Origin of the sequence: Acinetobacter dispersus, from assembly GCF_009884975.1 — a bacterium.
In the GTDB taxonomy this organism is placed as follows: domain Bacteria; phylum Pseudomonadota; class Gammaproteobacteria; order Pseudomonadales; family Moraxellaceae; genus Acinetobacter; species Acinetobacter dispersus.
In genome coordinates this window covers 3,631,230-3,861,915 of sequence record NZ_CP041970.1, presented here as the reverse complement: position 1 = coordinate 3,861,915, position 230,686 = coordinate 3,631,230, and the positions used below count along the sequence as shown (strand labels likewise).

Annotated in this window: 231 protein-coding genes, 3 tRNA genes, 3 rRNA genes, 3 pseudogenes and 1 riboswitch (2 of these 241 only partly in view); of the genes and pseudogenes, 131 read left to right on the top strand and 109 right to left on the bottom strand. The window is 40.6% G+C overall.

Translation table 11 applies throughout. The features are described 5' to 3' along the window. Positions 1-464: the 3' end of a succinyl-diaminopimelate desuccinylase gene (gene dapE / locus FPL17_RS17945; protein WP_159886599.1), read on the top strand. Its footprint begins 670 nt before the window's first position; 464 of the gene's 1,134 nt are visible here — the last part of the coding sequence; the start codon falls outside the window, past its left edge; the stop codon is at positions 462-464. A 48-nt stretch (positions 465-512) separates the two neighbouring features. Here dapE and FPL17_RS17940 read toward each other — a convergent pair whose 3' ends face one another. From FPL17_RS17940 to pilG, 6 genes are all read right to left on the bottom strand, one after another. After that, positions 513-968: a hypothetical protein gene (locus tag FPL17_RS17940; protein ID WP_004802936.1), complete on the bottom strand. Its 456-nt coding sequence runs from the start codon at positions 966-968 to the stop codon at positions 513-515. Between the two features lie 13 nt (positions 969-981). After that, entirely contained in the window at positions 982-6,075 is a 5,094-nt protein-coding gene (locus tag FPL17_RS17935; RefSeq protein ID WP_159886597.1) for an Hpt domain-containing protein, read from the bottom strand. A 157-nt stretch (positions 6,076-6,232) separates the two neighbouring features. After that, the gene (locus tag FPL17_RS17930; RefSeq protein ID WP_005192856.1) at positions 6,233-8,317 is read right to left on the bottom strand and encodes a methyl-accepting chemotaxis protein; all 2,085 of its coding nucleotides are present in this window, start codon (positions 8,315-8,317) and stop codon (positions 6,233-6,235) included. Positions 8,318-8,363: 46 nt separating this feature from the next. Next, a complete protein-coding gene (locus FPL17_RS17925; protein WP_005150072.1) occupies positions 8,364-8,900 on the bottom strand; it encodes a chemotaxis protein CheW in 537 nt (178 codons plus the stop codon). A gap of 40 nt (positions 8,901-8,940) precedes the next feature. After that, positions 8,941-9,303, bottom strand: a complete 363-nt coding sequence (locus FPL17_RS17920; protein WP_004652355.1) for a response regulator — start codon at positions 9,301-9,303, stop codon at positions 8,941-8,943. A gap of 20 nt (positions 9,304-9,323) precedes the next feature. Beyond that, on the bottom strand, positions 9,324-9,707 hold the full coding sequence (gene pilG / locus FPL17_RS17915; RefSeq protein WP_004652356.1) for a twitching motility response regulator PilG: 384 nt from the start codon (positions 9,705-9,707) through the stop codon (positions 9,324-9,326). 279 nt (positions 9,708-9,986) lie between these two features. On the opposite strand from pilG, the gene FPL17_RS17910 reads away from it, so the two are divergent. Together FPL17_RS17910 and FPL17_RS17905 are read left to right on the top strand one after the other, a co-directional pair. Next, the gene (locus FPL17_RS17910) at positions 9,987-10,640 is read left to right on the top strand and encodes a hypothetical protein (protein ID WP_159886595.1); all 654 of its coding nucleotides are present in this window, start codon (positions 9,987-9,989) and stop codon (positions 10,638-10,640) included. Between the two features lie 197 nt (positions 10,641-10,837). Next, the gene (locus FPL17_RS17905; protein WP_159886593.1) at positions 10,838-12,553 is read left to right on the top strand and encodes a proline--tRNA ligase; all 1,716 of its coding nucleotides are present in this window, start codon (positions 10,838-10,840) and stop codon (positions 12,551-12,553) included. A gap of 56 nt (positions 12,554-12,609) precedes the next feature. Here FPL17_RS17905 and FPL17_RS17900 read toward each other — a convergent pair whose 3' ends face one another. From FPL17_RS17900 to FPL17_RS17880, 5 genes are all read right to left on the bottom strand, one after another. Next, positions 12,610-12,945 carry a YegP family protein gene (locus FPL17_RS17900; RefSeq protein WP_005192866.1) on the bottom strand — a complete coding sequence of 112 codons (336 nt, stop codon included), beginning with the start codon at positions 12,943-12,945 and terminating at the stop codon, positions 12,610-12,612. Positions 12,946-13,096: 151 nt separating this feature from the next. Continuing rightward, positions 13,097-13,441: a zinc ribbon domain-containing protein YjdM gene (locus FPL17_RS17895; protein ID WP_005208695.1), complete on the bottom strand. Its 345-nt coding sequence runs from the start codon at positions 13,439-13,441 to the stop codon at positions 13,097-13,099. Between the two features lie 51 nt (positions 13,442-13,492). Further along, positions 13,493-13,849 (bottom strand): DUF488 domain-containing protein, encoded by a 357-nt coding sequence (locus FPL17_RS17890; protein WP_159886591.1) that lies wholly within the window; start codon positions 13,847-13,849, stop codon positions 13,493-13,495. Positions 13,850-13,871: 22 nt separating this feature from the next. Next, positions 13,872-14,234 (bottom strand): DUF2004 domain-containing protein, encoded by a 363-nt coding sequence (locus FPL17_RS17885; protein WP_159886589.1) that lies wholly within the window; start codon positions 14,232-14,234, stop codon positions 13,872-13,874. 34 nt (positions 14,235-14,268) lie between these two features. Further along, the gene (locus FPL17_RS17880; protein ID WP_171067170.1) at positions 14,269-14,721 is read right to left on the bottom strand and encodes an SRPBCC family protein; all 453 of its coding nucleotides are present in this window, start codon (positions 14,719-14,721) and stop codon (positions 14,269-14,271) included. A gap of 182 nt (positions 14,722-14,903) precedes the next feature. Between FPL17_RS17880 and ygfZ the strand changes: the two genes are divergently transcribed. From ygfZ to FPL17_RS17855, 5 genes are all read left to right on the top strand, one after another. Then, on the top strand, positions 14,904-15,626 hold the full coding sequence (gene ygfZ / locus FPL17_RS17875; RefSeq protein WP_159886587.1) for a CAF17-like 4Fe-4S cluster assembly/insertion protein YgfZ: 723 nt from the start codon (positions 14,904-14,906) through the stop codon (positions 15,624-15,626). A gap of 89 nt (positions 15,627-15,715) precedes the next feature. Next, entirely contained in the window at positions 15,716-15,946 is a 231-nt protein-coding gene (locus tag FPL17_RS17870; protein ID WP_159886585.1) for a hypothetical protein, read from the top strand. Between the two features lie 4 nt (positions 15,947-15,950). Beyond that, positions 15,951-16,271 carry a low molecular weight protein tyrosine phosphatase family protein gene (locus FPL17_RS17865; protein WP_159886926.1) on the top strand — a complete coding sequence of 107 codons (321 nt, stop codon included), beginning with the start codon at positions 15,951-15,953 and terminating at the stop codon, positions 16,269-16,271. Positions 16,272-16,354: 83 nt separating this feature from the next. Beyond that, a complete protein-coding gene (locus tag FPL17_RS17860; protein ID WP_159886924.1) occupies positions 16,355-17,071 on the top strand; it encodes a DsbC family protein in 717 nt (238 codons plus the stop codon). 253 nt (positions 17,072-17,324) lie between these two features. Next, positions 17,325-18,137, top strand: coding sequence for a tetratricopeptide repeat protein (locus FPL17_RS17855; protein ID WP_159886583.1), 813 nt, complete (start codon positions 17,325-17,327; stop codon positions 18,135-18,137). A gap of 46 nt (positions 18,138-18,183) precedes the next feature. Here FPL17_RS17855 and FPL17_RS17850 read toward each other — a convergent pair whose 3' ends face one another. After that, the gene (locus FPL17_RS17850) at positions 18,184-20,313 is read right to left on the bottom strand and encodes a TonB-dependent receptor (RefSeq protein WP_159886581.1); all 2,130 of its coding nucleotides are present in this window, start codon (positions 20,311-20,313) and stop codon (positions 18,184-18,186) included. Between the two features lie 207 nt (positions 20,314-20,520). On the opposite strand from FPL17_RS17850, the gene mutM reads away from it, so the two are divergent. After that, complete coding sequence (mutM, locus tag FPL17_RS17845; RefSeq protein ID WP_159886579.1) at positions 20,521-21,342, top strand: bifunctional DNA-formamidopyrimidine glycosylase/DNA-(apurinic or apyrimidinic site) lyase; 822 nt, start codon at positions 20,521-20,523, stop codon at positions 21,340-21,342. A 31-nt stretch (positions 21,343-21,373) separates the two neighbouring features. Beyond that, positions 21,374-21,664: a peptidylprolyl isomerase gene (locus FPL17_RS17840; RefSeq protein ID WP_005150039.1), complete on the top strand. Its 291-nt coding sequence runs from the start codon at positions 21,374-21,376 to the stop codon at positions 21,662-21,664. A gap of 47 nt (positions 21,665-21,711) precedes the next feature. Here FPL17_RS17840 and FPL17_RS17835 read toward each other — a convergent pair whose 3' ends face one another. From FPL17_RS17835 to typA, 3 genes are all read right to left on the bottom strand, one after another. After that, on the bottom strand, positions 21,712-22,053 hold the full coding sequence (locus FPL17_RS17835; RefSeq protein ID WP_005192894.1) for a gamma-glutamylcyclotransferase family protein: 342 nt from the start codon (positions 22,051-22,053) through the stop codon (positions 21,712-21,714). A 146-nt stretch (positions 22,054-22,199) separates the two neighbouring features. After that, entirely contained in the window at positions 22,200-22,631 is a 432-nt protein-coding gene (mscL, locus tag FPL17_RS17830) for a large conductance mechanosensitive channel protein MscL (RefSeq protein ID WP_004652374.1), read from the bottom strand. Between the two features lie 245 nt (positions 22,632-22,876). Continuing rightward, on the bottom strand, positions 22,877-24,712 hold the full coding sequence (gene typA / locus FPL17_RS17825) for a translational GTPase TypA (RefSeq protein ID WP_005192901.1): 1,836 nt from the start codon (positions 24,710-24,712) through the stop codon (positions 22,877-22,879). Positions 24,713-24,888: 176 nt separating this feature from the next. On the opposite strand from typA, the gene FPL17_RS17820 reads away from it, so the two are divergent. The 5 genes from FPL17_RS17820 (at position 24,889) to FPL17_RS18830 (ending at position 30,693) form a co-directional block, all read left to right on the top strand. Beyond that, positions 24,889-26,247 (top strand): uracil-xanthine permease family protein, encoded by a 1,359-nt coding sequence (locus FPL17_RS17820; protein ID WP_032864597.1) that lies wholly within the window; start codon positions 24,889-24,891, stop codon positions 26,245-26,247. A 62-nt stretch (positions 26,248-26,309) separates the two neighbouring features. After that, positions 26,310-27,335, top strand: a complete 1,026-nt coding sequence (locus tag FPL17_RS17815) for a class I SAM-dependent methyltransferase (protein WP_159886577.1) — start codon at positions 26,310-26,312, stop codon at positions 27,333-27,335. Positions 27,336-27,616: 281 nt separating this feature from the next. Next, entirely contained in the window at positions 27,617-29,074 is a 1,458-nt protein-coding gene (locus tag FPL17_RS17810) for an amino acid permease (protein ID WP_005206090.1), read from the top strand. Positions 29,075-29,324: 250 nt separating this feature from the next. Further along, positions 29,325-30,530: an RtcB family protein gene (locus FPL17_RS17805; protein ID WP_159886575.1), complete on the top strand. Its 1,206-nt coding sequence runs from the start codon at positions 29,325-29,327 to the stop codon at positions 30,528-30,530. A gap of 4 nt (positions 30,531-30,534) precedes the next feature. Further along, positions 30,535-30,693, top strand: a complete 159-nt coding sequence (locus tag FPL17_RS18830) for a hypothetical protein (RefSeq protein ID WP_005192918.1) — start codon at positions 30,535-30,537, stop codon at positions 30,691-30,693. A gap of 131 nt (positions 30,694-30,824) precedes the next feature. Here FPL17_RS18830 and omp38 (FPL17_RS17800) read toward each other — a convergent pair whose 3' ends face one another. Both omp38 (FPL17_RS17800) and omp38 (FPL17_RS17795) read right to left on the bottom strand, forming a co-directional pair. After that, complete coding sequence (gene omp38, locus FPL17_RS17800) at positions 30,825-31,853, bottom strand: outer membrane protein Omp38 (protein ID WP_151715104.1); 1,029 nt, start codon at positions 31,851-31,853, stop codon at positions 30,825-30,827. A 442-nt stretch (positions 31,854-32,295) separates the two neighbouring features. Further along, the gene (omp38, locus tag FPL17_RS17795) at positions 32,296-33,339 is read right to left on the bottom strand and encodes an outer membrane protein Omp38 (RefSeq protein ID WP_005150024.1); all 1,044 of its coding nucleotides are present in this window, start codon (positions 33,337-33,339) and stop codon (positions 32,296-32,298) included. Positions 33,340-33,704: 365 nt separating this feature from the next. Here omp38 (FPL17_RS17795) and FPL17_RS17790 point away from each other — a divergent pair, with 365 nt between their 5' ends. The 3 genes from FPL17_RS17790 to FPL17_RS17780 all read left to right on the top strand — a co-directional run bounded on the left by FPL17_RS17790 (position 33,705) and on the right by FPL17_RS17780 (position 36,085). Further along, the gene (locus tag FPL17_RS17790) at positions 33,705-34,220 is read left to right on the top strand and encodes a GspH/FimT family pseudopilin (RefSeq protein WP_005192924.1); all 516 of its coding nucleotides are present in this window, start codon (positions 33,705-33,707) and stop codon (positions 34,218-34,220) included. Between the two features lie 110 nt (positions 34,221-34,330). Then, positions 34,331-35,506, top strand: a complete 1,176-nt coding sequence (locus FPL17_RS17785; RefSeq protein ID WP_159886573.1) for a thiolase family protein — start codon at positions 34,331-34,333, stop codon at positions 35,504-35,506. 135 nt (positions 35,507-35,641) lie between these two features. Further along, positions 35,642-36,085, top strand: a complete 444-nt coding sequence (locus tag FPL17_RS17780; protein WP_159886571.1) for a VOC family protein — start codon at positions 35,642-35,644, stop codon at positions 36,083-36,085. A 53-nt stretch (positions 36,086-36,138) separates the two neighbouring features. Here FPL17_RS17780 and FPL17_RS17775 read toward each other — a convergent pair whose 3' ends face one another. The 6 genes from FPL17_RS17775 to FPL17_RS17750 form a co-directional block, all read right to left on the bottom strand. After that, entirely contained in the window at positions 36,139-36,492 is a 354-nt protein-coding gene (locus FPL17_RS17775) for a DMT family transporter (protein ID WP_159886568.1), read from the bottom strand. Positions 36,493-36,572: 80 nt separating this feature from the next. After that, positions 36,573-37,058, bottom strand: a complete 486-nt coding sequence (locus FPL17_RS17770) for a DUF934 domain-containing protein (RefSeq protein ID WP_151715109.1) — start codon at positions 37,056-37,058, stop codon at positions 36,573-36,575. After that, entirely contained in the window at positions 37,051-38,694 is a 1,644-nt protein-coding gene (locus FPL17_RS17765; RefSeq protein WP_159886566.1) for a nitrite/sulfite reductase, read from the bottom strand. The genes FPL17_RS17770 and FPL17_RS17765 overlap by 8 nt, the downstream gene beginning before the upstream one ends. A 241-nt stretch (positions 38,695-38,935) precedes the next feature. Continuing rightward, positions 38,936-41,332, bottom strand: a complete 2,397-nt coding sequence (locus tag FPL17_RS17760) for a glucose/quinate/shikimate family membrane-bound PQQ-dependent dehydrogenase (RefSeq protein ID WP_159886564.1) — start codon at positions 41,330-41,332, stop codon at positions 38,936-38,938. A 144-nt stretch (positions 41,333-41,476) separates the two neighbouring features. Beyond that, a complete protein-coding gene (locus tag FPL17_RS17755; RefSeq protein ID WP_171061108.1) occupies positions 41,477-42,700 on the bottom strand; it encodes a carbohydrate porin in 1,224 nt (407 codons plus the stop codon). Positions 42,701-42,844: 144 nt separating this feature from the next. Then, on the bottom strand, positions 42,845-43,963 hold the full coding sequence (locus FPL17_RS17750) for a CaiB/BaiF CoA transferase family protein (protein ID WP_159886562.1): 1,119 nt from the start codon (positions 43,961-43,963) through the stop codon (positions 42,845-42,847). Positions 43,964-44,176: 213 nt separating this feature from the next. On the opposite strand from FPL17_RS17750, the gene FPL17_RS17745 reads away from it, so the two are divergent. After that, positions 44,177-45,190, top strand: coding sequence for an AraC family transcriptional regulator (locus FPL17_RS17745; protein WP_004652394.1), 1,014 nt, complete (start codon positions 44,177-44,179; stop codon positions 45,188-45,190). A gap of 96 nt (positions 45,191-45,286) precedes the next feature. Then, a complete protein-coding gene (locus tag FPL17_RS17740; RefSeq protein WP_159886560.1) occupies positions 45,287-45,772 on the top strand; it encodes a GNAT family N-acetyltransferase in 486 nt (161 codons plus the stop codon). A gap of 1 nt (position 45,773) precedes the next feature. Here FPL17_RS17740 and FPL17_RS17735 read toward each other — a convergent pair. The 3 genes and pseudogenes from FPL17_RS17735 to FPL17_RS17725 form a co-directional block, all read right to left on the bottom strand. Then, positions 45,774-46,205 (bottom strand): annotated as a pseudogene (locus FPL17_RS17735) (NUDIX hydrolase). Next, a complete protein-coding gene (locus FPL17_RS17730) occupies positions 46,202-46,744 on the bottom strand; it encodes an AAA family ATPase (protein ID WP_159886558.1) in 543 nt (180 codons plus the stop codon). The pseudogene FPL17_RS17735 and the gene FPL17_RS17730 overlap by 4 nt, the downstream one beginning before the upstream one ends. Before the next feature lie 83 nt (positions 46,745-46,827). After that, complete coding sequence (locus FPL17_RS17725; RefSeq protein ID WP_159886556.1) at positions 46,828-47,925, bottom strand: agmatine deiminase family protein; 1,098 nt, start codon at positions 47,923-47,925, stop codon at positions 46,828-46,830. A 226-nt stretch (positions 47,926-48,151) separates the two neighbouring features. Between FPL17_RS17725 and FPL17_RS17720 the strand changes: the two genes are divergently transcribed. The 5 genes and pseudogenes from FPL17_RS17720 to FPL17_RS17700 all read left to right on the top strand — a co-directional run bounded on the left by FPL17_RS17720 (position 48,152) and on the right by FPL17_RS17700 (position 53,244). Continuing rightward, a complete protein-coding gene (locus tag FPL17_RS17720; RefSeq protein ID WP_159886554.1) occupies positions 48,152-49,357 on the top strand; it encodes an acetyl-CoA C-acetyltransferase in 1,206 nt (401 codons plus the stop codon). Positions 49,358-49,367: 10 nt separating this feature from the next. Then, a pseudogene (locus FPL17_RS17715) lies at positions 49,368-51,502 on the top strand (3-hydroxyacyl-CoA dehydrogenase NAD-binding domain-containing protein). 166 nt (positions 51,503-51,668) lie between these two features. After that, on the top strand, positions 51,669-51,893 hold the full coding sequence (locus tag FPL17_RS17710) for a hypothetical protein (RefSeq protein WP_005206131.1): 225 nt from the start codon (positions 51,669-51,671) through the stop codon (positions 51,891-51,893). 66 nt (positions 51,894-51,959) lie between these two features. After that, positions 51,960-52,814, top strand: a complete 855-nt coding sequence (locus tag FPL17_RS17705) for a patatin-like phospholipase family protein (protein WP_159886552.1) — start codon at positions 51,960-51,962, stop codon at positions 52,812-52,814. A 193-nt stretch (positions 52,815-53,007) separates the two neighbouring features. Then, positions 53,008-53,244, top strand: coding sequence for a hypothetical protein (locus FPL17_RS17700; RefSeq protein ID WP_005206134.1), 237 nt, complete (start codon positions 53,008-53,010; stop codon positions 53,242-53,244). 38 nt (positions 53,245-53,282) lie between these two features. Here FPL17_RS17700 and FPL17_RS17695 read toward each other — a convergent pair whose 3' ends face one another. Both FPL17_RS17695 and FPL17_RS17690 read right to left on the bottom strand, forming a co-directional pair. Beyond that, positions 53,283-53,705: a GNAT family N-acetyltransferase gene (locus tag FPL17_RS17695; RefSeq protein WP_159886550.1), complete on the bottom strand. Its 423-nt coding sequence runs from the start codon at positions 53,703-53,705 to the stop codon at positions 53,283-53,285. A 17-nt stretch (positions 53,706-53,722) separates the two neighbouring features. Beyond that, on the bottom strand, positions 53,723-54,940 hold the full coding sequence (locus tag FPL17_RS17690; protein WP_159886548.1) for a class I SAM-dependent methyltransferase: 1,218 nt from the start codon (positions 54,938-54,940) through the stop codon (positions 53,723-53,725). 102 nt (positions 54,941-55,042) lie between these two features. Here FPL17_RS17690 and trhA point away from each other — a divergent pair, with 102 nt between their 5' ends. From trhA to lpxO, 3 genes are all read left to right on the top strand, one after another. Beyond that, positions 55,043-55,684, top strand: coding sequence for a PAQR family membrane homeostasis protein TrhA (gene trhA / locus FPL17_RS17685; RefSeq protein ID WP_159886546.1), 642 nt, complete (start codon positions 55,043-55,045; stop codon positions 55,682-55,684). Positions 55,685-55,788: 104 nt separating this feature from the next. Next, complete coding sequence (locus FPL17_RS17680; RefSeq protein ID WP_005208771.1) at positions 55,789-57,099, top strand: MFS transporter; 1,311 nt, start codon at positions 55,789-55,791, stop codon at positions 57,097-57,099. A gap of 163 nt (positions 57,100-57,262) precedes the next feature. Next, positions 57,263-58,168 carry a lipid A hydroxylase LpxO gene (lpxO, locus tag FPL17_RS17675; RefSeq protein WP_005208773.1) on the top strand — a complete coding sequence of 302 codons (906 nt, stop codon included), beginning with the start codon at positions 57,263-57,265 and terminating at the stop codon, positions 58,166-58,168. 64 nt (positions 58,169-58,232) lie between these two features. Here lpxO and FPL17_RS17670 read toward each other — a convergent pair whose 3' ends face one another. Continuing rightward, complete coding sequence (locus FPL17_RS17670) at positions 58,233-58,637, bottom strand: thioredoxin domain-containing protein (RefSeq protein WP_005192975.1); 405 nt, start codon at positions 58,635-58,637, stop codon at positions 58,233-58,235. 147 nt (positions 58,638-58,784) lie between these two features. After that, positions 58,785-61,508 (bottom strand): preprotein translocase subunit SecA, encoded by a 2,724-nt coding sequence (gene secA, locus FPL17_RS17665; RefSeq protein WP_151715123.1) that lies wholly within the window; start codon positions 61,506-61,508, stop codon positions 58,785-58,787. 363 nt (positions 61,509-61,871) lie between these two features. On the opposite strand from secA, the gene FPL17_RS17660 reads away from it, so the two are divergent. From FPL17_RS17660 to FPL17_RS17650, 3 genes are all read left to right on the top strand, one after another. Continuing rightward, entirely contained in the window at positions 61,872-62,513 is a 642-nt protein-coding gene (locus FPL17_RS17660) for a peroxiredoxin (RefSeq protein WP_159886544.1), read from the top strand. A 210-nt stretch (positions 62,514-62,723) separates the two neighbouring features. After that, the gene (locus FPL17_RS17655; protein ID WP_151715125.1) at positions 62,724-63,533 is read left to right on the top strand and encodes an MBL fold metallo-hydrolase; all 810 of its coding nucleotides are present in this window, start codon (positions 62,724-62,726) and stop codon (positions 63,531-63,533) included. Positions 63,534-63,538: 5 nt separating this feature from the next. Continuing rightward, on the top strand, positions 63,539-64,123 hold the full coding sequence (locus FPL17_RS17650; protein ID WP_159886542.1) for a dual specificity protein phosphatase family protein: 585 nt from the start codon (positions 63,539-63,541) through the stop codon (positions 64,121-64,123). 120 nt (positions 64,124-64,243) lie between these two features. Here the strand turns inward: FPL17_RS17650 and FPL17_RS17645 are convergent, their stop codons facing one another. The 5 genes from FPL17_RS17645 to trpA form a co-directional block, all read right to left on the bottom strand. After that, positions 64,244-65,182: a DUF6929 family protein gene (locus tag FPL17_RS17645; protein WP_159886540.1), complete on the bottom strand. Its 939-nt coding sequence runs from the start codon at positions 65,180-65,182 to the stop codon at positions 64,244-64,246. A 94-nt stretch (positions 65,183-65,276) separates the two neighbouring features. Beyond that, entirely contained in the window at positions 65,277-66,356 is a 1,080-nt protein-coding gene (locus FPL17_RS17640) for an SPOR domain-containing protein (RefSeq protein WP_151715128.1), read from the bottom strand. Then, the gene (gene folC / locus FPL17_RS17635; RefSeq protein WP_159886538.1) at positions 66,347-67,633 is read right to left on the bottom strand and encodes a bifunctional tetrahydrofolate synthase/dihydrofolate synthase; all 1,287 of its coding nucleotides are present in this window, start codon (positions 67,631-67,633) and stop codon (positions 66,347-66,349) included. The genes FPL17_RS17640 and folC overlap by 10 nt, the downstream gene beginning before the upstream one ends. Next, positions 67,630-68,526 (bottom strand): acetyl-CoA carboxylase, carboxyltransferase subunit beta, encoded by an 897-nt coding sequence (gene accD, locus FPL17_RS17630; RefSeq protein WP_005192992.1) that lies wholly within the window; start codon positions 68,524-68,526, stop codon positions 67,630-67,632. The genes folC and accD overlap by 4 nt, the downstream gene beginning before the upstream one ends. Beyond that, positions 68,523-69,326: a tryptophan synthase subunit alpha gene (trpA, locus tag FPL17_RS17625; protein ID WP_159886536.1), complete on the bottom strand. Its 804-nt coding sequence runs from the start codon at positions 69,324-69,326 to the stop codon at positions 68,523-68,525. Before trpA ends, accD begins: the two co-directional genes overlap by 4 nt. 275 nt (positions 69,327-69,601) lie before the next feature. On the opposite strand from trpA, the gene FPL17_RS17620 reads away from it, so the two are divergent. Then, positions 69,602-70,933, top strand: a complete 1,332-nt coding sequence (locus FPL17_RS17620) for a Na+/H+ antiporter NhaC family protein (protein ID WP_159886534.1) — start codon at positions 69,602-69,604, stop codon at positions 70,931-70,933. A gap of 290 nt (positions 70,934-71,223) precedes the next feature. On the opposite strand, the gene FPL17_RS17615 is transcribed toward FPL17_RS17620, so the two are convergent. Beyond that, entirely contained in the window at positions 71,224-72,246 is a 1,023-nt protein-coding gene (locus FPL17_RS17615) for an AraC family transcriptional regulator (protein ID WP_159886532.1), read from the bottom strand. Between the two features lie 116 nt (positions 72,247-72,362). On the opposite strand from FPL17_RS17615, the gene FPL17_RS17610 reads away from it, so the two are divergent. Further along, positions 72,363-73,238, top strand: coding sequence for a metal-dependent hydrolase (locus FPL17_RS17610; protein WP_016651169.1), 876 nt, complete (start codon positions 72,363-72,365; stop codon positions 73,236-73,238). Positions 73,239-73,300: 62 nt separating this feature from the next. Here the strand turns inward: FPL17_RS17610 and FPL17_RS17605 are convergent, their stop codons facing one another. Then, a complete protein-coding gene (locus tag FPL17_RS17605) occupies positions 73,301-73,693 on the bottom strand; it encodes a hypothetical protein (RefSeq protein ID WP_159886530.1) in 393 nt (130 codons plus the stop codon). Between the two features lie 177 nt (positions 73,694-73,870). Then, complete coding sequence (locus FPL17_RS17600; protein ID WP_159886528.1) at positions 73,871-74,866, bottom strand: DUF2804 domain-containing protein; 996 nt, start codon at positions 74,864-74,866, stop codon at positions 73,871-73,873. 214 nt (positions 74,867-75,080) lie between these two features. On the opposite strand from FPL17_RS17600, the gene FPL17_RS17595 reads away from it, so the two are divergent. Continuing rightward, positions 75,081-76,859 carry a bifunctional metallophosphatase/5'-nucleotidase gene (locus FPL17_RS17595; RefSeq protein WP_159886526.1) on the top strand — a complete coding sequence of 593 codons (1,779 nt, stop codon included), beginning with the start codon at positions 75,081-75,083 and terminating at the stop codon, positions 76,857-76,859. Positions 76,860-76,919: 60 nt separating this feature from the next. Here FPL17_RS17595 and FPL17_RS17590 read toward each other — a convergent pair whose 3' ends face one another. From FPL17_RS17590 to FPL17_RS17580, 3 genes are read right to left on the bottom strand one after another with little or no spacing between them, the layout of a single operon-like run. Then, complete coding sequence (locus tag FPL17_RS17590) at positions 76,920-77,432, bottom strand: DUF1543 domain-containing protein (protein WP_159886524.1); 513 nt, start codon at positions 77,430-77,432, stop codon at positions 76,920-76,922. Positions 77,433-77,441: 9 nt separating this feature from the next. Beyond that, on the bottom strand, positions 77,442-78,686 hold the full coding sequence (gene trpB / locus FPL17_RS17585; RefSeq protein ID WP_159886523.1) for a tryptophan synthase subunit beta: 1,245 nt from the start codon (positions 78,684-78,686) through the stop codon (positions 77,442-77,444). Further along, a complete protein-coding gene (locus tag FPL17_RS17580; RefSeq protein ID WP_005193002.1) occupies positions 78,667-79,326 on the bottom strand; it encodes a phosphoribosylanthranilate isomerase in 660 nt (219 codons plus the stop codon). The genes trpB and FPL17_RS17580 overlap by 20 nt, the downstream gene beginning before the upstream one ends. A 118-nt stretch (positions 79,327-79,444) precedes the next feature. Beyond that, a riboswitch (cobalamin riboswitch) is annotated at positions 79,445-79,658 on the top strand. Positions 79,659-79,695: 37 nt separating this feature from the next. Between FPL17_RS17580 and FPL17_RS17575 the strand changes: the two genes are divergently transcribed. The 3 genes from FPL17_RS17575 (at position 79,696) to FPL17_RS17565 (ending at position 82,951) form a co-directional block, all read left to right on the top strand. Further along, positions 79,696-81,519 (top strand): TonB-dependent receptor plug domain-containing protein, encoded by a 1,824-nt coding sequence (locus FPL17_RS17575; RefSeq protein ID WP_159886521.1) that lies wholly within the window; start codon positions 79,696-79,698, stop codon positions 81,517-81,519. Positions 81,520-81,623: 104 nt separating this feature from the next. Next, entirely contained in the window at positions 81,624-82,211 is a 588-nt protein-coding gene (locus FPL17_RS17570) for a cob(I)yrinic acid a,c-diamide adenosyltransferase (RefSeq protein ID WP_159886519.1), read from the top strand. A 23-nt stretch (positions 82,212-82,234) separates the two neighbouring features. Next, positions 82,235-82,951, top strand: coding sequence for a glycerophosphodiester phosphodiesterase (locus FPL17_RS17565; RefSeq protein ID WP_159886517.1), 717 nt, complete (start codon positions 82,235-82,237; stop codon positions 82,949-82,951). A 34-nt stretch (positions 82,952-82,985) separates the two neighbouring features. Here FPL17_RS17565 and FPL17_RS17560 read toward each other — a convergent pair whose 3' ends face one another. After that, entirely contained in the window at positions 82,986-83,513 is a 528-nt protein-coding gene (locus FPL17_RS17560; RefSeq protein WP_159886515.1) for an META domain-containing protein, read from the bottom strand. Positions 83,514-83,724: 211 nt separating this feature from the next. Here FPL17_RS17560 and FPL17_RS17555 point away from each other — a divergent pair, with 211 nt between their 5' ends. From FPL17_RS17555 to FPL17_RS17545, 3 genes are all read left to right on the top strand, one after another. Further along, a complete protein-coding gene (locus FPL17_RS17555) occupies positions 83,725-84,894 on the top strand; it encodes an acyl-CoA desaturase (protein WP_005193015.1) in 1,170 nt (389 codons plus the stop codon). A 137-nt stretch (positions 84,895-85,031) separates the two neighbouring features. Beyond that, positions 85,032-86,474 carry a protein adenylyltransferase SelO gene (locus FPL17_RS17550; RefSeq protein WP_159886513.1) on the top strand — a complete coding sequence of 481 codons (1,443 nt, stop codon included), beginning with the start codon at positions 85,032-85,034 and terminating at the stop codon, positions 86,472-86,474. Positions 86,475-86,486: 12 nt separating this feature from the next. Continuing rightward, the gene (locus FPL17_RS17545; protein ID WP_159886511.1) at positions 86,487-87,068 is read left to right on the top strand and encodes a L,D-transpeptidase family protein; all 582 of its coding nucleotides are present in this window, start codon (positions 86,487-86,489) and stop codon (positions 87,066-87,068) included. A 274-nt stretch (positions 87,069-87,342) separates the two neighbouring features. Here the strand turns inward: FPL17_RS17545 and FPL17_RS17540 are convergent, their stop codons facing one another. After that, on the bottom strand, positions 87,343-88,029 hold the full coding sequence (locus FPL17_RS17540; RefSeq protein ID WP_005193024.1) for a response regulator: 687 nt from the start codon (positions 88,027-88,029) through the stop codon (positions 87,343-87,345). A 45-nt stretch (positions 88,030-88,074) separates the two neighbouring features. Then, complete coding sequence (gene baeS, locus FPL17_RS17535; protein ID WP_159886509.1) at positions 88,075-89,745, bottom strand: sensor histidine kinase efflux regulator BaeS; 1,671 nt, start codon at positions 89,743-89,745, stop codon at positions 88,075-88,077. Positions 89,746-89,876: 131 nt separating this feature from the next. On the opposite strand from baeS, the gene FPL17_RS17530 reads away from it, so the two are divergent. The 4 genes from FPL17_RS17530 (at position 89,877) to FPL17_RS17515 (ending at position 94,929) form a co-directional block, all read left to right on the top strand. After that, positions 89,877-90,251: a hypothetical protein gene (locus tag FPL17_RS17530; RefSeq protein WP_005193030.1), complete on the top strand. Its 375-nt coding sequence runs from the start codon at positions 89,877-89,879 to the stop codon at positions 90,249-90,251. 311 nt (positions 90,252-90,562) lie between these two features. Beyond that, positions 90,563-92,365, top strand: a complete 1,803-nt coding sequence (locus tag FPL17_RS17525) for an acyl-CoA dehydrogenase C-terminal domain-containing protein (RefSeq protein ID WP_005193034.1) — start codon at positions 90,563-90,565, stop codon at positions 92,363-92,365. 162 nt (positions 92,366-92,527) lie between these two features. Then, entirely contained in the window at positions 92,528-94,309 is a 1,782-nt protein-coding gene (locus FPL17_RS17520; protein ID WP_159886507.1) for an acyl-CoA dehydrogenase C-terminal domain-containing protein, read from the top strand. Positions 94,310-94,431: 122 nt separating this feature from the next. Further along, entirely contained in the window at positions 94,432-94,929 is a 498-nt protein-coding gene (locus tag FPL17_RS17515) for a phosphate-starvation-inducible protein PsiE (RefSeq protein WP_005206182.1), read from the top strand. 41 nt (positions 94,930-94,970) lie between these two features. Here the strand turns inward: FPL17_RS17515 and FPL17_RS17510 are convergent, their stop codons facing one another. Together FPL17_RS17510 and FPL17_RS17505 are read right to left on the bottom strand one after the other, a co-directional pair. Continuing rightward, the gene (locus tag FPL17_RS17510; protein WP_016660161.1) at positions 94,971-95,342 is read right to left on the bottom strand and encodes an RcnB family protein; all 372 of its coding nucleotides are present in this window, start codon (positions 95,340-95,342) and stop codon (positions 94,971-94,973) included. Positions 95,343-95,494: 152 nt separating this feature from the next. Next, positions 95,495-95,986 (bottom strand): RcnB family protein, encoded by a 492-nt coding sequence (locus FPL17_RS17505; protein ID WP_159886505.1) that lies wholly within the window; start codon positions 95,984-95,986, stop codon positions 95,495-95,497. 179 nt (positions 95,987-96,165) lie between these two features. Here FPL17_RS17505 and FPL17_RS17500 point away from each other — a divergent pair, with 179 nt between their 5' ends. Continuing rightward, positions 96,166-96,603, top strand: a complete 438-nt coding sequence (locus FPL17_RS17500; protein WP_159886922.1) for a hypothetical protein — start codon at positions 96,166-96,168, stop codon at positions 96,601-96,603. Positions 96,604-96,687: 84 nt separating this feature from the next. Here FPL17_RS17500 and FPL17_RS17495 read toward each other — a convergent pair whose 3' ends face one another. The 3 genes from FPL17_RS17495 to FPL17_RS17485 form a co-directional block, all read right to left on the bottom strand. After that, positions 96,688-97,500, bottom strand: a complete 813-nt coding sequence (locus FPL17_RS17495) for a hypothetical protein (protein WP_159886503.1) — start codon at positions 97,498-97,500, stop codon at positions 96,688-96,690. 25 nt (positions 97,501-97,525) lie between these two features. Further along, the gene (locus tag FPL17_RS17490; RefSeq protein WP_159886501.1) at positions 97,526-98,989 is read right to left on the bottom strand and encodes a phospholipase D family protein; all 1,464 of its coding nucleotides are present in this window, start codon (positions 98,987-98,989) and stop codon (positions 97,526-97,528) included. Between the two features lie 206 nt (positions 98,990-99,195). Next, positions 99,196-99,612, bottom strand: coding sequence for a carboxymuconolactone decarboxylase family protein (locus tag FPL17_RS17485; protein WP_159886499.1), 417 nt, complete (start codon positions 99,610-99,612; stop codon positions 99,196-99,198). 108 nt (positions 99,613-99,720) lie between these two features. Here FPL17_RS17485 and FPL17_RS17480 point away from each other — a divergent pair, with 108 nt between their 5' ends. Continuing rightward, positions 99,721-100,035 carry a winged helix-turn-helix transcriptional regulator gene (locus FPL17_RS17480; RefSeq protein ID WP_005208839.1) on the top strand — a complete coding sequence of 105 codons (315 nt, stop codon included), beginning with the start codon at positions 99,721-99,723 and terminating at the stop codon, positions 100,033-100,035. Positions 100,036-100,167: 132 nt separating this feature from the next. Here the strand turns inward: FPL17_RS17480 and znuD are convergent. Continuing rightward, positions 100,168-102,245: pseudogene (gene znuD, locus FPL17_RS17475) on the bottom strand (zinc piracy TonB-dependent receptor ZnuD). A 137-nt stretch (positions 102,246-102,382) separates the two neighbouring features. Here znuD and FPL17_RS17470 point away from each other — a divergent pair. From FPL17_RS17470 to FPL17_RS17445, 6 genes are all read left to right on the top strand, one after another. Beyond that, positions 102,383-103,153 (top strand): DUF4184 family protein, encoded by a 771-nt coding sequence (locus FPL17_RS17470; protein ID WP_159886497.1) that lies wholly within the window; start codon positions 102,383-102,385, stop codon positions 103,151-103,153. Between the two features lie 144 nt (positions 103,154-103,297). Further along, entirely contained in the window at positions 103,298-105,079 is a 1,782-nt protein-coding gene (gene aspS / locus FPL17_RS17465) for an aspartate--tRNA ligase (protein WP_004652455.1), read from the top strand. A 160-nt stretch (positions 105,080-105,239) separates the two neighbouring features. Beyond that, positions 105,240-105,461 carry a hypothetical protein gene (locus FPL17_RS17460; RefSeq protein WP_004802750.1) on the top strand — a complete coding sequence of 74 codons (222 nt, stop codon included), beginning with the start codon at positions 105,240-105,242 and terminating at the stop codon, positions 105,459-105,461. 4 nt (positions 105,462-105,465) lie between these two features. After that, positions 105,466-106,335 (top strand): lysophospholipid acyltransferase family protein, encoded by an 870-nt coding sequence (locus FPL17_RS17455; RefSeq protein WP_159886495.1) that lies wholly within the window; start codon positions 105,466-105,468, stop codon positions 106,333-106,335. Positions 106,336-106,464: 129 nt separating this feature from the next. Next, positions 106,465-107,244: a glycosyltransferase family 32 protein gene (locus FPL17_RS17450; RefSeq protein ID WP_159886493.1), complete on the top strand. Its 780-nt coding sequence runs from the start codon at positions 106,465-106,467 to the stop codon at positions 107,242-107,244. Between the two features lie 304 nt (positions 107,245-107,548). Continuing rightward, the gene (locus FPL17_RS17445) at positions 107,549-108,325 is read left to right on the top strand and encodes a glycosyltransferase family 32 protein (protein WP_159886491.1); all 777 of its coding nucleotides are present in this window, start codon (positions 107,549-107,551) and stop codon (positions 108,323-108,325) included. A 6-nt stretch (positions 108,326-108,331) separates the two neighbouring features. Here the strand turns inward: FPL17_RS17445 and FPL17_RS17440 are convergent, their stop codons facing one another. After that, positions 108,332-109,120, bottom strand: a complete 789-nt coding sequence (locus FPL17_RS17440) for a glycosyltransferase family 25 protein (protein WP_159886489.1) — start codon at positions 109,118-109,120, stop codon at positions 108,332-108,334. A 70-nt stretch (positions 109,121-109,190) separates the two neighbouring features. Between FPL17_RS17440 and FPL17_RS17435 the strand changes: the two genes are divergently transcribed. Beyond that, positions 109,191-110,201, top strand: a complete 1,011-nt coding sequence (locus FPL17_RS17435; RefSeq protein ID WP_159886487.1) for a glycosyltransferase — start codon at positions 109,191-109,193, stop codon at positions 110,199-110,201. Between the two features lie 37 nt (positions 110,202-110,238). Here FPL17_RS17435 and FPL17_RS17430 read toward each other — a convergent pair whose 3' ends face one another. The 4 genes from FPL17_RS17430 to FPL17_RS17415 all read right to left on the bottom strand — a co-directional run bounded on the left by FPL17_RS17430 (position 110,239) and on the right by FPL17_RS17415 (position 113,857). Further along, a complete protein-coding gene (locus FPL17_RS17430) occupies positions 110,239-111,018 on the bottom strand; it encodes a glycosyltransferase family 25 protein (protein WP_159886920.1) in 780 nt (259 codons plus the stop codon). A gap of 90 nt (positions 111,019-111,108) precedes the next feature. Further along, a complete protein-coding gene (locus FPL17_RS17425) occupies positions 111,109-112,023 on the bottom strand; it encodes a glycosyltransferase family 32 protein (RefSeq protein ID WP_159886485.1) in 915 nt (304 codons plus the stop codon). Between the two features lie 73 nt (positions 112,024-112,096). Further along, on the bottom strand, positions 112,097-112,855 hold the full coding sequence (locus FPL17_RS17420; RefSeq protein ID WP_159886483.1) for a glycosyltransferase family 25 protein: 759 nt from the start codon (positions 112,853-112,855) through the stop codon (positions 112,097-112,099). Positions 112,856-112,858: 3 nt separating this feature from the next. Beyond that, positions 112,859-113,857 carry a Stealth CR1 domain-containing protein gene (locus tag FPL17_RS17415; RefSeq protein WP_159886481.1) on the bottom strand — a complete coding sequence of 333 codons (999 nt, stop codon included), beginning with the start codon at positions 113,855-113,857 and terminating at the stop codon, positions 112,859-112,861. 375 nt (positions 113,858-114,232) lie between these two features. Between FPL17_RS17415 and FPL17_RS17410 the strand changes: the two genes are divergently transcribed. The 3 genes from FPL17_RS17410 to FPL17_RS17400 are packed head-to-tail and all read left to right on the top strand — an operon-like array spanning position 114,233 to position 117,344. Then, positions 114,233-115,117, top strand: coding sequence for an ATP-grasp fold amidoligase family protein (locus FPL17_RS17410; RefSeq protein WP_005193085.1), 885 nt, complete (start codon positions 114,233-114,235; stop codon positions 115,115-115,117). Positions 115,118-115,152: 35 nt separating this feature from the next. Then, the gene (locus FPL17_RS17405) at positions 115,153-116,322 is read left to right on the top strand and encodes a nucleotide sugar dehydrogenase (RefSeq protein WP_151715157.1); all 1,170 of its coding nucleotides are present in this window, start codon (positions 115,153-115,155) and stop codon (positions 116,320-116,322) included. Continuing rightward, a complete protein-coding gene (locus FPL17_RS17400; protein ID WP_159886479.1) occupies positions 116,319-117,344 on the top strand; it encodes an NAD-dependent epimerase in 1,026 nt (341 codons plus the stop codon). The genes FPL17_RS17405 and FPL17_RS17400 overlap by 4 nt, the downstream gene beginning before the upstream one ends. An 85-nt stretch (positions 117,345-117,429) precedes the next feature. Here FPL17_RS17400 and FPL17_RS17395 read toward each other — a convergent pair whose 3' ends face one another. From FPL17_RS17395 to FPL17_RS17380, 4 genes are all read right to left on the bottom strand, one after another. After that, positions 117,430-118,185, bottom strand: coding sequence for a glycosyltransferase (locus FPL17_RS17395; RefSeq protein WP_151715159.1), 756 nt, complete (start codon positions 118,183-118,185; stop codon positions 117,430-117,432). A 177-nt stretch (positions 118,186-118,362) separates the two neighbouring features. After that, positions 118,363-119,289 (bottom strand): branched-chain amino acid transaminase, encoded by a 927-nt coding sequence (locus FPL17_RS17390; RefSeq protein WP_005149867.1) that lies wholly within the window; start codon positions 119,287-119,289, stop codon positions 118,363-118,365. Positions 119,290-119,318: 29 nt separating this feature from the next. Then, positions 119,319-122,066 carry a bifunctional [glutamate--ammonia ligase]-adenylyl-L-tyrosine phosphorylase/[glutamate--ammonia-ligase] adenylyltransferase gene (gene glnE / locus FPL17_RS17385; RefSeq protein ID WP_159886477.1) on the bottom strand — a complete coding sequence of 916 codons (2,748 nt, stop codon included), beginning with the start codon at positions 122,064-122,066 and terminating at the stop codon, positions 119,319-119,321. A gap of 72 nt (positions 122,067-122,138) precedes the next feature. Next, positions 122,139-123,410: a sensor histidine kinase gene (locus tag FPL17_RS17380; RefSeq protein ID WP_159886475.1), complete on the bottom strand. Its 1,272-nt coding sequence runs from the start codon at positions 123,408-123,410 to the stop codon at positions 122,139-122,141. Positions 123,411-123,733: 323 nt separating this feature from the next. Between FPL17_RS17380 and FPL17_RS17375 the strand changes: the two genes are divergently transcribed. Together FPL17_RS17375 and FPL17_RS17370 are read left to right on the top strand one after the other, a co-directional pair. Then, positions 123,734-124,411 (top strand): LysM peptidoglycan-binding domain-containing protein, encoded by a 678-nt coding sequence (locus FPL17_RS17375; protein ID WP_228267279.1) that lies wholly within the window; start codon positions 123,734-123,736, stop codon positions 124,409-124,411. A gap of 651 nt (positions 124,412-125,062) precedes the next feature. Then, positions 125,063-125,278: a hypothetical protein gene (locus FPL17_RS17370; RefSeq protein ID WP_159886473.1), complete on the top strand. Its 216-nt coding sequence runs from the start codon at positions 125,063-125,065 to the stop codon at positions 125,276-125,278. Positions 125,279-125,642: 364 nt separating this feature from the next. On the opposite strand, the gene FPL17_RS17365 is transcribed toward FPL17_RS17370, so the two are convergent. Next, positions 125,643-126,716, bottom strand: a complete 1,074-nt coding sequence (locus tag FPL17_RS17365) for a phage portal protein (RefSeq protein ID WP_159886472.1) — start codon at positions 126,714-126,716, stop codon at positions 125,643-125,645. Then, a complete protein-coding gene (locus FPL17_RS17360) occupies positions 126,716-128,527 on the bottom strand; it encodes a terminase large subunit domain-containing protein (RefSeq protein ID WP_159886470.1) in 1,812 nt (603 codons plus the stop codon). The genes FPL17_RS17365 and FPL17_RS17360 overlap by 1 nt, the downstream gene beginning before the upstream one ends. A 147-nt stretch (positions 128,528-128,674) precedes the next feature. Here FPL17_RS17360 and FPL17_RS17355 point away from each other — a divergent pair, with 147 nt between their 5' ends. From FPL17_RS17355 to FPL17_RS17230, 26 genes are all read left to right on the top strand, one after another. Continuing rightward, entirely contained in the window at positions 128,675-129,607 is a 933-nt protein-coding gene (locus FPL17_RS17355) for a GPO family capsid scaffolding protein (RefSeq protein WP_159886468.1), read from the top strand. A 55-nt stretch (positions 129,608-129,662) separates the two neighbouring features. Then, positions 129,663-130,700: a phage major capsid protein, P2 family gene (locus FPL17_RS17350; protein ID WP_159886466.1), complete on the top strand. Its 1,038-nt coding sequence runs from the start codon at positions 129,663-129,665 to the stop codon at positions 130,698-130,700. After that, positions 130,700-131,587: a phage terminase small subunit gene (gpM, locus tag FPL17_RS17345; protein ID WP_159886464.1), complete on the top strand. Its 888-nt coding sequence runs from the start codon at positions 130,700-130,702 to the stop codon at positions 131,585-131,587. Before FPL17_RS17350 ends, gpM begins: the two co-directional genes overlap by 1 nt. A gap of 2 nt (positions 131,588-131,589) precedes the next feature. Beyond that, positions 131,590-132,000, top strand: a complete 411-nt coding sequence (locus FPL17_RS17340; RefSeq protein ID WP_159886462.1) for a head completion/stabilization protein — start codon at positions 131,590-131,592, stop codon at positions 131,998-132,000. Next, complete coding sequence (locus FPL17_RS17335) at positions 131,997-132,203, top strand: tail protein X (RefSeq protein WP_159886460.1); 207 nt, start codon at positions 131,997-131,999, stop codon at positions 132,201-132,203. The genes FPL17_RS17340 and FPL17_RS17335 overlap by 4 nt, the downstream gene beginning before the upstream one ends. A gap of 14 nt (positions 132,204-132,217) precedes the next feature. After that, positions 132,218-132,550: a phage holin family protein gene (locus tag FPL17_RS17330; protein ID WP_159886458.1), complete on the top strand. Its 333-nt coding sequence runs from the start codon at positions 132,218-132,220 to the stop codon at positions 132,548-132,550. Then, positions 132,547-133,092, top strand: a complete 546-nt coding sequence (locus FPL17_RS17325) for a glycoside hydrolase family 108 protein (RefSeq protein ID WP_159886456.1) — start codon at positions 132,547-132,549, stop codon at positions 133,090-133,092. Before FPL17_RS17330 ends, FPL17_RS17325 begins: the two co-directional genes overlap by 4 nt. An 11-nt stretch (positions 133,093-133,103) precedes the next feature. Further along, positions 133,104-133,490 carry a phage tail protein gene (locus FPL17_RS17320; protein WP_159886455.1) on the top strand — a complete coding sequence of 129 codons (387 nt, stop codon included), beginning with the start codon at positions 133,104-133,106 and terminating at the stop codon, positions 133,488-133,490. Next, positions 133,487-133,924, top strand: coding sequence for a phage virion morphogenesis protein (locus tag FPL17_RS17315; protein WP_159886453.1), 438 nt, complete (start codon positions 133,487-133,489; stop codon positions 133,922-133,924). The genes FPL17_RS17320 and FPL17_RS17315 overlap by 4 nt, the downstream gene beginning before the upstream one ends. Further along, on the top strand, positions 133,924-134,130 hold the full coding sequence (locus FPL17_RS19115; RefSeq protein WP_159886451.1) for a Com family DNA-binding transcriptional regulator: 207 nt from the start codon (positions 133,924-133,926) through the stop codon (positions 134,128-134,130). Before FPL17_RS17315 ends, FPL17_RS19115 begins: the two co-directional genes overlap by 1 nt. Further along, the gene (locus FPL17_RS17305; protein WP_159886449.1) at positions 134,081-134,929 is read left to right on the top strand and encodes a DNA adenine methylase; all 849 of its coding nucleotides are present in this window, start codon (positions 134,081-134,083) and stop codon (positions 134,927-134,929) included. The genes FPL17_RS19115 and FPL17_RS17305 overlap by 50 nt, the downstream gene beginning before the upstream one ends. Positions 134,930-135,009: 80 nt before the next feature. Next, positions 135,010-135,528, top strand: coding sequence for a phage baseplate assembly protein V (locus FPL17_RS17300; protein WP_159886447.1), 519 nt, complete (start codon positions 135,010-135,012; stop codon positions 135,526-135,528). After that, positions 135,525-135,890: a GPW/gp25 family protein gene (locus FPL17_RS17295; protein WP_159886446.1), complete on the top strand. Its 366-nt coding sequence runs from the start codon at positions 135,525-135,527 to the stop codon at positions 135,888-135,890. The genes FPL17_RS17300 and FPL17_RS17295 overlap by 4 nt, the downstream gene beginning before the upstream one ends. After that, positions 135,887-136,786 (top strand): baseplate assembly protein, encoded by a 900-nt coding sequence (locus FPL17_RS17290; protein ID WP_159886444.1) that lies wholly within the window; start codon positions 135,887-135,889, stop codon positions 136,784-136,786. The genes FPL17_RS17295 and FPL17_RS17290 overlap by 4 nt, the downstream gene beginning before the upstream one ends. Then, complete coding sequence (locus FPL17_RS17285; RefSeq protein ID WP_159886442.1) at positions 136,779-137,303, top strand: phage tail protein I; 525 nt, start codon at positions 136,779-136,781, stop codon at positions 137,301-137,303. Before FPL17_RS17290 ends, FPL17_RS17285 begins: the two co-directional genes overlap by 8 nt. 12 nt (positions 137,304-137,315) lie before the next feature. Then, entirely contained in the window at positions 137,316-138,257 is a 942-nt protein-coding gene (locus FPL17_RS17280; protein ID WP_159886440.1) for a hypothetical protein, read from the top strand. Positions 138,258-138,262: 5 nt separating this feature from the next. Then, a complete protein-coding gene (locus FPL17_RS17275) occupies positions 138,263-139,330 on the top strand; it encodes a phage tail-collar fiber domain-containing protein (protein ID WP_159886438.1) in 1,068 nt (355 codons plus the stop codon). Positions 139,331-139,360: 30 nt separating this feature from the next. Next, entirely contained in the window at positions 139,361-140,008 is a 648-nt protein-coding gene (locus tag FPL17_RS17270) for a phage tail sheath protein (protein ID WP_228277580.1), read from the top strand. Positions 140,009-140,124: 116 nt separating this feature from the next. After that, positions 140,125-140,940, top strand: a complete 816-nt coding sequence (locus FPL17_RS17265; RefSeq protein WP_159886434.1) for a leucine-rich repeat domain-containing protein — start codon at positions 140,125-140,127, stop codon at positions 140,938-140,940. A 14-nt stretch (positions 140,941-140,954) separates the two neighbouring features. Further along, positions 140,955-141,608 carry a phage tail sheath C-terminal domain-containing protein gene (locus tag FPL17_RS17260; RefSeq protein WP_159886432.1) on the top strand — a complete coding sequence of 218 codons (654 nt, stop codon included), beginning with the start codon at positions 140,955-140,957 and terminating at the stop codon, positions 141,606-141,608. Positions 141,609-141,620: 12 nt separating this feature from the next. Further along, positions 141,621-142,133: a phage major tail tube protein gene (locus FPL17_RS17255; RefSeq protein ID WP_159886430.1), complete on the top strand. Its 513-nt coding sequence runs from the start codon at positions 141,621-141,623 to the stop codon at positions 142,131-142,133. A 76-nt stretch (positions 142,134-142,209) separates the two neighbouring features. Further along, entirely contained in the window at positions 142,210-142,560 is a 351-nt protein-coding gene (locus FPL17_RS17250) for a phage tail assembly protein (RefSeq protein ID WP_159886428.1), read from the top strand. 29 nt (positions 142,561-142,589) lie between these two features. After that, positions 142,590-142,697: a GpE family phage tail protein gene (locus FPL17_RS17245; RefSeq protein WP_266095740.1), complete on the top strand. Its 108-nt coding sequence runs from the start codon at positions 142,590-142,592 to the stop codon at positions 142,695-142,697. After that, positions 142,694-145,288, top strand: coding sequence for a phage tail tape measure protein (locus FPL17_RS17240; protein ID WP_159886426.1), 2,595 nt, complete (start codon positions 142,694-142,696; stop codon positions 145,286-145,288). The genes FPL17_RS17245 and FPL17_RS17240 overlap by 4 nt, the downstream gene beginning before the upstream one ends. An 8-nt stretch (positions 145,289-145,296) precedes the next feature. Further along, positions 145,297-145,716 carry a phage tail protein gene (locus FPL17_RS17235; RefSeq protein WP_159886425.1) on the top strand — a complete coding sequence of 140 codons (420 nt, stop codon included), beginning with the start codon at positions 145,297-145,299 and terminating at the stop codon, positions 145,714-145,716. Positions 145,717-145,733: 17 nt separating this feature from the next. Then, a complete protein-coding gene (locus FPL17_RS17230) occupies positions 145,734-146,696 on the top strand; it encodes a contractile injection system protein, VgrG/Pvc8 family (protein ID WP_228277579.1) in 963 nt (320 codons plus the stop codon). Here the strand turns inward: FPL17_RS17230 and FPL17_RS17225 are convergent. The 4 genes from FPL17_RS17225 to FPL17_RS17210 all read right to left on the bottom strand — a co-directional run bounded on the left by FPL17_RS17225 (position 146,693) and on the right by FPL17_RS17210 (position 149,555). Beyond that, positions 146,693-147,982, bottom strand: coding sequence for a Y-family DNA polymerase (locus FPL17_RS17225; RefSeq protein WP_159886421.1), 1,290 nt, complete (start codon positions 147,980-147,982; stop codon positions 146,693-146,695). The two genes, FPL17_RS17230 and FPL17_RS17225, sit on opposite strands and share 4 nt — an antisense overlap. Next, a complete protein-coding gene (locus FPL17_RS17220; RefSeq protein ID WP_159886419.1) occupies positions 147,979-148,557 on the bottom strand; it encodes a LexA family protein in 579 nt (192 codons plus the stop codon). Before FPL17_RS17220 ends, FPL17_RS17225 begins: the two co-directional genes overlap by 4 nt. A gap of 150 nt (positions 148,558-148,707) precedes the next feature. Continuing rightward, on the bottom strand, positions 148,708-149,127 hold the full coding sequence (locus tag FPL17_RS17215; protein WP_159886417.1) for a type II toxin-antitoxin system HicB family antitoxin: 420 nt from the start codon (positions 149,125-149,127) through the stop codon (positions 148,708-148,710). Positions 149,128-149,375: 248 nt separating this feature from the next. Next, a complete protein-coding gene (locus FPL17_RS17210; RefSeq protein ID WP_159886415.1) occupies positions 149,376-149,555 on the bottom strand; it encodes a type II toxin-antitoxin system HicA family toxin in 180 nt (59 codons plus the stop codon). Between the two features lie 257 nt (positions 149,556-149,812). Between FPL17_RS17210 and FPL17_RS17205 the strand changes: the two genes are divergently transcribed. Beyond that, positions 149,813-150,091 carry a hypothetical protein gene (locus FPL17_RS17205; RefSeq protein ID WP_159886413.1) on the top strand — a complete coding sequence of 93 codons (279 nt, stop codon included), beginning with the start codon at positions 149,813-149,815 and terminating at the stop codon, positions 150,089-150,091. A 30-nt stretch (positions 150,092-150,121) separates the two neighbouring features. Here FPL17_RS17205 and FPL17_RS17200 read toward each other — a convergent pair whose 3' ends face one another. From FPL17_RS17200 to FPL17_RS17185, 4 genes are all read right to left on the bottom strand, one after another. Next, positions 150,122-150,559 carry a hypothetical protein gene (locus FPL17_RS17200; RefSeq protein ID WP_159886411.1) on the bottom strand — a complete coding sequence of 146 codons (438 nt, stop codon included), beginning with the start codon at positions 150,557-150,559 and terminating at the stop codon, positions 150,122-150,124. An 18-nt stretch (positions 150,560-150,577) separates the two neighbouring features. Then, positions 150,578-151,117 (bottom strand): hypothetical protein, encoded by a 540-nt coding sequence (locus tag FPL17_RS17195; protein ID WP_159886409.1) that lies wholly within the window; start codon positions 151,115-151,117, stop codon positions 150,578-150,580. A 99-nt stretch (positions 151,118-151,216) separates the two neighbouring features. Continuing rightward, a complete protein-coding gene (locus FPL17_RS17190) occupies positions 151,217-152,764 on the bottom strand; it encodes a hypothetical protein (RefSeq protein ID WP_159886407.1) in 1,548 nt (515 codons plus the stop codon). Between the two features lie 241 nt (positions 152,765-153,005). After that, a complete protein-coding gene (locus FPL17_RS17185) occupies positions 153,006-153,704 on the bottom strand; it encodes a hypothetical protein (RefSeq protein WP_159886405.1) in 699 nt (232 codons plus the stop codon). A gap of 528 nt (positions 153,705-154,232) precedes the next feature. On the opposite strand from FPL17_RS17185, the gene FPL17_RS17180 reads away from it, so the two are divergent. Beyond that, positions 154,233-154,907: a hypothetical protein gene (locus tag FPL17_RS17180; RefSeq protein ID WP_159886403.1), complete on the top strand. Its 675-nt coding sequence runs from the start codon at positions 154,233-154,235 to the stop codon at positions 154,905-154,907. Positions 154,908-155,414: 507 nt separating this feature from the next. Here FPL17_RS17180 and FPL17_RS17175 read toward each other — a convergent pair. Continuing rightward, complete coding sequence (locus tag FPL17_RS17175; RefSeq protein WP_159886401.1) at positions 155,415-155,771, bottom strand: helix-turn-helix domain-containing protein; 357 nt, start codon at positions 155,769-155,771, stop codon at positions 155,415-155,417. Positions 155,772-155,907: 136 nt separating this feature from the next. On the opposite strand from FPL17_RS17175, the gene FPL17_RS17170 reads away from it, so the two are divergent. The 9 genes from FPL17_RS17170 (at position 155,908) to FPL17_RS17130 (ending at position 161,470) form a co-directional block, all read left to right on the top strand. Then, entirely contained in the window at positions 155,908-156,099 is a 192-nt protein-coding gene (locus FPL17_RS17170) for a hypothetical protein (protein WP_159886399.1), read from the top strand. Between the two features lie 316 nt (positions 156,100-156,415). After that, a complete protein-coding gene (locus FPL17_RS17165) occupies positions 156,416-156,778 on the top strand; it encodes a hypothetical protein (protein WP_159886397.1) in 363 nt (120 codons plus the stop codon). Beyond that, positions 156,775-159,504 (top strand): toprim domain-containing protein, encoded by a 2,730-nt coding sequence (locus FPL17_RS17160; RefSeq protein WP_159886395.1) that lies wholly within the window; start codon positions 156,775-156,777, stop codon positions 159,502-159,504. Before FPL17_RS17165 ends, FPL17_RS17160 begins: the two co-directional genes overlap by 4 nt. 67 nt (positions 159,505-159,571) lie before the next feature. After that, the gene (locus FPL17_RS17155) at positions 159,572-160,000 is read left to right on the top strand and encodes a DUF2528 family protein (protein ID WP_159886393.1); all 429 of its coding nucleotides are present in this window, start codon (positions 159,572-159,574) and stop codon (positions 159,998-160,000) included. Positions 160,001-160,017: 17 nt separating this feature from the next. After that, on the top strand, positions 160,018-160,227 hold the full coding sequence (locus FPL17_RS17150) for a hypothetical protein (protein WP_159886391.1): 210 nt from the start codon (positions 160,018-160,020) through the stop codon (positions 160,225-160,227). Then, entirely contained in the window at positions 160,224-160,604 is a 381-nt protein-coding gene (locus FPL17_RS17145) for a hypothetical protein (protein ID WP_159886389.1), read from the top strand. Before FPL17_RS17150 ends, FPL17_RS17145 begins: the two co-directional genes overlap by 4 nt. Then, positions 160,604-160,957 carry a single-stranded DNA-binding protein gene (locus FPL17_RS17140; protein WP_159886387.1) on the top strand — a complete coding sequence of 118 codons (354 nt, stop codon included), beginning with the start codon at positions 160,604-160,606 and terminating at the stop codon, positions 160,955-160,957. The genes FPL17_RS17145 and FPL17_RS17140 overlap by 1 nt, the downstream gene beginning before the upstream one ends. A 12-nt stretch (positions 160,958-160,969) precedes the next feature. Then, on the top strand, positions 160,970-161,167 hold the full coding sequence (locus tag FPL17_RS17135) for a hypothetical protein (RefSeq protein ID WP_159886385.1): 198 nt from the start codon (positions 160,970-160,972) through the stop codon (positions 161,165-161,167). 3 nt (positions 161,168-161,170) lie between these two features. Further along, the gene (locus FPL17_RS17130; RefSeq protein WP_159886383.1) at positions 161,171-161,470 is read left to right on the top strand and encodes a hypothetical protein; all 300 of its coding nucleotides are present in this window, start codon (positions 161,171-161,173) and stop codon (positions 161,468-161,470) included. Positions 161,471-161,496: 26 nt separating this feature from the next. Here FPL17_RS17130 and FPL17_RS17125 read toward each other — a convergent pair whose 3' ends face one another. Both FPL17_RS17125 and FPL17_RS17120 read right to left on the bottom strand, forming a co-directional pair. Then, a complete protein-coding gene (locus tag FPL17_RS17125) occupies positions 161,497-162,561 on the bottom strand; it encodes a tyrosine-type recombinase/integrase (protein WP_159886381.1) in 1,065 nt (354 codons plus the stop codon). Positions 162,562-162,724: 163 nt separating this feature from the next. Beyond that, a tRNA-Leu gene (locus FPL17_RS17120) sits at positions 162,725-162,811 on the bottom strand. A 181-nt stretch (positions 162,812-162,992) separates the two neighbouring features. Here FPL17_RS17120 and queA point away from each other — a divergent pair. From queA to secF, 7 genes are all read left to right on the top strand, one after another. Beyond that, the gene (queA, locus tag FPL17_RS17115; RefSeq protein WP_159886379.1) at positions 162,993-164,030 is read left to right on the top strand and encodes a tRNA preQ1(34) S-adenosylmethionine ribosyltransferase-isomerase QueA; all 1,038 of its coding nucleotides are present in this window, start codon (positions 162,993-162,995) and stop codon (positions 164,028-164,030) included. Between the two features lie 176 nt (positions 164,031-164,206). After that, entirely contained in the window at positions 164,207-165,235 is a 1,029-nt protein-coding gene (locus FPL17_RS17110) for a hypothetical protein (protein WP_159886377.1), read from the top strand. A gap of 31 nt (positions 165,236-165,266) precedes the next feature. Beyond that, positions 165,267-165,836, top strand: coding sequence for a LemA family protein (locus FPL17_RS17105; protein WP_159886375.1), 570 nt, complete (start codon positions 165,267-165,269; stop codon positions 165,834-165,836). A gap of 350 nt (positions 165,837-166,186) precedes the next feature. Beyond that, the gene (gene tgt, locus FPL17_RS17100) at positions 166,187-167,317 is read left to right on the top strand and encodes a tRNA guanosine(34) transglycosylase Tgt (protein WP_005193126.1); all 1,131 of its coding nucleotides are present in this window, start codon (positions 166,187-166,189) and stop codon (positions 167,315-167,317) included. A gap of 109 nt (positions 167,318-167,426) precedes the next feature. Then, on the top strand, positions 167,427-167,756 hold the full coding sequence (yajC, locus tag FPL17_RS17095; protein ID WP_005149729.1) for a preprotein translocase subunit YajC: 330 nt from the start codon (positions 167,427-167,429) through the stop codon (positions 167,754-167,756). A gap of 51 nt (positions 167,757-167,807) precedes the next feature. Beyond that, positions 167,808-169,709, top strand: a complete 1,902-nt coding sequence (gene secD, locus FPL17_RS17090; protein ID WP_159886373.1) for a protein translocase subunit SecD — start codon at positions 167,808-167,810, stop codon at positions 169,707-169,709. A gap of 10 nt (positions 169,710-169,719) precedes the next feature. Next, positions 169,720-170,688 carry a protein translocase subunit SecF gene (gene secF / locus FPL17_RS17085; protein WP_005208876.1) on the top strand — a complete coding sequence of 323 codons (969 nt, stop codon included), beginning with the start codon at positions 169,720-169,722 and terminating at the stop codon, positions 170,686-170,688. A 65-nt stretch (positions 170,689-170,753) separates the two neighbouring features. Here the strand turns inward: secF and FPL17_RS17080 are convergent, their stop codons facing one another. The 17 genes from FPL17_RS17080 to FPL17_RS17000 form a co-directional block, all read right to left on the bottom strand. Continuing rightward, the gene (locus FPL17_RS17080) at positions 170,754-171,416 is read right to left on the bottom strand and encodes a 4'-phosphopantetheinyl transferase family protein (protein ID WP_159886371.1); all 663 of its coding nucleotides are present in this window, start codon (positions 171,414-171,416) and stop codon (positions 170,754-170,756) included. 61 nt (positions 171,417-171,477) lie between these two features. Then, positions 171,478-172,887, bottom strand: coding sequence for a ribosome biogenesis GTPase Der (gene der, locus FPL17_RS17075; RefSeq protein ID WP_004652520.1), 1,410 nt, complete (start codon positions 172,885-172,887; stop codon positions 171,478-171,480). A 174-nt stretch (positions 172,888-173,061) separates the two neighbouring features. Further along, complete coding sequence (gene bamB / locus FPL17_RS17070) at positions 173,062-174,204, bottom strand: outer membrane protein assembly factor BamB (protein ID WP_151716928.1); 1,143 nt, start codon at positions 174,202-174,204, stop codon at positions 173,062-173,064. Beyond that, positions 174,204-174,902, bottom strand: a complete 699-nt coding sequence (locus tag FPL17_RS17065; RefSeq protein ID WP_005193190.1) for a YfgM family protein — start codon at positions 174,900-174,902, stop codon at positions 174,204-174,206. The genes bamB and FPL17_RS17065 overlap by 1 nt, the downstream gene beginning before the upstream one ends. Before the next feature lie 29 nt (positions 174,903-174,931). Further along, positions 174,932-176,224, bottom strand: a complete 1,293-nt coding sequence (hisS, locus tag FPL17_RS17060; RefSeq protein ID WP_159886369.1) for a histidine--tRNA ligase — start codon at positions 176,222-176,224, stop codon at positions 174,932-174,934. Then, positions 176,221-177,336, bottom strand: a complete 1,116-nt coding sequence (gene ispG / locus FPL17_RS17055) for a flavodoxin-dependent (E)-4-hydroxy-3-methylbut-2-enyl-diphosphate synthase (protein ID WP_005193196.1) — start codon at positions 177,334-177,336, stop codon at positions 176,221-176,223. Before ispG ends, hisS begins: the two co-directional genes overlap by 4 nt. Positions 177,337-177,358: 22 nt before the next feature. Then, entirely contained in the window at positions 177,359-178,156 is a 798-nt protein-coding gene (locus FPL17_RS17050; RefSeq protein ID WP_159886367.1) for a helix-turn-helix domain-containing protein, read from the bottom strand. After that, the gene (gene pilW / locus FPL17_RS17045; protein WP_151716930.1) at positions 178,147-178,953 is read right to left on the bottom strand and encodes a type IV pilus biogenesis/stability protein PilW; all 807 of its coding nucleotides are present in this window, start codon (positions 178,951-178,953) and stop codon (positions 178,147-178,149) included. Before pilW ends, FPL17_RS17050 begins: the two co-directional genes overlap by 10 nt. 17 nt (positions 178,954-178,970) lie before the next feature. Then, entirely contained in the window at positions 178,971-180,206 is a 1,236-nt protein-coding gene (gene rlmN / locus FPL17_RS17040) for a dual-specificity RNA methyltransferase RlmN (RefSeq protein ID WP_005193201.1), read from the bottom strand. Between the two features lie 121 nt (positions 180,207-180,327). Next, positions 180,328-180,759, bottom strand: coding sequence for a nucleoside-diphosphate kinase (gene ndk / locus FPL17_RS17035; protein ID WP_004652531.1), 432 nt, complete (start codon positions 180,757-180,759; stop codon positions 180,328-180,330). Between the two features lie 107 nt (positions 180,760-180,866). After that, positions 180,867-181,067 (bottom strand): Fe-S cluster assembly protein IscX, encoded by a 201-nt coding sequence (gene iscX, locus FPL17_RS17030; protein ID WP_004652532.1) that lies wholly within the window; start codon positions 181,065-181,067, stop codon positions 180,867-180,869. A 96-nt stretch (positions 181,068-181,163) separates the two neighbouring features. Next, positions 181,164-181,715 (bottom strand): phosphatase PAP2 family protein, encoded by a 552-nt coding sequence (locus FPL17_RS17025; protein ID WP_159886365.1) that lies wholly within the window; start codon positions 181,713-181,715, stop codon positions 181,164-181,166. Between the two features lie 37 nt (positions 181,716-181,752). After that, positions 181,753-183,024 (bottom strand): glycosyltransferase family 4 protein, encoded by a 1,272-nt coding sequence (locus FPL17_RS17020; RefSeq protein ID WP_159886916.1) that lies wholly within the window; start codon positions 183,022-183,024, stop codon positions 181,753-181,755. Positions 183,025-183,180: 156 nt separating this feature from the next. Next, positions 183,181-184,020, bottom strand: coding sequence for a symmetrical bis(5'-nucleosyl)-tetraphosphatase (locus tag FPL17_RS17015; RefSeq protein WP_159886363.1), 840 nt, complete (start codon positions 184,018-184,020; stop codon positions 183,181-183,183). Then, positions 184,020-184,832, bottom strand: coding sequence for a 16S rRNA (adenine(1518)-N(6)/adenine(1519)-N(6))-dimethyltransferase RsmA (rsmA, locus tag FPL17_RS17010; protein ID WP_005193205.1), 813 nt, complete (start codon positions 184,830-184,832; stop codon positions 184,020-184,022). The genes FPL17_RS17015 and rsmA overlap by 1 nt, the downstream gene beginning before the upstream one ends. A 32-nt stretch (positions 184,833-184,864) precedes the next feature. Further along, complete coding sequence (pdxA, locus tag FPL17_RS17005) at positions 184,865-185,833, bottom strand: 4-hydroxythreonine-4-phosphate dehydrogenase PdxA (protein ID WP_159886361.1); 969 nt, start codon at positions 185,831-185,833, stop codon at positions 184,865-184,867. Positions 185,834-185,921: 88 nt separating this feature from the next. Further along, positions 185,922-186,551: a hypothetical protein gene (locus FPL17_RS17000; RefSeq protein ID WP_159886359.1), complete on the bottom strand. Its 630-nt coding sequence runs from the start codon at positions 186,549-186,551 to the stop codon at positions 185,922-185,924. A gap of 266 nt (positions 186,552-186,817) precedes the next feature. Here FPL17_RS17000 and rplM point away from each other — a divergent pair, with 266 nt between their 5' ends. Both rplM and rpsI read left to right on the top strand, forming a co-directional pair. Next, the gene (gene rplM / locus FPL17_RS16995) at positions 186,818-187,246 is read left to right on the top strand and encodes a 50S ribosomal protein L13 (RefSeq protein ID WP_004652543.1); all 429 of its coding nucleotides are present in this window, start codon (positions 186,818-186,820) and stop codon (positions 187,244-187,246) included. Positions 187,247-187,258: 12 nt separating this feature from the next. Beyond that, positions 187,259-187,645: a 30S ribosomal protein S9 gene (gene rpsI, locus FPL17_RS16990; RefSeq protein ID WP_004775642.1), complete on the top strand. Its 387-nt coding sequence runs from the start codon at positions 187,259-187,261 to the stop codon at positions 187,643-187,645. A gap of 63 nt (positions 187,646-187,708) precedes the next feature. Here the strand turns inward: rpsI and FPL17_RS16985 are convergent, their stop codons facing one another. Next, positions 187,709-188,104: a hypothetical protein gene (locus tag FPL17_RS16985; RefSeq protein ID WP_159886357.1), complete on the bottom strand. Its 396-nt coding sequence runs from the start codon at positions 188,102-188,104 to the stop codon at positions 187,709-187,711. A gap of 127 nt (positions 188,105-188,231) precedes the next feature. On the opposite strand from FPL17_RS16985, the gene FPL17_RS16980 reads away from it, so the two are divergent. The 10 genes from FPL17_RS16980 (at position 188,232) to FPL17_RS16935 (ending at position 196,135) form a co-directional block, all read left to right on the top strand. Continuing rightward, positions 188,232-188,891 (top strand): glutathione S-transferase N-terminal domain-containing protein, encoded by a 660-nt coding sequence (locus FPL17_RS16980; RefSeq protein WP_159886355.1) that lies wholly within the window; start codon positions 188,232-188,234, stop codon positions 188,889-188,891. A 14-nt stretch (positions 188,892-188,905) separates the two neighbouring features. Next, the gene (locus tag FPL17_RS16975; protein WP_005149684.1) at positions 188,906-189,331 is read left to right on the top strand and encodes a ClpXP protease specificity-enhancing factor; all 426 of its coding nucleotides are present in this window, start codon (positions 188,906-188,908) and stop codon (positions 189,329-189,331) included. A gap of 15 nt (positions 189,332-189,346) precedes the next feature. Beyond that, entirely contained in the window at positions 189,347-190,012 is a 666-nt protein-coding gene (locus tag FPL17_RS16970) for a hypothetical protein (protein ID WP_159886353.1), read from the top strand. A gap of 384 nt (positions 190,013-190,396) precedes the next feature. After that, the gene (locus FPL17_RS16965; protein ID WP_005193216.1) at positions 190,397-190,756 is read left to right on the top strand and encodes a roadblock/LC7 domain-containing protein; all 360 of its coding nucleotides are present in this window, start codon (positions 190,397-190,399) and stop codon (positions 190,754-190,756) included. Between the two features lie 163 nt (positions 190,757-190,919). Next, complete coding sequence (locus FPL17_RS16960) at positions 190,920-191,888, top strand: hypothetical protein (RefSeq protein ID WP_005193217.1); 969 nt, start codon at positions 190,920-190,922, stop codon at positions 191,886-191,888. A gap of 8 nt (positions 191,889-191,896) precedes the next feature. Continuing rightward, positions 191,897-192,439 carry a GTP-binding protein gene (locus tag FPL17_RS16955; protein ID WP_151716938.1) on the top strand — a complete coding sequence of 181 codons (543 nt, stop codon included), beginning with the start codon at positions 191,897-191,899 and terminating at the stop codon, positions 192,437-192,439. Between the two features lie 22 nt (positions 192,440-192,461). After that, a complete protein-coding gene (locus FPL17_RS16950; protein WP_159886351.1) occupies positions 192,462-192,881 on the top strand; it encodes a roadblock/LC7 domain-containing protein in 420 nt (139 codons plus the stop codon). A gap of 355 nt (positions 192,882-193,236) precedes the next feature. Then, complete coding sequence (locus FPL17_RS16945) at positions 193,237-194,580, top strand: sphingomyelin phosphodiesterase (protein ID WP_159886349.1); 1,344 nt, start codon at positions 193,237-193,239, stop codon at positions 194,578-194,580. Positions 194,581-194,592: 12 nt separating this feature from the next. Continuing rightward, a complete protein-coding gene (locus FPL17_RS16940; RefSeq protein ID WP_159886347.1) occupies positions 194,593-195,522 on the top strand; it encodes a lipase secretion chaperone in 930 nt (309 codons plus the stop codon). A 115-nt stretch (positions 195,523-195,637) separates the two neighbouring features. Then, positions 195,638-196,135 (top strand): ferritin family protein, encoded by a 498-nt coding sequence (locus FPL17_RS16935; RefSeq protein ID WP_159886345.1) that lies wholly within the window; start codon positions 195,638-195,640, stop codon positions 196,133-196,135. A 6-nt stretch (positions 196,136-196,141) separates the two neighbouring features. On the opposite strand, the gene FPL17_RS16930 is transcribed toward FPL17_RS16935, so the two are convergent. The 6 genes from FPL17_RS16930 to FPL17_RS16905 form a co-directional block, all read right to left on the bottom strand. Continuing rightward, on the bottom strand, positions 196,142-198,100 hold the full coding sequence (locus FPL17_RS16930) for an acetyl/propionyl/methylcrotonyl-CoA carboxylase subunit alpha (RefSeq protein ID WP_159886343.1): 1,959 nt from the start codon (positions 198,098-198,100) through the stop codon (positions 196,142-196,144). 91 nt (positions 198,101-198,191) lie between these two features. Beyond that, a complete protein-coding gene (locus tag FPL17_RS16925) occupies positions 198,192-199,022 on the bottom strand; it encodes an enoyl-CoA hydratase/isomerase family protein (RefSeq protein ID WP_159886341.1) in 831 nt (276 codons plus the stop codon). Positions 199,023-199,032: 10 nt separating this feature from the next. Continuing rightward, positions 199,033-200,193, bottom strand: a complete 1,161-nt coding sequence (locus tag FPL17_RS16920) for an acyl-CoA dehydrogenase family protein (protein ID WP_159886339.1) — start codon at positions 200,191-200,193, stop codon at positions 199,033-199,035. A gap of 90 nt (positions 200,194-200,283) precedes the next feature. Then, positions 200,284-201,897, bottom strand: a complete 1,614-nt coding sequence (locus FPL17_RS16915) for an acyl-CoA carboxylase subunit beta (RefSeq protein WP_159886337.1) — start codon at positions 201,895-201,897, stop codon at positions 200,284-200,286. 2 nt (positions 201,898-201,899) lie between these two features. Next, positions 201,900-202,775 (bottom strand): SDR family oxidoreductase, encoded by an 876-nt coding sequence (locus FPL17_RS16910; protein ID WP_159886335.1) that lies wholly within the window; start codon positions 202,773-202,775, stop codon positions 201,900-201,902. A gap of 10 nt (positions 202,776-202,785) precedes the next feature. Beyond that, on the bottom strand, positions 202,786-204,594 hold the full coding sequence (locus FPL17_RS16905; RefSeq protein WP_159886333.1) for an acyclic terpene utilization AtuA family protein: 1,809 nt from the start codon (positions 204,592-204,594) through the stop codon (positions 202,786-202,788). A 173-nt stretch (positions 204,595-204,767) separates the two neighbouring features. Here FPL17_RS16905 and FPL17_RS16900 point away from each other — a divergent pair, with 173 nt between their 5' ends. The 5 genes from FPL17_RS16900 to FPL17_RS16880 all read left to right on the top strand — a co-directional run bounded on the left by FPL17_RS16900 (position 204,768) and on the right by FPL17_RS16880 (position 207,913). Next, on the top strand, positions 204,768-205,280 hold the full coding sequence (locus FPL17_RS16900) for a hypothetical protein (protein WP_159886331.1): 513 nt from the start codon (positions 204,768-204,770) through the stop codon (positions 205,278-205,280). 35 nt (positions 205,281-205,315) lie between these two features. Next, complete coding sequence (locus FPL17_RS16895) at positions 205,316-205,915, top strand: TetR/AcrR family transcriptional regulator (RefSeq protein WP_159886329.1); 600 nt, start codon at positions 205,316-205,318, stop codon at positions 205,913-205,915. Then, the gene (locus FPL17_RS16890; protein WP_159886327.1) at positions 205,912-206,421 is read left to right on the top strand and encodes a GNAT family N-acetyltransferase; all 510 of its coding nucleotides are present in this window, start codon (positions 205,912-205,914) and stop codon (positions 206,419-206,421) included. Before FPL17_RS16895 ends, FPL17_RS16890 begins: the two co-directional genes overlap by 4 nt. 119 nt (positions 206,422-206,540) lie before the next feature. After that, positions 206,541-207,158, top strand: a complete 618-nt coding sequence (locus FPL17_RS16885; RefSeq protein WP_005206389.1) for a DUF6915 family protein — start codon at positions 206,541-206,543, stop codon at positions 207,156-207,158. A gap of 17 nt (positions 207,159-207,175) precedes the next feature. Next, a complete protein-coding gene (locus tag FPL17_RS16880; protein WP_151717166.1) occupies positions 207,176-207,913 on the top strand; it encodes a hypothetical protein in 738 nt (245 codons plus the stop codon). A gap of 60 nt (positions 207,914-207,973) precedes the next feature. Here the strand turns inward: FPL17_RS16880 and FPL17_RS16875 are convergent, their stop codons facing one another. From FPL17_RS16875 to FPL17_RS16830, 10 genes are all read right to left on the bottom strand, one after another. Beyond that, positions 207,974-209,137 (bottom strand): acyl-CoA dehydrogenase family protein, encoded by a 1,164-nt coding sequence (locus tag FPL17_RS16875; RefSeq protein ID WP_159886325.1) that lies wholly within the window; start codon positions 209,135-209,137, stop codon positions 207,974-207,976. A 132-nt stretch (positions 209,138-209,269) separates the two neighbouring features. Further along, complete coding sequence (locus FPL17_RS16870) at positions 209,270-209,833, bottom strand: DUF4256 domain-containing protein (protein ID WP_159886323.1); 564 nt, start codon at positions 209,831-209,833, stop codon at positions 209,270-209,272. A 22-nt stretch (positions 209,834-209,855) separates the two neighbouring features. Further along, positions 209,856-210,203 carry a GFA family protein gene (locus FPL17_RS16865; protein WP_159886321.1) on the bottom strand — a complete coding sequence of 116 codons (348 nt, stop codon included), beginning with the start codon at positions 210,201-210,203 and terminating at the stop codon, positions 209,856-209,858. A gap of 66 nt (positions 210,204-210,269) precedes the next feature. Then, a complete protein-coding gene (locus FPL17_RS16860) occupies positions 210,270-210,665 on the bottom strand; it encodes a hypothetical protein (RefSeq protein WP_159886319.1) in 396 nt (131 codons plus the stop codon). Positions 210,666-210,748: 83 nt separating this feature from the next. After that, positions 210,749-211,141 (bottom strand): putative signal transducing protein, encoded by a 393-nt coding sequence (locus tag FPL17_RS16855; protein WP_159886317.1) that lies wholly within the window; start codon positions 211,139-211,141, stop codon positions 210,749-210,751. Between the two features lie 99 nt (positions 211,142-211,240). Continuing rightward, a 5S ribosomal RNA gene (rrf, locus tag FPL17_RS16850) occupies positions 211,241-211,355 on the bottom strand. Positions 211,356-211,560: 205 nt separating this feature from the next. Continuing rightward, positions 211,561-214,453: ribosomal RNA gene (locus FPL17_RS16845) — 23S ribosomal RNA — on the bottom strand. Positions 214,454-214,836: 383 nt separating this feature from the next. Beyond that, positions 214,837-214,912: transfer RNA gene (locus FPL17_RS16840), tRNA-Ala, on the bottom strand. 55 nt (positions 214,913-214,967) lie between these two features. Then, a tRNA-Ile gene (locus tag FPL17_RS16835) sits at positions 214,968-215,044 on the bottom strand. A 59-nt stretch (positions 215,045-215,103) separates the two neighbouring features. Further along, positions 215,104-216,641, bottom strand: a 16S ribosomal RNA gene (locus tag FPL17_RS16830). Together the 16S, 23S and 5S rRNA genes with 2 tRNA genes alongside form the textbook arrangement of a ribosomal RNA operon. Positions 216,642-217,167: 526 nt before the next feature. On the opposite strand from FPL17_RS16830, the gene yfiR reads away from it, so the two are divergent. Genes yfiR through yfiB form a run of 3 tightly spaced genes read left to right on the top strand, consistent with a single transcriptional unit; the run spans position 217,168 to position 219,397 of the window. Next, positions 217,168-217,680, top strand: coding sequence for a regulatory sequestration protein YfiR (gene yfiR / locus FPL17_RS16825; RefSeq protein ID WP_151716821.1), 513 nt, complete (start codon positions 217,168-217,170; stop codon positions 217,678-217,680). A 5-nt stretch (positions 217,681-217,685) separates the two neighbouring features. Next, positions 217,686-218,909: a diguanylate cyclase DgcN/YfiN gene (gene dgcN, locus FPL17_RS16820; protein ID WP_005208944.1), complete on the top strand. Its 1,224-nt coding sequence runs from the start codon at positions 217,686-217,688 to the stop codon at positions 218,907-218,909. 8 nt (positions 218,910-218,917) lie between these two features. Then, entirely contained in the window at positions 218,918-219,397 is a 480-nt protein-coding gene (gene yfiB / locus FPL17_RS16815) for an outer membrane lipoprotein YfiB (RefSeq protein ID WP_005185028.1), read from the top strand. A gap of 49 nt (positions 219,398-219,446) precedes the next feature. Here the strand turns inward: yfiB and FPL17_RS16810 are convergent, their stop codons facing one another. Continuing rightward, the gene (locus tag FPL17_RS16810; protein WP_159886315.1) at positions 219,447-220,457 is read right to left on the bottom strand and encodes a metallophosphoesterase; all 1,011 of its coding nucleotides are present in this window, start codon (positions 220,455-220,457) and stop codon (positions 219,447-219,449) included. Positions 220,458-220,626: 169 nt separating this feature from the next. On the opposite strand from FPL17_RS16810, the gene FPL17_RS16805 reads away from it, so the two are divergent. Beyond that, positions 220,627-222,189 (top strand): phospholipase D family protein, encoded by a 1,563-nt coding sequence (locus FPL17_RS16805; protein ID WP_228128293.1) that lies wholly within the window; start codon positions 220,627-220,629, stop codon positions 222,187-222,189. Here FPL17_RS16805 and FPL17_RS16800 read toward each other — a convergent pair. After that, the gene (locus FPL17_RS16800; RefSeq protein ID WP_005208950.1) at positions 222,182-223,012 is read right to left on the bottom strand and encodes a lysophospholipid acyltransferase family protein; all 831 of its coding nucleotides are present in this window, start codon (positions 223,010-223,012) and stop codon (positions 222,182-222,184) included. The genes FPL17_RS16805 and FPL17_RS16800 overlap by 8 nt on opposite strands. 189 nt (positions 223,013-223,201) lie before the next feature. On the opposite strand from FPL17_RS16800, the gene FPL17_RS18825 reads away from it, so the two are divergent. The 7 genes from FPL17_RS18825 (at position 223,202) to FPL17_RS16770 (ending at position 227,704) form a co-directional block, all read left to right on the top strand. Next, positions 223,202-223,342, top strand: a complete 141-nt coding sequence (locus FPL17_RS18825) for a hypothetical protein (RefSeq protein WP_005146968.1) — start codon at positions 223,202-223,204, stop codon at positions 223,340-223,342. Between the two features lie 74 nt (positions 223,343-223,416). Further along, positions 223,417-224,760 carry a ribosome rescue GTPase HflX gene (hflX, locus tag FPL17_RS16795; protein ID WP_159886313.1) on the top strand — a complete coding sequence of 448 codons (1,344 nt, stop codon included), beginning with the start codon at positions 223,417-223,419 and terminating at the stop codon, positions 224,758-224,760. A gap of 42 nt (positions 224,761-224,802) precedes the next feature. Beyond that, positions 224,803-225,165: a hypothetical protein gene (locus FPL17_RS16790; RefSeq protein ID WP_159886305.1), complete on the top strand. Its 363-nt coding sequence runs from the start codon at positions 224,803-224,805 to the stop codon at positions 225,163-225,165. Positions 225,166-225,176: 11 nt separating this feature from the next. Further along, positions 225,177-225,845: an LrgB family protein gene (locus tag FPL17_RS16785; RefSeq protein ID WP_159886303.1), complete on the top strand. Its 669-nt coding sequence runs from the start codon at positions 225,177-225,179 to the stop codon at positions 225,843-225,845. An 87-nt stretch (positions 225,846-225,932) separates the two neighbouring features. Then, positions 225,933-226,376 (top strand): DUF2147 domain-containing protein, encoded by a 444-nt coding sequence (locus tag FPL17_RS16780; protein WP_032864326.1) that lies wholly within the window; start codon positions 225,933-225,935, stop codon positions 226,374-226,376. A 215-nt stretch (positions 226,377-226,591) separates the two neighbouring features. Continuing rightward, positions 226,592-227,038 (top strand): DUF2147 domain-containing protein, encoded by a 447-nt coding sequence (locus tag FPL17_RS16775; protein WP_151716822.1) that lies wholly within the window; start codon positions 226,592-226,594, stop codon positions 227,036-227,038. 222 nt (positions 227,039-227,260) lie between these two features. Further along, positions 227,261-227,704: a DUF2147 domain-containing protein gene (locus FPL17_RS16770; RefSeq protein WP_005185041.1), complete on the top strand. Its 444-nt coding sequence runs from the start codon at positions 227,261-227,263 to the stop codon at positions 227,702-227,704. Between the two features lie 62 nt (positions 227,705-227,766). Here FPL17_RS16770 and FPL17_RS16765 read toward each other — a convergent pair whose 3' ends face one another. Next, positions 227,767-229,950, bottom strand: coding sequence for a carboxy terminal-processing peptidase (locus tag FPL17_RS16765; RefSeq protein ID WP_151716823.1), 2,184 nt, complete (start codon positions 229,948-229,950; stop codon positions 227,767-227,769). Between the two features lie 249 nt (positions 229,951-230,199). Here FPL17_RS16765 and nagZ point away from each other — a divergent pair, with 249 nt between their 5' ends. Then, positions 230,200-230,686, top strand: partial view of a beta-N-acetylhexosaminidase gene (nagZ, locus tag FPL17_RS16760; protein WP_159886301.1) — the 5' end (the start) only. The gene runs 536 nt beyond the window's last position; the window shows 487 of its 1,023 coding nt (coding positions 1-487); the start codon lies at positions 230,200-230,202; its stop codon lies beyond the right edge, outside the window.

Here is a 230,686-nt window from a genome sequence, read left to right as displayed (position 1 = left end):
GCAATGAATATTTTCCTGCAACCTCATTCCAGATTTCAAATATCCAAGCAGGCACTGGCGCAACCAACGTCATTCCGGGGACATTAAAAGTAACCTTTAACTTCCGTTATTCAACCGAAGTGACTGCGGACATCTTAAAACAACGTGTACTTGAGACCTTAGATAAGCATCAACTGAATTATGATATTCAGTGGACTTTATCTGGTTTGCCTTTCCTTACGCCTGTTGGTGAGTTGGTGAATGCTGCAAAAACAGCGATTAAAAATGTCACAGGCATTGATACGGTACTTTCAACCAGTGGCGGAACTTCAGATGGTCGCTTTATTGCCCCTACAGGTGCACAAGTACTTGAACTCGGTGTATTAAATGCAACCATCCATCAGATTAATGAGCATGTCAATGTGGCTGAGCTTGAACCATTGGCTGAAATCTATGAACAGATTTTAATCGAGTTACTTGCTTAAAAATAAAAGAGATCAATAAAAAAGGAACTCAAATGAGTTCCTTTTTTATTACAACCCGAGCTGGGTTTGTATATTTTGCAGATGGGGAACATAGAATTCATGCTCCCCCATTTTTACATATTTAAAGACTTTGTCGTCATCGGTTTCGCGCTCTTCATCCACAATTTCTGAAATACGTACACGAATCGATTCAGGCATTTCATCGCAGACCAAAGCAAACCGCTCAGAAACATCATCCCCTTCAATGACCAATGCAACCCCTTGTTTTTGCTTAGGATCATTCACAGCGTAGACTGGAAGTTTTAGATCATGCCATTCGATATGATCAACATTGGTTTGGGTATCCATTGCTGATAACACAATATTTTGCGGTAATAGCATCGGTACTTTTTGATGGCATTGAATAATATATGCATCAATAAATCCCGTAGAAACCGTGATTAAATGTTGTAATTCTTGCTGGTCAATCTGCCCCAGTGTCGAATTTGCGCTTTTCTTAGCCATTATTTTTCACCTCTTAGCGCACAGCCAGTAAGCTTTCAATATTTTCCAAAAGTGCCTCTTCTTGGAATGGTTTACCCATATATTGGTTTACACCGAGCGATAATGCACGTTCACGATGCTTCTCACCCGTACGTGATGTAATCATGATGATTGGTAAGTCACGGTGGATTTCATGATGTCGTACCAAATTCGATACTTCAAAACCATCCATACGTGGCATCTCGATATCCAATAACATCAGATCTGGCTTAATCGTCTCAAGCTGTTCTATTGCATCAACACCATCTTTCGCAGTGACAACGTCATAACCTTGGCGTTCTAACAAACGTGAAGTTACCTTACGTACCGTCACCGAGTCATCGACAATCATAATCAAGCGGCGTTCATCATAACGCTGCTTGGTATAAGTCTCATCTGCCTGTTTACTACGCGCAGTTGACTGTGCTTGTCGCGCAATGTTTTGACCATCCAAAATCAAACAGACTTGACCATCACCGAGAATGGTAGCACCGGCAATTACCCCAATACTGGAGAACTGTTGACCGACAGGTTTTACAACAATTTGTCCTCGCGAACCAATCAACTGGTCAACCAGCAATGCTGTGGTTTGACCTTGAGCCCCTTTAATCAGCAGCACTGGTAATGAGTGAACTACACCGCTCAAACGTGGAATTGGTTGCCCAGCAACAAACTCCGACAAATAACGTAAACGATAGCGTTCTTGGTCAATACTGAAGTAGTCTTCTTGACTATCGAAGTACTGCTCTAATGCCATTGGTGAAATACGCACAATACGATCGATCTGTGCCAATGGGAAAGCAAATTGTTGATCGCCTGCTTTTACCATCAAGGCATCGCTCACCGCCACGGTAGTTGGTACGCGAATGGTAAAGGTTGTTCCTTTACCTAAAGTTGAATCGACACTGACGTGACCACCGAGGGTTTTAATATCACTTTGTACAACATCCAGACCTACACCACGTCCAGAAATTTGAGTGACTTGAGCCGCGGTACTAAAGCCTGGATGGAAGATAAATTGTAGAATTTCTTCCTGATCAAGCTTTTGGTCTTTGGTCATTAAACCAGTCTGTAATGCTTTTTCTTTAATACGGTTAACATCAATCCCTTTACCATCGTCACTAAAGGTCACGACAACATCTGTGCCTTGACGACCAATGTTCAACACAATATGTCCAGTCTCTGGCTTTTGTGCCTGTAGACGTTGTTCACGGTCTTCAATCCCGTGGTCAATCGCGTTACGTAACATATGTTCAAACGGCGCAACCAAACGTTCAAGAATACTGCGGTCTAATTCACCTTCAGTATTATTCACCACCAGTTCTGTTGGGCGGTTTAAGGTCGATGCTGTTTGACGCACAATACGTTGTAAACGCGGCAATAGACGTGAGAATGGCACCAGACGAGTACGCATCAAGCTTTCTTGAATTTCAGCCTGAATACGTGACTGCTGTAACAACAAACCTTCGGTATCACGAATCTTTTCAGACAGTGTAGTTTTAAAGTCAACCAAATCCGATGCAGACTCGGCCAAAGACTTGGACAATTGATTCAACGATGAATATTGGTCCATTTCTAATGGGTCAAAGTCGGCATAACGTGAGTTTTCACCACCATGTCGTGCAATAATCTGACTTTCTAGCTCGCCTTCCATTCGGCGTAACTGATCCGCCAAACGTTTGATTGCCAGTTCCATTTCCGTCAAGGTACCGCCCAACTGACCTAAGTCCATCTCGATACGTGAACGGTTGATCGCATTCTCCCCTGACAAATCAATCATCTTCTCGATGACGTCAGCAGAAACACGGATCATTTCATTATTCTGTTCAATGCGTTCTGTGGTTTCCCACTCGCCTAACATTGACGGTGGCTCAGTTCCATCGCCCTGTACAAACTCCATTGTATAATCAGGGGTAAAGATATCTTTAGCAGAAAGTTTCTGTGGCAGTTGTGCAGAAACGTCTACAAACTCCATCTTCTCTAGACTTTGTTTTAAGCCATCAAAGTTTGCATATTGGCGTTTAGAGATTGCATCCTCAAGCCATGCAAATGCAGTATTGAGTAGGTTGTCATACACATTTGAATTGAAATGATGTACACCAAATTGCTCGAATGCATTTTCTAAGTGGTAGGCAATAATGGCAATCGCATCCATTTCTGCCATACGTGCACCACCTTTGAGACTGTGGGCATTACGCTGTAACTGCAACAGTAAACTACGGTTACCGCGTTGATCAAACCATTGTTTTAATAAGCCTTGTGCCTGCTCTATTAACTCTTCCGCTTCTTCAAGGAACGTTTGTTCAACCAGAGAGCGAACATCGTCATCTGCTGACGCGGTCTCTGTCTCAACCGTTTGAGCTGCTGAAGTATCTTCCAGCACTTCCTCTTCAACTTCAAAACTGCTGGCTTGCTCTTCAAGTGCTGTTGGCTGTATGTCAATTTCAGCTTCAGCCTCAACAAGTTCAAGTACTTCTGCCTGAGTATCAACACGCTCAGGTTCATTGACTTCATCTACAGGCGTATCCTCAACAGCTGTTTCAAACATTGCAGGAGCAACTGCTTGATCGGCCTGTTGCAGTAGTTGTACCACATGCGTTGATGGATAATCTGTTTGCTGATCGCGAATGGTTTGAATACGATCGGCAATATCATCTTGAACTAAACGAATGATCGCAATCAGTTGTGGCGTTGGCTGAATCTGTTGGTTGATCAGTTTTTCATAAATTGTTTCCAATTCATGCGCAATCAAACCAATATGACGCGCTTGAATCATATTTGAACCACCTTTTAAGGTGTGCAAATAACGCATCAAGTTCTTTAAAGCATTGATATTTTGGTGATCGGCAGTCCATGTATTTAGATCTGCATCAATCCCCCCCATCAACTCATCTGCTTCTTCTAAGAAGATATCCAATAGGTCAGGATCAAAGTCACGGTTTGCATCAGTTGATTGTAACTGTTGCTTATCCAGAGCCAACTGAGCAGCGAATGTGGTGACATCAATCGTTGCTGACACAGACTCAGTTTGGGCTGGCGCAACCGTAATCATTGCATCGGATGACTCAGCAACATCTTCAATTACAACTGATTGATCTTGTAGCGTTGCTGGTACCGATTCAGTTTCAACTGTATCTGCCACAGCAGCTGTTTTCGATAAATTGGAAAGCACAACTAAAGTGTGTGTCGATGGATAATCCACCTGCTGATCACGAATGGTTTGAATACGATCTGCAATATCATCTTGTACTGAACGAATCGTAGCAATCAATTGTGGCGTTGCCTGAATCTGTTGATTGATCAACTTCTCGTAGATCGTTTCTAATTCATGCGCAATTAAGCCAATATGACGCGCTTGAATCATATTTGAGCCACCTTTTAAGGTGTGCAAATAACGCATCAAATTCTTTAAGGCATCGACGTTTTGATGGTCCGCAGCCCATGTATTCAGGTCAGTATCAATCCCACCTAGTAACTCATCGGCTTCTTCAAGGAAGATATCCAGTAAGTCAGGATCAAAATCACGATTCGCTTCATCTGACTGTAACTGCTGCTTATCTAAAGCAAATTGAGCAGCTAAATCTGTGTTAGCAATAACTGGCGTAGTTGCCTGTTGGAGTTCAACTGTATTTACCTCTTCAACGGCCTCAGTCACTTCAACAACAGGTGTTTCCAGAGTCTCAACATTTTGTTGAGTAAATGAACTTAATTCATTTAAAACCAGTTCATGTGCTTTGCTTAAGGTAACACGCTGTCCTGCGGCCAAAGTATCAAACAATTGGATAAACTGTTGATGGACCTGGTGATAAAGCTCAAATGCATAATCAAGATTAAGTAGATTTGGTTTAAAGAGAATATCTTGATAGCTAGAACGCAACTGACTGGTGTATTGATACATACCAATAGTTGCATGGTGATGAGTATGCTGCAACAAGGTCTCAGCTTGCTGGCTGAGTAACTGAATATACTGTGGGAACTCATGACGTGCGCGCTTTTCAAAATCAAACTCGACGTCTAAGAGATCATTAATATTGAGTTCAAGCAGCTCAGAAACTAAACCTTGTGGTCGAACAGTGGTTCCATTCTTTTCTTCGAGTTGGAAATCATAGCTATCCCATGCCACATTAAAGGTTGCATAGGTTTCATCAAATTTCTGCTGTGAACCTTGCTGTTTCAATGTATGTAAATAATCACGCACAAATTGAGCATAATGCGTGAGTAATGCAGTCTCATCTGAACTTGAATCTAACTCTTCTTGTAATAATGTTTTAAATAGATTTTCAACTTTAGAGCTGGCTTCAAACACATGATCTACATGCGCCATGGCAGAGCTACCACGTAAAGTATGTAATGCTCGAATCAACGTATTATAGTGATCATTACTTGGACGGTCATTTACCAAGAATTGATCAATTGTAGCAAGATGTTCTTCGGCTTCTTCCAAGAAGATGGCCAAAGTTTCCTTCGCAAGAACCTCATCATCGGTATGAACTGTTGTCTCAGCAGGAAGGGATTCGACTGCAAGGACGTCAGAAACAGTTTCTTCAACAGTTTCTGCATCTGCCCATTCAAGACCCGTCACGACATCATCATGTGTTAAATCAGTTGCAAGCTTAAATAACTCGGCCAATGCTGGCTCAGGACTTTGCTGTTGTTGTAATTGTTGTCCCAATAATACCAGTGGTCTGAAATCGATAAGATGACTTTGAACTGCTTTAAAATCATGAATCAGTTTAAAACGGTAAAGATTGAAAACGGCTTGTATATAGCGTTGGATATCGGTATTTAAGGTAATCGTACCCGCAATAACACGATTTAAAGTATCTTCAACCGTCCACGCCAACTCACCAGACGACTTCGCCCCCACCATTCTTCCAGAGCCTTTCAGCGTATGGAAATGGCGACGAATATCTGTAAGCACATCTTGCTGATGTGGTTGTTCCGTCCATTGAACTAATAATGGTTCTAACTCAACAAAGATTTCATCTAATTCTTCAATAAAAATTTCAAGAATCTCTGCATCTTGTTCAAGATAACTGTCTTCAGGAAGCGTCATCGTTTCAACTAACGTTTTTAATATTTGTTTCATAGCTGCTTCTTTCGTTTTTATCCACCAATCGTGGGTAAAAATTACGTATATCTATCACACAAGATGTAGTTCCATTTCGCCATCACCTTGTTGAGATATCCAACATCTCTAAAATAAATGGAAAGACAGACACCCCCATCTGCCTTTCCAATTCGGTTTAATCAGGTAACTTAAAGTCAGTTACTGATTCACGTAATGATTCAGCCATATTTGCCAGCTCAGAAACTGAGCGCGCTGTATCAAACGTTGCAGTTGTCGTTTGTGAAGTAATTTCCTGCACGACATTCATCGTGGTTGCAATATGGCTGGCAGAAGCAGACTGAAGTTTTGCTGCATCCGAAATGCTTGCAATCAGTTTTGCCAAGTCACCCGATACAGTCTGAATTTCATCCAGTGCAATACCAGCATCTTTTGCAAGGTTCGCACCACGTACAACTTCCGACGTGGTTTGTTCCATTGAAATTACAGCTTCGTTAGTATCTGTTTGAATGGTTTTTACCAAGCTCTCGATCTGTTTGGTTGCTGATGCAGAACGTTCTGCAAGACGTTGTACCTCATCCGCTACCACCGCGAAACCACGACCTGCTTCACCTGCCATCGATGCTTGAATTGCAGCATTTAATGCCAAGATGTTCGTTTGGTCAGCAATATCGTTAATCAGCGAGACGATGTTACCAATCTCTTGCGAAGATTCACCCAAACGTTTAATACGTTTTGAAGTCTCTTGGATCTGTTCACGAATGTGATCCATACCTTCGATCGAACGGTTTACCACTTGCGCACCATTGGTTGCAATTTGTACCGAACGTTGTGCTACGTCAGCAGACTCAGAAGCGTTGGCAGATACTTGGTCAATCGACAATGCCATTTCGTTCATCGCGGCTGATGCACCTGCAATTTCTTGTGCCTGATGTTCAGAAGCTTCCGCTAACTGGTTAGTAATACTCTGCGTATCTTGGGTATAACGTGCGACTTCTTGCGAGGTATCGGTAATTCGAGATACAAGGTCACGTAACTGGTCAATCGCAAAGTTAATCGAGTCGGCAATCGCACCCGTAAAGTCTTCCGATACCGTTGCATATGAACGCAAGTCACCGTCCGCTAAGTCGGCAATCTCATCCAGTAAACGTAAAATCGCGTTTTGGTTACGGTCATACTCATCTTGTAAGCGTGTCACACGCTCTTTATCGGTATTACTACGTAGTGCAAGTAATTGTAGTGCAGAGAATACAAGTAAACCTAAAGCACCAATCAGTACGATACCTGCGATTACGTTACCCCAACCGCCTTCTGCTTTATTCGACAAATCATTCAGTGAAGTCAAAAGTGCATCAGACTGAGAGAAAATTTGCGAAGATGCCTGACGTACGCGGACAATCTGGTTGGCGTTTTGCAATACGGTTGCTGCCGCAGATTTCAATACAGCATCATAATCAGATTTGATGCTATCGACTGACTCACGTAAAGCAGAAGAACTAATACGGTCTACGCCGAGCTCAGAACTACCATTTAATTGCGCATTCAGATAAACACCAAAAGTATCAATATCGGCACCGAAGTCATTTGCGGACACGCTTGAATTGTCTGTACCAACCAACACTGAGTTGATCGAACGTAAAATACGTTCTGCAATAAACACCTGGTTTTTAGTGATGATTACCTGACTACTTGGCATGTTTTCACGAACCATCTGGTCGACCATCAAGTTATATTCCGCCTGAATTTCAGGAATCGTTTCACTGATCGAGATGTTGGTATCGTAAAGTTGGTTAATGACTTTTTGTTGCGATGCAATCAGATCAATATTCTTTGAAACATTGTCCCAAAGCCCACTCACCTTTTTATATTCATCTGAGCCTTTACCATAGACACTTTCAACTGTATCCAAGTTTTCAGCAAATTGCTTTTCTGACTCAACCAGTTTTTTCATTGCTTCTGGCGTACCAGATGCTGTTGCTTCTGTCGCTTGACGTGAAATCGTTTGCGATAACAAACGTAACTCACCCAAACTACGAGTCAATTGATTCGAACGCGGTACGCTAACGAATAAGTAAATTAAGAGGATGACTGCAAGGGCCAACGCAATTAAAGCACGATAGATAATCGGTTTTGATTTCTCAGTTTCACCGAATAAGCGTGAAAACTGGTCAAGTTGTGCTCGAATATTATCTAAGAACACACCGCCTTTTTTCAGCCCTGCACTATCGCCATTGCCGTTCTTTTTTTTAAGTTTAAAGCCCATATCAGCTTCTCCCCAAATACGCGTTTATCTTCCGTAGCGTATTAAATTAGTTTATAAATTTTATTGATGCATTCATGTACTGAGGATTGTTTAACAAACGACTCAATAAAAATACATGCCATTGTTGGTTATGTTGATGGAAATGACCTTGGCAATAATCTTTCAATTTATTATCCAGCTCATTATTTTGGGAGAAAAAACTCTTCTTATTAAAGTGTTGAATCCCCAATACCTGATCAACGACCAACCCCACATAATGGTCTTGATGGCTAATACAAATCACTTTTTGCGTCGGGGAAAACTGACTTCGTTGTCCTGAGATAAAATGTGTTAAATCAGAAACTGAAAGTAGTCTTCCGCGAATATTGGCCAAACCACGTACCCACGCCTGGGTATTTGGTACAGGTGTGTATTTCGGAGGATAAATCACCTCCGAAATTTCCCCTAAAGGCGCAACAAAATATTGCCCCAACATCTCAAATGCGATACCAGACCAACGGCTGACTTCGTTTTGAGTTGCAGTATATTGCTTGTTACCCCGCTTGGATAAGCGAAGCAATTCGATAAATCCATTTGCTGCCATACCCTATCCCGTATTGAGAAGGCTCATCTTGAGCAAAAAATTAACTTAATAATTGTTTAATCACATCAATCAGCTGTTGTTCATCAATCGGCTTAGTCAAATAATCACAAGCCCCCTGACGCTTACCCCATACACGGTCTGTAGCCTGATCTTTTGTACTTACGATCACAACAGGAATATGCTGCGTGTCTTTACCTTTACTGATTTGGCGTGTCGCCTGAAAGCCATTCATCCCTGGCATTACCACATCCATTAGCACGAGGTCAGGAAGTTCTGCCTGCGCCATGGTCACCCCATCAGCACCATTGGTCGCTTCTATAACGTCATAACCGTGCTTCGTCAAAATTTCTCTAAAGCGAAATGTTTCAGTAGGTGAATCATCTACAATAAGTATACGAGCCATTTTTTCCTCAATCTTTAATTTTATGCGCTAACGTGGTTGCGAATCGCATTTAACAGCTCATCTTTACTAAATGGCTTGGTTAAATATTCATCCGACCCCACAACACGCCCTTTAGCCTGATCAAACAAACCGTCTTTGCTTGATAACATAATCACTGGAATATTTTGATAATTTAGAGAATTTTTAATTAATGCACAGGTTTGATAACCGTCTAAACGAGGCATCATGATGTCTACAAAAACGATATCTGGATTGGCTTCTGCGATTTTTGATAATGCTTCAAAGCCATCAACAGCAGTAATGACCTCACAACCTTCACGTTGCAACAAGGTCTCAGCTGTACGACGAATCGTTTTTGAATCGTCAATCACCATCACCTTTAAATTTTGAAATTTATCTTCCATTTATTGTCCTGCCCCAATACTCAATACAAATTATGGTTGGTTTAATTTGTTTTATACAGATTAGTTGATATTTTTAACATATCTTTACTTGCATTATCAATGAAGTTTTTTGAACCAATCTATCAGTTTCTCTAAACAATCCTAAACAGTTCACACTTTTGATTAAATTCCTATTTTTTTTGCTGAATAACTATTTTTAAATGTATAAATTAGCACTAATATACAACTGATTATTATTTAAAAATAAGTGATTTAATTAACTTTTTTACGGGGAATGTAATGACTGGTTCGTTAAAGTGCGGTTTCCGCATTCGTCACTTTACAACGATTACTCGTACTTACATTTGTTGTTTTTTCCTTTTGCTATTTATGAGCAGTTCATCTTTTGCAACGACTGAACAGTCTAAAGCGGTTTGGTATCGTTATTATGACAAAAACCGAGTTGCCAATGTCAGCACCTCAGTCACACCAGAACATATCCGCTACGGTTATGAAGCACTTGACCGTAATATGCAAGTAATCAAACGTAACCGGCCATATAACGCTGCCGTCGATGCCCAACAATCCTCTCAACGCGAATCAATTGCTCGTCGCCGAGAACAGGACTTGAAGCTAAAGCGTGCCTATGGCAGCCCGCAAATTGCAGCAGCGAAAAGAGATCAGATTTTAGCAAACCTAAAAAAACAGCTGAATTATCAACAGGAACAATTGCAGCAATTGCAAAAAGATAAGATTGGTTTTAAACGTCAAGAAATGGAATATCACCGCAAAGGTGAAATGCTACCAGCACAACTTAAAAGCAACCTTGAGAATAATGCTCAAAATATTGAAAACGTCAAAAAAACCGTTGAAAGTTTACGCAATGCCTATCATAAGACCGAAGTGGAATATAGCGATATTATCAATCGTTTAAATGCTCTCGGCTCGACCTAAACCCTGAATATGCAATAATCCCCTGATCATCTCGACATTAATCTTTAAACAATTCCAATATTTAAAGCCATTGCGGTACTTTATACTGCGCGAAATTGAATGATTCATGTCATAATGCCAATTGCTCAAAACTGAGCCCATTATTTTGCTCATTTTATAGCACTTTTTAAATAACACTTAACTTTAGGACAGTTTCCATGCGCGCAAGCCGCTTTTTATTTGCAACGTTAAGAGAAACCCCAAATGATGCTGAAGTGATTTCTCACCAGCTCATGTTACGTGCGGGGATGATTCGTAAATTAGCTTCTGGCTTATACTCTTGGTTGCCCATGGGAACGCGCGTTTTAAAGAAAGTGGATGCGATTGTTCGTGAAGAAATGAATCGTTCAGGCGCATTAGAAGTATTCATGCCGGTTACACAACCTGCTGCGCTTTGGGAAGAATCTGGTCGTTTTGAACAATACGGCCCAGAGTTATTACGTTTTAAAGATCGCCATGACAACCCATTCGTGCTAGGCCCGACTCACGAAGAAGTCATTACCGACTTGGCGCGTAACGAGCTAAAAAGCTATAAGCAATTACCATTGAATTTCTATCAAATTCAAACCAAATTCCGTGATGAAATTCGTCCACGTTTTGGTGTAATGCGCTCGCGTGAATTCATCATGAAAGATGCTTATTCTTTCCATGCTGACCAAGCATCATTACAAGAAACCTATGATGTCATGTATGACACCTATAGCCGTATCTTTACACGCTTAGGCTTGGATTTCCGTCCAGTACAAGCAGATACAGGTTCAATTGGTGGTTCTGCATCGCATGAATTCCACGTACTTGCGTCAAGTGGTGAAGATGACATCGCTTTCTCGACAGAATCTGACTTTGCCGCAAACGTTGAAATGGCAGAAGCGCTTTTAGTCGGTGAGCGTGCTGCCGCAACTCAAGCATTGACCTTGGTTGATACACCAAACCAAAAAACCATTGCTGATGTTTGCCAGTTCTTAAATGCCGATGCCAAACAGTCTGTTAAAGCATTGCTGGTACAAGGTCCAACTGACGACAAAGGCAATACACCAGTTGTTGCATTGTTCCTCCGTGGCGACCATGAACTCAATGATATTAAAGCTGAAAAGCATCCATTGATTGCTGCACCTTTGGCATTTGCAACTGAAGAACAATTGCAACAACACGGCCTAACAGCTGGTTTCTGCGGTCCACAAGGTCTGCTTGAAAAAGGCTTAACTGTGATTGTAGATCGTGCTGCATCGGTATTGTCTGACTTTGTGGCGGGTGCAAATGAAGTCGACAAGCATGCAACAGGTGTAAACTGGGACCGCGATGCGAAATTCACGGAAGTGTTTGACCTACGTAATGTGGTTGAAGGCGACCCTTCTCCAGATGGTAAAGGTACGATCCAAATTAGACGTGGTATTGAAGTTGGTCATATTTTCCAACTCGGTACAAAGTATTCTGAAGCTTTGGGCTGTAAAGTCTTAGGTGAAGATGGCAAACCATTTACCGTAACGATGGGTTGTTACGGAATTGGTGTAACACGTGTTGTCGCTGCTGCGATCGAACAAAACTTCGATGATAAAGGTATTATTTGGCCACAAGCGATTGCACCTTTTGAAGTTGCAATTGTGCCAATGAATGCACATAAATCACCACGTACGTTTGAAGCAGCTGAAGCACTCTATGCTGAATTACAAGCACAAGGCTATGATGTATTACTAGATGACCGTAACGAACGTCCAGGCGTGAAATTCTCTGATCTTGAATTGATGGGTATTCCACATCGTATCGTGATCGGTGAGAAAGGCTTGGATGCAGGTACTTTTGAATATAAAGGCCGTCGTGATGCTGAAGCGACTAACCTCAATAAAGAAGAATTATTAGCAAAACTTGTTCGCTAATCTCAATTCTATCTGTAAAAAAGCCGTTTCATTGAAACGGCTTTTTTATTGCTAATTTAAACAGTCAAATCTTTAATGGTTTCTGATGGCCCATTATTTTTAACAGACTCAATGCCTTTATCACGAGACTGTTCATTTGAATACAGCTGACTGGTACCAATCACCTGATGGTTAGCGGCTTTCAAATTAAAATAAGGCTTATCATTCTTAGACGTTAATCGCTCATAGCGTGCATCATCTGGACTATTTTTTTGTACAGATGCAATTCCATTCTGCGCAGCTGCTTTGGTTTTATATAATTCACTATTTAAAATTGGCTCACCATTTCCTGCTTTTAATACAAAACGATATTGCCCATCACTCGCTTGACTTACTTCGAACCATCCTGCCATAAGGACCTCTATTTTTGGAGTTAGTATTGATTGTTATCTCATCCAATATAGATCAGCAATTGCCGTTTAAGAAGATTAAATTTTGTTCATTTTTGGTAATTTATGTAATGAATAAAAAAGGAGCATTTTCATGCTCCCCAATAAAAATAAATTAAACTTTTTTCACAAATTCAGATTTTAATTTCATGGCCCCCACACCATCAATTTTACAATCAATGTTATGACCATCGCTTGCATCAGGCACCAAACGAATACTTTTGACCTTCGTTCCAACCTTAACGACAGATGATGAACCTTTAATTTTTAAATCTTTAACAACCGTAACGCTATCACCATCAGCCAATACATTACCGTTGGCATCTTTAATAATGTCTTGTAATTCTGAAGCAGATGCTTCCCCTTCCTTCCATTCATGTGAACATTCAGGACAAATCAATAAGTCGCCATCTTGGTAAGTATATTCTGATTGGCATTGTGGGCAATTTGGAAAAGACATAAAAGAAACTCAAAACGACTATTATGATGGATAGACGCAGTTTTTCAAAATTTAGGCTTGAATCGCTTTGCCAAGTAAATAATTTTTAAGTACCAAAGCATGATTCAGCTCAGGATCTTTAGCTGCATAAATCAGCGTCAATTGCTGTTGCTTTGCCATTTCTCTAAGTTCATTCACATGTGGATTATCACTTAATTCCTGATAATACCCTTCTTGAAAGCTGAGCCAGTGCTCAGCCTTATGACAAAAGGCCTGCCGCAATTCTGTAGAAGGTGCAATTTCCTTCAGCCAAATATCCAAATGCGCACGCTCTTTAGAAATTCCTCTTGGCCACAAACGGTCAACCAGTACACGCTGCCCATCGGTTGGCTCTACAGGATCATAAATACGTTTGATCTCGATTTGCATGACTCTCCAGCACCTTATCCGTTCAACTTTCCATTGAAATATCTATGACCTGCCCTTTGGAATCAAAGCTCACACAAATCACATAGTTGGTAATTTCGTCTGGTAAGGTAAAATCCAGCATATCATAACTGTCTAAGTCCTCATCTTCCCACTGATGAGCAAGCACCAAAAACTCTAACACCTGTATAGGTGATGGCGTTGAAGTTGCAAAATGTTTTTTCCAATATGCTGGCTCCACTTCCTCCAGATGGTGTTGAATAAACAACTCCACACTATCTTCGGCTTGTTGATTTTCCATAGCTTCCCGCATGGCGATACGCGCAAGTTGTTCACGGCGTTCAACAATCGCTTGTTCTGACATAGCATCCCCCGATGTAATGATCATCAAAACTCTGTATTTAAGATTTAAACTGTTTTCCTTATTGATCTGGTATGTCTGCTTGCACCAATAAGCTCAATAAATAAAGTGATTCTTGCCAACCCAGATAACATGCCTCTACAGGAATCACATCTGGGATTCCCTCTTGTGTAATCTGCACTTCTGTACCGACAAGTACTTGCTTCAATTGAATTGTAACTTGAATGTCACCCGGTAAATTCGGATCGTCAAAGCGATCGGTATAACGCAGAAGTTCATTGGGTACCAGCTCAACATAGGTTCCACCAAAGGAATGCGAGCTCCCCGTTGAGAAATTGGTAAATGACATTTTATAAGATCCACCTTGTTGTGGATCTAAATGATGAACTTTCGCGGTAAATCCATGCGGTGGCAGCCATTTAACCAATGCATCAGGATCAAGAAATGCGTTATACACACGTGCAGGTGGCGCATTAAATACGCGATGTAATCGAACTGTACCTGTCATTATTATTCTCCAATATCACTATTATTCTGTTGGATCGATTCATCATAGCGATTTATTGTACAAAAGCTATGCCTTCAATCGCTCATTTGAGCACGAATATCGAGAATCTCAAGCTGCTTTTTTGTGAAAAATGGCGCAAAATAACAATCCATATTTTAGTGTCCAGAACGCAGATTTAGGATTGATCTATGAGTCAGCTTGCTTTTACTGCTTTTAGTTTAAATGGTGTCGATGCACAAAAATTTTTACAAGGTCAAGTGACGGTTCATGTAGAACGCTTGCCTGAAAATGAAAGTCGCTATACTGCTATTTGTGACTTAAAAGGACGTATTCATTTTGGTTTATGGATTAAAAGATTAAATCCAGAAAGTTTTGAACTTGTGACCACTCAGGATCAGGCTGAAGAGTTTTCTAAGCATATGAAAAAGTTTGGGGCTTTTTCTAAAATGAAGCTAGAAGAAGTTGGAACAGTTTATCCAACAGTTGTCGGCACACAAACCGAGTTTTCTGCAACAACGACAGATATCGATACTTGGCAAGTTCAAGCAATCCAGTCTGGGCAAGCTTGGATTACCCAAACAACAGAACATTTGTTCCAACCTCAAGAATTACGTTTACATCAACGTGATGGTGTGCATTTCGATAAAGGCTGTTACCTTGGCCAGGAAATCGTGGCACGTCTTTGGTTTAAAGCTAAACCAAAGCACTGGCTTCATTTAATCCAAGCCAAAGGTGATCTTCCTGCCTCTGCAACTCAACTCAATAAAGATGTTGAAGTGGTGAATAGCCTTGCATTTGAAGAAGGCTATTTAGCACTGGTGATTGCAAAACCCGCTGCTTTAGAAGAACTTGGCGTAACCGTTTTAGATTTACCAGAAACGCTTAATGGTGATGTAGCAAGACCAAGCTAAATACTTGTCAAAATCAGGCTTTGATTTTATATTAAAAGCTCATGTGTTATCGCGGCTGCTGAACCCGATCAACTCATGAGTTTTTTAATATGGATGATGTAGCACAACAACGTAATCGAGCGTGGCGACGTAAACAAAAATTTCTATTTCGTGGTCGAGGCTGTAGGCATAGTTCTCTCTATTGGAAGCCTCCTAAACAATGGAAATATCTGTATACACGACAAGATAAACTTGCACGTGCCAAGCAATTAAGAATTGAATACCCTCGAATTGCCAAAGCAAAATATTTACGTGAAGCTCATTTCAACTGTTGGATTTAACATACTGAACACTCTTTTTATTTGCAGTCGCAATCAATGGCGTAGTCCTACAGCCGAACGTATTTTCGCTCAAGGGTATGGCCTACATACCCGTTCAGCGGGAACTAGCCGCCACGCCAAACATACAATTTCATTCAAAGATATCGCTTGGGCCGAGCAAATTTTTGTGATGGAATCTCGACATAAACAACAAATCAAACAACAATTTTCCAAACAACTTATGCATAAGAAAGTCTTTGTGCTCGACATCCCTGACAACTATCAATATATGGATGCTGAACTAATCGAATTACTGCAATTGGCAATGCAGCCTTATTTGAAATAAAGTTTAACGATCGTTCTTGTCGAAAATTGAAATGGAGGTTATTGTTCACCTATTCTCAATACAACCGATTTCTCATGAAAATAATGATCAAAACATGGTTATCTGTACTCAGTCTGAGCCTTCTCAGCGTACAAAGCCTGCATGCCGACAGCAAAACCCTTGAGCAAAACTTCAAACAGAATTATCCAGATATTCCAGTCAAATCCGTTAGCCCCTCTCCTTTACCTGGTATTTATGAAGTCTATGCCGCGGGTAAAATTATCTATACCGATGAAACAGCCAAATACCTGTTTTTTGGCAACCTCCTCGATGTCAAAAATAAGAAAAATCTAACTGAAGAGCGTTTAGCTGAGTTTGGTAAGATTGATGTCAAACAACTACCACTCGATCAGGCAATTAAATATGTAAAAGGTAATGGAAAACGTATCCTCTATGTCTTTAGTGATCCTGATTGTCCTTATTGCCAAAAGCTCGAACAGCACATGACTTCAGTTGATAATGTCACCGTGTATCTGTTCTTGTTCCCGCTTAAAAAATTACATCCGCAAGCTGAAGCGGTTGCCAATAAAATTTGGTGCTCGAAAAATCAGTATGAAGCTTGGGAAGACTATATGCTGCACCGCAAAGCACCTAAAAATGCTGCACAGTGCGAGACGCCAATACAGAAAAATCTCGCCTTAGGTCAAAAATTACAAATCGATGGGACACCAACCTTATTCTTGCAAAATGGTATGCGACTTTCAGGTAGCCCGCAAAATGCTGAACAAATTGAACAGCTCTTACAAGAAGCCAGTCGCTAAAAATAAAGATAAAATATGAAGGCTTGTTGACCATTTTGCCACAAATGACTCGCAAGCCATTCTTTTAAAATTAATTTCAATTAACTGATTTTAATTAATTTAATAAAAATAAGATCAATATCACTTTTCTCCTTTGCTACGATTTATACAAAATCCATATTTACATTTTGCAGCAAGCTTTTATGATGGGAACAGCATATTGAGTTCTGCTATGCAAAGGATGAAAGCAGATCAACGTGAAAGGAAAAAAAAGATGAAAAAATTGCTCATTGCGAGTTTAATCACTATTGCAAGCCATGCAACATTCGCCGCAGACAATAAGACTCCAACCACTAAAGCAGATCCTCTGTTTACGAAAGCAACCCAACTTTACGAAGCCAAGGACTATCCTGCCGCTTTTCAAGAAATGCAACGTTTAGCCAATACAGGAAACTTGCAGGCGATCTATAACATTGGATATATGACTCAAGCTGGACAAGGCACTGCAAAAGATGAGAAAAAAGCTGTGCAATACTATCAAGATGCATCCAATAAAGGATATGGACCTGCAAGCTTTAGTTTGGCTCAAGCCTATCACAAAGGCACGTTAGGTCTTGCCAAAGATCCACAAAAATATAAACAGTATTTAGAAAAAGCATCTGTTCAAGGTTCAGATGAAGCAACCGTTGAATTTGCTGATTTATTATTCAGACAGGGAAAACCTGAATATGACCAATTGGCTGTGCAAAAGTTACTGCCACTACTTCGCAAGGATTATTATCCAGCGAAAAACCTAAAGGCCGTGTATGACCTTGGGATTGGCGTTAAAAATAAAAACCCATTTATGCAACAGCAAGCCATTGAAAGTTTAAAAGATTTGGCTAAAAAGGACTATGCGCCTTCTCTCGTGATTCTTGGTAATATGCTGGCCAATGGAACAATTATCGATCAAGACCTAGACCAAGCGAAAAATATTTTTTCTCGCTTAGCTGCTATCAATTATCCAAATGCACAAGAGTCATTAGCCAAAGTTGAAGAAGCAATTGCTGCAAAAAAAGCCGCACCAGCTCAAACAGCAAAGAAATAAATTATTAAAGCAGCGCCTAAATCTTTAGGTGCTGCTTATCTTTCATTTAGAATTGCTTGCTGACTTTAATGCCCGCACTCCAGTTGCGTCCATCTGCAGGCTCGAAGAAGCGACTATTGCTATCATTCACGATGACTGAACCTGCATAGTTTTTATCAAACAGGTTATCGACACGTGCAAAGCCATTAATACCCCAATCTGCGTATTTCCATGCATATCCAGTATATACCGAAGCAACGGTATAACTTGGTGCTGCATCACTATTGATATCATCAACATAGACCTTGTCTAGATACTGAGCATCAATACCTGCATAGAAGCCTTGCTCTGGTTTCCAAGCTAAACCCATAAAGGCTTGGTTTTTAGCCACACCTGGGATTGCATTGCCCTTTTCAACAGCCTTTACAGCTCCGATGGCTGGAATAGCAGCATCAAATTTAGCATCCAAATAACCATAACTGGCATTCATTTCCAAGTCTTTCCAGAGCTTTTTATTCCATGCGAATTCAGCACCTTGGCGTATTGTTTTATCAGCATTTCTAAACGTTGAACGACCATCAGAAGTACCTGCGGAAACAATATCATCCTGAGTCTTGCTCTGGAAAACAGCCAAAGTAAAATCACCAAACGGGTTTTGCGATTTCAACCCCACTTCATAGTTATCACTTGTAGATGGTTTGAGATCGAAGTTAAACCCAGACTTTTTAGGATCAGCTTGATAAGCCATTTCTGTGAAGGTCGGTGTTTCAAAACCTTTGGCATAGCTGGCATAGGCCAATAACTCAGGTGTAATTTGCCAACTTAAGGCAGCTGATGGCAGGACCTTATTGTAATCCGTTTTATCACTATCATTACCATTACTTAAATAGTGATCCTTGGATTTGTAATGCACATTACTATAGCGTACACCCGTATCTAAACGCCAAGTCGGTAAAAATTGCCATGATGCTTGCAAATAGGGATCAACGTTCCACAAAGTATTGTCTTCATCACGACGTAATATGCCTTTTACCCCGTAAGACGGCGAGCCATTAACAAGATTAAAGTTTTCATAACCTTTGCGGTCTTCATCCATGCTATCAACAGCAAGTCCTGCACTGAAAGTGGTATTCGGCAACAGTTCTTTGCCTGTCCAACGGAAATCAGCACCATAATAATTACGTTCAAAATCAATCACACCACCCGCATGGTTAGGATTTTTTTGCGCAGATTGAGGAATTGATTGATATTGAGTCACCTGACGATTGCCAAAATAAGCCATGGCATACAGCTCATGTTGATCATTAATGGGTTTAGACCAAGTAACACCCGTTTGCGTTTGTTCAATATCTTTGCGAACATTGTAGTTATTCTTCGCATCATTCACCTGACGCGGATTTTCCTGCCATTGGGCTCTATTTAATCCTTGAGGATCGTCGGCATGAATCTTGACATAGTTGGTGATCCAATTAATTTTACTGCCATCATCCAAGTTCCACGTCAGTTTCGCATTATTTAAGACTTTTTCTGCACTGCTATGGTCACGATAGCCATCAGTATCAAAATATGAGGAACTAATGATATAGCTCGGTTCATTTTGATTTTTCGCACCGCCCTGTAGTACCAGACCTGCACGATTCTTGTTGTGGCTGCCCCCCGCATAACTCATTTCAATCGAGTCTTTACCCTGCCCCTCTCGAGTCGTCGCCAAAATTGCTCCACCGGATGAGTTACCATAAAGTGATGAGAATGGGCCAGTTAACACCTCAAGATGACTGAGACTACTTAAGTCCATATTTGAAGTCTGCCCCTGACCATCTGGCATCGTTGCTGGAATACCATCGGTATATAAGCGGATTCCACGCACACCAAAGGTAGAACGTGCACCAAAACCACGCATCGAAAGCTGCAAATCTTGAGCGTAATTTTCACGATTGCGTAATTGCACACTTGGAATACCTTTCACCACTTCGGTTAAGTTCACCTGTGCAGATTGATCATTCTGAGGCATATCTACTCTAAAGATCGACGCAGGGGTTTCCATATAAGTGGTATCGGTACGTGTTGCTTCAACTTTAATCGTTGGAAGCTGTACTGCCGATTCTGCATTAGGCGCAGCAGCCCAAACAAGGGAGTTGCTTAACCCCATACACATTGCAACACAACCGTATAAAAGGTTAATTTTCGGTGAAGGCATGAAGATTCCTTATTTCTCAAAATTTCAAAGAAAGGCTTTTTAAAAGTAAGAGTCTGATTATTTTATATTTATCTTACACATTTAACTTTAGCTAAAACCATCTATCACGTTACTGATCTGCATTAGCAAATAAAATTAAATACCGTCATAATTGTAAGTGAAACATTTACCCTCATTGTATTGTTGTTGAAACAACTTGAGCTCATTATGCCCGAACTTCCTGAAGTTGAAACTACCAAAACCAGCCTACTCCCCTTGTTAGAGCAACGTGTGCAAGCGGTAAAAGTCTTGAATGCAAGCTTACGTTGGCCGATTCCCAATGATCTTGATAAATTAGTTGGGCAACGCTTAACCCAGCTTAAACGTCGTTCTAAATATATCTTGGCAGAATTTGAACAAGATCAAATGCTTTGGCATTTGGGAATGTCTGGTAGCTTTCGTCTTTGTCAACCCAGTGATGAATTGAGAAAACATGATCACCTCATCATTGACTTTGAAGATCAGCAACTTCGCTACCACGACCCACGACGCTTCGGCTGCATCCTATGGTTGGACCAAGCCAATCAAACCAAATTGATTGATACACTCGGTCCAGAACCACTGAGTGAAGACTTTAACGCAACTTATTTGCGCGAAAAACTCAGTAAAAAAAATGTCGGCATTAAAATTGCTTTGATGGATAATCATGTGGTGGTTGGTGTCGGCAATATTTATGCGACTGAAAGTTTATTCAATATCGGGGTTCATCCAGCACAGCCCGCTTCATCACTCAGCAAAGTACAAGTGGAAAAGTTGGTTATTGAAGTTAAACGCATCTTAAAACAAGCGATTGATTTAGGAGGTTCAACCTTACGTGACTATAGCAATGCAATGGGCGAAAATGGTTATTTCCAACAAACCCTTTTAGCATATGGTCGTGCGGGTGAGATGTGCGTGAATTGTGAAACCACCTTAGAAAACTTGAAGCTAGGACAACGTGCCAGCGTATTCTGCCCACAATGCCAACCACTGAAGTTAAAGAAAGCGTAAGCGAATTGAGATGTAATAAGGAGAACAAATCATGCAAACAGCGATTGTTCGACACATTCTAGTCAAAGATAAAGATTTAGCTGAGCAGCTAAAAAAGCGCATTCAGTCAGGTGCTGATTTTGCTAAAGTTGCCAAACAATATTCGACCTGTAACTCTGCAAAACGTGGCGGTGAACTTGGCGAAGTAAAAAAGGGACAGCTAGTTTCAGTAATTGATAAACTGGTCTTCACCGCTGCCGAACGTATTCTACACGGTCCGATTAAAAGCCAGTTTGGTTTCCATTTGGTCGAAGTTAAATTTCGTATGGATAGCCTGAGATAACTAGATTGAGCTTAAATTCTGATTTAAGCTCAATCTTACGATTTAACTTAATGATTTGAATCACATGCTTTCATCACATAAGTCCATGCTTGGATTGTCTCACCTGTAGCCAGTGTGACATCTACAATCGCTCTTTGATATTGCATCCCTTCAAAATCATCGAGCATCTGCCAGTTTTGTTCTAATTTTTCTGTGCTAAATAAATATCCTTCAACCAAAGGATCTGCCTCATTTAACACGATTGCAGGTAAACCTTGATCTGGTCCCCAATCAAGAATATGCACAGTTCCATGTACAAAGGCTTGCTGCCACTCCCCACCAATCTCTCCCAAAATATGTGCATTTTCTCTATTTGGGCAAAGTGTGCCATATACAAATAACCGATTCATGATTGTTTCCCCAAGCAATATGCACAGCATCTTAAAATGAAATCATGCAAGTTTCCATGTCAAAAATGATGAATTCTTTAACAACATCATGTTTTATAGACAATAAAAAACGGCATTAAAAATGCCGTTTTTCACTCAAGATTGCTTTAACCTTGTTTTTTTAATTCATCACGAATTTCACGCAACAATTGAACATCTTCTGGTGTTGCTTCAGGCTCAGGTGCAGCCTCTTCTTGTTTACGAATGCGGTTCATCACTTTCACCAACAAGAATACAACCCATGCCAATAACAAGAAGTTAATCAGGATCGTTAAGAAGCTACCATAAGCAAATACATTCAGCCCTGCATCCTGTGCCGCCTTCAAGGTCGTCACATTGTTCGGGTTATCGCCGAGGATAAGGAACCAGTTGGTGTAATCCACATCACCACCCAAGATCCAAGAGATCACAGGCATCACGATATCTTTCACTAGTGAATCAATGATTTTACCGAACGCACCACCAATGATGACACCAATCGCTAAATCCATCATATTGCCTTTGATGGCAAATTCTTTAAATTCTTTAATAATACTCATCTATAACTCTCCAGAGTTGAACTTGATCGCAGCCTGTTTTTGCATTGTTTATTACACAGGCGCAGTTATCCACATAATGTTGATAATTTAATATTTTTATCAAAAAAAGAAAGTTATTTCACACTTTAACAACACTTTTTATTTTAATAAAAATATGTGCTTAAGCATCTCTCGACCCTTAAGTTTATGCAATAAAAAACCGCTAAATAAATTTAGCGGTTTTGTCATTTTTCAGTGAAGAAAAATTATTTATCGCGATTACGCTTACGTTCGTTTTCAGTCAAGTAACGCTTACGAATACGAATCGATTTTGGTGTAACTTCAACTAATTCATCATCTTCAATGAATTCAAGCGCTTGTTCAAGCGTATATTCCATTGCAGGTGTTAAAGTCAAAGCTTCATCAGTACCTGATGCACGAACGTTAGTTAACTGCTTCGCTTTAGTTGGGTTAACAACCATGTCATCAGAACGAGAGTTAATACCGATGATCATACCTTCATATACTTCTAACTGTGGTTTAGCGAATAAACGACCACGGTCTTGAAGTGTAAAGAGTGCATAGCCCAAGCAAGTACCTTGAACCATAGAGATCAACACACCGTTTTGACGCTTCGCAACAGTACCTGCTTTTGCTGGCCCATAATGCGAGAAGCTTGATGTCATGATTCCTGTACCAGAAGTCATGGTTAAGAATTCAGAACGGAAACCAATCAAACCACGTGAAGGTACAGTTGCTTCAATACGGATACGGCCTTTACCGTCAACTTCCATATTGGTCATCTCACCTTTACGGAAGCCCATTTGTTCCATTACAGAACCTTGGTGTTGTTCTTCAACGTCAAAAGTTACATTTTCGTATGGCTCTTGTTTTTCGCCATCGATTTCTTTCATGATCACTTGTGGACGTGATACGCCCATTTCGAAGCCTTCACGACGCATGTTTTCAATAAGAACTGAAAGGTGAAGTTCACCACGACCAGAAACTTTGAAACGGTCTGGACTGTCAGTATCTTCAACACGTAATGCTACGTTGTGAATTAATTCGCGATCAAGACGTTCGCGAATGTTACGTGAAGTTACAAATTTCCCTTCTTTACCAGCAAAAGGAGAGTTGTTGACTTGGAATGTCATCGAAACTGTAGGCTCATCTACAGACAATGGAGGTAAAGCTTCAACATTTTTCGGATCACAAATCGTGTCAGAAATATTTAATGCATCAATACCTGTAATACACACGATATCGCCTGCAGATGCTGTTTCAACATCAACACGCTCTAAACCATGGTAACCCATGATTTTTAAGATACGACCGTTACGAGTCTTACCTTCTTTATCAATTACAGTCACTTGAGTGTTTAATTTTACTGAACCACGTTGGATACGACCAACACCGATTACACCTACGAAACTGTTATAGTCAAGTGATGAAATCTGCATTTGGAATGGACCATCAACATCAACTGCTGGTGGTTCAACGATATCTACGATCGTTTGGAACAACGGTGTCATGTCTTCCGCTAATTCTTCTGGTGAAGGACCAGCAACACCACGCAAGCCTGAAGCATAAACGATTGGGAAGTCTAACTGTTCGTCAGTACCACCAAGGTTATCAAACAAATCAAATACTTGATCGATAACCCAATCTGGACGCGCGCTTGGTTTATCTACTTTGTTGATAATAACGATTGGCTTCAAACCACGCGCGAACGCTTTTTGCGTTACGAAACGAGTTTGTGGCATTGGACCTTCTTGTGAGTCTACAAGAAGCAATACGCAGTCAACCATCGACATTACACGTTCAACTTCACCACCGAAGTCGGCGTGTCCCGGGGTATCCACAATGTTGATGCGATATTCAGTGTTTGTACGGGCATCTAACCATTTGATTGCAGTGTTTTTTGCAAGAATGGTAATACCACGTTCAGACTCAAGCGCGTTAGAATCCATAACACGTTCAATCTCGCCTGCGCGATCACCAAGAGCACCTGATTGTTGTAAAAGTTTGTCTACAAGAGTCGTCTTACCATGATCGACGTGCGCAATAATGGCAATGTTACGGAGAGTTTTAATATCTGACATGTAAAATTCGATACGCTTTAAATTTGAGGGCAAATTATACAGAAGAATCCTAAACTTTAGTAGTGACAGTTTATTGACAGAGCACTTTTTTTCTGACGAAGTGTTATAGAATCGTTGGTAAAGCGAGCTAACTCTATTAGAATATTCCACTAATGCCTCTCGCTTTTTATACTCCCATGTCGAATTCACAACCTCAGCAACAACTTGATCTGGTCTACGGACTCAATGATCGACCGAAACCTTTTGTTGCATTTTTAGCCGCACTACAACATCTTTTAGCGATTTTAGTCCCGATTGTCACCCCTGGTTTACTCATTTGTTTGGCATTGGGCGTGTCGCGCGAAGACACCAATATGATCTTATCGATGTCTTTAATCATTTCAGGAATTGCAACCTTTTTACAATGTAAGAAAGTTGGTCCCTTTGGTGCGGGACTTTTAATTGTTCAGGGCACAAGTTTTAATTTTATCGGTCCAATTATTGGTATTGGTAGTGCAATGGTTGCTGCGGGTACGCCTGTTGAACAAGTCATGGCAGCCATTTTTGGTGTTGTGATTGCGGGTTCATTTATTGAAATGGGCGTTTCTCGAATTTTACCATGGGTAAAAAAGCTGATTACGCCGTTAGTCACAGGTATCGTGGTGCTGTTGATTGGTCTTACTTTGATTAAAGAAGGTTTGATTAGTATGGGCGGTGGTTATACTGCAATGCAGGACAACACCTTTGCCAATGCAGACAACCTGATTATGTCATGTACCGTACTTGGCATTATTATTCTATTGAATCGTATCAAAATTATTTGGGTGAAAAGTTCAGCAATTTTAATCGCACTGGTGATTGGCTATATTCTTGCTGGGTTCATGGGCCATTTAAACTTTTCAGTGCTCAATGATGCACCTTTAATTCAAATTCCAACACCGATGCATTTTGGACTCAGCTTCTCATGGAGCTTATTCATTCCAATGGCATTTATCTATCTCGTCACTTCACTTGAAGCAATTGGTGATGTTACGGCAACCAGTAAAATTTCAAATCAGCCTGTGGATGGTCCTGTTTGGATGCAACGCATTAAAGGTGGTGTACTGGTCAATGGCGCCAACTCTTTCTTAGCAGGTATCTTTAACACCTTCCCGAGCTCAGTGTTTGCACAAAACAATGGTGTCATTCAACTTACTGGTGTCGCAAGTCGCTATGTCGGGATTTGGATTGCAGTACTCTTGGTGATTTTAGGCTTATTCCCTGCGGTTGCAGCTGTGATTCAAGCCGTACCTCAAGCGGTATTAGGTGGTGCTGTCATGGTGATGTTTGGGGCAGTTGCTGCTTCTGGAATTAATATTCTTTCAAGTATTCACCTTGACCGTCGTGCTTTGTTAATTATTGCGATTTCGCTTGCTTTGGGTTTAGGTGTTGCACAAGTCCCTCAAATCCTTGAGCACCTTCCTGAATTATTTAAGAATATTTTTAGTTCAGGTGTCGCAACAGGCGGTATTGCAGCCTTGATTTTGAATATTGTTTTACCTGAAACACATAAATAATCATCCAACCATCACAAGTGCCCAGTTTCACGACTGGGCTTTGTTTTTGATGAGAGATCAAAATGGATCCACGTAGTGAAGTTGTCATCCGACAGCAAGATTATTTAAGCGGGCAAGTTTTATTGATTAATGCCCCAAATGATCAACTCGCCAAAAATTTACCCGATAATGTCCAAGCCTCGGTATGGACTTGGAATTATGCTGATCATCAAGGTTTTATCAGCTCTGGAATTCGCTCTCATTTTTCCGTGGAATTCCCACAAGCACCGTTTGATCAGGTTATTATTTTTGTTCCCAAGTCAAAAGAACTCCTGAATTATATTCTGCACGTTGTGGTTAGCCATTTAAAACTTGATCAAAATATTTTTCTGGTTGGTGAAAAAAAAGGCGGCGTTGAGCGAGCAGCAAAACAATTATTGCAATATGGCAAAACACTGAAACTTGACAGTGCACGTCACTGCCAACTTTGGCAAATGAAGATCGAAAGAACAGAGCAGTTAAAACCACTTGAACACTGGTTAAAAACTTATACAGTTCAAATAGATCAAGAACAGTTAAATATCTGTGCCTTGCCTGGTGTATTTAGTCAAGATCATTTAGATGTCGGAACAGCCGTATTAGTCCCTTACCTTAGTCAAGTAAAATCAGGTAAGATTGCCGACTTTGGTTGTGGCGCTGGAATTATTAGTGCCTATTTGGCCAAACTAGATTCGAATCGGCAAATTTTTGCACTTGATGTTGATGCATTTGCATTACGGTCTACTGAGCTGACCTTTCAACGAAATGGTCTCAATTTAACTCAGTTAAATCTGCAAGCTGTCACTGGTTTTGTAGATGCACCGAATGATTTAGATGCGATCGTCAGCAATCCGCCTTTTCATCAGGGAATTCATACCAATTACGATGCAAGTGAGGAACTTTGCCAACGTGCGAAAAGACACCTGAAAAATTCAGGTGAATTATGGATTGTAGCAAATCGTTTTCTAAACTACCCTCCTCTGATTGAACAAAGCTTTGGTGAATGTCTGGTGAAAGCCGATCAACAAGGATTCAAGGTGTTATATGCCTGTGCAAACAGGGTCAGCTGATACTTTATCTATGGTTGCGGCAGAGAATATTTTTTAGGCGGTATAAGGCTTGGTTGATGAAATTTAGTGATTCTAAATGAGTCAGCCATAACGCTATAGCGGCAAAAAATATTCCTGCCCCGAAGGGTTATGGTTGAAATTCCCTCACTCTTCGTTATGAAACTTAGCAATAGTAGAGTCGCTATTACTTTCGTTTCATGCCTTGATTGATGAAATTTCAGCCTATAACGCAACCCAGATATAAAGTGTCAACAGACCCTTATACAGTTTAAGGAATTTTTATGAGCGATACATCTGCTCCTCAACACCTTCAGCGGAAGCTCGGGGCTCGACACCTGAACATGATTGCCATTGGTGGATCGATCGGCACAGGCTTATTCCTTGCTTCAGGTTCAACCATTGCCACAGCAGGCCCTGGTGGTGCGTTATTGGCCTATGCCCTCATCGGTATCATGATTTATTTCTTGATGACCAGCTTAGGTGAGTTAGCCACGCACAATCCAACGTCTGGTGCATTCTTTACCTATGGTAGCCGCTATGTCGAAGATGGCTTTGGTTTCGCCTTAGGTTGGAACTATTGGTATAACTGGGCGATTACAGTTGCCTTTGAACTGGTTGCAGTTCAGTTCATTATGAAGTTTTGGTTCCCTGATATTCCAGGCTTCTACTGGAGCGCCATTTTCCTTGCCATCATTTTTGGAATTAACGCCTTAACAGTAAAAGGTTTTGGTGAAAGTGAATTTTTATTCTCTTTGATCAAAGTGATTGCGATTATCGTGTTTATCATCATTGGTATCTGGATGATTTTTAAAATCATGATGACACCCAATGTATCGGTATTTCAGCACTGGACTTATAAAGAAGCACCTTTTGTCGGTGGTTTGCAAGCCTTAATCGGTGTGGCCATGATCGCTGGATTCTCCTTTCAGGGAACTGAAATGGTTGGAGTTGCCGCAGGTGAATCGAAAGATCCTAAAAAGACTATTCCATTGGCAATTAAACAAATCTTCTGGCGTATTTTACTGTTCTATATCCTTTGTATTTTCATCATCGGTACGTTAGTCAGCTATGATGATCCACTGCTATTAAAAGCAGCACAAAGTGAAGATATTGCCCTCTCACCATTCACTTTATTGTATGAAAAAGCAGGCTTTGCCTTTGCAGCAAGTTTGATGAATGCGGTTATTCTGAGTGCGATCTTATCGGCTGGTAACTCGGGCATGTATTCTTCTACCCGTATGCTATTTGATATGGCAAAACAAGGTCGTGCACCTAAGTGGTTCTCAAGACTGGATGGCCGTGGCGTACCAATGAATGCACTCTATGCGACCACTGCGGTTGCTGCACTGTGCTTCCTGACCACCTTTATTGGCGAGAAACAAGTCTTTAACTGGTTACTCAACATGTCTGGAATGTGTGGTTTCATTGTTTGGCTAGGTATTGCGATTTCACACTACCGTTTCCGTAAAGGTTATATTGCTCAGGGTTATAAAGTTGAAGATCTGGCTTACCGTGCCAAATTCTTCCCATTTGCACCTTGGTTTGCATTTATTCTTTGTTCAATCATCATCTTAGGTCAAAACTACCAAGCTTTACTTGGCGGAAAAATTGACTGGTTAGGTTTAATTTCAACCTATATTAGTATTCCATTATTCTTGGCGATTTGGCTGGGTTATAAGTGGAAACACAAGACCAAACTGATTGCATATAAAGACATGAATGTGAAAGAAGGCGAATAAAAAACCGCTTTTTTACTTGACCCAATTGAAAATATGAGTAAAATCTCGCTCATATTTTCAACGGCACCATATGATAGGAGGACGACAACATGCCATTACCACAAGGAACCACACAATAAGGTTTGGCACTGTCGACTCACGGACAAGTGTACAAATCAATTGATCACTTGTCCGAATGCTCTATTCAACCTAGCATTCGCTAGGTTTTTTTATGCCTATTCGGACGGAAACAATAATAAGAGAGAATCTTATGGGCATACAAAAAATACTTAATGCAGATGCACAATATGGCGTTCCAGTGAAAATCTTCACGAACGATATTGATAGCGAAAGCATTGAACAACTGAAAAAAATGGCACAACTGCAATTTGTTTATTCACATATTGCCGTGATGCCTGATGTGCATGTAGGTAAAGGCGCCACTGTAGGCAGTGTAATTCCGACCAAACACGCCATCATTCCTGCCGCTGTCGGTGTTGATATCGGCTGTGGAATGAATGCAATAAGGCTCAATCTAAAAGCTTCACAGCTTCCAGACAACCTTGCACCGCTACGTCATGCAATCGAACGCAAAGTCCCTGTAGGCTTTGAACTACATAAACAAGTGAAAGCAAAAGCTTCAAGTATCATCCCACTTGAAAAATGCTTACAACCCATCATTAAAAAACATCCCGGCTTAGTTCGAATGTTAAGAAAGTTTGATGCCACTTGGCAGAAACAACTGGGAACTTTAGGTGGTGGTAATCACTTTATCGAACTCTGCCTTGATGAAAATCAGGATGTCTGGGTGATGCTACATTCAGGCAGCCGTGGCTTAGGCAATGTGATTGGAACCTACTTCATCGAACTGGCAAAGAAAGAAGCTCAGCATCGATTTGGACATGTACCAGATAAAGATTTGAGTTATTTTGCGGAAGGTTCAAATAGCTTTAATGATTATGTGGAAGCTGTTGAGTGGGCACAAGAATATGCGTTTGAAAATCGACGTGAAATGATGCGTCTAATTTTAGAGGCAATTCGACCATTACTCCCCCCTTTTCAAATGACCAAAGAAGCGATTAATTGCCACCATAATTACGTCAGTCAAGAAACTCATTTTGGTGAGGATCTCTTAATCACACGTAAGGGGGCAATTCGAGCGGGCCAAGATGAATTAGGTATCATTCCTGGCTCAATGGGAGCACGCTCCTATATTGTAAAAGGTAAAGCCAATCCTGAGTCCTTCTGTTCATGCTCACATGGCGCAGGACGAAAAATGAGCCGCAGTAAAGCCAAGCTGCTGTTTAGTCAAGATGACTTGATTAAGCAGACTCAAGGCATCGAATGCCGAAAGGACAGTGCAGTGATTGATGAAATTCCAGCTGCTTATAAAGATATTGATCAAGTCATGGCCAACCAATCTGACTTGATTGAAATCGTACATACACTTAAACAAATTTTATGTATCAAAGGATAATCAAATGAAATTCAAAGAAATGCCAAAAATTAAAGCGCGTAATCCCGTAGCGCTTTCTCCTCTTTTACACAAAGGTGGAGTGCATGAAACCGAAAAGCCTCGAGCACAACATCGTCGTGAAAGACAAAACACCAAACAGCAGCTTAAAAAGGAAGTCTGGTAGCTTATAAGCAATACCGCTTAAGCAAACACCTCATCATTCAGGAGTAATCAAAATGTCTAACCATCTGAATTATGCAAATAAAAAAAGCGACTCTAACGAGTCGCTTTTTTTATTTAGTTCAAAAACTCAAATTATTGAGCTTGTTGACCTGGTTGTACAAGAACAGTACGGCTACCAGTGATCGCAGCGAATACGCGACGGTTCATAGCACGACCTTCTTTAGTTTTGTTGTCAGCAATCGGTTGATCCCAAGCGAAACCTTGAGTAGACAAACGAGATGCATCAACGTTGTATTCATTTACCAGTGAAGATTTAACAGAGTTAGCACGCGCTAAAGATAAACGTTCGTTTAACTTACGTGGACCAGTGTTATCTGTGTGACCTTCAATACGAGCAGTCGCATTCGGGTATTCAGCTAACTTCTCTGCAACTTTAGCAATTTCAGTTTTGTATTGTGGCTTGATGTCAGACTTGTTCGTATCGAAGAATACGCGAAGTTCCATGTTAAGGTCTTCAGTCAACTCTTGTGGCTGTGGAGCAACTGGAGTTGGTTCAACTGGAGCAACCTCTACGACTGGCGCAGCAGGTTTCAAGTGACCACCAAGAACTACGTTTAAGCCAGCAAGTGCTGTATAGTTCCAGAACTTCTCATCAAAATGGTAAGTACCACGAGCTTCAGTACGAAGAGATAAAGCATCGTTTAAGCGCCAGAATACACCACCACCAGCATTCGCTAATGTACCTTCTTGCTTACCACCATAAATATCATCACCTTCGTATTTGTAGTGACCAGCACCAGCTAATACGTATGGCTTGATTTTGCTATCGTAGTTTTTAGTAATCAAATCAGATGTTACATAAGCATTAGCAGCAATATTACGACCTTTATAGTCGTTATTTGTACTTGTATCACCTTTAATTTGACTGTATTCAACTTCAGCACCTAACCAAGGTGTAATTTCAACACCAAGCGCAGCACCAACGAATAAATCATCTTCAAGTTCTGCACCAGGAGTTAACTGACCTTTATCGCCACGGTTGTTATGTTCAGTATCGAACATTGTATAACCAAGCATTAACGGAGTTACTGTTACGCCTGCGTTCGCAGCAGCTAAAGGAGCAGCAACAAGCATAGCAAGTGCAATACGACTCAATTTCATGGATATCCTCCAAAAACAAAAAATTGTTTGTTCTCTAAAATTCTAATAGCTTTTGAATACTGAGAAATAGTCTTATTGTATCTTTTTCAGTCATTCACCTTATGTGAAATCATACAAATACCCGATCAATTTTCCAAGTATTTGGCAACATTTAATCAGCAGCTACTGAAAATGACTTATTTCCCGCCCAAAAAACTAGAAACTCTAATTTTACAGCATCTAACAGGCCGTGAGAGCTTATCACTTTTTAATCAAAATTTTAACAAGCTATCAAAATCTTTTCAATAAAACTAAAGAATTCTCACAAGCGATCTAAAGTTAAGGCAAGATTATGCCAGTTTTTAGCTGTTATGTTTTAGTTTTACATCAATGCTACAAAAACCTATGTCGATAAAAAAGCGACTCTGACGAGTCGCTTTTTTATTCAGTTCAAAAACTCAAATTATTGAGCTTGTTGACCTGGTTGTACAAGAACAGTACGGCTACCAGAAATCGCAGCGAATACGCGACGGTTCATAGCACGACCTTCTTTAGTTTTGTTGTCAGCAATCGGTTGATCCCAAGCGAAACCTTGAGTTGTCAAACGAGTTGCATTCACGTTGTATTCATTTACAAGTGCAGATTTAACAGAGTTAGCACGCGCTAAAGATAAACGTTCGTTTAACTTACGTGGACCAGTGTTATCTGTGTGACCTTCAATACGAGCAGTCGCATTCGGGTATTCAGCTAACTTCTCTGCAACTTTAGCAATTTCAGATTTGTACTGTGGTTTGATGTCAGACTTGTTCGTATCGAAGAATACGCGAAGTTCCATGTTAAGGTCTTCAGTCAACTCTTGTGGCTGTGGAGCAACTGGAGTTGGTTCAACTGGAGCAACTTCTACTACTGCTGCAGCTGGTTTCAAGTGACCACCAAGAACTACGTTTAAGCCAGCAAGTGCTGTATAGTTCCAGAAGTCTTCATCGATGTTATATGTACCACGAGCTTCAGTACGAAGAGATAAAGCATCGTTTAAGCGCCAGAAAGCACCAAAACCAGCATTACCTAAAGTACCTTCTTCTTTATTACCACGAGTACCACGGTTTACATCATCAAACGTATATTTGTAGTGACCAGCACCTAACAATACATATGGCTTGATTTTGCTGTCATAGTTTTTAGTGATCAAATCAGAAGTAACATAGAAGTTACCGTTGATTTGTTGTTGCTTGTATTCAGCATTTGCAGCTGCTGCATCAACATCACCTTTAACTTGGTTATATTCAGCTTCGAAACCTAACCATGGAGTTAATTCGATACCTAATGCAGCACCAACAAATAAATCATCCTGAAGCTCAGGACCATTTGTTAAATGCTTATCGCCATTATTATGTTTAGTGTCTTGGAATGTGTAACCAAGCATTAACGGAGTTACTGTTACGCCCGCATTCGCAGCAGCTAAAGGAGCAGCAACAAGCATAGCAAGTGCAATACGACTCAATTTCATGGATATCCTCCAGAGATAACAATTGTTTGTTGTGTAAGCTAAGCCTATGATTTTTCACCCCTAGAACAAGAATGTTCTACAGCATTATTTTAAGCCATTCACTTCACTTTGAATCATACAAACACTTGACGAATTTTCCAAGTGCTTGATAACTTTAACCTCGTAAATTATTGACAAAATTTCTTACAATTTCCGTTGTAGTTCAGTAAATTTTCAATTCCCATTAGATATCTTAATAGATTAATGTTCTAGAGCTTATGTTTTTTAGAATATCTTAACTTTTTTTTTAGTCATGCTGATCAGCAAAGAAAATTCAATCTAACACACTGTTAATAAAAAAGTTAATAAAAATAAACAGGTAAAATATGTTTAAACCTTCTGGCTTTACCTTGATTGAGTTAATCATCACCATTGGAATTCTGGCAATTTTAAGTACACTTGCAATCCCTTATTTCCGTGACTTAATGATCTCAAGTGAAGTGAACCAGCTTAAAAGAATCCTCACAATTCATATACAAAAAGCAAAGACTGATGCGCAACTTTATCATAAAAATGTGATGCTGTGCCCAAGTTCAGATCTTGAGAATTGCCATAAAGATTGGAATAAAGGCTTTATCGGATTTATTGATAGCAATAGAAATCAGCGCCGCGATCAAGGGGAAACCTTACTCTTTAGTGCACCTCTCAATCACAAATACGGTTACCTCGGCTTTAAGTCATTCGGTCAATCACCCAACTATCTTATTTTTCAAGCAGAAAATGGACTTCCTTTCGCCTCCAATGGCAGTTTTGTCTACTGTTCAGAGTCGCCACAGCACCATACTAAAATTGTTTTAAGCCGTATGGGGAATATACGTTTTGAAAAGCTCTCCACCTGCTAAAAACTCTTCAGTCTAGCCTAAAATAGTTAAAACCCTTTATTCCAATCCTTTTTTTACTATACTGCTTAAGTTTGGAACATTTTTATAAATTATAAGTGTGGAGACACATCATGACTGATATCGTAATTGTTAATGGCGCGCGTACAGCAATGGGCGGCTTCCAAGGTGCATTATCTGGTGTAACTGCCCCAGAATTAGGTGCTGTTACCATTAAAGAAGCAATTGCGCGTTCTGGTCTACAACCGACTGACGTAGAAGAAGTAATCATGGGCTGTGTTTTACCGGCTGGTTTAAAACAAGGTCCAGCGCGTCAAGCTATGCGAAAAGCAGGTTTACCAGACTCTACTGGTGCAGTGACCATTAACAAGCTTTGTGGTTCTGGCATGAAAGCGGTGATGCAAGCAGCAGACATGATTAAAGCAGGTAGCGCAGAGATCGTTGTCGCTGGTGGTATGGAATCGATGACCAACGCACCATATGTATTACCGAAAGCACGTGCTGGCTACCGCATGGGTCATGGTGAAATTAAAGATCACATGTTCCTTGATGGTTTGGAAGATGCAGAAACAGGTCGCTTAATGGGTTCATTTGCCCAAGATATGGCAAACAAACGTAGCTATACACGCGAACAAATGGATGACTTTGCTATTCGTTCATTAAAACGTGCACAGAAAGCGATTACTGAAGGTTACTTCAAAGATGAGATCGTTCCTGTAACTGTTGCTACTCGCAAAGGTGATGTAGTTGTTGATCAAGACGAACAACCATTAAATGCAAAAATCGATAAAATCCCATCATTAAAACCCGCTTTTGCAAAAGACGGTACCATTACTGCTGCCAATGCGAGTTCAATTTCTGATGGTGCTTCCGCACTGGTCTTAACGTCTAGTGATGTTGCTGCACAACGTGGTTTACAACCTTTGGCAAAGATTCTTGCAACTGCGTCAAATTCTCAACACCCATCTGAATTTACGATTGCCCCTGTAGGTGCAATTGAAAAAGTATTGAAAAAAGCAGGCTGGGATGCACAAGACGTAGATCTATGGGAAATCAATGAAGCTTTTGCAATGGTCACTATGTGCCCAATTGATGATTTCAAATTAGATGCAGAAAAAGTTAATATTAATGGTGGTGCTTGTGCATTAGGTCACCCTGTTGGTTCTACTGGTTCTCGTATCATCCTGACATTGATTCACGCGCTTAAACGCACTGGTGGTAAGAAAGGTGTTGCAGCCTTGTGTATCGGTGGTGGTGAAGCGACAGCTGTTGCGATTGAATTAATCTAAATATTTTTCAATCTATATCAAAAGAATCCTGCTTGATGCAGGATTTTTTATTTTTAGGATTACAAAAAATAATGCACCTATAGTCAAAATATCGATAAGTTATGCTGTGTATAAAAAAACAACAAGGAGTACATCATGCAACTTAATCATTATCTAAATTTTAAAGGACAAACAGAACAAGCATTCAACTTTTATAAATCTGTGTTTGGTGGTGAATTTGCCATGCTCAGCCGTTATGGCGATATGCCACCCACTGAAGGCGTCAGCCTTTCAGAAGCGGATAAAAACTTGGTTTTACATGTTTCCTTACCGATCAATGAATTTACCGTATTGATGGCTTCAGATGTTAATGATCAATTCTGCACTCAAAATAGCGTATTTGCGCAAGGTAACAACCACTATATTTCAATTAATCTTGATCCAGATGAACAAGACGAAGCACAACGATTATTCAATGCCTTGTCTGCAAATGGTCAAATTGAAATGCCTCTAGAAAAGACCTTCTGGGGCGCACTCTATGGTGCTTTTACCGATCAGTTTGGGATCAAATGGATGATCAATTGCCAGTTAGATGAGTAAGTTAAATCAATAAAACATGGCTTCATAGAAATACATCGTTATTTCTATGAAGACTACACATCAATATTGGAATACTGCGCAATAATCATAAGTCCAATCGTAATAAAGCTAATGCCAACCCAACCCGCTAAATCAATATGCTGCCCTAAAAAGACTTTGGCCAAAGCCGCCGTTGCAATAACACCAAGCCCCGACCACAGCACGTATAAAATCCCAGCCTGCATATATTTCAAAGCAATCGCAGCACACGCAAACGAGATTAGATACAAAACCAATGCAATGCCTTGATCGAGTTTATTCACTAAACCATTGCCCTTTGCAGAATAAAATGTAGATAGCACATCAGCGGCAATCGCAAAAAGTAAACACACCACCCCAGGATTTATTTTTAAAATAAAGTTCAACATTTTATTCTTCAATTGATTTACTAAAACCATAACTCATAAAAAAGCTGAACCGTAGTTCAGCTTTTTTGATCTCTAGCGACTTATGCACCAGTCTGATAGCTCGCCTGAGGCACAGCAGTTGAAGCTTGATACGGATTGGTAAAATCTTGAAGCCCAGCAGCAGCTTCATGAATATCTTTACCTTCTTTCACGACAAAGGTATCAAAGCCAGAACGTTTTAAATAATTCAAAACATCCTTAAAGATATCACCGACTGCGCGTAACTCACCTTGATAACCTTGGCGGCGTAGTAACGCAGCGAATGAATAGCCACGACCATCATTAAAACCAGCAAATTCAATAAAAATGGCATCTAGCTCATTCAATGGAAATTGATGTGTTTCAGGTGAATCATTCACAGTAATGTAAAGCGCCTTTTTACCTTGTACATTTGCCAATTGATCCAACTGCGCAGTTGTTACAACCACGTCACCTTGTGGAAGTACACCATCGTCTGCAATGACTTGATAAGTATTGTCTGCAATTGTGCCATCTTTAAAGAGCACTTGTAGCGTTGTATTAAGCATAAGCACGCTCCTTAAATGGTTGAATACCAACACGGCGATAGGTATCAATAAAACGCTCACCTTCGGTACGTAAATCAAGGTAAGTATTCAAGATTTCATCAATCACATCTGGCACGACTTCGGCTGCAAAAGAAGGACCTAAGATATCACCGAGAGATGCATCATGATCTGCATGACCACCTAGGGTGATTTGATAGAATTCCGCACCTTTCTTATCGACACCAAGAATACCGATATTACCAACATGGTGATGACCACACGCATTCATACAACCCGAAATATTCAAATCAAGTTCACCAAGGTTATAAATGGTGTCTAGGTCATCAAAACGACGGCTGATCGCTTCTGAAATTGGAATCGATTTAGCATTGGCCAATGAACAGAAATCACCACCAGGACAGCAGATAATATCGGTAATAAAGCCGATATGTGCACGTGCCATGTCGCTATGTTCAAGCGTTTGCCACAATTCAAATAGATCTTTCTGCGGCACATCGACCAATGAAATGTTCTGTTCGTGCGTAGTACGGAACTCACCGAAAGTATATTTATCGGCTAAATCCGCAATTAAGTTCATTTCTTCACTAGTAACATCACCAGGTGCAATACCCGCACGTTTCAAAGAAATCGTAACGATGCGATAACCTTTCACTTTATGTGCATTGGTATTAACGTTGAACCACTGTTTGAATTTCGGATATGCAGCGAATAAGTCTGTGAAGTCTTGATCTTCTAAATCTTGATAATCAAATGGTGTAAATTCTTCATCCAATTTTTTCAAGATTTCAGGTTGAATCTTTAATGTTTCACGCGTGTGCTCAAATTCAGCTTCCACTTTTTGTGCAAACACTTCTGGTGTCAAAGCTTTCACCAAAATTTTGATACGCGCTTTATATTTATTATCACGACGGCCATGTAAGTTATAAACACGTAATGTCGCTTCTAAATAAGCAATTAAATCTTCACGTGGTAAAAACTCACGGATTACGCTACCAATGATTGGAGTACGGCCTAGACCACCACCGACCATGATTTTATAGCCCATCTCGCCAGCATCATTGCGAACCAGATAAACACCGATATCGTGGAATGCTGTCGCAGCACGGTCTTTTTCTTCTAAAGCAGATACTGCAATTTTGAACTTACGTGGTAAGAAAGCAAATTCAGGGTGAAACGTACTCCACTGACGAATCAATTCACAGGTCGGACGTGGGTCAGCAATCTCACCTGCAACCACACCAGCAAACTGGTCAGTGGTGGTATTACGGATACAGTTACCTGAAGTTTGTACGGCATGCATTTGTACCGTTGCTAGCTCAGCAAGGATATCTGGTACATTTTCCAATGCAGGCCAGTTCAACTGAATATTTTGACGGGTTGAAACATGCGCATAACCACGATCATACTCTGTCGCAATTTCAGCAATTTTTCTGAGTTGTTTAGTATTCATCAAGCCATACGGCACAGCGATACGGAGCATAGGTGCATAACGTTGCACGTACAGACCATTTTGCAAACGTAATGGACGATATTCGTCTTCTGTTAATTTTCCAGCTAAATAGCGTTCTGTTTGATCGCGAAACTGAGCAACACGTTGGTTAATCAGTTGTTGATCGAAATCCGTATATAAATACATGGCGTATGGCTAGTCATTCATTATAAAGGCGACTAGCATAGCGAGCTTTTATTCATCAACAAAATGCTTTTTTTGCATATTTAATAACGGTTTTATTGATAAGCCTATCTAATTGCCATAAAAAGAAAAAGTCCAGATAAATCTGGACTTTTAATCTCCCCTCACCCTGAGCCACGATTATAGTGGCGCAAGGATTAAATTAGAGAACTCCTCCCTTTCATAAAGGGAGGTTGGGAGGGATTTAAGGCAATGCATAAGCGACTAAATAATCACCCATTTTGGTACCGAATGAACCATGTCCACCGGCCATAATCACCACATATTGTTTGCCATTGGCTTCATAAGTCATTGGTGTTGCTTGTCCACCCGCAGGTAAACGTGCTTCCCACAACTTATCACCATTTGAAACATTAAAGGCACGAATGTAGTTATCTTGGGTTGCACCGACAAACATCACATTACCCGCAGTCGAAATCGAACCGCCTAAACCTGGTACACCAATTTTCACTGGTGGTAACTGGAACAAGGTTGGCAAGCTGTCACGAATGGTACCAATACGTTTTTTCCATACCACTTCATGTGTTTTTAAGTCCACACCAGCAACAAAGCCCCATCCTGGTTGTTTACATGGTAAACCCAATGGAGATAGGAATGGACTGATATCAACACCATATGGCGTACCATACATCGGTTGCATGCCCTGCTCAGTACCAGCACCACGCGCCACAGGTTGACGGTTTGGATCTGCTGGAATTAAACGACTTACGAATGGCAAGCCAATCGGGTTCATGACTGCAACCTGACGATCAGCATTCACTGACATACCGCCCCATTCAAACACACCTAAGTTTCCAGGGAATACCAAGGTTCCATTTTCAGAAGGCGGCGTATAGATGCCATCGTAATTCAGACGTTTAAATTTCACACGACACATCAACTGATCAAACATGGTGGCACCCCACATGTCTTTATCCGTCAATTTATCTTTCGGCGCTAAATCAAAGTCAGAGAATGGTTGAGTTTTTGAGTAGAACTCACCTTTGGTTTGTGGGCCCCATTTCACAGTTTGTGGAACAGGTTTCTCGGTAATTGGTACAATTGGCTGACCATTACGACGGTCTAAAACAAAGGCATTCCCTGTTTTAGTCAATACATAAATCGCAGGAACCGTTTGACCTGATTTATCTTGAATATCGGCCAATGACGGTTGAGATGGTACGTCCATATCCCACAAATCATGATGTGTGGTTTGGAAGTGCCAGACCAGTTTACCTGTCGTAGCATTGATCGCCAGCATTGAGTTGGCATAACGCTCTTTCAACTCAGTACGGTCTCCACCCCAGATATCTGGTGTACCCACACCTGTTGGGACATAGACGATATCTAGTTTTGAGTCATAGGCAAGTGGCGCCCATGCGTTTGGTGAATTATGAACAAATTGAGTGTCTTGACCTGGCATTGCATTTGGATCAGCTGCGCCTGTATCAAATACCCACAATAATTTACCTGTGTTCACGTCATAACCACGAATTACACCTGATGGCTCTTTATTCGAATGGTTATCGGTCACTGAACCTGCAATCACTACAGTGGTACCAGAAACCACACCCGGAGATGTTGGGTTATAACCACCTGGATAAGCATATGGCATGAATTCTTGTAAATTCACTTCGCCATTTTGACCAAAGTCAGAACATGCTTTACCAGTATCTGCATTAACTGCCACTAAACGACCATCATTTACAGGAACAAAGACTTTACGTGGACACTCGGTTGAGGTCGACTTTTTCGCCTGTAAGCTGGTTGCAAATTCAGTGGTATTGGCAGCATCGTAGTACATCACACCACGACAAGTTAAATGCTGGAAGGTTTTATCGGTTTTGAGCTTAGGATCAAAACGCCATTTTTCCTTACCTGTCGCAGGGTCAATCGAAATTAAATGTTGATGTGGTGTACACATAAACATGTTATTGCCGATCTTGATTGGTGTTACTTGGTTGGTGGTTTCACCCGAATCATTTTCAGTTCGGAAATCACCGGTACGTAATGTCCAAGCGACTTTAAGATCTTTGACGTTTTTATCATTGATCTGTGTCAATGGAGAATAACGTTCACCCCCCTGACTACGACCATAAGCAGGCCAATCTTCAGGTGCAATGCCTTCAACCGCTTTCGCTTGTGCAGGTTGTGGCGTCTGAATCACACCATTAATTTCTTGTGGATCATTAAAGATCGAGTACACCATCACCACAATTGCAATGGCTAAAGTCGATGACAATGCCACTTTACTTGAAGTGAGGTTATCAATCCCACGCGTCACCGCTGGAATGAGTAACCACAAACCTAAGATGCCAAGGATATCAAGGCGTGGTGCCAGTGCCCAGAAGTCGGTCCCAACTTCCCATACACCCCAAACCACACTACCTAACATCAATGCCGCATAAACCCATAATGGACCTGAGGCACGTTTATAGAGTTGTACTGCTACAATCAGCAACAGCACGCCTGCAATTACATAATAAAAAGACCCGCCAATTGCTGCGAGCCAGATACCGCCAACGAGCAAGAACAATGCAATGAGGGCGATAATCACCACCGTCAAGGTTCTAAGCCCAGATTTTGAAGCAGATTGATTCATATGATCACCTTGCATCTTTTATATTTTAGATCCATAAAAAGCAAATAAAGTCTCTTTTTATGGTCGAGTTCAAATCACAACAAGAACTTTGCAGATATCGCCCATCGTATGAACTGCATCTGCAAAATTGCTCGAGTATCAAAATTAGAAAATGGTTTGGAACTTAATACCGCCCACCCAAGTCTTATCCCCGTCCTTCAATGCACCAACATGGTGAACATATTGAATATTTGGACGGATGGTGAGCCAGTTGGTGGCATGAATGCCGTAATACAGCTCAGTGTTATATTCTTCATCCAATAGACTATTGTTTTTGTCATTGGCATGAATACGGGCAACACCTAAAGCAATTTCATCTTGAGGACGTTGATCCAACAAACCTTTATAGACCAATCCAACATTTTGCATGTCTTTAATGGCATTGGTTTTAGAATCATGTACTGTGACATTGACAAAACCAGTCAAACCACGATCTGACTGACCATCATGACGAGTTAACTGTTGTTTCGCAGTAAACCAGCCGCCTTGTTTATGTCCAGTCTTGGCAGGATTCTCGATTTCTGCGGCATCCGCTGTACTGTAGTAATAACCAAAGCGATATTCACCTGGCAGAGCAAGTGCACCCAGTTTAGGATTCCAGACTACTTCTGCTGGAATAATCGCACCACGAGAGCCATCGGTACTTAGGTTAAAACCTTTGCCACGCTGCAAATTCTCAGGGTTATATTCATACGCCCCGATTTGTGCATAAAGATCTGGCTGTAGGTTATATTTGACACGCAATGCCCATTGGCTCACAGGCCAGTTGTACCATTGATCACCAACCCAGTTGCCCACCTGAGAACCACATAGTGATAAGTTCTGGAAATCACAGTTAAAGCTGTTGAAATCTTCGCCTTCACCGAAACGACCGACTTTAATATCTAAAGCTTGATCTAAAAATTTCTTTTTGATCCAGAGATCGGTTAAGCGCCACGTTTGACCACGTCCCCAAACTTCTTGTACAGAACTTTGGTGACCTTGTAAACCATCTGCGGTTTGTGACAAAGATTGCCCATCACGGTATGTAACCGTGATCTGCGCCTCAGTATCTTGCCAACCTAAAATTTTATTTAGGTCGAAGTTTGTACCCAACGCCAATTGTCCAGTGAATTCACTGCCATGACTTGAGTATTGTTTAGAATCTAAAACCCCTGCAAATTCACCTGTGTAATCAGCAGAAAATTTGTAACCCTGTTCTTGCAACGCAGTGCGCTGACCGTTCCAATCACCAAACAGCCATTGACCATTTGGGTCAAATGCGGAAGATGCTGCTTGAGTATGTTGTGTGAAAAGACTCAATGATAGAACGGATAAACAAGAAACAATCAAAGATTTAGAGATTGTCATGTTTACGTAACCTTTTATGTTATTGTGTATAAAAGGTTACTCTCATTTTTAAATTACAACTTATTCAAAATGTTAACAATCTGTACAATATTTTAACAATCAGTGATAAGTCGCACATATTTTCTACCATTTACCCTCACCTAAACCCTGACCAATAAAGGCATACTTCATTTGCGAACGGGAAAACTTGATCGGACAGGCCAACTGGGGCTCAGTTTGTGATGCATTTTCAGATACTGGCACATCAACCACCCAGCCTCTTTGTTGAGCCATTGGCGAGACCAAGGCTTCATCCAGACTGAGAACTGGTTCTACACAAATATCCAAGCGTTGGAACAGCTGTTGCCATTCAGCAAAGTTTTGTGTTTTAAACTTTTCCTGCAAAGCTTGCTTTACCGCTTGACGATCTTCAGGGTCAAACGATGTTCCTTTTGCAAGCAGTACAGGTAATTCTAGTGCTGTAGCCAAGCCTGTCATAAATTGTGGCTCTAAACTTCCCACTGAAAAATAGCGACCATCTTTGGTTTGATAATAATCATAGAAGCTTGCACCATTCAGCATTCCCGCCTCTGGCGCTTGTGGCGTTTGCCCTGCCAGACTTGCAGAAGCCGCCATACTATTCAAACTCGCTACACAATCGGTCATCGAAATATCAAGATATTGACCCAGACCACTGCGTTGACGCTCGACCACAGCAGCAAGAATACCAATCACTGCATGCAAAGAACCACCCGCCACATCAGCAATTTGAATGCCCAATGGTGGCGGTCCACCATCTTGTCGACCACTATGCCCAGACACGCCTGCCAATGCTAAATAGTTAATGTCGTGTCCTGCTCGATCTTTATAAACCCCTGTTTGACCATAACCAGTAATCGAACAATAAATGAGTCTTGGATTAATCTCCGCTAAAGTCTCATAGTCCAAGCCCAAACGGCGCATCACATCTGGACGGAACTGTTCAAGCACAATATCGAACTCAGAGATTTTATTTTTGATCAGTTCAATATTGGCTGCATCTTTGAGATCAAGTGCAATCGACTGCTTATTCCGATTCAGATAACTGTGTGCAGTGGCCTGACCATTGGCATAGGGTGGCATAATCCGTACAAGGTCTGGACGAGTCGGTGATTCCACATGGATAACTTCTGCACCCATGTCGGCAAGGTACATACTGGCAAATGGCCCTGGTAATAAAGTCGAAAAATCGAGGACTTTCAATCCCTTTAGTGCAGATGGCATAATAATTTTTACTCAATTTGTTCAAATTTTCTTTTATACTAGGTGTGGATAAACACAAAAACAATGTCATGTTCAGCCATTTACCTTGATAGTTTCGGCAATTTAACATGTATACAAGGCGCAATTATTTTTCTTGTCAATTGCCCAATTTGATATTTTAGACGGTTATTTAGGTCAATTATCGTGAATAGTAAAGAAACTGAAGGATTCAATATGAGCCGTGATACGATCAGCATCCACTTCGTGAATGCGGCTTTAACAGGTGTTAAACGCCTAGGCATGGACGTTGAAACGTTACTTTCACATGTCGGCATAGAGGCTGAACTGCTTCGCCAACCAAAGGCTCGAATCTCTCCTGAGCAGTACACCCGTTTTGTAAAAATGTTATGGATGGTTACCCAAGATGAACACGTTGGTTTCGATGTACAGCCACGTCGCTTGGGTACATTTGCGATCATGTGCCAATTGATCATCCACTCCAAAACACTTGGACAGGCACTGGAACTCTCCTCTCAATTCTACAAATTGTTTGGAGATGAATGGTCCGTTAGCTTGGAACGTGACAAACATGAAGCACGTTTAGTCCCACACATTCCTAAAGCTTTAGATCCTGATCATTTCATTACTGAAAGCATGCTGATGATCTGGCACGGTCTAGCATCATGGTTAATTGAACGTCGCCTACCTTTAGAGCGTGTGCATTTCGGTTATGAACGTCCTAATCATGCTGATGAATACGATGCATTGTTCTTTGCACCTGTGATGCAATTCGATGCGCCACGCACAGAGATTACCTTTGCTGCGGATTATCTGGATCTCCCAATCCGTCAAGATGAAAAGACCTTAGAAGAATTCTTGAAAGCAGCACCTGCCCAACTGTTAGTGAAATTCAAAAATACCAATTCGTTGACTTCACGTATTCGTGATGTATTAAAGAGTCAGATTGGCGAAGAAATGCCAACACTCAATGATGTCGCGGCAATGTTGTATTTATCACCGCAAACCTTACGTCGTCGTTTGGCTGCGGAAGGTAAAAGCTATCAAGGTGTTAAGGATGCCTTACGTCGTGATGCTGCGATTCATTTATTGTTGACCCCAAATCTCACCCTTGAAGATGTAGCACAGCAAGTCGGCTTTAGTGAAACCAGTACCTTCCACCGTGCTTTTAAGAAATGGACGGGAGTAACCCCTGGTTTATATCGTCAGTTGCATGGCCATCACAACTAATATAACAACAAAGTAATGTTCAACTTTATACAGTTGAACATTACTTTTTAAATATGCTAATAATCAAGCAGACCTCTACAATTTGCTTGAATAACAATGATCATTAAAAAAGCTGACTTCTGCCATCCACAAGTTCAAAATTTGATTTATCTCCATTTGCATGGTCTACATCAAACTACCCCACTTGAACATAGTTTTTCATTAGACCTGAGCAGTCTGCAAAAAGATTCAATTAGCGTCTATACCTTATGGAACGATGAGCAATTACTGGGTTGTGGCGCAATCCAAGAACTGACACCCGACCACGCAGAAATCAAATCTATGCGGACTCACCCTGCCCATTTACGTCAAGGGGTCGCAGCACAACTACTGGAATATTTGCTAGAACTTGCCCAGCAACGTCACTATCAAAAAGTCAGTTTAGAAACAGGAAAAGATAGTCACTTTGATGCAGCAATCAAACTTTATAAGAAGTTTGGCTTTGTTGAAGGTGCAGCTTTCGCAGAATATACCGAATCACACTATAACCAATTCTTTCATTTAGATTTGTCGAATGAGTCCATAAACTCAAGCTTGAGATGATCTACGCATTGAATAGCCATTGCTCAATGCCTTTTGGATAAACAGGATATTGAGTGAGTGCGATTTGTTCTCGACTCAGCCACTGTGCGATATAGCTATGTCCATTGGGTTCACAACCCTGTATCTCATGTTGCTGATATATATACGAGTCTACAAATTCAGCATCATATACAAACACAATTTCATGACCTTGCTGCCCATCAAAGCTAAATAGATTTTCCATGACGCAGACAAGTTTAGGTTGTGTCAGCTGCTGCTAAACTTCTTCCAAAACCTCTCTTTCAATTGCCTGAATAGATGTTTCCCCAAACTCGATACCACCACCGATCGGTCTGAAAAAATGTTCATCCTTGTTGGGATCATACGCTTTTGCAAGCAACACCTTTTCATTATGACGAAATAGGCATAACGCTTTTGCTCGAATAGACGTCATTGCACGGCCTTAATCTGTTCTAAAAATTTTACTGCTTGTTTTGGGGAAGTCAGACGAATAAACCGAATATGCTGATAGTCAGGATTCTGCATCAAATCGAAATATTTATTACGATTTTTAGGATAGGATTTAATTAACCAGATAAAAATAGATTCTTTGGACAGCATCAATTTTAAACTTTCCCGATTATTTGAATCTTTCCATAACTTTTTCCGACTGATCACACGCCCGAATGTACGCTTGGTCAAACGATATAAATTGATGTGAAAGGAATAATCTAACCAGATGACGGTATCTACTTTCTCCATCATCATTGGAATAGTGCGGGTATAAAGTCCATCAATGACCCACCCTGTCGCTGCATTTTCCATGGCGTTTTTTAGCTTCAAAAACAAGGCTTCATTTGTCGATTCTTGCCAATCATCCAGCCAAAGTAAATTATCAAGTTCGATATATTTTAATTGTTGTTTTTGCGCCAAATGTCGGGCAAACGTCAATTTACCTGAACCTGTCGTACCAATAATATTAATGAACTTCATTTGTTATGAGTACAATAAAAAGGCATGTGAGTTTAAACAACTTACATCGGCCTGTGAACCAGTCGATGCAAGTTATAAACCAATTACTTATCTCTTGCTGCTTGAATCAGTTTCTCAGCATTGTCCCCAGTCACCTGCCAAGTGAGGCAACGCACGCTGCCCCCCATTGGACAAACACTTTCAGCATTTACGGGAATGACTTTCTTGCTAGTATTTTGCTTGATGATCGTTAATGCTTTTTGGTCATGCGGCATATTAAAGGTTGGCACATAAATATTGTTCTGTGTGACCGTGGCATTCAAATTCACACCACATGCAGACTCAAAACCTTCCCACTGCCCTTTGGGATTGGTCTTATATTCAACAGGCACTTCCACAATCTTTGCAGTTGGAAATGAAGCCTTTAACTCCTTCATTACAGTTGTTCTAAATGATGGTGTTTTTGAATAGTCATTCACAAGCAATGTATTTTTATCCACCCAACTGACCATACCATCTGAATGCGCCAGTACTTCTTCATCTGGCTCTAGAATGGCAACTTCAGTTGCACCCAGCATGGCTTTTAACTCTTGTTTGGCCTCGTTATAGCTAAGCTCATTATCTTCCATGAAACGTGTTGTGGTAATGACACGACCCGCATAGTCATCAACGAGGTTCCCCCCATCAATCATCAAATCAGTTTTAGCTCTTTGAATTTGATAACGATCCGCAAACTGACTAAAACTTTTTTGCACATCTTTACTTTGTTTCTTGGTCATCGAGGCCCAAGTATAAGTAAATTGCACTGGTTGCATTGGATTGACTGTGGTGAAGTCGCGCATCCAGATATCACGGACATCATCTACCAGTAAAATATCTTCAGGCACTTTGCCCGTGAAATAAGGCTTGGTATCCTCATCCACCAAAATCACGACATTATCATTGCCCAAAATCGATTTTGCATAATCAATCTGAAAATCTACAATTCGTTGAAAAGCGGATTTGTAATAAGGATCATGTACAGAAGGCGCAGACAACACCAATAACATTCTGTCGTCAGCGACTTGATTTGAATAGGTTTGGCTCACCTTGTTTTTATCCTCGATTGCTTTGTTATTTTCAATATTCCGTCCAGATGAATCACATCCAAAAAGTGACAAGATCAATGCCATAACAGCATAGTGACGCTTTAATTTTATCATGTGCTTTCGCCCATCTTTTCTATCAATCATTTCCAAATGCTAGTCTAATCGAAGATCTCACAAGACAAGTAAAAGAATACCAAAATTAACGCTTGGCTTGATCACTCATGCAATCTATCAAATTGGCGAAAAGCATCAAACTTGCCAATGTTTATCATCATTGCACTGACACTTAAATTGAGTACACTCGATAAACAACAATTTTAAGGTGATACAAGGAAAACCTATGAGCGAGGCCTACATTATTGATGCCATTCGCACACCACGCGGAAAAGGGAAAAAAGACGGCTCACTTCATGAAGTCAAACCGATTACTTTACTCACATCATTATTGAATGAATTACAACAACGCCATCAACTTGATACGTCAAAAGTCGATGACATCGTCTTAGGTTGTGTCACACCGATTGCTGACCAAGGTGGTGATATTGCTAAAACTGCTGCCATTGCAGCAGGTTGGAATGATGATGTTGCTGGTGTGCAAATCAACCGTTTCTGTGCATCTGGCTTGGAAGCAGTCAATTTGGCAGCACAAAAAGTCCGCTCTGGTTGGGAAGATATCGTTGTCGCAGGCGGTGTGGAGTCCATGTCACGCATCCCGATGGGCTCTGATGGCGGCCCTTGGGCACTTGATCCTGAAACCAACTTAAAATCTTCTTTTGTACCCCAAGGCGTTGGTGCAGATTTGATTGCCACTTTAGACGGCTATAGCCGCGAAGATGTCGATACGTTTGCAGTCGGCTCACAACAAAAAGCAGCGGCAGCACAGGCCAAAGGTTATTTCGATAAATCCGTCGTTCCTGTTAAAGATCATTCGGGTGTACTGATCTTAGAAAAAGATGAATTTATTCGAGGTGCTACCACCGTTGAAGGCTTGGCAAAACTGAATGCCAGCTTTGAAATGATGGGACAAATGGGCTTCGATGCAGTTGCGCTACAGAAATATCCAGAAGCACAAAAAATTAACCATGTGCATCATGCGGGCAACTCATCAGGCATCGTTGATGGTGCTGCAGTGGTGTTATTGGCTTCTGAAAAAGCCGTCAAAGAACAAGGCTTAAAACCACGTGCCAAAGTACTTGCAACGGCATTGGTGGGCACAGACCCGACCATCATGCTCACGGGTCCTGCGCCTGCTGCACGTAAAGCCTTAGCCAAAGCTGGCCTAACGATTGATGATATTGACCTATTTGAAGTCAATGAAGCCTTTGCGGCCGTGGTGATGCGTTTTATCAATGAACTGAACGTTCCAGCTGAGAAAGTCAATGTGAATGGCGGTGCAATTGCGATGGGCCATCCACTCGGTGCAACGGGTGCCATGATTTTGGGTACTTTGCTGGATGAATTAGAGCGTCAAGGTAAAAAACGTGGCCTAGCCACATTATGTGTCGGTGGTGGAATGGGGATCGCCACCATTATTGAGTTGGTGTAAGGAGCACAACATGAGCGCTATTAAATACGAAAAAAACGCTGACAATATTGTAATTCTTACCCTTGATTCATCTGGTCAGTCTGCCAATACCATGAATGCAGAATTCCGTGAATCACTCCAAGAAGTTAGCCAAAAACTCAAAACAGAAACTGATCTGAAAGGCATTATTTTCCGTTCTGCCAAGAAAACTTTCTTTGCAGGCGGTGACTTGGATGAGTTAATTCAGGTTCAACCTGAACATGCCACTGAGTTCTTCAAAATGATTGAAGAGCTCAAGGGTGACTTACGTGCGATTGAAACTTTAGGTGTACCCGTTGTTGCTGCCTTAATGGTACGGCGCTTGGTGGCGGTTGGGAAATTGCTTTAGGCTGTCATTACCGTATTGCCATCAATGATCCAAAAACCAAATTTGGTTTGCCTGAAGTGACCTTAGGCTTGCTGCCAGGCGGTGGTGGTATCGTGCGGATGGTACGTTTACTTGGCTTACAAAATGCATTTCCATTCCTGATGGAAGGTAAGCAATTTGGGGTAGATAAAGCAAAATCGCTCGGTTTGGTACATGACACTGCTGAGAACGAACAAGAACTATTAGACAAAGCCATTGCTTGGGTCAAAGCCAATCCAAAGTCACAACAGCCATTCGATGTTAAAGGCTACAAGATTCCAGGTGGCGATCCGAAAACGCCTGCGGTGGCACAAGTACTTGCGATTGCCCCTGCGATGCTACGTGATAAAACCAAAGGCTGTTATCCTGCGCCTGAAGCAATCATGGCGGCTGCGGTAGAAGGTGCACAGGTTGATGTAGATACCGCTTTGCGTATCGAATCGCGTTACTTTACGCAACTCACAGTTGGTCAGATTTCTAAAAATATGATCGGTACCTTCTGGCATGGTCTCAATGCAATCAAGTCTGGCGCAAGCCGCCCTGCTGAAGTTGCAAAATGGCAAGCCACTAAAGTCGGTGTATTAGGTGCGGGGATGATGGGTGCAGGCATTGCCTATTCAACTGCAATCAAAGGTATCCCTGTGATCCTAAAAGATGTCTCTGTTGAAAACGCAGATAAAGGCAAAGCTTATTCACAGAAACTTTTGGATAAACGTGTTTCACAAGGTCGTATGACCGCAGAAAAGCGTGACCAAGTTTTAGCACTGATTACTGCAACGGCAAATGCGGCGGACTTGCAAGGCTGTGACCTGATCATCGAAGCAGTATTTGAGAACCAAGAACTGAAAGCCAAAGTGACTCAAGAAGCTGAACAATATTTGGCTGAAGGTGGAATCTTTGCATCGAACACCTCTACCCTACCTATCACTGGTTTGGCGACGGCGAGTAAAGATGCTCAAAAGTTCATTGGACTACATTTCTTTAGTCCAGTCGATAAAATGCAATTGGTTGAAATTATCAAAGGTAAACAGACCTCTGCTGATACATTGGCGAAGGCTTACGACTTTGTTCAGCAAATTGCCAAAACCCCAATTGTCGTGAATGACAGCCGTGGCTTCTTCACCAGCCGCGTATTTGGTACTTTCATTCAAGAAGGGATGCGTCTACTTGCAGAAGGTGTGCATCCAGCCAGAATTGAAATGGCAGCACTGAAAGCAGGTATGCCTGTTGGCCCACTTGCCATTCAGGATGAAGTATCTCTGACCTTGACTGAACATGTCGCAGCAGAAACCCGTAAAGCCCTGCAAGCAGAAGGTAAAGATTTACCGAAAACCCCAGTGGATGAGGTGGTGCACACCATGATTCATGAGCTGAATCGTAAAGGTAAGGCTGCAGGTGCAGGTTTCTATGACTACCCTGAAAATGGCAAAAAGCATTTATGGGATGGGCTCAACCGCTGGCAGAAAGACAATACTATTTCTGAACAAGATATGATTGATCGTTTGCTATTTGTACAAGCACTGGATACTTTACGCTGCTATGAAGAAGGCGTTTTAGAATCTGTGATTGATGCCAATGTTGGCTCGATTTTTGGAATTGGCTTTGCCCCATGGACAGGTGGTGCCATTCAATTCCTGAATCAAAATGGCATTCAAAAATCATTGCAACGTGCCGAGCAACTGGCGGCTCAATATGGTGACCGTTTCACGCCACCAAAGTTATTGAAAGAAAAAGCACAGCAAAATACTGTGATTCAATAATCTCGATTTAGCCAAGCCAATTAAGGTCCGTATGGAACTCCTTGTCTGTACGGGCTTTTTTATGCGCTCGACAAAATCACAGCAAAACATCTGAGTAATGCATCACAATTTATGCTATAACTTTAGCAATTCTGCTTTATTTTTTTGCATCATTTGGAAATTTCTTATGTCTGAAAAACTCTGCCCAGAAACTTCGCCTTGGGGCTGGAAAGCATTAATTATCACCACAATTCTCAGCGTACTGTTTATGGTGATTTTCTACTTGGCTATTAATAATGAGCCAGATTATATGCCAATGAATCAAAAGAAAGCGGCTACCCCAGCTGAAATGTCACAATCATCAGTGACAACAGAAACAGGGGCAACGGAAGCACATCAACACAATCACTAAAGTGTTATTGTCGAATATGATAAATCCGTGTAAAACATGGGTTTATCATGATATTCGAGATTTTCAATGCTTCAACAAAATCGTCAGGCACTGGTCGTTGAAGGCGGTGGAATGCGCGGTGCATTCACCAGCGGTGTCTTAGATGCATTTTTACAGCAACAATTTAATCCCTTTGATCTTTGTGTCGGTGTTTCTTCTGGTTCAACCAATGTCGCCAACTACCTCGCTGCTCAGCAAGGTCGCACCTTACAAATCTATTTAGATCACTCTCTTCGTACCGAATTTATCCAATATCGTCGCTTTTTCAAGGGTGGTGACTTACTGGACTTAAAATGGATGTGGGATGTGGTAGAAAAAGAGCATCCGCTCAATCAAGCTCATCTATTTGCCAATCATCCTGAATTTTATATGGTATTGACCCATGCCATTTCAGGTGAAGCCACTTATATCAAAGCGTCCAAAGACAATATCTTAGAAGGTTTAAGAGCATCCAGTTCAATTCCTGTCTTAACTCGTCAAGCGGTTGAAGTCTTTGGTGAACCTTATTTTGACGGTGGTGTTGCAGATGCCCTTCCCATCCATTGGGCAGCGCAACAGCATGATGTATCTAAATTAATGGTGCTCAGAACACGTCCTCAAAATTATTATAAAGCCAGCAGTAAAGGTGATCAGTTCCTTGCGAAATACCTGTTTAAACAGCAGCGTGGTTTTGCACAAAGTTTATTAACGAGGACTCAACGTTATAACGATGCCGTCGAATTTACTCGCACACCCTCTGAACAGAAAATCTTGGAAGTTTGCCCACCTGATTTTAAAAATATGGCAGGTCGACTTTCAAAGAATAAAGCCAAGATCCGTTATAGCTATGATGTTGGGATAGAAATAGGTTTAAAGGCAATCGAAGACTGGAACAAGCTTTAATTTTTATACAAACAAATCCAATTTTCCTTTGGATGGCGAAGCGTTTTTTCTTAGTTCAACGATGGCAGCATCTTTGGTCTACGCGTCCCTATCCAAAGGGTGAGCCAATTTCTTATTCAAAATTTCCACTTGGCAAATCTGCCTCAAAAGGCGCAAAATCTAGTTTTATGTTTTGTTATTTTTGGAATTTATTATGAATAATCAACCATCCCCAAAAAAAGATTCAAATGAAGAAACCGTATTGGGATGGAAATTTGTCATTATTGTCGGTGTGCTCAGCACGATCTTTTTAAGCTTTTTCTATTTGGCCATGACCCAAGAACCTGATTATATGCCAGGCGCACAACGTAAAGCGCAACAACAGGAACATGCTCAAAATAGCTCTTCAGCGAGTTCTGAAGTGGCTGCCCAAACTCAGCAACAGCCATAAACTCAGTCCAATTCAAGCTCATTCACTTCATTCTGAATTTACTGTAGAAGTGGCATCCGCATTTCAATATGAGGGATGCCACATTCATCATATTCATCCCCTTGCACCACAAAACCAAGCTGCTGATAAAATGACATCGCATGGACTTGTGAAGACAAATACAGGAATGCACGTCCCTGCTGCTTCGCAAAGTCAATAATATTCAGCATAATCATTTGACCAAGACCTTGCCCCCGATAAGCCTTAAGCACAGCAACTCGCCCCACACTATTATTTTGTAATAATCGTGCTGTCGCAATCGGCTGATCCTGATCATAGATAACAAAGTGTTGTGAGATCGCATCTTGCTCATCCCACTCATCCGCTTCAGCAATACCTTGTTCCTGAATAAAAACCAATGTTCGGATCAATTTCGCATCTTGCTGTAATTGATCCCAATTTCCCTGTTTGACTTGGTACATCGTTTTCTCTGTTTTAATTAACACTTACAGCCAATATTCTCGACTGGCATCTGATCTTGCAATAATAATTCCAGACTCTGTTTTTCAATGCCATACATGGCTTTTAATGCTTGGATTTGCTGCATGATTTTGGCATCAGGTTGTTGAATATCTTTGCGCTTGGTCGCAAGAATCATTTTATTCTTACTAGTATGCTCCAAAGACACAAACTCAAAAACTTTGGTTTCATAACCATAAGCTTTAAGCAGTAATGCACGTAAAGTATCCGTTAACATTTCTGCCTGTTGCCCCGCGTGAATACCAAATTGCAACATCGGCTGTAAAACCTCTGGGCTTTGCAGTTGTGGACGAAGTTCTTTATGGCAACAAGGCGCACACATAATCATGGATGCATTGAGACGAATCCCAGTATGAATAGCAAAGTCAGTGGCGATATCACAGGCATGCAATGCAATCATCACATCTAACTTTTCTGGTTGATAACTACGAACATCACCTTCAAAGAAATCAAGATGACTAAAACCCGTCTGATCGGCAACATTCTGACAAAATTCAACCAAGTTTGAACGTAGTTCAACGCCCGTAATTAAGGGTGTCTTATGCTGCGCCTGCAAATAATCATATAAAGCAAAAGTTAAATAACCTTTGCCTGAGCCAAAATCAACAATATTCAACTCTTGCTGTGAAGCATCAATCTGTTCATACGCATGCGAAAAGATTTCAATAAATTTATTAATCTGTTTCCACTTCCGCGCCATGCTTGGGACAATTTGCCCTTTTTCATCAGTAATCCCGAGATGTTTTAAAAATGGACTTTGCTGTTGTACATAACGCTGTTTTTCACGATCGTGCTGCTGTTGTCCTACTTTGTCGACAGAGGCTTGCTTCTTCTGGCAATTCAGCATGGCTTTCTTTTTGTTTTTCTTAAGCTGAATATCTTGCTCCAAGCTAAATAAGTTGGCCTGTTTACACTGATTCAATAATTCAGCAATTTTCTCTAAACCTTCATCTATCGTATAGTTTTTGGTCACATCTTGCGTAGTATGGTGATATAAACAAGACAGCATTGCTTGTCCTTGCAGCTCAATCACACGAAAGCTTATCTTTTCTAGTTGCGCTATTTCACCTTTATATTGACTTAAGATAAGGCGATCAAAGCTTTTATTTTCAATAGATTGCTGGATATCCAAGAAAAACTGCTGTTCTTGTTCAAAAGAAAATTTCGGCGCAAACATAATGAAAACCTGACAAATAGAAACTAAATTTTAAAGCGTCTTACTTTAAAAGGGAAATTGCATTACGATACAGTTGTATTTTTTATGCAACCTGAAAGCTTGATGAACACAAAAACACTGCTGGACTATGACCCGAAAGAAGAACTGATTAATGCCTATAGCCATGGTATTGGTGCTGCACTGGCTTTAATTGCCTCAATCTTTATGATTATTAAGGGCCAGTATTTACCATTGGGACAGTGGATCAGTTTATGGGTCTATGGTTTTAGTCTTGTTCTCTTGCTTGCAAGTTCCATGCTGTATCACTTTGCTGTGGATGAACGTAAGCGTTATTGGTATAAAAAATTGGATCATACTGCGATTTACTATCTGATTGCAGGAACCTATACCCCATTTTTGAGTATCGCGATTCCAACCGCCAAAGCACATTATTTGCTGATTGCATTATGGACAATTGCGCTAATCGGTACACTGTTCAAACTGGTCTTTATTCATCGTTTCCAGAAAATTTCTTTAGCTGCTTATTTAGTTATGGGATGGTTAGCCGTTTTAGTGATGGATGATATGCAGCGCTATCTTTCCAAAGATGCTGTGCAACTGCTGATTGCAGGTGGTTTGGCTTATACCATCGGCACATTGTTTTATGCCTTAAAAAAGGTAAGATATACCCACGCAATTTGGCATGTTTTTGTGCTATTAGGCGCAGGATTACACTTTTTGGCAATCTACTGTTATGTATTATAAGTCCATATATAGCATTAAGTTTTCGAAGTAAAACTGCACATTCAAAAGGAATTTTCAAGACAACCGCTATTCTGTTTCTTGAATGAATAACATGAAGGTCTTGTATGTCGTCAAGCACTACGACTGCCACCCCAGAAGTGGCCAGCAATTCAAAAGTACGGGTATTATTTGCCAGCCTTGTCGGTACGACGATTGAGTTTTTTGACTTTTATATCTATGCCACCGCAGCAGTACTCATTTTTCCACATTTGTTTTTCCCAGAAAGTAGCGATGGCGCTGCGGTGCTCAAATCTCTGGCAACCTTTGCGATTGCCTTTATTGCACGTCCTATTGGTGCTGCGATTTTCGGACATCTCGGTGACCGAATCGGACGTAAAGCCACATTGGTTGCAGCCTTGCTAACCATGGGGATTTCTACGGTTTGTATCGGTCTGTTACCAACTTATGCACAAATTGGTCTCGCTGCACCACTATTGCTTGCCTTGTGTCGTTTAGGCCAAGGTTTGGGCTTAGGTGGTGAATGGAGTGGTGCGGTACTGCTTGCCACTGAGAATGCACCAGAGGGCAAACGCGCTTGGTATGGGATGTTCCCACAACTCGGTGCCCCGATTGGTTTTATCCTTGCAACAGGTTCATTTTTATTACTCAATGCTTTTATGTCTGAACAGGCGTTTATGACTTGGGGCTGGCGTATTCCATTTATCGCCAGTGCAGTATTGGTTTTAGTCGGCTTATATATCCGTTTGAAGTTGCATGAAACACCTGCCTTCCAAAAGGTATTGAATAAGCAGAAAGAAGTAAATGTCCCTTTCAAAGAAGTCATGACCAAACATTTTCCAATGTTGGTGCTCGGGACAATTGCAGCCATCTGTACCTTTGTCGTGTTCTATCTCACCACCGTATTTGCCTTGAACTGGGGAACCACAAAGCTCGGCTATGCACGTGGTGACTTCTTGGTGTTACAACTGTTTGCAACCCTCTGTTTTGCTGCCTTTATTCCCCTATCTGCAATTTTTGCAGAGAAATTTGGTCGTAAAAATACATCGATTGCAGTGTGTATTCTTTCAGCCCTATTCGGATTGTGTTTCGCACCGCTATTAGGTTCAGGTAGCCCGATTTTGGTGTTCTTGTTCTTATGTATCGGTCTTTCAATCATGGGCTTAACCTATGGGCCAATTGGCACAGTCCTGTCTGAAATTTTCCCGACTTCCGTTCGCTATACAGGCTCAGCTTTAACCTTTAACTTGGCGGGTATTTTTGGGGCTTCTTTCGCACCATATATCGCGACAAAACTGGCAGAAAGCTATGGTCTGGGTGCAGTCGGTTTATATCTCAGCCTAGCTTCGATCCTCTCTTTAATCGCGTTCTTACTGATGCGCGAAACTAAAAATGATGATGTAAACAACCAAATCTAATCGTCATTTTTTCAGATGATCTGTGCAAAAAACCAACTCAGATCATCTGAAATACCATTCAATTGCATAGTTTTTATCTTATAAAGTTGCTTTTATAACAGCATTCTTCCAAATATTTTTTATGCTAAAATAACCGCCTTCATTTTTTTTAGACGATTGTGTTATGTACGCAGTGATTATCGTTGCCGTATTTTTAATCAGCTTTTTATATACCTATTTCCGGGGTAAAGAAAGATTAAAAGCATCTCGACAATTATTTGACCATTCGACATTTTTAGCACCAGTGAACATGTTCATGACTGGTTTTTCTAAATTGCCGAACCAACCCTTCTTCGACGTGGCACAGTTTCCAGAACTGAAACCATTGCAAGATAATTGGCAAGTGATTCGAGAAGAAGCAATTCAACTGCAAAACCAAATTAAAGCGTCTGAAAAAAATAATGATGCAGGCTTTAACACCTTCTTCAAACGTGGTTGGAAACGTTTCTATCTAAAATGGTACCAAGACAGCCATCCTTCAGCACAGCAACTCTGCCCAAAAACAGTGGCTCTGCTGGAAAGCATTCCTTCGGTGAAAGCCGCTATGTTTACCGAACTACCATCGGGTAGTTATTTGGGTAAACACCGTGATCCTTATGCAGGTTCTGTACGTTATCACTTGGGTCTGGTCACGCCAAATAGCGATGATTGCTTTATTGAAGTCGATCAAGAGCGTTATAGCTGGCGAGATGGTGAAGCAACCGTCTTTGATGAAACTTTTGTGCATTGGGCTGAAAACAAAACTGATGAAACCCGTATCATCTTATTCTGTGATATCGAACGTCCAATGAAATGGGGCTGGGCACAAAAGCTGAATTATTGGTTTGGTCGTAATGTAATGTCTGCAGCTAGCTCACCAAATGATGATCAAGACAAAACTGGTTTTATTAACCGTATTTTCAAATATGGTTATGCGGTCCACCATTATGGCCGTGGTTTAAAAGAACGTAATCGCCCACTCTACTATGTGTCTAAGTGGGTGCTATTTGCTATTTTGATTGGCTTAATTTTATTACCAAGTTTTTTATAAAAATATTCTTCCATAAAAAAAGAGATGCAGTTGCATCTCTTTTTTTATTTTAAACAAATCGTAATTAATTTGCTTTTGCTGTCTGTGTACTTGCAGTTTGTGCAGCTGCAGCATTAGCCGCTTGAACAGCCGTCTCACCGATTAAAGCAATCTTGGCTTTCTCTTGGCTTTGTGCTGATAATGCAGGGTTAGATGCCACAATACGATTGATATTGGCAGAGTTTGCAGGTGCAATTGCTGCAGTTTGCAATACAATTGGGCGATTACCAGTATCACCTAGCGTATAGCGAATGCCAGTACGTGGGCTAATCACCGTAGTCACTTCACGTTTTATTTGCGCTTCTGCTGTATTTGTACCTTTTGCTGCCAACACTTTATCCACAGTCGTGGTTTGTGGCGCATCATTTGCAAATGCAAAACCAGATACCGCCGCACTTGCCAAAATTAAAAGTTGTAATGGTTTTTTCATTGTCTTCCCGCTTTTAATGCGAACTCAATCAAGATCTATAAGTCCAATAATGAAACTACAAAGCGTGCTTGGACTCAAGTAAATTCTCGTAAAAAAAGCAGAGACCAATGCTCTGCTTTTTTATTTCAGCTTAATCTAAGTCGAAGCTTAGATTTTACCGTGACATTGTTTGTACTTTAAACCTGAACCACAAGGACAAGGTGCATTACGACTTTCTGGTACTGGGAATGTATGGTCAACAACTTCTTCAGAAGCTGTGACTTCACCAGTGAGACCATCGACATCATCATGCTCGAAAGACAGACGCATTGATTCAGCCTGACGTTGTTGCTGAGCCTCAAGTTCCGCCAACTCTTCCGCAGTCGGTACATGCACACGAGATAAATCAGTCACCACATCTGACTTAATCACACCCAACATATTTACAAATAAGTTGAATGCTTCTTTTTTGTATTCTTGCTCAGGATTCTTCTGCGCATAACCACGTAAATGAATACCTTGACGCAGATAATCCATCGCTGCTAAATGATCTTTCCAATGGCGATCAAGTGAATTCAACATAAAGTGACGCTCTAGCATTGCTGCCGATTCATCACCCATTTGTTCACGACGTTGACGATAACGCGCAATCACTTCATCAGAAATACGTGCCACTAGACCTTCTTCATCTAAACGACGATCTTGGTCTAACCATTGCTGTACTGGTAATTCAATGCCTAAATCCGCATGCAAGGCATTTTCCAAACCTTCAATATCCCATTGATCATGGATTGACTCTGGTGGAATAAAGTTAGCAATTAATCCTTTGATCACTTCATGATGCATTTCTTCGATGTAGTCTTGTAGCGAGCTTTCAGCCAAAACATCATCACGTTGTGAGTAAATAATCTTACGTTGTTCGTTGTTTACGTCATCATACTTCAATAAGTTCTTACGAATATCAAAGTTACGTGCTTCAACTTTACGCTGTGCATTTTCGATTGAACGGCTTACCATTTTGTGTTCAATCGCTTCACTTTCTTGCAAGCCCATTGCACGCATCATGGCAACCACACGGTCACCTGCGAAGATACGCATCAAATCATCTTCAAGTGATAGATAGAAGCGAGATACACCTGGGTCACCTTGACGACCGGCACGACCACGCAGCTGGTTATCAATACGACGTGATTCATGACGCTCAGAACCAATGATATGTAAACCACCTGAACTTAAAACGTCTTCGTGATCTTTTTCCCATTGTGCTTGTAAGCGTGCTTCATCTTCAGGCGTTGAATTCTCGATTTTGGCAAGTTTCGCTTTCCAGTTACCACCGAGCAAAATATCCGTACCACGACCAGCCATGTTAGTTGCGATCGTTACTGCATTCGGACTACCCGCTTGCGCAATAATATCTGCCTCACGTTCATGCTGCTTCGCATTCAAGACTTCGTGATGGATACCTGCTTGTAATAACTTAGAAGAAAGGATTTCACTTGCTTCAATAGTTGCCGTACCAATCAAAATTGGTGCAACACCCTGCTGACGAATATTGGTAATTTCTTCAATAATCGCAGTGTATTTACCATTACGGTTTAAATAAATTAAGTCATTATGATCCACACGTACCATTGGACGATGTGTCGGAATAATCACAACATCTAAACCATAGATTTCTTTCATTTCCGAAGCTTCAGTATCGGCAGTACCTGTCATACCTGAAAGCTTTTTATATAGACGGAAATAGTTTTGGAAAGTTGTGGTTGCAAGCGTTTGGTTTTCAGGTTGAATTTCCATGCTTTCTTTGGCTTCAACCGCTTGGTGCAAGCCTTCTGACCAGCGACGACCAGGCATGGTACGACCCGTGCTCTCATCCACAATAATGACTTCTTCTTTTTGAGTCTGTGGATTCACGCCAATGATATAGTGCACGTTCTTTTGATAGAGATAATGTGCACGAATCGCTGCAGTCACATGGTGAACCAAATTCAAATTGGTTGCTGAATACAGGCTTTCACCTTCAGCCAACAAGCCCATTTCAATCAGTTTTTGCTCAACTGTTTCATAACCAACTTCAGTCATTTCCACTGAACGTTGTTTCTCATCCACCCAAAAATGTCCGCCATCAGCCACTTTCTCTTCTTTTTGAGGGCGCAATGTTGGAGGAATATTATTAATGAGCTGATAAAGATGAGATGAATCTTCACTTTGACCAGAAATGATCAATGGCGTACGCGCCTCATCAATTAAAATTGAGTCAACTTCATCGATGATGGCATAGCTTAAACCACGCTGTTTTTTCTCTTGTAGAGAAAACACCATGTTGTCACGTAGATAGTCGAAACCGAACTCGTTGTTGGTACCGTAAGTAATATCTGCGGTATAAGCTTGTGCTTTTTCATCAGGCATTTGCATGGAGTAAATCACACCAATGCTCAAGCCTAAGAATTCAAATAATGGACGGTTTAACTCAGCATCACGTTGCGCCAAGTAATCATTCACGGTAATCACGTGAACGCCTTGTCCGCTTAATGCATTGAGGTAACAAGCCAAAGTACCCATCAGGGTTTTACCTTCACCTGTACGCATCTCAGCAATTTTACCTTCGTGTAAGGTAATACCACCGATGAGCTGCACATCATAGTGACGCATGCCCATGACACGTTTTGCAGCTTCACGACAAACCGCAAAAGCTTCTGGTAATAATTTATCTAAACTTTCACCATTATTAAAACGTTGTTTGAATTCTGGAGTTTTTGCAGAGAGGTCTGCATCGTTAAGAGCAGATATCGTCGGTTCAAGCGCATTGATTTGTTCAACAATTTTACGCATGCGTTTGAGCTCGCGCTCATTTTTTGTACCGAAGATACCTCCGATCAGACTTGCCAACATGAATAAACTCTCTAATCCTGTTTGTTATAAGGTTTGTCAATTTCAACAAACCCTAGGTCGGTTAATTTTTTCTTAGCTGTTATTATGGAGTCAGAAATAAGAACTACAAGTGCTTTGCATCCAAACAGGTAAAAAAATCTGCGAGGCGATTCTGACATCACACAACCAAAGAGCGTTAATGTAGCAAATTTGCCCTTAACTTACATCGATTTGAATGTGTATTTCTGATCATTTTTTAGCATAGCTACGTATTGATATCTCAAAAACTCATAACAAAATGAAAAAACAATCTTTTTCTTTATAAAGCGAATGCTGCATATTGAATACAGACAGAAAACATAAAGAATGTATAGAGGACTGATCATGACATTACGTTTAGGCGACATCGCCCCAAATTTCCAACAACAATCAAGCCAAGGTGATATTGATTTTTATGGTTTTTTAGGGGATAGCTGGGGGATCCTTTTTTCCCATCCTGCAGACTACACCCCAGTCTGTACCACGGAACTTGGCTACACCGCAAAGCTAAAAGATGAGTTTAATAAGCGCGGTGTGAAAGCCATTGCACTTTCTGTAGACGATGTTGAATCACATCAAGGCTGGATTCAAGACATCAACGAAACACAGAATACTACTGTTAATTTTCCAATCATTGCCGACAAAGAACGTAAAGTATCTGAGCTGTATGGATTTATTCATCCAAATGCCAGTGAAACTCTAACTGTACGTTCATTGGTTATTATTGACCCGAACAAGAAAGTTCGTTTGATTATTACCTATCCTGCATCCACAGGTCGTAATTTTAATGAAGTATTGCGCGTAGTAGATTCACTACAATTAACCGATAAGCATAAAGTTGCAACACCTGCTAACTGGCAACATGGTGAAGATGTGGTGATTGTTCCATCATTAAAGGATGAGGAAGAAATCAAACAGCGCTTCCCTAAAGGTTACAAGGCCGTCAAACCGTATTTACGATTAACCCCCCAGCCTGAACTAGATTAAAGCGTATGCTTTAATCGCAGTGCAAGACAAACGAAGTACGTAGTAGAGGATAAACCCAAGCAGTAATAAAATAATATTAAATCTGAATAACATGCATCTCAGCCTATCCTCTGGATAGGCTTTTTTATATATAAGCTAAAATTGTTTTGGTATTTCTGAATCAATCGGTTATAAAAATAATTCGATCCGCTACACAATAAAAAAAGCATCATGATCTACAATATCCACCATCTACATTGCGGCAGCTTCTGCCCGACTTGTGCGCCATTATTTGGACAAAAAGGCTGGAAAGCACACCTCGTTTGTCATTGTCTATTGATTGAAACTGATCGCGGATTAGTGTTAATTGACACAGGTTTAGGGCTTCAAGACTATTTACATACCGAACAGCGTTTGGGCCGTTTACTGAAACAGTTTGGCTCAATTGTCCCGAATTTAAAACTCACCGCCATCCAACAAATTCAACAACTCGGTTTTAATGCGAATGATGTACAACATATTTTTGTGACCCATCTAGATTTCGACCATGCAGGCGGAATTTCTGATTTTCCTAATGCCACCGTACATCTGTTAGCTGCGGAATTTAATGCCACCCAATCACTCACAGCCAAAGGCAAGCTTCGTTATAAAATGGAGCAATTCAAACAACATCGTCATTGGAACTTTGCTGAACATAACGATGGAGAGCCATGGTTTAATCTACAAAAAGTTAAAGGATTACCTTTCTTTAAAGATGAAATTTTGATGATTCCATTGATTGGGCATACTGCTGGACACTGTGGGATTGCGATTAAAAAGGCTGATGGCTGGGTCCTATTCTGTGGCGATGCCTATTACACCCATTTGGAGCTCAATCCGAAAAATAAACTGAGAGCCCTAAATCTTACCGAACGCTTACTGGCCGAAGATAACCAACAGCGTTTGCAAAATCTGAAACAGTTACAATATCTCGCTCAACATGAGCCAAGCATTGAGTTAATTTGTGCGCACGATCCAGTCGAATTCAGTCGTTATCAGTAAAGCATATGAAAAAAACACTCATTACCGTTGCTCTTGTTTCAACATTAACGCTCAGTGGGTGCATGAAACACCCAAGTTTGGATGATGAACAACGCCCTAAAAACTGGGGAACGCTAATCTCCCATACACATAATTTTTATCAAATTAGCAATGATGTATTTCGTAGTGATCAGCCCAGCAATGAGCTCATTCCAAGCCTAAAAAAATATAATATTGATACGGTCATCAATCTCAGAGCTAGAAATGAAGATGCCAAAGTTTTAAAAGATCAGCCTTTTAATCTAGTGCATATTCCGATTTATACATGGGCCATTAATCGTCAAGATTTATTGCAGACCATGCAAGCGATTCAAACAGCTAAACAAAACAATCATAAAATTTTAGTGCATTGTTATCATGGCTCAGACCGTACTGGTGCAACGATTGCCATGTATCGGATTATTTTTGAAAACTGGTCAATTGAAGATGCAGTCAAAGAAATGAAACAAGGTGGATATGGCTTCCATGTGATCTGGAAAAACATTGATCACTTATTTACGCCTGAAAATGTAAAATGGATTCAACAGCAACTGCCTAATCCATCTCACTAAATATTGTAATTATTCTGGACCAAGCTCTATTTATTTAGCCAATAGAGCTTCGTAAAGAAACTGGCTTGTCCAATCAATAGAAATCAATCTGCTCAAAATTGCATGATCACCAAGCAAGTTTTACTTCCCCTTCTGGTTTTCAAAAACTGAATGAGCCAACCAGACCTTTAAAATTTCAGAATCTCCGCCATCACTATCCGTGACCAATAGGAATACTTCCCCATCGGATCTCGACTCTAACCAAGTAATCCCTTCAACTTTAATCGCAAGCGTTTTACCGTCTTCATCTTGAATCAAATGACTGAATAAAGCCTTACCATCTGGCGAGAACAGCAAAATAAAACTACCCAGCACATCACCATCGTCATAGGTATTTAATGTTTGCTCAACCGCTGCCGTGGCGGCAATTAGATTTTTATCCACAAAGAAATAGGCATCAGAAATCCCACTTGCAGCACCCTCAATCTCAGGCAAGTTGAGATTAAGCGAGTTGATAAACGCATTTTCTAACGATTTTCCTGCTTGAATTTCAGCTAAATCAAAAACTAAAACACCGTGATGGCGATTAATATTGCCACGTTGAAAGATATAGAAATGATGATGGTCTGAACAGATTGCTTCTATATTCAGTTCAGCTCCACCCGTTAATTCAACACTGTTCTCTAAAAAGTGATAATCGACTGCATCCAGAAAAATGCTGATTTGATTGTTAGATGGATTATAAAGTAATGCTTGTTTCCGATTTTCGGTAGAACCAGATCCCATCACCAGTAGTTGCTGTTGCCCATCCAAGGTTATGCAACTTAGTGCTTCAAAATCAGGCTTTTTTGCTTTGCTCAATACGCTAAATGATATTTGTTCAGACGACTCAGATAACGGAACTTTTTCAAAAACTGTTGCACCATCTATATTGTTGTTTCGATTGGTTTTTAATAAGTAACGAACATCATCACCAACAAAATAAACATCGTCCCCTATACAGGCGACACCAGACAATGCAATAACATCAGAATCTTGTGAAAAAACAAATCGTTCTAATATTCTGATCGCTGTATTCATGATCGCGAGTCCCCTATTTAATTTTAATGGAACACTCACAGCATAAATAAAGCCTGTGATGTGCTCCTGATTTGATCTAGGGGATGGTCAAGGTTTATCGTTGGTCAAGCGGAACCCAATCAATCACCCAAGCAGATTTCATATTTAAGCTTTCATCCGTTGTGATTTTCTTACGCGTGTTATCCGCAGTATCACGATCCTTAGCAGGACCAACCATAATACGGATTCCTTTAGAGGTCTGGCTGGTCGTTACCTTGTAGCCTTTAGCACGTAATTTCGACACAACAGCGTCTGCATTGGCTTGGTTTGCAGCCAAAGCCACTTGTACCATCCACTTTTTATCGCCATTTTCCATCAGATCGCGTGCTTTCTCAGCCTCAGCTTTCTTCTTGCTATCTTCGTCAGCTTTACGTTTTTTCTCATCAGCAGCTTTCTTCTCTGCTTCTGCCTTACGTTTATCTTCTGCTGCTTTCTTGTCAGCTTCTGCTTTGCGTTTATCTTCTGCGGCTTTCTTATCTGCCGCTTCAGCTTTACGCTTATCTTCCGCAGCTTTCTTATCTGCTTCTGCTTTACGTTTATCTTCGGCTGCTTTCTTGTCTGCTGCTTCAGCTTTACGTTTATCTTCCGCTAACTTCTTATCAGCATCAGACTTTTGTTGATCTGTTTTCTGTTGTTCAGCGCGCTTCTTTTCATCCGCTTTACGTTTTTCATCCGCAAGTCGTTGAGCCTTGGCTTTTTCATCTTCAACCAATTCAGGTGGAATATTATCCGAGCTTTCTTGAGCTGCAGTACGACGTGCATTAATCGCTGCATATTCTTCCGCAGCTTTACGTGCTGCTGCGGCTTCGGCCTGTTGCTGCATCTTTAAGAATTCAGCTGCACGCGCTTCTTGTTCTGCCACCGCTTTTTCACGTGAACGACGCTGTTCTTCCAGCAACCGCTTTTCTGTTTCCACATCGACAGCCAATGGTTGCAATGACACCATTTCGCTGTCTTGAGCTGGCTGTGCCGTTTTCGGCTTAGACTCAGTTTTGGGAATTGGATGAGTAACTGGAGCTTGCGTGTGATCTTGCTCAATTTCATCATTGCCCTTTAACAGCAATGCAGCTAATAAAACACCACCACCGAGTAGAACAACGCCGCCCATCCAACGTTGTTTGTTATTCATCGACATTCTTCTAAATACTCCCAGACCGCTTCTAAAGTATGAAACGAACCACAGACTAAAATCAGCTGATTGTTATTACTTTGTTTCAGCACAGTTTCAAACGCTTGCTGGATACTGCCGAACTCGTATACCTGTTGCCCTTGCAATGCATCATGGATCTGTTGCACTGGTGCGGCTCTAGGCACATCTAAATTAGCAATAAACCAATCTTTTACTGTTGTTTTTAGTAAATCGGTGACAGAAGCAATGTCTTTATCTGCCAGCATTGAAAATACTGCAACAACATCTGTGTACTGTTTATTGTATTTTAAGAATTTTCGCAACTGCTTCAATAAAAATTCGACGCCATGCGCATTATGCCCAGCATCAAAAATCACGGTTTTATCTTGGATTTGTCGTATTTCAAAACGACCTTGTAAGCGTGCTTGTTGAATACCTGTTGCAATCGCTGCTTGTGAAACTTCAACACCACTCGCCAATACAGCTGCAACTGCGGTAGAAATATTGTCGAGTGCTAACTGTCCCACAGGGAGCTGTAAGGTTGTACCAGAAGAAGCAAATGACCAAGTTTGGCCATCATTATTCTGCTGGTAAAAATAATCTCGATTCAAGGCATATAGCTGAGCTTGAGTTTCAACCACTTTATCTTGAATGGCTTGCGGCAGTTGTTGCTGACCCGCGAAAACCACTGGAATATTCGAACGAATAATCCCTGCTTTTTCAAATGCGATTTTTTCTATGGTGTCGCCGAGCCAATCTACATGATCTAGACCAATATTGGTAATTACAGCAATATCAGGATCGATCACATTGACCACATCAAGACGACCGCCTAGACCGACTTCAAGCACCCAAACATCACATTGTTGCTGTTTAAAAATCAAAAAAGCAGCCAAAGTGGTTGCTTCAAAAAAAGATAAACTTAAACCACATTCACGTCGTGCTTGATCGACTAGAACAAAAGCATCAACCAAACTTCGATCATCAACTTCAGCACCCGCCAACTTTACCCTTTCATTAAAACGATAAATATGCGGTGATTGATACAGGCCAACCTTGTAACCTTGCGCATTTAAAATCGCAGCCAAGGTTGTGGTGGTTGAACCTTTACCATTGGTTCCAGCGACGGTAAACACCTTCGCTTGAGGTTGCATCACACCGAGCTTTTCAGCAACGGGAATGACGCGTTCTAAACCTAGATCAATGCCTGTAACATGAACATGACCCCAATAATCGAGCCATGTTGTTAATGTGTCTGTTGAATGTGGAGCGAGTGGTTTCAAGGTAAATTCATCAGCTTAGCGACAAGTCTGTATACAGTATCACGTAATGCATGACGATGAACGATCTGATCGACCACACCATGATCAAGCAAATATTCTGCACGTTGGAAAGGTTCTTCCAGTTTTTCACGTACTGTTTGTTCAATCACGCGTTTACCTGCAAAACCAATCATCGCTTTCGGTTCAGCGATATGGACATCGCCGAGCATCGCCAATGAAGCGGTCACACCACCATAAACTGGATGGGTTAATACCACCAAGTATGGAACACGCGCTTCTTTCATTTTTTGGATTGCAGCCGCAGTACGCGCCATCTGCATCAAAGACAACATGCCTTCTTGCATACGTGCGCCGCCAGAAGCAGCAAAACAGATCATTGGTTGATGCAATGCGATTGCACGTTCAGCCGCTTGTACAAAACGGTCTCCGACTACGGTTCCCATTGAACCGCCCATAAAGTCGAAGTCAAATGCACACGCAACCAAGTCCAAACCTTTGAGTGAACCTTGCATAACAACAAGTGCTTCGGTTTCGCCAGTTTTGTCTTGTGCTTCACGCATACGATCTGGATAAGGTTTGCTATCCACAAATTTTAATGGGTCTTTGGCACTAAACTCCTGCCCCAACTCGCCATTCACTTGATCAAAGAACCAGTTCAAACGATCACGTGCACGCATCCGTAAGTGCTCATCACACTGAGGACACACATAGGCATTAAATGACATTGCAGTACGTGTTACCAGCGCATGGCACTCAGGACATTCAATCGTAGGCTCAGTAAAGGTCGCTTTAAATATCTGTTGTTGATCTGCAACCTGAATACCAGGGACATGACGCTCAGTCCAAGGTGTTGAAGGGTTAAGAACCTTCCCTGATGTTAACTCTTGACTCATACTAACTCATCGAGCGCAGCTCGAAGCTCCTTCACTTTATTCACTGTCTGTTGCGCAGCTTCATCCGCTGGCAATGTCGCAAAAGATTTAACGAAAGCACTTCCTACAATCACGGCATCGGCAACTTGACCCATCGCTTTTGCAGACGCAGCATCACTAATCCCGAAACCGACGCCTACTGGCACATTGGTCTTAGACTTAATTTTTGCAATACGCGCTGCTGCTTCAGAGGTATCTAAAGTTGCTGCACCTGTCACACCTTTGAGTGACACATAGTAAACAAAGCCGCTCGCCTGATTGACCACATGTTGGATACGTTGGTCGGTTGAAGTAGGTGCAAGCAAGAATATCTGATCCATTCCATTTTGTTGAAGAACTTCACCTAATTGCTTAGACTCTTCTGGCGGTAAGTCCACCAAAAGTACCCCATCAACACCGCACTCTTTCGCATAAGCAACAAACTTTTCATAACCAATGACTTCGACAGGATTTAAATATCCCATCAATACCACTGGTGTGGTTTGGTCTTTTTCACGAAAGGCTTTCACCATATCCAATGCATCTAAGGTATTGGTTCCACCTGCCAAAGCACGCTCAGCGGCTAAAGCAATCACAGGGCCATCTGCCATTGGGTCAGAGAATGGAAGACCCAGTTCAATGACATCGACACCCGCTTCAACCATTTGGTGAAGCAATGGAACGGTTACCTGTGGATGCGGGTCACCTGCCATAACATAAGAAACAAGCGCTTTACGTTGCTGAGATTTAAGCTGTTCAAAACGAGTGGCAAGACGTGACATAGGATTATGCTTTCCTGATTTATATAAATTAAGGAGTTGTTTGTAGTCATACAAAAACACTGCATTGTAACGCTATTTTTTGTTCATTGAACAGAGTTTGACGTGAATGCGACAGTGAATCTTACTACTTACAACAGCCTTGCTACATTTATCTATATTTTGAGTTTTTTCTCAATGATCAAAGCTTCCTAATTTTGGACTGTTCGCATTGCATTTTAGAAATCAGCCAAGCTCCTTTATACTAGCCGCAATTTTTAAGTTTTCTTTTTATTTTTATGTCTGCCCACTCTCAGGAAAAAGTACAAAGCAATGCCCTTGCTTTGCTACCGCTATTGGTATTTTTGATCATCTTTCTCGGGAGTGGTATCTATCATTCAATGATTGGGACAGAATTTGCCTTCTATCAAGTCAAAGCACCTGTTGCAGCCATTCCAGCCGTGATTTTGGCTTTGTTGTTATATAAACAAAAACTAAATGCAGCAATTGAAGAGTTTTTGCAAGGCGCCAGTCACCCCAATCTGATTCTAATGTTTATGGTGTTCATGCTGGCCGGCGCTTTTGCCAGTGTCTCCAGTGCTATTGGCAGTGTCGATGCTACGGTACAGTTGGGACTTTCGCTTATTTCGCCAGAATTTGTCTTACCCATGCTGTTTATCATTGCCGCGTTTATTGCAACAGCAATGGGAACATCAATGGGCACCATTGCAGCCTGTGCCCCAATTGCCTTTGGGTTTACCCAAGCCACTGATATTGCACCAGTATATGCCATTGGTGCTGTAGTTGGTGGTGCCATGTTTGGCGACAATTTATCGATGATCTCAGATACCACCATTGCTGCAACGCGTAGCCAAAATGTCGAACTGAGAGATAAATTTAGAGTCAATGTCTGGATTGCACTTCCTGCGGCCATTATTACCTTATTGGTCTACATTTCGATGAGCCATGAGGCGGAAGCAATTCAATCAACCCCTTATGATCTCTGGCTGATTTTGCCTTATCTGGCTGTGTTTTTCCTGGCTTTTACCCGCCTGCATGTCCTCGCAGTGCTAATGATCGGAGTGATTTTATCAGGGCTAATGGGCTTAATAGAAAAGCCAGATTTTGATGTACTGAAACTGAATAGTGCGATTTATGATGGCTTTGTCAGCATGTTTGAAGTGGCATTACTTTCCATGTTACTCGGTGGGTTATCCACCTTGATGCAGAAAGAAGGTGGTTTGCAATGGTTGATCCAACGTATCTATGCCATTACACGCCTATTCAAATTCGGTAAACAACGTGCTGGTGAATTAGGGATTAGCTTTCTGGTGGTATTCTCTAATTTATTTGTGGCCAATAACACGGTTGCAATTATTTTATCTGGGGATATGGCACGTGAAGTGGCAAGAGAATATGGCGTAGATCCTAAGCGCAGTGCAGCTTTACTTGATATTTTCTCGTGTGTGGTTCAAGGAATTATCCCCTACGGTGCGCAACTGCTGTTGGCCTGTTCGATTGCCAAACTTTCGCCCGTTGAATTGATTGGCAATATTTATTATTGCTGGATTCTTGCGATTTGCGCAGTGCTCGCCATTGTCTTTAATTATCCACGCCTCAAAACACGTTAAAATAATACAGTCTGTTTTGTTATAAGTTCTTTATTAATCCATTGATCATGATCATAAAGAACTCATTTCTAGCTCTCATCGGATTCTAGGTTGTGCCTTCGGCGAGTTACTTTGGTTTAGCCCAAAGTAACCAAAGGCATCCGTCATCCACAAAACCTGTTCATTTCTTGGATATATTTCTATATTTCGCAGAAACAAAACATTATAAAAACCACGCAGGTTGTGGATGACATTTCCGCGTATCACATTTCATACCATAATTTAAATTAAGCCTAGCGCTATATTTAAAATTAAAGTGATTTTAAAAACTGTTTGGGAGTAACTCCTGTCCAACGCTTAAACGCCCGCCCAAACGCACTCTGATCGGCATAATTCAGTCTCTCTGCAATCTCAGAAAAAGATTTACCTTGCTGCAGATACAGCTTGCTCTGTTCCAATCGATACTGATCAAGTACATCCTGAAAATTCAGTTCATAAGCCTTCAGTTGGCGTTGTAGCGTCCGTTCAGAACAATGCAGACGCTTTGCCACATAACTTTGCAACACCTCTTCCTGCTGCAATAAACCTTGCTCGATAAAGCCATGTATTTTTTGACGAAATTGCTGCTGTTGGATTTCAAAAGAACTCACGCTATTCAATGAATGCTGCGCTTGAGTGGATAGGACTTGGTTCAGTTGCTGATCTGCAGCAATACTTTTTGCCTTTAAAATTTGATTGGAAAAGCGAATCGCATATTGCCCCTGCTGAATCTGAATCGGACAACCATAAAACTTTTCAAAGTGATAAAGTGCAGTATGCGGTGCATAACCAAATTGGATCATCTGCGGTGGTACTAAAGCATCCTGCACAATCGATTGTGAAATTTTAAAGATCAAGGCCAGATTGAGCTCGTACATTTCCCGATAGTCACTATAAGATGCACTCCAAACAATTTGAATATATTCAGAAAACTGCTGTACATCGAGTTGTTCTAAATTGGTTTGTTTAAAGACCAGAGAATAATAGCGTTGTAATAGTTGAAGTGCTTGCTGTAGATCAATACTGGTCGATGCTAAATAGCCCATCAGACCCAAATCTTGTAGATTGGCATGCTCTGCCAATACCAAAGTAATCGGACGAGTAAAGTGTGCTTGAGCAGCCTGTAACAACAAGGCATAGCGTTCGACATCAAAGTCACGCTCATCGGGGTTTTCCAAACAGGCCTGAAAGGATTGCCAAAGTTCAGGTGCAACAACTTTAGACAAATCAATTTGTTCCTGTTGTAAAACACGATTAAACAAACGCAAATATCCAATGATTATTTTAACTGACATACGCCAATCTCATCCTGATCTGTCGTTATTTGTATAAAACTTGGCTGTAACTGTCAAAACATTTCATCGGAGTTTTTCCATACTGAGTGCATGAAGAAAAACAAGGAATCGTCAAAATGAATGCACATGTTTCCTATCAAGTTGATCCCGTGGTCAGAACCAAACTGGACTTCCACCTCGATCAAGCACCACGCTTCTGGTTTGGGGGGGATCCGTTCCGTACTCGTATGTTTGATGCTTTAAGCCTCACCTTCCCTGATGGCGAACGTTACTTTATTGAATGTGTCCGTTTATTCCGTGACAAAATTGATGATCCAGACTTGCAGGAACGTGTTGCTGATTTTATCCGTCAGGAAGCACAACATGGTATTGCCCATGACAAAATGAACCAAGTCATGAAAGATCAAGGAATGCCTGTAGATCAGTTCACAACGCGTTTAAAGAAAATTTTTAGATTTGAACTCAAGAATCGCTCACCACAATACAACATTGCCATGACCGCAGCAGCCGAGCATTTAACTGCGCTGATGGCCGATACTTTCTATAGCAAAAAAGCAACTTTGGCGGAAGCTGATCCCTTTGTACGTGCGCTTTTTGCTTGGCATGCGATTGAAGAAATGGAGCATCGCGATGTCGCCTTTGATGTAATGCGTGAAGTCGGTGAAGTGCCAGAAGCAACCCGTCGCTTTGCCTTGGTGTTCACCACAGTGATGATGTTTGGCTTTACCTTGTATCGCACTGATGTGATGCTCAAAACCGATGGTTTTAATTTAAGACAACGTTTTGATATGGCACGTAAAGGTTTACCGTGGTTCTTTGGTCGTAACGGTATTTTGACTGCGAAAAGAGCACAATATAGCGACTGGTTTAAAAAAGATTTCCATCCGAATCAACACCCAGTGATTCGCCAATACGATGTCTGGATTGATACTTTGGCTAAAACCAATGATCCGATTGCTGCGGGTGAAGCTTTTTGGCAAGCGGGGCTTTAGTCTACTATATAAAAATCTCATTTAGCGTTCCACCTTATAAAGGTGGAACGAGACAATACCTTTTAAGGATTTATTTCGGCTAATCTTTTTGATAATTCAGCGTCATTTCCATCTAGTAAAGGAGTACCTTCATAATAAAATTTACTAGAATATTTCCCATGATGATCTAAAAACAGAGATAGACCACACCAAATATCATCTGATTTCTCACATTCTTCAAAGAGAATATTAATTGTTTTATAAGGTTCCATAGACGAACGTAAAGGGTAATCATCAGTATATAACTTTAGATTTTCACCAATCCAACATAAGGCTGTATCCTTATTTCTCAGCCCAATATTTTTATCTCTAAACCTTTCAGTATAATAGACTATTTTTTGCCAATCGCTCACTGCTAAGAATGCAATTTCTTGAAATATAGAACTGATTAGTTCTGATTTCCTTAAAAAAATCATTTTTCTCCTCCTCTATTCCTATTTTCAAATTCCACCCAAATCCAAATACTATCTATTTTTCTCATCCCACTGTTATTGTTCCGTACTTAAAAGCTGATTAATACTTACACCTACGCCCTAATTTCACTGAGACACAACATACTTAATATTAAAAAACAGATTCTTATTTTTTACAAATCACCACTTCGCGTAATGTTGTTCTAACAAACCATATTCATTATCTAATGACACCACTTCAACCTGCTCATGTGCAATGGTGCCACTGACTTTGGCTTGCCATTGATTAAACTGGCTGCCGATCAACCGTAAATTAATATTTTCAAAACGGCACCAGCCTGTTTCCACCATCAAATTCAAACATCCACCCAAAGAACGAATCGACCAAGTGTTTTCATTTTGCTGTTCAAATAAAACATCAGTCAGTGGAAATAAACGACCATTTACCCATAAGGCATTTTCATTACCAAAACTTTCATTGACTCCTGAAGCCAGGTTAAGGCCAATCCGACGGTCCTGCGCATCACGGAACTGGCAAGACAACCAAAACCAAGCTGTTTCAGGGCGCAAAAAACCACAGGTATCATCCAAAGCCGCAAGACTATGTGCATTAAATTCAATCTGTTGTCGATCTGGGCTGATAAAGAATCCCTCAACCGCCAATGTGGTTTGTTTCTGGGTATAAGTCCAGCCATTAATCCCCGTCGGGCTACACAAACTTAAGGCATCCGTGCCCGCACAAAAAATTCGGGCTTTCAGTTGTACTTCACCATGTTTGGTCACTTGGATATAGCGCACCCCATTGGCATGCTGCATATCGAATTGATAAGCTGATTTTTTAAATGAACTTTGGCTAAATAGAGGTTGTTCATCCAATTGAGTCTTTAAAGCCAATGGCTGAATCGCATTCCATTCAATCACTTTCTCTGACTGATGGTCGTAGACATAGAAAAAACCATGCCCTGCCCAGGATAAATCAACAATTGCCACACCAATACTGTAATGCTCATGCTGCAAACCACAGAATTTAAATTTTTTATATTTAAGTTGTTTGCGCCAACCTGTTAACACCTGACCATAAGGTGTTTTATAAATATAGTCATCCAAGTTAATACGCGAGGGCACTTGCTCAAAACGTCCATAACGCGGTTGACCATTGGCTTGTATCAAATCCATTTTATATTCCATGATTGCTAGGTCGCATCTACGCCCATAATAGACTGTAAGTGATCAAATTTACTACTATTTTTGTGTTGGAAAATTCTACTTACTGCACATTCTTCCAGCCAAACTCAAGTTCTGAACAATACTTTTTAGCTCACTATTTCATCAAATATTCATACAGAAGTTTTATTTTAAAAAACAATCTTATACCACTCGATCAAAAACCATGATGACTCAACGACTATTAAAAGCAAACGTACTCTGTCTCATGATGCTGGCTTTAACAGCTTGTAATGACAATGAAGATAATAACGGAATGCCAACAGTTGAACGTAAAAATCAAAATATCAATATCCTTGCGTTCAACGACTTTCACGGTAATTTAGAACCACCGAAACGTTTTATTGAAGCAGATGATCCAAGTGATAACAGTAAAACAGTGCGTATTCCTGTTGGTGGGGTCAGTTATTTTGCCGATGCCATTAAAAAACTACGTGCGCAATATCCAAACAATGCTGTCGTTTCAGCGGGTGACTTAATTAGCGCCTCTCCACTCACTTCATCGCTGTTCTTGGATGAGCCAACCATTGAAACCATGAATGACATTCAGATTGATTTCAACGCGGTTGGTAATCATGAATTTGACCGTGGAACCGATGAATTACGTCGTTTGCAAAATGGTGGCTGTCAGCAATATACCAGCGCCAAACCTTGTCAAATCAATCCAAAGTTTGAGGGGGCCAAATTTAATTTTCTGGCCGCCAATGTCTCAATGAAGGCTGATCCGAAGAAAACCCTGTTCCCTGCTTATAAAGTCAAAACTTATGGTGGCATTCCTGTTGCCTTTATCGGGATGACCCTGAAAGCAACACCAAGCATTGTCTCAGCTGCAGGCATTAAAGATGTCAACTTTAATGATGAAGCGGATACGGTCAATGCCTTAATTCCTGAGTTAAAAAAACAAGGCATTGAAGCGATTGTGGTGGTAGTGCATGAAGGTGTGGCACCAAGTACTAAATTTAATAAGAAAACTTGTGATGGTCTCAGTGGCCCATTACTCGGTATCCTCGATCGTTTAGATCCTGCGGTTGATGTGGTGGTTTCTGGTCATACGCACCAATCTTATATTTGTGATTACTCAACCAAGAATCCACAAAAACCGTTCTTACTGACTTCTGCGGGACAATATGGCACTGCGATTACCAACATCCAATTAGAACTGGATGGCAAAACGGGTAATGTCATTAAAAAGGATGCCAAACAAGTTCCGATTCAAAGTGAAGCATATACATCTGGCTCAACTACAGTGAACTTAACTGATCTATATGAGAAGTTTAATAAAACGCCAAGCATTGAAGCGATCCTTGATAAATATCGCCAAGCTGTCACGACCATTTCCGCCCGTGTCGTCGGTACAGCCAATGCTGTGATTAATCGTAATGGCACCGAAAGTGGTGAAAGCGCACTCGGTAATTTAATTGCCGATGCACAACAAGCCATGGCTTTAACTGCGAGTAATCAAGGTTCAGACTTTACCCTGATGAATCCGGGGGGTGTTCGTGCCGATTTATTGGTAAATAGCAATAATCAGATCACCTTTGGCGATGTCTTTACCGTACAGCCTTTTGGTAACTCAATTGTGACGCTGAGCCTAACAGGCAAGCAGATTCGTGATGTGTTAGAACAGCAATGGTCAGGTGCAAACGCAGCCACAGTTCGTATCTTACAGCCATCCAAAGAGTTCAGTTATTCGTATAAGAAAGACAACTCGACTTTACCACGCGCCAGCAATATCTTGGTTGCAGGACAAGCACTCGTGGATAGCAAGATTTATCGTGTGACGGTAAACAGCTTCCTTGCTGATGGCGGTGATAACTTCACGGTATTAAAAGAAGGTAAAAATCCAGTCGGTGGCGGACAAGATATCGATGCCTTAGAAAAATATGTAGCGCAGCATTCTCCACTGACGGCACCTAAAACCGATCGAATCAAACTGGTTCCTTAACTATATACGCAATAAAAAACAGGGAAGCAATTGCTTCCCTGTTTTCATTTTATCTGTCGATTAATCCAAAGTCAGATAAGTATTTTCCCAAATAGTAGGGCTAAACTCACCTTGAATTAAATGGATATAACGTCCTGCAACATGATCAATTGGAATACAATCATCGACATCGACCACACGATCGGTATGCGGTTTATGCCAATCTTGTTCGATAAATTGTTTACCCAACTGTTTTGCAATCCCTGCATCTGGTGCAAGCACCAAATGGTAGCTATGTAATTCACCAAAAGCGTTAAGTGAATATCCACCTAAGTTAATCAAATATAATTTTTCATCCAAAACCGACGGTGCAGCATCGGAAAACTGAATTTGATAATTCACGCCTTGTGATTGAACACCTGAAATCTGTGCCCAAGCATCGATATGTAAGCCTTTCGATTCACCAAACCAAGCCTGTTTGAGCTGAGGGATGACTTCAGACAATGATTCACCTATTGCCATTACCACATCATGAACTTCGGTATTGGCTCTAGCATGCCGGCCACCCAACATCACCATAAACAGACTTGGCATTTTGAAAACTTACATCTCAACCATTTCAACGCCATCAATACGCGCAACCGTCATCAAGTCTTTATCACCACGACCTGAAACCGTTGCAATAATGATTTGATCTTTCGACATGGTTGGCGCAAGTTTAGTGACGTAAGCCATCGCATGTGAGCTTTCAAGCGCAGGAATAATCCCTTCGATTTGAGTGAGATCACGGAAACCCTGTAAGGCTTCATCATCATTGATTGGCACATATTCAACACGGTTCATATCTTTCAGGAAACTATGCTCAGGACCAACACCTGGATAGTCCAAACCCGCTGAAATACTATGTGTTTCAATGATCTGACCTTGTTCATCCGACATCAAATAAGTACGGTTCCCATGTAACACACCCACATGTCCTGCATTCAATGGTGCAGAGTGTTTGCCTGTTTCAATGCCATAACCAGCAGCTTCAACACCATACATTTTCACATCATGATCATTCAGGAATGGATAGAACAAGCCCATCGCATTTGAACCACCACCTACACAAGCCACTAAAGCATCTGGCAAACGCCCTGCTTGTTGTTGGATTTGTTGGCGAGCTTCGCGACCAATAATCGATTGGAAGTCTCGAACCAACTGTGGGTATGGATGCGGACCAGCAACAGTACCAATCACATAATAGGTGCTATCGACATTAGTGACCCAATCACGCATCGCTTCGTTCATGGCATCTTTCAATGTTTTTGAACCACTTTGCACGGGTACCACTGTTGCGCCCAACAAACGCATACGATATACATTCATGGCCTGACGCTTCACGTCTTCAGCGCCCATGTACACCACACATTCCATACCTAAGCGTGCTGCAATCGTTGCCGTCGCCACACCGTGTTGACCTGCACCTGTTTCCGCAATGATGCGCTTTTTACCCGACAGTTTTGCCAATAAAGCCTGACCAATGGTGTTGTTCACTTTATGCGAACCAGTGTGATTGAGATCTTCACGTTTCAGGTAAATTTGCGCACCGCCGAGGTGCTGAGACCATCGTTCAGCATAATAAAGTGGGCTAGGACGACCAACATAGAACGCAAGATCACGGTCAAACTCTGCCAAAAATTGAGCATCATTCTTCATACGACCATAAAGACTTTCGAGGTCTTCAAGTGCAGCCATCAGCGTTTCTGATACAAAACGTCCACCATGAATACCGAAATGCCCTTGAGCATCTGGAAACTGGGAGTAGTCAATCACTTGATTTTTTTGACTAGGGCTTTGCTGATCCACGTTGGACTCCTTGCATAAATTTTTCAATCAGTTGTTGGTCTTTTATACCTTTTGCGGACTCAACGCCTCCGCTGACATCTACAGCAAATGCCGCTGTAGTATCAATAGCTTCACTGACATTTTCAGGGGTTAATCCGCCTGCCAAAATGAGTGGAATATCTAGTTGGGGGAATTGGGTCCAGTCAAAACTGTGTCCTGTGCCCCCTTTCAGTTCAGGATGCCATGCATCCAAAAGCACTGCACTGGCTCCCGCTGCTTGATAACGCTGGATTTCAGCCACAACATCTAAATCAGGTTTAACTTGAATGGCCTTATACCAACGGCGTTTACAGTATGCTGCAATCAATTGACATTGTTCTGGCGTTTCATCGCCATGTAGTTGTAATACATCCAAAGCAACGGAATCAAGCACCGTTTGGATTTCTTCAGCACTGGCATTTACAAATAAGCCGACCAACTGCACATAAGGTGGTACCAGCTTTGCCAAAGTTTGGGCTTGCTCGATACTAACATGTCGTGGACTGGGTGGAAAAAACACAAAACCAATCGCATCTGCCCCTGATTCTACAACGGCTTGGATATCTTGTGCTCGGGTAATTCCACAAATCTTGGCGCGAGTTCGCATTTGGCTTTGGCGCATGAGCTGTCCAATTTAAACTGAATATTTTGAAACTCTCGCATTGTAATGCAATTTGACTTGCTTTGGGCAAAGTTCATTCGGAAATGCAATTGTTTAAAAAACGTTAACACTTTATACTTTGCGTAATCTTGCAACAAGTCTAAAGCAAATTCTTTTGTTTATAGGGAAGTTGGTGTAAGTCCAACACTGCCCTCGCAACGGTAACACCGAATCACTCATCTCAGCTCAACGCCAAATCACTGCATCGGTATGATGTGGGAAGATGATGAGTAACATCATTCATTTGATGATTATAGTGAAGTCCGGAGACCTGCTTGTTGTTTATTTCCACATTATCATTCACGACGGGTGAATGTCTGGAGCGACATCATGTCTACTGTTTTTCAACCGACTCGTTTAGTTGGTGCTATCGCTATTGCGATGGGGTTTTCTTCACCTGCTTTTGCTCAAGATCAATCAAGCGATAAAACTGCGACGCTAGATACGATTGTTGTGACGGCATCTCGTACTGAACAAAAAATCAATGAAGTTCCTGCGCGAATCAATATTATTGAACCGAAAATTCTTGAGCAGTCACCAATCGCTTCGTTACCCCAATTATTACAAACCGATGCTTCTATCAATATGGTACAAAGCGGTGGCTATGGCCAGACAGCTTCTATCTTCCTACGTGGCGGTAATTCAAACCAAACGCTTGTTTTAAGAGACGGTGTCCGCCTGAATTCAGCAACTTCTGGTACAGCCTCTTTACCATTTATTGATACAACTGATATTAAGCAGATCGAAGTATTAAAAGGTCCTGCATCAGTTTTATATGGTACTGATGCAATCTCAGGCGTAGTTCAACTTATTTCTAAAACACCAGAAAAAACCTCTGCATTTGTAACAGGTGAAATAGGTGAAAATAAAACCTATAAATCTGTCATCGGTGCAGATCTGGCTGAAAATGGTTTCTATGCACAAATTCGTGGGCAACGCCTTGAAACGGATGGGACACCTGTAAAAGAGGTAAAAAATGCAGCCGATGCCTCATTTGATCAAAAGGGCTATAGTGCAAAAGTTGGCGTTGATAAAGAGCAATATGCGGCTTCGGTTGATTATAGTGAGAACCAAGGTTCTAGCGATTACGATAGCTCTGGCAAATTCGTTTCTCAAGATTTTAAAAATGAAATCATTAACGTCAAAGGACGTTTAAATATTCTTGATAATTTAGCCGTACATGCCCGTTTCTCTCAATTTAAAGATGAATTAGATCAAAATAATTCAATAGATTTTGTGCATAGTAAAACGCAAGAATCTGAAATCTATGGCCAATGGGGCTTTACACCAAGTCAAAAGCTTCTCGTTGGTGTAACACACCGAAATATTGATGGTGATGTGATTTCCTATGGCACACCATATCAAGAGGATATTGATTCAACAGGTTATTATATCCAGCACAAATATGATCAAGCAGGATTAAACACCCAAGTTGGTATCCGTGTAGAAGACAATGAAAAATTCGGTACACATACCGTTGCTCAAGGATCTGTTCGTTATCAATTGCTACCGTTAACTAGTATTTATGCAAATATTGGTTCAGCTTTTAAAGCTCCAACACTCAATGATATGTATGCTTATGGTGGTAACCCAGACCTTAAACCAGAAGAAAGCTTGTCTTATGAAATCGGCCTAGACCAAAAACTGGCTTACAATATTTCAACTGGTTTATCTCTCTATACTACAGAAGTAGATAATCTCATTGCTTTTGATGGCGTTCTGAATCAAATGAGTAACGTTGAAAAAGCTAAAATGGAAGGTAGTGAGCTGTATGTGAAATGGCAAGGTGAAAACCTGTTTACTAATTTAAGTTATAACTATGTTCGCGCTAAAGACAAGAAAAATGATGAAGATTTAAGTCGTCGTCCTCGTCAAAATATTGCTTTGACTGCAGGTTGGACCGATGAACAATATACCTTCTCGACTACAATGTTAGCGAATGGTGATTACGACAACAGTGCTTTTGACAATGTTCAAATCCCTGGGCACTTCCGTGTAGACATGCATGGACAATACAAAGTGAATAAAAATGTAGATGTTTTTGCGAACATCCAAAATGTAGGTGATTCAAAATATCGTACCGCTTATGGTAGTGGTAGTTACTACATTAACGGTGGTCGCCTAGCTTCTGCTGGTGTCACATTCCGTTATTAATCGCGTGATAAAATAATAAAAAATATTTTCTTAACTCCAGTTTCGGGGTAATGTTCTGACCGACATTATCCCCTTTTTATTTTCAGGATCAGAGAAACAGAACTATGGGACATCGTTTAAGTAAAATCTATACACGTACAGGCGACTCAGGCACAACTGGCCTAGGGGATGGTTCACGTGTTGCCAAAGATGATTTACGCATCGCAGCTTTGGGTGATGTCGATGAACTCAATGCAACCATTGGTGTGCTTCGTGCACAAATCAGTGCCAGCGTAGTTGAAAATAAGGCGCATTGGGATAAAAGCTTAAGCCTGATTCAACATTGGCTGTTTGATTTAGGCGGTGAAGTGTGTATCCCGAACTATCACTTACTTCAACCTGTCTGCATCGAGTTTCTCGAAAAAGAAATCGATCACATGAATGAATCTTTGCCGATGTTAAAAGATTTCATTTTGCCATCAGGCACTTTAGCTTGCAGTTATGCACATCAAGCTCGTGCAGTCTGCCGGCGTGCAGAACGTGCGTTATTGTCAGTACATAATCGTGACCAAAATATTCAGGCAACCGCATTACAATTACTGAATCGCTTATCGGACTGGTTATTCGTTGCTTCACGTGCATTACAACGTGCTGAAGGTGGTAGCGAAGTGCTGTGGCAAAAAAATATTAACGACAGTATCGATCAAGCATAATTTTTCAATCAAGGCAGAGAAAAATGCGAATTATTGGTCATCGTGGTGCGCGTGGTGAAGCCCCTGAAAATACCTTAGGCGGTTTTCGTTATCTGCATGATTTAGGCGTACGTGGTGTTGAATTTGATGTCCGCCAACTGAAAGATGATCAACTGGTCGTGATCCATGATGATGATTTTGTGCGCACTGCTGGTCGTTCACAACAGGTTGAAAGCTGCAATTTATTAGAAGCTCAGCAATTCGATCATCGCCATCAATGGCAGGCATGGGCATTTGAAGAATACACACCAAGCCTACCGCATGTTTTGGATTGTTTAACCGATTTTGAGCATATCGAAGTTGAAATTAAGGCTGTTGCAGATGAAACTGCGGCTGAGCGTTTGGTCTATCAACTGCATCAAGATTTAAAAGGGTTTGAGAAGAGCGCAACCATTACCAGTTTTGATGTCAAAATTTTGGCAGCCTTACAACAACATCAGAGTTCATTTAAACGTGGGCTGTTGGTGGAAATTCCAATTGGTGAATATGCAATAGAACTTGCCCAGCAATATGGCTGCAGTCAAATTGGCTGGGGAGATGCCTTGGCGACAGATGAAATTATTCAACGGACTCAACAAGCGAATCTTGAGATTAGTGTCTGGACGGTGAATGAAGTTGAACGTGCCAAGCATCTTCAACAGTTGGGCATTCAAGGTTTGATTACCGATGTACCCACCACGATGTTGCAGCATTTGAAGTAAGTAAAAGGCGGAATAAATTCCGCCTTTTTTTATTTTACTTTTTACGTTGCGCCTGAATAAGACGTTGCCCTTTTGCATCTAATAAATATAAGTTTGCACCATCCAACTGGAAGCGTTCAACCCGTTGAATCGAATCCATCAAGTCAGCTTCTTGTGCCAAAGCGCGATTACAACTTTGATGTTGTGCCATAACATCAAAGTCCAGTTTACGTTGGGTGAAATCGTATTTATAACGACCATAAATATTGTTGCACCCAGTATGCCCTGTCACCATTTTTGAAACAGAGTTAAGCAAGAAGCTTGGATACTGGTTAAAGAACAGTGCCCGCTTGCCTTGAATCGTTGTAATCTGCCATTCGACATCCTGAACGCCATCTGTACTCTTACGCACTTGCATTGCCGGTGGCTGAGTTACTCGCTTGGGCTGCAAGGTGTTCTTTTGCACAGGTTTTGGCTGGCTTTGGCACGCCGCAAGCATGACTGCAGCAGAGAATATTAAAGTTTTGTTAAAAAATGCCTTCAAAGAAAAAATGGGATTTTTCATGGTAATTTGCTCAGACATTGATTTATTTCACCTTTTAATTCATTGATTAATTTTACAAATGAATTCTGTTACTGTTCTTTCGATACAACTGTAGAATAATGCTAGTGCTAATTGATTTGGACATGCTAATATCAGTGATAAAATAGCAATATATCGTCATGATTGGTTTTGCTATCTCGTTTAGTTTTATTATCTTGTGCAAACAAGGTTTTTAGGAGCGCTGACGGATATGACTTCCGCCCCACTCAAAAAAGCACCCATTAACTGGACTGCTAGCATTACCTTAATTGGAACACCAATTCTTGCTGCTATATTAATTCCTTTGTACGCCTATTATTATGATTTTAGTGTAAGTGCATGGGTGAGTATGATTTTCCTATTGGCACTCAGTAGCCTAGGAATTACAGCAGGTTATCACCGTCTATGGGCACATCGTGCTTATGAAGCAGCATTACCGCTTAAAATCTTACTCATGATTGGCGGCACCTTTGCTGTTCAAAACAGTATTTTATTCTGGGCTTCAGGTCACCGTACCCATCACCGCCATGTCGATGATGTTGATGAAGATCCGTATTCAATCAAACGTGGCTTTTGGTATGCCCATCTAGGTTGGATGATTCGCGATCATTCCCCATCTAAACCAGATTTTAAAAATGCTCCTGATTTGCTCAATGACAAATTAGTGATGTTTCAACACAACTACTATGTGCCAATGGTGATCGCAGTTCACGTTGGTGTATTAGGCTTGATTGGTTGGGCGACAGGCGATATCTGGGGTGTAATTTTACTTGGTGGTTTATTACGTTTGATCATCAGCCATCACGTTACTTTCTTTATCAACTCACTGTGTCATATGTGGGGTAAACGTCCTTATACTGATGAAAATACGGCGCGAGACAACTTCGTGTTAGCTATTTTCACTTGGGGTGAGGGTTATCATAACTACCACCACATTTTCCAATACGATTACCGTAATGGTGTGAAATGGTGGCAATATGACCCAACCAAATGGTTGATCTGGACCAGCTCTAAACTTGGTTTAGCAAAAAACCTACGTCGTATTCCTAGCTTTAATATCAAAAAAGCAGAGCTTGCGATGAAGTTCAAATATGCGGAACGTGACTTGGCGATTTATGGTCATGATGTCAATACTGACATCGTGCAAATGAAACAACGTATTGCACAAGAATATGAAGCTTTCACCCATACTTTAAATGATTGGGCTAAGCTAAAAGAACAAGAGCTTCAAGCGAAAAAAGCAGCGATGGCTGAGAAAATTCATCAGATGGATCACAAACTGAAAGTTGATTTCCAATTGCTTGAACATCGCTTAAGCCACCATCGTGAATGTTTAGAAACCTTGATGCGTAATATCAAAAAAGCGCCAGTTTCTGAATAACGAAATATCTACCGAAAATGGTCTCAAGAGAGGCCATTTTTTATGCCTGTTCATCTACCTTTCCCCTTCCTTACGATTCCCCATTTCACACTAATTTTTGCTATAGTCATGATTCAGCTCTCTCTGATGTTTCAGTTATGCAATTCAATCCCCGCTATGCTTCACTTAATCCTAAGCTCTATCACCAACAGCAGCCAAGTCCATTGCGTGGTGCCAAAGCAGGTCATTTCAATGAAGCTTTAGCAGATGAATTGCAATGGAGCGAAGAAGACAAAGCCAACTGGGTTGAAATCTGTAGTGGACAAAAAACCTTCACTGAATTCCCGCCACTCGCTATGGTTTATGCAGGGCATCAGTTTGGACAATGGGCTGGACAGTTAGGAGATGGCCGCGGTTTGTTGATCGGGCAAATCCTAAATAAACAAGGTGAAACGATTGATCTACATCTCAAAGGTGCAGGTTCAACTCCCTACTCGCGTATGGGCGATGGACGTGCTGTGCTGCGTTCGGTGATTCGTGAATATCTAGCTGGACATGCGTTAAATGCTTTGGGTGTTGCATCAAGTCACGCAGTAGGTTTTACCAGCTCTACGCAAGGCGTACAGCGCGAAACCCTAGAGCTAGGTGCGATGCTATTACGTACCTCCGAATGCCATATTCGTTTGGGGCATTTTGAGTGGATTAATCAATATGCACCTGAACTTTTGGCTGAATTCACCCAGAAATGTATTGAATGGCATTATCCAGAATGCCTGAACGCTGAAAATCCAATTCTGGCTTTCGCAGAAGCGGTGATTGAGAGAACCGCGATTATGATTGCTAAATGGCAACTGGTTGGCTTTGCGCATGGTGTCATGAATACCGATAATCTTAATATTACAGGTTCAACACTCGACTTTGGCCCTTACGGTTTTATGGAACGTTTCCGCCCGAATTGGATTAACAACCATTCAGACTATCAAGGACGTTATACTTATCAGAATCAACCGAGTATTGGTCATTGGAATCTTTGGACATGGCTGAATAATTTAATTCCATTAGCGAGCGCAGAAAATAAAGAACAGTTCAAACTCGATCTAGCAGCATGTTTAGAAAAATTTGAGCCGACCTTCTTACAATATTATGGTCAAGGACTCTGTCAAAAAATGGGTCTGCCAGAATTTCATAAAGACAGTCTAGATTGTAGTTTTGCCTTTCTTGGTATTTTGCAAACAGAGCAGCTCGATTACACGCAAAGTTTTCTTCGTTTGCAGCAACAAGATTACAAAGCATTAAGAGATGACTGTATTCATATCCAGCAGTTTGATGACTTCCTAACACGCTATCAAAATATCCGACAACATCAAGATACTGATGCCTTGGATGAGATCATGCAGCAGGTCAATCCACAGTATATTCTGCGCAATCATATGGCGCAGAAAGCCATTGAACTTGCAGAACGTGGTGACTTTAATGAGGTTGATCGTTTGTTTAAGTTATTGAATCAACCCTATCAAAAACAATCTGATTTAGAAACTGAGCAGGATACTGGGCCATTACCAAGCGATGTAGCTGAAATTTCTGTCAGTTGTTCATCTTAGCAGAAGAAATCTATGAAAATTGGACTGATGATCGGATGTGCGATTTTAATCCTGTTATTGGGACTGGCTTATTTCCAGTATGGTAAGTTCATCCCAACATTAGGATCAACACATCAGCCTCTTTCAGACCATGAAATACAAAAGCTTCAACAAACTAAACCCGTGACTTCCATTGAAGTATTTAAAAGCCAGCGCATTCTGCAATTGAAGCACCAGCAAGAAATCATTCGCAGCTATCCAATCCGTTTAGGCTTTGACCCGATCGGACATAAACAATTTGAAGGTGATGGCAAGACACCTGAAGGGACTTATTCTATCGATTGGCGTAATCCTCAAAGTGCTTACTATAAGTCTTTGCACATCTCCTATCCCAACAAAGAGGATCGTGCTTATGCCAAACAACATCAGCGCTCAGCAGGCGGTGATGTGATGATTCATGGCACTGTACCAACACGTGCCACCTCATTTCCTGCCAGCGCACGCTATATGCCACGCAAAGACTGGACCTTAGGCTGTATTGCGGTGACCAACTCGGATATAGACGAAATATGGCAACTGGTTGCTGATCATACGCCGATTATCATCCACCCCTAATGGGGTAAGTGTGCAGGTGAGTTTGCGGATAAAGATATTGATCAAACCGAGCAAGGCTTATTCAGGGGATAAGTTTTTAAGCTAGAAACAATCTCTTTTCAGAAACCTCGCTCATCACAAGTGATTGTAAAGTAATGTAATCTTATTTTGCGCAGAATCCAGTGATGGTTTACTTAAAACTAGAAAAGAAGATAATTTCTACAAAACCCTTAAGAAACTATCCACATTTTCTGTGGATAACGCTGTGGTTATCCACAGGATAACGTAAATCTAGTTACTCATCTGGATATTCAAAGCGATAACCCACACCATAAACTGCCTGAATCCATTCATGACGATTGCCCGTATCTGCCGCTTCTGTAATCTTACGGCGCAGGTTTTTAATATGACTATCAATCACACGATCGGCAACATCGAAGCTATCAGGATTAATGTGATCAAGTAATTGTGCACGAGAATAAACTTGACCTAAGTGTTCTAAGAACAACTCTAATAAACGAAACTCAGTCGGGGTCAAAGTCAGTGCTTTTTGCTGATACCAGATGCGCTGTTGCGCTTTATCAATACGGAATAAATCATTCTGTTCAGGCTCAGCCTTACGTTCCAAACGACGCAAAACAGCCTGTACACGGGCAACCAGTTCTTTTGGACTAAATGGCTTACAGATATAGTCATCTGCACCCATGTTCAAACCTAACACACGGTCAATTTCTTCAGTACGCGCAGTCACCATAATGATCGGTAGGTCAGACTGTTCACGAACTTTACGGCAAATGGTCAAGCCATCCATGCGTGGCACCATCAAGTCCAAAATCATCAAACTCGGTTTACGTTGCTGAAACTGGGTATAAGCATCCTGACCATCATGAAACATACTGACTTCAAAACCAGCAGCTTCTAAATAATCACGAACCAACTGTGCGAGTTCAACCTCATCTTCAACCAACATAATATGTTTCATGGTCTTCATCCTATCCATCATCCCCCACCAAAGAGGATTTAAAAGTTATTTAATCTGTTTTGAGAAAGTCAGCACACAACGTAATCCACCTAAAGGTGAATGGTCGAAAGTCAGTGAACCACCTAAAGCTTGCGCCAGTTTACATGATAAGGCTAAGCCTAAGCCTGTACCTCCAGTGCTACGTGTACGTGAATCATCAACACGATAGAAGCGTTCACCTAAACGTGCCAGTTGCTCATCATTTACACCCAATGGACTATCATCCACATACATTATCCATTGTTGCTCATTTTGTTGAGTGTGAATCTGTATTTTTCCGCCTTGTTCGGTATAACGAACACAGTTACCCAGCAAATTGACAATAATCTGTTTAAAGCGATCCCGATCTAAAGATAGGATTGCCCCTTCTCCAGACAATGTCACCTCAAGCTGGTTTTGCTCAAATGTAGATCTAAAGTTTTCAACTTCTTGTAGGACGACATCCCACGGATTAACATCTGCAAAATAGCATTTCAACTGTTGTGCATCTGCCTGTGCTAAATCAGCCAAATCCTGTGTCAACTTCTTCAAACTACTCACTTGACGCATCATGGCATCAAGATGCTCTGGTGTCGCTTTACGAATTCCATCCTGCATCGCCTCAATCTGTGCCTGTAATACAGCCAATGGTGTTTTCAGTTCATGTGAGGTGTCAGATACCCATTGACGGCGTGATTCTTCATGGTGATGCAAGATATCAGCCAAATGATTCAGCTGATTGGACAAATCACCAAGTTCATCGTTACGACGGATCTTCACTTGATGCTGGTAATTACCACGCGTGAGTTCGCGAGTTGCGTTCAACAAACGTTGAATTGGTTTTTTAAAATAAGTTGCCATCAACAAAGCGGCAACTAGACTCGAAAGTACGGTTAAAGCATAGACCAAAAGTAAATAACGTTTTTGATTACTAAAGAAATTAATACTTGATGCATCATCCTGATCTAAAACAGGTTTTAATCCTAAATAGCCAACGACCTTTTGCCCTACAATAATGGGGCGAAAAGCAATTTGATCTGTCGCAGGTTCACCCACAATAAACTGCTGCTTTTCATCATACAAAGATAAACGCGAGCTTAGGCCTAAACGGTCCGGAATCGAAACAAAGCGCTTTTTACCATGTTCAGCTGGTGTATTCAGTTTGGTTTCCTGCTTACCGTCATTACTTTCTTTCTTTAAACGGAATTGACTTTGACTTAAAGGAAAACGTAAACCTTCAAAGGGTTGGTATTCTGAAGGTAAATTCTGTTTAAGGATTTTTAATTCTTCATCATTAAAGATTTGGCGATTTTTGATTTCGACATTATTTTGCGCCAGCGTTGGAGACAGGCTGAGTAAGGTATGGTCATTAAAATAACGTTGCTGTAAAGCAATATCATACTGACGACGCAACCACCATTGTGACAATCGATCATAGTCGTCAGGAGCTGCACTGCCCTCAATTTGTAAAATTTGTGCCTGAATCGCATTACCCCAGTCATGGTAAACCGTATAGACATTGCCTAAGTTGGCAATCAAACGGTCCAATTTCTGCATTTCTACATCGGCCACATAGCGTGCAAAGTTCTTTTGCATGGTCCAATGCAAGACCCCCAAGCTAATCGTAGCGATCAACAAGGTCGTGAGTAATACCGTTAAAAACAAGCGTAAAGCTAAAGGCACGCGACGAACATTCAAAAGCTGAGTCTCAATAGTGTTCTATTTGTGGATTGTAACCAACATGGTCGAAAAAAACTCTCCATTGTTTCTTCATCTTTATTATCTAATCTTTAACCATCAAATCAACACTGATCATGCTGGATAAAACAATGAACAAGACAAAAATCGCAATGATGACCACACTACTCGGTTCTGTTTTAGGTTTAGCTGCCTGTCAATCGACAACGCCAGCAGAACAGTCGATGAACCGTGACCACCACCGTCATAATATGCAACGTGCACCACTAACGCCAGAGCAACGCGCTGAATGGCAGGCCAAACGAGAACAACGTTTAGAGCAGCGCGAACAAATGCGTCAGGAACATCAAGCGCAACGTGCTCAGATTGAACAAGCTTGCCAAGGGAAACGTATTGGTGATCGTGTGAATATTCAGTGGAATAAGCGTGTAATTGAAGGCACTTGTGAAGTTCGCTTTACCCCAGACAAATCACAATTCAAGCGTCAAGCTAACGCAACTACTTAATTCCCCTCTTCCTCATCGGCGCTTCTAAAGCGCCTTTTTTTATGGCCAAAGAGTGTTCATTTTAAATTACACAGCTGCTTACGATTTTACATCAGCAGTTTAACTCAAAAGTCTGAAAACCACCTACAATCTATACGCTTAAGCAGATTGAACCATAAACTTTGACTTAGCAGTCACTAAGAAATGACCTGCAAAAGCTTGTACCGAACTATAACTTGTTGCACGATTAGCAGTACAAAATGGTGCTGTTGGGCACATTTATCATTGACTAAGATTATAACTCTGGTTTAACCAGTATTGAGGAACCCGCTATGCCACAATACAAAGCACCCTTACGTGATATGCAGTTCGTATTGCACGAATTATTAAATGCTGAAGCACATTACGCGAAACTTCCTGCATTTCAAGACACTGTAAGCCGTGAATTGGTTGATCAATATTTAGAAGCAGCGGCTGATTTCTGCGAAAACGAACTTTCTCCTTTAAACCAAGTCGGCGACCGTGAAGGTTGTACTTGGAATGACGGTGTTGTAACAACGCCTACAGGCTTTAAAGAAGCGTATCAAAAATATATCGAACTTGGCTTCCCATCTCTTTCTGCTGATGAAGAGTTTGGCGGTCAAGCATTACCAAACTCTTTAGGGATTTCTATCTCTGAAATGGTGGGTACTGCAAACTGGTCATGGGGCATGTACCCTGGTCTTTCTCACGGTGCTGTTCGTACTTTAGAACATCACGGTTCTGATGAGCAAAAGAACACTTACTTGCCAAACCTTGTTTCAGGCGTTTGGACAGGTACCATGTGCTTAACTGAATCTCATGCAGGTTCTGACTTAGGTATCATCCGTTCTAAAGCAGAACCAAATGCTGATGGTAGTTACGCAATCTCTGGCGAGAAAATCTTTATCTCTGCTGGTGAACATGACATGGCTGAGAACATCATCCATATCGTACTTGCGCGTTTACCAGGTGCACCAAAAGGCACTAAAGGCATCTCTTTATTCATCGTACCTAAGTTCCACGTCAATGCTGATGGTTCAGTTGGCGAGCGTAATGCAGTACGTTGTGGTTCAATCGAACACAAAATGGGTATCCATGGTAACGCAACTTGTGTCATTAACTTTGACCAAGCAAAAGGTTACTTGATCGGACCTGAAAACCGTGGCTTAAACTGCATGTTCACCTTCATGAACACAGCACGTATTGGTACAGCGGTTCAAGGTTTATCTGCATCTGAATCTTCTTTCCAAGGCGCTTTAGCGTATGCGAAAGATCGTTTGGCAATGCGTTCTCTTTCTGGCCCTAAAGCACCTGAAAAAGAAGCAGACCCAATTATTGTTCACCCTGCTGTTCGTAACATGCTTTTAACGCAAAAATCATTTGCTGAAGGCGGTCGTGCGTTGGTTTACTTATTGGCTCAATATGCAGATATCGTTGAAAAAGGCGAAACTGAAGAAGAGCGTAAGTTTGCTGATAACATCTTGTCTTTGTTAACACCAATTGCAAAAGCATTCTTAACTGAAACAGGTTCTGAATCTGCGAAGCACGGTGTACAAGTTTTTGGTGGTCACGGCTTCATCTCTGAACACGGTATGGAACAAATCGTACGTGATACACGTATTGCTTGCTTATACGAAGGTACAACTGAGATTCAAGCACTTGACTTGTTAGGTCGTAAAGTCTTGCAAACTCAAGGTGCAATGTTGAAAGACTTCACCAAGATTATCCATAAATTTGTTGAAGCAAACAAAGACAATGCTGCAATGCAAGAGTTCATTGCGCCATTAGCTGCTGCAAACAAAGAATGGGGCGATATCACCATGCAAATCGGTATGCGTGCAATGCAAAACCCGGATGAAGTTGGTGCAGCTGCGGTTGACTACTTATACTTCTCTGGTTATGTAACGCTTGCTTACTTATGGGCACGTATGGCGCTTGTTGCTCAAGAGAAATTGGCTGAAGGTTCAACTGAAGTTGACTTCTACAATGCCAAAGTGACCACTGCTCGCTTCTACTTCAAGAAGATCTTGCCACGTGTTCGCTCACATGTAGACGTACTTTCAACTGGCGTTGCGCCATTGTTTGAACTTGATGCGGAACACTTCGCTTTCTAAACATAGTTTAGAATGAGATGCAACGTTCATCACAGAAAAAGGACTGGTCAGTTTTGACCGTCCTTTTTTTGTTTAATCAATGCTAAATTTATACGATTCAATTTATTTGTTCGTTTTATTTGATCACTTTGCACATGAAACGGTGCGTAGAAGGGAACGATTATGCCAATTTACAATGCTCCTTTAGCAGACATGAAATTCATCTTAAATGATGTATTTAAAGCAGAACAATTTTGGCAGTCTAATGAGAAACTGGCTCATGTAGATGCTGCAACAGCTGAAGCAATTTTAGAAGAAATGGCGAAGTTTGCCCAAAACGTGACACATCCGTTAAACCGTACGGGTGATGAAGAAGGCGCACGTTGGGAAAATGGTGAAGTTTTCACTCCAGCAGGTTTCAAAGAAGCATTCCGTCAATATGCTGACGGCGGTTGGATCGGCTTAGGTGCTGATGAAGAATGGGGCGGTCAAGCAATGCCAAAAATGCTGACTGTATTGTCTGATGAAATGTTATTCGCAACCAACCCATCATTCATGCTCTACCCGCTGCTTTCTGTGGGTGCTGGTATGGCCTTAAATAGCTATGCATCACAAGAGCAAAAAGAAACCTATTTACCTAAAATCTACTCTGGCGAATGGTCAGGTACGATGTGCTTAACTGAACCACATGCAGGTACAGATTTAGGCATTATCAAAACTAAAGCTGAACGTAATGAAGACGGTACTTATAACATTACCGGTACTAAAATCTTCATCACCGGTGGTGATAACGACCTAGCTGAAAACATCATTCATCTTGTGCTTGCGAAGACACCTGATGCTCCTGCGGGTTCACGTGGTATCTCGTTATTCATCGTTCCAAAGTTCCTGTTAAATGAAGATGGTTCTTTAGGTGAACGCAACCCTGTTGGTCCTGGTTCAATTGAACACAAAATGGGGATCAAAGCCTCGGCAACATGTGTGATGAACTTTGATGGTGCCAAAGGCTACCTCGTGGGTAAAGAAAACGAAGGCCTTGCTGCAATGTTCGTAATGATGAACTACGAACGTTTGTCGATGGGTATTCAAGGTCTGGGCGCTTCTGAATTTGCGTATCAAAATGCAGCACAATACGCGACTGACCGTTTGCAAGGCCGTAGTGCAGCAGGCGTTCAATCACCAAATAAACCAGCAGACAGCATTTTAGTGCATGGTGATGTCCGTCGTATGTTACTGAACGTACGCGCCAATAACGAAGCATCACGTGCATTTGCAGTTTATGTAGGTCAACAGTTAGACATTACTAAATTCTCGACTGATGCAGAAGCTGTGAAGCAAGCGAACAACCGCGTTGCACTGTTAACGCCTATCGCGAAAGCTTATCTCACTGATACTGCCTTCCAAGCAACCTTAGATGCACAAATGGTGTTTGGTGGTCACGGTTATATCCGTGAATGGGGTATGGAACAATGTATCCGTGATCTTCGTATTGCTCAAATTTACGAAGGGACTAACGGTGTTCAGTCTCAAGATTTAATTGGTCGTAAAACCATTAAATGTGGCGGTGCATTCATTGCTGAGTACATCACTGAAATCCGTGACTTCGCCAATGATCTAGACACTGATTTGAACTTCATTAAAGATGCAACTTTAGACGCTGCAACTGAAATTGAAGCAATCACGCAGTTCATTATCGAGCAAGCAGCTGAAAATGTTAACTTCCCGAACTCCGCTGCGGTTGACTATTTACATGCAGTAGGCTTACTCAGCTTCGCATATATGTTTGCAAAAATCGCTGCTGCTGCAAAAGACAAGTCTGGTGATTTCTACCAAAACAAAATTGCATTAGCACAATACTTTGTAGACCGTATCTTGCCTGAATTAGATGCACGTTTAGCGAAAATCAAAGCAGGTTCTGACTTGATCATGAACTTCAGCGAAGATTACTTCACCAACCAAGCTTAATTTTGGCGTGATGTTAAAAACTGCCTCAATCATTTGGTTGAGGCAGTTTTTTTATCGCTATAATAAAATCAGCATAAAACTTGCATAACATTCTAATGATCATGTTGAGAATATAAATCGCTATGTCGAACTCTAAAGAGAAACTTGAAGGCTTACCTCGCCTACTTGATCGCTTCGGTCACTACGCGGTTGAAGCCTTTCATTATTTAGCCTTATTTATTATCGGCTGTATGATCGCATGGTCAGCCGTGCATACCGTGATTGAAATTTTAACCGTAAAACAGTACGCCACTATTGATGACATCTTACTACTGTTTATCTATTTAGAATTAGGCGCCATGGTCGGGATTTATTTCAAAACCAATCACATGCCGGTGCGCTTTTTGATTTATGTCGCGATTACTGCACTCACCCGTCTGTTGATTGCCGATATTCAGCACAACCATAAAGCTTCTATGGATTTGGTGATTACCACAGGTTCGATCTTGATTTTAGCGGTGGCAATTTTGGTGGTCCGATTTGCGTCATGGAACTACCCTTCTGTGATTCGAGGTAAGGATCAAGAACAACAATTGCCTTCCAACAAAACACCTCGACCACAAGATGACGAATTGGCATAAATAAAAAAGCAGGCACATGGCCTGCTTTTTTATTGCATTTGTTATGCAACTCGGAAAACACGATATTTCGAGTCGACTAAAACATATTTGCCTTGTACCTGCATCCAGTTATAGCCGCGAGGTGGTTCATATAAACGGTGAGTACGATAGTTCGAAACTACATAACGATTACTACGGAATTCTGATGGTAAACGCTCGCCACGCTTGAAGTTAATACGTTGACCATAATGATTACCACGGTCGCCATTCGACCAGCGCGGTTGTTCACGATGATCATAACGGTGGTCATAACGATCATAGCGGTTATCGTAGCGATCTTTATGATCATGATTCCAACGATTTGAATCCGCCATAGCTGAGGCAGAAACACCCAACATAAGTGTTGATACCAGTAATACTACTGTCTTCTTCATTCTTTAATCCTCTGTTTTTCGATCTGAAATCAGATTAAGAAAAACTCAAGGAGAAAGCATGAATAAAACTCACGACATTGCAAAGCTTTGTAATGAATAGCGAGAAATTATGGAGAATGCTCTAGAGGCTTCATTTTAAAAACCATCAAAAATCAGCGAATAATCTCAATGGTAAAATTATCATCAGTCACTAAAAGATAACGTCCATCGACGACGACCCAATGTCTGCCACTTGGTGGTTCACGTAAGGAATAATAGCCCCAGTCACGAACCACATAGCGCTCACTGCGGAACTCACCTGGTAATTCATTGCCCACCACAAAAGACTCACGGCGATAGCTGCGGTCATATTGAGTCTCTGGATAATATTCAACACGAACACCCGGTCGATGATTCGGGTGAGGATAATAGTTATTTTGATTCGGCTGATAATAATAGCCCTTCGGTGGTGCAGTTGGTGTCGCACGCTGATTCGAGAACGCAAATGGGTCTTGCGCAGGCGGCTGATAGGCAGGTGTATTTTGATGATAAGAACGACGCTCTACCCCACTATATCCACCCCATGCATTATCGGCATAGCTCATTACAGGGAGACCGCTGAGAAAGCTAATCAAGCCATAGATATAAAGTTTAGATTGCTTCATCGTGATCTCCCTAAAAGCAGAGTATCTTTCTATTTTAGAATAAAAAATAAGCGCCACTGTTGTAATAATATTTTTTCAGATTAGCTGTTGAATTCCCAAGATAAACAGCAGCGAGCTACAGCTCCGCTGAGATATGCTAAAATCATTTTTTTGGTTTTAAGGCAACATCTGTGGCTGAAATGAATTTTGATCGTCTCTATCAATTCTTTTGCAAAGTTCCAAGTGTGCAAGAAGCGCGTATCGTTGCGCATGGTGCAGATGGTCAACATGCATGGTGGTTTAAATTCAATATTGATGTTGAACATCCGTTGGCATGGCAAACAGTCCAAGAACTTGGACATGTTCTCAATTATTTATCCACCAATGAACGTTTACCAACCCAGTTCTTCCCAGTGTCTCCACCGCCCTATATGAACGGTGAAGCCAAAGATTTCTTGGCTTGGGTAATCCAATGTAATCATCCAGAATTCACTCCTGATGTGGTCTGTGACTGGTTAGAAGCCCGTTTACCGAATCCTGTCGAGGATGAAAGTCAGTGGAAAATCAAAACAGATTTAAGCGAACTTGATCAAATGGCCGATAAAGATTTAGATCAATTGATCCCACCTAGCCCTTAATTTTTTTATTGATGATGTATATCTTTCAACAAGCTGAATACCAAGTAAAGGTTCACATTCAGCTTGTTGAGCTCAGGTTCTGAATCAGGATAAGTCGTAACCTAGATATTCTTGTGGTGATTCAGAATAAGGTAAAATCAGATAATTATTTTTAAAAATCAGGTCTTTCATTGCCTTTTGATGGGCGGAATCTAAAGGATAAATCAAAGCGAGATCCTGAACTAAATCTTCAATTTTTTCTGCTTTAAAATCTGGGGTTTTAATCCATCCCAATAACGCTGCTCCAAGTCCGATAAATTCGAAGCCATAGTGCTGCATTTTCTGAATCAGCGCATAATTCTCGAAGGGATCAAAATCACAAGAAAAATAGCCATTCGGTAGCATCGCCAGTTTCAATGCTTCTGTTTCAACAGCCGCCACTTTAACCATCATTTCAGTATTGCGAGAGATCAATAGCTGTTGATTGAAGTAAATGAGCGCATCGAGATCACTCTGATCATAGTGCTGCATTTTTCCAGCCATGCTTTCAAAGCTTCGCTGGTGGTCTGAATGACTCAACTGTTGCACATGATGCTGAAACAACAAAGGGGTGACAATATTCGTTTCAATCAGACGACTGTCTTGGCTGCCAAGATCTTCGATTCCTTCAAAATATTGGCTATCGTCAAAATAAAGCTGATCACCCAACTGAGCATGCATAGAGGTGTATTCTGCCTGTGCTCTATCATCTAAAACCAGAAACACTTTTTTAGGATAAACATCCTGTTTAAGGGCGAGATAGCACTCCAAGAGTTCTGCCCAACTTTGAATTTCAACAATATCTGCATAATGATTGAATTGATGTACATCTAAATCAATCTCATCATCCTGTCTGATATTCAGTTTAATTTTCGCCATTGTGCAGAACTCTATTTATGCTGAATTAAAAAGTGGATAAACCTGACCATTCCATAAAACGATAGATCCAGTATTTCACTTTTGACTCATCGGCATATTTTGCATAATCCACCGTGATTTGACGGCCATTGGCGTTGGTCCATGCAGCATCAAAGTATTGCCCCGCATCTTCAAATACAGGTGCTTGCGCTGTACCAATCACGCGCATATCGGTTTCAAGATTATAATTTTTTAGATTACGCGCAGTTAAGTTAGCTGAACCGAGAATGATCTCCGCTTGTTGAGCGTTTGATTTAAGCAGCATTTTGCTATGACATTGTTCGCCACGGGTATCACACCAGCGGATTGGAATACCGACTGCATTCAGTTCTGAAGCCACTTGGCGATTGGGAATACCATTCTTTTGACGACCAAATGCATCTTTATTCGGGTCAAGCATAATACGAATGTTGACACCACGTTGCTGTGCCTGCTTGAGTGCATCAATGATATTGCGTTCTGATAAATAGAACATCGCCATATCCAGATGCTCTTTACTTTTCGCAGTCTGAATCATTTTCAGCACAGCATCGTAAATGGCTTTTTCAGTCAGCACTTGCACTTGTGGCAATGTTTTATCTTCGGCTAGCCCGCCCATAATCACAAATGGGCTCGAACCTTTAGACATATTGGCCACAGCTTGTTCGGTTTGTAACACATCAATCGCTGTTGGCCCATCCACCACCAAAGCCACATTGCTATGATGTGAACTACCATCATGCGGATTGGCCGAAGTCACTAGGCTTTTCCAACCATCCACAGTATCGACCACCAAGGTTTTACGGTGATTGGCTTTGAAATTAAACAATTCCAGATAACTACGCAGAGTAATTTTGTCTTTGCCAAAGGGGCTACTTAACCAACCACCTTCTGGGTTATTACCTAAGGTCTGACAGCAGATATACCAGAGGCCTGACCACAACGGATTCGAAGCACGCAATGGTTTTAAATCAGTTTCGATGACATCCACACCTGCTTGGCGTAGTTGTAGATAATGCTTTGGAGTTAACCCACCATAAACCGAATTAATCGGATCGGTAATTACCACAATTTCGACATTTGGATGCAAACGGCGCTTCACGATTAAGGCATCAGTTAGCTCTTGCATCAAAGGAAACTGTTTGACTGTCGACTTACCCACTTCCTGATTAAACAGGAACATATCCAGCACAATGGTACTCTGTGCCTGATCAATCAACTGAAACACTTCTTTGAAAATATGCTGATCAACCTGTTGTTGACCTTGCGCATCGATATAGGTTTGATCTGCTAAGAATTTCACATTGGCATGACGCAACTGCCCAGTAAAATCCAACCCTTTCGGGAGTGGTTTTACAGTGTGATAAATTGCCGAAGCAATGTATCCAATCGCAAAAATACACAATATGACTGCCATGTAACGTCGACCTGACCAGTTTAATTTTCGATGGATTCGTTGGAAGATACGCATATAAACAAAAAAAGCCCTAGCCGAATAAAAATCTCCCCAACCCTCTTTATCAAAGAGGGGGAACTTTATGTAGGCTAGAGCTTATGCTTTGATTTTTCAATGCTAATTTGGTGATTGTATAAAGAATTAATCTTTACCTTAATCTATTCGTATTTGTTCACCCCTACACACTTCTCAACAACGCATGGTTAATCGATGAAAAACAACTAAACTAGATCACCCAAAGTAATTCTTAGTCGATTCAAAGCCCCCATTAATGCAATGCTCGTCGTCAACTCAACAATTTCTCTTTCATTAAAATGTTCCGCCAACTGAGCTTTGATATATTCAACCTTGTCAGATAAGGTCGTGGTTGCTTCAGCCCATTCAAGCACCAGCTTTTGCTTGTCTGAAAAAGCATTTGAATGTTTATAGCCTGGAATTTTATCAATCAGCCCTTGTTCATGCCCCATATCTCTCAACTCTTGTGCGTGGTAAGCGCAACAATAAGCACAACCATTCACCTGAGAAACGTATAGCTCAGCCAATGCAATCAAGGTCGGGTCTATACCTGACGCTCTAATTGAAGTATGAGCTGAGTACAAATGCTGAATCGTCTTCTTTGCAATTTCTTTATAGTCCATCGCGGCATCACTTATACAGAAGAAAAAACCATTATTGAGGATCTGGTATAGATTGTAAATTAGGCATTAATTTGCTATATAGGTAACTTTTTTATACTTAAATTCACAATGAAAGATAATATTTCAGGGTGCTCTGTAGAAGAAGCGATGACCGTATTAGGTGGACGTTGGCGTATGCTTATTATTTCGTTTCTATTAGAGAAACCAATGCGTTTCAACGAATTACGCCGAGCGATTCCAAATATATCGCAAAGAATGCTGACCTTAGAACTACGATTTCTAGAAGAAGAAGGCTTTATTTTAAGAGAAGTATATGCACAAGTTCCTGTTAAAGTTGAATATTCCATCACGGCTGAAGGTCAAAAACTCAAGAAATTGGTCAATACCTTACAAGAAGTTGGCTTATGGCTAAAATCAAGATAATAGCAATCGTTATTTATCTATTTCGAAAGCACTTGCTTGCAAGTCATATCCTAAATAAAAAAGCCATTCGCAGAACAATACAACCGTATACTGCCTACAAATGGCTTTTTCAATATTCTATTTTTAACTCACTTAGAAGTTAAAATTCACCCCAACAGTAAAGTTACGTCCAACTTGCGGAATTGTCGATAAGAACGATGCGTGTTGATACACCTGATCATCGAGCAAATTATTGGCATTTAGATAAACACGATAATCTGTAGCCTTACTATATTTACCTGTGTATGCCACACCTAAATTCAGCATGTTATAGCTTTGCGTATCAGTTTCATAAGCCGCAATCTTATCTTGTTGGAACACATGATAGTATTCAGCCGAACCGCTAAAGCCATCACCAAAGTCCACATTTACTTTGGTTCCTAGACGGCCTGCCGGCACACGCGGTGCATTTTCATTGTCGATCTTGCCACGAACATAATCACCAAACACGCCCACTTTATACATGTCCGAGATTTGGTAACCCGCTTCTGCCTCTGCACCATAGAAACGTGCCTGATCTTGGGTATATTCCACTAAACGGAAATCTTTATAACGATCTAGAGTTTGCGCATAGATATAGTCATCAAACCAATTGTGATAGACATGCACATGGTAATCAAACTTGTTATTGTCATAATGGAAACCGAGTTCCACATTATTGGATTTCTCTTTCTTCAATTGATCATTACCTAGTTCATAGGTATTGGTCGCAAAATGTCCACCATTGGCATAGAGCTCTTGCGCTAAAGGCAAACGTTCTTGATGTGAAGTCACCAAAGAGAGTTTGTAGTTGGGCGCAAACTCCCAGTTTGCAGCGCCAGAAACCGAAAAGGCTGAACCGTCGAAATCTTTTTTAGTGGAATCTTCAATATCAATTTTTTGTTGGTCCGCACGTGCGCCAACTCAACATGTACATCATTAAATTGCGCATGCTCTAAGGCAAAAATACTCCACTTCTTCGTGGTATTTGGTGCTAAGAATGCTTCTTCACCTGTGAGTTCTAATTTTTGTTGCCCATATTGGGTTCCAATCACCCCTTCCCATGACCCAATTGGATTATGTACCAACTCTAAACGACCATCATAGCCCTTGTTTTTAAAGCGAGTCGCGATGGTATCTTCTTCAATTTCATCATGCTTATAATCAGTATAGCTGGCTTGTGCACGTAGCTTTTTAAACCCAGCAAACGGATCATTCAATTCGGTACGAACATCATAACGCTCAGATTTCAGATCAATCCAAGGCCCTGCCTCATGTGCATGATCGTGGTCGTGATCGTGATCGTCATGACCATGATCATCGCCATCCTCGTGATCATGGTCGCCACAATGTAAATGAGGACGTCCTGAAAGATGAGCACTACAGCTCTCGTATTCATGGCTATGTCCAGGTAGACCATACTTATCTTGGCGATTGCTATATGAAATTCCCGTAAAACCGCGATCATAAATCCAAGACAAACCGACATTCACTGTTTCACCTTTGGCAAAGGTATTACCGACACGACGCTCTTTCTCACCTTCGTGCACATAGTTCGGCGCGATATAGTCATTGGCTTCACGATTTAAGCCTTCAACACGCAAGGCCACTTGATCACCGAGAGCAACCGTTACCCCAGCCGTTGCCAGCTTTTCATCACTACCCGTGTTGTAACGTAAACCCACATTACCTTCATAACCATTTTCAGGCATTTTGGTTGGAATCTTACTATCCGTCACATTTACCAAACCACCTACTGTGCCAGCACCAAATAATAAAGTAGATGGACCACGAATTACTTCAACTTGCTGAGCCAAAGCTGGGTCTACAGTAACTGCATGGTCAGGAGATAAAGTTGATACGTCAATATTTTCAGAGGAGTTTTGTAAGACTTTTACCCGTGGCCCATCTTGACCACGGATCACAGGGCGGCTTGAGCCCGCACCAAATTGATTGGAATAAATTCCAGGTTCACTGCTCAATGCTTCACCAATGGTGACAGCGCCCTGTTGCAAGCGTTTTTGATCCACTACGGTATCGGCAACCGCAAAATCTTTCGATGTTTGCTCTAATGGATGTGCTTTAATTCGTATAGTATCTAAGCTTGTTACTTGCTCATTTTCTGCTGCAAAAGTAGATACAGATACAACAGCTAAAATAGATAAGGTCAAAATATTCTGTGGAAATGACATATCGGGTCTCGAATCAGTCGATCGTTGTTTTTGTTATATTATAACATTTCATTTATTTTGCAATAAAAAACAGTGCAACAATGAACATTTGCTACACTGCTTCTCCATGATTCAATGAATGGTCGTTTTTCAACGATATGCCTTTTACACTTTCACATGCCGTACTTGCCCCACCTTTATCTAAACTAAGTCAGGGGCATTTGCCTGTCGCAGCATTAGCGATTGGATGTATGACACCCGATCTTTATCGATTATTTACCCAAGAAGATATCGCTTTAACACACCAATGGTCAGGTATATTATTTCCGAATCTACCGATTGGATTATTCTTTTGCCTCTTGTGGTATTTAATTTATCGTCCTGTAACCTATCGCTGTCTTGAAATCCGACATCCTTTAAATATCCACTCTCTGGATGATTTCATTTCTTTCAGCTTTCTCAGTTGTCTAGCACTTATACTGGGGATCAGCACACACTTAATCTGGGATGGACTCACCCATCTTGATTTCCGAAGCTTTGCTTTCAAAGACATGTTAGCTCAGAACATTTCACTGTTGGGTTTTAGTTATCCATTACATTTTATATTACAGATCGGGTCATCTATTATTGCTTTACCCTTCCTAATGAAAATGTGCTGGCATTATTATAAGACCCATCAACATCACTATCCCGTTCCAGCTAGGCTCAAAGGATTTGCACTCATCAGTGCCATCTTCTCCATCTTATATGGGCTGTTCTCAGTTTTAGACTATAGCCGTCATATCAGCCCTGATCTTTGGAACAGTGAACGCTATTTTTTTATTGGCAAATCGATTAATGAATTTACCCAAGCTGGCTTAACGGTCTTTACCATGGCTTGTCTATTATTCTTATTTTTGGATCGAACAGAGCGTCTAAAATCATTTTAACAAAAAGCGTCTGTTTAAAATTCGCTTGAAAACATTAAGACTTGAGACTAAACGTTCAACAAGGCATAATCTCCCCTTCATTGGTGGTGCGCTGTTTACGCATTCACCGTCTACAGCCAATATAGTTTGGATACATAATTCAATATGATGCGCACTCATTACTGTGGCTCTTTAACAGAAGCCCAAATCGATCAAACAGTTACTTTATGCGGATGGGTTCATCGTCGCCGTGACCATGGCGGTGTGATTTTCCTTGATATGCGTGACCGTGATGGTCTCGTACAGGTGGTGATCGATCCAGATACCCCTGAAGCATTCGCAACAGCAGATAAAGCACGTTCAGAATTTGTATTAAAAATTACAGGTCGTGTTCGTCGTCGCTATGAAGGTACTGAAAATGCCAACATGGTGAGTGGTCAGATTGAAGTTTTAGGTAAAGAGATCGAAGTTCTTGCCGCTTCTGATACTCCGCCATTCCCATTGAATGACGAAAACACCAATATTTCAGAAGAAATTCGTTTGAAATACCGTTTCTTGGACATCCGTCGTCCAGAAATGTTAGAGCGCTTACGTTTCCGCTCTAAAGTGACTAACTTGATCCGTAACTATTTTGAAGATCATGGTTTCCTTGACGTTGAAACACCAATTTTGACACGCGCAACGCCAGAAGGTGCACGTGACTATTTAGTACCAAGCCGTGTTTCAAATGGTAGCTTCTACGCACTTCCACAATCACCACAATTGTTCAAACAGTTGTTAATGGTTGGTGGTATCGATCGTTATTACCAAATTGCTAAATGTTTCCGTGACGAAGATTTACGTGCGGATCGTCAGCCTGAATTTACCCAAATCGACGTTGAAACATCGTTCATGAGTGACGATGACATCATGGATTTAATGGAAGGCTTAACAGTTAAAATGTTCAACGAATTATTGAATGTAAAATTCGATAAATTTGAACGTATGACTTACGCTGACGCAATGCGTGACTATGCATCTGACAAACCAGATATGCGTATTCCATTGAAACTTGTTGACGTTGCAGACTTAATGCAAGATGTTGAGTTCAAAGTATTCGCTGGTCCTGCAAAAGATCCTAAAGGCCGTATCGTTGCTTTACGTGTTCCTGGTGCTGGTTCATTACCACGTAGTGCGATTGATGAATACACCAAATTCGTAGGCATCTACGGTGCAAAAGGCTTAGCTTACATCAAAGTCAACGAACTTGAAAAAGGCATCGAAGGTCTTCAATCTCCAATCGTTAAATTCATCGAGCCAATCGTGCTTGATCTATTAAAACGTGTTGGCGCTGAAAATGGCGACATCGTGTTCTTTGGTGCGGATAAAGCTAAAGTTGTAAATGATGCGATGGGCGCACTTCGTGTGAAAATCGGTCATGACTTGAAACTGACAACTTGTGAGTGGGCGCCACTTTGGGTTGTTGACTTCCCAATGTTCGAAGAAACTGATGATGGCAAATGGACTTCTGTTCACCACCCATTCACACTACCAAAATCAAGTGTTGAAGAAGTGAAGAGCAATCCAGGTGAAGCATTGTCTGTTGCATACGATATGGTACTGAACGGTACTGAAATCGGTGGTGGTTCACTTCGTATCTATACTTTAGAAATGCAAAAAGCAATTTTTGAAGCTTTAGGTATTGGTGAAGAAGAAGCAGAAGAGAAATTCAGCTTCTTATTGAATGCATTACGTTATGGTGCACCTCCGCACGGTGGTTTGGCATTTGGTCTTGACCGCTTGATCATGTTAATGACAGGTGCTTCTTCTATTCGTGATGTAATTGCATTCCCGAAAACCAAGACAGCTGAATGTCCATTAACACAAGCACCTGCACCAGTTGAAGCAAATCAATTGCGCGATTTAGGTATTCGTTTACGCGAAAAGCCAAAAGCTGAAGAAAAATAAACCTTGAGTTTATGTTTCAACAAAAACCCTGCTTCATGCAGGGTTTTTTATATCCATACAATCCCTCTCCTTTTAGGAGAGGTTAGGTGAGGTAATTTATACTTTGCGAACAAGTCCTCTAGTGGCATAATAGGCTGCTTTTTATTGAGAGGTCAGTCTTATGGCAATGCGTCCTGATGTACGTCGACATGCAATTGTACTTATTGTATTTTCACTTGCTCAATGGTTTTTCATGCGTTACATCTTGGCAAATGAACTCTTCAATATGGATACCAACCAACGTATTTTATACTTCTGTGTAAGTAGTTTGGCGGGCGCTCTACTGATTTTTGTCGCATTAATCTATATGGTCCTTAAAGGCAACGTAGATAAACAAGACTAAGATCATGTCGTTTTACATTACTCTGCTTCGTATTCTCCCTTTAGCATTTTTGCGTAGTATCGCAAAAGTGGCAGCTTACTTTATCAATCAAAAACCCAATAAAAGTATGCTGTGGAAAACCAGAGTCAATTTAAAACTCGCCTACCCTCAACTTAGTCCAGAACAAAAAGAACAGCTCGCCAGAGAAAGCGTCACCAAACAATGCCTCAGCTATATTGAGTCTGGAAAATGTTGGGCGATGCCACCCGAATGGAGCATCCAACAGATTCATACGGTACATCATTTGGAAGTCCTGAAAGATGCTCTTAGCGACCCTCGTGGCGCACTCATCATTACTCCACATTTGGGTACATGGGAAATGATGAATGCTTGGGTGCATCAATATGGCATTCCAACGATTATGTATAAACCAATGAAGGATTCTAGTTTTAATGCATTTGCCCTGCATGCGCGTCAACGCCTCAATGCAACCTTAGTTCCGACAGATGCTTCGGGTGTAAAAGCGCTATTTAAGAATCTAAAACAAGGTGGTTTCAGTGTAATTCTGCCTGATCATGTTCCTGATCCTTCTGGCGGTGTTGTGGTTCCTTTTTTCGGAATTCCCTGTCTGACCAGTACACTTGCCAGTAAAATGGCACAAAAAACTCAATGTCGCCTAGTTGGCTTAAGCTGTTTCCGCCGTGAAGATGGTGAAGGTTTTGATGTGTATTGTGATGATCTGAATGATCCACAACTCTATGATCGAGATATCACAGTTGCCACAACAGCACTCAATCAAGCAGTTGAACAGATGATCAACCGCTTTCCTGCTGAATATATGTGGGGTTATAAACGATTTAGAGGGGAATCAACTGATAAAGATTATTATAAATAATTAAAACTTATTTCTATGAATACCATCGTCAACTTAATTAAAAACAATTCACACTAAAACGCTAGAACTACAAAAACTTGATAAAACAATGATATATTATCATTCTGTTTTGACTTAATCTTTGCCTAAATGATTCCTAAAATTATTCATTATTGCTGGTTTGGAAATAAGAATATTCCAGAACCATTACAACACTATATCAATGGTTGGAAAGAAAAATGTCCAGATTGGGAAATTAAGCTATGGAATGAAGAAAATTTCGATATTAATAGTCATCCATTTACCCAATCTGCATATGAGCAAAAAAAATATGCTTTTGTTTCAGATTATGTACGAGCATGGGCATTATATGAATTTGGTGGTGTTTACTTAGATACAGATGTCGAAATTAAGTTACCAATTGATAATTTCTTAAATTATGAAGCATTTAGCGGCTTTGAAGGAATTAATTTACCTTTTACGGCAGTATGGGGATCAATACCAAAACACAGTTTTTCAAAAAAAATCTTAGGCTACTATCATAATAAAACTTATTCTAATCGAGTTCCTCCCAACACTCTATTTATTTCAGATATTCTCGTTACTGATTTCCATATAGATAAAAAAACAGATTCTTATCAAATTGGTAGCGACAATACCAATGTTATTCATATTTTCCCATCCAACTATTTCTGTTTAGATCTTCCAATAAACTACACGACGCACCATTTTATTGGTTCATGGATAGAGGATCACAATAATCGAAAACCATATAAGCAGCAACTACATAATAAATACTACTCAAATAGAATAGAAAGTGATTTTTTTTGGGAAAAAGATCAATTAAAGCAAATAGCCAAAAATATAAACCTAACCCAACTATTAATAATAGTACGCTATTACATCCGCTCAAAATTCAAAAAACAATAAAAATCAAATGAGGTTGTATATCAAAACACATACAACCTCTTGATATAAAAAATTGAAGGCATATGGACTATTTTAAGTAAAATACAGAAGCTATAGGTTCCCGCCATTTTAACTTCTACAATTACTCACTCAGGAACCTAAAAATTTTGATCTGACATCTTTTGCCCCTTAAAAGAGCATCACGTTAATGCATAAAAAATAGGTAAATTGAATATAAAATTATGTACTAAAAATGCTATGGCAATCATAATTGTAAAAAAATAATGCTATATTATGAAGACATCTTAGACTTAAATTCTGTTCCATGATTCCCAAGATTATTCACTACTGTTGGTTTGGGGGGAAAAAAATTCCCGAGCCATTACAACACTATATCAATGGTTGGCAAGAAAAATGCCCTGACTGGGAAATCAAGCTATGGAATGAAGAAAATTTCGACATCAATAGCCACCCCTTTACCCAAAAAGCATATGAACAAAAAAAGTATGCCTTTGTCTCAGATTACGTTAGAGCATCTGCGTTATATGAATTTGGTGGGGTTTATCTAGATACAGATGTTGAAATTAAACACGCTATAGATGAGTTTTTGACACTAGAAGCTTTTAGCAGTTTTGAAATCGACACGATACCATTTACTTCTGCGGTCTGGGGAAGTATGCCTAAGCATTCGTTAGCCAAAAGAATGCTAGATTATTATGACTCAAAGACTTACAGCAATGATGAGCCACCTAATACGGTCACGATTAGCAATTTTTTAACTCGCTTTTATGGGATTGACTCGCATAAAGATGAAAATCAAATTGGAGATGATGGATCTAATAAAATTCATATTTTCTCTTCTTCTTATTTTTGTTTAGATCTTCCCCAAAACTATACCACACATCATTTTATTGGCTCATGGTTAGATAAAGAAAAGAAGGAAAGCTATAAAGAAAAAGTACATACAGTACATTATACCAATAAAGTTTTAACCCCAAATGTGGCAACAGATAAACTATTCTTAAAAGAGTTGGCAAAGAAAATTAATATTTCAAGTTTATTTAATTTGATTCGTTATTATCTAAAATATAAGTTCAAGTAGCCTAGCCTACTTGAACTCTATTTTCTTTTCAAAAATTTTATAATGTAGATTATAAATTTGAATAAAAAAACGATAAATTTCTCTTTTTATTTTCAAGCTTATTCTATTTATTTTCACAGGAGCAATCATTTCACTCTGGTGTCTTTGAGACCGATCTGATTGAAGACAACTTACAAACTTAACTTCTTTATTATAAATAAAGTCTTGCACACACAGTGCTGGTTGCATTTGATACACCATTTTCTTCGCAATATAGCTATCAAACATAATATCATCAATTGGTTTCAAAACATCCAGATCACTTATATAATTAAATAAGTTCCTAGCTCCTGCGTTAGAAATAATATAGCCTGCCGTACCCAAATGTCGCCCTTTTAAAAGAAATAACGACCGATCATTAATAAGGTTTTTTTTAGAAAAAAGCTCCACCTGAACTGAATCTGAAAATGCTTCTAGTTTAATAACTTCTACATTTTCAGGTATCCAAGAATTATCTTTTAGAAATGATTTTGCTTCTGAACCTAAATAAATATCATCTTCAAAAATTGCCATATAGGGTAAATTATTATCAATTATTTTTTTCCACAAAGAGAGATGGCTTAAAAAGCACCCTATCTCTCCTTTTGTTAAAGAACAATTTTTAAGTTCGATTCCTGTATTTTTAAGTGCCTCATCAATCTGATGAGGTTCAATAGCATCAAAATATTGAAATTCAATTTGTTGAGTCATAAATTGCTTATTTATATGCACCCTTCTTTCAAGTGCATTTTTTAAGCTAACGACAGAAATATCCATTCAATGCTCTCTTCTCAGGATCATGCTAACAACGTACTGTTATTTGGGTAATTATAGGATAAAATAGGTTATGACTCAAATTAGCCATATCCCTTCGATGATCTGTTTAAGTATTATTATTCCTGTATACAATGTTGAAAAGTACATTCATGAATGTCTACTAAGTGTATGGAATCAAATAAAAAATAATATCGAAGTTATTATTGTCAATGATGGCTCAACAGACCAATCTGCACAGGTTGTTGATGAATTTATACACAACTTACCAAACTCGCTCAAACAGAATTTTATTGTAATTGACCAAGAAAATCAGGGCGTAAGTCAGGCAAGAAATAATGGGATACAGAGTGCTAATGGTAACTATATAACCTTTATAGACTCCGATGACATCATAGCAGATGATTATATTTCTAAGATCCTGTCTGCAATACAGACATCTCCAGATCTAATTCAGTTTAATGCCTATTGTTTTTTCGAAAGTGCACCTGAGAAAAATTATCATCTGTCTCAACCGTCACTATTATCTGGTCTACATAAAGTGAATGATGAAGTACTTCGAAATATTTTCAATGAAAACAATTGGTTCTCTTGGTTAAGAGTATATAAACGAGAATTACTTCTCAATAATCTATTCCCGACAAATATGACCCACTTTGAAGATGCATTTATTGTATCGAAGATACTTACTGAAATTGAAAATATATTTATAATTAAAGATAGCATTTATAATTACAGGATCTTAGAAAACAGCGCTACGCGTGAGAATAATCTGGCAACAAAGAACAAATTATTAAACAGCTGTGCTCTTTTAATTAAAGAGCTCATTAAAAACACTAAAAAGAAGGATATATTTGCAATCCCACTACTTCATTTCTCTTATATCTACTTAGATGAATCAAAGAAAAGTAGAGATTATTTTACCACGAATAAAAACTGGAAAAAAATTACAAAAGAAATGAAGGGTTTAAAATTTGATCTCAGCATTATACAAACAAAAAGAGAGAAACTTTTCTTTATATTCCGAGACCTTGGCACCTTCGGCCACTATTTAGCCAGAAAACTGAGTAAACTTATAAAATAAATACCCAAGAGTACCAATATAATCTTGGGAAAATCCCCTATTTGAATCCGACAGTCTTAAAGAAAATAAGATTTCTGATTTGTTGAAAAATTCGACTTAACTCTAAAAGGATCTTATCCAGTCCCGTCTTTTTATCATAATGTCTTCTGGTTAGGCGCTCTTTATACAAATGACTAGCAAAACGCACACTATCCTTTGTAGAGAAGAGCGTCACGTCTTGGATACACAAGGCTGGTTTCATCTGAGATACAGATAAAATCTTATCTTGAATAAGTTTTTCAAACATCAAATGATCCAAAGCAATCAACTTATCCAATGACTGGATGTAACTGATTAATTGCTTAGCACCATGTAAAGAAAGAATATAACCTGCAGTTCCGAGGTTCTTACTTTTAAGCTCAAAAAGCGCTCTATCTGGCTCACTATGAAACGTTTTAATCTTTTGCCCGAGTGCAACTTTGGAGGTAAATTCTTCAATCTTGATTAGATGCCAATTAGAATCAATCCAAGCATTATCAGCTAAGAATGCTTTAACATTTTCACCTAAATAAATATCATCTTCGAAAATAGCCATATGTGGAATATTCTCGCTAATCATTTTATTCCACAAGAACACATGGCTCATAAAGCATGCAACTTCACCTTTTGTTAAAGACTGTCCATCAACGTTTAAGTTAAGTTCTTTCGCAAAAAGAGCTGCTGGCTCAGGAGTCAAAGCATCAAAAAAGTCAAAACTTATACTTTTTTTACCAAACTCACTACAAATATGCTCTCTACGTTCACTGGCCGTCGAGAGACTAATTACAAATTTTTTCATAGTAGTAAAAAACTGAAGATTACTCATATTTTACTACCTTTTTGAATAAGCTTCACCACCAATTCATATCGGTAGCGAAGTTGTCTAAAATTAAGAGAGATCGAGCAGAGAACCTTCCAGATACATCCCTTTTTCATAATAATGACTTAGTGTTTTTCTTTCCTTACCCGCAAGCTTAATCAATCTTGGCATTTCCGCAGGTGGATAATTCACAGCCATATCAATCAGTACTTTTTCTTTGACCCATTGATGTTTGACTTGAAAGAACAAGGCATTTTTATCACAGTTAATCAAACTCATACTTGGTAAATGCTTACGCATCACCTTCTGACAAGCCACATAGGCAACCAAATATTCTAAACGACCAATCTGTTGAAATAAGTCCTGATATTGTGGCTCTGTTTGCTTGAGTTGCTGCAAATAGGCTTTAGGGCTCATTTCAATGGCTTTTGCCAGCTCATTGAACCACTCTTTAAAGAAGATATTTTTCTCTGCACTGGCCAGTAACCAGTTCTCTAATACGGGGAACTCTTTAAGCGTTGTGTTCTTCACACGATAGTAGGCAAAGCTATTAGTTTGATTTCTCACCACTAACGCTTGAATCCAGTCTAAGCTTTCATAAACGATCGTACTGGCATCTAGCCAAATGCCACCATATTGATAAATCAGCTCAAAACGAAGCAAATCGGCCTTTTGTTGTGGTGTTGCCTTTGGGAAACGACCAAAATCAATATCACAAAAGCTTTTTACTGTATCTGGGGTTAAAAAATTAACCTCATAGTCAGGATTGGTCTTTTTCACTTGCTCGACACATTGTTCAACAAAGCCTGAAAGTGTCCCCTCCCAATATATCCAAATTTTTTTAGGAATCACTGCATTTTGCACAATCGGGTTAAGAGCAATTAAATCCGCTTCATTGTCTATTGCTTCGTTAATCCCTCTCTTTTTATTCGAATACATCGTATAAAATTTTAAGAGATAGAATATTTTTTTAAATATTTTCATAGAGGGAACTCAGCAAAAACCAAATCATTTATGCTTTTCATTTCACGGCAATGCTTTACACAAACCATTTTCATTAGAAGAACAAATGCTTAAAAGCATAAAAACGGTCACGCCACATCCGTTTCTGCTTCTTAAGACCATGAGACGAATCGCGATTTTCCAAGTCCTTACGCTGAATCCCCTGCGTTGCAACAGTACCTAAAATATCACTATCCAACCCTGCTGGTTTTACAAAAGGTTGCCAAACACCTAGGCCTTTGCCATTTTTACTCAGCCAGCCTTGGAAGAAGATATCGACAGGGACATGTATTTGTTTGCCAAGTTTGACAAACTCTTCAGCACCTTTACGCGACCAAACCAAACCAACGCCACGAATCGGGAAATAATAAGCATGCCAAAGGGTAAATTGTTCCAATTGAATAATATCTTTGGCTAATTTTTTCTTTTTCGCCGCCATATTCACGACATACCAATCCAGTTCTTTATGCTGATCCAGATAATTCAGCAGTGACTCTAAATTTTGCTTAAAGTTGGGTAGAACCTGAATATCATCTTCTAACACCACCAAATAATCAGCATCTGTTTCAAGAAATTTTTCAGCGCAACCATAGTGGCTCAGATAACAACCTAATTCTGAATTAATCAGACTACGTCCTAAAATTTTCTGCGCTTCTGCATCATCATAATTTGTAAACTCTGATAAAGCCTTACCACGACCATCGTAGGCAGCAAAGCGTGTAAATGACCACCCCTCGTGTTGTAATTGAGCTGTAGCATTTGCTAAACGCTGATCACTGCCATCGAGGTTAATCAGATAAGTTACTACTTTCATCATTTATCCTTCGGCTGTCTGAGCCAATAAAACTTGTGGTAAATAGCCAGCCAGCTTTTGATTTAAAGCTGTATAAATTTGATTTGCTGCACTAGTGCTCAACTGATCCAGACTTTGCATGCACCCATACTTAATCTGTTCATTGCCCAAACTGTGCAAAAAGCTGCTTAGACTCGATTCATTTTTCAAATAAGCAATTTCAAGGTCTGGTTTTAACAGTGCTTCATTATTCTTAATCTTTAGATGATTCATCAGTGAAATTGGATTAATTTGCGCTACGCTGCGAAATTTATATTGAATCTGTTTTTGCAAAAACTCAGGATGTGCGAGTAAATAAGCTTGCAGGATGTTGCGGTCAACCGCATGCGGATAATGGTGAATTTCAAAAAACTTTTTAAATCCAAGCATATCTGCACCTAACATTTGAGCAATCATATGTTTAGGCTGAATCGGCTTATTAAAATATTGATTTAACAATTGGCGGTACCAAAGCTTGGCTTTAAGCGCAAAACTGCTCTGCCAATGCCCGTAAACCACCATTTTCTGATCGACAAGAATATCTTCCAACTGCGCAGGTGCATTGAAAAAGAAATCATCATTCAAGTAGAAAAAATAATCGGATAAGCCCTGAATATTCCAGAGCATCGTTTCAATTGATCGAGTATTAAAGGTAGGCAAATATTGTTCATAACCCGCAAAAATTTCGCGGTGATCAACGATTCGTATTTTCCCTGCTTCGCAAATACCATCGGTTACGAAATCATCAATCCATTGTGGTTGTTGACCATCGGTCACAATATAAATATGTCGGCAAAATGAAACATATTTCAGAATTGATGCAACGTTATAATAAATTTCATGGTTGCTGGCAAAGCGGGTATCGCTAACAGCATCAGAAGCTTGTGTCTTGCCCTGATATTGCATGCGTTTCTGCTTTAACTTTGGATCATTGCCATCCACCCAAGCAATCACCACATCAACCGGTTGCATCATTTCACTCATCAATTCACTCTTAAACGATTAAAAAGCCATAAAATACGGCCAAGCATGTTTAATTTAACGCTATATGATAACACCACTGATCTACCGACAGACAGTCTCTTTTGGTAATGCCTTTCTGGCTTGAAAAAGCAATCATTGCATATAAATCAATATATTATAATTGCTTAAATTTTCACACTTTCCAATCTCCCTTTCAAAATACGATTTCCCCATTTAAATAATTTGCTTAACACCAACTTAAGCCCTGACAATCCTTAACAAAATCAAACCTTTTGGAATCATTTTTAAAAAATATTTACGACATTTTTATTAGACGAATTTATGCCTTTTTATTATAATTACTGGTTACTTTGACGGGATTTAACCTTTTGACTGATGATTGACTATAACTACTTTGAGTATCAAGCAAAAATAATTAGAACTAAATTTGTCTCAGATAAAACCTATCTCACTAAACGGTTTATCTGCAAATTAGGTTATACCCCTAATTTTTGCTCACCAAAAAGCTTTAATGAAAAAGTAACTGCCCGAATGATTTTCGAGCGAAGTCCGTTATTTACAAAATTAGCCGATAAATGTGCAGTAAGAGAATTGGTCTCTGCAAAAATTGGTGATTCGTATTTTGTTCCGCTGATTGGAATTTACAAATGTTTTGATGAAATTGATTTTGAGCAAATTCCAGATCAATTTGTTTTAAAATGCACGCATGACAGTGGTAGTGCAACAGTCTGTCGAGACAAGAAAAATTTTGATATCGCAGCGATCAGAGCGAAAATTAAAAATCACCTCAAAATGAACATGTATTTTAGAAAACGTGAGTGGCACTATAAAGATATTTGCCCTCAGGTTCTGATTGAGCAGTATGTTGATTTATATGTTGATCCAGAGAGCCAATCGACCATTACCACTTGTCGTGTGCACTGTTTTGAAGGTAAACCTGAGTATCTCGAAATTGATGTACAAGATTCTCAAGGCAAGGACTACTCAAATATGTATGATACCGAATGGGAGCTACAACCATTTCGGGTCGATCTGAAAGAGAACTCACCCATCGCTTTAGCAAAGCCTCAGCAATTCAAAGATATCCTTGAATTGTCAGAAAAACTTTGTTTCGCCTATGGTTATAGTCGGGTAGACTTCCTATTATCACAAGACCACGTTTACTTCAGTGAAATTACACTCACCCCAAATGCAGGGCGAATGGTCATTACACCAGTGGAATGGGATTTAAAATTAGGCGCGCTATGGCGTTCGTATTAACTGTCCATCATGTATTTAGAGTCTGTTAGGTATTTATGAAAATAGCGATTGCTGGAACTGGATATGTCGGGTTGTCAAATGCAATGCTATTTGCACAACACCATGAAACCATTGCGCTTGATATATTACAAAGCAAAGTTGACTTATTAAACAACAAAATATCACCGATTCAGGATCATGATATTTCAATCTTTTTAAAAGAAAAAAATCTCAATTTTACAGCGACAACCGATCAGCAACTGGCGTTTCAAGATGCTGATTTTATTATTATTGCCACCCCAACCGATTACGATCCTCAGACCAATTACTTTAATACCCAAAGTGTGGAAAGCGTCATTCAGGATGTCCTAACCATTAATCCCAATGCGACCATGATCGTCAAATCAACAGTTCCCGTTGGTTTTACTGAACAAGTCAAACAGAAATATCAAACCCAGAATATTATTTTCTCTCCGGAATTTCTGCGCGAAGGCAAAGCATTACACGACAATCTCTATCCTTCTCGTATTATTGTGGGGGAACAGTCTGAACGTGCGCAACAATTTGCAGATCTACTGGTAGAAGGTGCTGTAAAACAAGATATTCCTGTCTTGCTGACCCACTCAACCGAAGCCGAAGCAATTAAATTATTTGCCAATACTTATCTTGCAATGCGTGTCGCATTCTTCAATGAATTGGATACTTATGCACAAAGCTTCGGCCTAGACACCAAACAAGTAATTGACGGCGTTTGTCTTGACCCACGTATCGGTAGCCACTACAACAACCCATCTTTTGGTTACGGTGGTTATTGTCTACCAAAAGATACCAAGCAATTATTGGCAAATTACAACAATGTCCCAAGTAATTTGATTCAAGCGATTGTCGATGCAAATCGAACACGTAAAGATTTTATTGCCGATTCGATTCTTGCTCGAAACCCAACAACAGTCGGTATCTACCGTCTCGTGATGAAAAGTGGCTCAGACAATTACCGTGCCTCAGCAATTCAAGGTGTCATGAAGCGACTGAAGGCGAAAGGCGTTGAAGTTATTATTTACGAGCCAACCTTTCATGAAGATACCTTCTTTAAGTCAAAAGTGACGCAAGACCTAAATGAATTCAAGCAATCTAGTGATGTGATTATTGCCAATCGCCTCTCAAATGATTTGCTAGATGTACAAGATAAAGTTTATACACGAGATATTTTTGGAGGCGATGAATGAAAGTTCTAGTCACAGGTGCTGCGGGATTCATCGGCTTTAGTGTTGCAAAAAAACTACTTGAACGTGGTGATGATGTGGTCGGTTTTGATAATTTTAATGATTATTATGACCCTTCGCTAAAGGAAGCTCGTGCAAAGCAATTACAACTATTGGCTGAAAGTACAGATACTGGCAACTTTAGTTTAATTCGTGAAAACCTTGCTAATAAAGCCGTAGTGGATCAGTGTTTTAAAGATCATAGCTTTGATCGCGTGATTCACTTAGCAGCACAAGCTGGTGTACGCTACTCGCTTGAGAATCCACATAGCTATGTGGAAAGCAACCTGATTGCGTTTACCAATATCTTAGAAGCCTGCCGCTATGCAGAAACACCGCACTTGACCTATGCCAGTACCAGTAGTGTGTATGGGGCCAACACCACCATGCCTTTTAGTGAACAGCATGGCGTCGATCATCCATTACAATTCTATGCTGCGACTAAACGCGCCAATGAGTTAATGGCACACAGCTACAGTCATTTATTTAAATTACCGACCACTGGCTTACGTTTCTTCACTGTGTATGGTCCGTGGACACGTCCAGATATGGCCTTATTTAAATTCACCAAAAATATCTTTGAAGGCAAACCAATTCCTGTGTTCAATCACGGTAATCACACCCGTGACTTTACCTATATCGATGATATTGTTGAAGGGATTATCCGTACCAGCGATAAAATTGCGACACCTGATGAAACTTGGGACAGTAACCATCCAAACCCTGCAACCAGCAATGCCCCGTTTAGAATCTTTAATATTGGCAATAACCGTACGGTGAAATTGATTGAATATATTCAGGCCATTGAGAAAGCAGCAGGCAAAGAAGCAATTTTAGACTTGCTTCCGTTACAACCTGGTGATGTGCCTGATACTTTTGCCGATAGCTCCGCTCTGGAAAATTATGTAGACTATAAACCTGCGACATCGGTGGTCGATGGGGTCAAAAACTTTGTCGATTGGTATCGTGAATATCACAAGCTCTAAATCGGTTAAAATAAAAAAATCAGGCTCTTCGCCTGATTTTTTTATTGCACCAATCACGTTATTAGCGCGCTTGGCAGTGTTTCAATTATTGCCAAGACTCTTTAATCCAATCCGATGGCAATACATAACGATACCACTTACCACCACCACCACTAATCGCATCTGGTGGATTGATCTCGCCATGGAAAATAATGATTTTTGCGCCTTTCGGTTTAACAGGCGGCTGGAAATAAGCAAATGGCACCCGTCTTAGACAGTGATATTTATAGCTCTTACACCACTCTTTATTCCAGTAGCTCAGCTTACCTTCGTTATGCACAAACCAAGACAGATATTCTTGTTCATTGCGGAACTTTTGACTGATCTCATTAAAGTTTGCACGGAAATACGGCAGGATTTTAGGAAAAGCCCCCAATTTAAAGCGATATACCGAGCTATTCCCAGTAATACGCCATGGACGTTTCCAATCGTGGATCACCAAGAACTCGCCTTCCGCTTGGAAAAAACAGTCAATATTATCAATAATGACCACATCCAGATCGAGAAACAATGCATTGCCTTTTAGGCCATACAAATCAGGCTCAAAGGTTGAAAGTTTATTCCAACCGCGTTCAGGACTACCTGCAGGTAAATCCAAAGATGGTATTGGAAAGCACTGGATATTCGGGTCAATCCCCTCGGTACGATCTGTCAGACATACCATTTTAAAAGGTAGGGTCAAATGACGTTTGACCATGTTATATAGACGGTTTACGTACTCAGCACCATATTTGGTTCCCCACTTCATGCACAAAATCACATTGTCTTCATGAGTTGCCGAATTTTGTTGAATATCTACCATCTGATAACCTTAAATGCTTGAGATATGGAAGTTCGCGTTGTCATAAAAAATCCAAGAGCGTTCAATCATATGCACTGAATATATTCTCATCTTAGCATAGAGCTGATCATTTTTTTTAGTATTAATTCGTCAATAAAAAAGCGAAGCCTAAGCTTCGCCCTTGCATACGATTACAGCTTATTTAATATAAGTTAACCAGTGTGCATATTTGTCATTGCGACCTTGTACTGCATCAAAGAAGGTCTTTTGGATAACAGTGGTAATCGGACCACGCGAACCACAACCGATTTCACGGTCATCGTATTCACGAATTGGCGTCACTTCTGCAGCAGTACCAGTAAAGAATGCTTCATCTGCAATGTAGAATTCGTCACGGGTAATACGACGTTCAACTACTTCATAACCAAGGTCTTTGGCAATGGTGATCACAGTTTGACGGGTAATCCCTTCTAATGCACCACCTGCCAAATCTGGGGTATGTAATACACCATCTTTGATCAGGAATACATTCTCGCCCGCGCCTTGGCAAACAAAGCCTTGTGGATCAAGTAGCATCGCTTCGTCATAACCTGAACGTGCGACTTCCTGATGCGCCAAGATCGACACGGTATAGTTACCGCATGCCTTAGCTTTACACATGGTCACGTTTGGATGGTGATGCGTGAATGAAGAGGTTTTTACACGAATACCATGTGCCATTGCTTCTTCACCAAGGTATGCACCCCAACCCCATGCTGCAACTGCGGCATGAATGGTGTTGTCTGTTGCTGCAATACCGAGTTTCTCAGAACCAATCCAAATCAATGGACGTAAATAGCAAGAAGCCAGTTTATTTTCACGAACCACATCGATTTGTGCTTGTTCTAGTGTCGCTTGATCAAATGGAACATTCATTTGATAAATTTTTGCTGAATTTAATAAGCGTTTAGTATGATCTTGCAAACGGAAGATTGCGGTACCATTCGGTGTTTCGTAAGCTCTGACGCCTTCAAAGACACCCATGCTGTAGTGTAGTGTGTGAGTTAAGACATGAATTTTTGCATCACGCCAATCAACTAATTTTCCATCTTGCCAAATAAAACCATCACGATCAGCCAAACTCATCGCACATACTCCATTTTCTTTTTACACAATTATTCACTTTCCACTACTTGCGCAGTTGGATCAATTAATCTTTGCCATAACTTGCAAACGATCTCGCGGGTATCGTGCCAATCCGCAGCATTGACTTGCATAGATTGATTTGCAAGCGCTAGACGGTGGCTCTCAGCTCGTTCACGGAGATAAGCGTGTATTAATGCTGTGGCATCTTCACTGGATAAGCAGCCTGCTTTAGCAGCATCTTCTAGAATTCTTACATTGTCGGAAAAATGGGCGAGATCTGTATTCGTCCCACTCCATGCAAGCACAGCATACTGTGCCATAAATTCGATATCAACGATACCACCTGAGTCCTGTTTTAAATGAAAAATCCCATGTTTTTTTTGCTCAGAAGATGATCCTAAATGATCTTTCATCTTTTGACGCATTTTCAACACTTCTTCGCGCACCACATTTTCGTCACGAACTTGGGTCAGGATCTGACAGCGAATCTGTTCAAATTGCGTGCATAATCCAGCATCTCCAGCAATCGAGCGAGCACGTACCAAGGCTTGATGCTCCCATAACCAGGCACTTTTTTGTTGATATTGCTCATAAGCTTTTAAACTAGTGACCAACATCCCTGCTTCACCCGATGGTCGCAGACGAGTATCAATTTCATAGACACGCCCATCTAACGTTTGGGTAGTCATGAGTGACATAAACTTCTGCGCCACACGAATGGCAAACTCAGCACCGCTAATGCCCTTGCGACCATCAGTTTCACTTTGCTCTTCAAAGGCATGGATAAACACCAAATCCAAATCCGAGCCATAGCCCAGCTCAATACCACCCAATTTGCCATAGGCAATCACCGCAAAACCTTTATGGTCCAGACTGCAACGCTGCCCATCGCTTCCAATTGGATAACCATGACGCTGCGCAACTGCCTCATAAGCCAAGCGTAAGGTCGCTTGCACGCTTACTTCAGCAATATCAGTCAAGGCATCGGAAACTTTCATCAACGGACTTTCTGCAAGCACATCACTGGCTGCAACTGTCAGTACATTACTCTTTTTAAATAAGCGCAGTACCCGCATTTGATCTTCGACTTGGTCAATCTCTATTCGTAGCAATTGTTGGCGCAGTGAATCTTCCAGATCTTTACGTTGTGGCAGACCAAAATCCATGGATAGGAATTCATCCAACAGCACTGGATATTGTGCGAGTTCCTCACAGATCCATGGACTGACAGTTGCCATTTTCACCAGTCGCTGTAATGCGCCACGGCTTTCCATCAGCATGACCAGATAGACGGTACGGCGTAGCACCGATTCAACCAATGGCATCAAACGCAACAGCGCCACTTGGGGCTGATCCGATTGTAAAATTGCTTCGATCAAATGCGGCCAGAATTTCTTTAAACGCTCTAAAGCACTGGCTGGGATCTTGCGTAGCGCCTGCCCATGCCAAAAATTTTGGATCAGGTTCTTGGCATCATCATCTAATACCGCATTGAGTTTTTGTTCAAGCTGCACGAAATCATCAACAGGCTCAGCAAACTCTGTTTCCTGAATCAATTGTTTAAACTGGACTTTGACCTTGTCACGTTTCTGATTGAGTACATCCAAGAAGGCAGCCCAATCAGCAAAGCCAAGTGTATCCAACATACGCTGTCTCAGCTCAGGCTCGGTTGGTAAAGATTGCGTCTGCTGATCATTCAAGGCTTGAATGGCATGTTCGATTCGTCTTAAAAATAGATAAGCATCTTCCAGATCAATCACTGCTTGCTGATCCAGCAACTCCGCTTCACCTAAATGATGCAAATTGACTAGACATTGACGATCTTGCAGTTCGCGCTTCGATCCGCCATAGATCAACTGGAATACCTGCACAATAAATTCGATTTCACGAATCCCACCCGCACCCAGCTTAATATCCTCTTCGATATTACGGCGCATGACCTCACGCTCAATCATCGCCTTCATTTCACGCATGGCAGCGAAAGCGGAATAATCGACATAACGACGGAATACAAAGGGACGCGACATATCTAGCAATTCTTCGCCCGCTTTGCCACCGGTAATCACGCGCGCCTTAATCCATGCATAGCGTTCCCATTCACGCCCATGCTGGCTTAAATATTTTTCCAATCCACTATGACTAATCGCCAATGCCGAACCATCACCCCACGGACGCAAACGCATATCGACACGGAACACAAAACCATCAGCAGTAATATGATCAAGCAGATAAATCAGCTTCTGTCCCCACAGAATACAGAACTGCTGTACATCAATACATTTACGCCCATTAGTTTCGCCTTGTTCATCAAAGGCAAATATCAAATCGATATCACTAGAGAGATTCAGCTCTTGAGCGCCCAGCTTACCCATTCCAATGACAATCAGATCTTGTAACTGACCTGAATAACCGATGGGCTCACCATGCTTGGCGAGTAAAGGCGGTAATGCAAAAGCTTTGGCTGCACAAATACTGGCATCAGCAAAATCGGATAGCTCACGTGTCAACGTCACCACATTGGTGAGTTGATTGGCATCCTGCCAAATCCAGCGAAACATCAGCTTGGCACGGAGTACGCGTAAGGCTTTCATCCATGATTGTTCATCAGTAACTTCAGCCACAGCCAGTTGCACTTTTTGATAGATGGTCTCAGTCGACAGTGAGTCAAGAAATTGATCTTCGGAATAGTCTTGTTCTAATTGTAGTTTGTATAAATTTAAAACTTGTTCAGCATATTGGCTTGCAACTAAGGTTTTTTGTAGCTGTTGCGCATTCATATAAAAAGGCTCGACTGATGTCATGTCATCTAGGTTAGTTATATCAGTTACAAGCTTATCTTTAAAATCTCTTTAGACTAATTTCGCTTTGCTTTTTTGTTGATCCGTACATAAATCAACCTGTTCACGTTCGATTGGCAATAACACGGTAAACACTGTACCTTCGCCTTCATTGGAGGTGACATTGATTTCACCCAAATTCATTTCTACAAAGCGCTTACACAAACTTAAGCCCAGACCTGCACCCTTCTCTCCTGCGGTACCTTTATAGCTGATGGTAATCCGCGGTTGGAATAGGTCTTTGATCTGTTCTTGGGTCATGCCGAGACCAGTATCTTTGACATAGATTTCAACATAAGTGCCTTTATGTTGCGCTTGGATATAAACTTTACCCGTACCATCCACATCGGTAAATTTCAGCGCGTTAGAGACCAAGTTCTGAATCACCGACGTGATCATATTCATATCGGCATAGACTTTAAGATTTTCATCCACTTCATTAATCAGTTGAATATTCTTCTTAATCGCTAAAGTTTTCAGAATATCGGTCACGATATTGGTGATCTGGCGCAGTTTAAAATTGATTGGGTGATAGACAAAACGCCCACCTTCGGCCATCGCCCAATTGAGCAAGCTTTCTAATAAGTTATAAGTCGACTGTGAGGTATCGTATAGATAGTCAGCAATATTCTGAATGCTAGACTCGTCTAAGGTTTCACGTTCTTTTGCCAATATTTCTGAGAAACCCAATAGCCCATGAAACGGTGCACGTAAGTCATGCGAAATAATCGAAAAGAATTTGGTTTTACTAAAATTGAGTGCAGCTTCTTGTTCGTATAGTTCTTTCAATTCGTCATGGTTAAACTTCAATTCCAGTTGTTGCATGAAGTTGACGCAATGTTCTTGGAGAAGTTGTTTTTGTAGATCGCTAAAACCTTGTGCAGCTTCATCAAACAGGATGATATAGCCGAGTGAGGTTTGGTCTGGATGTCTGAGATGTAAAGCAACTGCGCTTTGGATTTTCTTTTTCAGTGGTGCTAGAAATGCCAGTAATGTTGAGTATTGCGGATGATCGCTATCAACCAGGTCACCATTCACAAATAAGGTATTTAGACTTTTGGTAATTTTTGCAGAATCAATGGCTTTGAGTTTTTCAGGGCAACGATGCCAAAGGTAAGGTTCTTGATGAAATGATAGCAATGCGGTACTGGCTTGCATCAGTTTTCGGTTGAACTGTAAAAATTGCTCAAGCAAATTCTGCTCTGAAGTTAGCCCCAAAGAAAGAGAGATTTTACAAGCACTTAACTTTTCAGCTTGCTGTAGTTCTAATAATTGAATCGTCATTCCCGCCTCTCGAATATTTTCGTTATACGGTTCTTTACGTTTTATAAAAAAAATGTGAAAACTATCACTTAGTATTAACAAACTTTAACAGAAAAGGCAATTGTTGATTCAATCAATTCGCAACAAAACGTGAAATTTCATTGAATTTACACTTAAAACACAACTTAATTTCAAATCAAAAACTATTAGCATCACCTAGTGTCAAAAATAATAACTCAAATGTTTTTTAAAATGAGAATTACTAGAGTAATTTCATAATTAAAGTAGAATACATCTTTGTAATAAAACTCAATAATTCCCGCTCAAATCAAAGAGTAATCCTAATGCTTAGTTTCAAAAAAAAATCCATCCTCCCTTTTATCATTTTAATGTTATCAGGGTATGTTTCTGCAGAACCACTTAACCAAAATTCAATTAAAATGAAAAGTGAAGCAGAACAGATCAAACAAGATTTACCATATATAGAATATACAGTTAAAGCTGGTGATTCTTTAGCCTCTATTGCTAAAAAATTTAATACAAACTGGAGGTCCCTCGTTAAAGAAAATGAACTGCTATCGCCCTATACTACGGTTGTTGGCCAGAAATTAACTATAGGGAAGCCTGTAAATGAGCAGAACCAGACAAACTCAATGAGCAAGGAAGATAAAGAGATTCAATCTTATAGAGATAAAATTGCAAACACCGCTCCAACCTGTAATAGTCAATCCGAATGTGATACTAAAATGGAAGCTGCTTATTTATGGGTAACTAAAAATGCAGATTATAAAATTAGAAACTCAAATAATGTTGTTATTGAAACCTATGCACCGAGAGAGCACTCAGGTGATATTTTTATAATGATAACAAAAGAACCTTTAAGTAAAGGTAAATATGTTCTTATAGCAGCAATTGCATGTCATAACCCAAAACTTTTTACTAAATATAGTCCCATAACCAGTTGCAAAGTCAACACACTAAATAAAGCACTAGAATTTAATGATTTTGTTAACTCATATTAAGTAATTTTTTGCGTCTTTTTTAAGGCGCAAAAATCATATAATCAAGAAACATAAAGTCTTTAGATAAAAATCGTAGTAAATCACAAAGATTTAAATTCAAACCATTAAAAAACCCCAAGCCTTTAATACCAGCTTGGGGGTCTTTGAATCTTGGTCCCGAGGGTCTGGGAATCTTTGTGTAAAAATATCAAATAGTTAATGAATTTTATGTGTGTCTATGTGAGTCCGTGTTTGGGACTCGATATAATGGTACTGTAAGGCCCTGGCGAAAATTGATTAAATATCGTTCTTTTTTAGGGTAAATCTCAAAGTCAAAGTATGTAATGGAATTAGGTTACAAAGGTTATGAAATTTAATATCTATATCTAACTACATATAAAATATAAATAATTCTACAACTCATAAAGGTTATGTTTAGGTTACATCTAGGTTATACGTAACCTAAAAAAAAGGTTACAAAGCATAACCTAGTAAGTTATTGTTATATAGATAATTAATTACTTTTTCATAACTTTCATAACCTCGTATAACCTGTATGAGGTTATGGAATTAATTGTTATTTATTAACAACTTAAGTATATAATTTAACTGCAAATTGGATTCATAACCTTTCTTCAAATTTCGATAGCTATGGATATGTAGGAATAAAAAATGATTCGTAAAGTAGGTAAAATTACAATCGAACAAATTAGAGATAACGCTCCAGAAGGTGCAAACCTCTTTTTAGATTTGGGTGACGATGATCTAGTCCATGAAATCGTTTACTACAAACTCCACCTTGGTTATTTAACATTCTTTAGTGACCATTATCATGATTGGTCCCCCTGCATGAATCCTGCAATTGTTCCGAAGCTTAAATCACTTTAATTCTCTGCATCAGAGCGCATCAAACCGCATCACCTATACCCATCTTATTTTGCGCTGTAAGGCCCACCACGGCTTCCTATTAGGCAGTGATGCATTTGCATCTGTTTTGATATATTTAGTGGGCAGGCGTGGCGTGGAGATAACTGCGCGCGCCAGGTGATAGTTCTTAATGTTTTAGGTAGATGTCGATGGATTTTTATTGAGGATGATTGATGGTGTATTGAGGTTACGTTTGCATCTATAGCCATGTACTATGTTATTGAATTAATACAATACTATTAACCACTTACATTGCATAAATGATATAATTGGTAGGTCCAAACTCCATAACAAATACACCAAAAAAATTAAATGAAAATCCAGATTAAACTGGATTTTTCATGGTATCGATCAATGCGTAATCGTGAAATTTTATGACCTCAATACCTATGCGATCATTGATAGCCTTCAACATATTTTGATAATAAAGAATTTCATTGTAATAAAAGACTTTGGCAGCTTTCTCAATGTCACCAAAACCACCAGCATTTTGCGGTACCACTCCAATAAGTTGTGGCGGTGTTCGATGCCCAGCTAACTGGTCATCGCGACTTGCAATCTTAATATTATAAAACTCATCCTTAGCAGCCACCTCAGCAATAGGAATAACCTTAACCCCATCCTTAGTACCACCAGGTGTGTAAAGTAATAAATTTCGGAAATTGCCAGCTCCCTTTGAATTTTCCATTGCATCTTCTAGATCTTCGACATCATCCTGAGTTTGTAAGGCATCTGTCATGTGTAAGATAAATCCAGCATGAGCTCCATTTTTGTAATAGCGTCTACGGAATAATGTTGCAGCCTCATTCAATAAAATCGCATTTACAGAGCTTAGATAACTTGGGATGCCATAGATTTCTTGTGTGGTATCAGGCTCATAAATATGTAAGATATCTTCTGGGGAATATTCATATTGTTTATTGATAAACTGAGTTATCTGAAAATATCGATTGAGATCCAAACCTCGTCTCATTACGAGAGTCGGTCGCGATGTAATTTTAATGATTCCACCAAACCGATTACGCTCAAAATGAGCATAAGCATTTGCATAGGTCAAAAGGTTAAGCGTTAGCGCATCAAATTGCTGTCGGCTTAAAAGTGGATGAGGAATATAAGTGCTACTTAAAATATTTCGTTTAACAATTAATGCACTTGTATGGTGACTGGTCGCTCTGAATAATTTTGCAGTGGCAGCAACGTCATAAGGTAGCTCATACCAGTCTTGCCATTGAGGGCAGTATCCATACTGAAAAAGAGTTTGTCCATCAAGCACAGGTTCTGCATCACCAAAATTACTCATGATGATTTTTCTGTTAGGTTGCTCAATATTAATTGGCGTCCTATCCTGAAAAAATCCAATCTTCTGAAGTGGCTGTTTGATTACACTTGGAATATTCATTATTTATAAACCTTGATCCTTGCTTTCTTAGCACTGCTTACATTGACGTTTGTGATATCAATAATTGGAGCATTTTCGAGTCCATTCATAACCGCCCAGGCTATATCTCCATGACCTGTTTCGGCCGAACGTGTAGTAACAAGTGTTTTATGACCTTGACCACTTGTTAATGCTTTTTTAATAGAAAGGAATGATTTAGCAATGATCAGCTTACCAGCATCAAATTGCAGTCTTCTTCTTTCCAATAATTCTTTCGCACGTAGCCCCATGCGAATTTTTAACTCAGGGTTATAGTTGAGACGTTTTAAACCAGGGAAAAAGTGAGAGACATGTTCAGCTACTGAGATCCCGTTGCCTGTGTTATCGATTCCAATAAATACGACGTTGTATCGTTCGCAGATTTTCTTAATTTTTAGGGCTTGTTCACTGGATGATAGCCCTTTGAATTGATGAACTTCTAAAATCCGATACGGACTCAAACTTGTTCTAGGTGGGGCAATGACCACTAAGGCAGCATTATCTCCCGTAAAGGACGGATCATAACCAAGCCAAACTTCACCGCTATAAGGTTTCGGTTGAAATGGATGGAAATCCTTCCAAATATTCCACGAGTCCACCATGTTGGTTTCAACGATGGCCATTGGAAAATAAGATCCAGTATCATCAATGAATTGACATTCAAATAGGTTCTGAAACTCATCATCAGGGTATCTGCGTTTTAATGCTTCTCTATTGAATCGATCATAGCCAGCTTTCTCGGCATCAGTTAAAGTGACAATCTGACGGATCTTACCGTCTGCACATACTTGGGGGCGCTTTAATGCTGTATGAGAAATATCAATTTCAATTCTATTTTTGCGGTCCCCATCAGTGCCAGCCCAGAATGCATAAGCTTCGTGCAAGATGCTCGATGGCGTAGATAAATAAATTTCCTTATACATTTTTTGCGAGGCCATTGCCCCTGCAACTTTTTGGAATGTTCCAAATTTACGAATCCAAAAGAATTCGTCAATAATTACATCGCCATGTCGACCTTGTGCGGTTAAAGCATTTGTTCCTAAATAATAGATGGTCGCTTGGCCTTGCGGCCCATTGATTACGATCGGATCGCCAGTAAGTTCAAGTTCGATTGTTTCCAGTACAAATGCGCGTATGTACTCGATAAACTGGAATGCTTGTGCTTTTGAAGCTGAAAGGAAAATTTTATTTTTTCCAGTTTTTAATAAATCTATTAATGCCCATAATGCAAAGTAGAAAGTAGCCCCGATTTGTCGAGACTTTAGCATCATAAATATTTCAGCTTCGGACTTCTCTATCGTATTACCCCACTCATGTTGGAAGTCGAAGAAGATTTCTTTGAATGCATTTTCGAGGATCTCGAATTGTTCCTGGGTGATCTGATTCTTCAGTTTCTTTTTGCGTGATTTAGCGTCCTTGTTACGATTTCCCAATTTAGGATTAAGGTCAACTTGGTTACCCTCACCAGAGCGATAACGTTCAATTTTTGCAGATCTCTCTAGCATTCGCATAAGGAAATCCATTTCCTTATAATTTGCATTGCTTTTGTTTTCTTTAAAAATTAACGTTAGAAAGCGAGCACGTAGCCCAAGCGTTACATCATCAAAAATGTCGGCCTTTTCCCAACCGTCTCGTTGTTTCCAACTTTCAACAGTGGATCGCTTTTCGCTAAGATATGTGGCAATTTCAGAGACAGATAAGCCCTGAGCGAACAAAAGTCGCCCTTGCTGGCGTGATGTCATTGCATCAAAAAACGAAGGTGCCCCATCCGTGGGACTGAGTAAAGTTTCCATATAACGTTATTAAACGTTAATGCCAAATTTCAAACTAAAGAATGAAGTCCGATTAAGCTCTATTCGGACTTTCGTCATTTGCAAAGCCTTTGATCAAAACATCAAACTTAAAGCCTCTTAAAAGCATTCTTTTTTAATGGAGTAAAGATGACTGCTTTACCTGGCGAAGGCCGTGTTGAAAAAAGATTCCGTGTTGCACGGGAAGGTCAAACTGTTGATGGACGTCCTCTCACTCGACAGGAAATTCTAGAAATGGCCGAATCGTATAGCATCGCCTATTACGGTGGCCGTATTAATATTGAGCATATTAAAGGTTGGTCTCCTGAACCGCCCTTCAATGCTTATGGTGACATCATCAAAGTTGAAGCAATTGAAGAAAATGGCTTGATGTGTCAGTACAACACTATTTCAGCACTACCTAACCTTGTTTCCCTCAATAAAGCTGGTCAGAAAATTTATCCATCAATTGAGTTCTATCGTGATTTTGCTGGATCTGGAAAAGCCTATCAGGTGGGTTTGGGACTTACGGATGATCCTAACTGCCTCAACACTGAAGCACTGAAATTTTCAGCAAATACAAATGTCGTAAAAACCTCACCAGATAAGGATATCTTCATGAGTGAACAAAACACGCAAGACGAAAACAAAGGACTCTTGCAGCAAATTAAAGAGCTGATGTCAAATAAGCCAAAACCAGTAGAAACGAGTGTAGATGAAACCGTTGCTCAAGGTGTCGTTGCTGCTTTGAATGGCATTAAGCAGATTGCTGAAAGCTTTGGAACATTTAAAACTGAAGTAAATCAGAAGTTCGAAGCACTTACTGCTGGTCAACCTGGCACTCCAGCTCCAGGAATCGCACCAACTGCACCAGTGGCTGTTCCAGGTACTACGCCAACGCCTGCGCAAGACCCAGGCCAAACCAATTTTTCAAATCCAACTGAAGCATTAAACCAATTATTGCAACCTCTACAACAACAACTAACAACCCTTCAAGAATCGTTTAATACGATTTCAAAAACGCCTGTCAATACACCTCCAGCTGCTCCTGGCAATGTTCAAGGTGGAACAGCACCTTATTAATTTTTCAGGATGAAATTTTAATTAGAACGTAATGAATTAAAAGGATTTAATTAATATGGCTAGAGTAGTTTTAAACGCGATCACGAAAGCATTATTTGCACAGTATCAAAATGATATTGCTGGTTTAAATGGTGTGAGTACTGTACGTGAAAGTTTCACAGTTGTACCTTCAATTGAACAGCGTATTATCACTGCTTATCAAGAAAGTGATGATTTTCTACGTCAAATCAACATTTATCCAGTAGATGCTCAATCTGGTGAAAAAATTGGAATGGGCGTAGGCACTACGATTGCAAGTACGACCGATACCCGTACTGGCCCACGTAAACCGACTGCTGTAGGCGAAACGCGACATCTTGATAATTACCTATGTACGCAAACTAACTATGATGTTGCATACAAATGGTCTCTATTAAATGCATGGCGACATCGCCCAGAATTTAAGAAAAATCTTGCCGAAATGGTTACAAAAGCCATCGCCCTCGACAAGATTACAATGGGGTTTAATGGTTTATATCGTGCTCCAAGTTCTGACCGTGAAACCTTCCCCCTTTTACAGGATGTAAAACGAGGCTGGCTGCAACGTATTCGTGAAGTTGCACCAGAACAAGTCTATTCAGGTGATACAGATGATGGTCAAGGTGGCCATAAGATTACTGTAGGTGCAACAGGCGAATATAAAACATTGGATGGATTGGTTGAAAATGCAATTCATACCTTTATCGCCCCTCAATATCGTAACCGTAAAGATTTAGTGGCCATTTGTGGAAGTGGCATTATTTCTGAAAAATATTTAAAACTATTGGATAAAGTTCAAGATCCATCAGAACAAATCGCGGCACGAACAATTTACGCAAATCAAATCCTTGGGACATTGCAACCTGTTTTACCACCGCAATTTCCAGAAAATACCATTTTGATCACAACGTTAAAGAACCTGTCGATTTATATTCAGTCGAACACCTTGGTGCGAAGTATCGTAGCTGAGCCAGCATGGGACCGTGATGTCGATTATCAATCGATCAATGAAGACTATGTGGTTGAAGATTACGACTTATGCGTATTGCTAGAAAACATTGAGGTGCAAGCATAATGTCAAGCCTACTTACTTCAAAAATGCGTCAACACCGTGAAAGAGAGTTATTGAAAAAGGCCCAGCGTGAACGTGAAGCCAAATTCCCTCCACATATCTTTAATCAGGCTAAATTTAAAGGTGGTGTGGATTTAGCTTCTGGTCCTGATCAGAACGTAACAATCCTTTATAAAGAAGGTGCAGATGGTTCAGTTTCAGTTATTGAACAGAACATCGAATTGCGTTTGCAAAGTTACCTTGATCAACTCAGTAATGTTCGCGCAGTCGACAAAAAAGTTGAATTGAAAAAACAATGGTTGCCTGAGTTCCAAGGATTCATCGATGCGTCATTGGCACAATCGCCTGCTGAACAGAATACAGTTCTTATGTATCTTTTAGCCTGGGCGATCGATGCTGAAGACTTTAAATTAGCACTTCGTATTGGCCAGCATGGAATTTTAAATGGCATGGTAATGCCTGAAAAGTTCAAACGTACTGTGGCTGAAGTACTTGCTGAAAATATTGGTGAGGCATGCATCAAAAATGTTGAGCTGGCCATCGATAATGCTTCAATACTTGAATCGATTGCTGAACTGGTACGTGGCGAAGATCTGGTAAATGAAGCGCATGCAAAAATTTACAAGGCATTAGGTTTGGCTATTACCGAATCTCGCCCTGCTGATGCATTGGAAGCATTTAAAAATGCGTTGCGTTTAAATTCAGCTTCTGGCGTGAAGAAAAACATCGAAAAGCTAGAGCGTACTTTAAAACGTGACACAAACGAGTCGATCCACGACAACCAGGGCGACTCGCAGGAAGTAACAACATCTGTTGCGACCTCTCCTGCGTCCACCGCCTCTGAGGATGTGGCCACAACTCAAAATTCTTCTGCGCCTGCAGGTGAATAACGATGCTAATTAATAATGCCTTACCCGATGCAAATGTCATCAATCCTCGTCAGGGCTATCCAGCAATCAGTGTTGCTGAGCTTTTAGCCCAAGGTCGTGTTGATGCCTCAAAGGGTGAGGTTTTATTAACAGCAAAAGTCAGTGAAGCGATGGATACGATTAACAGTCAGTTGATTGGTAAACGTTATCTAATCGCTCCATTGACTGACGATCAAAAACGTAACTACGTTAAAGCTGTATGTTATGAGGCTGCTGCGCTCATTGCTGAAGATAATTTAGATTTTGATACCACTTCTACAGGTCAAATTCGTGCTGAAAATGGATTATCAAAAGTAACTAGTCTTCGTCGTAACGTAAATTACGCTATTGCAGATTTAACTGGCCGTAAACGTAACAGGGTAAAATTGCTATGACACGGATTGTCAAAGCGATTCAAAATGACACTTTAGATTCAGTTGCTTATCGTGAATATGGCAATCAATCAGCTTTGTATTTGCCTGAAATTCTTGAACTCAATCCAAGTTTGCATCAGGTAATTTTAGATACACATCAAAAAGTCATTTTACCCGACTATATCCAGCCAGTAACGAATGAAACTTTAAAACTTTGGGATTAGATAAAGGAATATCTATGCCGTGGAAAAATCAAAGCTTCATTGAATGGGCTTATCAAATTCTAGCTAATTACTGGTGGTTAATAGCCAGCTTCATCGTGACTGTATTACTTGCGATATTTCGTACAGCAAAAAAATATGGAAAAGTCGATTGGTTGGAATCATTTATTTGTGGACTTTTGACGATTACGATTGCCAGCCTTTTATCTTGGCTGAATTTACCAAATGAGGTTGGGATTTTCTTTGGTGGCGTAATTGGGTTTAAAGGGACTAAATGGGTAGATCAGAAATTTTCTGAAAAATATGATCAAACATTTGGTAGTTCGACACATGACAAGGAAGAGTTATGAATATCGAAAAATACATTGCAGATCTAATTGATCGCGAAGGTGGATATAGCAACAACCCTGCAGATCGTGGTGGACCAACCAATTTCGGTATTACAGAGGCTGTTGCACGTCAGCATGGCTATAAGGGACGTATGCAAGATTTACCTCGCTCAACAGCCGAGACAATCTACCTAAAAACCTATTGGTTGAATCCTCGCTTTGATCGCATCAATAATTTATGCCCTGCAGTCGCTGAAGAACTTTTAGATACTGGTGTTAACTGTGGTGTCAGTTTTGCGAAGCCTCTTCTGCAGCGCGCACTTAATCTTCTAAATAACCAGGGTAAAGGTGGATTTCCAGACCTCGACCCAGACGGGGTTTATGGTGATGCCACTATGTCTGCATTGAAGACATATTTATCCAAACGTGGCCAAAATGGTGTCACGACTCTATGTAAGGTTCTTAATATCCTGCAAGGCAATCGTTACATTGAAATTTGCGAGCGTAACCCTTCACAGGAACAATTTTTTTATGGTTGGATTGCCAACCGCATTACCCTTTAGGTAATTTAAAAATGATTAAATTAGCCGAGCTTAAAACGTATCTTTCTGAAAAACTCCCTGTACTTACTGCAGATAAAACGAACTTGTTTATCGTCAATGGGAACTTAAATGAGGGATATTTAGAATATACAGCTCGGTTTTTATTTCTAGATTGCCGTACCGATCCTATTTTAATACTCGCTTATATCAAGAAATGGTTACGAGAAAACAATCTGCATTTAAATGCAGCACAAAAAGAAATTGAGCTGTCTTTTAGCAGTGAAATTATTGATTTAAATACATTCGACTTAGAAGTAGATTTTCCACAACGCGAAAAAGTGAATATTTCAGATACTGGCTATTCAATTTGTAAGCCAATGATTTGGGATGATCATAAAGGTTTCATCAAACAACCATGAATATTTCCGCATTAAATCGTTGGGTTGACGATCTAGCTTTAGCTCTAGAGCCATCTGAAATGCGATCTCTTATGCGGAAGCTCACACAAGGATTACGTATTCGCATGCGTGATCGTGTTAAGCAGCAAAGAGATCCTGAAGGATTCAGATACATACCTCGTAAACGGGATCAAATTGGGAAGATCAGACGCACTGGCGCATTATTCCAAATGATTGGTAGACAAATTAAAACTGAATATTCTGATAAAAAAGCAGCTGTAGGCTTTAGCGGTCGTACTGCAAAAATCGCGCAAATTCATCAGGAAGGTCTAACACAAAGACCATCCAGAACAGCAGATCCTGTTGCATATCCTAGACGTGAGCTTGTTGGATTCAGTGAAGATGATAAAAGCTGGATTGAAACAACGATTTTTGAATTTTTGAGTAGTAAATAATGCGAGATTTTAGATGTGGTTGCGGTAGATTACTCGCACAAATTGAAGATAAACCTATAAAAATTAATATTAAATGCCCTCGATGTAAGGTGCTAAATCACTGGAACGCCTCGAGCGTCAGGTCAGACAGCCATGAGCTGCTTACGGAGACAGAAAATGTCAGCAGCAAAGGTAAACAACACCAACGAACACCAAGTTTCTTATAATGCATCTGGACGATCATTTTCAGGATGGCTTGGGGGAAAATCACAGTTAGCTCGAACTATTATTGAGTTAATGCCCGTTCATAAATATTATTGCGAAGTTTTTGGCGGAGCTGGATGGGTGTTATTTAAGAAAACACCAAGCTACGGTGAAACCATCAATGATATTAATGGCGATCTCATCAATCTCTATCGTGTATTTAAATATCATCATGAAGCATTGGTTAAAGAGTTTGAAACTCAATTAATCAGTCGCGATGAGTTTCTACGTGCCAGATCTGAAGAACCGAAATCATTAACTGACATTCAGCGAGCAGCACGGTTCTATTACATGCTCAGAAATTGCTATGGTGCACGTATTCATAATCCTAGTTTTTGCTCCCACCCTATTCGACCAGCCAACTTAAAACTTGGTGATGATCTCAAAGAGTTTTTACAAAAGATTCATGAGCGTTTGCAACGGGTTACGATTGAAAACATGGCATTTGATCAATTGATCTTACAAAAAGATCATAAAGATATGCTGTTTTATTTGGACCCACCGTATTATCAATGTGAAAAGTACTATGGCAAAGATATCTTCAGCCGAGATGATTTCTTTAAATTGAGAGATATCTTGAAAAGCATTAAGGGCAAATTTATTTTAAGTTTAAATGACGTTCCCCAGGTGCGAGAAATTTTTGCAGACTTCAATTTTATTGAGAAAAAGATCCGCTGGTCCGTTAATGCGAAAGCAGATAATGATGAACTTGGCCATGAATTAATTATTACCAATTTCAATCCTCAACTTGAGTCCGATTAAGCTCTATTCGGACTTTGATGATTAGAAATAAAATTTCAAAAAGCCCATGATCGATTCATGGGTTTTTTTTGATTTTTAAAATGTCAAATTCTGAAAATGCACGATTGCTTAATAACATCGCGAGTACAGGGACTGTGCTCGAGGTCGATGCGGCAAACAAAAAAATGCGTTTAGAGATTGGCGAAAATCAAACAGATTGGGTGACGATTCCTGCGCTCGCTTGGGGTACTTTGAAAATATGGCGATGTCCATCAAAGGGCGAGCAATTTACCGTTATTTCTGAATCTGGAAATTTAGGAAACGCAGTTCCTGTTATCGCGCTTCCAACGGATGATGAAAACGGTATTTCTGGTACTGAAGATGAGATTATTGTGGACTTTCCTGCAGGTTCTCTAATCATTGATCAACAGTCAGGGGAAGCAACATTTAAACTTAAAAAACTCACATTTGATGTGGAAAATGTTGAATTCACAGGTAGTTTGCATGCTCATGGGCTTATTAGCTCTGATATGGATGTCAAAGCAACAGCAATTAGCTTGATTGGACATAAACACATTGGGGTTCGTAGTGGTAACGATGCAACGGGAGTACCACAATGATAGGGATGTCACGAACTACAGGGCGCAGCATCAATGACGCTGCGCCCTATCTTCTTCACTTACGACAATCAATCCATGACATTTTGACAACCTTAGTTGGTACCCGTATTTGTCAAAGAAAATACGGATCAATTGTCCCTGATTTAATAGACCAACCTTGCAACGAAGCAACCAAGATTCGGCTATTTAGTGCAACTGCAACAGCTTTGATTTTGTTTGAACCAAGAGTCCGTATTACTCAGATTCGTATTATCAAATTTGAAGCTGCAGGAAGTTGGGAACTCGAACTTGTTGGCATAACTACATTTAATCAAAAAGTTATTAATTACGTTGATCGTTTTGAATTGAGAGCAGCTGCATGAGTAATACCACTCGCGTCGATCTATCAAATTTGCCATACCCAAATGTATTGCAAGCCCTAGATTTTTCTGCGGAACTTGCTTTGTGTAAAGCTGACTTTTTAGAACGTTATCCAGAAATGGCTGAGGTTTTAGAACTCAAAAGTGAACCAGTTGTAAAACTACTGGAGACCTTCGCATATCGCATTTTATTAAAAACTCATGAAATTAACTCGACTTCAAAAGCTCTCACACTTGCTTACGCGATTGATGCTGATCTGGATCATCTTGCTGCCAATCGTGATGTTTATCGCTTACTTATACAACCTGCAAACAATAATGTTGTACCCCCTACTGAAGCCATTTATGAATCAAATGACGCACTTCGTCGCAGAGTGCAATTAGCACCAGAACGAGCAGCTGCAGGATCAACAGGTGCATATCAATATTGGGCACTTTCTGCGGATGGCCAAGTTAAAGATGCAAGTTTAATAACGAATTTAGCTGGCAAGGTCGAAGTATGGATTCAGAGTCATAATGATGTGATCGCTCCACAGTCATTACTGGATAAAGTTGACGTAAGTTTAGATCCTGAAACTCGTCGTCCAGCGACGGATGATGTGCTTGTATCAGCTGCCACACCAATGGACTTTAGCATCAATGCAACCCTTGTACTGTTTTCTGGTCCAGACTCAGATGTTGTTCAAGCTGAAGCAAATAAGCAGCTTGATAAATACCTAGAACAAGTGAGCTACAACGGTTTTGATATTTCAAGAAGCGGAATCTTTGCTGCATTACACCAGTCTGGTGTCCAACGAGTAATTTTAGACTCCCCTCTACAAGATATCGTTGTTCCAAACAGTCGTTATGGCCGATGCACAAATCGATTGGTCAAAGTCGCGGAGTATAGAGATGTCTAGCTTACTCCCCCCTAACAGTACCAGACTCGAAAAAAGTCTGGAGTATTGTTCTGCTCGAGTAGAACTTTTACCCGTTCCATTTGTGCAATTAAGTCGTATTGATGAATGCCCTGTTTCCCATTTACCTTGGTTGGCCTGGGAACACAGAGTTGAATATTGGGACCCAAGTTGGAATGATCAACAAAAAAGAGATGCTATACATGCCTCTAAGGATTTCAATACACAGCGAGGTACTAGAGCCTCACTACGAGCATTAATTGAAACCGTCGTAAATCAGTATCAAATTGTAGCCTGGCACCAACAAGTACCAAAGGGCCAACCATATACATTTTCAGTCATCGTTGCTGAGGCAATACTTTTAACCATCGAACAGTTATCACAATTACATACCGCTATTGATGCCACCAAATCTCAAAGAGATCTATATGGAATCAATGCAAGAGTTAGTACTTCAGCATTTTTGTTAGTAGCTGGTGCTGTAGTTACTGGTGAACAGGTTTATTTAACAAGTCAATAAAGGATTATTGATATGACAGCAATGCAAAGCTTAATTGAACAGTTTTCTAATACTGAAGATAAAATTATTCAGATCGGAAGCTTCCAGCCCTATGAATTGGTACGTGTACATCACAATCCTGTGGATCTGGTCTTAACAAATGATCATGAACATACGGTTGCAGGTACGACTGTTGTCTTATTAAGTGATGGTCAGGCTCGTAATGGACTGAAATTTAAGCCAAACATTAGTTCAATTTCAGAAAGCGATAAATCATTAAAAGTGATTCTTGCTTCTACCACTGCCCAAAATATTGTAATCGAATACAAAGATTACCCACCTAAACAAATTGATCTTGAAGCAAACAAACCTGCCATTGTTTTCATTGGTGAATTGTTCGGAATTCCAATGCTTGAGAGTTCTGCAAATTTTTTTGATTTAGCCGTTGATGGCCAGCCCATCGACGGCTGGTCTCTGACAAATGCAACATTAAGCAATGGTGTCTTAACTTATACAGGCGGTACTTTTGAAGAGGAAGGGCTTGGAGGTTCTATATCAACGGGTTTATTTGCTAAGAAAAGTTTGAATATAGGAGAGTCTGTAACTGTTGATTTTAAAGTTGCATTAGGTTCCATCAAACATTTTGCATTAGCTGCTGATAACGGTGAAAAAACGGGAACCTATAGTGATCAATGCGTTGTAATTCTGCAGGATCTTGAAAAAGCTCGTCTCGTAGCTTGGCGAGATTGGAATGAAGCATATCGTACTGATCTAAATGATCAGACTACATATGCAGCTACCATTTCTCGTACTGGCCAAGATAGTGTTGCTTTAACTCTAGCTGACACCAACGGTACTGTCTTGAAAGAACGTACTGTAACTGGCATTGAACTTAGTCGTATTTGGTTAAACGTACATTTTGTGGATCAAAATACGAATTTTTCAGCATCTTTGACATCTGAAACTCAGAAGTGAAATAAATGACAGCCATTTATTACGTTACTCCAACTAACTACGGCCTGTCGCTAATAGCACAGGCTCACAATACTGCCAGTATTTCACTTATTAACCTGGTTTTGGGTGATGCAAATGGTTCGCCTTACGACCCTATCAGTAATAAGCAACGTACTACCTTGGTCAATCAGCGCGCAATGGTACCAGTCCAATCTGTTGAGATGATTGATACACATACTGTTCGTATTCGTGCTTTGGTAGGTAATGAAATTGGTGGCTTCAATATCCATGAAATTGGTCTTACAGATCCAACTGGGAAGCTAGTTTATTTGGGTAATTATCATGGGGGTTTTAAACCAGTACTGGCTCAAGGTGCTGGTGGCGAGCTTCAACTTTATATTGATGTAAAACCTGAGCAAGGCGGTAATGTATTAATCCAGGCCATCAATCCAATTAGTGCAAGTCAACCATGGGTTTTGCAAAAGTTAGAGGATGAAAAAATAGCTCGAGAGCTTGGTGATAATACCGAGCGCGATGCAAGAATCTATGTTGATGATTTACTAAATTCTAAAATCGATACTCTTAGAGATGAGAAAAATTTAGATATTTCATTTATCCATGAACGCATTAATTCAATCGGAATACTGGCTTTTAGAGACTTGAACCCCCTTTCAACTCGGTTTCCAATTCACTATGCCGTAAATCCGACTAATTACGATGCTGTTCAAATTAGCACTTATTACCTACCAGGAGGTCTCTTAAAACAGACTATTAAAGTCCATGCCAACAAGGGAGATGAGAACCTACATATTTATTTACCAGTCTCTGCAGCCAGAATACTTCATGTTTCTACTACCTATCAGTCAGGTGGTTACGGTAGCCATGCCGATGATGATAGCTACAGTCGCTTAGTAAATATTTATGAAGAAGGTCCCCCTGGAGATAAGCAAACGGTTTTAGTTGTTCGTACTGACTATGTCAGCGATGCAGACCCAGCCAATATCGATAGATGGATTTGGATAGAAGTGACTTGTTTAGGATTTACTCAGGTTGTTGGCAACCTAGATTACTACCCATACAGCCGAAATAATTAATCAACACATCAATTCAAGGAAGGATTGAATATGTTTCATCATGGTATTACAGGAAACGAACCAAGTTCGGGACTAGTTTATGTAAAAGAGACTGCGACTGCAGTCATTGGGTTAATTGCATTTGCTGACGATGCAGATCCAGATTTTTTCCCAGAAAATATTCCTGTGCGTATTAATAATATGAATACAGGCATTGCCAAAGCTGGCTACACTGGAAACTTACGTCGTAGCTTAGAAACTATACAAGCAATCGTAAACACGACAGTAGTTGTTGTTCGCATTCAAGATCCATTTACGATGGGTGAGGTTGGCCTACAATTAGATGACAGCATTGTTATTGGTGGTATCAATGAGAGCGGAGAGCGCACAGGAATTCAGGCATTATTGACAGCCAAATCAATTCTTGGGATCACACCAAAAATCAACATTGCACCTGATGTTGAAACAGCCGATGTTGTTCAAGCACTAATTTCAGTCAATAAAAAATTGCGTGGATATAGCTATGTAAATCCACGATTGCCAAACGGTTATTTACTACCAGATGCTGAAGCTGTTGTGGCATACCGAGATAGCTTAGGTGATCGCGAGCTTACGCTCCTTTATCCAGAGTTTATCAGTGGCAATGTTTTGATTGGAGTTGAAGACTCGGGGGAGGTAATCCCCCCACAGGCATCATAAGCTGTGAGGGGGCTACAAATACAACAACTCTTGTATTGCATTATGAGACAGGAAACTACAACAGCCTTATTAATGCGGCTGTAAATAACTTCACTTATGAAGTAAACGGTGTACCTATGGAAAATCTTCCTGCATCAGTAACTTCATCTGTGACAGTATTTCCCGACCCAATTAATGTTGGTATTTATACCAAAGCTGAGGTGACTTATAGAAATATAAGTAATCTGAATGTACGTTTTCGTCTCAAAAAAATACTAGATGGACTTGAACTGTATGGTGCCAATACTAATACCAATCCAACACTATATAGATTTTCTGATGGCAATTTCTCAGTCTGTTTGTCAGGAGCTATTCCTCCAGAACCAGCGTGGGATATTAAGTATCTTGTTAATGGCTCATGGATCTATGAACTAACAGGCGAAACTGTTCTAGAAACAGAAGCACGTTTAGCTTACAGAGACCTAGCGACTGAACTAGTATTCAATTCAAATGTTAAAACTGTTGCAGCTAATACATTTAGATTTTGGAATAAGCTCAATAAAATCACTTTTAATAATGGTTTGCAGACTATTTCACACTATGCATTCTCAGATTGCTCTGCTTTGGTGAATCTAAAAATTCCAGATTCTGTTCAAACAATTGGCAACAATACCTTCAGCGCATGTAATGCAATTGTGACCCTAGATCTGGGCGCAGGTTTAAGTTCCATCGATGCTTGGGCCTTTGTGAATCTTTATAACTTAAGGACTTTGATTTTTAGAAGCATCCTTCCACCAGCGATTGATGGAAATGCTTGGGGCAATGGTGGCTCATCAGGAACTCATCCATCAGAAATTTATGTTCCTGATGGCCAGCAGACTACCTATGAACAAACTGATTACTACTTTTTCGAAGGCAAGTTAAAACCGTTAAGTAGTTATATACCAACGTAACAAGGAGAAGGCTCATGCCTGAAGTTACACCAAAACCAATTTACGGGGATGGCATTTTAAATGCTGCAGTAGTTGCTGCAGCGACCCGTGCACATCTCGATAAAACAGTCGGTTGGCATAAATCGCTGTCAAACGTAGTTTTGACTGGTCCAACAGGAATTAGCCAGGTAATTACTTGGGATTTAGAAGATCCAGACACCGATGCTGGTTATCTGAATAGCCATGAAATTACGACGATGATTCAACACAACGGCATCCGCTTCTGGGGGAATCGTACACCTTCCGCTGATCCGCGTTTTGTTTTTGAAGTGTTCGTACGTACTGCTCAGGTGATTAAAGAAAGCATCATTGAAGCCTGTTTCCCTTTCGTAGACCAGCCATTAACACCGTATCTGGCCAAAGATATTATCGACTCTATCAATGCTTATTTACGTCGCCTGTCTTCAGGTAAAGAACGTCGATTAATGGGTGGTTCTGTATGGTTTGACGCATCTTTAAACCCTACAGAAAGTCTTATGAATGGTTTGCTCTGTATCGATTACGATTACACACCTATCCCACCACTTGAAAACCTAGTGCTGAATCAACGTATTACAGGACGTTTTATGATTGATTTCGGCAAACTCATTACAGGTGGCGGGCTTGAAGACCTCCCAACTGCTGCATAAGGATTTGCATTAATGTCTGCATTACCTCGTACACTAAAAAACTTCAACGTATTTGTTGATAGCGTGAATTGGGTAGGTGTCGCTGCCACGATGACCCTGCCAAAACTTACAAAGAAAACTGATAGCCATCGTGGGGCTGGCATGATTGGCGAAGTCGATCTTGCACTTGGTTGGGAAAAATTACAGTCAGAAGTTACCTATACGGGCTTTGATACTAAAATTTATCGCCAGCTTGGTCGTGTAGGTATCTCCGATTTACCTCTACGTTACGTAGCCATCTATGAAGACCAAGATACTTGTGCAACACAAGGCGTTGAGATCTATATGCGTGGTTTTGCCAGAGAGCTTGATCCAGGCGATACAACACCAGGTGAAAAAGGCGAGACCAAGATGACTTATTCATTGACCTATTACCGTCTCGAAAAAGATGGCATTGTCGAAGTCGAGCTAGATTTCGTGAATGGCATTGAACGATTTGGTGACAGTGATCTAGCACAACAAATTAAAGATTTCCTAGGACTTTAAACTACTCCCCTCTCCAACCTCACGCTAATTTTTTAGCGTGGGGCTTTAATCTAATTATTTGTTAAGGATGACAATAATGACGAATACCCAAACTCAACCGACACTCCCTACAACTGAGCAAGTTGAAAACCTTGAAGCTGTAAAAGACCCTAATGTCATTACAGTAAACTTTGATCATGGCTATAAACGAGGGGAAAAACTAATCAAAGAAGTAGTAATCCGCAAGCCAAAATCTAGGGCATTACGAGGCTTATCTCTGGTTAATTTACTGCAGCTGGATATCGACTCCATTGCTAAAGTGGCAAGCCGAATTTCATTACCTACCATGTCAGAAAATGATGTCTTTGAACTAGATCCTGCTGACCTAACCAAGCTAGGTAAGGAAATCATAAGTTTTTTCGTGGATACGAAGGACGAATTCCAGTAAGTGTCGATGATGCCATTGCTGATATAGCAGTGGTTTTTCACTGGTCAGCCACAGAATGTGATGACTTCGACCTTGATGAATTGATGCAATGGCGTGAACGTGCACGGGCACGTTGGGAAACTACGGACAGTAAATGAGTAAATTAAGTTTACAGGCTGTGCTTGAAGTACTGGATAAGGCATCCAAACCACTTAAAGATATCCAGGATAAAGCCAAACGTTTAACAGCCTCTTTTGAAGCACAACAGGCAACTTTAAAAAAACTCAACCGAACTCAGGCCGATATTACTTCATTTAAACGATTGAGTAGTGAGCTTGATAAAACTCGGGGGGAAATGAAAGATGCCCAGATTCGCGCACAGCAGCTGGCACAAGCTCATGCTGCCATTACCAACCCAACCAAGGCCATGACCAAAGAACTGGATCGTGCTCGGCTCGCAGTAAAACAACTCAAGCTAGCCGAGCAAGATCAAATTCAGCATTTGCAACGGCTACGTCAATCGTTAACTCAAGCTGGAGTCAGTACAAGAACATTAGGTGATGATGAAAAACGACTGCGGTCTCAAATCAAAGATGTCACAGATGCTTTAAGGAAAAAGAAGACTGCTTTAGACCAGGTGTCCAATATCCAGAAACAATATGCTGCAGATCAAGCACGTATCAGCAAATTAGGTGGTATGGGCATGAACGCGGGTATTCAAGCTGCTGCTGGTACAGCTGCAATTTCAGTACCCATCAAGGCGTATGCTGAGTCTGAATCTGCAGCTACAGATTTGCGTGTTTCTATGATGCAAGCCAATGGCCAGGTTGCAAAGCAGTTTGGCAGCATTAACGCCCTAGCAGATAAACTAGGGACGCAATTGCCAGGGACTACTGCTGACTTTAAACAAATGATGAATGTACTAGTCAAAGAAGGTATAAGTGCTGACAAAATTTTAGATGGAATTGGTGAGTCCGCTGCGTATGTAGGTTTAGTTATGAAAATGGACTACCCAGCTTCAGCTAAATTTGTTGCTCAATTATCAGATGCGACCAAAACGGCCTCTGGCGATATGTTGCAATTCATGGACCAGATTCAACGTATGCATCACACGGGTTTAGATCCAGATTGGATGTTACAAGGTTTTGTCGGTATGGCAGCAGGTATGAAGGTCGTACGTCTTGAGTGCTTAAAAGGCACTAAAGCAATGGGACCTCTACTCACGATGCTGGGTAATGCTGGTATGACTGAAGGTGGATCTGCAGGTAATGCCATTAGCAAAGTGTTGTCTTCATCACTTGATTTAGATATGAAAACCAAACTTTCAAAGCTAAATAAAGATTATGACATTTCTTTAAATCTAGACTTTACCAATGGGAAAGGAGAATTTGCAGGTATTGAAAAAATGTACAAAGAGCTAGATAAACTTAAAAAATTTAGCTCTTCTGAACGTGGCAAAATCCTAGAAAAGATTTGGGGTAACGACAAAGAAACTATCTTTGCACTTAATACGATTATCGACAATGGCCAAGCTGGTTATGACTCGATGGTTAAAAAAATGGCGGATCAGGCAAATCTTCAACAACGTGTAAATGCACAGTTAGGAACACTAACCAATTTGTGGGATGCTGCATCTGGAACATTTACCAATGCAATGGTGAACTTCGGTGAATCAATTGCTCCAGAATTAAAAACTACTGTTACATGGCTAACGAATATCACAGAAAAAGTTGGAGCATGGTCAAAAGCTAACCCTCAATTATCGAACACAATTATGAAGACAATTGCATTTGTTGTTCTTCTTCTGGCTGCATTCAGTGCCTTATCCCTTGGACTTGTGGCCTTACTTGGACCAATGGCTCTACTACGCTTAACTTTTGGTGTCCTAGGTGCAAAAGGTTTCGGCTTCATCAGTATCATTAAAATGATTGGAAGTGCTGCAATGTGGCTTGGTCGGATGATATTTACTGTCGGGCGATTAATGCTTACAAACCCCTTGATCCTGGCTATTACATTACTGGCCGTTGCTGCATATATGATTTATCGAAATTGGGAACCAATTAAACAATTTTTTATTGGAATATGGAACAGCATTACAGCTGGTGCATCTCAAGTTTGGCAGCAGATTCAAGGCTTCTTTAATAGTGGTATAGCCAACATCTCAGCAACAATTATTAATTGGTCGCCAATAGGCCTGTTTTACCAAGCCTTTGCTGCTGTGATGAACTACTTCGGGATTCAATTACCGAGTACGTTTACAGGTTTTGGCCAGATGCTAATGCAAGGTCTTGGCAATGGCATTATCAGTGCCGTCGGTGCTGTAGTTGAAAAGGCGAAAGCTGCTGCAGCTCAAGTCACCAGTAGCGTTAAAAGTACATTCGGTATCCACTCCCCTTCACGTGTATTTGCTCAATTGGGTGCTTACAACATGCAAGGTCTTGCACTCGGTATCGATCAAAATAGTAACCTACCGAACAAAGCAATGCTCACAGCAAGTCAAGGTTTGCTCGGAGTGTTTGACACGGCACAACCCATGGTTAACCAACCATTTAGTTTTGATCGTCGTAAACCACTCACAGCATCTGTGCCTGGGGCAACCGCTACTCCAATATCCTTCCAGCAAGTATTTAATATTTACCCTTCAGCAGGTATGGATGAACAAGCATTGGCACAACTAGTCGCACAGGAAGTAGCAAAAGCCCAACGTATGGCTGAAGCTTCTCAGCGTCGCTCCTTCAGTGATCTATAGGTGAAATTATGTTGATGGCTTTAGGACAATTTTTATTTACGACCGACGTTCTTAGCTTTAATGAATTACAGCGTCAACGCCAGTGGAAATACGGTTCTAATGCCGTGGCCAAAGGTCGTGATGCTGTCCAGTTTATGGGTGCTGGCGAAGACACTGTTACTTTGACAGGAGTAATTTATCAAGAACATGGATTCGGTCGACGTCAGTCGATCGATGATATTGCTGCTATGGCAGATCGTGGCCAAAGCTATTTATTGGTTGATGGGAGTGGTTACATCTATGGCGTTTATAAAATTGATTCTTTAGATGAAACCAAAGGAATTTTGACAGACATAGCCGTGGCCAGAAAAATTGATTTCACAATTAAGCTTTCAAGAACGGATGATGAACAGATAGATCAACAACAAATTACGGAGGATGCTGTATGAAGACTCCTGTTTGCATTTTGACTGCTGATAATAAACCACTCAATAATTTAATCACATCTCGCATTATGACAGTCAGCGTGACAGACAATCGTGCTGATGAAGCTGATCAAATCAATATCACACTCAATGATCATGATGGGGCTTTAGAGCTGCCAAAGCGTGGTGTCAAAATCAATTGTAAACTTGGGTGGCTGGGTGAACCATTACATGACAAAGGTGACTTTATCGTTGATGGTACCGAGTTGGGTGGCCCACCAGATGTCATGACAATTCGAGGATCTAGCGCAAATTTTCGCAGCAATATTAAAACGGCAAAAAGTAAATCATTTCATGGCCAAACATTAGGTGTAATTGCCCAAAGTGTGGCAAAAGAGCATAACTTAAAGTTAAATATTAATGGCCAACTTGCCAGCATAGCCATTCAGCATGTCGACCAGACGAATGAATCAGATTTAAACTTCTTAAAACGCCTGGCGAAGCAAAATGGTGCTGAGATGACGATAAAAAAAGATCGGCTTCTCATTTTCCAAGCTGGTTCTGGTTTATCAGCTTCAGGTAAAAACCTGCAATCTTTTACGATCGCTCGAAGTAAAGGTGACCAATGGCGTTATGCAGAAGAAGATCGGGATAGCGATCATACTGGTGTCGCTGCAAAATACCAGGACAAGGGTGATGCCAAAGCTAAAAAAGTCACCGCTGGCCAAGAAGGAAAGATCAAGACAATTAAAGGAACTTTTGCAAATAAAGACGAAGCACAACGTGCTGCTGAAGCTGAAAAACAAAAGATTGATCGTGAAAAGGCAACGTTTAGCTTTAATACAGCATATGGTGTTCCTGAAGTTTCTACAGAGACACCAGTCATAATTCAAGGCTTTAAAAAACAAGCAGATAAACTTAAATGGATTGTGGCCAAAGCCACCCACAACTACAATTCTAGCGGAGGTCTTTCAACTCAACTTGAAATGGAAGCTAATATTTAATGATTCACTCGAATCATTCCTTCTGCAGTAAAATAATTGGGGGTTAAATTGGATCTCTGCATGGTCCAGTTACCACCCAAGCCCCCTGCCCCAACTGAGATCCCTTTACTACCATATTTGTCGCGGATCTGACTCCATGCCTTCAGCAACTTATCAGCTTTTTCAATGTGCTCCATATCCGAAAGCAGGTCATAAATATGACCAGATTTAGGCTCTAACCCTGTCAGAATCACACCACACTTTTTAAACTTGACCCCTTTCTTATACACCCCTTCCATAAGTTCAGTTGCCTTTTTCACCAACGTCATTACATTGTCTGTAGCTTCAGGAAAGCCGAAAGTAGCTTCCCCTTTGTAGAATGGCTCACGTTCATCGAATGGACTGGAGTAAGCAAAAACAATCATGCAACCACAAAGTTGTTCTTCAGCCGCCAAACGTTCAATAGCCTTTTCAGTGTAAAGGCTGACAGCTGCTTTTAAGTCATTCAGCTCAGTAACTTTCTGCCCAAAGGATCTGCTCGAGATAATCTGTTTTTTATTCGGTGGCGTATCTTCTAACTCGATACAAGCTTGACCACGCAATTCCAACCAGGTGCGATGCATAACGATAGAGAACTGGCCACGGATCAGCTTTTCATTTGCATAGATAAAATCTAGTACTGAAGCAATCCCAAGTGAGTTTAATTTCTTGGCGTGTTGTCGACCGACTCCCCAAATTTCGGATACATCAATTTGACTAAAAACATGCTTTAGAACCTTACGATCGATATCATCCAGATTGCACACCCCATTTAAATGCGGGTATGTCTTGGCAATATGATTTGCGAGCTTGGCCTGAGTTTTTGAAAAGCCAATCCCAACGCAAACAGGCAACCCCAACCATTTCAAAATTTGCGCCTTCATTTGATGGGCATATTCAGTGTTATTAATAATTTTTTGGTAATGTGTCAGCTCTAAAAAACATTCGTCAATAGAGTAAATTTCTTGGTCTTGCTTATGCACGTAGCTACCAAGAATTGTCATAAAGCGTTTAGACATTTCCGCATAAACAGCATAGTTACTGGAGAGAACTACGACATTATTTTGCTCGATGAGATCCTTAATTTTGAATCGCGGTACACCCATCTTGATCCCGAGTATTTTAGCTTCGTTACTTCGCGCAACTGCACAGCCGTCATTGTTTGATAACACAATGACAGGCTTGTTATTTAGATGTGGCTGAAAAAGACGCTCACAACTCACATAACAATTGTTGACGTCGACCAGAGCAAACACACGCTTTTTCATCTAAACTTCTTCAGGCAGCGAGTAACAACACCCCAGATTATAAGTTCTTGACCATCCTTCAAATGAATATCAGGATATTCTGGATTTTCAGCCTTTAACCAGCGTTTATCCCCTTCGATAATTAAACGTTTAAGGGTGAAATCATTATCGATAAGAGCCAGCACAATATCTCTATGCTTCGCCTCAAGTGAACGATCGACAATCACTTCGTCATCGATGTCGATTCCAATGTCACGCAATGAAGATGAGTTCACCTTAGCGATAAAGGTGGCCGTAGGATTCATAATCAAGTGCTGATTCATATCAATAGATTTATCGACATAATCCTGCGCAGGGGAAGGAAAACCAGCCGACAAACGTTCCTCAGCCATTGGAATGGCCAACAATGTCTGCGGATCTACTTGAAGCAAAGAACCAGGACAAATATCCCCTGTTGATTTTTGTTTACTCTGTTCAATATAGTTTTTGATATGAACAACTTGTGACAAAGGCACGCGTATTACCTGTGTTTCTTCGCCAGTCCTTTTACGTCCAGCACCAGGGCGTGGCCCACCATGTTTGACAAGAGTATTCATAAACTTGAAATCGTTACAATATTCAAGTTAGCATAGAACGATGCTCAAGTTAATTGAAATTGAAAAAATTGATAAGAGGCTAAATATAAGAAATTTAATTACAAAAAAAGGCCTATTAGTTAAACACTACAGGCCTTCAAGGATTTTCAGTTAAGCAGTTATGCCAATATCTATATCCTCGTTAATAGCTAAAAGTGCTTCTTCAAGTGCTTCTAACTTTGTTGAATGGGTTAGCGAAAGCAAACGATCAACTTGTTTTTGATCCCATTTCAATTCTCTCGCTAGATCTGCTTTTTTTAATCCTTTATCTAACATAGCGTTAAACAAAGCGATTTTTAAGCTGACACGGAAAGGTAATTTTACTAAATGCTCACCTTTTAACTTTTTACTTGGTAGAGGTATATGTCGACGTTCAGTCATATAGATGATGAACGCAGATTCTAGTCCATTAACAGCTTCAGCAATTGCTTCTTCCTCAGAATATCCAACAGCTAGAGCTTCTGGTATATCACGACTACGAACTAAGTAAGAATTATCCGTATCGTGTGTGAAAGACACTGGATACAACATGATTCTCTATTCTCCGATGATTTTTCAGGATGGTATCCTGAAAAAGGTTTTCGCTTTAAAACCGTTGCTGCAGCAACAAATCTCATCACGATGATTATCTTCATGTACTTTGAAAAGGTAATGAAGATGTGGCTAGCGGCTGTGGCCTTCTGAAAATTGAAGTTCGAAGAGTGAATATTGGTAATAATCATCTTCCCAGCCTTGAGTAACTTGTATCAAGAGATATACTTTAAAGTCACAGCTAGGGCTTAAAGCCCTAACTGTTTGATGATTTCTTTACGAAGACCTTCTCCAATTTCCTTGCCTTTATGAAATGGTAGTGTTGTCTGTTTCCCCTCATATTCAACTATTCGGTGAGAACCTTTACCGCTACGCACAACCGTGACACCTTGTTGTTTCAGCCATCGTTCGAATTCACTGTACTTCATGTACATCTCCTTCTAAACAATGTATGAGATATAGTACGACATTTTTGTCGCACTTGTCAAGACATATATGTCGCATTTATTGATTAATAAAAATACAATTTTTCTGTGTATGGCTTATTATTAGCATTAGCTCATATTGATCTAAATGATAAGTTCATGTTGAACTATTCGTTAGGATCAAATAGAGCCATTCTTCTTTAATAGAATAAGCAATAAAGTTATTAATATATTTTCGATAAATCTAAGGTTAAAAAAAGATGAGAATCTATGCAACAACAGAAAACGTCTACAATGCTGTAGATGCAGTCATTAAACATGGATTTGCTGTAATTTCAGGAACCAAGACACCCGTAGAAAGCTATGCAGTACGAATCAAGAAGTGCTTAAAACCATATAAAGAAATTGACCCAAATCTAAGTCTACATAAAGACATACCGCATCATGGCTATTTGTATTATGTATTTGATATGAACCGTTTTAGTCATAAAGATTTAGAAAATGCTGTCAGAGAAATAGGTTTGAAAAACTCGAACTAACAATATAAAAAAAGCCCCAAGGGGCTTTTATCAAATTTGTTTAGCTAATTTCATAGTCCTACCGACTTGTTTTAAAATCCCTTCATTTTGTAGGGCCTTAAATACTTCATCAAGATCAAGTTCTTCTTGAGTGTTAAGACTACTTATAAAAACAAGCTCGATAACAGGAAAGTTAAGATTTTCATTAACCCTCATTCCCTGTCTTTTCAACTCATCTAAAAATTTTTGTCTAACTAATGGAATATTCGAAGGAAACAAATGTTTGAATCCTTTTTTAGTTAAACATCCATTTTGATCTAGATAACCATCAATAGTCGTAAGTGAAACGACAGCAGCGTCATAATCACTTTGAGGTATACCATGTTTTATATTTTTCCTAATAACAAATCGATCGTATTTTTCACCCTCCTTAGCTTTGCGATCAAAAGAATCAAGAATAAGTTGTTTTGCTTTTTCAATATTAGACATTTGTAAATACCTTATAAGTTATCGATAAATTTTCAACATACATGAACCACCCATACAATCCGTCGCAAAAGCTTTGTAGCCGTCAATCATAATTTCCTCACCTTTCCCTCCTGCCGTAACTTTATCGACTAGTCGACCAGCTTCAAGCCCAAGTAAAGAACGCGCTACCCGTTGAGCAACTTTGATACTTTCAAGACTCTTTTCCTTTGCAGATTCAGTATCATCTGCAGCTACCCACCCAATAATAATTTGTGTTCGACTTAATTCTAATTGAGCACCAAAATCAGCAAATTTGTATATCTTCTTTGGTTCACCGTTTGAGTCCGTGCTTTTAATAGTTTTAAAAACAGGTACAGCTGCACTTTTGATGATTTCATTATCATTATGAATATCATCAATTCTTGCAACATCTTCATTAGAGTCAACAGGTTGAAAGTCAATTTGATGTGTAGCGACTGCATCACTTATTGGCGAATCTTTTGTACTAGTAGATATATGCTCTTCACTAGAACAACCAGAAATAATCATAATCATAAGAACTAAAATATACTTTTTCATTTGTCCCCAATGTCCATAAGACGTGAATTTAATTACAAAAATTAATCCCTGCAATACTATAACTATCAGTTATTTCAATATTTAAATTGATATTTAAGTTTACCCTGGTGTACCCCCACCACCTGAACCAACAACTTGCTTAACTGGTGGGTTAAAAGTCTTAATTACATCGGTTGAGGCTTTGACTAATTCAGTACCAGCTTTCATTTGTTCAACAACGATATTATTATTTGAATTAGCATGTGTGGTACTAACATCCCTTCCAAAATATTTATCAGCAAGTTTAATTTTTAATTCTTTAATTTCTTGAGGGTCCCATCCATTCGTGTAACTATCAAGTGCAGTTAACTCAGCTTCAGTTTGTTTTGCTTGAATGGCGATCATCCTATGTTTCTCACCTTCTCTAGCCAAATAAAAACCAAATAAAATAAATGCGAGAATAAAAGGAATCTTGGCTAATATTTTCTTAGTATCTACTAAATTTGCTAAAACATAATTATTAGTATCTCCAAAAAATAAAACTAACAAACAAATAAATGAAATAGCTGCAAATATTCCAAAAATACCTAATGCACACCAGCGAAAAAGATTAGCAATAAAAATTTCATCTGAATGAATATTCGTATAGACCTGTATAGATGGTGTATTTTTTAATCTTTCTGAGTATTGTAATACAGCACTTTTTTCTAATTGAATTTCATCCAGATGAGTCTTAGATTGGGTAACAAGATTTCTAATTTCATCTAATGCTGTTGCAAATTCATTTATACCATTTTTATGTTTATTTAAAACTTCATTTTCTAATAAGTAGAAATTATTCAACTGCATAATTTTTGTGTCTAAAAGCCTACCTAATGCTGATACCCGTAGTGCCTGTTCTAATTTGTAGGATGCATCGTGAAATTCATCAACATTCCAGCTTGCTCGATTTATAGTGTACCTTGAAGGATCTACTATATAGCTATAAAAATTAGTAACCTCATTAATATACTCAGAATCATAAAGAGTCTGAGTATTTGCATATGAAATAAAAGCACTTTCAGCTGACTCTAAAATTTTATAAGATAACAAAATCCAATATTTACTTTTATCATTTATTTTTAAATCATTCAAAATATATTTGATTTTATTATAAACTTCACTTAATTCTTCTTTTTGAGTATATTTATATCCTTTAAAATCTTCTTTTTCAAATCTTCCATCCAAAATCAGTAGACTTGATTCTATAGAAACAAGTAAACTAATTTTTTCATAATAACCACCAAACTCTGTAACTCTTCCAGAAAGTTGAATAATATAATCGTTAAAATTTTGCGCAATGCTTCTTAGTTGCGATAAAGCTGAATTATATTCAACTTCAAAACCATGCTGATTCTTACCATAATAAAGATTAATCTGCACATCGTGAATTTTTTGTAAAAAAACACAAACTTCACCAATTACATCAGCACCTACAATTCTACTGTTTTTAATTTTTAACAAAATGTCATTATTAATGGAAGTAATTTCATCTTTTCTAGACGATCCATCACTATTGTATACATCCTTAACTTTATCTCCATTTATAGTAAAATATGAAGATTTAAAATCTTCTATTTTCTCTAAAAATTGTTCCAAATTGCTTTTAGTATAACTTTTACTACTCATAGCTTAAGATTATCCCTGTATAATTAGATAGAACATAGTGTATAGACTGAAAGATCTGCGAAAAGATTTAAAACATTCCAAGCGACGTCACAGCGTGCCTTAGAAAATTGTGTAAATACTATATCGAGATTTAATCTTAGCGTTATATAATTCTAAGCCTAGAGCAATCTAACAACTAAAATCTTTAATATTTCTTTATCAATTTTAATATTCATGATTCCCATGCTTCAAAAAATGACTTCTAATTAACATCTTCAAATTTTAGACCCTTTAATTGATTCCCCATATCCCACACCTCTCTAAACTCAATAAGATTTAATGGGTTTATAATGTCGTAACCTCCATTATACTTTTTATAATTTCTTTCTAATTCAATTAAGGTATCTATAACTATCCATTTATTATTATTAAAAAAATCTTCTAGAAATTCATCAGTAAATATTTCTTCTTCCGTGGACATTGAAGAATACCGTTGTCTTGATTCAATTTTATTATTTTTCTTAAGCCAAAAATAAAGTTTCAGTTCAAACCAGAAATTTGCATTTAAACGTGGGTAAAAATAAATTTCGTAGATATCATTTGGTACCTTATGAATCATTTTTAGAGTTTTATCTCTCTCATCTATATCGTTGTTTTCTTTTAATATTTTAGAAAATGCAATAGCTGTATCAAATAGATTTTTTAAATAACGTTCTTTATTGTCTACACCTGTTGAATTGTGCAACAAATCATAGACCACTTTTAAACTCGCATTAATTTTAATGGTCGTATCAATCACAGGCCTATTGTACGTAATTTGATCACTTACTTCATGAAAAAGTCGCTGAAGCTCATTTAAATTAATTTCCAAAGGCTGAAACCTCTGGACATTAAAATATATTGCACCTATTTGGATAGTTACAGTAGCTACGTTTTGCTGGTTAAATAATTGATTACTCATATTTATATCTAAATTTTAATTACCCCAAAATCACTATAACAAATTCTATTGACTAAACAAATTAACAAAGTTACATTGTTAGCAACTTAACAGAAAGCAGTTAAGTGCAGGCGTAGGAAACCTGAAAATTCGATCAAAGGCGCAAATTTGTCCGCCAGCGGACTATTTTTTTGCGTAAAATTCGGCTTATGCCTTATATGGCAGGCTGGATGGGGAGCTCGTAAGAGCGACCGTTTCTTTGATCACGGTTTTCCTAGCCTCATTCAGTCTGTCACCCTGCCGTAGGAAAGCATGGTGTCAGGTTTAAAAAACTTGATCAAAGGCAAACTTACTATGAACACTCGTTCTTATAGTGCATACACACGCACGTCTCAATCCCCAATTATTGAACATACCCCTGTTAAAGATCTCGCAGCGCATCAGCTACGCCATAAACAAATTCAAAAACGTAAAAAAATAATAGATACATTGTGCTTCATAGCCTTTGTTCTAATGACTCTTGTCCTTTTAAAAATTTAAGAGGTCAGGATGGCTAATAAGCTGCTGTTACAGGGCGATTATCCACTGATAGCTAGTCCAACGCTTGCCAAAGCGTATGGACTGGCATCAGCCGTATTTCTGCAGAAGTTACACTATTGTTTACAGAGCAGTGATGCAAAGGCCCACGATAAAAAGCGATTCTGGTTTCACACTTTAGAAGACTGGGTAAATACACTCGGACTTTATAGTGTTTCAACAATAAAAAGAGTCATTGCCAAGCTTAAGCAAGAAGGCGTACTGATCATAAAAAAACTCGCCAGCAGCAAATGGGTACAAACGAATTACTACAGCATCGACTATAAAAAACTGCAGGAGATCTTCAATCCTCAAGTAACCGAAGATATCCCGAAGCCACCCACCAAAGTGTCTAAAGAGCCACTCCCTGCTCCAGTTACTCCAGAAAAAACAATACAAGGATCACCAGATCCACAACATGCTCCTGCTGCTGAAGCAGATCTGACTAACTACCCATTAAATTATCAACGTTTTTATAAATCCTTACGCCAAGCCAAACTCGATATCTCCCTGACTGATCCACGATTAGAACAATGGTTAAAGCATTCCTCGAAAGTTATTCGACAAATTTATTATTTACGCCAAGGCAGCCGTACACCAGCTTACTGGCATACTCCTGAACAATTACAAATAACTCAATTAAACTAAGCGGAAGATAAGAAATGAAAAGCGATATTAATAAGTTACAATATAATGTTTTTAAAGAAAAACTTATCAGAATACGTGTGGGAATTGACAGAAAGCGAAGAATAATGATGAACGCTAGGTCTCTTTACACAATGTTACAGTGCAATATAACATACGTACAATTCTGTATGAATATCAAGAATACGCCTTTGCGCTTAGACACGGATTACCATGTAAATGATAAAAATGGAGATTTGATTTTAAGTATAAGTGCAGTGCAAACGGTACTAGTGATGTCGAATACAGAGATTAGTTGGGAACTACATCATGCCCTTAGTGACCTCATACACAACGGATTTTCAGATTTAAATTAGGGGGATTTCATGGACATCGATATGAAACTATGCCAATTGATTGGACAGTTAACTTTACTCGTAGATCTCACTGAAGACGCAAATAGTAATATCAATACCAGTAGCCGCGCTCTCACGGCTACTTTCCAGAATTTGTTACAGCAAGTTGAAGGAATTAGTCAGCAATATCAGAAGCAGGAAATGAAGCGGCAAAACTGCGCGCAACAGTAAACAGCGCATCACGTTGGTTAAGGTTTGTTTGAGAGTACAATGTTAACCAATCTTTCTCTTGAGGTGTCAGCATCGCAAGAGAATCACTTTTTTGACCAGACAATATATAAAGCACGTCAAAACCCAATTTTAATAATTTCTGTAAGTCATCAATTTTCATCATTCTTTTATCGTTTTCATACCTATAAACGGACTGCTTATCTAACTCTAACTTTTCCGCAAGTTCTGGTTGAGTAAATCCGAATCTTAATCGCTCTTTTCCCAAACGAGAACCGATACTATCGTTATTTTCTATATCCATTTGGTCTAGCACCACTATTATTAAATAGTCCATTTGGACTATTATTAAGTCTAACAAGTTAACAACTTAACATCTTAACAAAGTTAAATTATCAAACACAGCTTTTTAAGCTGTTACCCCAAAGGAGTCGTCGACCATGACAACCGTAGCAAACCCTGAAGAGAAGAGAGTGCAAATAAGCTTCCGTGCGCCTGTATCCCGTCGTCAACAGATCCGTATCGATGCAGCATGTCTCGGCTTAACCCCCCAAGAATGGCTAGACAATTTGGTAATTAGGGAACTAGAAGAACGAAGTAAAAAAAATCCGCAAATTCAGGCTGCGCAATAATCTCATAAAAATCATAAATAAATGCAGTGTCTATCAAACAATTTTTAATATTTTCGCGGTAAAAAATTATGGTAAAGGGGCTTCAGGAAGTGCATGTCAAGGATGACAAATTAATTTGTAGTACATGCAACACACCTCTCCAGCTGCATGGACGCGCAGCAATCAAGGATGGCAATCACCAATTCATTAGCGAATGTGAAACCTGCAATCAGGTCATACGCCTACGTATTGAGGTTGTCAGAGTATTCACTCGGAAATCGGTGTCAGTACTATGAGTAGATCAATTGGTATTTATTGTCCACATTGCAGTACACGCATGTACGTCAATGGACGCAAACAACCTTCACCTGTTTTGCATAAACTCGTTGTTTCATGCAAAAACCCACGTTGCTTAGCTAGTTACAACGCCCATGTCGAAATCGTGTCGTCAATACAAAGCAGCTTAACTCCTTCTGACGAAACACCTTCCATTCGAAATCTCCATCCCTGGTTCAAAGAGCTTGAGTTTCTTGTTCAAAGTATCGAAGTCAATCCTGGTGCAGCCAAAGATTCTATCGGTCATATCAAGGGCTTTATTAATGCACTGCAGATCTGCAGCTTAATAAATTTAACCGAAGCCCAGCAGTACACACGCCGAATCGAAAATCTTTCACTCTTTCCCACGGATATGACGCAATGAGCCTTCAAGACAAAATCATCGATCATCTGGAAAAGACTTTTAAGTTTAAAAGAGAAGGTGATTGGTACCATTATGGAACATGTCCTAAATGTGGCGAGAAAACTTGCTATGCCCACACAGACAAACCCAAAGTTGTTAAATGCAATCGTATTAATAATTGTGGTTATGAAGAACATGTAAAAGAAATTTGTGCTGATCTATTTAAAGATTGGTCTAAAGAGTTTCCTAAAACGCCCGAAAATCCATCTGCAAGTGCTGATGCTTATTTAATCGAAGCTCGAGGCTTTGATATTTCAAAACTAAAAGGCCGTTACACTCAGGAACTTTTTAATAATGACGTTAAATATCCTGGACAATATAGCGCGACTGTTAGATTCAAAATTGCTGATGGTGCTTATTGGGAACGCCTTATCGATAGACCTGAGCGTTTCGGAAAACAAAAAGCAAATATCATTGGTAAATACACAGGCCTTTGGTGGACCTACCATGAAAAATTCGATGATCTTTGTATAGCTAAAGAGTTAATGCTCACTGAAGGGATATTTAACAGTATAGCTTTAAGCTTCAGTGAAAAAATTAGTGTCGCAACCTTATCAACGAACAACTACCCTGCTGCACTTCTAGAAGCAATAAAAAAACGCTGCACAGAATTAAAGCTTAAAAAACTTCCAACACTTGTTTGGGCGTTTGACAATGATATTGCTGGGCGAAAAGCAATTAATAAATTTCACGATCGAGCTGTTACCGATGGTTGGGAGTCGACTGCATCAATCCCTGTTATGGCCAGAGAAGGTGATTTAGATTGGAATGATTTATATCAGCGCGATCTATTGAGTACAAAGGATAAAGATGAAGATCCATTCAAGCGATTCAATCACTTTGGGCAATTGTTAATTGCCAAGTCATCTTATGAAGCAGCTCAACTGATATATAGCTTTTATGATCAAAAATTAAATAATTTCTCGTTTACCCACCAATATAAAACCTACTGGTTCAGTATCAATCGGGAGGACTATGACAAAGAGTATGACTCTCAACTTCAAAATACGGGCGACAAAACAATTGCAGCAAAGGAAGCCCTAAAACGCGCTGGCAAAGTAGAAATGATCTGCAATGCTGTACTGAAGGGACTGTATTTCCAACGCAATACTATTACAGATGAATCCTGGTATTACTTCAAAATTCAGAATGATGCTCGTACTGAAGTTAAAGAGACTTTTTCTCCTGAGCAACTCACATCAAAAGCCAATTTCACCAACCGTTTATTGGGTATTTCCCCTGGTGTTTGGTGGACTGGATCAGACAAACAACTCCATTCAATCGCTCAGCGTGAAACCGATCCTAAATATCTAAAAGAAGTCAAAACAATTGATTTTATAGGCTATTCAAAAGAATACGGTGCGTATATTTTCAATAAACATGCTGTGTACAACGGCAAAGTTATCCCCATAAACGATCATGATTTCTACAGAGCAGGTAAAGTTGATTTAAAAACTCTAGCTAAAAGCCCTTCAATTCAACTGAACGATGAATCCTTTAAACCTCAATGGTGGCAAGACTTTTACAACATTAACGGAGATAAGGGACTTATTTTATTAGCCTGGTGGACAGGATCATTTTTCGCAGAGCAGATCCGTGAAAAACACTATTCATATCCGTTTATTGAATATGTGGGTCAGGCTGGAGCTGGTAAATCTTCACTAATTAACTTCTTCTGGAAACTTTCTGGCCAAGTCGGTGCTAAAGAAGGGATTAACCCAAATAGCTCCACGTCAGCTGCTCTTCATCGATCTATGGCCCAAGTGTCTAATCTGCCTGTTGTATTTATTGAAGGTGATAGAAAGGACCAGAAACAATCAAAACAGAAATTTGATTGGGACGAATTGAAAGATGCTTTTAATGGCCAGAATATTCGTTCTCGAGGTTTAAAAACTTCAGGCAATGATACGTACGAGCCTCCATTCCGTGGGGCGATCATGATCAGCCAGAATGATCCTATTAGCGCATCAGAAGCAATCCTGAGCCGTACCCTTTTTATCGAAGTTGATATGAAAGGTCACACTTACGATAAAAAAGTAATTGCAAATCGTTTATATGGGATCGAATTTTCAGAGGCATGTAAGTACATGACTCATTGCCTAAAAAATGAAAATGCAATCCTGAAGACTTTTCATGAAAAATTCAGCGAGTTAGAAAAAGATTTACATGGTAGTGGTATTACCCATACCCGTATTGCTTTATGCCATGCCCAAATATCAGCAATGATTATTGCAATCAGCAAGCATGTATTGAATGAAGTTATTGACCTTGAAGAAGTCTGTAATGCTCAGGCTATGCTCGAGGAGATGGCTAGATCCAGAATGGCCGATCTATCCGATGACCATGTCCTAGTAAAACAATTCTTTGAAGTTTATGAATTCCTAAACTCAAACAAACGTACTGCAAACTCTTCGCTCAATCATCACAAAGCTGAAGATGCAACGATTGCCATTAACTTAAATGAAATCTACAAAGCTGCAGCAATCAATTATCAAGCCCTACCAGATATCAATGATATGCGATCGCTACTCAAATCTAGTCGTAAATACAAATTCATCGAAATGAACCGCCAGGTTCGATCAACAACATATCCAGTAAATAAAGGTAAAGAGCTTGCAACTGATGTTGCTACTCCACGCAATGTTAAATGCTGGATATTTTCAAACCCTTACCAATTCAACCGTTAAAAGTTAACAGCCCACATATAGAAGTTGCAGCTTCTATATGTGGCACACAACCACTAGGAGTGAAATTATGCAAAACGATTCTACAGTACAAACAGAACAAGCGGAAATTCCTGAATATCTACAGTGTGATCCACGTACATATAAAGTGAAATTAAACAGCGATCATGAGTTCACCTGTGACTTGGATTTCACCATCATTATTAAATGTACCGATCAGGCTTTACATGATCACAATACGTTTTGGAGTAACGATGACATACGTCTGGATGACAATGATGGAGACATCGTTGCCGTCATCTTAAAGATGATTGGTCGTAAGGTTTTCTGGTGGTGCTATCAACACCAAAGTACTTCCCTACATTCAAAATATGGAGTTAATTCAATTTTTATGGATGAAGGATGGAGTCCTACTTGTTTTGAATTAATAGAGCTCGATTGGGACAATTACGTGACTGACGATGACTTCGAATTCGAACAAGTAACGGTTAGTGCATAAAAATGGGAAGCGATGAAATGACACCACAAGAGAAAGAAAAATTTATAGGTTATTGCACTCAAAACTTAGGTATGTCTAAAACTGACAAAGCTTTTGAAGTTACAGATGGAAATCACTTTTTCAAAAGTGAAGACACTCGCAGGCTTTTTGTCACTTGGTGGCAAATGGATCATGCCGAAAAAAGCAAATGCTCCTGCTTCGAGTCGCAAGGAGGTCAATCAAAATGAATATGGCAATCTCAAATATAGGTAGAAACGGTAGAAAGTTAAAAATAAAAAACACTACAGGGGTATGGTGGCCATGTGAAATTCAAGTGTTAGAAACAATGCTTGACGAGAGAAAAACGATTAGTGATATCGCAGATGTCCTTGATCGTTTACCAAGCATGGTTAGACAAAAAATTCAAATTTTGAAAAAGTCAGGTGGCCGTCCTCGCCTGTCATTTAGAAGAACCCGTGGTGGTTGGTGGGACTCTGAGGTGATAGTTCTAAAATCGATGATTAAAGATAATTATAAAGTCCCCTACATATCAGAAGTATTAGACCGAGATGCAAACTGTGTTCACGTAAAAATCAAATATTTAAGAGTTAAAGGGGAATTGTAATGCGAGGTATCAATAAAGTTATTTTGGTGGGTTCTCTTGGAGCAGATCCACAGAAAAAGAATTTTCCTAATGGTGGTTCATATACTCAATTTTCAATTGCTACTTCAGAAAAATGGCAGGATAAACAATCAGGTGCTTGGAATGAAAAAACAGAATGGCATCGTGTTGTGGCCAACGGAAAGCTAGGTGATATTGCAGCCCAATACCTAAAAAAAGGGTCAAAAGTTTATGTGGAAGGTTCCCTTCATACTCGGTTATGGAAAGATCAACAGAACATTGAACGCTACATGACTGAAGTAAAAATTCAAAGCATGCAAATGCTCGACTCAGCTCCACAAGCAAACCCATATTAAGCGAGAATAAAAATGAATTTTGAACACATTGTGATTGCCCGTGAAGCAATAACTGATAAGCACGGTGCACAAAAACCAACCCAAAATATCCAGGACTCTATAGATTGCCCGATTTGTAAAACTGGAGAGTTAAATTACCGAATCAGCAGCTACAACGGGCATATTCATGCCAAATGTACAACTGATGAATGCGTATGCTGGATGGAATAAGTCATGACTGAACCAGGCGTTGAAAAAGCACTTGAAAGCTTTTTTCAGAAAATGATTAAACGAATAGAAGATAAACCTATTGTTCCGATCGAATGCCAACTATGGGACGATCAGGATGTAGCAACTTATTTTAAATACACTTTGGAATATGCTAAACGAAACATAATCGCTAATGATAAGTTTCCTCCAAGCCGTGATTTACCCACCTCAAAAGATGGTGAGCGAACAGTCCCTCGTTGGAAGGCAACAGATGTCATAAAATTTGCGATGGCGTTTGATAAAAGCACTTTGACCTACCATTAAAAAATGCCACCTTCGGGTGGCTTTTTTTATGCTAATAACTTGCTTAATCCCCCAGATTGGTCCATTTCTTGGATAATTTCCTCACTGGTCGGGTTGTAATAAATCAATGCAAATTTTGGATCTTTCCATCCAAAGATCTTACAAAGGGTTAAAGCATTCTTTATTCGCTTGGCCATTAAGCTTGCAGCTTCATGTCTTGAATCGTGAAAAGTCAGATCTGCACCATCTAATCCAGCACTTTTCCTAGCTTTTCTAAAAAGCGCATCCCTAGATGAATCAGTAACAGTAAAAATCTTGGGTGAAGCCTTTCTATCAATCTGCAGAGCCAACTCCCAAAGTTGTGTTGCAAACTCATCTAGCGGAACAATTCTTGTGGTACCATTTTTGGTATCTGGTAATTTAACAATCCGCTTTTTTAAATTCACATCCTTAGGTAGGCGATTAACAATTTCGCCTGATCGCATGCCAGTGGATAATGCGATGAGCCAAATCAAAGCTACTTGTTGCATTTTAGTATTTGGTACAGTACCTGGAACATACTTTAATGCTGCCAACATCTGCCCTAGTTCATCGAGTTCAATACGTCGTTCTCTATGTACGGGCTTTGGTGGTAATTTCACTTGAGATGCTGGATTAATTTTTATCCACTTCTTCTCAATACACCATTCGAAAAAAGACGATAAGGTGGAGAAATCCCTTCTAACTGTACTCGCTTTCAAAGGCTTGATTGATCGCTTCATCACATCATCACGATATTCTGTTAGGAATTCAGATTGATAATTCACTAGTGGCCAATCAGTATTTTTTAAAACTCTTTGAAAATAAATTATGCGCTGCTTTTCCTTCTTTGCAGTCTTTTTAAATGATGAAACCTCGTTTGAATAACGATTCAAAGCTTCATTCATAGTCAAAACAACATCTTTCCGCAAAGCTGCTAATGTTTGGTTATTTAAAATGATGTCTCTTTCTGTTTCACGTGCCCACGTTTTCGCTGCAGCTTCAGTGTCATGTACCTTAGTTTTTCTTAAATCATCAATCTTGACTTCCGCTCGCCACTTTCCATTCGCAGTTTTATAGATAGATCGATACATTTCAGGACCATACGGTGTGTAAGTGTGTGGGTAACGTGTGGGTAGTTATACCTGAAAATAGCTAAAAATACCCCAAAAAAACATAAACGCCAAAAACGACAAAGCCCCAAGCTCTTGATTAATAAGAACTTGGGGCTTTGATATATCTGTCTAAGCTATCTAATGGTCCCGAGGGTCGGACTCGAACCGACACGTCATCTCTGACAGCGGATTTTGAGTCCGCCGCGTCTACCAATTTCACCACCTCGGGAAGAGTGCGATGCTTTGTGTTGCGTATAATAACCTGTTTGATTTTATTGTCAAACACTAACTCACGCTTATTGCTCACTTTTAAATCACTCAGATATTTTTCTGCTTATAAACACGCGAACTCAGCGAGAAAACGCAAAAAAGACTATACTACGCCCAATTTTTTGCAATGTTTTAGATGTATGCAACTCTCCGACTTTTCGTTTGATCTCCCCGATGAACTTATTGCTCGCTACCCCTTAGACAGTCGTAGCGCATCTCGCCTGCTGCATATCGATGCGCAAGGCCAATATCACGACCATGCCTTTACCGATATTCTCGACCTTCTCGAAGAAGGTGATTTGCTAGTACTGAATGACACCAAAGTCATGAAAGCACGCTTAAAAGGCAAACGTGCTACAGGCGGTGCAATCGAAGTTCTTGTTGAACGCATGTTGGATACCCACACTGCGCATTGCCATATCAAATCAAGCAACTCCCCCAAAGCTGGTGCAGAACTGTATATTGGTGAAGATGCGGTTCCAGTCACTGTACAAGGTCGCCATGAAAATCTGTTTGTGGTGAAGTTTTCACAACCAATCTTGTCGGTACTGGATCAATACGGTCAGCTGCCGATTCCGCCTTATTTCAATCGTGAAGCAGAAGAAATTGATACTGAACGTTATCAAACTGTTTTCCACGACCCTGAAAAAATTGCCAGTGTTGCAGCACCGACAGCGAGTCTGCATTTTGACCAAGGCTTATTAGAAAAACTAGCAGCCAAAGGCGTGCAAAAAACCTTTGTCACGCTACATGTGGGTGCAGGAACGTTTATGCCTGTACGTACCACAGACATTACCAATCACATTATGCACAGTGAATGGTGTGATGTTCCACAAGCGACCATTGACCTGATTTTGGCAACCAAAGCGCGTGGTAATAAAGTCATTGCAGTGGGAACCACGGCGACCCGTGCCTTAGAAAGTGCAGCACAAGCCAATCAAGGCAAAATTGCAGCTTGGACTGGTGATACCCAGATCTTTATCTATCCGGGTTATCAGTTCTGTATCGTGGATCGTTTGATTACCAACTTCCATTTACCAGAATCGACCTTACTGATGTTGGTTTCAGCACTTTCCAATCGAGACAATATCTTGGCTGCTTATACCCATGCAGTTGAACAACGTTATCGCTTCTTTAGTTATGGCGATGCGATGTTGGTGGATAAGCTCGATACTTAAAAAGTGATCAATCGACTAAATTACGGTTTAGTCGATTTTCTCAATAAAATGTTTTGGTAAAAGTAAGTTATTCAAAAATAAAACACAGCTAGATTCAGATTATAGGCTTCTTAGTTTCTGAAATTTAAAGCATAATTCAAACAAGACCAACCCATTATAATGAAACGATTATTTCCATGCCAATCGACACTGTACAACAAGCGCTGCATATTAGACGTAAAAAAAATGCGCAGGTTTTTCACAATATTGCTCGGCTGTGGGAAGCTGGGCAAAAGTCCCATAGTGATCAAGCTTTGCTAGATGCTTTGCACCCGTGGCGTGACGATCATAGTCTACGATTTTTTAATGTGCTGCCCTACTTATTGGGTATGGTCAGTATTGGCACCTTGGTGTTTGGTTATTTTCTACATCCACATATTCAATATATCTGGAGTCTACTCGGGGCATTTTTGACAGGTTTTCTGGCCTATTTGCTCTATGAACCACAAGAGCCACTAACACGCGTCATTCATTATTTAGAAGAACGTATGACGGTATTACGCTATGGTTTGCAGTTCCAACAATTGCCTGCTTATTTACCCATTCAAGCGCAGCCACTTTTGGTCATCAGCAAACTAAAGCAACATTTCCCCTTATTCAATCGCGGCAATGAAGCTAACGAGATTACCCAATACGCGTCGACCACATGGCATGATGGCAACACAACCCACCAAGTACTGCTATTTCAATATCACTATGTCAGTGAAATGCCGATCCTTCAGGATCAGAGCAGCGATAAAAAAATCGTTAAAGAAATCCATAAAGATTTATGGGGCGCGTTTATTTTTCAAATGCCAGCCTTAGGTATTGCTGTAAGCAATCAACGTTCTCGTTTTTTTGAACCTTACACCAGTTCATGGCAAAGCAGCGATATTTTGATTAACCAAGAATTGAATATTTTTGGCTTAGATCAACACCGACTCGCAAAAGAGGTAAGCCCTAGCCTGACCTTAAAGTTACATGATTTTTTTCAACATTTTACAGGTGATTTAATTTATCATCATGAAGAGCAAATCATGTGTTACGTAGGCGAACAAAATCTTTTCCAAACCGCCAGTAAACGTAGCGAAATAAACGATATTCCAGCATTACGTGGACATTTAAGAACCATGACCATGCCGCAATATCAAAAGTTTCAACAGCTCATGCTGAATTTAATTAGCTAATCATTTAGCAATAACAATAAGGGGAATAGCGATGACAGGTTTACTGATCTTTTTGGGGATTTTTGTGGTACTGATCGTGTGGGGCATTTCTATCCGCAATAATATCGTGCGTTATTTTAATGCCACCAAACGGGCATGGTCAGAAGTGGCCAACTTCGAACGTCAAAAAGTCAAGACACTAGAAGCCTTGGAAGCGACGCTAGATCAATATACTCAGTTCGAAAAATCCACCTTGGAAAAAGTCACTGAGTTGCGCCAACAGATTCTTAACCTGAATGTGAATGACACGGATATTTCACAGTTACAACAGATTGAGAAAATGAGTAAGGAACTGATTCGTAGCTTAAATGTGGTGGTCGAAAATTATCCTGAACTGAAAGCCGATGCGCTGTATAGCAAGATGATGGATGATATTCAGGAGCAAAACGAAAATGTCGGTGCAGCCATCACTATTTTTAACCGCAACGTGGAATTATTTAATAACCAAATCGAAGTGTTCCCGAATAATCTGATCAATACGCTGACTTTATCCAAGAAAGCCATTCGCCCATTTAAGGATAATCTGGCGACTGAAAATTTTGACTATAAGCCGAATTTTTAGTGCCTTAGCGCCGATCACTATAGTCTATTTTATAAGCGGAAAATCATTCAATTTGATGCTTTAGATTTACGATCTAACCCCCTAAATCCTCCTCCCTTGCGCTGCGATAACCGCAGCTCACCTTTAAAAAAGGAGGGAGCATTTGAGTTTATCGTCAGATAATATCGCCTTTTATCCCCCTCTTTTTAAAGAGGGGTTAGGGGAGATTATTATTTTTTGGTTATAGCTACATTTAGTAGTAGAACTACACGCCATAATCGGGGAAAATAGCCGCTTTCGATCAGCGAACTGTTTTTTCGCCTCCTTGCGCTGCAATCAAAGTAGCACTTCGATCTTGCTCAGGTTATTACATGAAATTTGAAAAATTAGGCCAGTCGGGGCGCGCCCGTCGTGGTCGACTTACTTTAGAACATGGTGTGGTTGAAACCCCTGTGTTTATGCCAGTGGGTACTTATGGTACGGTTAAAGGCATGCTCCCTCGTGACATTGAAGAAATTCAAGCACAAATTATCTTAGGAAATACCTTCCACTTGTACTTACGTCCAGGTTTGGAAGTGATTAAAGAGCATGGCGGTCTGCATGAGTTTATCCGATGGGATAAACCAATTTTGACTGACTCAGGCGGTTTCCAAGTGTTTAGCTTGGGCGCCATGCGTAAAATCAAAGAAGAAGGTGTGACCTTCCGCTCTCCGATTGATGGTTCAAAGGTGTTCTTGTCTCCAGAAATTTCAATGGAGATCCAACATGTATTGAACTCAGATATCGTGATGATCTTTGATGAATGTACGCCTTACCCTGCAACCCATGAAGAAGCGCAAAAATCATTGCAGCTTTCTTTACGTTGGGCTAAACGCTGTAAAACCCACCACCATGATGAACTTAAGAATAAAAATGCCTTATTCGGCATTATTCAAGGTGGCATGTACGAAGACCTTCGTGATGAGTCACTCACTGGCTTGTTAGAAGTTGGTTTTGATGGTTATGCAATTGGTGGCTTATCGGTCGGTGAACCGAAAGAAGAAATGATCAAGGTACTTGATTATCTGCCAAACAAAATGCCACAAGATAAACCACGTTATTTAATGGGTGTGGGTAAACCAGAAGACATCGTGGAAGCGGTTCGTCGTGGCGTCGATATGTTTGACTGCGTGATGCCAACCCGTAATGCACGTAATGGTCATTATTTTGTCACCGATGGTTTAGTCAGAATCCGTAATAGTCGCTACCGTCATGATCAAGGGCCTTTGGACCCACATTGTGATTGCTACACTTGTAAAAACTTCAGTCGTGCCTATTTATATCATTTAGAGAAGTGTGGTGAGATGCTGGCATCGATGCTCGGCACAATCCACAACTTGCGTTACTACCAACGCCTGACGCAAGGTATGCGTGATGCATTGGATAATGGCACATTTGATGAATACGTTCAGGACTTTTATGCGCGTCGTGGATTAGACGTTCCACCATGTCCAGAGGACTGATGTAAAGTAAATGCATCAAGATTTGCGCCTGATCGCAAGACAAGGTACATTGCAAAACGAATTGGAATTTATTGTTAATTTTTTGGCTTTTTAATTTTAGGAAAACGAAATGAGCTTCTTAATCTCTACTGCTCACGCTGCGCCTGCGGCTGCACAAGGTCCAAGCCTGATGGCAAACATCTTGATGATTGCTGTCTTTATCGCAATCTTCTATTTCTTGATCTGGAGACCTCAAGCGAAACGTGCTAAAGAACACCGTTCTTTGATCGAAAGCTTAGGCGTAGGCAGTGAAATCGTGTTTGCTGGTGGTTTAATGGGGAGAATTACCAAACTTGAAGGTGACTTTGCAGTAGTTGAACTCGCTCGTGGTGTTGATGTAAAAATTCAACGTGCGAGTGTCATTTCAGTCTTACCTGAAGGCACACTAAATAACCTTTAATCATAAAATAGTCGTGCCTCAGCACGACTTTTTCATTTAAGAAGAAAGCAAATGCGTTACCCTGCATGGAAATATTTGCTGATCCTTGTAGTACTTGTGATCAGTACGTTATATGCACTTCCAAGTCTGTATCCAGATGAACCTGCTGTCCAAATTTCTGGAGCAAAAGCAGGCACGAAAATTGATCAGACCATAGTGCAAAAAGCTGAGCAGATTTTAAAAACTGCCGACATTAGCAGTCATGACAATAGCTTTACCAATAACGCGGCCTTATTACGCTTAAACTCTTCTGAAGAACAGTTAAAAGCCAAAGAAGTATTACGCCGTGATTTAGGTGAAGATTACGTTGTTGCACTCAACCTTGCGCCGACCACACCAGAATGGTTGCAAAAGATTGGGGCAAAACCGATGAAACTCGGTTTGGACTTACGTGGTGGTGTTCACTTCTTGCTCGAAGTCGACATGGATAAAGCAATTAGTCAGCGTATGGAAACATCTGCAACTGATTTGCGTCGTCAATTTCGTGATAACAAAATCAAATTCAATAACCTTGCACTAAGCAACAATACCATTACCATCCAGTTTGCTAGCAATGCAGACCGTGATGCTGCGACTGATTTTTTACGTCGTAATGGTAATGAGTTTACGCAACAAGCTGTTGCCACTTCATCTGGTGCAACCTTAAGACTGAGTTATACCGATGCACGTCGTCAGGAAATTCAATCTTATGCAGTCAATCAGAACTTAACGACCTTACGTAACCGTATTAACGAACTTGGTGTGGCAGAAGCACTGGTACAAACCCAAGGTAGCAACCGAATTGTGGTTGAATTACCTGGTGTACAAGATACTGCGGAAGCAAAACGTGTCTTGGGTCGTACAGCGAACTTAGAGTTCCGTTTGGTTGCGGACAGCAATGATCAATATATCGATCCATATACGGGTAAATATAATGGTCAGCCACTTCCTCCAGGCACTGAAGTATTTGCTTATCAGTCTTTAGACAGTGGTCGTCAATTGCTATTGCAACGTAACCGTATTTTGACAGGTGAACGTGTCCAAAATGCAAGCTCTGGCTTTAGCCAAGACTCTGGTGGTGCAGAAGTAAACATCACTCTAGATTCTTCGGGTGGTAAGTTAATGGCTGATGCAACCCGTGGTGCTGTTGGCAAACGTATGGCTGTTTTGTTTATCGAAAATAAACAAAAAATCTCTTATGTTGCTGATCCAAACACAGGTGTGCAAACTGAAGTTCGTACCCCATATACTGAATCTGTGGTGATTAACGCTGCGACGATCCAAGCAGTCTTGGGTTCACAGTTCCGTATTACAGGTCTAGATTCACCACAAGAAGCAGCAGAACTTGCTTTGATGCTTCGTGCAGGTGCATTAGCTGCGCCAATGTACTTCGTTGAAGAACGTGTTGTTGGTCCAAGCCTTGGTCAAGAAAACATTGACAAGGGCGTCTTATCGACCCAAATCGGCTTCTTGCTGGTTGCGATCTGGATGGTTGTGTTCTTCCGTTTATTCGGTTTGATCGCGAACTTTGCCTTAGTCTTTAACCTTGCCATGATCTTAACGGTGATGTCTTGGATTGGAGCTTCCCTCACCCTGCCGGGTATTGCAGGTATCGTGATTACCATTGGTATGGCGGTCGATGCCAACGTACTGATCTGTGAACGAATACGAGAGGAAATGCTCTGGGGCGCCTCGCCAAAACAGGCAATTGTCGCAGGTTATGATCGGGCCTATAACACCATTCTTGACTCGAACTTAACCACTTTCATTGTTGCGTTTATTTTATTCGCAATTGGTACAGGTCCGATCAAAGGCTTCGCCGTCACCTTGATGATCGGTATTATTTGTTCGATGTTTACTGCAATTACAGTAACACGTGCAATCGTACAGCTCATTTATGGCAAGCGCCGTAATTTGACCAAGTTGAGTATTTAAGGAGATTCACATGACTGATCTGACTCAACAAGACTCAAAGCAATACGGTCGCCCAGATGATCTAAAAATCATCCCGTTTATGAAGATTGCCACACCTGCGGCCATCTTCTCGATCCTGATTACCATTGCCAGTATCTTTTTTATCGTAACCAAAGGCCTGAATCTCGGTTTAGACTTTACTGGCGGTATCTCAGCTGAATTGAACTATAAGCAAGGGGTTCAACCTGCTCAAGTGGTTCAAGCACTGGATCGCGCAGGCTTTAAAGATGCTGTGGTGCAAACTTTAGGAAGTAGTACTGACCTCATCGTACGTATGCCAGTACAAGAAGACCTGAATGTTGAAGATCTTAGCAATAGCATCACTAAAGCGGTTCAATTACCAAATAACACAGTAGAAGTTCACAAAGTGGACTCTGTCGGTGGTGCGGTTGGTAATGAGCTCTATGTACGCTCTGCGGGTGCTGTTGCACTGGCATTGATCTTAATGTTGATCTACGTCACCATTCGCTTTGAGTTTAAAATGGCTGTCGGTGCTGTAATGTCATTATTCCATGACATTATCATCATTTTTGGTGCTTTTGCGCTGTTCCAATGGCCTTTCGACTTAACAGTTTTAGCTGCAGTACTTGCCGTGATTGGTTTCTCGCTCAACGATAACATCGTTGTATCGGATCGTATCCGTGAGAACTTCCGTAAGATTCGTGGTGCAAGCCCTCGTGAAATCGTAGATATTGCGCTGACAGAAACCTTACGTCGTACCATTCACACCTCTATGACCTTATTACTCGTGGTCCTTGCCATGATGTTCTTAGGCGGTGATGGCTTACACTGGTTCTCTATGGCAATGTTTGTCGGTATCTTTGTCGGTACCTACTCATCGATCTATATCGGTACAGCATTCGCATTATGGCGTGGTCTGAACCGTCAGGACTTTATTGTTCAAGTTAAACCTGAATTTGAAGAAGAAGAGATTCCTTAAATCAGTTCTTCTTTAGATTAAAAAAATGCCAGCGAAATGCTGGCATTTTTTATGTTAGTACAAGATTATTTATACATATGCTGAATAATCTGAATCTGTGGAAACTGAAAACCACGACAAGATTGCTCAGCTCGCCACGCTACGGTCAGCACAATATTTTGATTAAGAATAAAATTCTGATAAGCAAAACTTCCAATCAAAGGATGAGAACACATTCCCCCATAATTAGATGGATGGACTTGGGTATTTAAACTATTCAGATCCAAACGAATACCTAAACCTGAAGCTTTTAATACCGCCTCTTTAGTGGTCCAGACCCGCAGCCAATATTCTGGGTCCTGATCTTGCTGCTGCCAAGTTTGGTATTCCTCGGGATGAAATGCATGTTGTGCCAAGGCATCAAAGCGCACTTTCCGATCGAGTTCTTCGACATCTATACCAATATCTTTTACCCGCTCACTCATGGCCAAGGCATAATATTGCTGGCTATGAGTATGATTAAAATGTAAGGCATGCGAACTTAAAAAAGGCTTGCCATGTTCATGTTTGGCAAAAATCAATTTATCTATGCAGCAATCCAGTTGATGGGAAAGCAACTGATTACGTCGGGCCTGAATCTGCTGTTTTTTATAATGATTAAAGCTTCTTAAATCAGCAAAATCTGTTTTATTCTTTTCAAGCAGTTGAGCCAATGCCTGAACATGGATTTCAATTTCACGTGTCGTCATTGGCTTAACTCCCTATAAAAAAGCCCAAAGCAAAGTTTGGGCTTTTGGCATCAAGATCAGCTTAACGCTTGAATTTCTTTTCTGCTTTTTTGAATTTCTGTACATAACGACGTTTACGTGCTGCCACACGTTCATCCACTTGCGACTTACGCCCCTCAAATGGGTTGTCCGATGTTTTAAAATCAACACGAACTGGCGTTCCTTCAAGTTTATAAACCTTACGGAACACATTCTCCAAATAACGACGATAATCCGCAGGTGTCTTATCTACCTTGTTACCATGAATCACGATAGTTGGTGGATTTTGTCCACCCATATGCGCATAACGCATTTTAATTCGTTTACCACCAATCATCGGCGGTTGGTGCGCTTCAGTCGCATCATTTAAGATTTGAGTGAGTTTCGCAGGAGAAACTTTTAAGTGTGATGAATCATAAGCACGATGGATGGTTGGGTACATTTCCCCTACGCCAGTACCATGCAATGCCGAAATTAAATGTACTTTCGCCCAAGGAATAAAGTCAAAACGACGGTCTACATCCAACTTACATTGCTTACGATCATACTCGGTCATGTTGTCCCATTTGTTGATCGCAATCACCATGGCACGACCAGCTTCAAGCGCATAACCAATCAAATGTAAATCTTGTTCGACCACCCCTTCACGGGCATCCAGCACCACCACAATCACATGTGCATCTTTAATCGCTTGTAGTGTTTTCACAATTGAGAATTTCTCAATCATTTCCTCTACTTTACCTTTACGACGTACACCAGCTGTGTCAATCAAAGTATATTGACGACCATCACGTTCAAACGGGATGTAAATCGAATCACGCGTTGTTCCGGGTTGGTCAAATGCAACCACACGGTCTTCACCCAACAGGCGGTTAACCAAGGTTGATTTACCGACATTCGGACGACCAATAATCGCTAAACGTAAACCTGTTGCTTTGTCATGCTCTTCTGGATTTTCATCTTCTGGAACTTCAGCCAAGACATCTTCAAGCATTTGCTGTACGCCACGGCCGTGACTTGCAGCAACTTGTAAGGGTTCCCCCATACCGAGCTTGTAGAATTCAACTAAAGCAGCCTCGGCATGAACACCGTCCACTTTATTGGCAACCAAGTAAACTTTCTTACCGAGTGTACGTAGTTCACGTGCGATTTGCTCGTCTGATGCCAATAGGCCAGCACGCGCGTCCACAACAAAAACAATGATGTCTGCTTCATGAATCGCAGTTTTCGACTGTTCAGCCATGTACGAATCAATACCACCTTCATTCTCACCGATACCACCGGTATCTACGACAATGAATGACTTATTCTGAAAAACAGCATCACCATATTTACGGTCACGGGTTAAACCAGCAAAATCGGCAACCAAAGCATCACGACTTTTGGTGATTTGGTTAAATAGCGTTGATTTTCCGACGTTTGGTCGACCAATGAGCGCAATAACGGGTTTCATAAATTAACCTTAATTCAGACGAGCCATCATTGATGACATCGTATCAGAAACTGTAGGGAAGATTTTGGTGATCAAATGATCATAATAAAAATTCGGGGATTTGTCTGACAAATACCCCGAAGAATTTGTTAAAAGTGCAATTCGCTGTTTTAATTTTACCACATTTAGGAAAAATTAACGATTCTGCCAGATGCTTAATGCACCTTTACGCGTTGCAACATAAAGTTGATTATCAATCACGCGCAATGAACGTACTTCACCACTGGTTTTAGCACGGCCGATTAGCTTACCTGAGGCTGGATTAATCAGATGAATCACACCATCCAAATCACCTACAACAAGGTTTTGTCCTAGCATTACAGGATTGCTGAGCTTACGATTCAGCAATTCTTCATTTTGCCAAACCAACTCACCAGTTGCCAAGTTATACGCATTCAACTTGCCATCTGTTGTCGTAACAAAGACTTTATCATCTGCAACTTCAGCACTATTGGTACTGCTTGCATCTTCGCTCCACACGACACGTTGTGTTGCAAGATCAGTCACAGTCACTTGGCCTTGGAAGCTCGTCGTCACTAGATATTGTCCTGAAACCACCGGATCACCAACCACATCCACCAAACGTTGAATGTCTGAACGACCTTCACTGATTGCAACACGGCGTTGGAAACGTGGCACACCGCTAATGATATCCAAAGCATAGATATAGGCATTTGCAGAGCCAATCAACACAGTACGCTCGTCTAAACGAACAGGTGCTGGTTGCCCACGCAAACTGAATTGTACATTCGGGAGCTTATATGCCCAAACTTGTTGTCCTGTCACAGCATCATGCGCAAACACTGTACCATCATTAGCAATGGTAATTACGCGACCAGACTGAATCAGTGATGGCGACAAAATTGCCCCAGACAATTTCGCTGTCCATTTTTGTTCACCAGTCGCTTGGTCTAAAGCAAATAACTGACCTTTGCGATTACCACTGACTACAATCCCCTCACCCGCTTCTACACCAGCAGTGAGTTCTTGTTTGGTAATTTTACTTTTCCAGAGACGTTCTTTACCTTTGTAAGCAGACACCTGACCATCTGGGTCAATCGCAAAAACCACACCATTGTCGGTATCCAACTGCAAGCGTAAAGCTTCAGCAGCATCAGTCGACGAAACACTTTGTGAAAACACAAGGTTTAAGTTTTGTTCTTGCGTGATTTTTGGCAATGGATTTGGTTTTACTTCTTTTACTTTATTGCTTGAACAACCAACCAATAAAGCTGAAGCAATTGCAATTGCCAAAGGTAGTTTTAGTTTATTCTGCATTAAGACTCATCCACTTTGGTATCTAAGATCGGGCGCTCAAAATCAGGATCATCTACTAAAACGCCAACACTTTCGAGTTTAATTTGTAAAAGCTGACGCTCTTGTTTACGTTCGAGCAAGTTATCCCATGCACTTTGATACGCTTTACGTGCAGATGCGTTGTCTTTTTTCGCAACAAAGATATCACCGCGCAGCTCTTCTGCTGTTGCTTTGAACGCTGGATCAGTCACCGTTGATAAGGTTTTCAAAGCTTCATCATATTTGCTTTGCGCCAATTGTGTATCCGCTAAACGTATTTTAACAATTTGCAGCAAACCAGCATCTTTTACCTTCGCATTTTCAACTTTCTTCAAGGCTTTTTCAGCTGCAGCATAGTCTTGCTTATCGTAAGCAAGTTTCGCCATAATAAATTGTGTTTGAATTGCTTGAGCAGAGTCAGCATCATCTTTTACAATTTTATCAGCTGTTTCAGATAAGCTGGCAAAGGCATTTGGTTGACCCGACGCCGCTTTTGCCTCATCCATCAACTTCTGTACCTTTGCTGTTTGGTTCTGGGCTTCAGCAAGGTTTTTCTTTTGCCAGTATTCCCATCCGAAAAAGGCAATCAAGGCAATGAGAATTCCGCTAATCATTGCAGAACCATATTTTTTGGCAAACGACTTTAAACTGTCGAGTTGTTCTTCATCACTTAGACTCATGTGATTGTCCTTTTCCTAAACTTTGCAATTTATTGTTTAAATTTTTCGATAAAGAATGGTGTCAGTTCAGCTAAGGCTACTTGAGACTGTTCAGCCGTTGCAAGTTGCTTCACTAATAGCTGCTGAGATTCCCACTCACGCTCACCCAAAATAACCGCATAGGTTGCACCAGACTGATCCGCCTTCTTCATTTGGCTTTTCATGCTGCCCTGAGATCCAGTTTTCAAACGAATCGTGCTATTTGCCGCTTCCAATTGGTCACGAATTTGCTCTGCCAAGACTAGCGCTTTAGCTTGATAAGCAGGTTCAGCTAACAAGAAGATTTCGCAATCACGAACATCTTTGGTTTGTTCAACTTGCTCAAGCAACAGTAGAAAACGTTCCATACCCATCGCAAAACCAACTGCAGGTACCGACTGATCAGCCTTACCTTTCAACTGGCCAACCAAACCATCATAGCGACCACCCGCACAAACTGTACCTTGTGAACCCAACATTGTGGTGGTCCATTCAAATACAGTTTTGTTGTAGTAGTCCAAACCACGCACTAACTTTTGGTTAATCACAAATTCAATGCCAGCATCGCTTAAATATTGCTGCAATTGCTGAAAGTGATTGATTGAATCTTCTTTGAGGAAATCATGCAACTTCGGTGCATTTTCCAAAATCTTTTGCGTCGATTCAATCTTAGAATCCAAAATACGTAATGGATTGGTGGTTAAACGACGTTGTGAGTCTTCATCCAACGCATCTTTGTGTTGGTTTAGAAACTCAACTAATGCTGCACGGTATTCTGCACGCTCATCGGTTTCACCCAAGGTATTCAACTCAAGTTGAACCTTGTCAGCAATACCCATATGCTTCCACAAACGCGCTGTGAGTAAAATTAACTCTGCATCGATATCTGGCGTTGCCACCCCAAAAGTTTCTACACCAAACTGGTGGAACTGACGGTAACGGCCCTTTTGCGGTTTTTCATAGCGGAACATTGGTCCCATATACCACACACGCGGCGTCGCACCACGCAACAAATTATGTTCAAGTAAAGCGCGTACACAACCTGCCGTCCCTTCTGGACGTAAGGTCAATGATTCAGGCGGATTACCTTTGTCGAAAAAGGTATACATTTCTTTTTCAACGATATCGGTCGCATCACCAATAGCACGTTTAAATAAACCTGTCTGCTCGACAATCGGCAAACGGATTTGTTGATAACCATACGCATCCATCAGAGATGCAAGTTGTTGTTCCAGACTTCTCCAAGCCGCAGTTTGCGTTGGAAGGATGTCATTAAAACCTTTGATAGCGACGATTGAACTCATGATGAACTACGAATAATTTCTTTAGATTTTGCTTCTTCAAGCTCTTGAACACGTTGACGAACCATTGTTTCAATTTCATCAACCAACTGATTTGTGTCGATCAAATGGCTCTTTTCACCATTACGATAGACCAATGAACGAGGAGATGCTCCTACAATCCCGATATCTGCCTCTTTGGCTTCACCAGGACCATTCACTTTACACCCGATCACAGATAAATCCATCGGGGTCCGGATATCTTCTAAACGCTCTTCCAATGCTTGCATCACTTGAATCACATTGAATTCTTGGCGTGAGCAGCTTGGGCAAGCAATAAAGTTAATTCCATTTGAGCGCAAGCCCAACGATTTTAAAATATCAAAACCAATTTTAATTTCATCTTCTGGTTCAGCTGCAAGCGAGATACGCATGGTATCGCCAATGCCTTCCATCAACAATCCACCCAGTGCGATGGCTGATTTCACCGTACCAGTACGGTAAATACCAGCTTCGGTTACGCCAAGGTGTAACGGATTATCAATCTGCTGAGACAGTAAGCGGTAGGCATCCATGGTTAAAAACACATTCGATGCTTTTACACTGACTTTGAACTCATGAAAGTCCAAACGATCAAGAATATCAATATGACGCATAGCAGACTCAAGCAAAGCTTGTCCTGTTGGCTCGCCATATTTCACTTGTAAATCTTTTTCTAACGAACCCGCATTCACACCAATACGAATCGAAATGCCATGATGTTTTGCCGCAGCAACCACCTCACGTACTTTCTGATCTGAACCGATATTGCCTGGGTTAATACGCAAACAATCTGCGCCGTAATCAGCAACAGCAAGTGCAATACGATGATCAAAATGAATATCCGCAACTAAAGGAACAGTCACACGTTTACGAATTGCACCAAACGCCTCTGCCGCTTCCATCGAAGGAACAGAAACGCGCATGATATCTGCACCTGCATCTGCACAGCGCTGGATTTGCGCGACAGTTGCATCGACATCACAGGTTTCAGTATTCGTCATACTTTGAACACTGATCGGGGCATCACCACCGACATACACCGAACCGACGCGAATTTTACGTGTTGGACGGCGTTTAATTGGGTTCACAATCATCGTATAGCTCTACTCTTTGGCATTAACGAGACAAACGGAATTCTGCTTTTCCATTAACTGTATAAGGAGACAATGAAATTTGCTCCTGATTTAAAGTCAATGCTACTGCTGTCGCATCATCTAAACGGATTTGAAATGGTGATTCACCACTTAAAGTCAATGTCGATGCTTGGCGACCTGTTGCCAATACTTTACCTGTTGCATCTACGATATGCACAGAGGTCGGACGGTTAAAACTCAACACCAATTGGTCACCAGATGTTGCAGTCGTGGTCGTCCCACTCATAGGTAGAATTTGAACGTCAGAACTCTTGATCTTCGGCACATCTTCATCATCTTTATGGCTTGATGTCCAGTTTTGAACCGCCATAACCGCTAACCAAGCCAATACGCCAACCGCAACCACGATCGCAATACGCTTTAACCAAATACGGTTACGCACGCTTTTCGAACCAGACAATTTCCCCATAATTTTAATCGGAGAATTATTCAAGGCATGACTGGCTTTAAGTCCAGTATCGTTGGCATAGATTTCATCAAAACGCTGAATGATCGCACTAGCATCTGCATTTAAATGCTTTGCATAAGCACGATAATAGCCTTTGATAAACGTGGCTTCAGGTAATGATTTATAGTCGTCTTGCTCTAATGCTGTCAATGTTTTGACAGGCATATTCAATACGTTTGCAATCTCATCAATTTCTTTCTTTTGTGCAATACGAATTTGACGCAAATACTCACCAGGTCGTTGAATATTTCCTAACGTTGACGCTGGCGAGGTTGAGCCAGTTGGCTGATGTGAATTTGGATTTATTTCCATACGGCCTCAGTACTGTACTGTAATTGCAAATAACGTTGATATTCTGGACTATCAGGAAATAGCGCACGTAGTTGATTGACTAACACTTGCATTCCTAATTGATCCGCATTCGCTCGAGCAATGCGTAGACCAATCCAAAGCGCGCGAGCACCTTGGTTTTTCTGTCCCACGTTACGAACATATTGTTCGTATAGTTGTGCAGCATCTCTATTATTTTGTTGCAAATAGAAAATTTCCGCCAACTCTAACATTGAAATGGTTGCGTTTCGATTCGCTTGTAGCGCTTGTTTGAATGATTTTTCAGCATTCGCAACATCGCCCAATTTCAAATAGATTCGCCCTAGGTTTTCCAACGACTGAAAACGTTGTTCATAGCCTAAAGTTGCACCCGCACGGGTAAATTGCTCAATGGCGTCATTATAACGTTGCTGTTGATACAAATATGTACCGTAATTATTACGCGCTTGAGCATTATCAGGTTCTGAGGAAATTGCACGCTTAAAATAAGCTTCTGCTTTTTCCATATTAGTCTTGCTACCTTCTTGTTGCAGCAAAATCCCCATCATCATGTTGGCATTGGCATCACGGGAATCAATCTTTAAAGCTTGGTCAAGTGAACGCTTAGCTGCATCTAAATCACGATTACGAATATACTCTGCCGCAAGTTGAGTACGGACTTGCACTGCTTTTTCTGGATCTTTTTTTAATGTTGTAGAGGGTGTTTGACATGCTGTTAGGCCAAGTAAAGTAAACCCAACAGCTGTCGCAATAATCGTTTTTGGTCGAGTGGTATTCAACGCCTTTTCCCCAAGTATTATCCTTGTGTGCGCAAAATTTCTTGTTGTTGCGCCACTTTCTTTTTCCATTGTTCAGCACGACGAGTACGGTCAGCAACCTGTCCTACCAATTGTCCACACGCTGCATCTATATCATCACCACGTGTCTGACGAATCGTACACACAAATCCAGCATCCGACAAAGTTTTTTGGAAAGCAATAATACGGTTACGGCTCGACCGACCATACGGTGCATGCGGGAACGGGTTAAATGGAATAAGATTGATCTTACTCGGTAAGTTTTTCAATAATTTTAAAAGTTGTTGTGCATGCTCAGGCTTGTCATTAACACCGTCTAACATCACATATTCGATCGTGACATGGCGACGTGAGCTTTCATTGCCATCTTTAGCAAGATAACGTTGGCAAGCAGCAATTAACTGCTGTAATGGATATTTTTTATTGATTGGAACAAGTTCGTTCCGCAATTCATCATTTGGTGCATGTAGTGAAATTGCCAAAGCGACATCGATATCTTGCGCCAGTTGATCAATTTTCGGTACGACACCTGAAGTCGATAAGGTGACACGGCGTTTCGACATGCCATAAGCAAAGTCATCCAGCATTAACTGCATAGAACTGAGTACAGCATCATAGTTGAGTAAAGGTTCACCCATACCCATCATCACCACATTGGTCACGGTACGTTCGCGTTCAGCAACAGGCACCTCTTCCATATAGGAATAGTTCGCCATCCACAATTGACCGATAATTTCAGCTGGGGTTAAATCACGTTGAAAACCTTGCTTGCCTGTAGAACAGAATGAACAATCCAATGCACAGCCCACTTGTGATGAAATACACAAGGTTTTACGCGCACCTGTTTTATCTTCCGCAGGAATCAATACAGTTTCAACCAATGACCCTTCACCATCTCCAACACGGAACACCCACTTACGGGTTCCATCTTTAGAGTAGTTACGATGCACCACATCAGGTGCTTTAATTTCACAAATTTTTTCCAGTTTCTCTCGTAATTTGCCTGAGATATTGCTCATCTCAGCAAAATCAGTCACAAAATATTGATGAATCCATTTCATGACCTGACCCGCACGAAATTTCTTTTCGCCTAAGTCTTCGAAGAATTTTTCTAATTCAGCTCGAGACATGCCAAGTAAATTTACTTTTTTCTCGACAGCATGAACGACAGGTGTAGAAACAGACTGTTGTTTTTCATCTAAATTTTCTGATGAAACGACCACTGCAGAACTCATGTACATTTACCTAAACAATATCAGCGCTAAAAACCGCTGTGCATAATTCGCACAACGCAATCTATAAAAAATAAAAAACCAGATAAGTAGTATACCACTTATCTGGTTTGAATACTTTGGATTAACGAGTGCGTGGGCAAATCTCGTTATCAGCAAAGAAGTAAGCGATTTCACGCTCAGCAGAAGCAACTGAGTCAGAACCGTGAGCAGCATTTTCGTCGATGCTTACAGCGAAGTCAGCGCGGATTGTACCTGGAGCAGCTTCTTTAGGGTTTGTCGCACCTAAGATTTCGCGGTGAGCAAGAACTGCGTTTTCGCCTTCAAGAACTGAAACAACAACTGGACCAGAAGTCATGAATGCAACTAAGTCAGCAAAGAAACCACGTTCTTTGTGCTCAGCATAGAAACCTTCAGCATCAGCTTGAGAAAGGTGTTTCATTTTAGTTGCAACAATTTTCAAACCTGATTTTTCGAAACGAGCAAAGATGTCGCCGATGTGGTTTTTAGAAACTGCATCTGGTTTTACGATAGATAAAGTACGTTCAATCGCCATGATTGACTCCTATTATGGTTTAAACTAAAAAATTTGCCGCATTATACCGATGTCATCGCTAATAATCAGCTTGAATATGCAAAACTTAAGCGTTTTCTGACGAATTTTTAACGAACTTCATCTAGCCATGCCATTTGAATGGCTTCAAGCAAACCTTCAGTTGACTTATTTGGGTCATCACTAAAGTCAGGCAAAGCACAAACCCATGCATGTAAATCGGTAAAACGGATCCATTGTGGATCCACATCTGGATGTGCTTCGGTGAGTTCAATCGCAATATCAATCGTATCTGTCCAACGTAAGCCCATATGACAACCTAAATAAATATGTGTAATTGAGCGTACTTTAACAAATCATGCAATTTAAGGGATAGTGCTCTATTGCGAAATTCAGCATAAAACACCTTACAATGCGATATTAAAGCTAGGTGCCAGCAAAATAATAGCACTGGCAACTGATGCACCAATCATCGCACCCACAATCACATCACTCGGATAATGCAGACCCAAGACCATACGTGACAAGGCGACCAGAATAGTAAAAGGCAGCATCAAGATCAGCAACAAAGGTTGGATATAGCCCAGCGTGATGGTCACCATCACTGCATGTAAAGTATGACCTGATGGAAAACTAAAATGATCCAGTGCCCTTTCACCCAAGACAATCACTTGATGCACCTGATAAGGTCTTGGACGTGTGGTTTTATTTTTCAAAAATTTATAGATCAAGGTTCCGACAGAACCCGCAGCAATCACATACAAAATTTGCACACCATATGCCAAACCTTGCATTGCCCAAACTGACAACAACATGACATACCAAAATGGTCCATCCCCCAAACGACTGATCGTTTTAAAAAATAAAGCGACTCGCTGCGAATGGGAGAGATGATTAAGGTAGACACACCCTTTTAAATCTAAATCAAGTATTTTTATTTTTGCATTTTGAAGATTCATACTTTTTCTCCTCTTATGAGAATACTTTAAGTCGTGGTCATGGGAGACTCCTCACGACTTGATATAGTGCTTGTTCTAATTGTTGTACTGGAAATTGCCAGCTACTTTGTTGCACACTTTCACTGGCCAATAAGCCCATCTGTCTCAATTGTGGTAGTGCAGGTAGTTGGCAAATCGACTGAATTAAATGATCTGTTTGACCTAATGGAGTCAACCACCCTGTAACATTCGGTTTGACGTGTTGATGGGCGCAGACATAATCATAAGCCACCACCGCTAAGCCGCTGGCAATTGCTTCTAAGACTACATTTCCAAAAGTATCGGCTTGACTAGCAAAGGCAAACACATCGGCACTGGCATACGCGGCTGAAAGTTCACGACCACTCAGACTGCCCATAAAAATAATGTCATCCGATTGTGCCATCTTGCCTAGACGGGCGCGATCTGGGCCATCACCGACAATTACAAACTTCACATTTTTACCTTGTTGTGCTTGTAAGGCATGAAAGCTTTTAATCAGCACATCGACTTCTTTTTCGGGTGATAAACGTCCAACATACAACATCACTCGGGTATCGGCATCGACACCCCATTGTTGACGGAGTGGTTGTGAACGGTGCTGAGGCGAAAATTTCTCAGTATCCACACCACGACCAACCACCACCAATGGGCAAGTCACACCAAAGCCACGTAAAGCTTGTTCGGTATATTGACTCGGCACACAAGTCACATCAGTACTGTTATGAAACCAAGTCAAATAACGTTGAATCGGCTTAACCAAGAAAGCCAAGTCAAAGAAGCGACTAAAATCATGAAAGGCTGAATGAAAACCACTGGAGACGGCTATTTTTCTCGATTTTGCCGCTTGTAGTGCAGTCAAGCCCAACGGTCCTTCGGTCACAATATGCACCACATCTGGGGCGAACTTTTCAAAGGCTTTCGAGACCTTGAGATATTGTGGCCAACCAAACTGAATACTTGGATATTTAGGAATCGGTTGAGACATGACCAGACATTCTTGTTCTGGATGAAATTCGGTACAGACTGCTTTTTGGGTTGGTCGTACCAATAAAATTTTATGTCCAAGTCGTTGTAGACCTTGGCACAATTGCATCATCGACAGCGCCACACCATTGATTTCTGGTGGCCATGTTTCAGTCACAATGGCAATTCGGAGACGAGGACGAACGAGATCGCGAAGCTCAGACAATTCATCTTGTTTATTTTTGGGGTGTTTCCTTTTAAAGTAAAATTTAAAATTTTCAGGAAACTCTTGCTTGAATAGAGATGTCGCGTATGTACTCTGCATATCGCCATCCATTTGTGTCGTTATTTTCATGCTTTCAGCTTAAAAGCATTTTTTGACACTTTAATGATCAGTGTATGACAGTTTTTTGACAGTCTTAAAATAAAAAATGCCCGAGTTCAGTATGAAAATGGGCATTTAAAAGAGATCACGGACTGATCAAGCTAAAGGATTATCCACCACAAACATGTGTTGATCTTCCAAACGGAACGCCATCAATTGCTGTCCCCAAACACAGCCACCATCGACATTTTGAATTTGAGTGCTAATAGTCTTGCCCTGCAAAGCTGCCCAATGCCCAAAAATTAATTGATGGCTTTGTGCTGCCTGACTTTCAAACTCGAACCATGGCAGAAAACCAGCAGGCATCGGTGCATCAAGCGCATCTTTAAAATCAAATTCCAAACGCCCTTCTGCATCGGTTAAACGCATCCGCGTCAGATAATTGGTAATACAGCGTAAGCGTGCCATACCCGTCAGCTCATCAGACCATAGATCAGGTTGTGAACCATACATCTCGGCAAGAAAACTATCTAAAACCGAAAGATCGTCATGACCCACCACCTGCTGTACTTCTTGTGCCAAAGCCACCGTCTGTTCGGCATTCCAGATACACGGCACACCTGCATGGGTAATCAAAGTCTGTACATTTGGAGATAGGCTTAACGGTTGTTTACGCAGCCAATCAATTAGCTCATCACCATCAATGGCATCAATCACTTCTTGAGTATGATCTTTGTCTTTGGCCTTTTTAAAACCACGGGCGCAGGCAATCAAGGTCAAGTCGTGATTACCCAACACCGTTGCGGCAGCACCACGGTCAGCCAGCTTTTTAATAAAGCGTAAAGCACCCACCGAGTTTTCACCACGTGCAACCAAATCCCCCGCAAACCATAAAAAGTCTTGGTCAGGATCAAAGCGGATTTCTTTCAGCAATGCTTTCAGTGCTTCGAAACAACCTTGCACATCACCAATGACATAGTTATAGCGTTTAGACATTAAGACACCATCTGATCAGAAAGTGCGACAAAATCAGCCAAACTCAATGTTTCTGGACGAGCCATCGGATCAACGCCTGCTTTTTCAAAGCCGTCTTCTGCCAACATCCCTTTTAAACTATTACGTAGGGTTTTACGGCGCTGGGTAAAGACATGCCCAACCAAACGCGCCAATGCTTTCTCATCCTTTGCCACGATTGGTTTGGTTTCGTATGGCTCTAAACGGAAAACTGCCGATGTGACTTTTGGCGGTGGATTAAATGATCCCGGTGGTACTTCAAATAAGAAGGTTGGCTTACAGTAATACTGAATCATCACCGATAAACGACCATATTCTTTGGTATTTGGCGTTGCGGTAATACGATCAACCACTTCTTTCTGCAACATGAAATGCATGTCTTTGACTTTGTCACCAAACTCCAAGAGATGGAACAACAAAGGTGTAGAAATGTTATATGGTAAATTTCCAACCACACGTAGTGGACGACCATCTTTAAACAGTTCGGTGAAATCGTACTTTAATGCGTCAGCTTCAATAATGGTCAAACGTTCAGGATGTGGCACACGCCCAGGTAACCCTGCTGCCAAATCTCGATCCAGCTCAACTACGGTCAACGCATCACACTCACCAATCAAAGGCGATGTTAATGCAGCCAAACCAGGTCCAATTTCAACAATATTTTCGCCTGTACGTGGATTCACTGAGCGTACAATTTTGGCAATCACACGTTGATCATGTAAGAAGTTCTGACCAAAACGTTTTCGAGCCTGATGCCCTTCATCTTTAGGGTTTAGGGCATTAATTTGATACATAATAATTCCAACGTGAATAATTTACTCGTTAATCACTGACGAGCTAAATCAAGTGCTAAATCCACTGCGACATGCAAGCTTGATGCTTTTGCCTGTCCAGTGCCTGCAAGAGAAAGTGCTGTACCATGATCGACAGAGGTTCGAATAAATGGCAAGCCTAATGTAATGTTAACTGCTTCACCAAAGCCTTGTGATTTTAACACAGGTAGACCTTGATCGTGATACATCGCTAAAACTGCATCTGCATTGCTTAAATTTTCAGGAGTAAATAAGGTATCCGCAGGTAAGCTTAAGCTCATCTCAATGCCTTGTGCTCGATAGGTTTCTAACACAGGATTAATCACTTCTATTTCTTCTCGGCCCAAATAACCATCTTCACCTGCATGTGGATTCAAACCACAGACCAAAATACGTGGTGCAGCAATTTTAAATTTGGTTTTTAAATCATGAATCAAAATATCAATGACTTGCTGTAGACGTTCTTTGGTAATAGCATCAGGCACATCACGTATGGGTAAATGTGTCGTCGCCAAAGCAACACGCAATGTTTTGGTCGCTAGCATCATCACCACACGATCAATGCCAGCAAACTCTTGGTAATATTCCGTATGCCCACTAAACGCAATGCCTGCCTCGTTGATAATCGACTTCTGCACTGGGGCTGTTGCCACACCAACACTCAGTCCTGACAGCGCATAATCAGCTGAACGGCGTAGCTGTTCCAACACATAAGCCGCATTGGCTGAATCTAATTGTCCCAACACAACAGGTTTAGCTAAAGGCACATGTTCAACAAAAAGTTGTCCCTGCACACTAGATTCAGTCTGCCCCTGATAAGCAATCAGTTCAACATCAATACCTAAAAGATTGGCGCGCTGCTGCAACATTTGTAGATCAGCCAGAATAACAATCGGTCGCTCATCGATACGTTCTGCCAAACTGAGACAAATATCAGGACCAATTCCTGCGGGTTCGCCTGAAGTGACATATAAAGGACGCATGTATACCGCCAGTCTTTTTTGATTCCTATCTAGTGTAACCAAAATCGAAGAACAGCTATAGTGCTGGATTTTTAATAATTCAAACGCTTTAAGGAGTAGCGGAAACCTTCGGTAAATTTTGTGGAACTAAATTTGATGGTACAAACTCGACCTTGCGTGTCCAAGGATTAATCTTTGGCTGTACTTTCTTCTCAGGCTGTACAACAACGACTTCTTCTTTTTTCTCAGCGACCACAACACTACTTGCGGCTTTTTCTACCAATGGATTGCTAACCACATCTTTCTTTTCTGCAACCTGGACAGGTTGTGCAGTCTGAGATTCCTTCTTCTCTATCACAGGTGTTGCAACCACAGTACTTACAGGTCGAGTATAAGGTGCTGCAATTGCCCCCTGCTTCACTACAGTTTGTGTTGTTGGTTGTTGAATAGATTGTGTTGTTGCAGGTGAGGCTTGCCCTTGGAGATTCAGTTGATCAACAGGAATCTCAATCGCTTTCATCTCAGCCGTCACTGCCATTGCAGGGTCAACGTGATCATTACCCCGACTTTCCAGTACCTCAAGCTTACGGCTGGTCCCCTCTTTAGGCTGAAATTCTGAATAATTAGTGACGCTGGTCTGATCTACCCATTTATAAAGTCGTCGTGCATTGGTCTGTGTTGAACAAACGCCTATCAACAATGTAACTACAACAATTTTTGTAGAAAACGACAACTTCATCAAATTCCCCAAGAGAAGAGGTTAATACTTCTATTTATTTCAAATATTTGCTAAAAAATAATAGGGCAAATCCCTCCCCCTCACAAGGCAAATAATGTTGCTTGAAATAAAAGTCGCCTTAATTACAAATTCAGTCACATTGCAGCAATTTGTGACGGCTCAGGTGAATTTTTCTTGTGTACTTTTACGAACTCATGTAGAATTCGGTCTCCTTTTGTTTGGACAGATTTTACCGTCCAAACCAACTATAATAGGTAGTGGTTTAAATGAAAACTCTCAGCGCTAAGCCAGCTGAAGTTCAACACGACTGGTATGTTGTTGATGCTTCTGGCAAAACTTTAGGTCGCCTTGCGACTGAAATCGCTCGTCGTTTACGCGGTAAGCACAAGACTTCTTATACTCCTCACGTTGACACTGGTGACTACATCGTTGTGATCAATGCTGAACACGTTCAAGTGACTGGTAACAAATCACTTGATAAGAAATATTATCGCCATACTGGTTTCCCTGGTGGTATCCGTGAGACTAACTTCGAGAAGTTAATTGCTCACAAACCTGAAGCAGTTTTAGAAAAAGCTGTTAAAGGTATGTTACCAAAAGGTCCTCTTGGTTATGCAATGATCAAAAAAATGAAAGTGTACGCTGGTACTGAGCATCCTCATACTGCTCAACAGCCACAAGTTTTGGACATCTAAGGGATACAGCACATGGCTACTAATTATGGTACAGGTCGCCGTAAGACCGCAACTGCACGTGTTTTCTTATCAGCTGGTACAGGTAAACTCGTAATTAACAACCGTACGCTTGAGCAATATTTCGGTCGTGAAACTGCTCGTATGGTTGTGCGTCAGCCTTTAGAGCTTTTAGAAGTTACTGAAAAATTTGACCTTTACATCACTGTTAAAGGTGGTGGTATTGGTGGTCAAGCAGGCGCTATCCGTCACGGTATTACTCGTGCATTGATCGCTGCTGACGAAAACTTAAAACCTGCTCTTCGTCAAGCTGGTTTCGTTACTCGTGATGCTCGTGAAGTTGAACGTAAGAAACTTGGTTTACGTAAAGCTCGTAAACGTCCTCAATTCTCTAAACGTTAATCGTTTTACGAATCGGACAAAAAACCTCGGAATTTTCCGAGGTTTTTTATTGCCAGCTTTTCGTCATTTCTTTTTAGAACAATCCATGATCGCATCACCAGTACCATCGGCAGAAGCAAACTCAGTGACCTTACAGCCATTCTGAGTATAGGTCTTGCTCACTTTAGAAAATTGATGATCTTTCGGGATCGGTGCATTACACGGTTGACCCGTTTTTTCATGAACCATCTGGATTGGACCAGCATTGTAAATAGTGACCTGACAACCTTTCACGACATATTGTTTTTTGATCCCGCCATACTTTTGCCCACTATCATCATCAGCCGCATCAGCAATCACTGCATCAGCAGCAGCACTCTCAACTGATGAGACATTGCCCTGCTCCGACCCTGCAGGTGAGCTAGCACAACCACCCAGTAACAACGCTCCACACAAAACAATCAGGTAATCTGGCTTCATTGTATTTTTCTCTCTTTGAACTTATTGAATCATAAATCTATTCTGTAACAATCATATTGTTCAGCTTTAAGTGATTTCCAACGTTAATTTTAGTATTCTAAACAGTCAACCATAATTTTTTGGACTTATGTCTTTAGAAAATCCCCCAATCCCTGTCCAAGGCATTACGCTTTATAGTCATGCAGACGATTTCCGTTCACACTGGATTCGTTTTTTACTGGCTGAAAAACAAATCAAATACCAACTGATTATCACTGACCATGAAGATGAAGATTTAGCGGACCTCAATCCCTATAACCAACTTCCCATGTTGATTGAACAAAATCTAAAACTATTTTCGGCCAATGTGATTGCAGAATATCTGGATGATCGTTATCGCCAAAATAAACTCTATGCCGATGCACCAATGGCACGAGCAGAACAACGGCAATATATTTGGCGTTTTGAACAAGATTGGTTCAAATTAGCCGATCACATGTTGAGACACACAGATACGCTGGACCCTAAACAAAAACAACAGGCTCAGAAAGAACTTAGAGATACGCTGATTTCACTCACCCCCCTATTTCAACATTTCCCATTTTTCATGTCGGAAACATTTTCAATCCTCGATTGTATGTTGGCCCCAATCTTTCTACGTCTAAAAAGTATGGGGATTGAATTACCTGCACAGCACTGTCGGCCTATATTCTTGTATTGTCATCGTATCTTTAGCCGACCATCTTTCATTAAATCAATGACAGCTCAAGAAAAAAACAGCTACAATGAATTGATTTCAACGATTTAATAAGTTTTTCAATTATGTCTGAGCAAATAACTTTTACGCCTACACGCCCCTATCTTGCTCGTGCCATTTATGAATGGATTTGCGATAACCAGCTAACCCCTTATTTATTGGTTGATGCAACGCAACCCCATACCGATGTTCCATTACAATTTGTCAAAGATGGACAAATTGTCTTAAATCTTGCACCACATGCCATCCATCAATTTCATATGAGCAATGATGCAATCACTTTCTCGGCTCGCTTTGGTGGCGTTGCAAAAGAGATTTATGTGCCTATTCGTGCTGTATTAGGAATTTATGCAAGAGAAAATGGACAGGGCTTGTTCTTTGATGCTTCTGAATATGCGGAAATCGAAGATACAACTGCTCCTCCTGTGGATGAAGGAAAGCAAGACGCTGAACCAACTAAAAAGAAACCTTCACTAAGAATTCTAGATTAAGCGAGGATAGACAAGATGGCATTTGACTTAGTTCAATATTTTTCTGAACAAATTAAAATTCAAAAACCGCAACTTTTTAATCAATATTCTCCTAAAGAAAAACAATCTTATATTGATGAAGTGAACGTGTTAGCCCTTGGACAATTGATTAGCCTGTGGAAACAAAATCCACAAAAACTATATCAAGAAGTTCAAACAGCTGATCCGCTTTACATTCAAGAGGTTGCTCGCCATCTCACCACTTCAGCCCATAATCAATCTACACTGAAAGCCTCAGAGCTTGAAGCCAGCCTTTCTGATGTACTGACGCTACAATTGGCCGAATTAAAGCAACTAGATCAAACAGGGAGCTTTGGCCAAACAGGATTGACAGAGCTTTTAGTTGGTCAAATTGAACATTTATCTGGCCAAGCTGAGGATTGGGTTTGGTCAACCAATCAACTGACCGAATTACTCGGTTCTAAACCTGTTGTACAGCAAGAAGTGTCGCTTGAAGAAACCATGCAAGAATTTAATCAAATGGTTCATCAAGCACAACCAAGCGCACATGATGATCATGAAGAGACTATCGAAGTTGAAGCGCCAGTAACACCTGCTTGGGCGTATATTGTTTCTCCTTTTGTGGCATTGGTCATTTTGCTATTTTTGTATTGTTCATATTGCCAATTAATTTCAGCCTAAACCGATAATAAAATGATAAAGAAAGTAGGTTTACTTTCTTTATCATAGACTTAGAAAAAATTAAACTCAGTTAAAATATTAATTAATTTATTTTAATTAAAATAATTTACATTTATTTACAATCAAAGATTCAATTCCAATTCAGATATTAATGTGTTTAACATCACAATAAAAACAAAATCCAATCCTCAATTAATATTTTTATTTGTTTATTTGACAAAAATTGTCAATTATTAGCAATCCTGTCATTTCAATTATTTTAAAGTATGATTGATTTAATAAAAGAGTTTCCTATAATGAGATTAACTACTTTTGAAAACTAATCAAAAACAGAAGTGGCAAATATAAATTCATAAACAAAGATGTATTAGTAGAGATAAAATCATGGCTAAAATTTCATTAGAAAGCTTAACAAATATTGATGGGTTCGTTGCAGCAGCTTTAGTAGACACAGAAAGTGGTTTGGCGCTAGCAACACAAGGTGGGGGCACAATCGACTTAGAACTAGCAGCTGCAGGTAATACTGAAGTTGTTCGAGCAAAACGCCGTGTAGCTAACTCACTGAAACTTAATGATGATATTGAAGATATCCTCATCACTCTGGGTAAGGCATATCACTTAATCCGTCCACTTGAAAGCAATGGCAACCTGTTCCTTTATCTTGTATTAGACCGCACTAAATCTAACCTAGCGATGGCTCGTCACGAATTAAAAACCTTTGAAAAAGAGTTAGACTTTGCTTAACTCTAAGTTTAAATACATTTAATATATTAGGCTACTTATATATACTCTTATTTTATTTATTTAAAATAAATTAAGAGTTATATAAGCAGTCTATTATTAGTCTTTAGTATTATTAGGCTAATTTTTTGCAGTCCAATATTTTATAAAACATTAAAGTGATACTATGAATGGACATTGCATTAATATCGCAATTTCAGGTATAAGTTTAAAAGTTTCAGATGAATTAAAAATAGAGCTTAGAAAAACAATACCTCATGAATTTGGCATTAACTGGATCAATATTGCCGATCCAAATATCGACTTATTACTAATAAATGAAAATTTTTTTGAAACTGAAGGTATTCAACGAATTTTAGAACAAAAAAAACTTCCCTGCTTAAAAGTTTCTAAAGGAGAAGGTACACAGCACATAGAAGAACACAATACGCTTTATTTGCCTTTTCAGCATACTGATGCATTAAAAAACTGGATTCATATTCGCCTTTTAAGCTACCTCACCCATCAACAAGCCCAACAGCCCAGAGTTGAATCCGTTTCTAACCATAATGCGATCAATGCAAAGTATTTAACCGACATGTTAAATCCTGAAAATGCACGACTGCATCTGTTTGATGATCATGGCACCCTAGCCATCATCGATACTCGCAGTCAAATTGCATGGCTCGAACCAACGCGGATACATACACAAACCAACCAAAGCTTTAAATATGAGTTCGCAACGACATCGAACTTCACCAAAGTATCACGTAAGGTTGAATATAACCTACAAGATTGGTTATGGAACCTGTTTTGGCATTCGCTGGAATTCCAACGCTTAGCACCAAATGAAAATGAATATTACAAAATCGAATATTGGCCACAGCCAGCACAAAGCACAGAGCGCAAAACGGCTCTCTTACTTGCCGCTTGCTTTATACAAGGAGCCCAACTGTACCAAGTTGCCACACAATTAAAACTTCCTATTCAAACGGTTCAACAATTTATCGCTGCCTGCATTCTTTCAGACAATGGCGGCATTATCCCGGCTTCAGAAAGTCATTATCTAAAAACAGAAACTACTGAGCAAACAATTGAACAACAAGGTTTTTTAAATAAATTTTTCGGCAAAATTAGACGCCGCTTTGGGCTTTAAGGATTGATATGATTCTCCAACAATATAAAATTGTGTTTGCAGGAAGCATGGGCGCAGGTAAAACGGAAGCAATCAAATCGCTTTCAGAAATCCCTGTGCTCGCAACCGAAGCATTCAATACAGATAGTCAGGCTCATAATAAAATGCAAACTACGGTGGGTATTGATTATGGCGAAATTACATTAGATGACGGTGTAAAAGTTGGTTTATATGGCACACCTGGACAATCACGCTTTGATTTTATTTGGCCCGTGATTTGCCAAGGTGCATTGGGGGTAATTTTACTGGTCGATCACAATAGTAAAGTACCTATCGAAGAACTTGAAAGCTATTTAGACACCTTCAAAGACTATACCCAGAACATCTCGATTGGCATTACCCATGTTGATGAAAATAAAGGACAACCCACGACCATTTATCGTGAGTGGTTGATTCAAAATGAATACCACTATCCACTATTTTTTATCGATGCACGTAAACAAGAGCATATTTTGCTGATGATTGAATCACTGATAGCAGCATTAGAAGTCAATTTAAAAGCAACAAATTAATTACTTTATAAAGAGAAGAATTATGTTCAGTATTCCCAGTCAGCAACGTACGGCACCCAAAGAGCTGATTCAATTTGCAAAGGGTCAGGCCAACGATATTCTAACCAATATCCGAGGGGTAGATTATATTATGCTCTGCTCTACCGATGGATTTGAGCTTGCCTCGATTTACAAGAAAAACCCCTATAACAGCACTAAACTTGCGGCTGTAAGTAGTTCAATCTTGGCAATGGTTACCGCTTTCCTGAATGAAATCCAGCTGACGGGATGCCAAAGTATTACCTTGGATGCAGAGAATGGTAAGGCGATTCTTACTTCAATTCCGGCCCCCCATCATCCAATGGTGATGGTGACCCTAAGCAATAAAGATGTCCTACTGGGACAACTGCTCTATAGCTTAAAGCAAGCCAGTGGTGCCATTGTCGACGCAGACCAAGCTTAATTTTTCACCTCTAAAATCTGACAGGCGTAAAAGCTTGTCAGATTTTTGTCATTTATAACTTCTATAATAATACTTTACTTTTCAATTTTCATTTTTGAATCTTCATAAGCTATAAATTTCACTAATTAGCTGTCCTACTTTGTTTAAAAAACCCTAAATAAGTCATAAATCCAGAATAAAACATTGTTTTTAAAAACATCAGATGAATGGTCATTAATTTAAATGATTTAGCAATATTTTTTCATTATTATAATTTTCGAACAAATAACAATCATAAAATTTTCACAAATGAATAATTTCAACAATGAAAGTTTGTATTTGTTCAAATATTATTAAGCACTATGGAGAGATAAAGATGAAGCTGAAGAGCTTAAAACTAGGCGCAGGGGTCGCGCTCTTAATCAGTGGTTTTTCCACCCAACAGACCTTGGCTGATTCCTACGTGTTCGTGACCAATACCACGCCACAAACCGTATCAATACAAGTCAATCAAACTGGGGCAAGCTTACAGCAAGGCAATGAATGGGCGCAGGAAGCGACTCAACTTGCACCGTACGAGACCAAACGAGTATTACGTATCAACCGTTATACCGGAATCAAATCTGGTAAAACCTATAACTTTGATACTGTTCTCAGCAGTGGCAATTCACAAGTAACCCTAAAGCAAACCATGACGGGAACCTGGTCGGGCAGTAATATTAAACACGGGATTCAAACGGCGACCACAACATCGCCTTGGTATTCAGATCGTGATGTACATCGTATTAACACAACTTATGCTGGTTTATCAGCACAAGCAGCAGTGAAAGCGGAGTACACAGGCGGTTATGATGATTTCCACTACACCATTCATCAAAACACGGTTCAAGAGCCTGTTTCAACCAGTGCCGATGAGTTAAAGGTACTAACTTATAATATTTATGCCCTCCCGATGGTGGCGAGTAAAATCAGCGAACGCTTGGCTGAATTACCGAACCATTTAAACGGTTACGATGTGATTATGATGCAAGAAGCCTTTGCTTCATCACGTACAGGCATGCTGAATCAACTGGCACAACAGTATCCATATCAAACCCATATTCCAGTCGGTTCTGGCTATAACTTATTTGATAGTGGTTTGGTGATTGTAAGTCGCTATCCAATCGTCAAAACAGCACAATTGATTTATCCAGATTGTACAGGAACTGATTGTTTTGCGGATAAAGGCGTGTTGTATGCGGAAATCATTAAGAATGGTAAGGCTTACCATGTGACCTCTACGCATACAGCCTCTTTTGATACCGATGCAGCACGCGCATTGCGTCAAGTTCAGTTCAAACAAATTCGCCAATTAGTGAATCAGCAAAATATTCCAAGTTTTGATGCGGTACTCATGGGCGGTGATTTCAATGTGAATAAACTGTTATGGCCGCAAGATTATCAAGACATGTTGACCAATCTGAATGCGACCGCAGCACCAAGTACTGGTTATACTGAATCTACCTTTGACCCACGCGTGAATAAGTTGGCTGGGGCTGCAGGTTCAGGCGGGGCAACAGTGGAATATCTGGATTATGTCGTAGCCTCAAACAACCACCGTCAACCGACTCAGTCTCGTAATGATGTTCGCATCTTACGTACTACAGCTGACCCGCTGTATATGACGTGGGATCTTTCTGATCATTTCCCTGTGATGGGACAATTTAATTACGGCCCATAAACGGAATTCGGTATGAATAAAAGACTATTGCTGACAATGCTTATTGTTGTCGTGGTCTTGGTCGGGATTGTAGTTTGGAAGAGCACTGCCTCTTCCGCTGCAATCCAGCACACCAAATCCACTGCATCATCTCAAGATTCATCAGCACAGATGAGCGATGAAAGCATGCCAAACAAAACCAAGGACGAAGTTTTTCAAGACTCCCTATTGAAGCAATTAAAACTATTACAACAGCAACCTGGCAATATCACCGAGTTTCTCAATGATTTTAAAGCCAACTGCCCTGTCACTGACTGTAATGCAGCTTTAGCAAAAGCTTTAGCCAATTACCCAGATCAAAACTTTGCACATTTGGTTGAGAGCTTATTAAAACGCATGCCGCAATATGAACAGCAGATGCAAAATACCGTGTTATCAACCTCCTTATCGCCAAAAGAACGCTTTGATGCATTGTGGAAACTGAGAGAACAGACCTTGGGGCAAGCCGAAGCGATGCTGGGCTTTGGGCAAGAGCGTCAGTATGCAGCTTATCGTTTTGCCTACAATGATTTGGCACAGAATCAGAAACTCAGTGCTGAACAACGTTTAAAAGCCTTTGAGGAGCTGCAAAAACAGTATCCTGATGCAACTCAACAAGAAAATAAAATGGGGCTTTATGAACAAGCACTCGGTTTAATTCATCAAGGGCAGCATAGTCCTGCTGAAACACAACGCTTAAAACAAATGTTACAACAGCGTTATCTGACTGAGCAGCAACGCCAAGACGTACAGCAGCGTGAACAACGTGAAACCCAACAACAGCAACAAGTTGATCAATATCAGCAGGCTGTGCAGCAGTTACAACAAGAGATGGAACCGTTAAAAGCACAACTCTCAAATGAAGAATGGCAAAAGCAATATCAAAGCCGTTTAGAAAATTTACGTTTGAAAATGTTTCCTTAATTTAGCTTAAACCATCTATATGACAACTATAGATGGTTAAGTGCTTGTCTTGAATATTTTTTATGCTATTTATAATAGATTAACCCATCGATTGTTATTCTTGGAAATCAAAGGAATGCATTATCCACAATATCAACAAGACCTTAACACTGCACTTGAATCAGAAATATTGGGTGAACTGATCTTTTTAAATGCAGCCAAACATGCACACTCAATTGAGCAGCAACAAAAATGGCAAACGCTGGCTAAACTGGAAACCCAAACCCTACGCAAGTTACAGCAGTTCTTAACCCAACAAGGTCAAACAGCCACAATTCGTTTGCATGTAAAGTTACAGGCCAAGGCATCAGGCATTGCGATGGCCAAACTGCCTTGGAAACTGTCCATGCATTTACTGAAACAAGGTACGCAGCCGTTTATGGCAACGTTTGAGCGGATGCAGCAACACGCAGATGCCAACACACAAGACTTTCTCCACTATTTGTTAGCGCATGAACAAGCCTTGGCCGAATTTGCAATACAAGAATTACTGGGGAATTCAGAGCATTCTTTAGATGCGGTGTTGCACTTACTAAAAACGAGGCATAACACCTCGCTTTTTTGTTCTATTTGATTACGCTCAAGTCGTGCTGAGGTTTAATAACAATTGACGTTTTTTCACTTGTTGCCCGACTTGACCAATCAACTCATCTACCACACCATCCACGTCGGATTTGATTTGCTGCTGAATCTTCATCGCTTCGAGCACCAATAAGGTTTGCCCTTTTGTTACCGAATCTCCGACATTGACCAGCAAATTCACAATCGCCCCATCCATTGGTGCACGAATTTTACCATCACCCACTACCTCTGCCGCTTCTGGTGCTGCATAGGTGATATTTTCAATCAGCACATTACCATTAGCTGCATCCAAATATAGTTGATCCTGATCAAAGACATAGGCGAGCTTGCGTCGAACACCGTCACAGCAATAAACAATCTGCACATCACTAATGCTTACAATCTTGATTGTCGCTTGTTGATCACAGAACTCAACCTTAACCTGCTGCTGATCATTTTGTACATGCAGCAAGATCTGCTGATCGGCATATTTCAGTTTCAGTGGAAACGGCATACCGACACCCGTTTGCCAAGCCACTTGCTGCTTATTCTTCTGGGTAAACAGTGCTGCTGCAACGGCTAAGGTTTCAAGCGGTAAAGCTTGTTGATGCAGGCTAATATCATCTTGGAAGTGTTGTTGAATAAATGCGGTATTGGTATCTCCCGCCACAATGATCGGATGGCGCAACAAATTGACAAGAAACTGCTTATTGCTATTCACACCTAGTAATACGCAATCATCAACCGCTTTGGCAAGCAGGCGAATTGCATCCTGACGGGTCTTGCCATAAGCGATCACTTTGGCCACCATCGGATCATAGAAGGGACTGATTTCACCATGTTCTAGCATGCCATGATCAATACGAACATTCGGTAAACTACTATCGTCACCCGCTGCTTGCCAACGCAGTACTTTACCGGTTTGTGGTAGGAAGTCCTGACGTGGATCTTCTGCATATAAACGAACTTCGATCGCATGTCCGTTTAGGGTCAATTCATGTTGTTGTAAAGGCAAGGTTTCGCCATTGGCAACACGCAATTGCCATTCCACCAAATCCAATCCTGTGACCATTTCTGTGACTGGATGTTCGACTTGTAAACGCGTATTCATTTCCAAGAAATAGAATTCACCCGATTGATCAAGCAGAAACTCGACCGTGCCTGCCCCGACATAATCACACGCCTGTGCTGCTGCAACAGCTGCTTCACCCATTTTTTGGCGTAGTTCAGGTGTCATCACTGGACAGGGCGCTTCTTCGACCACCTTTTGATGACGGCGTTGAATCGAACAGTCCCGTTCAAATAAATACACATAATTGCCATGCGTATCCCCAAACACCTGAATCTCAACATGCCTTGGGGCAATCACCGCTTTTTCTAAGATCAACTCACCCGAACCAAAAGCATTTTCTGCTTCCGAACGTGCTGTTTTTAATGCTTCCAATACCTCAGCAGCGTGTTGGACCAGACGCATGCCGCGCCCACCACCACCTGCTGATGCTTTGACCATTAAAGGATAGCCAATCTTCTCAGCTTGTTGCGCTAGATAATCAAGGTCTTGCTGATCGCCTTCATAACCAGGCACACAAGGTACACCTGCTTGAATCATGGCAATTTTAGAAAGACGTTTACTACCCATCAGCTCAATCGCAGCAGCGGTCGGCCCAATAAAAGTGATGTCATGATCAAGACAAGCCTGAGCAAAATCAGTATTTTCAGACAAAAATCCATAACCAGGATGTACCGCATCCGCACCTGTCTTTTTGCAGGCTTCAATAATATTGGCAATGGACAAATAAGATTCGGAAACTTTAGATGCACCGATATAAACCGCTTCATCCGCCAGTTGGACATGACGGGCATTGGCATCTGCATCTGAATACACAGCAACTGTTTGATAACCCATTGCTTTGGCTGTTTGCATCACACGAACAGCAATTTCACCACGGTTTGCCACTAAGACTTTTGAAAAACTCATTGTTTTATCTCTATTATGAAATCCCTCTCAATCCACCTCTTAACGGAGGAAGTCCCTCTTATTAATTAATAAAGAGGGTTTGGGGGAAATTTCAGTCAAACCAATTTGGATTACGTTTTTGAATAAAAGCCATGGTGCCTTCTTGTCCTTCTGCGCCACCGACTGCCTGAGCAAACTGTTGTGCCGCATCATCCAAAAGCTGCTCTAAAGGCTCATTCAGTGTCCGATGCAATAAAGCTTTGGTATTACGGGAAGCCAATGGTGCAGCACGTTTAATCTGCTGAATTATCTCTGTAAGCTGTTTTTCCAGTTCAATATCATCTTGTGCAACTTGATGAACAACACCTAAATCTACAGCCGTCTTGCCATCAAAACGTAAACCCAATAACGCCAAACGACGGGCTTGGGTCAGACCAATCCGCTTCACCACAAAAGGCGCAATTTGCGCAGGTAAAATACCTAGACCTGTCTCAGGTAGGCCGAACTGAGCGGTATCACGGCTGATGGCAATATCTGAAACACAGGCAAGACCAAAACCACCACCAAGTACTGCACCTTCCAAAACCACCACAACGGTTTGCGGTGCTTGATCCACTTGTTCAATCATGGCACCAAAACGACGGTTAAAATCCACATAAGGCTGTAAGCTACCGCTATTGGCAGCTTCAATGCGTAATCCCGCCATATCCTTGATATCACCACCTGCACAGAAATGCCCACCTTGACCACGTAAAATCACAGCGCGAATGGATAGATCATCGACAATCTGGCTAAACACCTGTTGAATGGCTGTGACCATCTTTAAACTCATGGCATTACGACTCTCAGGACGATTCAGCCATAGCGTTAAAATGCTGCCTTGTTGCTCCAGCTGTATGCTGTCATCTATCTCTAAGCCTGCAAGAGAAGTTGTAATTGTCATGCTCCTGCTCCTAGTTTTTCTGTTTCTTCGGCAAAATATCGGTGAGCTTACAAATGATCCCCAACATGATTTCATCTGCGCCACCGCCAATCGAACCTAAACGACCGTCACGGAACAGTTGTGATGCAGGGTTATCCCACATAAAGCCATTACCACCCCAATATTGTAGGCAACTGTCTGCCACTTCACGGCTTAAGCGTCCTGCTTTCAGCTTCGCCATTGAGGCCATTAAAGTGACATCTTCACCCGCAATATGCTGTTCACAGGCTTGAAGCGTTAGGGCTTTTAATACAGCGACTTCTGTCATCAGTTCAGCAAAACGAAAATGTACATACTGATTATTAATTAAAGGCTGACCAAAAGTGGTTCGTTCTCTGGTGTAGTCAATGGTTTGCTGAATGACTTTTTCCATGCCCCCCACCGCATTGATACAGGCCCACATACGCTCCTCTTGGAACTGCATCATTTGCATCATGAAGCCCATGCCTTCCACCCCAACCAAGTTACGTTGTGGTACACGTACATTGTCGAAATAGACCTGTGCCGTGGTGGTGGAGCGCATCCCCAATTTATTTAAGGGTTCTGAAAAGCTGATCCCTGCCGTTTTTGCAGGAACAATAATCATGGATTTATTGACGTGTGGCTTATCGTCAGAAGTATTGGCCAATAGACAAAAGAAATCGGCTTGCAGTGAATTGGTAATCCACATCTTGCTGCCATTAATCACATAGTCATCACCATCTTTTTTTGCAGTGGTTTTGATGGCTGCCACGTCAGAACCGGCATGCACTTCCGAGACTGCAATCGAAGCGACATATTCACCACGAATCGCAGGATTTAAAAACTCATCTCGTAGTTCCTTACTGCCAAAACGTGCCAGTGCAGGGGTTGCCATATCAGTCTGTACGCCAATCGCTAGGGGTACGCCACCACAAGCAGCGCGGCCTAACTCTTCGGCCACCACAAGGTTGTACGAATAGTCGAGTCCTAAACCGCCATTTTCTTCAGGCTTACAAATCCCCAATAAACCCAAGTCTCCCATTTTCTTAAATACGTCATGAATCGGAAAACGGCCCGCTTCTTCCCACTCTGGGATAAATGGGTTTAATTCATTTTCAACAAACTGGCGTGTGGTACGGCGTAAAGCATCATGTTCTGCGGTAAATTTCATTGTTTTTTTCCTTAAATTTAATCTCCCCTAACCCCTCTTTAATTAAAGAGGGGAACTCCTCCCTTTAAAAAGGGAGGTCGGGAGGGATTATTAAAATCTCGACACACCAAATCGTGTTGGATTTAATTCACGTTGTTGTGCTTCATAAATGGTTTGTAATAAAAATATCAATACTTTACGGGTATCTCTTGGGTCGATGATGCCATCGTCATGCAGCATTGCGGTATTAAATAAAGCCGTCGACTGTTGTTCCAATTTCATCGCTGTACTTTGTTCCAAGAAATCCAGCATCTGCGGATTCGGTTCCATTCCCGAGGCTTTTTGTTTGCCCTCAGCTACGATACGCAAGACTTTACCTGCTTGTGCTGCGCCCATTACTGCGACATGAGAGTTTGGCCATGCAAAGATAAATTGCGGGGACAAACTACGACCACACATGGCATAGTTACCCGCGCCATAAGAGCCTGCCACCACAATCGAAATCTTGGGTACTGTCGCGTTGGCAACCGCTTGGATCAGCTTGGAACCATGTTTAATAATCCCGTTCTGCTCTGCATCAGTTCCGACCATAAAACCGGTGGTGTTATGCAAAAATAAAAGTGGGCGTTGAGTCTGCTCACACAGATGAATAAACTGTGCTGCTTTGGCTGCCCCTTGTGGGGTAATCGGCCCATTATTGGTAATAATGCCAATATGTAGTCCACCCACTTTGGCCCAACCGCATACGGTTAAAGCATCATATTCTTGTTTAAATTCTAGAAAATCTGAATCATCGATGATCCGTGCAATGATCTCTTTCATATCAAAAGGTTGCTTTGGATCTTGCGGAACAATACCTAATAGCTCTTCAGCAGCATAACGCGGTTCTTTATAATTCTGAGTAGATTGCGCGGTCTGTTCTTTCCAGTTGAGATGCTCGAAAATCTCACGCGCCAAACGAATACCATCTGCATCATTTTCAGCTAGATATTCTGCAACACCTGAGACTTGGGTATGCATTTCTGCCCCACCCAGTTCTTCCGCAGTCGCCACTTCCCCTGTTGCCGCCAATAACAATGGTGGTCCTGCCAATAACATTTCTGTCTGTTTGCGTACTGCAATCACATAGTCAGACAAACCCGGTTGATAAGCACCACCAGCAGTTGCATTACCATGTACTACTGCAACTTGCGGAATGCCTGCCGCAGATAAACGCGCCTGATTGGCAAAGGTCATTCCGCCATAGGTAAATACTTCAGCCGCATAGTTCAAATTTGCCCCGCCACTTTCGGTCAGGGTCACCATCGGCAACTTTTGTTCTAGTGCAATCTTTTGTAGGCGTAGGGTTTTATGCACCCCCATTGGTGACATGGTGCCGCCTTTAATGGCACTGTTACTGGCAGAAACCAGCGCACGTACACCACTGACAAAACCGATGCCTGCAATCACACCACCGCCTGCTTCGGAACCATCTTTGTCATCATGCATGTTGTAGCCCACCAGACCACATAGCTCCACAAAAGGTGAATCTGCATCTAACAGTAAACGGATACGTTCATGCGGCAAGATTTTGCCTTTCTTATCGAACTTAGGTTTTGCTGCATAAGATTTATCGATGCTTTTTTGCTGCACCGCACGCACTTCAGCCAGCTGTGTTAACAAAGCCTCTCGATTTTGCTGGTATTGTTCACTACCTACTGCAATCTCAGATTGGAGAATACTCATCTTTATTCTCCATCTGTTTTGAATATGTCAGGAATAAAAGCACGATGGAAACCATTAAAGGCTTCATTATTGGTCGCATCTGCCAATGGGTACATGCGTGTACCTTGTGAAGCAGCCCCATCAATGCGCAGGGTGACACCAGATACAAAAGCAGCAGCATCTGAAAGTAAATAGCAAATCGCTGAGGAGATTTCTGACTCGGTACCCATCCGTTTTAATGGCACATTACTCGCTAAACTTGGAATGATCACTTTGGCAAAATCACCACTATAGTTATCCATGCCCGAAGAAATAATCCAACCTGGTGCAACGGCATTAACACGTACCCCAGATTTCCCCCATTCTACTGAAGCAGTTTTGGTCAAGTTATCAACACCTGAACGCGCTGCACCTGAATGCCCCATGCCTGGCATACCACCCCACATATCGGCAGTCATATTAACAATGCTACCACCATGCTTTACCATCCACTGGTTATAGGCTTCACGCATCAAGTAAAAGGTAGAATGTAGGTTATTGCGCACCACGGCATCAAAACCATTGGCAGAAATATTCTCTAATGCAGAAGGAAATTGCCCCCCCGCGTTATTGACTAAACCATCGAGCTTGCCAAATTTTTCAATAACTTCGGCAATCATGTTTTTAACTTGCTCTTCATCACGGTTATCACAGACGATGAAATGGACTTTGCCTCCATCTTCCAGAATTTCTTGGCTGACTTTTTCTAGTTTTTCAACTTTACGGCCTGTGATGATCACTTGTGCGCCTAAAGAAGCCAACTCATGTGCAGTACAACGGCCAATACCAGAACCACCGCCCGTCACGATAATGACTTTGGCAGCAAATGCATCGGCCCTGAAAATTGATTGATAACCCATGTTTACATCCTTAATATTTTTCTAACAGTTGTGCAGGCACTTTCACCGGCATATCTAATAATTGTTGTGCAAAAGCTTTACCTTGTGGATCAATCCGTAAGCTGGCAATCCCACCACCGCCCAATGCATTTTCCAACATGAAATTAAGTGCATGCATCTCAGGTAGTTCATAACGAATCACTTTTGATTTTTCAGGATCTAAAACATGCTGCATATATGTCGCAACATTGGCCTCAGTCAGTGCCGCGCGAATCCATGGTAAATATTCAGCTTGACGTGCAATCACCCCAATATTGCTGTGATTGCCCTTATCGCCACTGCGTGCATGTGCAACTTCAACGAGAGGAACTTCAATCTCATCACCTTGATATACGGCTACGTCACCAACGAGATGCTGCATATAGTCCTGTGAAGCTTGTCCGACGGGGATTTGAACGGGATAACGCTGTCCTGCAAAGTCGACTTCTACCTTTAATTGATCTTTATCAATCAAGAAAGAAAATAGCTTCACCACTGCCGAGGCTTTAGGTCGACCACCGACGATTCCCGCCAATGCAGGTGCCATCCCTGTAGAGGCTTGGGCAATTTCCGAGGCAAAGAACATACAAGCTTCTTTAAACAGATGCTTTACCGCGATCTTCACTACCACTTCACGGCTGTCTTTGATTCGGGCATGAGCACCATAGGTACTTTCAATCCCAAGAATCTCAACCGACTTTTCACTAAATGGAGGGACTGAACGTAGTGCTAACACCCGTTCACATTTATTCAGAATGGCATCGGCAATCACTTGGGCTTTTTCAGGCGCTTCACGACCCGCAATCAAGAAACTGACCAAGACACGATAACCATCGGCATAGGTGGCACTCACTTTATATTGCTGAGTTGGTGCACGGCCTATTGCACCTATCACCTTGACTTGATGTTCGCCCACCTGCTCTAAATGGACTTGGCTAAAATCAGCACTCACATCAGGTAAAAGATAGGCTTGCGGATTGCCAATTTCATAAACGATCTGCTCTGCCACAGTCGCAGTTGAAACGAGGCCACCTGTCCCTTTCGGCTTGGTCACGATAAATGAAGCATCAGCACTGACTTCTACGATTGGAAAACCCATGTTGTCAAAGCCTTGAACCAAACGCCAATCGGTAAAATTACCACCAGTACATTGTGCACCGCATTCAATCACATGCCCTGCCAATGAACCTTGTGCCAGCTTGTCATAATCATCCAGTGACCATTTGTATTCATGCAATAATGGAGCAAGCACAACCGCTGAATCGACCACACGGCCAGTAATCACAATATCTGCACCCAAATCTAAGGCATCACGAATCGCAACAGCGCCGAGATAGGCATTACTACTGGCAACATGTGCAGGCAAGGCATCGCCATTAAACATTTCTCGCACATTTTGGTTTAATAATTCAGCATGCTTCGGCAATACATCATCACCCAATACCACTGCAACTTTTAAATCCAAGCCTTTTTCATCAATAATTTTCTGTAGGGCATCACGGCAAGCCAGTGGATTTACCCCTCCGGCATTGCTAATCACTTTTATTTTTTTCTCAGCAATTTTATTGATCAGTGGTGCCATGACTCGACTAACAAAATCCAGCGCATACCCATGACTTGGGTCCATCATCATCGCCTTGGCCATAATCGACATGGTGATTTCTGACAGATAATCAAAGACCAAATAATCAATATCACTCAGATGCACCAACTGAAATGCAGCAGTGTTGGTATCGCCCCAGAATCCTGATGCACACCCAATTTTAACTAACCTCTGGTCATCCTGTCTGACAGTTGTCATGCGCTTTCTCATTGTTATTGCTAAAAACGCCTTAACATTACCAAGCAAGTGCTTGGTTTGTAAAGTGCATAATGCTATGGTATAAAAATAGAAATAATAGTTCTTGCTAATGCTTTGTTATTTGGAATAAATTTTCTAAAAAAATTATGCTACCTAGCCATGTGAAATAAAAAATGCTTTTAATTAGTTTTCTTCAAAACCACTATCTGGAAGTTTTATTTCTTCTCTATGAAAAAGCAGAATTAATTATTTTTTTGCTCATCTTATTTTTAGGTATCTTTTTCGCCAATATTCCGAAAAATAAAGTCATTGCTTTTATTCTTTTCATTCTAAGTTTTATCTTACCTTTCATATATATTTTTTATTTTCAGATGATTATTGTAAATAACTACCTTAATCAAGAAATTAAAAAACAAAATTTTCACTATGGCTGTATGACCTATTACACAACTGTCAAATACAAACCTAAAAATTCAAAAGAATTTTCATATAGTGATTATTTTATTATTAACAATACATTTTCAGAAGTTTATATTCGAGGAAAAAACTCTCCAATAGGAAAGCAAATCAATGATTTCAATACACTTATAAATCCTGATACCTGTTATTCTGTACGCTATATAGAATTCAAATTCTTATTTTATAAAAAAATTAAGGTTTATGATTTGGTAGAGCTTCCTAATTAACCTATCATACTGCCACATTGCTGTAGGACTTAGATATGATCGCAACCTCAATTGAGCAAATACCCAAGATTGTTTGTTTTGATGACAGTCCACGTGGACGTTTACTGCAAGGTGCTGCCTATCTGTTTTATAAGCAAGGTTATGACAAAACTACAGTTCGTCAACTCGGTGAATTTATTGGCATTCAATCAGGCAGCCTGTTTCATCACTTTAAAAGCAAGGATGAGATTCTTGCGACAGTCATGGAACAAACCATTATCTATAACTTCGCCCGTTTAAAAGAAGCAGCCGAACGCTCCAATGATCCTGAGCAGCAGTTACGTCATCTCATCAAAGCTGAATTACTTTCCATTGCAGGTGATACAGGTGCAGCTATGGCCGTATTGGTACACGAATGGTTTGCGCTTTCTAAAGAAAAACAAGATTATCTTTTGAAAATGCGAAATGAATATGAGCAAGTTTGGTTAGACGTGATTGAAAAATTACGTGCTCAAGGCAAAGTGAAACACGATGCTTTTATTTGGCGTCGTTTGCTCGGTGGCTCAATTTCTTGGACGGTGACGTGGTACAGACCTGAGGGTAAAGTCAAAATTGATGAGTTGACTGAAATGGTTTTGGAAATGGCAGTGAAATGAGTGCTATCTATTTGCGTAAGCCTCAACTTAGCGATTTAGCTGAAATCAAACTTGCCTACCAAAATAGTTTCCAACTCCATCAACCATGGACCTATCCACCAACAGACTTTCAACAATATCTCGCACAAGAACATCGTTACTTTGTCTGCTTGAAAGAAAATCATGCCATTGTTGGCACCTTTAATATCTCCAATATCGTTCGAGGTTACTTTCATTCTGCTTACTTGGGTTATGAAGCCTTTTCTCCTTATGCAGGACATGGCTACATGCGACAAGGGCTGCAATTGGTTTTACAAGAAGCATTTCAAACTCTAAACCTGCATCGACTAGAAGCCAATATCCAACCAGACAATCTACTCTCTATTCGCCTTGTTGCACATGCAGGTTTTATAAAAGAAGGCTTCTCCCGCCAGTACCTGCGCGTTGGTGGAAAAGAGTGGAAAGATCATGAGCGTTGGGCAATTTTAAATGTAGATTGGACCGATAAAAAATATCAGGCATTCTAAAAAAATGATTCTAATTTAAGTACGACACAGCTTATCGCTCACACCTATTTATCTATGTTCGTTGTATCAGAAAGCTGCTATTGTTCTTAAACATCAAATGATTATAAGAATTCGTAAAAATGAATCCAGTACAACATGCCAATATTTCGGTGAAACGTCGTGGGGGCGAGCTTGAAGATTATATTGATATTCATGCTCTAATCGACAGCACCAAAATGTTGTGTACCGACAATCGCCATCGTATCTTGCATACCTTTTGGGGTGTTCAGGAAGTCATTATTCCGATCTTTGGACATCACTTCGAAAATAGTGCAGGTAAAAGCATTGAAGTGAAAGACCTGTGTGAAAAAGATCACCTATTGGTTGATTTCCATCACCGCTTTATTCCAACTTTAGGTGATTTTGTTGCAGCGATGCAGGATATCCCTACAGATGGGTTAGCGAAACGCCTAGAGAAATTCCATGCTGATGTGATTAATGATCCAAAACTATCGGCAACCCTGCTCTCGCCATTATCAGTGACTGGACAATTAAAGTCGTTACTGATCACCCACAATAGTTGGTTTATCAATACCATTCTTCCCATGATGGGAAAAAGTGAAGCCCAATTGATTGATTTTGATATTTGTCCCGATTTCTTTTTCAATCCGATGCGTTTTGAACTCTGGATGGACAATGGCATGACTGTGCCGCCTAGTGCAGCTAAGCTGCAAGAATTAAAAACTAAAATTGCTTAACTTAAGGGGAAATAAAAATGAGCAATATCCAATACGTGATTCGTCAAAATGACTTTGCCTATAATGACGAATGGCATCTAACCAACTGCGTTTCAACTGGGGCAATCAAACAGATTTATACAGATAAAGTTGAAGCAGAAAAGGCCTATAAAACCTTAGTTGTTGAGGGCTTATATTATGATGAACTCTGTAACTATGACATCGGCAATGGCGAAGTAGATGATGAAATCTACGAAAAACTTGAAGCTTTGGTATTAGAAAAAACAGGCAAAAAGTTTGATATCGAAGATGGTGAAATTCCAAAGCTGAATGAAGATGATGCTTTCGAATTTGCCCAAATTTCAGGTATCGTCTGGTATCAACTCTTAGAAATCGATGCGACACAACCTTGCTATGTACTTTGGATCAATTCAGAAGAAGACTATTTCTCTGGCTATGAGACTGGCAGCATTATCTCTAGTCAAGATGAGAATTTTAGTGATGTATCTTGGGAATCCAATATTTATGCGATGGACTATGAGTTCGAAGCCTTGATGAACAAACCACTTTCAGAGTTAAGTGATAGTCCATTATTATTGAAACAGTTTATCGAACAGACTTCAGATATTCGCTATGATGCTGAAAAAGATAGTATCGAAGGTATTGCATTAGACAGCATAAGATTTATTGATATCAAAGCACTGAATTCATTTCTAAAACAACCCATCTTTGAAATCCGTCAAATTTCTTTAGAAGAATTAGCTGAACTAGAATAAATTTCAAAAATGAAAAAGTGCGGTGTTTTAACCGCACTTTTAATCAAGTATGAAATGAGTTTAATAACCCAATTGTTTACTAATTAAATCCTTCATAATTTCTTCTGCACCACCACCAATCATATTCACCTTCACTTCACGATAAATGCGTTCAGACTTAGTACCACGCATAAAACCCATGCCTCCGAGTGTTTGTACCGCAGCATCGGCACAGAATTGCATAGTTTGAGTGGCAACATTCTTCAGCATACAAATCTGGGCAATCAGTTCACTACCTTGCAATTCAGGCTTGCCCAAGCGATAAGCTGTATCCTCGAGTAAAGCACGTGTTGCAGTCAATCGAGTTGCCATATCTACCAACTTATGACGCATCACCTGATGATCAACTAGACGCTTACCAAAGGTTTGGCGTTGCTGTGCCCAATCCAATGCCTCTTCATAGCAAGTCAAAGCAAAGCCATAACTACTGGCAGCAAGGAAAAAACGCTCCATGTTGAAGTTATTCATAATCACCAGAAAGCCCATATTTTCTGGACCCAATAAATGGCTAGCAGGCACTTTGACATTATCAAAATGCAGATGTGCCGTATCGGATGCCCACCATCCCATCTTATCCAGTTTGGTTTTAGTAATTCCTGCACTATGCGCATCTATGAGAAGCATTGAAATACCATTTGCTCCTTTGGCATTTGGATCAGTACGCACTGCCACTGAATAATAATCAGCTCGCATCCCTGAAGTGATAAAGGTTTTTTCACCACTTACCAGAAAATAATCACCTTCTCGCACAGCCTTAGTTTTAAGCGAAGCAACATCTGAACCACCGCCCGGCTCAGTAATTGCCAATGCCGAGATTTTTTCACCTGATAAAATCTGAGGCAGCACTTGGGCTTTAACCTCTTCGTTGGCAAAGTGCTGAATTGGTGGCGCACCAATGGTATGCGACAGTAAAGAAGCAGCTAAGCCACCCGAAGCGCATTTTGCTAACTCAATCGAAGATAACAAGGTATAAAATGCATCTGTACCCGCAATCCCACCATACTGCTCTTCAAATCCTAATCCCAATAGACCAATATCTGCGGCTTTTTTATAGAGCTCTCGCGGAAAGGTTTCACTTTCATCCCATTCATTGATAAAAGGCGAAATTTCTTTTTCAACAAAACGTCGAATACTCTTGGCAAATTCAAGATGCTGCTCGTTATAGTACAAAGGATTAAGGTGCATATTCTGCTTCCTAGCAATTATTGATCATTGTTTATTGAATGAGCACTAAAGTAGCAAAACCAGAAAAACCAAGCAAGCGCTTGGCAAAATTAAAGATTAAAAAAACATGTCAAGGATAATCGAATCACAAAACTATATTTTTAATCGACCACGAAACCCACGGGTCGCATAATAAGATTGAGCGCCATTGTGATAAGTAAAAACCCGACCATAACGACTATCACAGAAAATTGCGCCACCTAAAGCTCTTACATCCTCGGGTGTTTTGACCCAACTCGAGGTTTTTAAATCAAAATTTTCAACCAACTGTAATTGTTTATATTGTTCTTCTGCGAGCAATTCAATTCCCATGGCTTCGGCCACATCGACCGCATTATTTTCGGGCTTATGTTCTTTACGTGCATCTAAAGCAGCGCGATCATAACAAAGGCTTCTACGCCCTTTTGGTGTTTCTACAGTACAATCATAAAAGATGATTTCACTTGATTCAGAATCAAGTGAAACGATATCTGGCTCCCCGCCTGTCTCTTCCATTTGATTCAATACCCATAGCTTTTCGGGTTGCTGTTTCAACTGTTCCTCGATATCCACCCAACTCAAGCCCTGATGCCGATGCATATTGGCTTCAAAACGCTTTTTTAATATCTCGAACAACACGATCGTCTGTTCAGCATTTAATTGCTTTTTCTTGGTCATTTTTATTCTCTGAATTTGAGTGTTAAACCGAACGGCCGTCAAAATGATTGATTTTGATGCTTTCCAAATCTAAATTTTCGATACATCTGATATTAATGGCATACATCTGATTCCCTTGCGGATCAATGCCTGTTGCATAAGGATGAATACCACAGATCTTACAAAAATAATGGTCGATCACATGCTTATTAAATTGGTAACGAGTTAAAACATCTTCTTGAACTGAGATATCAACTTTATCTGTCGGTAAGAACCACAATAAAGAACCTTTTCTTTGGTAAATCGAGCAGTTACACGACATTGCTTCAATCAAATCCCCTTGTGCAACAAAAGTGATTTTTCCACAATGACAACTTCCTTGATATTCCATCTTATTTTCCTTTTTTATTATGTTCTACCCTATTAGACAAAGCTGTTTAAGTGATGTCCACTTAATTTAGTTATTTCTTTCATGATAAGAAAATGTAAGTTGATGTCGCCATTGATATTCCAATCGAGCCAAAGCACCAACAAAGATAGCCTCTCCAGCAATATGGATCACTGCAAAGATCTTCATTTCTTGCCAAAATCGCCAAAGCATAGACAGACAAACCAAGCCCCAGATGCTATTTGCAATTACCAAGATGTTGATGAGGAATATTGAGCGTTTTTTATAATTAGCTAATATAAATAAATAACTTGCGTATAAGAGATTCGCGCAACTTACGAAAACAATAATCTCCTTAGGTAAATGATAGAGTTGACTTAACCATGGTACGGCAAGCAATACAATCAGCCCAGCAGATGCAGCCGCAGTACAGTCTATCCATAAAATATGCTTGGCAATCTTCATTATTTAAATACTCTTTTTGTTTTAATTTGAGCATATAAAGATCATTGATGATTTAAAACTTTTTGCTGATTTGCTATACGGCATTAAATCCAAAAATGTTGGCACTGCCGACACTTCATTCCATTTTTATAAGAAAAGAGCGGAAAACCCAACAATAGAAAAACCACATAAGCGGGGCGTTTACCTTCTGTATAAGGTTGTATATCAGTACTGCCACAATTAGGACAGCTTTCGCTTAATCCAAACTGTTGTTCTAATTCTTGACTAAAATCTTGAGCAAGTAATGCCTTAGTCTCTTCTGCATAGCTTTCAGGCACTAATAATCGCACACCACCTAAAGCATTGGAGTAAAGCCAATCCATATTAATGGTATGTTCATTTTCAATACGTGCTGGAATTTCAGCTGCTTCTAATTGCGTTTTAGCAATCTGAGCTTCATAGGGAAAAGAAAAGCTTTGCACAACGATCCAAGTCATATCAGAAAGCCCTTCAATCTTAAATAAATATCCAGTATATAAAATTCCGTCCAATAAAAAACACCCCCAGCCGTTAGGTTGGGGGTGTTCTAATTTAAAAGCTGGCGATGACTTACTCTCACATGGCAAGTGCCACACTACCATCAGCGCTAAGAGGTTTCACTTCTGAGTTCGGGAAGGGATCAGGTGGTTCACTCTTGCTATTGTCGCCAGCAAACTGTTGTGGTGCTTTCGGGTCTTATTCACGATGTATTCATCGTATGCCTTACTTACGGTCCAAAGAGTTATTAACGGATTAGATTATTGAGTCGAAGTTTATTGCTTAGCAATCACTAAATCAAGTTCTTTGTTCAAGATCAGGTTTAACTGATCTTTTATGAATCGATTATCAGCTTTACATACAACTGCTTGGGTGTTGTATAGTCAAGCCTCACGAGCAATTAGTATTGGTCAGCTTCACACGTCACCGTGCTTCCACACCCAACCTATCAACGTCCTAGTCTCGAACGGCTCTTTAGAGGAATAAATTCCTAGGGAAATCTTATCTTGAGGTAGGCTTCCCGCTTAGATGCTTTCAGCGGTTATCCCTTCCGAACATAGCTACCCGGCGATGCGACTGGCGTCACAACCGGTACACCAGAGGTTCGTCCACTCTGGTCCTCTCGTACTAGGAGCAGATCCTCTCAAATTTCCAGCGCCCACGGTAGATAGGGACCGAACTGTCTCACGACGTTCTAAACCCAGCTCGCGTACCTCTTTAAATGGCGAACAGCCATACCCTTGGGACCTGCTTCAGCCCCAGGATGAGATGAGCCGACATCGAGGTGCCAAACACCGCCGTCGATATGAACTCTTGGGCGGTATCAGCCTGTTATCCCCAGAGTACCTTTTATCCGTTGAGCGATGGCCCTTCCATACAGAACCACCGGATCACTAAGACCTACTTTCGTACCTGCTCGACTTGTGGGTCTCGCAGTTAAGCGCGCTTTTGCCTTTATACTCTACGCGTGATTTCCGACCACGCTGAGCGCACCTTCGTACTCCTCCGTTACTCTTTAGGAGGAGACCGCCCCAGTCAAACTACCCACCAGACATGGTCCTCGCCCCGGATTACGGGGCAGAGTTAGAACCTCAACATTACCAGGGTGGTATTTCAAGGACGGCTCCATTGGAACTAGCGTTCCAACTTCAAAGCCTCCCACCTATCCTACACAAGTAAGGTCAAAGTTCAATGTCAAGCTGCAGTAAAGGTTCACGGGGTCTTTCCGTCTAGCCGCGGGTACACCGCATCTTCACGGCGAATTCGATTTCACTGAGCCTCTGCTGGAGACAGCGCCGCCATCATTATGCCATTCGTGCAGGTCGGAACTTACCCGACAAGGAATTTCGCTACCTTAGGACCGTTATAGTTACGGCCGCCGTTTACTGGGGCTTCGATCAAGAGCTTCGCTTACGCTAACCCCATCAATTAACCTTCCAGCACCGGGCAGGCATCACACCCTATACGTCCACTTTCGTGTTTGCAGAGTGCTATGTTTTTAATAAACAGTTGCAGCGGCCTGGTTTCTGTGGCTGCCAATAGCTCAGGGAGCAAGTCCCATCACCGTCAGCAGCGTACCTTCTCCCGAAGTTACGGTACCATTTTGCCTAGTTCCTTCAGCAGAGTTCTCTCAAGCGCTTTGGTCTACTCGACCTGACCACCTGTGTCGGTTTCGGGTACGATTCCTGTGTAACTGAAGCTTAGAGACTTTTCCTGGAAGCATGGTATCAGCCACTTCACTGTACAAGTACAGCTTGCTATCAGCTCTCAGCATAGAGCACCCCGGATTTGCCTAAGATGCATGCCTACTGCCTTCCACCTGGACAACCAACGCCAGGCTGACTTAACCTTCTCCGTCCTCTCATCGCATTACACAGAAGTATTGGAATATTAACCAATTTCCCATCGACTACGCCTCTCGGCCTCGCCTTAGGGGTCGACTCACCCAGCCCCGATTAACGTTGGACTGGAACCCTTGGTCTTTCAGCGAACGGGTTTTTCACCCGTTTTGTCGTTACTCACGTCAGCATTCGCACTTCTGATACCTCCAGCATACTTCTCAATACACCTTCATCGGCTTACAGAACGCTCCCCTACCACTTACGCTAATGCGTAAATCCGCAGCTTCGGCACATAGTTTTAGCCCCGTTACATCTTCCGCGCAGGCCGACTCGACTAGTGAGCTATTACGCTTTCTTTAAAGGGTGGCTGCTTCTAAGCCAACCTCCTAGCTGTCTATGCCTTCCCACATCGTTTCCCACTTAACTATGATTTTGGGGCCTTAGCTGGCGGTCTGGATTGTTTTCCTCTTGACTACGGACGTTAGCACCCGCAGTCTGTCTCCCGGATAGTACTCATTGGTATTCGGAGTTTGCATCGGTTTGGTAAGTCGGGATGACCCCCTAGCCGAAACAGTGCTCTACCCCCAATGGTATTCGTCCGAGGCGCTACCTAAATAGCTTTCGGGGAGAACCAGCTATCACCAGGCTTGATTAGCCTTTCACCCCTATCCACAAGTCATCCCCTGGCTTTTCAACGACAGTGGGTTCGGTCCTCCAGTTAGTGTTACCCAACCTTCAACCTGCTCATGGATAGATCGCCTGGTTTCGGGTCTATACCCAGCAACTAAACGCCCTATTAAGACTCGATTTCTCTACGGCTCCCCTATTCGGTTAACCTCGCTACTGAATATAAGTCGCTGACCCATTATACAAAAGGTACGCAGTCACCGAACAAGTCGGCTCCCACTGCTTGTATGCATGCGGTTTCAGGATCTATTTCACTCCCCTCACAGGGGTTCTTTTCGCCTTTCCCTCACGGTACTGGTTCACTATCGGTCAGTCAGGAGTATTTAGCCTTGGAGGATGGTCCCCCCATATTCAGACAAGGTTTCACGTGCCTCGCCCTACTCGTCATCATTGTGTGTGCCCTTTCGTGTACGGGAATATCACCCTCTACGTTCGCACTTCCCAGAGCGTTCCACTAGAACACACACAACTTAATGGGCTGCTCCCCGTTCGCTCGCCGCTACTAAGGGAATCTCAATTGATTTCTTTTCCTAAGGGTACTGAGATGTTTCACTTCCCCTCGTTCGCTTCATAAGCCTATGTATTCAGCTTATGATACCCGCCTTATAGCGGGTGGGTTCCCCCATTCAGAAATCTCCGGATCAAAGGATATTTGCCGCCTCCCCGGAGCTTATCGCAGGCTATTACGTCTTTCATCGCCTCTGACTGCCAAGGCATCCACCACATGCACTTAATTACTTGACTATACAACCCCAAACAGTCGTTAACACATACAAGTGAGTGTTATCGTTGCAAACTTAATTGCTACCATCTGTTGTCCTGTGAATTTAATCACCGTACAGCTTCAATCTAATTCATATACCAAAACGCTTGATTCAGTTAATTTGCTAGTTCTCAGATTAATTCTTCATCCAACTGCAATACTTACGTATTACCGTTAGTGTCAAATTAATCGAGTTTGAACAATTTATTTCAGACTCAATTTTCTAATCTGTTAATGATTAACTACCACCTCGTCGGTGTGTAGTAAACTGTGATAAATCACAGAACTTAATAAGCTATCTACTTACTAAATTCTATAAGCTATCTTGGAATTCAACTTTCGTTTTACATCACTTTGTAATGTATGGTGGAGACTAGGAGAGTCGAACTCCTGACCTCCTGCGTGCAAAGCAGGCGCTCTACCAACTAAGCTAAGTCCCCAGCTTATCATTTAATGAACGACATATCTTTCAATCTAAGCTACTGCAATCAGATTTGGTGGGTCTGACAAGACTTGAACTTGTGACCCCACGCTTATCAAGCGTGTGCTCTAACCAACTGAGCTACAGACCCTCAGATACATCTTCGAAGAACAACTTGTTGTGGATTCTTACCGATCGTCAATCTTTCGTTAAGGAGGTGATCCAGCCGCAGGTTCCCCTACGGCTACCTTGTTACGACTTCACCCCAGTCATCGGCCACACCGTGGTAAGCGTCCTCCTTGCGGTTAGACTACCTACTTCTGGTGCAACAAACTCCCATGGTGTGACGGGCGGTGTGTACAAGGCCCGGGAACGTATTCACCGCGGCATTCTGATCCGCGATTACTAGCGATTCCGACTTCATGGAGTCGAGTTGCAGACTCCAATCCGGACTACGATCGGCTTTTTGAGATTAGCATCCTATCGCTAGGTAGCAACCCTTTGTACCGACCATTGTAGCACGTGTGTAGCCCTGGCCGTAAGGGCCATGATGACTTGACGTCGTCCCCGCCTTCCTCCAGTTTGTCACTGGCAGTATCCTTAAAGTTCCCGACATTACTCGCTGGCAAATAAGGAAAAGGGTTGCGCTCGTTGCGGGACTTAACCCAACATCTCACGACACGAGCTGACGACAGCCATGCAGCACCTGTATCTAGATTCCCGAAGGCACCAATCCATCTCTGGAAAGTTTCTAGTATGTCAAGGCCAGGTAAGGTTCTTCGCGTTGCATCGAATTAAACCACATGCTCCACCGCTTGTGCGGGCCCCCGTCAATTCATTTGAGTTTTAGTCTTGCGACCGTACTCCCCAGGCGGTCTACTTATCGCGTTAGCTGCGCCACTAAAGCCTCAAAGGCCCCAACGGCTAGTAGACATCGTTTACGGCATGGACTACCAGGGTATCTAATCCTGTTTGCTCCCCATGCTTTCGTACCTCAGCGTCAGTATTAGGCCAGATGGCTGCCTTCGCCATCGGTATTCCTCCAGATCTCTACGCATTTCACCGCTACACCTGGAATTCTACCATCCTCTCCCATACTCTAGCTGACCAGTATCGAATGCAATTCCTAAGTTAAGCTCAGGGATTTCACATCCGACTTAATCAGCCGCCTACGCACGCTTTACGCCCAGTAAATCCGATTAACGCTCGCACCCTCTGTATTACCGCGGCTGCTGGCACAGAGTTAGCCGGTGCTTATTCTGCGAGTAACGTCCACTCTTCCTAGGTATTAACTAGGAGAGCCTCCTCCTCGCTTAAAGTGCTTTACAACCAAAAGGCCTTCTTCACACACGCGGCATGGCTGGATCAGGCTTCCGCCCATTGTCCAATATTCCCCACTGCTGCCTCCCGTAGGAGTCTGGGCCGTGTCTCAGTCCCAGTGTGGCGGATCATCCTCTCAGACCCGCTACAGATCGTCGCCTTGGTAGGCCTTTACCCCACCAACTAGCTAATCCGACTTAGGCTCATCATTTAGCGCAAGGTCCGAAGATCCCCTGCTTTCTCCCGTAGGACGTATGCGGTATTAGCATTCCTTTCGGAATGTTGTCCCCCACTAAATGGCAGATTCCTAAGCATTACTCACCCGTCCGCCGCTAAGTGATAGTGCAAGCACCATCACTCCGCTCGACTTGCATGTGTTAAGCCTGCCGCCAGCGTTCAATCTGAGCCATGATCAAACTCTTCAGTTTAAAATCATTAGTAGCTTATGGCTACAAATCTTGGCTCATCAATTTTCTGACTAAAAATTCGCTCAAATAAACTTCGAGAAATTTCTACCATTCAATCAATGAAATATTTTCGATCGATCAATCAGTAAAAATCCACACAAGTTGTTCTTCTATTCTCTTAATGATCTTCTCGATGATTCGTCATCATCAAGCTAGGTCGGCTATATTACTCTAAATTTCTTTAAAGTCAACAGGTAATTTAGATATTTTCAAAACTTATTCTCAAACCCAAAAATTTAACCCTTAAGCCAAATCCTTGTTTCTCAACAAGTTTTTATCTGCATCACCGCCGATGGATGTGCATTCTACAGCATTCCAAACCCAATACAACCCCCTTTTTCAAATATTCTTAAATTATCAAATCAAGCGATTATTTTTTGAACTGAACAGTTACTTTTAATGCCTTTTCTTTGTGTTTAAGAACTTTTTTTAAACAATTAAGTCCAGTAGAATATGTCTCTTGCTTCACATTTTTTGGCACTTTTGATTGAAAATACGGTTTGGTCGTAAAAAAGCTCGTTCTTTATTACTTGCTGCATTATTTGCTGCGAGCCCGCTTTGCTATGCCATTTCAACGCATAACTTCTATGAGCTGGCTTTATCTATATTAAGTTATAGTAAATGGTCGAACACCAGTCGCCCGACAATTTGCGTGATCGATAATCAAGATGCGGCAAATCAGTTTCAGGCCAATATTCGTCAGCTTGCTTATGAGTATCAAGTTCAGGCTGTGACGGCTAAAGATTTTCCCAAAACAGAATGTCATGTGGCCTATTTCACAATAACACCGCCTCAACAACAGCAAAACTTAATTCAGGCGTATCCGTCTCGTTCATTATTGTCGTTAAGTACCAATAATCCAGCCTGTGAAGTCGGTAGTATTTTCTGTTTATACAATAAGAAGACATTTTCTACTTTTAAGGTGAATTTGGATGCGTTGAGCTATTCCAAAGTACATATTGATCCTCGTGTTTTACTCTTAGCAAAGAATGCGGGGTAGACATAGTGATTTCAAACTTATATCAATCCACATCCTTACACGCATTATTCCGTAAATCACAATTTGCGATCTTTGCCATTACCTTTGTCATCTGCTCTTTTACTTTTGCCACCATTTCTATGTTCACTATGGAAACGTATGCAAAACAAAATTTGCAGCTATTAAGTCAAACCGTATTGGAGCGTGTGCAACCTGCGGTCGTGTTTAGAGATAAAGGGGCAATTGATCAAATCCTTGATGATTATACAAGTGAACATGCGATACGCAGCATTCATGTTTATGATCCTCAACAGAAATTGTTAGCCGAAAGTACCAAAAAAATTGCGCATACCTCAGTGATGCAGGATTTAATGGATCGATGGTTTTTACATGACCCAGTTAAATTGATTGTGATTCATCATAAAAAGAAAGTTGGGGAATTAGTACTCTATGGTAGTTCAGAGAATATTTTACATTTTCTAAAAACCATTATTATTGGTCTTGCAATTTCGATGTTTTTCATCGTGATTGCTTTACTTTGGTCAGTAAACATTACTTATCGCCAGATTATGCAAGCGATCAAACCATTAACGCATATCGCGCAATTGGTCAGTGATCAAAAAGCCTATAATTTGCGTTTTCCAAACAACCACATTCATGAATTTCAGAATTTAAATACCGTATTTAACGAACTATTAGAAGAAATCCAAATTTGGCATACACACCTGCAAAAAGAAAATCGACAACTTTCATTCCAAGCACATCATGACCAATTGACGAGCTTGCCAAATCGTCATTATTTTTACCAAGAATTATTTAATATTTTTGAAAATCCACAATATCGTCATAGCTCAGCTTTATTATTTATCGACAATAATAAGTTCAAAGTCATTAATGATGAATATGGACATTTAGCTGGCGATGCCGTTTTAAAAGAAATGGCAACTCGTTTAAGACTTTCTGTCCGCTATGAAGATTTCATTGCACGTTTAGGCGGTGATGAGTTTGCCATCATTTTGCATTCGATTCACCATACAGATCATTTAAGGACAATTGCTGAAGGCGTGCTCGCAAGTTGCGAACAACCTTTAGAGTTTAACGGACAAACGATTCATTTCGGTTTTAGCTTAGGGGTTGCTTTTTCTCAGTTTGCAGAGAATCCAGAGGATTTGATTATGCAAGCCGATCAAGCCATGTATAAAGCTAAGAGTTTAAATCCACATTGGTTTCTTTATAAACCAGAAATTTAGGACATGTTATGCGCACTCACACCATTAAAATTTCATTTATTGCGTTACTCTGCCTAACATTGGCTGGCTGCTTGAGTTTTGGCCCGTTGAAGTATCGTCAGGTCAAAATGCTTAAGAAAGAAGGCTTCGTTCTAACAGATGAAGGCTGGACACTTGGTCTGCCTGAGCGTTTGTTATTTGACTTTAATACATCAGAGATCAAACCTGAACATCAAAAAGAAATTGTTCGTTTGGCAACTCAATTGAACAAATATGACCTCGAGAAATTAAAAATCGTAGGCCATACCGATGATATCGGCAATCCAGAGTACAACCAAAAACTCTCTGAGGAACGTGCTCAAAGTGTTTCAACCATCTTTATTGCTCAGGGTTTCAAGCAAAATAATTTAACTGTGGTTGGTCGTGGTTCACATCAGCCATTTGTTCCGAATACCTCTGATGAAAACCGCGCTAGCAACCGCCGCGTTAATGTCATCATTATCCCATAAGCACATCGCTTCAATAAAAAAACCGACTCAATGCAGTCGGTTTTTTTATTTAAATTAATTCAATAATATCGATTGTCGGTGGAACTCGAAAACGAAAGGGTACCCCGACCATTCCAGTGCCTACCGTAACAAAAACATCCGCATGTTCGTGTGTATAGAAACCTTTCTTGTGTCCCAAAATAGAAACCCGTTTCATAATATAACTGGTAATCCATGGCAGCTCGATTTGTCCGCCATGCGTATGCCCTGAAAGCATCAATGGACGCGTTGGTAATTCAGGAACCATATCAACCGTGTCAGGGTTATGTGACAAAATCAACCAAGGCTTATCTTGTGGTAAATCTGGCATAAAACGCATATTCGCCTTCCCTGCCCATAAGTCTCCAATCCCGATCAAACGGAACTCATCAAAATCAACAATTTTCCCTTCGATATCGATGACATCGTTTTGTTCCAGTGCTTTATTCAATAATGCCTGAATTGGAGGACCTGGATATTGTTCATCATGATTACCAGGTACCGAATAAACGGGTGCCTGAATTTGCTTTAAAACATCGAGCTCTTGTACCAATCGGTTTTCAGGTTCGTAAGTCCAATCACCTGCAACAACAACTAAATCTGGTTGCGCTTGATTGAGCTTCTTCACAATGCTTTTTAATTGTCGTTCATGTCCTGAAAACAATCCAACATGCATATCTGCAACCAAGGCAACTTTAATTGGCTTGGTAAACTCACGTTTAGGGTCTAAACGATATTGATGGTATTTAACCTGAACTTGGTGGGGTTCTATAAAACGCGCATAGATGAGTACACTACTGAGTAACCCAATGAATGCGGCTTGATGCAAACTGTAATATCCAGCCCAACCCGCAAAAATACTAAAGAACCAAAGTGGCACTAATAAATAAGACAGATAAAACGCGAGTAAATGCACAAAGGCTTTAAAAGGATGAATGGTTTCGGTACGTGCTTGATGAACCCAAGCTTGAATAAAAGCCCAAAACGCCATAACAGCAAAAATAAGGTAAAAACCAATGATCATCGTATCTGAATTCGACATTACAGCCCTCTTTAACTTCACTTTAGGGACATACATCTCATCTTATATTTATCTTTTTCGATGAAATGGTATACTCGAGCCCAACTTTTAATCAGTAACGATTATGACGCAATTTTCTCATTTAAATAGCAAACATACAAAGATAAGTACAACCGCTTACAATAAAAATATGCTTGCGATTTATATCACGATTGCGCTTACAGCGACTGGTTGCAGTACTTTACCCAAGCATAAAATTGAACCCGTCATACAAACTACCTCACAAATTGACACCTCACAGACATCATTAGCACAGGTTATCAAACCCTTACAAGAACAGCACCCAGACTTAACAGGCTATCATGTTTTATATGAGCCTTTGGAAGCTCTAGCAGCCCGCCTGCGCCTCATCGATAAAGCCGAAAAAACCTTAGATTTACAATACTATATTTGGGATAACGACAAAGTTGGTGCTCTAGCACTACATGCATTAATTCGCGCTGCAGATCGTGGCGTTCGGGTCAGATTACTGATTGATGATAATAATGCCAAACATACAGAAGGCATTTTCTTCGCTTTGGCCCAGCATCCAAATATTGAAGTGAAACTCTTTAATCCATATCGCTTTCGTAAGTATCGTGCCATTGATATGGTATTGGACTTAAAGCGCATTAACCGCCGCATGCACAATAAGAGTTTTATTGCCGATCATCAGGTGGCTTTGATTGGTGGCCGCAATATGACCAACCAATATTACAATGTCAGTGATACCTATCAATTTTCTGACGTAGATGTGATGCTTTTTGGCACTGCTGTGAATGATATTTCCAAATCATTTGATGACTACTGGAATCATGAATATGCTTATGATGTCAAAGAAGTAGTCAAAGAAAAATCTCATCGTTTGAGTTATGAAAGCTTAAAACAGCAACTCGATGAGCACTATAAACGGATTACCGTACAAAACTATTTAGATTTAACTAGCCGTTCTCAAGCTGTTGATTCACTGATGAATCGTGACATTTCACTCGACTGGGTTAAAGCCGAAGTTGTCAAAGACTCACCAGATAAAATTAAAGCTAAAGCTAAAAAAGAAGAGCATCTGAACTTCCAACTGATTAATCATTTAGAACAGCCCGAAAAGAATATTGATTTAATTTCTGCTTATTTTGTTCCCGAAAAGAAAGGCACAAAAATTTTAAGTGATTTGGCACAAGATGGCATCGAAGTCAGAGTATTGACCAATTCTTTTAAGGCCAATGACGTGGCCGTCGTGCATGCTTTTTATGGTAAATACCGCCAAGAACTGCTGGAAAATGGCGTACAACTTTATGAGTTTCTACCCGCTTTAGATAAAAGTGATCTGGATAAACATACCGAAGATTTGGCAAAAAAGGCCAAGGTCAATATCAAGGGGTTAAGTCGTTCAAGTCTACATGCCAAACTGATGGCACTGGATGAAAAACAGGTTTTTATTGGTTCGTTTAACTTTGATCCACGCTCAGCTTATCTGAATACCGAAATTGGGGTATTACTTAATAGCCCATCATTAGCGCAAGCAGTACATACCACCATGGATCATAACCTACGGACTTATGCATATCGATTGGTGTTGGATGCCAACAAGAACATTAATTGGCAGCGAGAAACACCACAAGGTCCTTTGATCTATACCAAAGAACCGAAAATGAAATGGTGGCAAAGAGCTGGAATGAAAATGATTTCATGGTTACCAATTGAAGGGTTTATGTAGTTTCCAAGCTTTCTGGTAGCACGGATAGTACTTTTCGCTGCAAGCGCTCTAGACCTGCTCGCATTTGACGGTCCACTTCCTTGGTGAGTGTTTCTACCGTATGCCCTTCGACTGGAATAGCAGGTAATGTCATTAAATGCGCAGTCACTTGTGGCATTTCTAAAACCCGTTGCACATGTTCTGCAAAAGTCATTTCCCCAATAAAGGGTGCGACCAAATCCAGTTCACCTTGTTGGTTGACATAGCAAATCACACAAATCTGTACAGGTCGTTGCGCTTCGATTGCAGCACCGAGTAACCGTCCATGTACTTTTTTGACTTTGCTACCATCCGTTGTGGTTGCTTCAGGGAAGAACAGAACAGGAATATCTTGTTTTAAAAATTCAGTAATTTGCTCACGAATGCGAATCGAATCACCTGAACCACGCTTAATAAATAAAGTGCCACCGCCTTTTGCCAAGTTCCCTAAAATAGGCCATTTCTCCACTTCTGCCTTGGCCAAGAAAAAGATCCGTGCACCCGAGCCCAACACAGCCACATCTAACCAAGAAATATGATTACTCACCCATAGGGCAGGTTCACGCGGTATCGTCCCATGGACTTGGACTTCAATATTAAATACTTCACATAAGCGACGACAGAAATACTGTACATAGCGTGTGTTTACAGGATTATTTGGATCTTTATATAAACCATGTCGGTAAATGAGATAAAAGCCCTCACCGATCGTCTCTAGACCAGAGGCTAATTTTTTACTGTATAAACTGAATTTCGAAAACAAACTTAAAGGTGTGTTATTTACTGTTGTTGCTTGTTGAGTCATAAATTATTAAAACCGTACGCATGTATGCACGAATGCATTGAATTCACCTGTTATATCATGACCATATCAGCTTGTAGAAGTTTCCTTAATAACAAAAAACGAATGTGAGCATAATTTTTTTCAATTTTAAAAGATTTATCAGATCAAATATTATAAATAAATCGAATTAATAGATTAAAAGGTGATGTGATGAACCCTCAAACCACGACATCTGAATCCCAAACAACCATTCCATATGGTTATGCTTTAAGAATGTTTTTGGGATGGTCGATTTTATACATGGGAACCTTAGTTGGATTTATAGAACTTTTACGTCGTAATGTCATATAAGTCGAGTAAGTCTTTGCCCTTTGCTTGAAGTTTATTCTAGAATAAGACTTTAAGTATAAGGATTACATAACAGCGTGGAAAATTTTGAGCAGCGTCAAAGTGGTGAACGGGCAATATTAGTCAGTGTGTCTGTTCAACTCCTCGATGATCTTGATGCTGAAGAGTTTCGATTGCTCGCTCAATCTGCTGGTGCTGAAATCCTTGAACATATTTCTGTGCAACGTAACAGACCTGACCCTAAATTTTTTATTGGTTCAGGTAAAGTCGATGAGATTGCAGAGTTAGTCGAGAGTCTCGAAGCAGAATTGGTCATTTTTGACCATTCGCTCTCACCGGCTCAAGAACGAAATTTAGAACGCATGCTTAAATGCCGCGTCATTGACCGTACAGGCTTGATTCTGGACATTTTCGCCTTACGCGCCCGAACCCATGAAGGTAAATTGCAAGTTGAATTGGCTCAACTCAAACATTTATCGACTCGCTTAATTCGTGGTTTTACCGGTAATCTAGAACAACAAAAAGGTGGTATTGGCTTACGTGGCCCAGGTGAGTCACAACTGGAAACAGACCGTCGACTAATTCGAGTCCGCATTACTCAACTCAAAGATAAACTGGTTAAAGTACAACAGACCCGTTTACAGGGTCGAGCTGCAAGACAAAAAGCTGCCATTCCAACGATCTCTTTAGTCGGCTATACCAATGCTGGGAAATCCACTCTGTTTAATATCCTCGCCAAAAGTGATGTATATGCTGCCGATCAACTGTTTGCAACTCTTGATCCAACCTTACGTCGTTTAGACTGGGATGGTGTCGGTACGGTTGTACTCGCAGATACCGTAGGCTTTGTTCGAAATTTACAACATGATCTGGTTGAATCTTTCAAAGCAACCTTAGAAGAAACTCTAGAGGCGACTTTGCTGCTACACGTTATTGATAGCAGTAGTCCGAATATGCCTGAACAGATTGAAGCCGTAGAGTCTGTACTCAAAGAAATCGGTGCCGATGCTCCTATTCTGCATGTCTATAATAAAATTGATCTCAGTGGTGATGCAGCCAAAATCATTTATAAAACGTCTGATCTACCTGATCGAGTCTATGTTTCTGCCCATGCTGAGCAAGGGCTTGACCTCCTTAGCCAAGCAGTACAGCAATGTCTGATGGGACAATTACAACAGTTTGACTTAGTGCTCAAACCCGCTTACGGTAAACTGCGTACACAGCTTTATACCCTGAATGTGATTCAATCTGAACATTATGATGAGCAAGGCGATCTACATTTATCGGTACGTATTGCTCCACATAAATTAGAGCAACTCATTAAACAGGCACATTTGCCATTAGACGAAATTCTTGGAAAAAAAGCTTCCCAATTTCAGCGACCTTTGGAAGAATTTGAGATCGATCACCCAATACCTTAATTGCGATCAGCCATCGTTCGAATAAACGAGAGTAAAAAGAAAATGAAACATATTGATTGGACAGCTTGGCTTGGCACGATTTTATTAATCATCGTCTATCGTGAAGGGGCTGTCGCGATCACAAAAGCTTTGGGGCATCCTGAACTGGGCAATCTTGTCGGTCTGATTGGCTTATTAGCAACACTGTTGATCTGGAGACGCTTTAGAAAAATCTCCAATCGTCTGATTGATACCAATAACAAAATTTTAAAAGAAAGCGCATTTGCCTTTCTACCCATTTGTGCGGGTTCATTAATTATGCTGGTACATATGGGTAAAGAAATTCCTGCATTTTTATTTATCTTAACCTTCAGTACATTATTACCATTATGGATTTATGCCAAAATGGCAAAGCGTTGGTTATAAGGAGCAGATCTATGTCGATGGTTATCTATGGCTTCATCATTACCTTTATCAGCTACCTTATTGCCAAACCGTTAAATCAAAAAATGCCTCAGGTTCCACTGATTGTCTTCGGCATGTTTATTGTCATTGCTTTCTTGGCCATTTTCGGTATTCCTTATCAACAGTACATGGATAATGTAAATGGGGTTTTCAGCCATTTACTTGGCTATGTAACCGTTGCCCTGGCCATTCCCTTAGCCGCAATGCGCTATGATGACCTCCCACTAAAGTCAATGATTGGCATTCTTTGCTTTGCCAGTATCAGTGCGGTTGCTTTACCAATGGGACTGGCATATTTACTACACATGTCTGAGCCAACAATTATGGCTTTTGCCACCCGTGCTGTGACTACACCGATCGCCTTAAACATTGCAACGCTATTACATGCACCATTAATGATGGTGACACTGATTGTAATTTTATCTGGCGTGATTGGTGCTGCATTCTCCCCTTGGATTTTGAAACATATCCATGATGAGCGCGCTTCTGGCCTCGCTTTAGGTTTGGCCGCGCATGCGATTGGTACCGCTCAGGCTTGGCAACGTGGACCTGTAACTGGCCGTTATGCAGCCTTCGGTATGGCAGTAAATGGTGTATTTACAGCCATTTGGCTCCCAACCTTTATTCTATCTTTATCTTAATATTTGCCTCAAATATCACATAAAGATTGAACTAGTTGTCAGATATCCTCCATAATGTAAGCTTAAACGTTAAAAGGATTTTTAATGATGAGCAAACAATTATTAGGTGCGTTATTTTTATCTGCGGTGAGCAGTTTTACTTTTGCAGAGGATATTACGGGGCTCTGGCAAAGTATTGATGACAAGACGGGGGCGCCTAAAGCATTGGTTGAAATTCGCAAAGAAGCAAATGGGACTTATGCAGGCAAAGTAGTTAAAATCACGCCACGTACAGGCTATACACCAAAAGAAACTTGTGTAGATTGTCCCGCGCCATATACCAATAAACCAATTATCGGTTTAGACGTGGTTACAGGTTTAAAATATAGCGAAGGCTTAAACTATACCAATGGTCGTATTTTAGATCCAAATACTGGAAAAATTTACAGTATGAAAGCTAAATTAAGTGCAAACGGCAAACGTTTACATTTACGTGGCTATTTAGGGGTATCTGCATTGGGTCGTAATCAAATTTGGATCCGTGCAGAGTAAAAACGAATTATGTGTCTCTAGTACGCACCTCTCTTTGATCAATTTGATCTCGGTTCTATCCAAAAGCCTCTTCATCCAGTGAAGAGGCTTTTTTAATTTCGATACAAAATTTATTGAATTTTCAAATATTAAAAAATGTACAACTATAAAATAATGATTGAATATATTATTAGATAGACTACATAATAAAAGATCAAAAATTAAACGGACTTCTAATAATGAGTAAACAATTATTCAGTGCCCTACTCTTCTCGACGATAAGCAGTTTTACTTTTGCCGAGGATATTACAGGGCTCTGGCAGAGTATTGATGATAAAACTGGGGCGCCTAAAGGCTTGGTTGAGATTCGCAAAGAAGTAAATGGAACATATACAGGTAAGATTGTAAAAATTACGCCACGTGCAGGCTATACCCCAAAGGAAATCTGTGTGGATTGCCCTGCACCCTATACTAACAAGCCAATCGTCGGTTTAGATGTCGTGACGGGTTTAAAACATAGTGAAGGTTTGAATTACACCAATGGCCGTATTCTCGATCCAAACTCTGGCAAAATTTATAGTATGAAAGCCAAATTAAGCTCAAATGGTAAACGCTTACATTTACGCGGCTACCTAGGTATCTCTGCATTGGGCCGTAATCAAATCTGGATTCGTACTCAATAAAACTTAATGCTTCAGTACTCCCTATTTCCCGCTATTTTAATCATACCTTTAAGAATCAAGCTTCTTTCTCCTTATAAAAATTGAAGAAGCTTTTCTCCCATCGTTATAAAATTTGTTGAACTTTCAAATATTAAAAATATACAACCGTAAAATAATGATTGAATCTCTGATTAGAAATCCGAAATAATAAGCCAATTATGATTGTGGCAAGGATGCTTGAGCATGTGGACCAAACTGATTTCTGTTTTATTCTTAATTACACTGAGCCATGTTGCTTTTGCCCAAGACATTAGTGGTATTTGGCAAAGTGTTGATGATGTCACTGGCGCACCGAAAGGACAAGTCGAGATTAGCCAAGAGTCCGATGGCTCCTACACAGGGAAAATCATCAAAATTACCCCACGCACAGGTTATACCCCTAAAGAACTCTGCACAGGTTGCCCTGCACCTTATACTAATAAGCCAATTTTGGGTTTAAATGTCATCACCAAACTAAAACATAAAAAAGACCTGACCTACACCGGCGGAAAAATCCTTGATCCGAACAGTGGTCGTGTTTATAGCTTAACTGCAAAACTCAGTACCAATGGGCAACGTTTACATTTACGAGGTTATGTCGGCGTCTCAGTACTTGGCCGTAGCCAAATCTGGATTCGTGTCAATTAAGTTGATACAAAAATAAAAAGCCCTGTTAAACAGGGCTTTTTATTGATCGAAGGATGTGAGGCTTAACGACCTTGCAACTTCGAATAATCTAACAAGACATTTGCAGCTTCATTGATGAAGGTTTCTTCTTCAGGCAATGGTGGACGCAAATGTGCTTTCATTTTGGCACGAGCTTCAACCAGTGCATCAATAGATGCCTGATAACTTTCCCAGTTTGCATACGGTGCCAAACCTGTTGCAATACGGCGTTGATTTTCTGCATTCAAAGTTTGTTTCTCAAGATCAATCAACTCGGCACGACGTTGATTAATATCGAGTACCACTTTCTTTTGATCCGAGGTTTTCTTGGCAATTGCTTTACGTGCTTCTAAATATTTAAATTGAGAATCTGCTGCAACACGTTGCTCAGATGATTGAGTCAATTTAGCAACATACGGTTGCACTGAACCTTCACGTTTGAATGGTGCTGTTGGAATGGTATCCCACTTCAACGCATTTTTCGCTTTACGCTCACCAAACTCTTCATTGTAAATATCAACCAATTTGATATCAGGAATCACACCTTTGTTTTGGGTACTACCACCAGTGATACGGTAGAATTTACGCTGCGTTAAAGTCGCCTGACCATAAGCAAGTGAATCTAATTGAACCTGTGCCGTCCCTTTACCTGTCGTAGTACTACCAATGATAATTCCGCGCTCATAATCCTGAATCGCAGCAGAATAAATTTCACTTGCAGATGCAGATGCTAGGTTAACCAATACGGCCATTGGACCTGCATAGATTTGCTCACCACCATCAGTATCTTCAAACACATTTACATTACCGTTACCATCACGGATTTGTACCACAGGACCAGACTTAATCACCTGACCGAGCATACGCGCAACTTCTTCGAGAGAACCACCTGGGTCATTACGCAAATCAACCAAGATACCTTCTACTTTTTGGGCTTTCAGTGAATCTAATGCTTTGGCTGTATCTTCAGAGACTGAACGATATTCAGTACCTGCACGACGTGAGCGGTAATCAAAATAGAAAGATGGAATTTCAAGCACACCAAACAGATGTTTTTTACCATCACGGGTAATTTCAACTGTACGTGAACGCACACCTGCATCTTCTTCTTGAATAATGTCACGGGTTAACGTCACATTACGGGCTTGACTCATTGATGCACCTGCACCCAATAAACGCACCACAACTTTGGTACCGCGTTTACCACGAATCAATCCAACAATTTCCGAGCTCGGCCAACCAATCACATCCACCATTTTCTCGCCATCTTGCGCGACACCAATGATGCGATCACCTGATTTTACCTGACCAGATTTACTTGCTGGCCCACCTTCGACGATGGTTTCAATCTTGGTGTAATCTTCATTACCGCGTTCAGGACGAATCGAAACCCCGATCCCTTCAAGTTGCAAAGTTGTTTGACGATTCAACTCCATCGCATCAATCGGTGGATAGTAGTTACTGTGCGGATCATAGGTCGCCAACATTGCATTCAATGTTTTATCGAGTACATCATCACTTTTCACACGACCAATACGTTCTAGCTGACGGGTATAACGCTTGGTTAAGGTCTGAACTGGAGTTAAATCTTCAGGTCCCGTTAAATCCTGACCATTGGCAAGCGATGGATCTGCTTTTAAAGCTTTTTGCTTTGCCTGCTCTTCTTCTTTGCTAATCGTCAAATTGATCAACTGTGACACTAGCATTTGCTGCCAATGTTGTTGTTGCTCAGCCGTCGTTTTGAAATACGGTGCTTTTTCACGATCTGTATCGAGATAAACATCTTTTTGATTTAAGTTCTGCGGCTTTTTCAACTCTGCCAACATAAACTCATAAAATTGTTTCAAACGATCACGATATTGCCCATGGATCAAAAACGGTCCAGTTAAATTACCCGCTTTCAATGAGCTACCAAAATTCGAACCATATTTTTTTTGATATTCTTCAACTTCACCACTTAAAAATAATGAATGATCTGGATCAAGGCTATCCAAATACATATTCAAAATACGGTTTGAAGTTGCTGCGTCTAAGCGCATATTTAAATAATGTTGGCGATCAACCAATGTGGCTAACTGACGTGCGACCAATGCCTGCTCTTGTGATGGTTTGATTACCGTTGAAACGACAGGTGCTTCCGTCGCCGCAAATGCCTCATTCATGGTATGAGAGAAAAATAAACCACCAGTCGCAATCGCAACTGCACACGCTATCATTTGAAGTTTCATAAAATTTTGGTACTTCCTTGGATATGGCAATTATTACACGCTGATACTGTCAATATGAACACATTTCATTCGATACTTTACCAACTTGTAGAACTCATTGGTCGTCATAAATAAATGACCAATAAGCACTTATCATCAATATCATGTAGTTTTATCATATTCTGTACTGACAAAATGTAGCAAATCATTGCACAATTTAGCTATCGTTTTTTTCATCAAATTTTTCATCAAAATTCAAACGGAATCCTTATGATCGGCGCATTGATGCTGGATATTGCTGGCACAGAACTTACTCAAGAAGATATTGAACTATTACAAGCTCCGCAAGTCGGTGGCATGATTTTATTTGCGCGAAATATTGAATCTCCTCAACAAGTTCGTGCTTTAACCGACCATATGCGTCAAATCCGCCCAGAGATCCTTATTGCGGTGGATCAGGAAGGTGGCCGCGTACAACGTTTAAGACAAGGTTTTACCTTACTCCCAGCCATGGGACGTCTAGGTGAACATTACCTGAGCCATCCACAACAAGCGCTCGAACTGGCTGAACAATGCGGCTGGTTAATGGCAATTGAAGTCCTCGCGGTTGGTATTGATTTTAGCTTTGCGCCTGTTTTAGACCTGAATGATGTCAGTGATGTGATCGGTGACCGCGGCTTTGCCAAAAATATGCAAGACATCGTGCCACTAGCAGATGCCTTTATGCGCGGTATGAAAAAAGCAGGCATGGCAACGA

Bases quoted from the DNA above. Each gene is read 5' to 3' on its own strand.
- FPL17_RS16800 (WP_005208950.1), bottom strand. From the start codon at position 223,012: ATGACTCAACAAGCAACAACAGTAAATAACACACCTTTAAGTTTGTTT.
- iscX (WP_004652532.1), bottom strand. From the start codon at position 181,067: ATGGGCTTACGTTGGACAGATACGATTGATATTGCGATTGAACTCACC.
- FPL17_RS17445 (WP_159886491.1), top strand. From the start codon at position 107,549: ATGATTCCCAAGATTATTCACTACTGTTGGTTTGGGGGGAAAAAAATT.
- typA (WP_005192901.1), bottom strand. From the start codon at position 24,712: ATGTCAGATATTAAAACTCTCCGTAACATTGCCATTATTGCGCACGTC.
- FPL17_RS17175 (WP_159886401.1), bottom strand. From the start codon at position 155,771: ATGGATATAGAAAATAACGATAGTATCGGTTCTCGTTTGGGAAAAGAG.
- FPL17_RS17930 (WP_005192856.1), bottom strand. From the start codon at position 8,317: ATGGGCTTTAAACTTAAAAAAAAGAACGGCAATGGCGATAGTGCAGGG.
- FPL17_RS16865 (WP_159886321.1), bottom strand. From the start codon at position 210,203: ATGGAATATCAAGGAAGTTGTCATTGTGGAAAAATCACTTTTGTTGCA.
- FPL17_RS17080 (WP_159886371.1), bottom strand. From the start codon at position 171,416: ATGACGACACGTGAAATTGAAATCCATGTTCAGGCATTGGCTCAACTG.
- FPL17_RS17330 (WP_159886458.1), top strand. From the start codon at position 132,218: ATGCCGTGGAAAAATCAAAGCTTCATTGAATGGGCTTATCAAATTCTA.
- FPL17_RS17020 (WP_159886916.1), bottom strand. From the start codon at position 183,024: ATGCAGAGTACATACGCGACATCTCTATTCAAGCAAGAGTTTCCTGAA.
- FPL17_RS17185 (WP_159886405.1), bottom strand. From the start codon at position 153,704: ATGAGTAATCAATTATTTAACCAGCAAAACGTAGCTACTGTAACTATC.
- FPL17_RS16985 (WP_159886357.1), bottom strand. From the start codon at position 188,104: ATGAAGCCAGATTACCTGATTGTTTTGTGTGGAGCGTTGTTACTGGGT.
- FPL17_RS17410 (WP_005193085.1), top strand. From the start codon at position 114,233: ATGATTGACTATAACTACTTTGAGTATCAAGCAAAAATAATTAGAACT.
- FPL17_RS17130 (WP_159886383.1), top strand. From the start codon at position 161,171: ATGACTGAACCAGGCGTTGAAAAAGCACTTGAAAGCTTTTTTCAGAAA.
- FPL17_RS17700 (WP_005206134.1), top strand. From the start codon at position 53,008: ATGAATAATCAACCATCCCCAAAAAAAGATTCAAATGAAGAAACCGTA.
- FPL17_RS17860 (WP_159886924.1), top strand. From the start codon at position 16,355: ATGATCAAAACATGGTTATCTGTACTCAGTCTGAGCCTTCTCAGCGTA.
- FPL17_RS17360 (WP_159886470.1), bottom strand. From the start codon at position 128,527: ATGGAAACTTTACTCAGTCCCACGGATGGGGCACCTTCGTTTTTTGAT.
- FPL17_RS17270 (WP_228277580.1), top strand. From the start codon at position 139,361: ATGTTTCATCATGGTATTACAGGAAACGAACCAAGTTCGGGACTAGTT.
- FPL17_RS17570 (WP_159886519.1), top strand. From the start codon at position 81,624: ATGGGACATCGTTTAAGTAAAATCTATACACGTACAGGCGACTCAGGC.
- FPL17_RS18830 (WP_005192918.1), top strand. From the start codon at position 30,535: ATGAAATTCAAAGAAATGCCAAAAATTAAAGCGCGTAATCCCGTAGCG.
- FPL17_RS16935 (WP_159886345.1), top strand. From the start codon at position 195,638: ATGCATTATCCACAATATCAACAAGACCTTAACACTGCACTTGAATCA.
- FPL17_RS17395 (WP_151715159.1), bottom strand. From the start codon at position 118,185: ATGGTAGATATTCAACAAAATTCGGCAACTCATGAAGACAATGTGATT.
- FPL17_RS17390 (WP_005149867.1), bottom strand. From the start codon at position 119,289: ATGAGTTTGGCTGATCGTGATGGTTTTATTTGGCAAGATGGAAAATTA.
- FPL17_RS16940 (WP_159886347.1), top strand. From the start codon at position 194,593: ATGAATAAAAGACTATTGCTGACAATGCTTATTGTTGTCGTGGTCTTG.
- FPL17_RS17725 (WP_159886556.1), bottom strand. From the start codon at position 47,925: ATGATAAAATTAAAGCGTCACTATGCTGTTATGGCATTGATCTTGTCA.
- mutM (WP_159886579.1), top strand. From the start codon at position 20,521: ATGCCCGAACTTCCTGAAGTTGAAACTACCAAAACCAGCCTACTCCCC.
- FPL17_RS16770 (WP_005185041.1), top strand. From the start codon at position 227,261: ATGTGGACCAAACTGATTTCTGTTTTATTCTTAATTACACTGAGCCAT.
- FPL17_RS16810 (WP_159886315.1), bottom strand. From the start codon at position 220,457: ATGTCGAATTCAGATACGATGATCATTGGTTTTTACCTTATTTTTGCT.
- FPL17_RS17565 (WP_159886517.1), top strand. From the start codon at position 82,235: ATGCGAATTATTGGTCATCGTGGTGCGCGTGGTGAAGCCCCTGAAAAT.
- FPL17_RS17050 (WP_159886367.1), bottom strand. From the start codon at position 178,156: ATGGAAATAAATCCAAATTCACATCAGCCAACTGGCTCAACCTCGCCA.
- FPL17_RS17430 (WP_159886920.1), bottom strand. From the start codon at position 111,018: ATGAAAAAATTTGTAATTAGTCTCTCGACGGCCAGTGAACGTAGAGAG.
- FPL17_RS16965 (WP_005193216.1), top strand. From the start codon at position 190,397: ATGGCTAAAATTTCATTAGAAAGCTTAACAAATATTGATGGGTTCGTT.
- trhA (WP_159886546.1), top strand. From the start codon at position 55,043: ATGAACACAAAAACACTGCTGGACTATGACCCGAAAGAAGAACTGATT.
- FPL17_RS17210 (WP_159886415.1), bottom strand. From the start codon at position 149,555: ATGAAGTACAGTGAATTCGAACGATGGCTGAAACAACAAGGTGTCACG.
- FPL17_RS17170 (WP_159886399.1), top strand. From the start codon at position 155,908: ATGACAACCGTAGCAAACCCTGAAGAGAAGAGAGTGCAAATAAGCTTC.
- FPL17_RS17250 (WP_159886428.1), top strand. From the start codon at position 142,210: ATGACGAATACCCAAACTCAACCGACACTCCCTACAACTGAGCAAGTT.
- FPL17_RS17375 (WP_228267279.1), top strand. From the start codon at position 123,734: ATGCTTAGTTTCAAAAAAAAATCCATCCTCCCTTTTATCATTTTAATG.
- ygfZ (WP_159886587.1), top strand. From the start codon at position 14,904: ATGAGTCAGCTTGCTTTTACTGCTTTTAGTTTAAATGGTGTCGATGCA.
- FPL17_RS17750 (WP_159886562.1), bottom strand. From the start codon at position 43,963: ATGCCATCTGCACTAAAGGGATTGAAAGTCCTCGATTTTTCGACTTTA.
- rplM (WP_004652543.1), top strand. From the start codon at position 186,818: ATGAAAACTCTCAGCGCTAAGCCAGCTGAAGTTCAACACGACTGGTAT.
- FPL17_RS17260 (WP_159886432.1), top strand. From the start codon at position 140,955: ATGCCTGAAGTTACACCAAAACCAATTTACGGGGATGGCATTTTAAAT.
- FPL17_RS16870 (WP_159886323.1), bottom strand. From the start codon at position 209,833: ATGACCAAGAAAAAGCAATTAAATGCTGAACAGACGATCGTGTTGTTC.
- FPL17_RS17640 (WP_151715128.1), bottom strand. From the start codon at position 66,356: ATGTCGATGAATAACAAACAACGTTGGATGGGCGGCGTTGTTCTACTC.
- FPL17_RS16805 (WP_228128293.1), top strand. From the start codon at position 220,627: ATGCTTGCGATTTATATCACGATTGCGCTTACAGCGACTGGTTGCAGT.
- FPL17_RS17105 (WP_159886375.1), top strand. From the start codon at position 165,267: ATGACAGGTTTACTGATCTTTTTGGGGATTTTTGTGGTACTGATCGTG.
- FPL17_RS17670 (WP_005192975.1), bottom strand. From the start codon at position 58,637: ATGAAAAAACCATTACAACTTTTAATTTTGGCAAGTGCGGCGGTATCT.
- FPL17_RS17485 (WP_159886499.1), bottom strand. From the start codon at position 99,612: ATGGACTATAAAGAAATTGCAAAGAAGACGATTCAGCATTTGTACTCA.
- FPL17_RS17650 (WP_159886542.1), top strand. From the start codon at position 63,539: ATGAAAAAAACACTCATTACCGTTGCTCTTGTTTCAACATTAACGCTC.
- FPL17_RS17940 (WP_004802936.1), bottom strand. From the start codon at position 968: ATGGCTAAGAAAAGCGCAAATTCGACACTGGGGCAGATTGACCAGCAA.
- FPL17_RS17785 (WP_159886573.1), top strand. From the start codon at position 34,331: ATGACTGATATCGTAATTGTTAATGGCGCGCGTACAGCAATGGGCGGC.
- FPL17_RS17710 (WP_005206131.1), top strand. From the start codon at position 51,669: ATGTCTGAAAAACTCTGCCCAGAAACTTCGCCTTGGGGCTGGAAAGCA.
- FPL17_RS16780 (WP_032864326.1), top strand. From the start codon at position 225,933: ATGAGCAAACAATTATTAGGTGCGTTATTTTTATCTGCGGTGAGCAGT.
- lpxO (WP_005208773.1), top strand. From the start codon at position 57,263: ATGTACGCAGTGATTATCGTTGCCGTATTTTTAATCAGCTTTTTATAT.
- gpM (WP_159886464.1), top strand. From the start codon at position 130,700: ATGTCAAGCCTACTTACTTCAAAAATGCGTCAACACCGTGAAAGAGAG.
- FPL17_RS17200 (WP_159886411.1), bottom strand. From the start codon at position 150,559: ATGTCTAATATTGAAAAAGCAAAACAACTTATTCTTGATTCTTTTGAT.
- FPL17_RS16860 (WP_159886319.1), bottom strand. From the start codon at position 210,665: ATGAAGATTGCCAAGCATATTTTATGGATAGACTGTACTGCGGCTGCA.
- FPL17_RS19115 (WP_159886451.1), top strand. From the start codon at position 133,924: ATGCGAGATTTTAGATGTGGTTGCGGTAGATTACTCGCACAAATTGAA.
- FPL17_RS17760 (WP_159886564.1), bottom strand. From the start codon at position 41,332: ATGAATCAATCTGCTTCAAAATCTGGGCTTAGAACCTTGACGGTGGTG.
- rsmA (WP_005193205.1), bottom strand. From the start codon at position 184,832: ATGTATCAAATTAATGCCCTAAACCCTAAAGATGAAGGGCATCAGGCT.
- FPL17_RS16930 (WP_159886343.1), bottom strand. From the start codon at position 198,100: ATGAGTTTTTCAAAAGTCTTAGTGGCAAACCGTGGTGAAATTGCTGTT.
- FPL17_RS16880 (WP_151717166.1), top strand. From the start codon at position 207,176: ATGAGCAATATCCAATACGTGATTCGTCAAAATGACTTTGCCTATAAT.
- FPL17_RS17435 (WP_159886487.1), top strand. From the start codon at position 109,191: ATGACTCAAATTAGCCATATCCCTTCGATGATCTGTTTAAGTATTATT.
- FPL17_RS17195 (WP_159886409.1), bottom strand. From the start codon at position 151,117: ATGAAAAAGTATATTTTAGTTCTTATGATTATGATTATTTCTGGTTGT.
- FPL17_RS17235 (WP_159886425.1), top strand. From the start codon at position 145,297: ATGTTGATGGCTTTAGGACAATTTTTATTTACGACCGACGTTCTTAGC.
- FPL17_RS16945 (WP_159886349.1), top strand. From the start codon at position 193,237: ATGAAGCTGAAGAGCTTAAAACTAGGCGCAGGGGTCGCGCTCTTAATC.
- FPL17_RS16895 (WP_159886329.1), top strand. From the start codon at position 205,316: ATGATCGCAACCTCAATTGAGCAAATACCCAAGATTGTTTGTTTTGAT.
- FPL17_RS17605 (WP_159886530.1), bottom strand. From the start codon at position 73,693: ATGATTTTTTTAAGGAAATCAGAACTAATCAGTTCTATATTTCAAGAA.
- FPL17_RS17680 (WP_005208771.1), top strand. From the start codon at position 55,789: ATGTCGTCAAGCACTACGACTGCCACCCCAGAAGTGGCCAGCAATTCA.
- FPL17_RS17155 (WP_159886393.1), top strand. From the start codon at position 159,572: ATGCAAAACGATTCTACAGTACAAACAGAACAAGCGGAAATTCCTGAA.
- FPL17_RS17740 (WP_159886560.1), top strand. From the start codon at position 45,287: ATGATCATTAAAAAAGCTGACTTCTGCCATCCACAAGTTCAAAATTTG.
- FPL17_RS17580 (WP_005193002.1), bottom strand. From the start codon at position 79,326: ATGCGCCAAAGCCAAATGCGAACTCGCGCCAAGATTTGTGGAATTACC.
- glnE (WP_159886477.1), bottom strand. From the start codon at position 122,066: ATGAATGCGCAACAGCTACAAAAAACCTTAGTTGCAAGCCAATATGCT.
- FPL17_RS17770 (WP_151715109.1), bottom strand. From the start codon at position 37,058: ATGCTTAATACAACGCTACAAGTGCTCTTTAAAGATGGCACAATTGCA.
- FPL17_RS17225 (WP_159886421.1), bottom strand. From the start codon at position 147,982: ATGAAAAAGCGTGTGTTTGCTCTGGTCGACGTCAACAATTGTTATGTG.
- FPL17_RS17900 (WP_005192866.1), bottom strand. From the start codon at position 12,945: ATGGCAGGATGGTTCGAAGTAAGTCAAGCGAGTGATGGGCAATATCGT.
- FPL17_RS18825 (WP_005146968.1), top strand. From the start codon at position 223,202: ATGAACCCTCAAACCACGACATCTGAATCCCAAACAACCATTCCATAT.
- FPL17_RS17400 (WP_159886479.1), top strand. From the start codon at position 116,319: ATGAAAGTTCTAGTCACAGGTGCTGCGGGATTCATCGGCTTTAGTGTT.
- secA (WP_151715123.1), bottom strand. From the start codon at position 61,508: ATGTTGGCAAGTCTGATCGGAGGTATCTTCGGTACAAAAAATGAGCGC.
- FPL17_RS17510 (WP_016660161.1), bottom strand. From the start codon at position 95,342: ATGAAGAAGACAGTAGTATTACTGGTATCAACACTTATGTTGGGTGTT.
- FPL17_RS17745 (WP_004652394.1), top strand. From the start codon at position 44,177: ATGAGCCGTGATACGATCAGCATCCACTTCGTGAATGCGGCTTTAACA.
- FPL17_RS17355 (WP_159886468.1), top strand. From the start codon at position 128,675: ATGACTGCTTTACCTGGCGAAGGCCGTGTTGAAAAAAGATTCCGTGTT.
- FPL17_RS16765 (WP_151716823.1), bottom strand. From the start codon at position 229,950: ATGAAACTTCAAATGATAGCGTGTGCAGTTGCGATTGCGACTGGTGGT.
- FPL17_RS17135 (WP_159886385.1), top strand. From the start codon at position 160,970: ATGAATTTTGAACACATTGTGATTGCCCGTGAAGCAATAACTGATAAG.
- FPL17_RS16920 (WP_159886339.1), bottom strand. From the start codon at position 200,193: ATGAAATTTACCGCAGAACATGATGCTTTACGCCGTACCACACGCCAG.
- FPL17_RS17335 (WP_159886460.1), top strand. From the start codon at position 131,997: ATGACACGGATTGTCAAAGCGATTCAAAATGACACTTTAGATTCAGTT.
- yfiB (WP_005185028.1), top strand. From the start codon at position 218,918: ATGCGCACTCACACCATTAAAATTTCATTTATTGCGTTACTCTGCCTA.
- FPL17_RS17935 (WP_159886597.1), bottom strand. From the start codon at position 6,075: ATGAAACAAATATTAAAAACGTTAGTTGAAACGATGACGCTTCCTGAA.
- FPL17_RS17840 (WP_005150039.1), top strand. From the start codon at position 21,374: ATGCAAACAGCGATTGTTCGACACATTCTAGTCAAAGATAAAGATTTA.
- trpA (WP_159886536.1), bottom strand. From the start codon at position 69,326: ATGTCACGTCTTGCCACTCGTTTTGAACAGCTTAAATCTCAGCAACGT.
- FPL17_RS17350 (WP_159886466.1), top strand. From the start codon at position 129,663: ATGGCTAGAGTAGTTTTAAACGCGATCACGAAAGCATTATTTGCACAG.
- FPL17_RS16950 (WP_159886351.1), top strand. From the start codon at position 192,462: ATGTTCAGTATTCCCAGTCAGCAACGTACGGCACCCAAAGAGCTGATT.
- FPL17_RS17660 (WP_159886544.1), top strand. From the start codon at position 61,872: ATGACATTACGTTTAGGCGACATCGCCCCAAATTTCCAACAACAATCA.
- FPL17_RS17145 (WP_159886389.1), top strand. From the start codon at position 160,224: ATGAATATGGCAATCTCAAATATAGGTAGAAACGGTAGAAAGTTAAAA.
- FPL17_RS17905 (WP_159886593.1), top strand. From the start codon at position 10,838: ATGCGCGCAAGCCGCTTTTTATTTGCAACGTTAAGAGAAACCCCAAAT.
- FPL17_RS17065 (WP_005193190.1), bottom strand. From the start codon at position 174,902: ATGAGTCTAAGTGATGAAGAACAACTCGACAGTTTAAAGTCGTTTGCC.
- FPL17_RS16885 (WP_005206389.1), top strand. From the start codon at position 206,541: ATGAATCCAGTACAACATGCCAATATTTCGGTGAAACGTCGTGGGGGC.
- FPL17_RS17590 (WP_159886524.1), bottom strand. From the start codon at position 77,432: ATGCCAAGTCTGTTTATGGTGATGTTGGGTGGCCGGCATGCTAGAGCC.
- FPL17_RS17560 (WP_159886515.1), bottom strand. From the start codon at position 83,513: ATGTCTGAGCAAATTACCATGAAAAATCCCATTTTTTCTTTGAAGGCA.
- FPL17_RS17820 (WP_032864597.1), top strand. From the start codon at position 24,889: ATGTCGAATTCACAACCTCAGCAACAACTTGATCTGGTCTACGGACTC.
- secF (WP_005208876.1), top strand. From the start codon at position 169,720: ATGACTGATCTGACTCAACAAGACTCAAAGCAATACGGTCGCCCAGAT.
- FPL17_RS17520 (WP_159886507.1), top strand. From the start codon at position 92,528: ATGCCAATTTACAATGCTCCTTTAGCAGACATGAAATTCATCTTAAAT.
- FPL17_RS17295 (WP_159886446.1), top strand. From the start codon at position 135,525: ATGATAGGGATGTCACGAACTACAGGGCGCAGCATCAATGACGCTGCG.
- FPL17_RS17620 (WP_159886534.1), top strand. From the start codon at position 69,602: ATGTCTGCCCACTCTCAGGAAAAAGTACAAAGCAATGCCCTTGCTTTG.
- queA (WP_159886379.1), top strand. From the start codon at position 162,993: ATGCAACTCTCCGACTTTTCGTTTGATCTCCCCGATGAACTTATTGCT.
- FPL17_RS17470 (WP_159886497.1), top strand. From the start codon at position 102,383: ATGCCTTTTACACTTTCACATGCCGTACTTGCCCCACCTTTATCTAAA.
- FPL17_RS16890 (WP_159886327.1), top strand. From the start codon at position 205,912: ATGAGTGCTATCTATTTGCGTAAGCCTCAACTTAGCGATTTAGCTGAA.
- FPL17_RS17455 (WP_159886495.1), top strand. From the start codon at position 105,466: ATGTCGTTTTACATTACTCTGCTTCGTATTCTCCCTTTAGCATTTTTG.
- FPL17_RS17500 (WP_159886922.1), top strand. From the start codon at position 96,166: ATGAATTTTGATCGTCTCTATCAATTCTTTTGCAAAGTTCCAAGTGTG.
- FPL17_RS17835 (WP_005192894.1), bottom strand. From the start codon at position 22,053: ATGAATCGGTTATTTGTATATGGCACACTTTGCCCAAATAGAGAAAAT.
- FPL17_RS17150 (WP_159886391.1), top strand. From the start codon at position 160,018: ATGACACCACAAGAGAAAGAAAAATTTATAGGTTATTGCACTCAAAAC.
- FPL17_RS17545 (WP_159886511.1), top strand. From the start codon at position 86,487: ATGAAAATTGGACTGATGATCGGATGTGCGATTTTAATCCTGTTATTG.
- FPL17_RS16900 (WP_159886331.1), top strand. From the start codon at position 204,768: ATGCTTTTAATTAGTTTTCTTCAAAACCACTATCTGGAAGTTTTATTT.
- FPL17_RS17765 (WP_159886566.1), bottom strand. From the start codon at position 38,694: ATGTATTTATATACGGATTTCGATCAACAACTGATTAACCAACGTGTT.
- FPL17_RS17530 (WP_005193030.1), top strand. From the start codon at position 89,877: ATGAACAAGACAAAAATCGCAATGATGACCACACTACTCGGTTCTGTT.
- FPL17_RS17365 (WP_159886472.1), bottom strand. From the start codon at position 126,716: ATGAATATTCCAAGTGTAATCAAACAGCCACTTCAGAAGATTGGATTT.
- FPL17_RS17000 (WP_159886359.1), bottom strand. From the start codon at position 186,551: ATGAAGTTGTCGTTTTCTACAAAAATTGTTGTAGTTACATTGTTGATA.
- FPL17_RS16785 (WP_159886303.1), top strand. From the start codon at position 225,177: ATGTCGATGGTTATCTATGGCTTCATCATTACCTTTATCAGCTACCTT.
- FPL17_RS17515 (WP_005206182.1), top strand. From the start codon at position 94,432: ATGTCGAACTCTAAAGAGAAACTTGAAGGCTTACCTCGCCTACTTGAT.
- FPL17_RS17790 (WP_005192924.1), top strand. From the start codon at position 33,705: ATGTTTAAACCTTCTGGCTTTACCTTGATTGAGTTAATCATCACCATT.
- omp38 (WP_005150024.1), bottom strand. From the start codon at position 33,339: ATGAAATTGAGTCGTATTGCACTTGCTATGCTTGTTGCTGCTCCTTTA.
- FPL17_RS17180 (WP_159886403.1), top strand. From the start codon at position 154,233: ATGGCTAATAAGCTGCTGTTACAGGGCGATTATCCACTGATAGCTAGT.
- mscL (WP_004652374.1), bottom strand. From the start codon at position 22,631: ATGAGTATTATTAAAGAATTTAAAGAATTTGCCATCAAAGGCAATATG.
- FPL17_RS17575 (WP_159886521.1), top strand. From the start codon at position 79,696: ATGTCTACTGTTTTTCAACCGACTCGTTTAGTTGGTGCTATCGCTATT.
- FPL17_RS17595 (WP_159886526.1), top strand. From the start codon at position 75,081: ATGATGACTCAACGACTATTAAAAGCAAACGTACTCTGTCTCATGATG.
- FPL17_RS17370 (WP_159886473.1), top strand. From the start codon at position 125,063: ATGATTCGTAAAGTAGGTAAAATTACAATCGAACAAATTAGAGATAAC.
- FPL17_RS17315 (WP_159886453.1), top strand. From the start codon at position 133,487: ATGAATATTTCCGCATTAAATCGTTGGGTTGACGATCTAGCTTTAGCT.
- FPL17_RS16970 (WP_159886353.1), top strand. From the start codon at position 189,347: ATGGCATTTGACTTAGTTCAATATTTTTCTGAACAAATTAAAATTCAA.
- FPL17_RS16925 (WP_159886341.1), bottom strand. From the start codon at position 199,022: ATGACAATTACAACTTCTCTTGCAGGCTTAGAGATAGATGACAGCATA.
- FPL17_RS17525 (WP_005193034.1), top strand. From the start codon at position 90,563: ATGCCACAATACAAAGCACCCTTACGTGATATGCAGTTCGTATTGCAC.
- hisS (WP_159886369.1), bottom strand. From the start codon at position 176,224: ATGAGTTCAATCGTCGCTATCAAAGGTTTTAATGACATCCTTCCAACG.
- FPL17_RS16790 (WP_159886305.1), top strand. From the start codon at position 224,803: ATGAAACATATTGATTGGACAGCTTGGCTTGGCACGATTTTATTAATC.
- FPL17_RS17805 (WP_159886575.1), top strand. From the start codon at position 29,325: ATGGGCATACAAAAAATACTTAATGCAGATGCACAATATGGCGTTCCA.
- FPL17_RS17255 (WP_159886430.1), top strand. From the start codon at position 141,621: ATGTCTGCATTACCTCGTACACTAAAAAACTTCAACGTATTTGTTGAT.
- FPL17_RS17415 (WP_159886481.1), bottom strand. From the start codon at position 113,857: ATGAGTGAAATGATGCAACCGGTTGATGTGGTGATTGCTTGGGTGGAT.
- FPL17_RS17505 (WP_159886505.1), bottom strand. From the start codon at position 95,986: ATGAAGCAATCTAAACTTTATATCTATGGCTTGATTAGCTTTCTCAGC.
- FPL17_RS17890 (WP_159886591.1), bottom strand. From the start codon at position 13,849: ATGCAAATCGAGATCAAACGTATTTATGATCCTGTAGAGCCAACCGAT.
- FPL17_RS17780 (WP_159886571.1), top strand. From the start codon at position 35,642: ATGCAACTTAATCATTATCTAAATTTTAAAGGACAAACAGAACAAGCA.
- FPL17_RS17280 (WP_159886440.1), top strand. From the start codon at position 137,316: ATGACAGCAATGCAAAGCTTAATTGAACAGTTTTCTAATACTGAAGAT.
- FPL17_RS17025 (WP_159886365.1), bottom strand. From the start codon at position 181,715: ATGAATCTTCAAAATGCAAAAATAAAAATACTTGATTTAGATTTAAAA.
- FPL17_RS17110 (WP_159886377.1), top strand. From the start codon at position 164,207: ATGCCAATCGACACTGTACAACAAGCGCTGCATATTAGACGTAAAAAA.
- FPL17_RS16855 (WP_159886317.1), bottom strand. From the start codon at position 211,141: ATGACTTGGATCGTTGTGCAAAGCTTTTCTTTTCCCTATGAAGCTCAG.
- FPL17_RS17380 (WP_159886475.1), bottom strand. From the start codon at position 123,410: ATGACGATTCAATTATTAGAACTACAGCAAGCTGAAAAGTTAAGTGCT.
- accD (WP_005192992.1), bottom strand. From the start codon at position 68,526: ATGAGTCAAGAGTTAACATCAGGGAAGGTTCTTAACCCTTCAACACCT.
- FPL17_RS17495 (WP_159886503.1), bottom strand. From the start codon at position 97,500: ATGGCGAAAATTAAACTGAATATCAGACAGGATGATGAGATTGATTTA.
- FPL17_RS17815 (WP_159886577.1), top strand. From the start codon at position 26,310: ATGGATCCACGTAGTGAAGTTGTCATCCGACAGCAAGATTATTTAAGC.
- FPL17_RS17275 (WP_159886438.1), top strand. From the start codon at position 138,263: ATGACAGCCATTTATTACGTTACTCCAACTAACTACGGCCTGTCGCTA.
- FPL17_RS17775 (WP_159886568.1), bottom strand. From the start codon at position 36,492: ATGTTGAACTTTATTTTAAAAATAAATCCTGGGGTGGTGTGTTTACTT.
- FPL17_RS17140 (WP_159886387.1), top strand. From the start codon at position 160,604: ATGCGAGGTATCAATAAAGTTATTTTGGTGGGTTCTCTTGGAGCAGAT.
- FPL17_RS17910 (WP_159886595.1), top strand. From the start codon at position 9,987: ATGACTGGTTCGTTAAAGTGCGGTTTCCGCATTCGTCACTTTACAACG.
- FPL17_RS17920 (WP_004652355.1), bottom strand. From the start codon at position 9,303: ATGGCTCGTATACTTATTGTAGATGATTCACCTACTGAAACATTTCGC.
- FPL17_RS16910 (WP_159886335.1), bottom strand. From the start codon at position 202,775: ATGGGTTATCAATCAATTTTCAGGGCCGATGCATTTGCTGCCAAAGTC.
- FPL17_RS17340 (WP_159886462.1), top strand. From the start codon at position 131,590: ATGCTAATTAATAATGCCTTACCCGATGCAAATGTCATCAATCCTCGT.
- FPL17_RS17305 (WP_159886449.1), top strand. From the start codon at position 134,081: ATGTCAGCAGCAAAGGTAAACAACACCAACGAACACCAAGTTTCTTAT.
- FPL17_RS17300 (WP_159886447.1), top strand. From the start codon at position 135,010: ATGTCAAATTCTGAAAATGCACGATTGCTTAATAACATCGCGAGTACA.
- pilG (WP_004652356.1), bottom strand. From the start codon at position 9,707: ATGGAAGATAAATTTCAAAATTTAAAGGTGATGGTGATTGACGATTCA.
- FPL17_RS17450 (WP_159886493.1), top strand. From the start codon at position 106,465: ATGATTCCTAAAATTATTCATTATTGCTGGTTTGGAAATAAGAATATT.
- FPL17_RS17265 (WP_159886434.1), top strand. From the start codon at position 140,125: ATGGAAAATCTTCCTGCATCAGTAACTTCATCTGTGACAGTATTTCCC.
- secD (WP_159886373.1), top strand. From the start codon at position 167,808: ATGCGTTACCCTGCATGGAAATATTTGCTGATCCTTGTAGTACTTGTG.
- FPL17_RS16875 (WP_159886325.1), bottom strand. From the start codon at position 209,137: ATGCACCTTAATCCTTTGTACTATAACGAGCAGCATCTTGAATTTGCC.
- FPL17_RS17850 (WP_159886581.1), bottom strand. From the start codon at position 20,313: ATGCCTTCACCGAAAATTAACCTTTTATACGGTTGTGTTGCAATGTGT.
- FPL17_RS17015 (WP_159886363.1), bottom strand. From the start codon at position 184,020: ATGTCTAAACGCTATAACTATGTCATTGGTGATGTGCAAGGTTGTTTC.
- FPL17_RS16975 (WP_005149684.1), top strand. From the start codon at position 188,906: ATGTCTGAGCAAATAACTTTTACGCCTACACGCCCCTATCTTGCTCGT.
- FPL17_RS17615 (WP_159886532.1), bottom strand. From the start codon at position 72,246: ATGTCAGTTAAAATAATCATTGGATATTTGCGTTTGTTTAATCGTGTT.
- FPL17_RS17690 (WP_159886548.1), bottom strand. From the start codon at position 54,940: ATGTTTGCGCCGAAATTTTCTTTTGAACAAGAACAGCAGTTTTTCTTG.
- FPL17_RS17645 (WP_159886540.1), bottom strand. From the start codon at position 65,182: ATGAATACAGCGATCAGAATATTAGAACGATTTGTTTTTTCACAAGAT.
- FPL17_RS17325 (WP_159886456.1), top strand. From the start codon at position 132,547: ATGAATATCGAAAAATACATTGCAGATCTAATTGATCGCGAAGGTGGA.
- pdxA (WP_159886361.1), bottom strand. From the start codon at position 185,833: ATGCGTCCTTTATATGTCACTTCAGGCGAACCCGCAGGAATTGGTCCT.
- FPL17_RS17705 (WP_159886552.1), top strand. From the start codon at position 51,960: ATGCTTCAACAAAATCGTCAGGCACTGGTCGTTGAAGGCGGTGGAATG.
- rlmN (WP_005193201.1), bottom strand. From the start codon at position 180,206: ATGAGTTCTGCAGTGGTCGTTTCATCAGAAAATTTAGATGAAAAACAA.
- ispG (WP_005193196.1), bottom strand. From the start codon at position 177,336: ATGATTGTGAACCCAATTAAACGCCGTCCAACACGTAAAATTCGCGTC.
- FPL17_RS17540 (WP_005193024.1), bottom strand. From the start codon at position 88,029: ATGAAACATATTATGTTGGTTGAAGATGAGGTTGAACTCGCACAGTTG.
- FPL17_RS17550 (WP_159886513.1), top strand. From the start codon at position 85,032: ATGCAATTCAATCCCCGCTATGCTTCACTTAATCCTAAGCTCTATCAC.
- FPL17_RS17125 (WP_159886381.1), bottom strand. From the start codon at position 162,561: ATGTATCGATCTATCTATAAAACTGCGAATGGAAAGTGGCGAGCGGAA.
- FPL17_RS17810 (WP_005206090.1), top strand. From the start codon at position 27,617: ATGAGCGATACATCTGCTCCTCAACACCTTCAGCGGAAGCTCGGGGCT.
- FPL17_RS17870 (WP_159886585.1), top strand. From the start codon at position 15,716: ATGGATGATGTAGCACAACAACGTAATCGAGCGTGGCGACGTAAACAA.
- FPL17_RS17720 (WP_159886554.1), top strand. From the start codon at position 48,152: ATGAGCGAGGCCTACATTATTGATGCCATTCGCACACCACGCGGAAAA.
- FPL17_RS17160 (WP_159886395.1), top strand. From the start codon at position 156,775: ATGAGCCTTCAAGACAAAATCATCGATCATCTGGAAAAGACTTTTAAG.
- FPL17_RS17490 (WP_159886501.1), bottom strand. From the start codon at position 98,989: ATGCGTATCTTCCAACGAATCCATCGAAAATTAAACTGGTCAGGTCGA.
- aspS (WP_004652455.1), top strand. From the start codon at position 103,298: ATGATGCGCACTCATTACTGTGGCTCTTTAACAGAAGCCCAAATCGAT.
- omp38 (WP_151715104.1), bottom strand. From the start codon at position 31,853: ATGAAATTGAGTCGTATTGCACTTGCTATGCTTGTTGCTGCTCCTTTA.
- rpsI (WP_004775642.1), top strand. From the start codon at position 187,259: ATGGCTACTAATTATGGTACAGGTCGCCGTAAGACCGCAACTGCACGT.
- FPL17_RS17240 (WP_159886426.1), top strand. From the start codon at position 142,694: ATGAGTAAATTAAGTTTACAGGCTGTGCTTGAAGTACTGGATAAGGCA.
- FPL17_RS17285 (WP_159886442.1), top strand. From the start codon at position 136,779: ATGTCTAGCTTACTCCCCCCTAACAGTACCAGACTCGAAAAAAGTCTG.
- FPL17_RS16905 (WP_159886333.1), bottom strand. From the start codon at position 204,594: ATGACAACTGTCAGACAGGATGACCAGAGGTTAGTTAAAATTGGGTGT.
- yajC (WP_005149729.1), top strand. From the start codon at position 167,427: ATGAGCTTCTTAATCTCTACTGCTCACGCTGCGCCTGCGGCTGCACAA.
- tgt (WP_005193126.1), top strand. From the start codon at position 166,187: ATGAAATTTGAAAAATTAGGCCAGTCGGGGCGCGCCCGTCGTGGTCGA.
- FPL17_RS17885 (WP_159886589.1), bottom strand. From the start codon at position 14,234: ATGATCATTACATCGGGGGATGCTATGTCAGAACAAGCGATTGTTGAA.
- FPL17_RS17425 (WP_159886485.1), bottom strand. From the start codon at position 112,023: ATGAAAATATTTAAAAAAATATTCTATCTCTTAAAATTTTATACGATG.
- FPL17_RS17555 (WP_005193015.1), top strand. From the start codon at position 83,725: ATGACTTCCGCCCCACTCAAAAAAGCACCCATTAACTGGACTGCTAGC.
- FPL17_RS17925 (WP_005150072.1), bottom strand. From the start codon at position 8,900: ATGGCAGCAAATGGATTTATCGAATTGCTTCGCTTATCCAAGCGGGGT.
- FPL17_RS16915 (WP_159886337.1), bottom strand. From the start codon at position 201,897: ATGAGTATTCTCCAATCTGAGATTGCAGTAGGTAGTGAACAATACCAG.
- FPL17_RS17480 (WP_005208839.1), top strand. From the start codon at position 99,721: ATGAAAGATAATATTTCAGGGTGCTCTGTAGAAGAAGCGATGACCGTA.
- FPL17_RS16980 (WP_159886355.1), top strand. From the start codon at position 188,232: ATGTCTTTAGAAAATCCCCCAATCCCTGTCCAAGGCATTACGCTTTAT.
- bamB (WP_151716928.1), bottom strand. From the start codon at position 174,204: ATGCAGAATAAACTAAAACTACCTTTGGCAATTGCAATTGCTTCAGCT.
- FPL17_RS17215 (WP_159886417.1), bottom strand. From the start codon at position 149,127: ATGTTGTATCCAGTGTCTTTCACACACGATACGGATAATTCTTACTTA.
- ndk (WP_004652531.1), bottom strand. From the start codon at position 180,759: ATGGCGATTGAACGTACTTTATCTATCGTAAAACCAGATGCAGTTTCT.
- FPL17_RS17695 (WP_159886550.1), bottom strand. From the start codon at position 53,705: ATGTACCAAGTCAAACAGGGAAATTGGGATCAATTACAGCAAGATGCG.
- FPL17_RS17460 (WP_004802750.1), top strand. From the start codon at position 105,240: ATGGCAATGCGTCCTGATGTACGTCGACATGCAATTGTACTTATTGTA.
- FPL17_RS17220 (WP_159886419.1), bottom strand. From the start codon at position 148,557: ATGAATACTCTTGTCAAACATGGTGGGCCACGCCCTGGTGCTGGACGT.
- FPL17_RS17165 (WP_159886397.1), top strand. From the start codon at position 156,416: ATGTACGTCAATGGACGCAAACAACCTTCACCTGTTTTGCATAAACTC.
- FPL17_RS17730 (WP_159886558.1), bottom strand. From the start codon at position 46,744: ATGAAGTTCATTAATATTATTGGTACGACAGGTTCAGGTAAATTGACG.
- FPL17_RS17600 (WP_159886528.1), bottom strand. From the start codon at position 74,866: ATGGATTTGATACAAGCCAATGGTCAACCGCGTTATGGACGTTTTGAG.
- FPL17_RS17895 (WP_005208695.1), bottom strand. From the start codon at position 13,441: ATGTCTTTTCCAAATTGCCCACAATGCCAATCAGAATATACTTACCAA.
- FPL17_RS17320 (WP_159886455.1), top strand. From the start codon at position 133,104: ATGATTAAATTAGCCGAGCTTAAAACGTATCTTTCTGAAAAACTCCCT.
- FPL17_RS17655 (WP_151715125.1), top strand. From the start codon at position 62,724: ATGATCTACAATATCCACCATCTACATTGCGGCAGCTTCTGCCCGACT.
- FPL17_RS17190 (WP_159886407.1), bottom strand. From the start codon at position 152,764: ATGAGTAGTAAAAGTTATACTAAAAGCAATTTGGAACAATTTTTAGAG.
- FPL17_RS17405 (WP_151715157.1), top strand. From the start codon at position 115,153: ATGAAAATAGCGATTGCTGGAACTGGATATGTCGGGTTGTCAAATGCA.
- FPL17_RS17420 (WP_159886483.1), bottom strand. From the start codon at position 112,855: ATGAAAGTAGTAACTTATCTGATTAACCTCGATGGCAGTGATCAGCGT.
- FPL17_RS16960 (WP_005193217.1), top strand. From the start codon at position 190,920: ATGAATGGACATTGCATTAATATCGCAATTTCAGGTATAAGTTTAAAA.
- der (WP_004652520.1), bottom strand. From the start codon at position 172,887: ATGAAACCCGTTATTGCGCTCATTGGTCGACCAAACGTCGGAAAATCA.
- FPL17_RS17610 (WP_016651169.1), top strand. From the start codon at position 72,363: ATGAATGCACATGTTTCCTATCAAGTTGATCCCGTGGTCAGAACCAAA.
- FPL17_RS17290 (WP_159886444.1), top strand. From the start codon at position 135,887: ATGAGTAATACCACTCGCGTCGATCTATCAAATTTGCCATACCCAAAT.
- FPL17_RS17205 (WP_159886413.1), top strand. From the start codon at position 149,813: ATGAGAATCTATGCAACAACAGAAAACGTCTACAATGCTGTAGATGCA.
- FPL17_RS16955 (WP_151716938.1), top strand. From the start codon at position 191,897: ATGATTCTCCAACAATATAAAATTGTGTTTGCAGGAAGCATGGGCGCA.
- FPL17_RS17855 (WP_159886583.1), top strand. From the start codon at position 17,325: ATGAAAAAATTGCTCATTGCGAGTTTAATCACTATTGCAAGCCATGCA.
- FPL17_RS17440 (WP_159886489.1), bottom strand. From the start codon at position 109,120: ATGGATATTTCTGTCGTTAGCTTAAAAAATGCACTTGAAAGAAGGGTG.